Annotated in this window: 188 protein-coding genes and 9 pseudogenes (1 of these 197 only partly in view); 119 read left to right on the forward strand and 78 right to left on the reverse strand. The window is 60.7% G+C overall.

Annotated elements, in window-relative coordinates; genetic code table 11:
• Nucleotides 1–811, forward strand: the 3' portion of a protein-coding gene (gene gabD, locus IB279_RS25815) for an NADP-dependent succinate-semialdehyde dehydrogenase (RefSeq protein ID WP_113188132.1). Its footprint begins 650 nt before the window's first position; 811 of the gene's 1461 nt are visible here — the last part of the coding sequence; the start codon falls outside the window, past its left edge; its stop codon occupies nucleotides 809–811.
• A gap of 93 nt (nucleotides 812–904) precedes the next feature.
• On the opposite strand, the gene IB279_RS25820 is transcribed toward gabD, so the two are convergent.
• Complete coding sequence (locus IB279_RS25820; protein ID WP_113188130.1) at nucleotides 905–1891, reverse strand: transketolase family protein; 987 nt, start codon at nucleotides 1889–1891, stop codon at nucleotides 905–907.
• Between the two features lies 1 nt (nucleotide 1892).
• Entirely contained in the window at nucleotides 1893–2780 is an 888-nt protein-coding gene (locus tag IB279_RS25825) for a transketolase (protein WP_090297713.1), read from the reverse strand.
• Between the two features lie 197 nt (nucleotides 2781–2977).
• Here IB279_RS25825 and IB279_RS25830 point away from each other — a divergent pair, with 197 nt between their 5' ends.
• Both IB279_RS25830 and IB279_RS25835 read left to right on the forward strand, forming a co-directional pair.
• Entirely contained in the window at nucleotides 2978–3985 is a 1008-nt protein-coding gene (locus IB279_RS25830) for an amidohydrolase family protein (RefSeq protein WP_060605037.1), read from the forward strand.
• Nucleotides 3985–4293 carry a NifU family protein gene (locus tag IB279_RS25835; RefSeq protein WP_113188128.1) on the forward strand — a complete coding sequence of 103 codons (309 nt, stop codon included), beginning with the start codon at nucleotides 3985–3987 and terminating at the stop codon, nucleotides 4291–4293. The genes IB279_RS25830 and IB279_RS25835 overlap by 1 nt, the downstream gene beginning before the upstream one ends.
• Before the next feature lie 149 nt (nucleotides 4294–4442).
• On the opposite strand, the gene IB279_RS25840 is transcribed toward IB279_RS25835, so the two are convergent.
• Nucleotides 4443–5510: an SDR family oxidoreductase gene (locus IB279_RS25840; protein ID WP_113188126.1), complete on the reverse strand. Its 1068-nt coding sequence runs from the start codon at nucleotides 5508–5510 to the stop codon at nucleotides 4443–4445.
• 110 nt (nucleotides 5511–5620) lie between these two features.
• On the opposite strand from IB279_RS25840, the gene IB279_RS25845 reads away from it, so the two are divergent.
• From IB279_RS25845 to IB279_RS25890, 10 genes are all read left to right on the forward strand, one after another.
• On the forward strand, nucleotides 5621–6511 hold the full coding sequence (locus tag IB279_RS25845; RefSeq protein WP_113188124.1) for a LysR family transcriptional regulator: 891 nt from the start codon (nucleotides 5621–5623) through the stop codon (nucleotides 6509–6511).
• Nucleotides 6512–6686: 175 nt separating this feature from the next.
• The gene (locus IB279_RS25850) at nucleotides 6687–7352 is read left to right on the forward strand and encodes a TetR/AcrR family transcriptional regulator (protein ID WP_060529984.1); all 666 of its coding nucleotides are present in this window, start codon (nucleotides 6687–6689) and stop codon (nucleotides 7350–7352) included.
• Nucleotides 7349–8293, forward strand: a complete 945-nt coding sequence (locus IB279_RS25855; protein ID WP_113188122.1) for a LysR family transcriptional regulator — start codon at nucleotides 7349–7351, stop codon at nucleotides 8291–8293. The genes IB279_RS25850 and IB279_RS25855 overlap by 4 nt, the downstream gene beginning before the upstream one ends.
• Nucleotides 8294–8367: 74 nt before the next feature.
• Complete coding sequence (locus IB279_RS25860) at nucleotides 8368–9150, forward strand: SDR family NAD(P)-dependent oxidoreductase (RefSeq protein ID WP_113188120.1); 783 nt, start codon at nucleotides 8368–8370, stop codon at nucleotides 9148–9150.
• A gap of 82 nt (nucleotides 9151–9232) precedes the next feature.
• Complete coding sequence (locus IB279_RS25865; RefSeq protein WP_210338710.1) at nucleotides 9233–10015, forward strand: SDR family oxidoreductase; 783 nt, start codon at nucleotides 9233–9235, stop codon at nucleotides 10013–10015.
• 22 nt (nucleotides 10016–10037) lie between these two features.
• Nucleotides 10038–10973: a substrate-binding domain-containing protein gene (locus tag IB279_RS25870; protein WP_162741203.1), complete on the forward strand. Its 936-nt coding sequence runs from the start codon at nucleotides 10038–10040 to the stop codon at nucleotides 10971–10973.
• Nucleotides 10974–11021: 48 nt separating this feature from the next.
• Nucleotides 11022–12557: a sugar ABC transporter ATP-binding protein gene (locus tag IB279_RS25875; protein ID WP_113188116.1), complete on the forward strand. Its 1536-nt coding sequence runs from the start codon at nucleotides 11022–11024 to the stop codon at nucleotides 12555–12557.
• Nucleotides 12554–13543 (forward strand): ABC transporter permease, encoded by a 990-nt coding sequence (locus tag IB279_RS25880; RefSeq protein WP_113188114.1) that lies wholly within the window; start codon nucleotides 12554–12556, stop codon nucleotides 13541–13543. The genes IB279_RS25875 and IB279_RS25880 overlap by 4 nt, the downstream gene beginning before the upstream one ends.
• Nucleotides 13544–13645: 102 nt before the next feature.
• Entirely contained in the window at nucleotides 13646–14434 is a 789-nt protein-coding gene (locus IB279_RS25885) for an SDR family NAD(P)-dependent oxidoreductase (RefSeq protein WP_113188200.1), read from the forward strand.
• A 22-nt stretch (nucleotides 14435–14456) separates the two neighbouring features.
• A complete protein-coding gene (locus IB279_RS25890) occupies nucleotides 14457–14879 on the forward strand; it encodes a hypothetical protein (protein ID WP_177235763.1) in 423 nt (140 codons plus the stop codon).
• Nucleotides 14880–14953: 74 nt separating this feature from the next.
• Here the strand turns inward: IB279_RS25890 and IB279_RS37990 are convergent.
• Together IB279_RS37990 and IB279_RS25895 are read right to left on the reverse strand one after the other, a co-directional pair.
• Nucleotides 14954–15274: pseudogene (locus IB279_RS37990) on the reverse strand (Fic family protein); the annotation flags it as partial.
• Nucleotides 15275–15588: 314 nt separating this feature from the next.
• Nucleotides 15589–15792, reverse strand: a complete 204-nt coding sequence (locus IB279_RS25895) for a hypothetical protein (RefSeq protein ID WP_176960320.1) — start codon at nucleotides 15790–15792, stop codon at nucleotides 15589–15591.
• Between the two features lie 583 nt (nucleotides 15793–16375).
• On the opposite strand from IB279_RS25895, the gene IB279_RS25900 reads away from it, so the two are divergent.
• Entirely contained in the window at nucleotides 16376–16840 is a 465-nt protein-coding gene (locus IB279_RS25900; RefSeq protein ID WP_034798540.1) for a mobile mystery protein A, read from the forward strand.
• A 5-nt stretch (nucleotides 16841–16845) separates the two neighbouring features.
• Nucleotides 16846–17439, forward strand: coding sequence for a mobile mystery protein B (locus IB279_RS25905; protein WP_192339963.1), 594 nt, complete (start codon nucleotides 16846–16848; stop codon nucleotides 17437–17439).
• A gap of 1089 nt (nucleotides 17440–18528) precedes the next feature.
• Here IB279_RS25905 and IB279_RS25910 read toward each other — a convergent pair.
• Nucleotides 18529–19458, reverse strand: coding sequence for a LysR family transcriptional regulator (locus tag IB279_RS25910; RefSeq protein ID WP_192339965.1), 930 nt, complete (start codon nucleotides 19456–19458; stop codon nucleotides 18529–18531).
• 92 nt (nucleotides 19459–19550) lie between these two features.
• Here IB279_RS25910 and speB point away from each other — a divergent pair, with 92 nt between their 5' ends.
• The 7 genes from speB to betA all read left to right on the forward strand — a co-directional run bounded on the left by speB (nucleotide 19551) and on the right by betA (nucleotide 26372).
• On the forward strand, nucleotides 19551–20522 hold the full coding sequence (gene speB, locus IB279_RS25915; protein ID WP_113188112.1) for an agmatinase: 972 nt from the start codon (nucleotides 19551–19553) through the stop codon (nucleotides 20520–20522).
• Nucleotides 20523–20526: 4 nt separating this feature from the next.
• On the forward strand, nucleotides 20527–21309 hold the full coding sequence (locus IB279_RS25920) for an SDR family NAD(P)-dependent oxidoreductase (protein ID WP_112772677.1): 783 nt from the start codon (nucleotides 20527–20529) through the stop codon (nucleotides 21307–21309).
• The gene (locus IB279_RS25925) at nucleotides 21306–22043 is read left to right on the forward strand and encodes an SDR family NAD(P)-dependent oxidoreductase (protein ID WP_112772678.1); all 738 of its coding nucleotides are present in this window, start codon (nucleotides 21306–21308) and stop codon (nucleotides 22041–22043) included. The genes IB279_RS25920 and IB279_RS25925 overlap by 4 nt, the downstream gene beginning before the upstream one ends.
• Nucleotides 22040–22930 carry a polysaccharide deacetylase gene (locus tag IB279_RS25930; RefSeq protein WP_113188110.1) on the forward strand — a complete coding sequence of 297 codons (891 nt, stop codon included), beginning with the start codon at nucleotides 22040–22042 and terminating at the stop codon, nucleotides 22928–22930. Before IB279_RS25925 ends, IB279_RS25930 begins: the two co-directional genes overlap by 4 nt.
• Before the next feature lie 102 nt (nucleotides 22931–23032).
• Nucleotides 23033–23203, forward strand: coding sequence for a hypothetical protein (locus IB279_RS25935; protein WP_089046047.1), 171 nt, complete (start codon nucleotides 23033–23035; stop codon nucleotides 23201–23203).
• A 1-nt stretch (nucleotide 23204) separates the two neighbouring features.
• Nucleotides 23205–24668 carry a cytosine permease gene (locus tag IB279_RS25940; RefSeq protein WP_060605019.1) on the forward strand — a complete coding sequence of 488 codons (1464 nt, stop codon included), beginning with the start codon at nucleotides 23205–23207 and terminating at the stop codon, nucleotides 24666–24668.
• An 18-nt stretch (nucleotides 24669–24686) separates the two neighbouring features.
• Entirely contained in the window at nucleotides 24687–26372 is a 1686-nt protein-coding gene (gene betA, locus IB279_RS25945; RefSeq protein WP_112772681.1) for a choline dehydrogenase, read from the forward strand.
• A gap of 115 nt (nucleotides 26373–26487) precedes the next feature.
• Here betA and IB279_RS25950 read toward each other — a convergent pair whose 3' ends face one another.
• Nucleotides 26488–27999: a PLP-dependent aminotransferase family protein gene (locus IB279_RS25950; RefSeq protein ID WP_162741202.1), complete on the reverse strand. Its 1512-nt coding sequence runs from the start codon at nucleotides 27997–27999 to the stop codon at nucleotides 26488–26490.
• A 227-nt stretch (nucleotides 28000–28226) separates the two neighbouring features.
• Between IB279_RS25950 and IB279_RS25955 the strand changes: the two genes are divergently transcribed.
• The 6 genes from IB279_RS25955 to IB279_RS25980 all read left to right on the forward strand — a co-directional run bounded on the left by IB279_RS25955 (nucleotide 28227) and on the right by IB279_RS25980 (nucleotide 34017).
• Entirely contained in the window at nucleotides 28227–29345 is a 1119-nt protein-coding gene (locus IB279_RS25955) for an ABC transporter substrate-binding protein (RefSeq protein ID WP_060529978.1), read from the forward strand.
• 79 nt (nucleotides 29346–29424) lie between these two features.
• Nucleotides 29425–30309, forward strand: a complete 885-nt coding sequence (locus tag IB279_RS25960; protein WP_060520830.1) for an ABC transporter permease subunit — start codon at nucleotides 29425–29427, stop codon at nucleotides 30307–30309.
• Nucleotides 30306–31094, forward strand: a complete 789-nt coding sequence (locus tag IB279_RS25965; RefSeq protein WP_113188105.1) for an ABC transporter permease — start codon at nucleotides 30306–30308, stop codon at nucleotides 31092–31094. Before IB279_RS25960 ends, IB279_RS25965 begins: the two co-directional genes overlap by 4 nt.
• Before the next feature lie 2 nt (nucleotides 31095–31096).
• Complete coding sequence (locus IB279_RS25970; RefSeq protein ID WP_112975457.1) at nucleotides 31097–32155, forward strand: ABC transporter ATP-binding protein; 1059 nt, start codon at nucleotides 31097–31099, stop codon at nucleotides 32153–32155.
• Nucleotides 32156–32197: 42 nt separating this feature from the next.
• The gene (locus IB279_RS25975; protein ID WP_113188103.1) at nucleotides 32198–33229 is read left to right on the forward strand and encodes a sugar phosphate isomerase/epimerase; all 1032 of its coding nucleotides are present in this window, start codon (nucleotides 32198–32200) and stop codon (nucleotides 33227–33229) included.
• Nucleotides 33226–34017: an inositol monophosphatase family protein gene (locus IB279_RS25980; protein ID WP_113188102.1), complete on the forward strand. Its 792-nt coding sequence runs from the start codon at nucleotides 33226–33228 to the stop codon at nucleotides 34015–34017. The genes IB279_RS25975 and IB279_RS25980 overlap by 4 nt, the downstream gene beginning before the upstream one ends.
• A gap of 327 nt (nucleotides 34018–34344) precedes the next feature.
• Here IB279_RS25980 and IB279_RS25985 read toward each other — a convergent pair whose 3' ends face one another.
• Genes IB279_RS25985 through IB279_RS25995 form a run of 3 tightly spaced genes read right to left on the reverse strand, consistent with a single transcriptional unit; the run spans nucleotide 34345 to nucleotide 36548 of the window.
• Nucleotides 34345–35400 (reverse strand): LacI family DNA-binding transcriptional regulator, encoded by a 1056-nt coding sequence (locus tag IB279_RS25985; RefSeq protein ID WP_234824553.1) that lies wholly within the window; start codon nucleotides 35398–35400, stop codon nucleotides 34345–34347.
• A complete protein-coding gene (locus IB279_RS25990) occupies nucleotides 35397–35621 on the reverse strand; it encodes a tautomerase family protein (protein WP_060581996.1) in 225 nt (74 codons plus the stop codon). The genes IB279_RS25985 and IB279_RS25990 overlap by 4 nt, the downstream gene beginning before the upstream one ends.
• Before the next feature lie 15 nt (nucleotides 35622–35636).
• Complete coding sequence (locus IB279_RS25995) at nucleotides 35637–36548, reverse strand: SMP-30/gluconolactonase/LRE family protein (RefSeq protein ID WP_060644216.1); 912 nt, start codon at nucleotides 36546–36548, stop codon at nucleotides 35637–35639.
• Nucleotides 36549–36887: 339 nt separating this feature from the next.
• On the opposite strand from IB279_RS25995, the gene IB279_RS26000 reads away from it, so the two are divergent.
• The 7 genes from IB279_RS26000 (at nucleotide 36888) to IB279_RS26030 (ending at nucleotide 44679) form a co-directional block, all read left to right on the forward strand.
• On the forward strand, nucleotides 36888–38012 hold the full coding sequence (locus IB279_RS26000; RefSeq protein WP_034798635.1) for a sugar ABC transporter substrate-binding protein: 1125 nt from the start codon (nucleotides 36888–36890) through the stop codon (nucleotides 38010–38012).
• Between the two features lie 70 nt (nucleotides 38013–38082).
• Entirely contained in the window at nucleotides 38083–39624 is a 1542-nt protein-coding gene (locus IB279_RS26005) for a sugar ABC transporter ATP-binding protein (protein ID WP_113188100.1), read from the forward strand.
• A complete protein-coding gene (locus IB279_RS26010) occupies nucleotides 39621–40601 on the forward strand; it encodes an ABC transporter permease (RefSeq protein ID WP_113188098.1) in 981 nt (326 codons plus the stop codon). Before IB279_RS26005 ends, IB279_RS26010 begins: the two co-directional genes overlap by 4 nt.
• A gap of 11 nt (nucleotides 40602–40612) precedes the next feature.
• Nucleotides 40613–41584, forward strand: a complete 972-nt coding sequence (locus IB279_RS26015) for an ABC transporter permease (RefSeq protein ID WP_112975463.1) — start codon at nucleotides 40613–40615, stop codon at nucleotides 41582–41584.
• A 189-nt stretch (nucleotides 41585–41773) separates the two neighbouring features.
• Nucleotides 41774–42775 (forward strand): alpha/beta fold hydrolase, encoded by a 1002-nt coding sequence (locus IB279_RS26020; protein WP_113188097.1) that lies wholly within the window; start codon nucleotides 41774–41776, stop codon nucleotides 42773–42775.
• Nucleotides 42762–43193 carry a hypothetical protein gene (locus IB279_RS26025; protein ID WP_246802115.1) on the forward strand — a complete coding sequence of 144 codons (432 nt, stop codon included), beginning with the start codon at nucleotides 42762–42764 and terminating at the stop codon, nucleotides 43191–43193. The genes IB279_RS26020 and IB279_RS26025 overlap by 14 nt, the downstream gene beginning before the upstream one ends.
• A 175-nt stretch (nucleotides 43194–43368) precedes the next feature.
• Entirely contained in the window at nucleotides 43369–44679 is a 1311-nt protein-coding gene (locus IB279_RS26030) for an MFS transporter (protein ID WP_246802116.1), read from the forward strand.
• On the opposite strand, the gene IB279_RS26035 is transcribed toward IB279_RS26030, so the two are convergent.
• The 11 genes and pseudogenes from IB279_RS26035 to IB279_RS26085 all read right to left on the reverse strand — a co-directional run bounded on the left by IB279_RS26035 (nucleotide 44651) and on the right by IB279_RS26085 (nucleotide 56649).
• On the reverse strand, nucleotides 44651–45934 hold the full coding sequence (locus tag IB279_RS26035) for an SGNH/GDSL hydrolase family protein (protein ID WP_162765852.1): 1284 nt from the start codon (nucleotides 45932–45934) through the stop codon (nucleotides 44651–44653). The two genes, IB279_RS26030 and IB279_RS26035, sit on opposite strands and share 29 nt — an antisense overlap.
• A gap of 7 nt (nucleotides 45935–45941) precedes the next feature.
• On the reverse strand, nucleotides 45942–46691 hold the full coding sequence (locus IB279_RS26040; protein WP_113188091.1) for an SDR family NAD(P)-dependent oxidoreductase: 750 nt from the start codon (nucleotides 46689–46691) through the stop codon (nucleotides 45942–45944).
• Nucleotides 46692–46707: 16 nt separating this feature from the next.
• Complete coding sequence (locus tag IB279_RS26045; RefSeq protein WP_113188199.1) at nucleotides 46708–49032, reverse strand: DUF4962 domain-containing protein; 2325 nt, start codon at nucleotides 49030–49032, stop codon at nucleotides 46708–46710.
• 64 nt (nucleotides 49033–49096) lie between these two features.
• Nucleotides 49097–50665: an extracellular solute-binding protein gene (locus IB279_RS26050; RefSeq protein WP_113188090.1), complete on the reverse strand. Its 1569-nt coding sequence runs from the start codon at nucleotides 50663–50665 to the stop codon at nucleotides 49097–49099.
• 39 nt (nucleotides 50666–50704) lie between these two features.
• A complete protein-coding gene (locus tag IB279_RS26055; RefSeq protein WP_060520845.1) occupies nucleotides 50705–51586 on the reverse strand; it encodes a carbohydrate ABC transporter permease in 882 nt (293 codons plus the stop codon).
• A 5-nt stretch (nucleotides 51587–51591) separates the two neighbouring features.
• Nucleotides 51592–52521, reverse strand: a complete 930-nt coding sequence (locus IB279_RS26060; protein ID WP_246802119.1) for an ABC transporter permease subunit — start codon at nucleotides 52519–52521, stop codon at nucleotides 51592–51594.
• A 7-nt stretch (nucleotides 52522–52528) separates the two neighbouring features.
• Nucleotides 52529–53644: an ABC transporter ATP-binding protein gene (locus IB279_RS26065; RefSeq protein ID WP_113188088.1), complete on the reverse strand. Its 1116-nt coding sequence runs from the start codon at nucleotides 53642–53644 to the stop codon at nucleotides 52529–52531.
• 28 nt (nucleotides 53645–53672) lie between these two features.
• Nucleotides 53673–54455, reverse strand: a complete 783-nt coding sequence (locus tag IB279_RS26070; RefSeq protein WP_060529962.1) for a GntR family transcriptional regulator — start codon at nucleotides 54453–54455, stop codon at nucleotides 53673–53675.
• A gap of 1202 nt (nucleotides 54456–55657) precedes the next feature.
• Nucleotides 55658–55807, reverse strand: a pseudogene (locus IB279_RS26075) (integrase); the annotation flags it as partial.
• A 201-nt stretch (nucleotides 55808–56008) separates the two neighbouring features.
• A complete protein-coding gene (locus IB279_RS26080; protein WP_113188084.1) occupies nucleotides 56009–56395 on the reverse strand; it encodes a type II toxin-antitoxin system VapC family toxin in 387 nt (128 codons plus the stop codon).
• A complete protein-coding gene (locus IB279_RS26085) occupies nucleotides 56395–56649 on the reverse strand; it encodes a type II toxin-antitoxin system VapB family antitoxin (RefSeq protein ID WP_113188083.1) in 255 nt (84 codons plus the stop codon). Before IB279_RS26085 ends, IB279_RS26080 begins: the two co-directional genes overlap by 1 nt.
• A gap of 1443 nt (nucleotides 56650–58092) precedes the next feature.
• Here IB279_RS26085 and IB279_RS26090 point away from each other — a divergent pair.
• Together IB279_RS26090 and IB279_RS26095 are read left to right on the forward strand one after the other, a co-directional pair.
• Nucleotides 58093–58344 (forward strand): hypothetical protein, encoded by a 252-nt coding sequence (locus tag IB279_RS26090; RefSeq protein WP_113188198.1) that lies wholly within the window; start codon nucleotides 58093–58095, stop codon nucleotides 58342–58344.
• A gap of 616 nt (nucleotides 58345–58960) precedes the next feature.
• A complete protein-coding gene (locus IB279_RS26095; RefSeq protein WP_113188079.1) occupies nucleotides 58961–59305 on the forward strand; it encodes a hypothetical protein in 345 nt (114 codons plus the stop codon).
• Between the two features lie 168 nt (nucleotides 59306–59473).
• Here the strand turns inward: IB279_RS26095 and IB279_RS26100 are convergent.
• From IB279_RS26100 to gcvA, 6 genes and pseudogenes are all read right to left on the reverse strand, one after another.
• A pseudogene (locus IB279_RS26100) lies at nucleotides 59474–61086 on the reverse strand (bifunctional aspartate transaminase/aspartate 4-decarboxylase).
• Between the two features lie 579 nt (nucleotides 61087–61665).
• Nucleotides 61666–62049, reverse strand: a complete 384-nt coding sequence (locus tag IB279_RS26105) for a type II toxin-antitoxin system VapC family toxin (protein WP_113188395.1) — start codon at nucleotides 62047–62049, stop codon at nucleotides 61666–61668.
• A complete protein-coding gene (locus tag IB279_RS26110) occupies nucleotides 62046–62246 on the reverse strand; it encodes a type II toxin-antitoxin system VapB family antitoxin (protein ID WP_112977447.1) in 201 nt (66 codons plus the stop codon). The genes IB279_RS26105 and IB279_RS26110 overlap by 4 nt, the downstream gene beginning before the upstream one ends.
• A gap of 241 nt (nucleotides 62247–62487) precedes the next feature.
• Nucleotides 62488–62631, reverse strand: a pseudogene (locus IB279_RS38195) (helix-turn-helix domain-containing protein); the annotation flags it as partial.
• A 79-nt stretch (nucleotides 62632–62710) separates the two neighbouring features.
• Nucleotides 62711–63055, reverse strand: a pseudogene (locus tag IB279_RS26115) (transposase); the annotation flags it as partial.
• Nucleotides 63056–63314: 259 nt separating this feature from the next.
• Nucleotides 63315–64205, reverse strand: a complete 891-nt coding sequence (gcvA, locus tag IB279_RS26120; protein ID WP_162253364.1) for a transcriptional regulator GcvA — start codon at nucleotides 64203–64205, stop codon at nucleotides 63315–63317.
• Nucleotides 64206–64344: 139 nt separating this feature from the next.
• Here gcvA and IB279_RS26125 point away from each other — a divergent pair, with 139 nt between their 5' ends.
• The 14 genes and pseudogenes from IB279_RS26125 to IB279_RS26190 all read left to right on the forward strand — a co-directional run bounded on the left by IB279_RS26125 (nucleotide 64345) and on the right by IB279_RS26190 (nucleotide 77596).
• Nucleotides 64345–64755 (forward strand): VOC family protein, encoded by a 411-nt coding sequence (locus IB279_RS26125; RefSeq protein WP_060529958.1) that lies wholly within the window; start codon nucleotides 64345–64347, stop codon nucleotides 64753–64755.
• A gap of 20 nt (nucleotides 64756–64775) precedes the next feature.
• Entirely contained in the window at nucleotides 64776–65990 is a 1215-nt protein-coding gene (locus IB279_RS26130; protein WP_210338711.1) for a hypothetical protein, read from the forward strand.
• 3 nt (nucleotides 65991–65993) lie between these two features.
• Nucleotides 65994–67076, forward strand: a complete 1083-nt coding sequence (locus tag IB279_RS26135; protein WP_060529956.1) for a ketopantoate reductase family protein — start codon at nucleotides 65994–65996, stop codon at nucleotides 67074–67076.
• Complete coding sequence (locus IB279_RS26140) at nucleotides 67073–68188, forward strand: Gfo/Idh/MocA family protein (RefSeq protein ID WP_113188396.1); 1116 nt, start codon at nucleotides 67073–67075, stop codon at nucleotides 68186–68188. The genes IB279_RS26135 and IB279_RS26140 overlap by 4 nt, the downstream gene beginning before the upstream one ends.
• A gap of 23 nt (nucleotides 68189–68211) precedes the next feature.
• A complete protein-coding gene (locus tag IB279_RS26145) occupies nucleotides 68212–69807 on the forward strand; it encodes a DUF885 family protein (protein ID WP_210338712.1) in 1596 nt (531 codons plus the stop codon).
• Nucleotides 69804–70820, forward strand: coding sequence for an ABC transporter ATP-binding protein (locus IB279_RS26150; RefSeq protein WP_210338719.1), 1017 nt, complete (start codon nucleotides 69804–69806; stop codon nucleotides 70818–70820). The genes IB279_RS26145 and IB279_RS26150 overlap by 4 nt, the downstream gene beginning before the upstream one ends.
• The gene (locus IB279_RS26155; protein WP_090297796.1) at nucleotides 70813–71796 is read left to right on the forward strand and encodes an ABC transporter ATP-binding protein; all 984 of its coding nucleotides are present in this window, start codon (nucleotides 70813–70815) and stop codon (nucleotides 71794–71796) included. Before IB279_RS26150 ends, IB279_RS26155 begins: the two co-directional genes overlap by 8 nt.
• Before the next feature lie 179 nt (nucleotides 71797–71975).
• A complete protein-coding gene (locus tag IB279_RS26160) occupies nucleotides 71976–72917 on the forward strand; it encodes a glyoxylate/hydroxypyruvate reductase A (RefSeq protein WP_113188400.1) in 942 nt (313 codons plus the stop codon).
• Between the two features lie 75 nt (nucleotides 72918–72992).
• Nucleotides 72993–74603: a peptide ABC transporter substrate-binding protein gene (locus tag IB279_RS26165; RefSeq protein WP_113188401.1), complete on the forward strand. Its 1611-nt coding sequence runs from the start codon at nucleotides 72993–72995 to the stop codon at nucleotides 74601–74603.
• 62 nt (nucleotides 74604–74665) lie between these two features.
• Entirely contained in the window at nucleotides 74666–75619 is a 954-nt protein-coding gene (locus IB279_RS26170; protein ID WP_060529949.1) for an ABC transporter permease, read from the forward strand.
• A complete protein-coding gene (locus IB279_RS26175) occupies nucleotides 75612–76493 on the forward strand; it encodes an ABC transporter permease (protein WP_060529948.1) in 882 nt (293 codons plus the stop codon). The genes IB279_RS26170 and IB279_RS26175 overlap by 8 nt, the downstream gene beginning before the upstream one ends.
• 131 nt (nucleotides 76494–76624) lie before the next feature.
• Nucleotides 76625–76874: pseudogene (locus IB279_RS26180) on the forward strand (type II toxin-antitoxin system RelE/ParE family toxin).
• A gap of 51 nt (nucleotides 76875–76925) precedes the next feature.
• Complete coding sequence (locus IB279_RS26185) at nucleotides 76926–77180, forward strand: hypothetical protein (RefSeq protein WP_060529947.1); 255 nt, start codon at nucleotides 76926–76928, stop codon at nucleotides 77178–77180.
• Nucleotides 77177–77596, forward strand: a complete 420-nt coding sequence (locus IB279_RS26190) for a type II toxin-antitoxin system VapC family toxin (RefSeq protein ID WP_192339967.1) — start codon at nucleotides 77177–77179, stop codon at nucleotides 77594–77596. The genes IB279_RS26185 and IB279_RS26190 overlap by 4 nt, the downstream gene beginning before the upstream one ends.
• A gap of 267 nt (nucleotides 77597–77863) precedes the next feature.
• Here the strand turns inward: IB279_RS26190 and IB279_RS26195 are convergent, their stop codons facing one another.
• Both IB279_RS26195 and IB279_RS26200 read right to left on the reverse strand, forming a co-directional pair.
• Complete coding sequence (locus tag IB279_RS26195) at nucleotides 77864–78733, reverse strand: amino acid ABC transporter substrate-binding protein (protein WP_192339969.1); 870 nt, start codon at nucleotides 78731–78733, stop codon at nucleotides 77864–77866.
• A 307-nt stretch (nucleotides 78734–79040) separates the two neighbouring features.
• Complete coding sequence (locus tag IB279_RS26200; protein ID WP_234852815.1) at nucleotides 79041–79727, reverse strand: prolyl oligopeptidase family serine peptidase; 687 nt, start codon at nucleotides 79725–79727, stop codon at nucleotides 79041–79043.
• Between the two features lie 378 nt (nucleotides 79728–80105).
• Here IB279_RS26200 and IB279_RS26205 point away from each other — a divergent pair, with 378 nt between their 5' ends.
• From IB279_RS26205 to IB279_RS37345, 8 genes and pseudogenes are all read left to right on the forward strand, one after another.
• Nucleotides 80106–81077 carry a tripartite tricarboxylate transporter substrate binding protein gene (locus tag IB279_RS26205; RefSeq protein WP_192339971.1) on the forward strand — a complete coding sequence of 324 codons (972 nt, stop codon included), beginning with the start codon at nucleotides 80106–80108 and terminating at the stop codon, nucleotides 81075–81077.
• Nucleotides 81078–81133: 56 nt separating this feature from the next.
• Nucleotides 81134–81607: a tripartite tricarboxylate transporter TctB family protein gene (locus IB279_RS26210; protein ID WP_192339973.1), complete on the forward strand. Its 474-nt coding sequence runs from the start codon at nucleotides 81134–81136 to the stop codon at nucleotides 81605–81607.
• Between the two features lie 10 nt (nucleotides 81608–81617).
• Nucleotides 81618–83117, forward strand: a complete 1500-nt coding sequence (locus IB279_RS26215) for a tripartite tricarboxylate transporter permease (protein ID WP_113188422.1) — start codon at nucleotides 81618–81620, stop codon at nucleotides 83115–83117.
• Between the two features lie 83 nt (nucleotides 83118–83200).
• A complete protein-coding gene (locus tag IB279_RS26220) occupies nucleotides 83201–84085 on the forward strand; it encodes a GntR family transcriptional regulator (protein ID WP_192339975.1) in 885 nt (294 codons plus the stop codon).
• Between the two features lie 144 nt (nucleotides 84086–84229).
• Nucleotides 84230–86848 carry an aconitate hydratase AcnA gene (gene acnA, locus IB279_RS26225; RefSeq protein WP_113506525.1) on the forward strand — a complete coding sequence of 873 codons (2619 nt, stop codon included), beginning with the start codon at nucleotides 84230–84232 and terminating at the stop codon, nucleotides 86846–86848.
• 271 nt (nucleotides 86849–87119) lie between these two features.
• On the forward strand, nucleotides 87120–87392 hold the full coding sequence (locus IB279_RS26230; protein WP_113188425.1) for a helix-turn-helix domain-containing protein: 273 nt from the start codon (nucleotides 87120–87122) through the stop codon (nucleotides 87390–87392).
• A 68-nt stretch (nucleotides 87393–87460) separates the two neighbouring features.
• Nucleotides 87461–87622 (forward strand): annotated as a pseudogene (locus tag IB279_RS37340) (HipA N-terminal domain-containing protein); the annotation flags it as partial.
• 39 nt (nucleotides 87623–87661) lie between these two features.
• A complete protein-coding gene (locus IB279_RS37345) occupies nucleotides 87662–88102 on the forward strand; it encodes a HipA domain-containing protein (protein WP_246802120.1) in 441 nt (146 codons plus the stop codon).
• Nucleotides 88103–88289: 187 nt separating this feature from the next.
• Here the strand turns inward: IB279_RS37345 and IB279_RS26240 are convergent, their stop codons facing one another.
• The 6 genes from IB279_RS26240 to IB279_RS26265 form a co-directional block, all read right to left on the reverse strand.
• Entirely contained in the window at nucleotides 88290–89114 is an 825-nt protein-coding gene (locus IB279_RS26240; RefSeq protein WP_113188428.1) for a hypothetical protein, read from the reverse strand.
• A gap of 630 nt (nucleotides 89115–89744) precedes the next feature.
• Nucleotides 89745–90095 carry a hypothetical protein gene (locus IB279_RS26245; protein WP_113188467.1) on the reverse strand — a complete coding sequence of 117 codons (351 nt, stop codon included), beginning with the start codon at nucleotides 90093–90095 and terminating at the stop codon, nucleotides 89745–89747.
• 349 nt (nucleotides 90096–90444) lie between these two features.
• On the reverse strand, nucleotides 90445–91950 hold the full coding sequence (locus IB279_RS26250; protein WP_246802121.1) for an arylsulfatase: 1506 nt from the start codon (nucleotides 91948–91950) through the stop codon (nucleotides 90445–90447).
• Complete coding sequence (locus IB279_RS26255) at nucleotides 91947–92381, reverse strand: response regulator transcription factor (protein ID WP_113188429.1); 435 nt, start codon at nucleotides 92379–92381, stop codon at nucleotides 91947–91949. The genes IB279_RS26250 and IB279_RS26255 overlap by 4 nt, the downstream gene beginning before the upstream one ends.
• 80 nt (nucleotides 92382–92461) lie before the next feature.
• The gene (locus IB279_RS26260; protein WP_113188430.1) at nucleotides 92462–93103 is read right to left on the reverse strand and encodes a response regulator transcription factor; all 642 of its coding nucleotides are present in this window, start codon (nucleotides 93101–93103) and stop codon (nucleotides 92462–92464) included.
• On the reverse strand, nucleotides 93100–94905 hold the full coding sequence (locus IB279_RS26265; RefSeq protein ID WP_246802141.1) for a sensor histidine kinase: 1806 nt from the start codon (nucleotides 94903–94905) through the stop codon (nucleotides 93100–93102). Before IB279_RS26265 ends, IB279_RS26260 begins: the two co-directional genes overlap by 4 nt.
• 504 nt (nucleotides 94906–95409) lie before the next feature.
• Here IB279_RS26265 and IB279_RS26270 point away from each other — a divergent pair.
• The 3 genes from IB279_RS26270 (at nucleotide 95410) to IB279_RS26280 (ending at nucleotide 98651) form a co-directional block, all read left to right on the forward strand.
• Nucleotides 95410–97095, forward strand: a complete 1686-nt coding sequence (locus IB279_RS26270; protein ID WP_113188431.1) for an arylsulfatase — start codon at nucleotides 95410–95412, stop codon at nucleotides 97093–97095.
• Nucleotides 97096–97181: 86 nt separating this feature from the next.
• Nucleotides 97182–98192, forward strand: a complete 1011-nt coding sequence (locus IB279_RS26275) for an HAD family phosphatase (RefSeq protein WP_113188432.1) — start codon at nucleotides 97182–97184, stop codon at nucleotides 98190–98192.
• Nucleotides 98193–98408: 216 nt separating this feature from the next.
• On the forward strand, nucleotides 98409–98651 hold the full coding sequence (locus IB279_RS26280; RefSeq protein WP_192339977.1) for a glucokinase: 243 nt from the start codon (nucleotides 98409–98411) through the stop codon (nucleotides 98649–98651).
• A 142-nt stretch (nucleotides 98652–98793) separates the two neighbouring features.
• Here IB279_RS26280 and IB279_RS26285 read toward each other — a convergent pair whose 3' ends face one another.
• From IB279_RS26285 to IB279_RS26315, 7 genes are read right to left on the reverse strand one after another with little or no spacing between them, the layout of a single operon-like run.
• A complete protein-coding gene (locus IB279_RS26285; protein WP_113188434.1) occupies nucleotides 98794–100092 on the reverse strand; it encodes an NtaA/DmoA family FMN-dependent monooxygenase in 1299 nt (432 codons plus the stop codon).
• 15 nt (nucleotides 100093–100107) lie between these two features.
• Entirely contained in the window at nucleotides 100108–100758 is a 651-nt protein-coding gene (locus IB279_RS26290; protein WP_034791565.1) for an NAD(P)-dependent oxidoreductase, read from the reverse strand.
• A gap of 17 nt (nucleotides 100759–100775) precedes the next feature.
• The gene (locus tag IB279_RS26295; protein ID WP_192339979.1) at nucleotides 100776–102026 is read right to left on the reverse strand and encodes an NAD(P)/FAD-dependent oxidoreductase; all 1251 of its coding nucleotides are present in this window, start codon (nucleotides 102024–102026) and stop codon (nucleotides 100776–100778) included.
• Nucleotides 102023–102901 carry an NAD(P)H-binding protein gene (locus IB279_RS26300; protein ID WP_034791569.1) on the reverse strand — a complete coding sequence of 293 codons (879 nt, stop codon included), beginning with the start codon at nucleotides 102899–102901 and terminating at the stop codon, nucleotides 102023–102025. The genes IB279_RS26295 and IB279_RS26300 overlap by 4 nt, the downstream gene beginning before the upstream one ends.
• Nucleotides 102898–103932, reverse strand: a complete 1035-nt coding sequence (locus IB279_RS26305) for an ABC transporter substrate-binding protein (RefSeq protein WP_192339981.1) — start codon at nucleotides 103930–103932, stop codon at nucleotides 102898–102900. The genes IB279_RS26300 and IB279_RS26305 overlap by 4 nt, the downstream gene beginning before the upstream one ends.
• 10 nt (nucleotides 103933–103942) lie before the next feature.
• Nucleotides 103943–105175, reverse strand: coding sequence for an acyl-CoA dehydrogenase family protein (locus IB279_RS26310; RefSeq protein WP_113188435.1), 1233 nt, complete (start codon nucleotides 105173–105175; stop codon nucleotides 103943–103945).
• Between the two features lie 13 nt (nucleotides 105176–105188).
• Nucleotides 105189–106226 carry an ABC transporter substrate-binding protein gene (locus tag IB279_RS26315; protein ID WP_089045361.1) on the reverse strand — a complete coding sequence of 346 codons (1038 nt, stop codon included), beginning with the start codon at nucleotides 106224–106226 and terminating at the stop codon, nucleotides 105189–105191.
• Between the two features lie 300 nt (nucleotides 106227–106526).
• On the opposite strand from IB279_RS26315, the gene IB279_RS26320 reads away from it, so the two are divergent.
• From IB279_RS26320 to IB279_RS26340, 5 genes are read left to right on the forward strand one after another with little or no spacing between them, the layout of a single operon-like run.
• Nucleotides 106527–107513, forward strand: a complete 987-nt coding sequence (locus IB279_RS26320) for an ABC transporter permease (RefSeq protein ID WP_192339983.1) — start codon at nucleotides 106527–106529, stop codon at nucleotides 107511–107513.
• The gene (locus tag IB279_RS26325) at nucleotides 107513–108511 is read left to right on the forward strand and encodes an ABC transporter permease (RefSeq protein WP_089045360.1); all 999 of its coding nucleotides are present in this window, start codon (nucleotides 107513–107515) and stop codon (nucleotides 108509–108511) included. Before IB279_RS26320 ends, IB279_RS26325 begins: the two co-directional genes overlap by 1 nt.
• 2 nt (nucleotides 108512–108513) lie before the next feature.
• The gene (locus IB279_RS26330) at nucleotides 108514–109512 is read left to right on the forward strand and encodes an ABC transporter ATP-binding protein (protein WP_060521254.1); all 999 of its coding nucleotides are present in this window, start codon (nucleotides 108514–108516) and stop codon (nucleotides 109510–109512) included.
• Nucleotides 109490–110434 carry an ABC transporter ATP-binding protein gene (locus IB279_RS26335; RefSeq protein ID WP_034791583.1) on the forward strand — a complete coding sequence of 315 codons (945 nt, stop codon included), beginning with the start codon at nucleotides 109490–109492 and terminating at the stop codon, nucleotides 110432–110434. The genes IB279_RS26330 and IB279_RS26335 overlap by 23 nt, the downstream gene beginning before the upstream one ends.
• Nucleotides 110435–110448: 14 nt before the next feature.
• Complete coding sequence (locus tag IB279_RS26340; RefSeq protein ID WP_034791585.1) at nucleotides 110449–111510, forward strand: aldo/keto reductase; 1062 nt, start codon at nucleotides 110449–110451, stop codon at nucleotides 111508–111510.
• Nucleotides 111511–111598: 88 nt separating this feature from the next.
• Here the strand turns inward: IB279_RS26340 and IB279_RS26345 are convergent, their stop codons facing one another.
• Nucleotides 111599–112552 (reverse strand): amidohydrolase family protein, encoded by a 954-nt coding sequence (locus IB279_RS26345; RefSeq protein ID WP_246802123.1) that lies wholly within the window; start codon nucleotides 112550–112552, stop codon nucleotides 111599–111601.
• Nucleotides 112549–113649: an LLM class flavin-dependent oxidoreductase gene (locus IB279_RS26350; RefSeq protein WP_034791588.1), complete on the reverse strand. Its 1101-nt coding sequence runs from the start codon at nucleotides 113647–113649 to the stop codon at nucleotides 112549–112551. The genes IB279_RS26345 and IB279_RS26350 overlap by 4 nt, the downstream gene beginning before the upstream one ends.
• Nucleotides 113650–113998: 349 nt before the next feature.
• On the opposite strand from IB279_RS26350, the gene IB279_RS26355 reads away from it, so the two are divergent.
• The 9 genes from IB279_RS26355 to IB279_RS26395 all read left to right on the forward strand — a co-directional run bounded on the left by IB279_RS26355 (nucleotide 113999) and on the right by IB279_RS26395 (nucleotide 123150).
• On the forward strand, nucleotides 113999–115630 hold the full coding sequence (locus tag IB279_RS26355) for an ABC transporter substrate-binding protein (RefSeq protein ID WP_034791602.1): 1632 nt from the start codon (nucleotides 113999–114001) through the stop codon (nucleotides 115628–115630).
• Nucleotides 115631–115721: 91 nt separating this feature from the next.
• Entirely contained in the window at nucleotides 115722–116945 is a 1224-nt protein-coding gene (locus IB279_RS26360; protein WP_113135867.1) for an acyl-CoA dehydrogenase family protein, read from the forward strand.
• Between the two features lie 220 nt (nucleotides 116946–117165).
• A complete protein-coding gene (locus IB279_RS26365) occupies nucleotides 117166–118119 on the forward strand; it encodes a sulfonate ABC transporter substrate-binding protein (RefSeq protein ID WP_060521249.1) in 954 nt (317 codons plus the stop codon).
• Nucleotides 118119–118955, forward strand: coding sequence for an ABC transporter permease subunit (locus IB279_RS26370; protein ID WP_192339985.1), 837 nt, complete (start codon nucleotides 118119–118121; stop codon nucleotides 118953–118955). Before IB279_RS26365 ends, IB279_RS26370 begins: the two co-directional genes overlap by 1 nt.
• Nucleotides 118952–119695, forward strand: coding sequence for an ABC transporter ATP-binding protein (locus IB279_RS26375; protein WP_060521248.1), 744 nt, complete (start codon nucleotides 118952–118954; stop codon nucleotides 119693–119695). The genes IB279_RS26370 and IB279_RS26375 overlap by 4 nt, the downstream gene beginning before the upstream one ends.
• A gap of 217 nt (nucleotides 119696–119912) precedes the next feature.
• Nucleotides 119913–120200, forward strand: coding sequence for a DUF971 domain-containing protein (locus IB279_RS26380; RefSeq protein WP_034791608.1), 288 nt, complete (start codon nucleotides 119913–119915; stop codon nucleotides 120198–120200).
• A 9-nt stretch (nucleotides 120201–120209) separates the two neighbouring features.
• On the forward strand, nucleotides 120210–121946 hold the full coding sequence (locus IB279_RS26385; RefSeq protein ID WP_192339987.1) for a fumarate reductase/succinate dehydrogenase flavoprotein subunit: 1737 nt from the start codon (nucleotides 120210–120212) through the stop codon (nucleotides 121944–121946).
• Between the two features lie 12 nt (nucleotides 121947–121958).
• Complete coding sequence (locus IB279_RS26390) at nucleotides 121959–122192, forward strand: ferredoxin family protein (RefSeq protein WP_090299370.1); 234 nt, start codon at nucleotides 121959–121961, stop codon at nucleotides 122190–122192.
• Nucleotide 122193: 1 nt separating this feature from the next.
• Nucleotides 122194–123150, forward strand: coding sequence for a HEAT repeat domain-containing protein (locus IB279_RS26395; RefSeq protein WP_192339989.1), 957 nt, complete (start codon nucleotides 122194–122196; stop codon nucleotides 123148–123150).
• Nucleotides 123151–123169: 19 nt separating this feature from the next.
• On the opposite strand, the gene IB279_RS26400 is transcribed toward IB279_RS26395, so the two are convergent.
• Nucleotides 123170–123910 carry a Crp/Fnr family transcriptional regulator gene (locus tag IB279_RS26400; RefSeq protein WP_192340019.1) on the reverse strand — a complete coding sequence of 247 codons (741 nt, stop codon included), beginning with the start codon at nucleotides 123908–123910 and terminating at the stop codon, nucleotides 123170–123172.
• A gap of 511 nt (nucleotides 123911–124421) precedes the next feature.
• Between IB279_RS26400 and IB279_RS26405 the strand changes: the two genes are divergently transcribed.
• The 8 genes from IB279_RS26405 (at nucleotide 124422) to IB279_RS26440 (ending at nucleotide 133037) form a co-directional block, all read left to right on the forward strand.
• Nucleotides 124422–125009 (forward strand): thioredoxin family protein, encoded by a 588-nt coding sequence (locus IB279_RS26405; RefSeq protein WP_060604876.1) that lies wholly within the window; start codon nucleotides 124422–124424, stop codon nucleotides 125007–125009.
• A 64-nt stretch (nucleotides 125010–125073) separates the two neighbouring features.
• Nucleotides 125074–126702 (forward strand): FAD-binding protein, encoded by a 1629-nt coding sequence (locus IB279_RS26410; protein WP_113188442.1) that lies wholly within the window; start codon nucleotides 125074–125076, stop codon nucleotides 126700–126702.
• Nucleotides 126703–126705: 3 nt separating this feature from the next.
• Entirely contained in the window at nucleotides 126706–127035 is a 330-nt protein-coding gene (locus IB279_RS26415; protein WP_060582850.1) for a ferredoxin family protein, read from the forward strand.
• Nucleotides 127036–127049: 14 nt separating this feature from the next.
• Nucleotides 127050–127886: an ABC transporter ATP-binding protein gene (locus tag IB279_RS26420; RefSeq protein WP_060604870.1), complete on the forward strand. Its 837-nt coding sequence runs from the start codon at nucleotides 127050–127052 to the stop codon at nucleotides 127884–127886.
• A gap of 11 nt (nucleotides 127887–127897) precedes the next feature.
• Nucleotides 127898–128761, forward strand: coding sequence for an ABC transporter permease (locus IB279_RS26425; protein ID WP_089045352.1), 864 nt, complete (start codon nucleotides 127898–127900; stop codon nucleotides 128759–128761).
• A gap of 48 nt (nucleotides 128762–128809) precedes the next feature.
• Nucleotides 128810–129835 (forward strand): aliphatic sulfonate ABC transporter substrate-binding protein, encoded by a 1026-nt coding sequence (locus IB279_RS26430; RefSeq protein ID WP_089045351.1) that lies wholly within the window; start codon nucleotides 128810–128812, stop codon nucleotides 129833–129835.
• 54 nt (nucleotides 129836–129889) lie between these two features.
• Nucleotides 129890–131329, forward strand: a complete 1440-nt coding sequence (locus IB279_RS26435; RefSeq protein ID WP_090299351.1) for an MFS transporter — start codon at nucleotides 129890–129892, stop codon at nucleotides 131327–131329.
• A gap of 655 nt (nucleotides 131330–131984) precedes the next feature.
• Nucleotides 131985–133037 carry a septal ring lytic transglycosylase RlpA family protein gene (locus IB279_RS26440; RefSeq protein ID WP_060644060.1) on the forward strand — a complete coding sequence of 351 codons (1053 nt, stop codon included), beginning with the start codon at nucleotides 131985–131987 and terminating at the stop codon, nucleotides 133035–133037.
• Nucleotides 133038–133230: 193 nt separating this feature from the next.
• Here the strand turns inward: IB279_RS26440 and IB279_RS26445 are convergent, their stop codons facing one another.
• On the reverse strand, nucleotides 133231–133434 hold the full coding sequence (locus tag IB279_RS26445; protein WP_034791723.1) for a cold-shock protein: 204 nt from the start codon (nucleotides 133432–133434) through the stop codon (nucleotides 133231–133233).
• Nucleotides 133435–133669: 235 nt separating this feature from the next.
• Nucleotides 133670–134680 (reverse strand): substrate-binding domain-containing protein, encoded by a 1011-nt coding sequence (locus tag IB279_RS26450; protein ID WP_034791724.1) that lies wholly within the window; start codon nucleotides 134678–134680, stop codon nucleotides 133670–133672.
• 136 nt (nucleotides 134681–134816) lie between these two features.
• Between IB279_RS26450 and IB279_RS26455 the strand changes: the two genes are divergently transcribed.
• From IB279_RS26455 to IB279_RS26465, 3 genes are read left to right on the forward strand one after another with little or no spacing between them, the layout of a single operon-like run.
• Complete coding sequence (locus IB279_RS26455; protein ID WP_034791726.1) at nucleotides 134817–136184, forward strand: uracil-xanthine permease family protein; 1368 nt, start codon at nucleotides 134817–134819, stop codon at nucleotides 136182–136184.
• Nucleotides 136185–136222: 38 nt separating this feature from the next.
• Nucleotides 136223–137581 carry an amidohydrolase family protein gene (locus tag IB279_RS26460; protein WP_210338721.1) on the forward strand — a complete coding sequence of 453 codons (1359 nt, stop codon included), beginning with the start codon at nucleotides 136223–136225 and terminating at the stop codon, nucleotides 137579–137581.
• Nucleotides 137578–138285: a sulfite exporter TauE/SafE family protein gene (locus IB279_RS26465; RefSeq protein ID WP_192339993.1), complete on the forward strand. Its 708-nt coding sequence runs from the start codon at nucleotides 137578–137580 to the stop codon at nucleotides 138283–138285. Before IB279_RS26460 ends, IB279_RS26465 begins: the two co-directional genes overlap by 4 nt.
• Before the next feature lie 42 nt (nucleotides 138286–138327).
• Here the strand turns inward: IB279_RS26465 and IB279_RS26470 are convergent, their stop codons facing one another.
• The 9 genes from IB279_RS26470 to IB279_RS26510 form a co-directional block, all read right to left on the reverse strand.
• Nucleotides 138328–139572 carry a DUF2325 domain-containing protein gene (locus IB279_RS26470; protein ID WP_167550729.1) on the reverse strand — a complete coding sequence of 415 codons (1245 nt, stop codon included), beginning with the start codon at nucleotides 139570–139572 and terminating at the stop codon, nucleotides 138328–138330.
• A 332-nt stretch (nucleotides 139573–139904) separates the two neighbouring features.
• A complete protein-coding gene (locus IB279_RS26475) occupies nucleotides 139905–140801 on the reverse strand; it encodes a LysR family transcriptional regulator (protein ID WP_034791732.1) in 897 nt (298 codons plus the stop codon).
• 57 nt (nucleotides 140802–140858) lie between these two features.
• On the reverse strand, nucleotides 140859–142391 hold the full coding sequence (locus tag IB279_RS26480) for an ABC transporter ATP-binding protein (protein ID WP_034791879.1): 1533 nt from the start codon (nucleotides 142389–142391) through the stop codon (nucleotides 140859–140861).
• Nucleotides 142392–142396: 5 nt separating this feature from the next.
• On the reverse strand, nucleotides 142397–143329 hold the full coding sequence (locus IB279_RS26485; protein WP_034791733.1) for an ABC transporter permease: 933 nt from the start codon (nucleotides 143327–143329) through the stop codon (nucleotides 142397–142399).
• A 79-nt stretch (nucleotides 143330–143408) separates the two neighbouring features.
• Nucleotides 143409–144503: an ABC transporter permease gene (locus IB279_RS26490; RefSeq protein ID WP_051659225.1), complete on the reverse strand. Its 1095-nt coding sequence runs from the start codon at nucleotides 144501–144503 to the stop codon at nucleotides 143409–143411.
• Nucleotides 144504–144570: 67 nt separating this feature from the next.
• A complete protein-coding gene (locus IB279_RS26495; protein WP_162250988.1) occupies nucleotides 144571–145560 on the reverse strand; it encodes a BMP family protein in 990 nt (329 codons plus the stop codon).
• Nucleotides 145561–145614: 54 nt separating this feature from the next.
• Nucleotides 145615–146910, reverse strand: a complete 1296-nt coding sequence (locus IB279_RS26500) for an amidohydrolase family protein (RefSeq protein WP_034791735.1) — start codon at nucleotides 146908–146910, stop codon at nucleotides 145615–145617.
• A 222-nt stretch (nucleotides 146911–147132) separates the two neighbouring features.
• On the reverse strand, nucleotides 147133–147921 hold the full coding sequence (locus tag IB279_RS26505) for an aldolase (protein WP_034791888.1): 789 nt from the start codon (nucleotides 147919–147921) through the stop codon (nucleotides 147133–147135).
• Between the two features lie 185 nt (nucleotides 147922–148106).
• A complete protein-coding gene (locus IB279_RS26510) occupies nucleotides 148107–149003 on the reverse strand; it encodes a LysR family transcriptional regulator (protein ID WP_034791737.1) in 897 nt (298 codons plus the stop codon).
• Between the two features lie 164 nt (nucleotides 149004–149167).
• Between IB279_RS26510 and IB279_RS26515 the strand changes: the two genes are divergently transcribed.
• The 11 genes from IB279_RS26515 (at nucleotide 149168) to IB279_RS26565 (ending at nucleotide 162500) form a co-directional block, all read left to right on the forward strand.
• The gene (locus tag IB279_RS26515) at nucleotides 149168–150559 is read left to right on the forward strand and encodes a nucleobase:cation symporter-2 family protein (RefSeq protein WP_034791739.1); all 1392 of its coding nucleotides are present in this window, start codon (nucleotides 149168–149170) and stop codon (nucleotides 150557–150559) included.
• A 61-nt stretch (nucleotides 150560–150620) separates the two neighbouring features.
• Nucleotides 150621–151484 carry a xanthine dehydrogenase family protein subunit M gene (locus IB279_RS26520; protein WP_034791741.1) on the forward strand — a complete coding sequence of 288 codons (864 nt, stop codon included), beginning with the start codon at nucleotides 150621–150623 and terminating at the stop codon, nucleotides 151482–151484.
• Entirely contained in the window at nucleotides 151481–151963 is a 483-nt protein-coding gene (locus tag IB279_RS26525; RefSeq protein ID WP_034791743.1) for a (2Fe-2S)-binding protein, read from the forward strand. Before IB279_RS26520 ends, IB279_RS26525 begins: the two co-directional genes overlap by 4 nt.
• Complete coding sequence (locus IB279_RS26530) at nucleotides 151960–154266, forward strand: xanthine dehydrogenase family protein molybdopterin-binding subunit (RefSeq protein WP_060529470.1); 2307 nt, start codon at nucleotides 151960–151962, stop codon at nucleotides 154264–154266. Before IB279_RS26525 ends, IB279_RS26530 begins: the two co-directional genes overlap by 4 nt.
• A 2-nt stretch (nucleotides 154267–154268) precedes the next feature.
• The gene (locus tag IB279_RS26535; protein ID WP_060604847.1) at nucleotides 154269–155399 is read left to right on the forward strand and encodes a GTP-binding protein; all 1131 of its coding nucleotides are present in this window, start codon (nucleotides 154269–154271) and stop codon (nucleotides 155397–155399) included.
• A gap of 400 nt (nucleotides 155400–155799) precedes the next feature.
• Nucleotides 155800–156723 (forward strand): amidohydrolase family protein, encoded by a 924-nt coding sequence (locus IB279_RS26540; protein WP_034791747.1) that lies wholly within the window; start codon nucleotides 155800–155802, stop codon nucleotides 156721–156723.
• 18 nt (nucleotides 156724–156741) lie between these two features.
• Complete coding sequence (locus IB279_RS26545; RefSeq protein ID WP_112975038.1) at nucleotides 156742–157686, forward strand: amidohydrolase family protein; 945 nt, start codon at nucleotides 156742–156744, stop codon at nucleotides 157684–157686.
• Nucleotides 157687–157746: 60 nt separating this feature from the next.
• Nucleotides 157747–159120 (forward strand): UbiD family decarboxylase, encoded by a 1374-nt coding sequence (locus tag IB279_RS26550; RefSeq protein ID WP_192339995.1) that lies wholly within the window; start codon nucleotides 157747–157749, stop codon nucleotides 159118–159120.
• A gap of 4 nt (nucleotides 159121–159124) precedes the next feature.
• Nucleotides 159125–159706: a UbiX family flavin prenyltransferase gene (locus IB279_RS26555; RefSeq protein ID WP_113188446.1), complete on the forward strand. Its 582-nt coding sequence runs from the start codon at nucleotides 159125–159127 to the stop codon at nucleotides 159704–159706.
• 1 nt (nucleotide 159707) lies between these two features.
• A complete protein-coding gene (locus IB279_RS26560; protein WP_113188447.1) occupies nucleotides 159708–160646 on the forward strand; it encodes an XdhC family protein in 939 nt (312 codons plus the stop codon).
• Between the two features lie 147 nt (nucleotides 160647–160793).
• Entirely contained in the window at nucleotides 160794–162500 is a 1707-nt protein-coding gene (locus IB279_RS26565; protein ID WP_113188469.1) for an adenylate/guanylate cyclase domain-containing protein, read from the forward strand.
• A gap of 246 nt (nucleotides 162501–162746) precedes the next feature.
• On the opposite strand, the gene IB279_RS26570 is transcribed toward IB279_RS26565, so the two are convergent.
• Nucleotides 162747–166898 (reverse strand): PAS domain-containing protein, encoded by a 4152-nt coding sequence (locus tag IB279_RS26570; protein ID WP_113188448.1) that lies wholly within the window; start codon nucleotides 166896–166898, stop codon nucleotides 162747–162749.
• A 355-nt stretch (nucleotides 166899–167253) separates the two neighbouring features.
• Between IB279_RS26570 and IB279_RS26575 the strand changes: the two genes are divergently transcribed.
• The 4 genes and pseudogenes from IB279_RS26575 (at nucleotide 167254) to IB279_RS26585 (ending at nucleotide 172034) form a co-directional block, all read left to right on the forward strand.
• Nucleotides 167254–170259 carry a PAS domain-containing protein gene (locus IB279_RS26575; RefSeq protein WP_192339997.1) on the forward strand — a complete coding sequence of 1002 codons (3006 nt, stop codon included), beginning with the start codon at nucleotides 167254–167256 and terminating at the stop codon, nucleotides 170257–170259.
• Nucleotides 170256–170888 (forward strand): annotated as a pseudogene (locus tag IB279_RS37350) (response regulator transcription factor); the annotation flags it as partial. The gene IB279_RS26575 and the pseudogene IB279_RS37350, both read left to right, overlap by 4 nt.
• 45 nt (nucleotides 170889–170933) lie before the next feature.
• Nucleotides 170934–171290, forward strand: a pseudogene (locus tag IB279_RS37355) (response regulator); the annotation flags it as partial.
• Between the two features lie 105 nt (nucleotides 171291–171395).
• Entirely contained in the window at nucleotides 171396–172034 is a 639-nt protein-coding gene (locus IB279_RS26585; RefSeq protein ID WP_113188471.1) for a response regulator transcription factor, read from the forward strand.
• A gap of 188 nt (nucleotides 172035–172222) precedes the next feature.
• On the opposite strand, the gene IB279_RS26590 is transcribed toward IB279_RS26585, so the two are convergent.
• From IB279_RS26590 to IB279_RS26630, 9 genes are all read right to left on the reverse strand, one after another.
• Nucleotides 172223–172954 carry an SDR family NAD(P)-dependent oxidoreductase gene (locus IB279_RS26590; protein ID WP_113188449.1) on the reverse strand — a complete coding sequence of 244 codons (732 nt, stop codon included), beginning with the start codon at nucleotides 172952–172954 and terminating at the stop codon, nucleotides 172223–172225.
• A gap of 71 nt (nucleotides 172955–173025) precedes the next feature.
• Nucleotides 173026–173607, reverse strand: coding sequence for a TetR/AcrR family transcriptional regulator (locus IB279_RS26595; protein WP_113188450.1), 582 nt, complete (start codon nucleotides 173605–173607; stop codon nucleotides 173026–173028).
• A 440-nt stretch (nucleotides 173608–174047) separates the two neighbouring features.
• Complete coding sequence (locus IB279_RS26600; RefSeq protein ID WP_113188451.1) at nucleotides 174048–174683, reverse strand: response regulator transcription factor; 636 nt, start codon at nucleotides 174681–174683, stop codon at nucleotides 174048–174050.
• Nucleotides 174684–174823: 140 nt separating this feature from the next.
• Complete coding sequence (locus IB279_RS26605) at nucleotides 174824–175297, reverse strand: RidA family protein (RefSeq protein WP_244546814.1); 474 nt, start codon at nucleotides 175295–175297, stop codon at nucleotides 174824–174826.
• 275 nt (nucleotides 175298–175572) lie between these two features.
• The gene (locus tag IB279_RS26610; protein ID WP_192339999.1) at nucleotides 175573–176424 is read right to left on the reverse strand and encodes an alpha/beta fold hydrolase; all 852 of its coding nucleotides are present in this window, start codon (nucleotides 176422–176424) and stop codon (nucleotides 175573–175575) included.
• Nucleotides 176425–176692: 268 nt separating this feature from the next.
• A complete protein-coding gene (locus tag IB279_RS26615; protein WP_246802125.1) occupies nucleotides 176693–177832 on the reverse strand; it encodes an adenylate/guanylate cyclase domain-containing protein in 1140 nt (379 codons plus the stop codon).
• Between the two features lie 162 nt (nucleotides 177833–177994).
• The gene (locus tag IB279_RS26620; protein WP_234852802.1) at nucleotides 177995–178273 is read right to left on the reverse strand and encodes a GNAT family N-acetyltransferase; all 279 of its coding nucleotides are present in this window, start codon (nucleotides 178271–178273) and stop codon (nucleotides 177995–177997) included.
• A 192-nt stretch (nucleotides 178274–178465) separates the two neighbouring features.
• The gene (locus IB279_RS26625; protein WP_113188453.1) at nucleotides 178466–179395 is read right to left on the reverse strand and encodes an MBL fold metallo-hydrolase; all 930 of its coding nucleotides are present in this window, start codon (nucleotides 179393–179395) and stop codon (nucleotides 178466–178468) included.
• Nucleotides 179396–180025: 630 nt separating this feature from the next.
• Nucleotides 180026–181621, reverse strand: a complete 1596-nt coding sequence (locus IB279_RS26630) for a winged helix-turn-helix domain-containing tetratricopeptide repeat protein (RefSeq protein ID WP_192340001.1) — start codon at nucleotides 181619–181621, stop codon at nucleotides 180026–180028.
• Nucleotides 181622–181849: 228 nt separating this feature from the next.
• Between IB279_RS26630 and IB279_RS26635 the strand changes: the two genes are divergently transcribed.
• The 8 genes from IB279_RS26635 (at nucleotide 181850) to IB279_RS26670 (ending at nucleotide 191000) form a co-directional block, all read left to right on the forward strand.
• Nucleotides 181850–182602 (forward strand): SDR family oxidoreductase, encoded by a 753-nt coding sequence (locus IB279_RS26635; RefSeq protein ID WP_113188454.1) that lies wholly within the window; start codon nucleotides 181850–181852, stop codon nucleotides 182600–182602.
• 114 nt (nucleotides 182603–182716) lie between these two features.
• Nucleotides 182717–183811, forward strand: a complete 1095-nt coding sequence (locus tag IB279_RS26640) for an HlyD family secretion protein (RefSeq protein WP_113188455.1) — start codon at nucleotides 182717–182719, stop codon at nucleotides 183809–183811.
• Nucleotides 183808–185403: an MFS transporter gene (locus IB279_RS26645; protein WP_192340003.1), complete on the forward strand. Its 1596-nt coding sequence runs from the start codon at nucleotides 183808–183810 to the stop codon at nucleotides 185401–185403. Before IB279_RS26640 ends, IB279_RS26645 begins: the two co-directional genes overlap by 4 nt.
• 115 nt (nucleotides 185404–185518) lie before the next feature.
• Nucleotides 185519–186466 (forward strand): MBL fold metallo-hydrolase, encoded by a 948-nt coding sequence (locus IB279_RS26650; protein WP_060521211.1) that lies wholly within the window; start codon nucleotides 185519–185521, stop codon nucleotides 186464–186466.
• A 142-nt stretch (nucleotides 186467–186608) separates the two neighbouring features.
• Nucleotides 186609–188096 (forward strand): cyclic nucleotide-binding domain-containing protein, encoded by a 1488-nt coding sequence (locus IB279_RS26655; RefSeq protein WP_090299299.1) that lies wholly within the window; start codon nucleotides 186609–186611, stop codon nucleotides 188094–188096.
• Between the two features lie 145 nt (nucleotides 188097–188241).
• Nucleotides 188242–188652, forward strand: a complete 411-nt coding sequence (locus tag IB279_RS26660; protein ID WP_089045334.1) for a cupin domain-containing protein — start codon at nucleotides 188242–188244, stop codon at nucleotides 188650–188652.
• 58 nt (nucleotides 188653–188710) lie between these two features.
• Nucleotides 188711–189469 carry an SDR family oxidoreductase gene (locus IB279_RS26665; protein WP_112975047.1) on the forward strand — a complete coding sequence of 253 codons (759 nt, stop codon included), beginning with the start codon at nucleotides 188711–188713 and terminating at the stop codon, nucleotides 189467–189469.
• Nucleotides 189470–189806: 337 nt separating this feature from the next.
• A complete protein-coding gene (locus tag IB279_RS26670; RefSeq protein WP_192340005.1) occupies nucleotides 189807–191000 on the forward strand; it encodes an MFS transporter in 1194 nt (397 codons plus the stop codon).
• A 10-nt stretch (nucleotides 191001–191010) separates the two neighbouring features.
• Here IB279_RS26670 and IB279_RS26675 read toward each other — a convergent pair whose 3' ends face one another.
• Nucleotides 191011–192531, reverse strand: coding sequence for a PAS domain-containing sensor histidine kinase (locus tag IB279_RS26675; protein WP_192340007.1), 1521 nt, complete (start codon nucleotides 192529–192531; stop codon nucleotides 191011–191013).
• A gap of 251 nt (nucleotides 192532–192782) precedes the next feature.
• Between IB279_RS26675 and IB279_RS26680 the strand changes: the two genes are divergently transcribed.
• The 4 genes from IB279_RS26680 to IB279_RS26695 all read left to right on the forward strand — a co-directional run bounded on the left by IB279_RS26680 (nucleotide 192783) and on the right by IB279_RS26695 (nucleotide 195787).
• Nucleotides 192783–193259, forward strand: a complete 477-nt coding sequence (locus IB279_RS26680; RefSeq protein WP_113188458.1) for a carboxymuconolactone decarboxylase family protein — start codon at nucleotides 192783–192785, stop codon at nucleotides 193257–193259.
• On the forward strand, nucleotides 193260–194561 hold the full coding sequence (locus tag IB279_RS26685; protein WP_192340009.1) for an alpha/beta hydrolase: 1302 nt from the start codon (nucleotides 193260–193262) through the stop codon (nucleotides 194559–194561).
• A 186-nt stretch (nucleotides 194562–194747) separates the two neighbouring features.
• Entirely contained in the window at nucleotides 194748–194885 is a 138-nt protein-coding gene (locus tag IB279_RS26690) for a hypothetical protein (protein ID WP_162727226.1), read from the forward strand.
• Between the two features lie 368 nt (nucleotides 194886–195253).
• The gene (locus IB279_RS26695) at nucleotides 195254–195787 is read left to right on the forward strand and encodes an NUDIX hydrolase (RefSeq protein ID WP_113188460.1); all 534 of its coding nucleotides are present in this window, start codon (nucleotides 195254–195256) and stop codon (nucleotides 195785–195787) included.
• 794 nt (nucleotides 195788–196581) lie between these two features.
• Here IB279_RS26695 and IB279_RS26700 read toward each other — a convergent pair.
• The 8 genes from IB279_RS26700 to IB279_RS26735 all read right to left on the reverse strand — a co-directional run bounded on the left by IB279_RS26700 (nucleotide 196582) and on the right by IB279_RS26735 (nucleotide 203392).
• Nucleotides 196582–197496: a sugar phosphate isomerase/epimerase gene (locus IB279_RS26700; RefSeq protein WP_060521202.1), complete on the reverse strand. Its 915-nt coding sequence runs from the start codon at nucleotides 197494–197496 to the stop codon at nucleotides 196582–196584.
• A 27-nt stretch (nucleotides 197497–197523) separates the two neighbouring features.
• On the reverse strand, nucleotides 197524–198645 hold the full coding sequence (ugpC, locus tag IB279_RS26705) for a sn-glycerol-3-phosphate ABC transporter ATP-binding protein UgpC (protein WP_192340011.1): 1122 nt from the start codon (nucleotides 198643–198645) through the stop codon (nucleotides 197524–197526).
• Between the two features lie 42 nt (nucleotides 198646–198687).
• The gene (locus tag IB279_RS26710) at nucleotides 198688–199575 is read right to left on the reverse strand and encodes an ABC transporter permease subunit (RefSeq protein WP_034791826.1); all 888 of its coding nucleotides are present in this window, start codon (nucleotides 199573–199575) and stop codon (nucleotides 198688–198690) included.
• Between the two features lie 7 nt (nucleotides 199576–199582).
• The gene (locus IB279_RS26715; protein ID WP_060604814.1) at nucleotides 199583–200473 is read right to left on the reverse strand and encodes a carbohydrate ABC transporter permease; all 891 of its coding nucleotides are present in this window, start codon (nucleotides 200471–200473) and stop codon (nucleotides 199583–199585) included.
• 75 nt (nucleotides 200474–200548) lie between these two features.
• Nucleotides 200549–201892, reverse strand: a complete 1344-nt coding sequence (locus tag IB279_RS26720) for an extracellular solute-binding protein (protein ID WP_113188462.1) — start codon at nucleotides 201890–201892, stop codon at nucleotides 200549–200551.
• A 447-nt stretch (nucleotides 201893–202339) separates the two neighbouring features.
• Nucleotides 202340–202588, reverse strand: coding sequence for a hypothetical protein (locus tag IB279_RS26725; protein ID WP_060521197.1), 249 nt, complete (start codon nucleotides 202586–202588; stop codon nucleotides 202340–202342).
• The gene (locus IB279_RS26730) at nucleotides 202581–202892 is read right to left on the reverse strand and encodes a hypothetical protein (protein WP_246802129.1); all 312 of its coding nucleotides are present in this window, start codon (nucleotides 202890–202892) and stop codon (nucleotides 202581–202583) included. The genes IB279_RS26725 and IB279_RS26730 overlap by 8 nt, the downstream gene beginning before the upstream one ends.
• A 236-nt stretch (nucleotides 202893–203128) precedes the next feature.
• The gene (locus IB279_RS26735; protein WP_156623648.1) at nucleotides 203129–203392 is read right to left on the reverse strand and encodes a hypothetical protein; all 264 of its coding nucleotides are present in this window, start codon (nucleotides 203390–203392) and stop codon (nucleotides 203129–203131) included.
• 795 nt (nucleotides 203393–204187) lie between these two features.
• Here IB279_RS26735 and IB279_RS26740 point away from each other — a divergent pair.
• The 4 genes from IB279_RS26740 to IB279_RS26755 all read left to right on the forward strand — a co-directional run bounded on the left by IB279_RS26740 (nucleotide 204188) and on the right by IB279_RS26755 (nucleotide 210700).
• The gene (locus IB279_RS26740; RefSeq protein ID WP_060604803.1) at nucleotides 204188–206170 is read left to right on the forward strand and encodes an AI-2E family transporter; all 1983 of its coding nucleotides are present in this window, start codon (nucleotides 204188–204190) and stop codon (nucleotides 206168–206170) included.
• A gap of 687 nt (nucleotides 206171–206857) precedes the next feature.
• Complete coding sequence (locus IB279_RS26745; protein WP_060604800.1) at nucleotides 206858–208507, forward strand: caspase domain-containing protein; 1650 nt, start codon at nucleotides 206858–206860, stop codon at nucleotides 208505–208507.
• A gap of 320 nt (nucleotides 208508–208827) precedes the next feature.
• The gene (locus IB279_RS26750) at nucleotides 208828–209439 is read left to right on the forward strand and encodes a TetR/AcrR family transcriptional regulator (RefSeq protein ID WP_034791852.1); all 612 of its coding nucleotides are present in this window, start codon (nucleotides 208828–208830) and stop codon (nucleotides 209437–209439) included.
• Nucleotides 209440–209476: 37 nt separating this feature from the next.
• Nucleotides 209477–210700 (forward strand): MFS transporter, encoded by a 1224-nt coding sequence (locus tag IB279_RS26755; RefSeq protein WP_060604799.1) that lies wholly within the window; start codon nucleotides 209477–209479, stop codon nucleotides 210698–210700.
• A gap of 160 nt (nucleotides 210701–210860) precedes the next feature.
• Here IB279_RS26755 and IB279_RS26760 read toward each other — a convergent pair whose 3' ends face one another.
• The gene (locus IB279_RS26760; RefSeq protein WP_064817064.1) at nucleotides 210861–211430 is read right to left on the reverse strand and encodes a 2'-5' RNA ligase family protein; all 570 of its coding nucleotides are present in this window, start codon (nucleotides 211428–211430) and stop codon (nucleotides 210861–210863) included.
• A gap of 113 nt (nucleotides 211431–211543) precedes the next feature.
• Complete coding sequence (locus IB279_RS26765) at nucleotides 211544–212293, reverse strand: exonuclease domain-containing protein (RefSeq protein ID WP_113188464.1); 750 nt, start codon at nucleotides 212291–212293, stop codon at nucleotides 211544–211546.
• Here IB279_RS26765 and IB279_RS26770 point away from each other — a divergent pair.
• Entirely contained in the window at nucleotides 212293–212430 is a 138-nt protein-coding gene (locus tag IB279_RS26770) for a hypothetical protein (protein WP_156623649.1), read from the forward strand. The genes IB279_RS26765 and IB279_RS26770 overlap by 1 nt on opposite strands.
• Before the next feature lie 150 nt (nucleotides 212431–212580).
• Here the strand turns inward: IB279_RS26770 and IB279_RS26775 are convergent.
• On the reverse strand, nucleotides 212581–213287 hold a 707-nt coding region (locus tag IB279_RS26775; RefSeq protein WP_192340013.1), incomplete at its 5' end, for an aldehyde dehydrogenase family protein.

Consider the following 213287-nt stretch of genomic DNA (forward strand, 5'->3'; position numbering starts at 1 on the left):
AATCGGCGCCGAGATGACTTCCAACCCGGTCGTGCGCAAGCTGACCTTTACGGGCTCGACCGAAGTGGGTGCCGAGCTCTACCGCCAGAGTGCCGCTACCATCAAGAAGCTCGGTCTCGAGCTTGGCGGCAATGCGCCGTTCATCGTCTTTGACGATGCCGATCTCGATGCGGCAGTCGAAGGTGCGCTGATCGCCAAGTTCCGCAACAATGGCCAGACCTGTGTGTGCGCCAACCGCATCTATGTGCAGGACAAGGTCTATGACGCCTTTGCCGACAAGCTCGCCAAGGCCGTTGCCAAGCTGAAGATCGGCAACGGCGTTGAAGAGGGCGTCATCCTCGGCCCGCTGATCGACAAGGCGGCGCTGGAGAAGGTGGAAGAGCACGTTGCCGATGCGACGTCGAAGGGCGCGCGCGTCATCCAGGGCGGCAAGCGTCATGCGCTCGGCGGCACCTTCTACGAGGCGACGGTTCTGGCCGATGTCACCCAGGCGATGGCTGTCGCGCGCGAAGAAACGTTTGGCCCGGTGGCTCCGCTCTTCCGCTTCAAGGATGAAGCAGACGTGATCGAGCAGGCAAACGACACCGAATTCGGTCTCGCGTCCTACTTCTACGCCAAGGAGCTTGCTCGGGTGTTCCGGGTGGCCGAAGCGCTGGAATACGGCATGGTCGGCGTCAACACCGGGCTGATCTCGACGGCGGAAGCGCCGTTCGGCGGCGTCAAGCTCTCCGGCCTTGGCCGAGAGGGCTCGCGCTACGGCATCGAGGAGTTCACCGAGATCAAATACGTCTGCCTCGGCGGCGTTGCCTGATAGGGAGACAAAGAATTACCGCGGAGCGCAGGCCCCGCGGTCATCCGAGTAGAGTGGTCTTCACCGTCTAGCGGTAGACGTGCCGCAACCTTTTCATGCGCGTCCTTCGATCAGTCTTGCGGCGCGAGCCTCAATGCCTTTCGCATCGAGTTCATAGTGCGCGTAGAGGTGGGTCGGCGGCGCAATCAGGCTGTATTCGTCATAAATGCCATGCCGGGTCAACTTGACTGGCAGCCCCTCGCTCGACAGGACCTCGGCGACAGCGCCGCCCAATCCCCCCAGTACGTTGTGCTCCTCGACCGTCAAGATCCGCGGGCTTTGAGCAGCCGCTTCAAAAATGGCGTCGCGGTCGATCGGTTTTACCGTCGCCATATCGAGGAAGCCGACGCTGGCGCCCGCAGCCCGCAGCGCGCGGGTCGCTTCGAGAGCGGGGTGGACGGTGGAACCCGTGGCAATGATCGTGAGGTCGGTTCCCGAATAGTGGGAAATCGCCTTGCCGATCGTGAAGGGCTGGCGGTCGGCATAGACTTCGGGATCGCGCCCGCGCTGGATGCGGATATAGATCGGATGCGGGTAGTCGTTTGCGGCCTTGATGACCTCCTTGAGCTGATTGCCATCGGCCGGCGCGATCACCGTCAGATTGGCGATCGAGCGCATGATGGCGAGGTCCTCAGTCGCGTGGTGCGAGGTGCCGTAAAAGCCGAGCGAAATGCCGGCGTGGTGGCCGATGAGCCGAACCGGCAGCTTGGAATAGGCAACGTCCATCCGGATCTGCTCACAGCAGAGCAGTGCAAGGAACGATGCGAAGGTCGCGACATAGGGCTTCATGCCGACGGCAGCCATGCCGGCTGCGGCCGACACCATGTTCTGTTCGGAGATGCCGAACTGAACGAAGCGATCGGGATGGTGCGCGTGGAATTTCGCAAGCCCGTTTGAATATTGCAGGTCTGCGGTGCCCGCCACGATCGGCTCGCCTGCGGCGACGAGTTCAATGAGGGCGTCGGAGAGCGCATCGAGGCCGGGTGTCACGGCATTGAGCTGGCGGTATTGCCAGGACTTGTCGGAAAGCGGCTTGTTCATCTCAGATCTCCATCGCTTCGATTTCGGCAATTGCGCGCGCAGCATCCGAAGGGTCGAGATAGCCGAGGTGCCAGCCTGGTTCGGTTTCCATGTAGGAGACGCCCTTGCCCTTGACCGTCTCCGCAATAATCATCACGGGGCGTGTCCGCTCGCGATCGGCCTTGAGCGTGCGAAGCAAGGTTGCGACTGCCGCCACATCGTGGCCGTCAACGACATGGGTCTCCCAGCCGAAGGCCTGCCATTTCTCGACAATCGGCTCGACGCCGATGATGTCGTCGACCGATCCGTCAAGCTGGTAACCGTTGCGATCGATGATGCCGATCAGTTTTCCAAGCCCGTTGTGCGCGCCGAAGAGGGCAGCCTCCCAGACCTGACCTTCCTGTAACTCCCCATCGCCGATCATCACGTAGGTGTAGAAGTCCTTGCCCAGCATCCGGCCGGCAAGCGCCATGCCGCAACCAGCCGAAAGGGCGTGGCCGATCGAGCCCGAGCTGAAATCAATGCCGGGCACCTTCGTCATATCAGGATGATCGCCCAGCGGATTGCCGAGGCGGGTATAGCCGTCGAGCACGTCACGATCGATGAAGTCGAGGTCGGCGAGAAGGGGAAAGAGCCCGACGGCCGCGTGCCCCTTGCCCATCATGAAACGGTCGCGATCCTCCCATTTCGGTTCGCCACGTCTGAGGTCCATCGCGTCGTAATAGAGCGCCGAGAACAGCTCGGCTGCGGAAAAGACCGAGGTGTAATGGCCGACTTTCGCGATCTCGATCAGCCTGATTGTCTCGAGGCGACAGAATTTGGCGCGGTCCTTGAGGAACGCGATTTCCTCGTCAGTCGGTCTGAGGCTGTTTCGGCCCCCGGTTATTTCGATCCTGCCTGGTTGGGTCACGTGCTGTCCTCGTCCTCAAGGTGGGTCGCCCCACGGAATGCTTGATCACGAGGTCTGTTTTAGCTTTAGAAACGCGCGGCCGCCCGCACGAATAGCTGAAAACAATCTTCAACTATTCCAAAGAAATGAACGGGTTGGCTCATGTTACCTAGTGAGGGACGCAAGTGAAGGCGGCGGTTTTCTCAAGGAGGTAAACAATGAAAGACGGGATGTTTGTTTTCGACGCGGCGGTCCATACCCAGGACTTCGGCGACAACCAGATCAAGCCGGGAAGCGACGGCAGACGTGTGAAACTGCTGCGCTCGCAGATCGCCGGCTTCATCAATTTGACGGGTCGCCGAGGGCCGCCGCCGGAAACGGAAACCTTCTCCAACCCCGATCTTGAATGGGGCAACAAGATGCTCTTCGAGAACTCCGACACCGATATGGCAAGCGCCTGCTCCGTGCCGCTGTTCTCGCACTGGCGGGCCGGGCTTGGTCCGGTCGAACTCAGCGATGCCTTCGCCAAGTCGAACCCGAAACGCGTGGTACTCACCGGTGGTGTTGACCCGGCCTATCACGGGCTTGATTTTGCGCTCGAAGAGATGGAGCGCCAGGTCAGGGAACTCGGCGCCGTTAGCATGAAGTTCTATCAGTACCAGCGCCGTGGCTGTTCATGGCGCGCCGACGATCGCGACATCGCCTATCCGCTCTGGGAGAAGGCGATCGAGCTTGGCATCAAGATGGTGCAGTTCCACAAGGGTTTTCCGCTGGAACTCGGCCCGGTCGAGGCCTTCAAACCCAACGACATCCAGTATGCCGCCGCGGACTTCCCCGAGCTGAACTTCGGGATACATCACCTCGGTGATCCCTATGTCGACGAGACGATCTCGATCGCCAGCCGTTTTGACAACATCTACCTGATCCTGCCGCTCTGGTTTAACCAGTACTACCTCCAGCCCTGGAAGATGCTGGCACGCCTCGGCGAAGCCTTGCTCTATGTCGGCTCCGACCGCATCTGCTACGGCTCCGAGGCCTTCATCTGGCCGCATGTCCAGACCTACATCGATACGCTCGCCAATCTCGAAATGCCGGAGGAGCTGCAGGAGCGCTACGGCTATCCGGAGATCACCCGGGAGATGAAGGAAAATATCCTCGGCAAGGCCTTTGCCCGCGGCATGGGCATCGACATCGAGGCCAAGAAGATCGAACTGGGGCTGGTCTGATGACGGCCCGCTCTGCCATATCGACGGATGCGCTCGAAGCTGCTTTTGCGCGCATCCGCCCCCTGATCCTTGGCCATGGCGGCGATATCGAGATCGCCGACATCAGCCCGGAGGGTGTCGTCAGCATCAAGCTCGTCGGCGCTTGCAAGGCCTGCCCCAATATGGCGATGACCTATGTCGGGCCGATCCGTACCTATCTGATGGAAGTGGACGGCGTCGCGGAAGTCCGCTGCGAGCAGGTCAATGCGAGCATCAAGACGCTTGATCGATTGGCGCGTCGACTGGGGTCTAGACCACTCATAGCCTGACAAGGCGAGGATCATGAAACGACGAAGCCGCGTCCTGCAAGGGGCGCGGCTTTTTCTTTGTGTCAGGCGTCTTTGGCGTTTCGGCAGCCAGGACAAGCAAAACGGCGCGCCAGTGGCGCGCCGTGGTCTTATTCGATCTGGCTAGTCTATCAAGGGATGATGCGTTCGGCGCGCAGGCGGTCGAACACGTCGATGAAGGAGCTTTCCGTATCCTGTGTCGCGGTGAAGCCGAGCGCTCTCGCCTTGGCCATCGAGTGCACGCATTCCATCGGGCGCCCGAGGTCGAGATCGGTGTGCCAGGCAGAGGCGAGGCGATCGAGTTTGTTGGGTTGAAGGCCATGTTGGCCAACAAGCCGGTCCCAGTCACTGCCAAGATCCTTCATCTGCTCCGCAAGCGAATTGTACTGACCAGGATACTCCGCCACTGGGACATCGAAATAGTCGGCGATCGTCTTCCAAAGCTGCTCCCAACGGAAGACATCTCCGTTGACAGCGTTGAACGCTTCGTTGCGCGCATTCGGCTCCGTGCCAGCCCAGACGATTTGCTTGGCGAGGATGCGCGCATCGGTGATGTCGTTGAGGCCCCGATAGGCGGTCGGGCTTCCGGGGAAGCGGAACGGGCGGCCGGTCGCTTTGCAGATGGAGGCGTGTGTTGCCAGCGTTGCGCCGATGTTCATCAGGTTGCCGACGGCATAGCCGATGATCGTATGGGAGCGGTGAACCGACCAGCCGAAGTCGTATTCGGCGGCATAGGCCATGGCGATGTCTTCGAGCTCGTAATAGAAGTTCTTCTTCGGCAGGCGCGGTGCTGTTTCACGGAAGGGCGTGATCGGCTGGACCTTGCCATAGTCCTCGAAGGGCCCGAGATAATGCTTGGTGCCGGTGACGACCCCGACATGCTGCACGCAGCCCTTGTCCTTGAAGGCGTCGAGCACGTTCTTCAGCATGTTGCCGTTGAGGCGAATGTTCTCGTCCTCGTTCGATCCGAGCGTCCAGGAGCAGTAGAAAATGTGGGTCGGTGCCAGGTGGGAGAGGGCGGCAATCGCCTCGTCCCGCTTCAACAGGTCAACCGCGTGCGGTTTGATATAAGACGATCCAAGCGGCGGCCGGCGCGAGGCGCCGTGGATTTCCCAGCCGCCCAGGTCTCTGAGGTGCTCGGCGACATTCAGCCCGACGATACCCGTCGCACCGACGATCAATGCGCGTTTTTGATACATGGATTCCTCCCTTTGTGATGTGTGGGCGAGAGGATGACGGTTTGCCCTCTGGTCAGGTAGAGCGACTTGAGGAATAACTGAAGTGAACAAAACTCACGAAAGACGCATCGATGCAGAACCGCGCCCTCGAGATGGAAGTCTTCGTGACGATTGTCGATGCCGGCAGCTTCTCGGCGGCGGCCCGCATCTTTTCGATGTCGCCATCGGCCATCAGCAAGCTGGTCACGCGGCTTGAAAAACGCCTCGGTGTACAGCTGGTCGTGCGCTCGACCCGCAGCTTCCGGTTGACGACGGAAGGGAGCGACTTCTACAAGACCTCACGGGCGATCGTGCAGCAAATTGCCGAGGCGGAAGCAAAGATCGCCCGCAAGGCCGAGGCCATCGGCGGACTTTTGAAAGTCAGCACCAACCTGCCGTTCGGCACGCATGTGCTCTCGCCTCTCGTCGTTCGGTTTCTCGAAGAAAACCAAGGCATGCGCATTGATCTCGAATTCAGCGATGAGCCTGTCGATTTGATCGCGGAGAAGACGGATATCGCGATCCGAACGGGCCTGTTGCGTGATTCCTCGCTGCGTTCTCGTCGGCTGCTCGATTCTCCGAGGCACATCGTCGCCTCTCCGCATTATCTGGCACGGCACGGTGAGCCAGTGCGGCCCGACGAATTGCGCCAACACGCGTGCCTGACCCTCGGTGGGCGTCCACACCTCAACACCTGGCAGTTCAAAGACCCCGCAGATGGCGCGTCGGTTCACGTCGACGTCGGCGGCCGGCTGGTCGTTAACAATGGCGAATCCATGCGGCACTTTGCGCTGCAGGGCGCCGGGATCGCCCGGCTTTCCACCTTTCACATCGGCGGCGATCTTGCCGAAGGACGTCTCGTGCGACTGCTTGTGCCCTGGGATGCCGGGGAGAGCGAACCGATTTCGGCGATCTACTCGGCCCAGACGCATGTACCTCAGAGAATCCGAAGGTTCCTGGACTTCTTGGTGCGCGCGATGTGACAGAGAAATTATCAATTGATAAATTATCACTTGATCAGTTTTGGCGGTGGTGTTACCTCTTATGTCAGCTCAGGGAGAGAGCATGGGAGGTTCCCGGCCACTATTCGGGTCGGAGCCAAGTCTGATTTTCAAAAGCGTGAGGACTGACACCACTTGTGTGTCAGAACGATAGGCTATGGCAAAAGCAGCACGAAAATACCTTGATGCGGCCGATCGCGAGCAGCAGATCCTCGAATTTGCGATCGATTTCGTCGCCCAGCGAGGACTGCGGTTCACAACGCGCGAACTGGCCGATGCGCTCGGCGTTTCTCAGCCGCTGCTCTACAGGTACTTCAAGAACCGCGACGACCTGCTCCAGAAGATCTATGACGAAGTCTACCTGAAGCGTTGGGATGCGGGCTGGAACGATCTGCTCGCCGATCGTTCGCTGTCGATCCGCGAACGCCTCGTCCGTTACCTTAGGGCCTACACGGCTGCGATCCTCGATGAGCGCTGGATCCGGATCTTCATCGCGTCGGCGCTGGAAGACCCGCAGATCACCCAGAAATATCTCGGTTTGCTGCATGAGACGACCTTTCCGCTGATCTTCGCCGAAATCGCGGCTGAAGCGGGTGTCGAGGTTCCGACAGGTCCGAAGGCGGACGAACTGGTGCTTGAAATCGTCTGGGGTTTTCACTCCAGTTTCTTCTACATGGGCGTGCGGAAATACGTTTACCGCAACAATATCCCGGATGATCTCGATCCGATTATCCGCGCGCGCGTCGAAGTGTTTGTCACCGGCCTTGCCGCGAGCATGAGCGATCTCGGACAGTTCCTGCCCGAGTTGGAGGTCAGCCGATGAACAGCATCCAAGACCTCCGCGTTTTCTCGGAAATCGTCAAGTCGAACAGTTTTTCGCTTGCCGCGAACAAACTCGGTCTGTCGCCGGCAACAATGAGCGGGCGGCTCAAGGCGCTTGAATGCCATTTCGGGGTCGCCCTCCTGAAGCGAACCACGCGTTCACTTTGCCTGACAGAGGAGGGACGGTATCTGTTCGAAACGTCGCAGGCGATCCTTGAGGATTTCGAGCGGCTCGACAAGACGATGCGCGCGCGCAAGAAGAACCCGAACGGTACCGTGACGATTGCTGCGCCCTCGGAGTTCGGTCGCAAATATTTGATCCCCTTGACCAGCGAGTTCGGCACTGCGCATCCGGAAATTGGCTTCCGCCTCATCCTCGGCGACGACGATGTCAATCTGGTCGATGACGATTGCGATATCGTCATTCGTTTCGGTGCCGTGCCCGATAGCGCACTGACCACCCGCAAGCTTGGCGAGAACCCGATGGTCGTCTGCGCAGCGCCCGACTACCTGGCGCGCGTGGGGGCACCTGACGTTCCTTCCGCTCTCGTGGCTCATAACTGTCTCGTCTATCTCGACGGTAAGACTGCTGCCGACAAGTGGGGCTTCGCCGTCGACGGCGAACCGACGTTCGTTCGTGTGAGCGGCAACCGCATTGTCTCCGACAGGCAGGCCCTGATCGACCTGGCCAAGGCAGGCCAAGGGCTTATTCGCGTGTCATCCTGGGATGTCGCGCGGGAGTTGGACGAAGGGACGCTGATCGCTGTCCTCAGAGACTTCGACTGCGACCCCGAGATCATCCATCTGCTGTCCGAACCCAGACACCGTCTGCCTCTGCGGACGGCCGAGTTTATCGACTTCCTCCTGCAGCGCGTGAAGCGCCTGAGCCGTAGTGCGGAGCTCTGCAGGGCCGAATTACCAAGGCTGCGCGGCGCAGCCTGATCGCGTTCTACATCACCCTTGCTCCGACGGTGCGTCGTCCCGACCACCGAACGACGGCCCATGGAGATATTTCAATGGACTATGGTCTTGATGGCAAGCACGTGTTGGTCACCGGTGGTGCCACGGGCATCGGGCGCGCCATCGCTTCGGTCTTTCTCGGCGAAGGAGCCGATGTCACCGTGAGCGGCATCAGCGCTGCCGAGGTCGAGGATGCCACCGCCGCGCTTGGCAAGCGCAGTCGTGGAATTGCCGGCGATTTGACGGCCCAGGGCGAAGCCGAGCGGCTCTTTGCCTTTGCTACATCGCACCGGCCCGTCGACATCCTCATTAACAACATCGGCATCTTCGAAGTTCGCGATTTCTTTGAAACGACCGACGAGCACTGGTTCCGCTACTTCGATGTGAACGTCATGACCGGTGTGCGTATGTCGCGGCTGGTGTTGAAGGACATGCTGGCACGAGGCGAAGGCAGTGTCGTGTTCATCAGCAGCGAAAGTGCCGTCAAGCCGCAGCCCTGGATGGCACATTACGGTGCCATGAAGACCTGCCTGCTCGGTCTCTCGCGCTCGCTTGCCGAGTTGACGAAGGGCACTCGGGTCCGGGTCAACACGATCCTGCCGGGCCCGACCAATACCGAGGCGGTGCGCCGATACCACCAGGAAATCGCCGATGAAAAGGGCACGACCCGCGACGCCGTCGTCTCCGACTATTTCGACGAAACCGAGCCGACCTCGCTCATCCGCCGAATGATCGAACCCGAAGAGGTAGCGCGCAGCGTCGTGCATCTCGCAGCAAGCCCACACCTCAATGGCATGGCCATGCGTGCAGAGGGCGGCACGATCCGCGCCATTCTGTGAGCCTTATTCAAGGGGGCTGAAGAGTGAATTCAATGCAACGTCCTCAATCGCAAGAGCCAACCAGTTTATCAATGAAATCAGCATGTTTCGGGAGGCGAATGTGAACAGATTTAATCTTGGCGGCAAGCGGGCATTCGTCACCGGTGCCGGCAGTGGCCTCGGGCAGGCAATTGCCATCGCGCTTGCCGAGGCGGGTGCCGATGTCGCCTGCTTCGACCTCCCGGGTGCTACCGGCCAGGGCGAGACATTGGCAGCCATCTCCGCCGCCGGCCGGAATGGACTCGCCCTCGACGGCGACGTCACCGATCGCAACTCGATCGAATCCGCATTCGACCGTGTCGAACGGGATTTCGGTGAGATCGACATCGCGGTCAACAGCGCCGGGATCGCCAATGTCGGTGCGGCCGAAACGATGCCGCAATCCCAGTTCCTGAGGATGATGGACATCAATCTCAACGGGCTCTTCTGGTCCTGTCAGGTCGAGGGCCGCCGCATGCTGGAACGTGGCCGCGGCTCCATTCTCAACATGGCGTCGATCTGCGGCTCGACCGCCATACCCGGCCTTGAGCAGGCGCACTACGACGCAACGAAAGCAGCCGTGATCCGCCTGACCAAGAGCCTTGCGGGCGAATGGGCCGGGCGGGGCGTACGCGTCAACTGCCTGAGCCCGGGCTTCATGGCGACACCCATGAACAGCCGGCCCGAAGTGGCCGAGAACGTCCGCAAATTCGCTGAGATGACGCCGATGAAACGCATGGGGCAGCCGGACGAAGTGGGTGGCCCAGCGGTGTTTCTCGCGAGCGAGGCTGCGAGTTACTGCACCGGCGTCGATCTGAATGTCGACGGCGGCTTTCTATCAATCTGACGACAGAGTGGGAGGAGAAATCATGTCGAAAGTTCTGAAATTCACCAGCGTTGCGATCGTCGCCCTGTGGGCCGCGTCACCGGCCTTCGCCAAGCCCGTCAAGATCGGCTGGGTCCAGGGCAACGCCGCCTTCCAGGCCGAACAGCGCACGCAGGACGGCTTCAAGAAGTACCTGACCGACAACAACATTGACGATTGGGAAGTGACCTATCTCGACTCCGCGGGGTCTGCCGAGAAGGTCGCCAACAACATCGAGGATGCCGTCAACCGCGGTGTCGACGTCATCTATGTGACCTACGCGGACCTGCGTGCGTCGAGCAACGCGCTCAAAGGCGCGGAATCGGCGCATATTCCTGTTTATACGGTCGACTCCGGCTGGATCCCCGGCTCGACTGCGGACATTACCACGAACAACTGGCAGATGTCTGCTGAAGTGTCGTTGAGCCTGATCAGCCAAATGAAGGGCAAGGGCAATCTCATCATCATCACCACCGACAAGATCAAGCCGGTGCGTGAGCGCACCGATACCCTTCGGGCGATCCTGAAAGAGTATCCCGACATCAAGGTCATCGGCGAATACAATTTCGATGTCGCCAATTTCTACCAGGAAACGCTGAACGCCGTGCAGGACTTCGCCACGCGTTACGGCGAAGAGATTACCGCTGTCTGGACCCCCTGGGACGAGCCGGCACAGGCAGCGATCACCGCGCTTCAGGGCGCCGGGTTGAACGTGCCGGTCTCGGGCATGGACGGGCACCCGGAGGCGATCAAGGCGATCTGCGAGCCGAACTCGATGTTCGTTGCGACCGGGCGGCAGCAGTTCGAGGAGTGGGGCGTCAATCTTGCGACCTATGCCAAGCGCGTCATGGTGGATGGTGACCATCCAAAGGAAGTCACGAACGGCAAGGACATCGTCTACTACGGTGCGACGCTCTTCACCAAGGACAACTGCAAGTGAACCGGCCGGGCGGGCGGTGCGACCGCCCGCCCATTTCGGAGGTGCGACATGTCGATTGTTCTTGAGAATATCACCAAGCAATGGCCAGGCACGCTCGCGCTCGACGGCGTGTCCATCGAGATCGTCGAGGGCCGCGTGCACGGCATCGTCGGCGAAAACGGCGCCGGCAAGACGACGCTTGTCAGCATTCTGAGCGGTGCCGTCCAGCCGACGGCCGGAACGCTGAGCATGGCTGGGCAGCCGGTCGCTTTCGAAAACCCGGCGGCGGCCGTTACAAACGGCGTTTCGCTCGTTTCGCAGGAAGGCAGCCTTGTGCCACACCTGACCGGCGCCGAGAATATCTGTCTCGGCTTCGAGCCGGTCAAAAGCCGCTTTTTCATCAACCGGCGCGAAGTTCAGCGGCAGGCGGAAGAGCTGGCGAAACAGTGGTTCCCGGAAACGGCGATAGCACTCAATCGCAAGGTTGATGAACTTCCCTATGCCGACCAGAAGGTCATCGAAATCCTGCGCGCGCTGCACTCGCGCCCAAAGGTCCTGATCCTCGACGAGCCAACGGCAACGTTGCCGGCCAAGGAAAAACAGAGCCTCTGGACGCTGATCCGCCAGCTGTCCGATGCCGGCATGGCGGTGGTTCTCATCAGTCATTTCTTGCAGGAGGTGGTCGATCTTTGCGACGAGATCACCGTACTGCAGGACGGCCGCAAGGTGAGCCACCTCACCAATGCGGGGCAAGAGGTGACCGAACGCCAGCTGATCGACCTCATGCTCAATCGCGGGCAGACCGGCAATCAACATCGTCTGTTCGACAGCGCTCTTACGGAGCGTACCCTTGCTGACGACGCGGAGATCGTCGTCGAAATCAAGGGCTGGCAGGGTGCGCGCTTCCTTATGGATGGCCTGGAGGTTCGCAGCGGCGAGATCGTCGGGCTGATCGGACTGACCGGTTCTGGGCACTTCGAATTCGCCCAGTCGCTGTTTGAACCACGCCTTGCAACGGCGGGGGAGTACCGCTTCAAGAGCAAGGATGTCGGGCGCGCCAGCGTGCGCGACATGAAACGGCGCGGTGCTGCGCTCATCCCCGATCACCGGATGATCAACGCCATGATCGGCGACTGGACCGTCCGGGAGAACATGTCGATGGCTGGCATCCAGGAGACCAGCCTCAAGCCGCTAGGGGTGGTTCAGAACGGGCGTGAGCGGGCCGAGACGCACCGCTTGATCAAGCGGCTGAACATCAAGACGTCGAGTACGGAAACGAAGATCGTCGAGCTTAGCGGTGGCAACAAGCAGAAAGTTTCGGTTGCCAAATGGCAGTTCGCTTCCGAGGGCAGGTACAAGCTCTTCGTCTTTCTCGAACCCACGGAGGGCGTGGATGTCGGCGCAAAACGCGAGATCCATGACCTCATCATCTCGCTCGCCGAACGCGGAGCGGCGGTCATCGTCGCCTCGAGCGATCTCCTCGAAATCGCTCATGTGGCCGACCGGGTCGTGGCGTTCAGGAATGGTCGGGATGCCGACCAGATCGCTCGCCGCGACTTCAGCGAGGCTGTCTTCATCAATGCAATTGCGGGGGTAACCCAATGACCATGACAACAACTATTGCCCAGGAAAAAGCGTCCCGCCCGATGCGCATTGGCACACTGGTCCAGAAATACAGCACGCTCGCCGTTCTGATAGTCCTTTTCCTGGCTTTCGCGATCGGCACGGACCGGTTCTTCACCGGCACCAATCTCGTCAACATTCTCCAGCAGATCTCGATGCTGACGATCGTCGCCGTGGGCCTGACCTTCGGGTTCGCAGCCAAAGAAATGGATCTTTCCGTCGGTTATGTCGTCGGCCTTGCCGGCTTGCTGGCGCCGCTGCTGATGGTGGCCGGTGTGCCGATCCCCCTGTCGATCGTCGGAGCACTCGGTGCCGGTCTTGCCGTCGGCCTTATCAATTCGGCGCTCGTCGTCGGTGTCGGTGTTCCGTCGCTGATTGCAACACTGGCGGCTGGCTCCATTCTGTGGGGCATCAACTTCATGATCTCCGGCGGCCGCGCCATCTATGGTGGTATTCCCGCCGAATACTTGGCTATGGGCCAAGGCAAGGTCGCCGGTGTCCTGCCCTATCCGGCGCTGATCATGTTGGTCGTCGTTGCCAGTTCGTGGTTCTTGATGGAGCGAACGACCTTCGGTCGTTACCTCTATGCCGTCGGCGGCAATGCACGCGCCGCCGAGCTTTCGGGCATCAAGGTACGTTCCTACCGGGTCTATGGGTTGGCACTAAGCTCGCTCTTTGCCGCAATCTCCGGGATTATCCTTTCGGCCCGGCTTGGTTCCGGCCAGCCGAACGGTGGCGAAACCTATCTACTGGACGGTCTTGCCGCTGTATTCATCGGCATGACGATGCTTCGCCCCGGCACGGCGACTGTCATGGGAACGTTCTTCGGGGCGCTGCTGATCGGCATCATGAACAATGGCCTGAACCTGGTGGGCATGGACACCTACGTGCAGAGTATCGTCAAGGGCATCATCATCGTCATCGCCGTGTCGGTGGTCTCGCGTACGACGAAGCTGAAGCTTCTTTGACAGAACAGCGGTGGTGAATGCCGAAGAAACCTTGACGCGCTCCTCGGTCGCCGTGGCATCCTTGCTGCGGCCAACAAGGAGCGTGTGGAGGAGACTGCAGCCATGAATCTGAATCTTAAAGACAAGGTCGTCATCGTCACCGGCGCAAGTTCCGGCATCGGGCTGGAGACGGCAAAGCTGTTCCTGGCCGAGGGTGCCTGCGTCCTGGGCGTCAGCCGGGACATGACACCGGCGAAAGACCTCGCCACGTCTGACCGCTGGCAGACGTGCGAGGTCGATCTTGGGGACAAGGGGGCAGGGGAAGCGGCCGCGGACACCGCGCACAAAGCCTTCGGTCGTATCGACGTGCTTTTCAACAATGCAGGCATCTGTCCGACGCGCGGCGGTTTTCTCGACGTTTCGGACGAGGATTGGGCGCAGACGCTCAATGTCAATCTCATGGGCTATGTCCGTATGGCGCGAGCTGTAATTCCCACCATGCTCGCGCAGAAGAGGGGCGTGCTTATCCATTGTGGTTCGGAGGCCGGGCGCATGCCGCATCCGCTGTTGCCAGACTACAGCACCTCCAAAGCGGCAATCGCGCTTCTGTCCAAAGCGCTTGCACGTGAGTTCACGTCCAAGGGCATTCGCTCGAATGTGGTTGCGCCCGCCCACATACGAACTGAGCTGTGGGACCGTCCGGGCGGGTTCCTTCACGCGCTTGCGGAGCGCTACGGTACCACGATCGACGGCGCGGTGGACGCGTTCCTTGCTGAATCAAGACTGCCCGCGGGGCGGCTTGGCACCGCCCGGGACGTGGCCATGGCGGTTCTTTACCTGGCCTCGGACCTCTCCGAGTTCATTAGTGGCGACGTGATCAATATCGATGGTGGGGTCATACCCACCACGTGACGGAGAAACCGGGATGATACCGATGATTGAGAGCAGCGTTGGAATGTCGAAGGCTTTTCGCGATGAGATTGCGAATGCGGACGAGCGGGTCGGACAGGTTCTCGTGTCCGAAACTGACTTCGTGCGTGTCTGGCACATCTGCCTCGCCCCCGGTGAACGTCTCGGTTTCCACCGACATCAGCTGGATTACTGCTGGATTGCGCTGACGTCAGGACGGTCCCGCTCCACATATTCAGATGGGAAGGCTGTCGTTACCGACTACAACGCCGGCGACTGCAAGGTCTTCGCCTTTGCTGCCGACGAGACGATGGTTCACGATCTGACCAACATCGGCGGGACGCATCTCGCTTTCACAACTATAGAATTCAAGGGCGCGCTCGCGCGAGAGCGCGACAGGGTTGAACCACCAAAAAACGCTGTCCGCGATCTCAATGACTCCATGTGACGCAAGGCGGACGCTTTGCTATGGAATGTTCCTTCTGTGCGTCCAAGGTCGCATAATGTATCGACAGGAACGCTTTAGCCGCTTGCTCCCTCGCTCAGTATTTCCATGTACGCGCGATAGACGAAGACTCGGCCACGCCGTCGACCTGTTGCTTCTTCGACGATCCCAAGTTTCTGGAGTTGGTCTAGAGCTGCGTTGACGGTGGGCATGGTTAGTCCGCTCCGTTTCATCGCCGTGGGGGCGGTCAGATAAGGGCTGGTGCGCATGGCTTCGTGGATCTGGAGGACTGACCCCGTACGCTCAGACTCCCTTACGATGCGTTCGCGGTCGCCGTCGAACAGTCGTGCAATTTGATTGGCAGTCTCAAAAGCTTGTTCCGCTGTTTCGGCGATTCCATGTCGGCGGTAATTCGCTTGTTGGAAAGCGGATGGTCAAGAAGCAGCAGACGCGATGGTCGCTCCACGGCGCTCACATGCTCACGCAGGTCCGGACGACCGCGTTGAACGGCGGACTTCGCGATCGCTTCAGGGCACCATTCCGACAGCCAGACCCGAACGTGCCTTCGATATTCAAACCCAAGCCACCCCCTTTGCGCCGCCGGACCCTCGAGAAGTTACCGGTCTCCAAAGGGGCAATCTCAATTAACTGCCAACTCTTAAATTTAGTGCCAGGCTATCTTGTTGAAACTATTGCTGTCGGAGTCTTGCGGTTAAATGCAAAACGACATGGGCGCTTTGTAGCCGCTATAGGCATTGATCCCTTCGGTCGCACCAAGGTCGCCGGAGCGGATCTGCGGCATCTTCGGCAGTAGATCGGTGATTATCTTGGCCACGCTGCTCTTACCCATCCTTGCAAGCGGTCTGGCGATCCGTTCCTCGGCGACGTAGTGAGCGGGCAGGGCTTTTGCTGTCATTTGGACGGCGCAACATCGGCCCCGTGCGCAGTCATGACCCGGAGGTAGTCTTTTCCAAGAGCCCCGTCGTTGTAGTCGCACCAGTCTTGATATTGGACCATACTGACCATCCCTGCGCGAAGAGTTCGCGACGCGTTCTAAGAAGGTGGCGGTTCCAGCGGCTCGAAACTGGTGGTCGAGCATCTGAACCAAACGGTTCCGCACAATCAAGCAGCTCTCAAAAGTTTGCTGCCGTCAGCAGGCGGAAATGTCGCTTCATCGGAAACGCAACAGGCCCGTTATCAGAAAAACGCGCATGACGTGTAGACCCTCCAATCCCATTGCAAGGTCGAGATGCGGTCCGCGAGCCGGCGGTGGAGCTCGTAGCGTAGAAATAATCAGCGGTAAAAGGCGCCATGCAGCTGTTGATGTCGGGTTGGAAAGCCGGCAAGCGTTCACTGCGACCAGAGAGTCACGTTGAAATTGCGGCCACTGCTCATGGATATATGATCAAGAATGGGAATATTGATTATCTTTATATGTTCTATTAAGCTGACCATGATCATTTATTTGTGATAATTTTCTTCTTTATGGACATAAATATATGAACAGAAAGCAAGCCGCGCTCGCGCGAAAACAGTTGGAAAGACGTCTCGCGCCCGTGCGAGAACTCAAAATCATCTCGCCGCCTCGCGGTTGGATGAAGGCCATCCGGGAAGCTCTTGGTATGACCACCCGACAACTTGCCCACCGCATGGGAGCGGCTCCGTCTCGCATACCGGCCATCGAGAAGGCCGAGGTTTCCGGAGCGACAACAATCAAGACCCTTCGTGAGGCCGCTGCGGCAATGAACTGCACGTTCGTCTACGCTTTCGTGCCGATAAAACCGCTCGACGATATCCTTTACGAGCGTGCCGCCGAAAAGGTGGGCGAGGATATGACGAGGCTCGACCACACCATGCGGCTGGAGAATCAGGCGCTGCTTAAGTCGGACCTGGAGGCAGAACGTCGGCGGCTCGTGGAATCCCTGCTTACCGACGCTGCACGGCGCCTTTGGGATGAGGATTGAGATCCATGGCTGAAGATCCTCTATTCGAGCACGACGACGAGGCAAACACCCCTCTACCCCCTGAGGAGCGGGAGCGGCTCATCCCTTCCTACATCACCTTGCGGCACGAGTTGAATGAGGCCGAGCAAGTCAATATCGGCGAGGGCCTGCGGTGGGCAACGTCGCGAAAAAGGGACGTGCTCGACCAGGCTTTTCTTTGTGAGCTGCATCGCCGCATGTTTGGGGACGTTTGGGACTGGGCTGGGGACTACAGAACCGCGCCTCGCAATATCGGTATCGATGCCTATCGCATCTCAGTGGCAGTCAGGCAGGTGGTCGACGACGTACGCTACTGGGTCGAACACGAAACTTTTCCGCCCGACGAGATCGCCGTGCGGTTCAGTCATATGCTCGTGGCCATTCATCCCTTTCCGAACGGGAACGGCAGATTTTCCCGGCTGGCTGGTGATCTGCTGGCACGTCGGCTTGGCCGGCCGCCCTTTACCTGGGGCAGAGCTGATCTGGTGGATGCGGGCGAGACCCGCGCTCGTTATGTTGCGGCCCTTCGGGCGGCTGATAACCACGACATAGGACCGTTGCTGGCGTTCGCCCGCTCTTGAGGTTCGAACGGGGAGTTAGCCAACCGAACTGAACCGAGGAAGACGATATGAAGACATTCACGCAGTCGCAGTGTCGGGCGAAATGAAAAACTGATCCCCTGGAGGTGCGGACGAATTCTTGGACTAACAGGAGATAGTTCATGTATTCGTACGAAGACCGCATGAGAGCCGTGCAGCTCTACATCAAGCTTGGCAGACGCGTGAAGTCCATCGCGGACGCGCTGGGGATACACAAGACGGGCTGACAGATCAGAGATCGCGCACCTTGCCCGGCACGGAAGCGCCTGCCGTGGACAACATCGTGTCCAATACCAAACAACGAGGAAAGCCCTCTTCGGCTTTCGAGCCATCGATCAGAAATTTGCCTGAGGCGGGCGGGAGAACGCATCCCGTCCTACCCGCTTATGGGGCGTGAGCCGTCTGTGATTGCCCTGCCAGATGGAATCGAAACCCCGGAGCGTCAGCTTCGAGTGCTGCTCAAGCAGGTTGTGCCGCATGGCTCGGGCAATAGCGCGCGAAAGCGTTCTGTCATACGTTCGCTCGCCCGGTCCGGCCGGCACGCCGAGCCTCGAACTGTAGAGCGCGTCGTCAGCTTATGGGCAATGCGCTCGCCTTCATCGAATGCAGCAAGCTGGCATGCCGTCGAGTTTGCGTGCGGGGTTATACCGATGGATGCCGCCATTGCTCTTGGCACCGCCATGGCGACCGTTGCGCTGTCCGACAGAATGGCGACACCTTCGCCGATTACCTGCATGACTGCATTATGTCCGACATTCCGACCACGAGGCGCTGATCATCGAGGACGATCTGGGCAGCGAGTTTCGCTATCGGGGCGGTCCGATTCCACCGCTGAAAGCGCTCGATCAGGCCAGCCAGGTCATCTATATCGGCGCCTTCAGCATGACGCTGCTGCAATCCCTGCGCGTCGGGTACATGATCATGCCGAGGGCGCTAGCGGAAAGGTGCCGCCGGCTGATTCAGGTTCGCTATGGGCGTTGCCGCAGTTCACCGAACAGATCGTTACCACGATTGAGTCGTCCGACACATCCAATCCGCGTGTCGAGGATCACCCCGAAATCGCCATCGAGTCTAGCCGGGGCGCGCGCTTGCGAGGATCGCCTGGGCAAGCGTCTCGGCGGCACGCGAGGGCTTGCTGCGGGGATGGGCGATGTGGAACATGTCCTCGAACGTCATGCGCTCGGGGGCGAGCAGCCGCAGGCGACCGTTACGTACCCATTCGTCGGCGTAGTGGTCGGGCAAGAAGCCGATATAGGCGCCGGAGAGGAGCAATAGCAGCGTGCCCTCCATGTGCGGCGTGGCCGCCGCCCAGTGGAAGTTTACCCCACAGATCGTCTCGGTAAGCATGTAGGTGCGACCAGCAAAAGACTGCGCTTCCAGAACTGCGTCGGTGAGCGCATCGTCGGGCAGGTCGAATAGCGGGTGACCCTGCGCGCAATAGAGTTTCTGCACCTCGGAAAAAACGGGCTGCGTGCGCAAATGCGGCGTCGCGCTGCCGACTGTCGGCATCAGTACGATCTGATAACCACCATTTAGAAGGCCCTGATGCAGCACCTGCGGCGCGGCGACGTCGATCTCCAGATGCACACGCGGCGCCTGTCGGTGGAAGGCAGCGAGCGCCCCCTGGAGATCGAGATCCCGGTTGGTAATCATCGCGTCGACAGTGCCGAAGGTCAGGCTGCCGATCAGTTCCCCTTGCGCTTCGCCGACACGGCTCTGGAACTTTTCCAGCGAGCCGAAAAGATCCAGCGTCGCCTCATAAACGAGGCGTCCCTCGTCGGTCAGAAGGAAACCGCTGCGCCCGCGGCTGCAGAGGCGTAAGCCCAGCCGCTCCTCAAGGTGGCGCATATGGGTGGAGATGGTCGCCTGCGTCATCCCGAGTGATGATTGCGCGGCGGAAAACCCCCCATGCTGCACGACGGAGGCAAAGACACGCAACAATCTCAACTCTGCATCGCCGAGCGACAGATTGAGGATGCGATGGCGAACCTTGTTGATCATTCATTGATTAAGTCACAACTAAACATCCAATCATAGATATTTTTAAGCGTATCGACCTTCCACACACTCCCTTCATCCTGAGGAGGAGAGACATGGCGGGTAATTCCTATGAAACCGGGCGGCTGAACCTGCCGTTCGTCGGCATCTGCACCTTCGGCAAATATCCCTACCAGCCGGACTGGGATGCGATCGATGCGGATGTGGCGATCCTCGGCGCGCCGTTTGACTGCGGTACGCAATGGCGCGCCGGCACCCGCTTCGGGCCGCGAGCCATCCGCGAGGCATCGACGCTGTTTTCCTTCGGCCATGGGGGCGCCTACGATCACGAGGACGACGTCACCTACCTGCCGAGCGACAAGGTTTCGATCGTCGATATCGGTGACGCCGACATCGTCCACACCGACACGATGAAGAGCCATGCCAACATCGAATTCGGCGTGCGCAAGATCCTGGCCGCCGGCGCGCTTCCGGTGGTGCTCGGCGGTGACCATTCGGTCAACATCCCCTGCATCAACGCGTTTGAAGACGACTGTGCTGAACACGGCCCGATCCATATCGTCCAGATCGACGCGCATCTCGACTTCGTCGACGAGCGGCACGGGGTTCGCTACGGCCACGGCAATCCCATGCGCCGGGCCGCCGAGAAGCCCTATGTCTCCGGGCTCTCGCAGTTCGGCATCCGCAACGTTTCCTCGACGGCCAAGGAAGGCTACGAGAATGCGCGGTCAATGGGCTCGGATATCCTGTCCGTGCGCCAGATCCGCGCGCTCGGCACGGAGAAGGTTGCTTCGCGCGTGCCGGCCGGAGCCCGCTACTACGTCACGATCGATATCGACGGCTTCGATCCCTCGATTGCGCCGGGCACCGGCACGCCGTCCCATGGCGGCTTCATCTATTACGAGGTGCTGGAGATCCTCTCGATACTCGCCAGGCGCGGCACCATCGTCGGCATCGACCTGGTCGAGGTTGCGCCGGATTACGACCACTCAGGCTCGACCTCGATCCTCGCCGCCCAGGTGCTGATGAACCTCATCGGCCGCGTCATGCACGCCAAAAGAGGCTGAGACCATGGGTCGTATCGCTTACGATTTTTCCGGCGAACACGTGCTGGTGACGGGCGCCAGCCGCGGCATCGGCCGCGCGGTCGCGGAAGGTTTTGCCGCCGCCGGGGCACAGGTCACCATTCTTTCCTCCGGCCGTGGAATTTACGAGGCCGCCCGCGAGATGTCTGAACGCTTCGGCCGCAGGATCGCGGCCCTCGAATGCGATATCACCGACAGTGCTGCCGTTAAGGCAACGCTTTCGCCGCTTGGTCGCATCGATGTCCTCGTCAACAATGCCGGGCTCGAGCGCATTACGCCGGTGACCGACGAAGACGATAGCGTAGAAGACACGTTCCGACGCATCACCGATATCAACACCAACGGCACCTTTTATGTGACCCGCCATGCGCTGCCGCACATGCGCGAGGGGGGCCGCATCGTCGTCACCGCGTCGATCTGGAGCCGTGTCGCGGTGCCGGAGTTCTCCGCCTATATCGCCTCCAAGCACGCCAATCTTGGTTTCACCCGGGTGATGGCCAAGGAACTTGGGGGACGAGGCATTCGCGTCAATGCCGTCTGCCCCGGCTGGGTGCGCACCGAGGCGGCGATGCTGTCGCTGAAGAACATGTCGCTGCGCACCGGGCGCAGCGAGCAGGACCTGCTGGACGAGATCGTGGGAGCCCAGGTCCTGCCGGGCCTCCTGGAACCGGAAGACCTCGCTGCACCCTATCTCTTCCTCGCTTCCGATGGCGCAAGGGACATGACGGGCCAGGCGCTGATGCTCGACCGCGGCGAGGTGATGGCATGAGTGCGCGCGTTCTTGTCACCGGCGCCTATCGCGGTATTGGGGCTGCTTGCGCCCTGGCGTTCGCAGCGACAGGAGCTCGGGTTGCGCTTGCCGATATTCGCAAACCGGACGAGACGGCGATTTCGGCTGTACAGGCAGGGGCTACGGAAACCCTGACGCTTGCCTGCGATGTCTCAGACGAAGGTTCGGTCGCCGCCATCGGCGAGGTGGTGCAACGGACGTTCGGCGGACTGGATATCGTCGTCCACTGCGCCGGCGTCATTCATGAAGCGCCCTTGCTTGAAACGCCCGTTGCGGATTTCGACCGGGTCATCGCCATCAACCTGCGTGGCAGCTTCCTCGTCGGCAAGATGGCATTGGGGCTGATGGGGGGAACGGCTGAGGAGCCCGCGCGGCTCATCATGATTGCCTCCGACATGGCCTATTACGGCCGCGAGACCTTTTCGCCCTATGTCGCGTCCAAGCACGGCGTGCTCGGTCTGGTGCGTTCCTGGGCAAAGGAATTTGCGCCGCGCGTGCTGGTCAATGCGATCTGCCCCGGTCCGATCGATACCGAGATGCTTGGGGCGGCGAACATGAGCGCCGAATGGCGTGCCAGGGAACTGGCGATACCGCTTGCGCGCTTCGGCAAGCCCGAGGAGATCGCCGAACTCGCACGGTTTCTCGCCGGCTCCGGCGGACGCTACTTCACCGGCCAGGGGATCGGCAGCAACGGCGGGAGCATCATGCCATGATCGCCAATCCCATTCCCTGGCCGAACGGCGCCAAATGCGCCGCCTCCATCACCTTCGACATGGATGCCGACAGCCTCGTCCATATCGCCCATCCAAAGGATGGCCACAGCCGCGTATCGGCGATCTCGATGCTGCAATACGGGCCGAAGCTCGCGATCCCGCGCATTGTCGAGAGCTATCGGCAACTGGGCATCAAGCAGACCTTCTTCGTGCCGGCCTGGTGCATCGAGCAATATCCGCAGGCGATCGAGGCCATTCTGGAAGGCGGCCACGAGCTGGCGCATCACGGCTTCCTGCACGAGCACCCCCGCGAACTTTCGGACGAGCAAGAGGCGCACTGGCTCGACCGCGGCATCGAGGTGATCGTGAAGGCCAGCGGCAAGCGACCGCGTGGCTGGCGGGCGCCGCTTTACAACTTTTCCCACCGGTCCGCTGACCTCCTGGTGTCGCGGGGCTTTGCCTACGACGCCTCGTTGATGGGTGACGACATTCCCTATCTGCTTGAATGCGACGCCGGCACCCTCGTCGAGCTGCCGTCGCACTGGGGCCTCGACGATTGGCCGCAATATGTCCAGTCGATGGACCTCGACTACATGATGCCAATCCGCGCGCCGGAGCAGGGCTTTGCCGCCTTTTCGCAGGAGTTCGAGGCGGCCTATCGCCACGGCGCGCTCTGGGTACCGGTCGTGCATCCCTTTGCCACCGGCCGGCTTGCCCGCTGGGAGGTGGTGCATCGCTTCCTCGAACAGGTTCTCACGCGTGGTGACGTCTGGTTCGCGCCGATGGAGGAGATTGCCGCCCATGTGCGGCGTGTTGTCGAAACCGGCAGCTGGTCGCCGAGGATTGACCGACTGCCCTTCTATTCCGAGCCCGTCACGGTTCGGTAGCCGGCAGCGGGTTTATCCGCTTCCGAAGATCGGCGGCTGATGGAGCCGCAATGGACTTCGCGGAAAGACGCCAGAAGGCGCGACGCGAAAAGGGGAACGACGATGGAAAACAACGATATCGCCTGGCAGAGCGAACTGGCGCGGCGCGCCCGCATCTATGAAGATATCGAGGCGGGCGACCGCTTCGAGGGCACGATGACTGCGCTCGACTACACCGGCATGACGGTATTGACGCTCGTGCTGGTCGTCGGCTTCTGGCTCTGGGGGGCTTGAGATGACCGATCATGTCGCACTCGAACATCTCTCCACTTTGAAGACGGAACAGGAAGAGGCCGCCCGCAATCGTGCTGCCGCCGAGCGCGGCGATGCGCCCCTCTTGCCGTCTGAACGGCTCTGGGGCTTCTGGGAGTTCACCTATGCCAATTCGGCACTGGCGATTGCCACCTGGGCCTTTCTGATCGGCGGCTCTGTCGGCCTCTTCGTCGGTCCGAAGGAGGGCATCGCCGCCATTATCATCGGCAACATCGTCGGCGTCGTGCTGACGGCGCTTGCCACCACCACCATGACCGGCCGCTACGGCGTCGAGCAGTTCGTGGCGCTGCGCAGCCAATTTGGTTACAACGGCAGTCGCGTCGTCTATGTGCTCGCCGTCGTCATTCTCACCATGGGGTGGCTTGCGGTTCTCGCGATGATGTTCGGTCGCTCGATCGACGGGCTGATGGCGCTGAGCGCCGGTGAGGCCGCCAATCCGACGGGCGCGAAGATGATCATCGCCGCGATCGGCGCAATCCTGCTCACCTGGTTCATCGTCGCCAAGGGGCCGACCTCGATCAAGTTCTTCAACATGGTCGTGTCGCCGGCACTGGTCCTCTTGATGGTGGCGATGCTCTACCTCATCCTCAGCCATCATTCGATCGGCGAGCTTCTGGCCTTGCCGGCCCTTGCGCCGCCTTTCGAGGACAAGACGCTGAACTTCATCGTCGCGGTCGAGGTCAATCTGGCAGCCGGCTTCTCCTGGTGGCCTTATATCGGCAATCTGGCGCGGCTGACGAAGAACGAGCGCACCGCCTTCTGGCCCAATGTTCTCGGTATCTTCGGGGCGGCAGCACTCGGCGAAATTGTCGGCCTGCTTGCAGCAGTCGCACTCGGCGAAAGCGATCCGACGATCTGGATGACGAAGATCGCCGGTCCGATGATCGGCATCGTCGCGCTGCTTTTCGTCGCCTTCGCCAACATGACCTCGATGGCAAACATCCTCTACACGTCGATCGTCGGCCTCAGGCAGGTCGGAACCGCATCGGTTCGCGCCATTTCCTGGGGCGCAATCCTGTTCCTCTTCTGCCTCATCCCGTTCGGGCTCGTGGTCTTCTACCCGCAGATGTATGACGGCTTCTTCATCTTCCTCGTCTGGACTTCGGCGCTGAATTCCGCGCTCGCCGGTATCGGGATCGCCGACTACTTCTTCCTGCGTGGCCAGAAGCTCGACATGCGCAGCCTGCACGGACCGCAGGAAAACGGACCCTATCGGTTCTGGGCGGGCTTCAACCCCATCGGGCTCTTTGCCCTTGCGGTCGGCTTCATCGTCTATGTCGCCGTCTTCAATCCGCAGACGCTGGCAAGCCTGCCGGCCTTCAAATACCTGACCGCCTCCGTGCCGTCCTGCCTTGCCGCAGGCGCCACCCACTACGTGCTCACGCGGCTTTTTGCCCGTGGCCGTGGTTGGGGCCAATACCCGTAACGCCTGGAGAAGACCGCCATGAGCGACACCTACGACTACATCATCATCGGCGCAGGATCGGCCGGCTGCGTGCTCGCCAACCGCCTTTCGGAGGACCCGTCGACCAGGGTGCTGGTTCTTGAATTCGGCGGCAGCGACAAGTCGATCTTCATCCAGATGCCGACGGCGCTTTCGATCCCGATGAACGGAACGAAGTACAATTGGAAATACATGACCCTGCCGGAGCCCGGTCTCGACGGCCGGCGCGTGCATTGCCCGCGCGGCAAGGTCATCGGCGGCTCGTCCTCGATCAACGGGCTCGTCTACATGCGCGGCCACGCCAGCGACTTCGACGAGTGGGAGGAACTGGGTGCGCGCGGCTGGCGCTACGCCAACTGCCTGCCTTATTTCCAGCGCGCCGAAAGCTGGCAGGACGGAGGCGACAGCTATCGCGGCGCCTCAGGTCCGCTTGCGACCAATGCCGGCAACGGGATGAAGAACCCGCTCTACGGCGCCTTCGTCGATGCCGGCCGCGAGGCGGGTTACATCACCACAGACGACCCGAACGGGCACATGCAGGAGGGCTTCGGGCCGATGCACATGACCGTCAAGGACGGCGTGCGCTGGTCGACGGCCAACGCCTATCTGAAGCCGGCGATGGGGAGGCCGAACCTCACGGTCATCACCCATGCGATGACGCGGCGCGTGCTTGTCGAAGGCAAGCGCGCCGTTGGCGTCGAGTACGAGCTCGGCGGCGAGCGTCATGTCGCGCGCGCCAACCGCGAGGTGCTGATTTCCTCCGGACCGATCGGATCGCCGCACCTGTTGCAGCGCTCCGGTATCGGGCCAGCCGCCGTGCTGCAGAAGGCCGGTGTTCCCGTGCTGCACGATCTGCCAGGGGTCGGCGAGAACCTGCAGGATCATTCCGAGGTCTACATCCAGTATGCCTGCAAGGAGCCGATCACGCTCAACGGCAAGATGGGGCTCTTCAGCAAGGCTTTGATCGGGGCCGAATGGCTCTTGTTCAAGAAGGGGCTTTCGGTCTCCAACCACTTCGAAAGCGGCGGCTTCATTCGCTCCGACGCGTCGCTGCAATGGCCGGATATCCAGTTCCACTTTCTGCCGGCCGCCATGCGCTACGACGGCAAGAAGCCGCTCGACGGCCACGGTTTCATGGTGCTGACCGGTCCGAACAAGCCGAAGAGCCGCGGCTATGTCCGGCTACGCTCTCCGGAAGCCCATGAGCAACCGGACATCCTTTTCAATTATCTCGACCGCGAGGAGGACCGCGAGGGCTTCCGCCGCTGCCTGCGGCTGACGCGCGAAATCATCGCCCAGCCGGCCTTCGACCGCTTTCGCGGCGAGGAAATGGCGCCGGGCAAGGATGTTCGAAGCAATGACGAGATCGACGCCTGGGTGCGCGAGACAATGGAAAGCACTTACCATCCTTGCGGCTCCTGCCGCATGGGTGAGGACGGCATGGCAGTCGTCGACAGCGAGCTCAAGGTCCGCGGCATCAACGGGCTGAGGGTGATCGACAGTTCCGTCTTTCCGTCAGAGCCCAACGCCAACCTCAATGCGCCGACCATCATGCTGGCGGAACGCGCCTCCGACATGGTGCGCGGCAAGCCACTGCTTGCGGCTTCCAACGCCGCAGTCGGCGTCGCCCCCGGCGTTGGCGTCACCCAGCGCAGCGGAAAGCCGCTTCGCGCCGTCCGGCAATAATGATCCTTGGAAAGGGCGGTGCGTCTGTTGCGCGGTATCGGTTACGTGGTCGCCCGGCGGCTTCGCGGCGATGACGAGGACCCGGAGGATTGGGCCATGGCGGTCGAAAGGCTCCTCAATCGCCTGATCGCCCGATGCGGCCTTGCGATCGGGCGATCGCATCGGCCAGCCGGAAAAGAAGAGGCCTCATTCGATCCGCCGGAACGCCGGCATAGCCCAGAATGAGCGCAGCCGGCTGAGGTGTCGCGATCGTGTAGTCGGACAGGGGATAGCATTGCAGTCCCGCATCGAGCACGGCGCGGTGGGAGGCCCGGTCTTCCCGGCCGCCCTCCAGCCAGGCGAGTGCATTGAGCCCGCTTTCGGAGCAGTCGATGCGGGCAAGTCCGGCAAGCGCATCCCGTCCGGCTAACATGAAAGCCTCGCGGCGCTCGGTGTAAAGGCCGCGCATCCGGCGCAGATGGCTGGCAAAGTGACCGCCGCCGATAAACTCGGCGAGTGCGAGCTGGGTTTCCACCGGGACGCTACGGTTGATCAGCCCCGAGAGCGTGCGAAATGTTCCGACGAGTTGGGGTGGCAGGACGAGAAAGCCGACGCGGATGCCCGGATAGAGCGCCTTGCTGAAACTGCCCGCGTAGATCACCCGGTCGTCGCTGTCGATGGAGCGCATCGAAGGCAAAGGCGCGCCGTCGTAGCGGAATTCGCTGTCGTAGTCATCCTCGATGATCCAGGCGTCGCTCGCCCGCGCCCATTCGAGCAGGGCAAGCCGGCGTGGCAGCGATAAGGTGATGCCGAGCGGGTGGTGGCGCGACGGCATCACGAAGGCGAGGCGCGCGTCGGGATAGCGGGCCATCGCAGCCTCGACATCCATGCCGTCTGCATCGACATCGGCCGGACACAGCTGCAGCCCAAGCGTGCGAAACAGGTTGCTGGTGGTCACCGGCCCCGGATCTTCGAACCAGATCCCGTCGCCAGGATCGGCAAGCGCCAAAGCCGAAAGCGTGAAGGCGGCGTGCCCCCCGGGCGTGATGACGATCTGATCGGGATCGCAAGGGTCGCGCCGGTGCAGGGCCAGATATTCGGCGATCCTCTGGCGAAGCACCAGTTCGCCCGCGACGTCGCCATAGCCCATGGCCACGGCCTTGCCGCCGCGCGTCACGGCGTTCCAGCATTTCCTCCACACAGCGAAGGGAAACCGGTCGAGCGCCGGACGGTTGGGGAGGAAAGGCCTGTCTTCCATTTGGCCGATATCGGCCGACATCCGGCATGACAAGTCGCCAATTCGCGATAGCCGCGGCGGGGCGCGGTCGGCGACGTCGTGGCGGGTCGGCCTCGACAGCGGCTTTGCCGGTTGGCGCGGCAAGGCGGCCGAGACGAAAGTACCGGCACCCTGTCGTGCCTCCAGATAGCCCTCCGCCTTCAAGTTATCGAGCACACGCAGCAGCGTCTGGCGCGACAGGCCCAACTCCTCGGCAAGGATTCGGCTTGCAGGGAGCCGTGTTCCGGCGCGCAGGTGCCCTTTCAGGATCGCCATGCGCAATTGGTCCTGCACCTGGCGGAATTTCGGCAGGGCGACTGTCGCGTCGAGGCGAAGGAAAGGCAGGATTGGCCCTTCAAGCTGTTTGACCACCGGTGCGCCTCCAAAAATTGGTACAGTAGAATGCATCATAATGGACGTTTCTTCGTCGTCCAATTGTTACATCCTGTCCCTACACGAAAACGCACCGATGCATCCCTTCGCAGGACGCAGACAAGGTGCGGGGGAACCGGGAAAGGCGGCGGTGCCGACGACCGGATGCAAGGACAAAAAGCAGCCATCGCCCACGATCCGTCGTCGACGGTCAACAGGAGGAATTCATGAACAAGCTTCTATCGCGTGCAACCAGTCGCGCCTTCGTCTCCACACTCGCCCTGGCGGCGGCCCTGCCGGGTCTTGCCCAGGCTGAGGCATCGCAAGAGCTGGTCGCTGCCGCAACGAAGGAAGGCATGTTGACCGTCATTGCGCTTCCGCACGACTGGTGCAACTACGGAGACGTCATTGCCGGCTTCAAGGCGAAGTATCCGGGCATCGAAGTCAACGAACTGAACCCCGACGCCGGTACCGCCGACGAGCTCGAAGCCATCCGCGCGAACAAGGGCAACACAGGTTCGCAGGCGCCTGACGTCGTCGATCTTGGCCTGGCTTTTGCGCCGGCTGCCGCCAAGGAGGGCCTCCTTCAACCCTACAAGGTGGCGACCTGGGACGAAATTCCTCAAAACATCAAGGACGAGCAAGGCTATTGGTACGGCGACTACTACGGCGTCATGGCCTTCGGTGTGAACAAGGACCTGCTTGATACTGTACCGGCCGACTGGTCGGATCTGTCGAAGTCGGAGTACTCCGGGGCTGTCGCACTCACCGGCGATCCACGGTCTTCGGCACAGGCCATCCTGGCGCTGATGTCGGCAGGCATCTCGCGGGGCGCCAAGCCTGGAACGGAATCGGGCGGCAAGGGCCTGGAGCTCTTTGCGGAACTGAACAAATCCGGCAATTTCGTGCCTGTGCTCGGCAAGGCCGGCACGATCGCGCAGGGGCAGACCCCGATCGTCGCCGCCTGGGACTACAATCTGTTGGCCTGGCGTGACGCGTTGAAGGGCAACCCGCCGATGGACGTCGTCGTACCGGCAAGCGGTGTGGTCGCCGGGGTCTATGTTCAGGCAATCTCGGCCTACGCGCCACACCCGAACGCCGCCAAGCTCTGGATGGAATATCTCTATTCCGACGAAGGCCAGACCGGTTGGCTGAAGGGCTACTGCCACCCGGCGCGCTTCAATGCCATGTTGAAGGCTGGCAAGTTCCCGCAGGAGCTGCTCGACAAGCTGCCGCCTGCCGAAGCCTATGAAAAGGCGATCTTCCCGACGGTCGACGAGCTTTCCGCCAACAAGACGGCGATCGTCGAGGGTTGGGACAAGGTGGTCGGCGCCAACGTGAAGTAATCCTCCGCTTGAGAGAGAAGTTTCACCGGTCGTGAAGCCTCTCGCCCCCTTTGGCGCAATTTTCCCAGGGACAAATCCGATGACGACAAGCGTCGCATCCCTGCCGGCCGTCTTCCGGCCACGACAGGTTCTCAGCTGGTTCGGGGTCGCCCCCTTCTTCGTCTTCGCCACGCTGTTCCTCATCCTGCCCACGCTCAACATCGTGCTCGGCGCGTTCCGCAACGCTGAGGGACAGATGACGCTGGAGAACCTCGGCAAGCTTCTTGCGCCATCCATACGATCGGCCTTCTGGATCTCGATCGAGCTCAGCCTGCTGACAGCGGCGCTCGGGTGTCTGTTCGGCTTCCTCATTGCCGCTGCCATCACGCTCGGCGGCCTTCCGCGACCCCTTCGCAATGCGATCCTGACCTTCTCAGGCGTCGCTTCGAATTTCGCCGGCGTGCCGCTCGCCTTCGCCTTCATCGCAACCCTCGGCCGCCTTGGTTTCGTGACGATGCTGCTGCGCCACTGGTTCGGCATCAATCTTTATGGCGCCGGCTTCAACATCGTCTCCTTCCTCGGACTGGCGCTTACCTACCTCTATTTTCAGATCCCGCTGATGGTGCTGATCATCACGCCGGCACTGGAGGGGCTGCGCCGCGAATGGCGAGAGGCGGCCGAAAGTCTCGGCGCCAACGGTTTTCAGTACTGGCGCCTGGTGGCGTTGCCAGTGCTCTGGCCCTCGCTTCTCGGCACGCTGGCTTTGCTTTTCGCCAATGCCTTTGGAGCGGTTGCGACCGCCATTGCGCTGACCGGCTCATCGCTCTCGATCGCGCCGATCGTCCTGTTCGCCCAGATCCGCGGTGACGTGCTCAATGATCCGCATCTGGGTTATGCGATCGCCTTTGCCATGATCCTTCTCACCGCCATTGCCAACGCAATCTATATCCTCCTGCGCATGCGCGCGGAAAGGTGGGTCAAATGAGGGAAAGGCGTCTCTGGTCCTGGCTCGCCGTCGCTTTGGGTGGGCTCTATTTCCTCCTTCCGCTCGTCGGCATGGTTGACTTCTCCATGCGCATGCAGCGCGATGGCTACAGCTTCGAAGCTTACCGCGTCGTGCTGGCCGATCCGCAGTTCCAGCAAACCTTCGGCTACTCCGTCGTTCTGGCCTTGCTCACGATCGTTCTTGGAATCCTGCTCATCGTGCCGACGGCCTATTTTGTCCGGTTGCGGTTTCCCGGGTTGCGCCCGGTCGTCGAGTTCCTGACGCTGCTGCCACTGGTCATTCCGCCGATCGTCATCGTCTTCGGCTACATCCGCATCTACAATACATCCTCGGTCCTGCCGCTCACAGGAAGCTGGTGGGGTACCAATCTCCTCATTCTGTTCGGCTATGCGACACTGTCGCTGCCCTACATGTATCGCTCCGTCGACACGGGCCTGCGCACCATCGATGTCGGCAGCATGACGGAGGCGGCCCAGAGCCTGGGGTCCGGCTGGACGCGGATCCTTGCCGTCGTCATCCTGCCAAACGTCTTTGTCTCGGTGCTATCCGGCGCCTTCCTGACCTTCGCGATCGTCATCGGCGAATATGTCTTTGCCGCCTTGCTCAACGTCGGCTCGTTCGGCCCTTACATGGTCTGGATGGGTGGCAACCGCGCCTACGAACCCTCGGCGCTCGCCGTTGTCGCTTTCGCCATCACCTGGGCCTGTATGGCCCTGATCCAGCTTGTCACCCGTTTCTCCAAATTCTCCACCGTGAGGCGTTGACCATGGCTTTTCTAGATATCCATCACCTGGAAAAATCCTTTGGCCCGACCCGTGTCGTCAAGGATTTCAACCTCGACATCGAAAAAGGGGAGTTCGTCTCCTTCCTCGGCCCGTCTGGCTGCGGCAAGACCACGGTTTTGCGCATGGTCGCCGGCTTCGAGACGCCGACATCAGGCGCGATCCGCATCGACGGACGGGAGGTGACGGGGCTTGCCGCCAACCGGCGCAACATCGGCATGGTGTTCCAGTCCTATGCACTTTTCCCAAATTTGACGGTGGCGGAAAACATAGGCTTCGGCCTCAAGGTCGCGGGTGAGGGCAAGGCGGCCATTGCACGGCGCGTCGGTGAAATGCTGGATCTGATTGGCCTGCCTCAACTCGAGGGGCGCTATCCCTTCCAGCTCTCCGGCGGCCAGCAGCAGCGTGTGGCGCTTGCGCGCGCCCTGGCGCCGCGCCCGCAAGTGCTGCTGCTCGATGAGCCGCTATCGGCTCTGGATGCGAAGGTCCGCATTAGCCTGCGTGACGAGATCCGCCGGATCCAGCGCGATCTCGGCATCACCGCCATTTTCGTGACGCATGACCAGGAGGAGGCGCTGTCCATTTCGGATCGCGTCGTGGTCATGCACCAGGGCGTCGCCGACCAGGTCGGCACGCCGTTCGAGATCTACAACCGGCCGGCGACGCGCTTCGTTGCGCAATTCGTCGGTACGCTCAATCTTCTCGACGCCGACGTGTTGGATGCGACCACCGGCAAGGTGCGGCTTGGTGGTGTACCGGTGGCGCTGGACCAGCCGCTTGAAGGTCGGCCCGGCGAGCGCATCAGCCTGGCGATGCGTCCAGAATCGGTCGAACTGGGGCGCAGCGACTGCGATCGCGTCGTCCTTTCCGGCGAAATTGCAGCAGTGCATTTTCTCGGTTCAGTGATCCGCATCAAAGTGGCGGTCGCGGGCCAGTTCGTTTCGCTCGATACGTTCAACCAGCCCGACAGGCCGCCGCCCTCGGTTGGCACCACCGTAGAGGTCAGCCTGCCGCATCGCGATCTTCTGGTGCTTGCCGCCTGATGTTCCCTCAGCTTTGAAGTCGCCTGTGAAGGAGCCGGCTCTTTGACCGAAACGACGTTTGACGATCTGGCGTCGCCGGACTGGCGCGCAAAAATTGCCACCCTTTCCGGCCCGGCCCGCGCCCGGCTGGCGGAGCGGGCGCGCAACGCGCCGCTGTTTGCGCACGCCTATGCCTTTCATCTCAACATGCGTTTTGGCGCAGTGACACCGCTGCAGCTTGCCGAATTCGCCTATGAGCAGCGGCTCGTCGGCCTCAAGGTCCATGTCGAGGACGGCGAGGCAGCCAGTCTCGCCGGTATGTCAGACGCAGCGCTTTCTGATTATGGTGCCGCAGTCGAGCAGTTCGGACTGGAGCTCCATATCGAGACCAGCACGACGCAGGAGACAGGTCTCTCCGATGCGGTACGTATCGCGCTTGCCACTGGCGCGACGTCGCTGCGTTGCTATCCGCGCTACGAGGGACGCGTCTCGGAAATTGTCTCACAAACGATTGCTGATCTGCGACGACTGGAGACCTTCGATCCCGAGGGGCGGCTTCGCTACACGCTCGAACAGCACGAGGACCTGAAGTCGGAGGAGCTGATCGGCATCGTAAAGGCGGTCGCCAATCCGCGCCTCGGCCTGCTGTTCGACTTCGGCAACATGATCAATGCCTATGAGCTACCGTTGCCGGCGCTTGCCGCACAGGCACCCTATGTGACCGAAGTGCATGTCAAAGACTGCCTCGTCCAGCAAGATCGCGACGGCTGGGCGCACCTCGCCTGCCAAACAGGCACCGGCCATCTGCCGCTACATGCGATGTTCGTGGACCTGCTTCTGCTTGGCCAGGACCGTGCGCAGGTCTTAAGCTTCGGGCTCGAGGAAGAGGAGGGCTATTTCGCGCCCGCCCTGCGCTTCCCCTCGGAGGAAAGCGACCCGTTCATCGCGGCTCGCTCCGCGAGTTTCACGGACATCGGGACCACCGACCTTGGCGCGCGGCTGCGCCAAGAGGCCATCGCCGCTCATCGGCAGCTCGAAACCGTAAGAACCATGCTCAATCAGATTGCTGCCGAAGCTTTGAGGATAGAACAATGACCCATGAGCCTGACTGCCCACCGCCGTATCTGGCACTTGCGCACGCCATGGCCGATGCCGCAGCCAGCGTCATCCGTCCGCACTTCCGCAAGCGTGTTGTCGTCGACGCCAAGGCAGACTCCAGCCCCGTCACCATTGCCGACCGCGACGCCGAGGCCACAATGCGGCAGATGATCGAAGCGCAGTATCCCAACCACGGGATCAGGGGCGAAGAATTCGGCGCATGCCGAACGGATGCCGAATGGGTGTGGGTGCTCGACCCGATCGACGGCACGAAGTCCTTCATCTCCGGCTCGCTCGCCTTCGGCACGCAGATCGCATTGCTCCATCGCGGCAAACCTGTCCTCGGCATGATCAATCAGCCGATCACCGGCGAACGATGGTTCGGCATAGGCTCCTCCGCGACCCTTAATGAGGAGCCGATCCGCACCAGCGAAAAGACCGCACTCGGCGAGGCGATCCTCTACACCTCGGCCCTTGAGCAGTTCGACCGCGCGCGCCACGAGCGCTTCGACGCCTTGACTGCCAAGGTACGCTTCACCCGCATATCTCATGATTGCTACGCGGCCGGGCTGCTGGCGCTGGGCGGCATCGACCTACTCGTCGAAAGCAATGTTTTCGACTACGACATCCTGCCACAGATGCCCATTATTCTGGCTGCAGGCGGCATCGTGACCGACTGGGATGGGCAGCCTCTTGCGGATGCGACACGGTACGACACCGTGTTGATGGCTGCAAACGCCGACCTCCATCGAGCCGCCGTGAAGATCCTTAGCCGGCTAGGATGAAATCCAGACGAACGGGCCGCTTAATCAATTGCCTGATCGTCGCGCTCGGCTTCAGCACCACCCATCCTCGACGATCATTGTCGCGAACGAAGCGCAGTTAGGGCCGAACTCGACGTTGCCGTAGCCGTGCTCGGTGAACATTCCGCACATCGGCACTAAAAGTCAGTTCATGGTGGCAATTTGCGGACGCTTCAGTGGGCGGTAGCTAGGCGCTCGACGATACCACCAAGACCTCAGCCTTCGAAGCAGAGGTATTGACGAGGCGATGAGGTGTCTGCGGCAAGTTTCCGGATGTTCCGATCCGCTCGGTTCCAGCGCGGTGCGTTGTCATTGCATCGTACTTTCACGTATCTTGAGCTCGAAGCCCAGGTCAACGATTGGCGATGCGATTGGCAGGCCGGCCAGTCGATCAAGCACCATCTGTACAGCCTGTCGGCCGATTTCATAGCGCGGCGTGCGGATGCTGGTGAGCGACGGATAGGCGACGTGCATCATGTCGAGGTCGTTGAAGCCGCAAATTGCCATGCGGTGCGGCACGGCGATGCCTGCCCTTTGGCATTCAAACAGCACGCCCATGGCCAAGTCATCATTGTTGCAGAAGACGGCGTCGAGATCGGCGACCTTTGCCAATGCGTCGGCCAGGAGCTGCCCGCCGAGCGAGACGCGAGACGGCGTCAACGTGGTGGTCACCAGCTTGGGATCAAAGGACTGTGCGGCCTCGAGCGCCGAGCGGTAGCCGGCGAGGCGGCGCTGCGAGCGTGGATCCATTCGGGCGCCGATGAAGCCGATGCGGCGATATCCCGCCTCGATCAGATGATTGGTGGCCACCTTGCCGCCATCGAAGTGGGAGAAGCCGACCAGCATATCGACCGGATCCTCGCCATATTCCATGATCTGCACGATGGGGCAATCCGCGCTCTCGAGCAGTTTGCGGGTCGTTTCGGTCTGGTCGATACCGGACACGATCAACGCCGATGGCCGCTGGCCCAAAAACATCCGGATCAGCCGTTCCTCTTCCCGTGGAGAGTAGTGGGTGTTGCCCATCTGGATCTGCAGCGGGCCGTCGCCGAGCCCGTCATAGATGCCTCGAAGGGTGTCGGCGAAGACGATGTTCGTCAGCGACGGCACGAGAACGCCGATCACATCGGCTCGCGCGGACGCGAGCGCGCGAGCATTGGGATCGGGCGCATAGCCAAGCTGGATCACCGCCGTATCGATCTCGGCGCGCAGTTCGGCCGAAACGAGCGATGGGTCGCGCAGCGCGCGCGAGACGGTGATCGCCGCGACGCCGGCCAGTTTGGCGACGTCGGCGATCGTCGGCCTGCCACTGCCGCGCCGGCTTGCCTTGCGGCCCTGGTCTCTGGAGACGATGTCGTCCGTCACGTCGATCCCTGCCGGTTGCGCGCGCGCAAGGTCTCCACATCGGTGTTGCCGACATACCAGTTCCTTGCGTCGACCTCATCGAAGACGACGGAAATTTCACGCTCTGCAAGCCCGGTCGCTTCGGCAATCGCGGTTACGACCTTGCTTCCGATCGCAGCTTTCTTGATCGAAGGATCGTCGCCGAGGACCTCTCGCACGATGGTGATCCGCACGAACGGCATGATTGACCTCCTGCCTCAGTAGAGACGTGCGCCGTTGACCATCAGCCGAACGGCATAAAGCGAACTGGTCGCGCAGATGTAGAGGATGTTTCGCTTGGGCCCGCCGAACACGCAGTTGGCGGTGTTTTCAGGCACTCTGACCTTGCCGAGCAGGGTGCCGTCCGGGTGATAGCAGTGGATGCCGTCGCGGGCACTTGTCCAGATCCGGCCTTCGTCATCCAGACGGAAGCCGTCAAACAGCCCGGCGGTGCAATCGGCAAAGACCTCGCTACCCGACGCGGTACCAGTTTCATCAACATCGAATACACGCATATGCGCTGGAAGATCAGGGCCGTGCGTCCGTCCGGTGTCGACGACGTAGAGCCGTCTTTCGTCAAGGGAGAAGGCAAGGCCGTTCGGCCGCACCATGTCTTTAATGACGGCAGTGACCGCGCCCGTCGCCGGGTCGACGCGATAGACATGGCAGGCGCCGATTTCGCTTTCGGCCTTGTGGCCTTCGTAATCGCTCTCGATGCCGTAGGCAGGATCGGTAAACCAGATCGACCCGTCGGAGCGCACGACGACATCGTTCGGTGAGTTGAGCCGCTTGCCGTTCCAGCGATCGGCGATGGTTGTGATGCTGCCGTCATGGTTCGTGCGGGTCACGCGGCGGCCGCCGTGCTCGCAGGTCACCAGGCGGCCCTGCCGGTCGGTGGTGTTGCCGTTTGAAAAGTTCGACGGCTGCCGGAAGACGCTCACATGCCCATCGGTCTCGTCATAGCGCAGCATCCGGTCGTTGGGGATGTCCGACCAGACGAGATAGCGCCCGGCGGCGAAATAGGCCGGCCCCTCGGCCCAGCGACACCCCGTATAAAGCTGCTCCACGCGGGCGCTGTGGTTGACCAGCCGGGCAAAGCGCGGGTCTACGATCTCGAAATCCTCGGCCATGGGGTCCCTCATGCGTATTCTTAAGCGTCGCGATATGATAGCGCTATCATCGCGGAAGGAAATAGGCTTCCTTTCGAGACGTCGAAATCAGGCTGATTTCGATCTTAAACCAGTGATATTCGGTCCTCCGTAATCCGCAAATGTTACTTTACAATCGCATGTGGTAGCGCTACCTAATTAAGAGACAGCGGTGTTTTCGGGAGGAGACCAGAGCGCCTCGTCAATGGTGAACGCAGGCATCCAGCGTGCCGGTGCCGCAGGAGTTCGTGCCGCTCGAGGGTGAGTTTCATCCCCGGGCTGGAGAACAAACAAGTGGCGCGCCAATGGGAGGAAATGTCGATGGTGAAGTCACTCGCTGGCGGCATCGTTGCCGCCACTGCCTTTTTCATGCTGGGATCTGCTGCCTATGCAGATCCGGAAATCGTTTCAGGGCCTGCAGCCGAGCCGGAATGTTTCGCGCCGTGGTCGGCGGACACGAAATTCTTCAAGTTCCCGAAAAAGGACGGCCCGTATCGCATAGCACTTGCCAACGGCTACATCGCCAACACCTGGCGTATCCAGATGGTGCAGACCGCCAAGGCCTATGCCGCTCAACCCGACGTCGCAGCCAAACTGAAGGAGTTCAAGGTCGTTTCGACGGGCGAGGATGTGCCGGCCCAGATCTCGGCGATCAACAACTTCATCGACTCCGGCTATGACGCGATCGTCGTCAATGCCCAGAATCCCACGGCGTTTGCGCCGGTCATCAAGCGGGCGAAGGAAGCTGGCGTGGTGCTGGTCGCCTTCGACAACATCCTCGACACCGAGGACGCCATCAACGTCAATGTCGACCAGAAGGGGCTCGGGCAATTGTGGGGCGACTGGCTCGTCAAACATCTGCCTGATGGCGGCAAGGTGCTTGAGGTGCGCGGTGTCGCCGGCACGTCTGTCGATACCGACAGGCACGACGGCATCCATGAGAAGCTCCAGGCGTCGGGCAAGAAGTTCGAGGTCGTCGAGGTCATGGGCAAATGGGACGACGGCGTCGCCCAGAAGGTGACTGCGGACGCAATCGCAACCAGCGGCCCCTTCGACGGCATTACCGGGCAGGGCGGCGACACCGGCATCGTTCAGGCGATGATCGACGCAAAGCACCCCTTCGTGCCTTTCGGCGGCGAAACCGAAAACGGATTTCGCAAGTTCTGTGCGGCACATGCCGCCGACGGCCTGAAATGCTCGTCGGCTGGAACCGGACCCGCGCAAGTGGCCGTCGCCATCAAGACGGCGATTGCCGCGCTCGAGGGTCAGGTGGTGCCGCAGTCGGTCAAATTGCCCTTGGCCATCGTCGAAGATCCGAACTTCAAGGAAGGCCAGGATTATTTCCAGGCGGAGTCCGACAATTTCTTCGTCGGCAATTCGTTCCCCACCTGCGGGATCAATTTCTCCGCCCAGGAGATCATGAAGCAGAGCAAGGATAACCAGTAGTTCGATCAGGATCAGGGCACCGCACAGCTGTGCAGTGCCCTGTCGTCAACAACGGTTTCCGGAGAGCGCAATGGAAAGCGGCGCACCGCTCTTTCGCATGGAAGGCATATCGAAACGCTACGGCGGGGTGCGGGCGCTTGAAAATGCCGAACTGTCCGTCAGGACCGGCGCCATTCACGCCGTTCTCGGCGAGAACGGTGCCGGAAAGTCGACGCTCATCAAGATCATGGCGGGCGTTGTAGCCGCCGACGAGGGGCAGATGACGCTCGATGGACAGCCGGTGACGTTTGCGTCACCGGCCGCCGCCAACGCCGCCGGCATCGCCTGCGTCTTCCAGGAGCTGTCGCTGATCCCGGAACTCAGCGTTGCCGACAACATCGTTATCTTCAATCCGCCGACCCGGTTCGGCATGATCGACCGCAAGGCCCAGCGGCGTCTGGCAGAAGAGGCGCTGGCGCGCGCCGGTGCGGCAGACATCCACCCTCTGGCGCTGGTCAAGGACCTGCCGCTGTCGCGCCAGCAGATCGTCGAGATCGCCAAGGCGCTCGCGCGCAAGCCACGCATCCTCATTCTCGACGAGGCGACGTCGGCGCTCACGGCGGCCGATGTTTCCAAGGTCTTTGCCGTGTTGAAGCGGCTGCGCTCTGAGGGGCTGGCGCTTGTCTACATCTCGCACCGGATGAACGAGATTGCGGAACTGGCAGACGATTGCACCGTGTTTCGAAACGGCAGCAAGGTTGCAAGCTACCCGGCAGGGACAAGGAGCGACAGCGAGGTCATCGAGATGATGATCGGTCGTGAATATCATAGCGTCTATCCACCCAAGCCGGGCCCGCTTGCACCAGCGGCACCCGTCCTTGAGACGCGAAATCTGTCCTGGGCGAACCGCCTTCACGACATCTCGTTTTCATTGCGTGCAGGCGAAATCGTCGGTCTCGGCGGGCTGGACGGGCAGGGACAGCGCGACCTCCTCCTGGCGCTGTTCGGGGTCTTGCGCGGGCTGCGCGGCACGGTTCTCGTCGACGGCAGAGCGATCAGCATCGGCAGCCCTGCGCAGGCGCGCCGGCATGGCATCGGCATGGCGCTCATTCCCGAGGACCGCAAGACCGAGGGGCTGATGCTGCCGATGACGGTGCGTGACAATCTCTCGCTCGCCTCTCTCGACCGGCTGACGCGTGGCGGGATCATCGATCGCGCCAAAGAAGAGAGCGCTATCGACCGGATGATGACGTTGCTGTCCATCAAGGCGGGCAACATTGACGCGCCGGTCGGGGCGCTTTCGGGCGGCAACCAGCAGAAGGTCGTCATTGCGAAATGGCTGATGCGGCAGCCGCGCATCGTCCTTCTTAACGACCCCACGCGCGGCATTGACGTCGGCACCAAGCAGGAGATCTACCAGCTCTTGCGGCGTCTGGCGGACGAAGGCGCGGCTATCCTCTTTTATTCGACGGACTATGCCGAACTCATCGGCTGCTGCGACCGGGTCCTCGTGCTCTATGACGGGGCGGTAAAACGGGAGTTGGCGGGCCGTGAGATAACGGAGCGCGCGCTGATTGCGAGCGCACTCAACATTCCGTCCGCAGACCCAAGCCACCGGGAGCCCATCCAATGAACGACTGGCGGTACCGACTGACGGAACACCGGGGCACGCTGGCGGCGGTTGCGATCTTCGTGGTGATGTTCATCATCTACACATCGAACCATCCGGCCGGCTTCACCGCCAACGTTATCCAGACGGCCGCCAACAAAGGCGTGCTGCTTGCCTTTGTCGCGATGGCTCAAACCATGGTGGTGATCACCGCCGGCATCGACCTCTCGGTCGGCATGATCTTCCTTCTCACCAACTGCCTGGCCTCGTGGCTGGTCGTTGGCTCGCCGCTTGAGACGGCCTTCGGCGTCGTGGTCGTCCTTGGCGTCGGGGCTGCATGCGGCGCCATCAATGGCGCCATTGTCATCTATGGGCGGCTGCAACCGATCGTGGCGACGATCGCAACGGGGGCGGTCTATTTCGGCTTTGCCCTGTTGCTGCGGCCTTTTCCCGGCGGATCCGTCAACGAGGGGCTCGCGGATGCCCTGACCGGCCGGATTTTCGCAGTTGTGCCAGCGAGCCTCGTCGCGCTTGCAGCGGTTGTCGTCGTGATATGGGTGCCCTTCAGCCGGTCGGTCTATGGGCGTGCAGCCTATGCCGTGGGCTCCTCCGAGACGGCCGCCTACATGTCCGGCATGCCGATCCGCCGCGGCAAGTTGCTCGCCTACACGCTTGCGGGCCTGGTCGCCGCACTCGGGGGGCTGTTTCTCACCTTTTTTACCTATACCGGCGACGCAGCACTCGCCAGCGGCAACGCCTACACGCTGTTTTCGATCGCAGCCGTGGTGCTGGGAGGCGTTTCGCTGTTCGGCGGCAAGGGCAGCGCCATCGGCGCGGTCTTCGGTGCGCTGGCATTCCGCACGATCGGCGACCTATTGTTCGTTTTCGATCTCGATCCACTCTGGCAACCGCTGTTCCAGGGACTGATCCTGATGGCGGCCATCAGTCTCGGGGCCCTTGCGCTCTTCAGGGTGCGCAATAGATTGGAGTGGTTCCTGTGAGCGAGACTGCAATGACTGGCGCAACCGGACGCAAATCGACCTTCATACGCAATCTCGACCCGGCGGTGGTCACTGCGTTCGGCTGCATCCTGCTGCTGCTTGTGCTCGGCAGCCTCTATTCGCGCAGCTTCCTGTCGCCGGAGTATCTGCTGCAGCAATTGAAGGTGGCGTCCTTCCTCGGCATCATCGCCACCGGCATGATGCTCGTCATCCTGCTCGGCCAGATCGATCTTTCGGTGCCGTGGACCGTTGCCACTGGCGCGATGATGGCCTGTGCGGCCGCGGCCTACGGTCCGGTCGGGACAGCGCTTGCCATTCCCTTCGGCGTCCTGTGCGGCATCGGCATCGGGCTCGTCAACGGCGTCGGGGTTGCCTATCTGCGCATCCCCTCGATGATCGTGACGCTGGCGACCAATGCCGTCGCCCAAGGGGTGATGGTGGTCTATACGGGCGGTTTCTCGCCACAGGATTCCGCCACCGCAGCCATGCGCTATCTCGCCACCGGTGCTCTGGTTCCCGGTATTCCGAATGTGGTTTTCATCTGGGCGTTGATCGGCGCGGCGATGGTCTTTCTTCTGCGCCGGACGGGCTTCGGGCGCGCGGTCTACGGCATCGGCAATCGCGAGCGTGCGGCCTATCTCTCCGGCATCAACACCCGCCGCATCGTCATGATTGCCTTTGCCGCCTCGGGCGGGCTTTCGGCGCTTGGCGGGGTGCTGCTCGCGGGCTATGCCTCGAAGGCAGCGCAATCCATGGGTGATGCCTATCTTCTTCCGGCCATTGCGGCGGTCGTCCTTGGAGGAACGTCAATCCTCGGCGGGAAGGGATCCTATCTCGGTACGGTCGCGGGCGTCATTCTGATCACGCTCCTGCAATCGATCCTTTCCGTTACGCAGATGCCCGAAGCCGGGCGCCAGATCATCTACGGTGTGGTGATTATCCTGATGCTTCTGCTCTATGGTCGCGCGCCGGCGAGCCGGTAGGAATGCGGGCTCGCGACACGTCACTCGGCATCGCACCTTGACGCTGCTCTCGGCGATGCGACGGAGTTCCGCCGCATCGACGGTTGGACAGTGTTCGATGCTGTCGCGAACCACACCGGATTAGAGACCAAAACCGATTGCGCTTCTCGCACGTATATCCCCTAGAGGTCGCTATTCTTCAGGAACGTCATGAAAGCGCGCGCAAGATTTCAGGTAGTCCTAAGCCTGCTGATTTTGATCGGGACCATTTTCGAGCCGCTCAGGGCGATCGCGGACGAGGCGCGCCCGGTTCGCATCGATGTCGGCGGCTTCAGTCTGAACAGCGTACTTCTTAAACCCGGCAAGCAGACGAGCCTGCCGCCGATCGTTTTCATCCACGGTGCCAGCGCCAGTCTTTACGACCCGATGTATGCCTTTCGCGGGAAGCTCGAAGGAAGAGCGACGCTTTTGTTCGTCGATCGGCCGGGACATGGCGGCTCGGATGTCGGCGGATCTGAAAACATACTGCCTGACGGACAGGCGGACGCCATTGCAACTCTTATGGCAAGGCGCGGGATCCCGAAGGCGATCATTGTCAGCCACTCCTTTGGCGGCGCGATCGCAGCGGCCCTTGCCGTGCGCCATCCCGAAAGGGTTGTCGGTCTCGTCTTCCTGTCGCCAGCCGTCTACCCCTGGAACGGCGGCGTCGCCTGGTATTATGACGCAGCAGCCGTTTCTGTGTCGGGTGCGCTCTTCAGCACTCTGATCGCCCCGCCAATCGGCCTTCTTGCGATCGGCAGCGCGACCCGCGCGACATTTGCGCCGAACACAATGCCGAAAAACTATCTGCGTGAAGCCCGGACACTGCAGGCCCTCAGGCCCGCAGCCTTCCGGCACAATGCCCAGGAAGTGGCGGCACTCAACGACTGGACCCGGACGGCAAGTCGGAAATACCGCAAGATCAAGGCGCCGACGGTCATCATCACCGGTGACGTCGACAGGATTGTCTCACCCAATGTGCATGCACGGCACCTGGCCCGGGATATCCGCGGCGCGAGGCTTATGGTCGTGCACAATCTCGGGCACAAGTCGGACTATGTCGCAAGCGATCTGGCCGTCGCGGCGATCGAAAAGATCAGTGGCCGGAAAGTCGATCTGAGCGCCGTAGCAAGGACGATCGAAGAGCGGATCGCGGCAGATGGCGAGCGTTGATCTCTGGCGGTTGAGGTGCAGGGCCGGCATGGTCGCGCTCTATGGAACGGCGGGCGTTCTGCACGTGGCCTTTCCAGCGCCCTTTGTCGCCATCACCCCTTCGTGGGTGCCTGACGCGCCAGAGGTGATCTTGCTGACAGGACTTTGCGAGATCGCAGGAGCGATCGGTCTGCTGATCCCGGCTCTTCGCAAATATGCCGGCATTGCGCTCGCCCTTTATGCGGTGCTCGTCTTTCCGGCCAATATCAAGCATGCACTGGACAGCCTGAGTGCGCCGGAAGTCGCTCCTTGGCAGTGGCTGTATCACGCCGTCAGGCTGCCGCTGCAACCGGTCGTCGTCTGGCTCGCTGTCTTTGCAGGAGGTGTCGTGACCTGGCCTCTGCGGTGCAATCGGCCGCCACGGCAAGCGGGTGGCTGACGGCGCAGTGCTCGCATAGGTGGCCGAGAGGGGCTTCCGGCTCGGGCGCCGACGTGCTAGTCAAGCTGCCATAGGGATAACCGAAGCTCTGCCTCGAAACCCGACATGTCCATTCCATGTCGGGGCGATCGCTGGTTCGTGCCCGCATGGGTCATCATGCAGGGAGAACGTGCGCATGAACCCTATCGTTGTCTTGCTCGCATTTGCGACATTTGCCACAGGAACCGCTGAAAACATCATAGTCGGCATCGTCTCCGATGTCGCCGGCGAGCTTGGCGTTTCGATCGCGTTTGCCGGGCAGTTGACGGCCGTTTTTTCGATCGTGTTTGCCTTGACGGCGCCCTTGGCGCTCGTCCTTACGATGAAGATCGAGCGCAGGCGCCTTCTTCTTTGTGCTCTGGGCCTGTTCGTCGTTAGCAATCTCTGTGCGGCAGCGAGCCCCAATTTCGCAACGCTTGTCGTCGCCCGCATCGGCATGGCCATGGCGAGCGCGACCGTCTGCCTTCTGGCAACGATGTTGGCGACCGAGCTGGTCGCGAAAGACATGAAAGGTCGAGCCATCGGCATCATTTTCATGGGGATCAGTGGCTCGCTGGTGCTCGGCGTTCCCGCGGGAATTTTCATCTGCGGACTTATCGGCTGGCGGGGCGTCTTCATCGCACTGTCCCTGCTTGCCGGCTTGGTGTGGTTGGCAAGCTGGCGGCATGTTCCGGTCTCCGCTCGCCGTAAAGCCGCCCTTCCAACGTATCTGGACCACCTGCGAAAGCCGCCTCTCGTTGCGGGCCAGTTTGTCTCCATTCTGATGATTGGCGGGCACTTCGTGCTGTTCGCCTTTCTTGGCCCCTACCTCGTTGAGATTGCCAGCGTTGCCGCGGAAAACATCGCGATAGCCTTTGCGGTGCTTGGTATTGCCGGCGTGAGCGGTGGCTATCTCGGTGGTTGGCTTGCCGACCGGTCTTCGCCGCGCAACGTCCTTTTGCTCACGCCGACGGCCTACCTGCTCGCCCTTGTCACAACCGTTGGTCGAGGGCAGCTCGTGGGTGATGTTCAGCGTGCTGATGATCTGGGCCTGCATCAGCTGGATGATCTCGCCGGTGGTACAGAGCTTCTTGATCTCAGCCGGGCCGGAGACGGCCGATACCGGCATAAGCCTGAACCTGTCGACAATGCACATCGGTGTAGGGCTCGGGACGGCAGTTGGGGGGATCGCGCTTGCAAACCTCTCAGTCCACGCCCTGCCGTGGGTTGGAGCGATCATTGCAGCGCTTGCCGTGGTCGCGAGTTTCTGCGCGTTCTGGTCGTCGAGGTTGGCAGAAAGACCACGAGAACGCATTCCAGGCCAAGCCAAAAGCCCTGCCGCATAATCGGAACTCATGGGATTTTGGAGTATCGCCTACGGATTTGGTCCTCTGTGGGCCGCGTTCAGCGCGTGTTGAGACGAGCCATGGCCATTCACGTCAAAACAGCTGGCTCTGTGGAGGCATGACCTGACGCAACTCGGGGCTTGAAAACTGCATGCTTGATGGTTGTCTTGACGGACCAACCTGCAGGTTGAGCCCAAGCCGGAGATCTTGCATCGGCGTCTTCAATTTGATCGGAGGTGTCCTCAACACGCCCGACCACGCCTCCCTTGGAAAGGGTGCGAGGTTTCCATCGCCGAGATCGAACGGAGCGAGCGCCTGCGACACCAGGCCCTCCGCCGCACCATCTTCCAGGATCAGCGAAATGTCCCGCCAGTCACCGTGCGCGGGCACTTCCACCTGGACGCTTGCCTGCACCCAGGTGCCCGCCGGCAGCGGACTAACGAAAGCGTCCGGCAGGAGATCCACGCGGCACCTCTCGGTCGCCACACCGATCTCCTGCCAGTTCGCCATGCGGTCGGGCTGGCAGATGATCCGGCTTGCAGTCATTCGACCGTGAGAAATGGCCAATCCCTCGGCCAACGGTCCGTTCCCGGCAAGAAGGGGATTCGGCAGGATGTTGCCGATCGGGTTGTTGACTGCATCGAAACGGTCGTCCTGCGCCCATGTTCGAGGAGCAGGTGGAGCGAGGAAGCCACTAAGATAGGCTGCCAACGCCTTGCCGACCGCGTAACCGCCCGGAACCGAAAAGTGCGTGCCGTCGTCGGAGAAACCATCGTGTGGCGCCCCATCGGCAGAATAAGGGTCCACCCAGACGGAATTCCAGTCGAAGACGTGGCAGTGCGGTCTCATGGCTGCAAAGGCGAGGCTCTTCTGGTTGATCCAGTGTGCTTTTGCCCGTTCCGATCCGCCGGCGACCCATTTCTGCGTGCCACGCGCCAGGATCGGCAGCAGGATCACCGTCTTTCCAGCCGCTATCAGTCGATCAACGACCGCTTCGCGGATAGACTGGATGACTTCCTTTGTCTCAACCATCATGTCGTTCGTGCCGGCATCGACGACGATCAGGTCAAAATCGAGCTTCAAGACCTCCTCGAGACGCTGTGCGATGTCCCGGGCCTTCTGGCCCGAAACGCCGGCGTTCAGTCCGCCGAAGCCACGGGTGACGCCGATCCTGCCGCTTGGCTCCCAGCCGGGAAATACGCGCGGATCGTGAAACACCGTAATGTCGAGCTGGCCGGCGGAGAGAACCTCCGCCCATGTCGCCCACCCGCGGGCGCAGGAGTGGATGTGCCTGTCGCCTGCGTGGTGGTTCTGCTGGACAAGCGACGTGCCGATGAGGGCGACGCGCTTGCCATGGATCGGAAATCGCACTGTCATGACCATATCAGGAAAACAGCATGCCGCCGTTTACATCGTAGCAGGCGCCGGTGATGAACGACGCCTCATCGGAGACAAGGAAGGCGACCAGATTGGCGACCTCGTCCGATCGGCCCTCGCGCCTGACCGGGGTTGCGGCAGCGACACGCTCGCGCACTTCCGGCTTGGTGAACGTGTCGTGGAAGGTCGTAGAGATCATGCCCGGGCAAACCGAATTGACGCGGATCCTTGGTCCGAGTTCTTTTGCAAGACCACGCGTGAAGGTCATGACCGCCCCCTTCGAGGTGGCATAGGCCAACGCACCAGGGCCGCCGCCATCGCGGCCGGCCTGTGAGGCAAAGGTGACGATCGCGCCACCGTCGGCCATCGCCGGAACGGCCGCCTTGGATGCATTGAAGAGTGAAGTGAGATTGACGTCGATCACCTGCCGGAAGAACGCCTCGTCCATGTCCTGCAAGGTCTTGCGCGCCAAAAGTCCGCCGGCGACATGCACGAGCCCATCGAGCCGACCGAACGCGGCAACTGCCCCGTCGACAGCCGCTTGTGCATCGGCGGCCACGGTCATGTCCGCCTTGATGGCGATCGCCTTGCCACCGGAAGCCGTTATCGCCCTCACGCACTCCTCGGCGCCAGCCGCCGAGCCAAGGTAGGTGATTGCGACCTTCGCGCCGTCGCGGGCAAGCCTCTCGGCGCAGGCCTTGCCGATGTCGCGGCCGCCGCCAGTTACTAAAATGACCTTGTCCTTCAGTCCGTTCATGACATTTCCTTTCCGATCAGAAGTTCTTGGGGATGATGATGCGCAACTGGTTGTCGTCGACATCGGTGAAATAGAGGTCGGCGCTGAAGCCCTGGTCATCGACGAAGTGAAAGACCCGCCGGGGTTCGCTAAGGGCATAGGGAACGAGAAGCGTCACCAGGGTCTGCTTGGTGGACGCTGGAAGCGTTGCCTCGACGTGATATTGGGTGGCCAGGCCCTCGATTTCGGTTGGATCGACGCCTTCGAAACCTTCGATCATGCGTATCTGCGGCGGCCCTGCGGTTGAAAACACGAACTGCCCGTAGAGCCCCGCCCGTTCGCCGGTCAGACGAAAACTGTTGCTGCCCACGTCCATTTGATGGGCGGAGTGAAATAGCCATTTGAGGGGCTGTGGTTCGACGCATTCGACGCGATCGACGATGACGAGGAAGTCGCTGCTGGCGAAATGGATGTCTCGCTCGACCCTGAGGACCAGCGGATTGTTCGCCCGATAGGCCGCCGTGGCATCGCCGCTGATGAAGACATGCGTCGGCTCCTCGCGCACCGCCGTGATCCGACCTCCCGCCTTCTTGCCGATCGCCTTGTCGCCTTCGGCGTATTGCCCGCTGTCGCCTATGAGGACGGCGTTCTTGGATATGGTCTGCCGGCGCCAGCTGCGATGCATGGTCGAGTTGAAGGCGACATAGTAACCGCTCTGGATCGCCAGATCCTCGCCGAAGGCATAGAGCAGGAATGCGTTCTGGTCGCCGTGACTGTGGCTCAAGGAACCAAAGGGGCTGCTCTTGAACAGGAACTGGATGTGGCGATCGGGATCGTCCATGTGTTTCTGGATCGCAACCCAGCCGATGTCCCTGAACCACTTGACCGGCGGCAGGTCGGCAGGTGCCTTTGCCTCGACTTGCGGGTAATCGTGCCGATAGACAAGCTCGTCGAAATTGAGGTCCCACCAGCCGTAGTTATAGAATTCCATGGCGGTACCGGCGGCATCCGCCTTCAGCCGCTCGAAATACCACTGGTAATGGGCGTTGCCGGTGACGCCGGCAAACTGGCGGACATTGTAGCCAACCTTGAGACCAGGCGGATCGCCGAGGGTGGAGTCGTCTCCGAAGCAGGCCCGCCTCGTACCCGGCGCCTTCGTGTAGAGCGGAAAATCACCTGTTTTCTGGAAGAACGGCCGCCGATAGAGATCGACCTTGAGGAAGTTTCGGATGAGATTGGCGGCTTCCGTCAGATAGGCGATGCCGGTCATCCAGTAGTGTGGACCCTCCGCCCACCCGCCGTCGCTGTCGCCCCATGGCGAATAGAGGGTGAAAAGAAATTCGACCGTATAGTCCAGCCAGCCCTCGGCTTCCTTTTCCTCACCGGCCAGCGCGATACATGCCGCTGTGAGGGCCGCCGAAAGCGAGCGCACCGCGTGACTGTCATAGGGGAAAACATGGATGCGCGCACGCCAGATCACGTGGTCTGCGACTTCGCGTGTCCGCGCAAGGAGCACACGACGCACGCGATCTCGCTCACCGTCATCGAGATGGTCGTATAGCCAATCGTAGCCCCAGGCGAGCGCGGTCACTACGCGGAATGCCGCCTCGTCATTGTAGGAGCGGGCCGTTGCTCCCTGCGGATCCCAGGCCGCGACCGACAGCAGCCAGTCCTTGGCCCGCGCAATCATGTCTGCGTCATCCAGGATGACACCTGCAATCGCCAGGTGCCGGATGGCGTAGATCGCCTCCTGGCAGTCGATGTACATCTGCCGCCAGAGCTTGGCGGTGCGCACATTATCCGGGTAACGTTGCGGTTCGGCGATCAGGCTCCGCGAGAGCCACGGCTCCACCGAGTTCACGTAGAAGGTCTTCCAGCCGCAGCAATCAGGATCCTCCTGCAACCGGCTGCGGAAGTTGGTGATGCCATCCGGATTGAGCCACAGGCGGGGATGGCGAAGATCCATGATGTCGCGCCGCTTTGCCGCGCGCGGCAAGGCCGTCTCGGGAAGGCCCGGCTTGAGCGTAAATTCACGCACGCTGCTCCAATCGGAGGCCGCGCGCTTTTCGGCGTCGTTCCAAAGGGCAAATGACCAGCAGTAGGAACCGGGTTCGAGCACTGTATCCGGGGTGAAGAAGTTCCAGGCGATGTTGTCGAAGACCAGCGTCCGCTCGGGCGCAAAGCCCGCATCGCTCGAGATCCGCACCACATAGCGCGCATCGTCGTTCAGGGCCGGCAGCCAGCTGAAACGGGGCGGATTTTCGACAGAGCTTTCGCCGGCCGGCTGATAGCCGATCGTCAGGGTCCCCGGTTTTGGCTCATCGAGATATTGCAGGCGGGGTGCTTCAGCGGTTTTGGGCATCGAAATGACGTCCTTTGAATACGTGATAGAGGCGAGCGCGAGCCGGTCGCGCCCGATAATCGGGTCAGTTCTTTCCGTATTGGCGGTCATAGGCCGCCTGCATCACCTCGGAGACCTTGGCGTAGCCGAGTTGGTCGAGGCGGGCGAGGTAGCCGTCCCAGGAGGCATCGACATCCTGGGCTCCGAGGACCCAGGTCTGCTGCATTTCCATCATGTAGGTGAGAAGGCTCGGCCAGTACTTGTCGTAAACGGCGCGCTCGTCGCTGTTCATCGAGACGCCGGTAAACTCAGGCTGCAGAAGCCCTGGTTCCTTCTCGTACATGGCGATCCCGTCGAGAGCCATCTTGTTCGTCCATTGCTCCTCGGAGGCATAGGCGGCCCAATAGCCACGCGGCACGCCGGCGCCGATTTCCCACATCTGGGCGTTCACCGGCTTGGGGTTGTGAAGGACGGTCTGCTTGTAGACGGGCTTGCCGTCGACCATGTCATAGGTCTCGCCCTCGATGCCCCAGTTCGACAGGATCCGGCCCTTTTCGGAGAACCAGAAGTCGAAGTACTTGATCGTCTCGACCGGGTGCTGGTTCGAATAGGAGATCGCCCAGCCTGCCGGCTGAACGGTCGCACGCCGGCTGTCCTCGAAGCGCCTCCCGGACACGGTCTTCGGCGGCAGCATCGGCGCGAAGTCGATGCCTGGAACGCTGTCCTTCAGAGCGTCGGTGTAGTTGGACGTGCTTGCGAACCAGTCGTGCGTCATGCCCCCGATATTGTTGCCGAGCATGTATTCACGCACCCGAGCTCCACGCGTGAACACCTCCGTATCGATCAAGCCCTCCTTGAACCACTGCGCAACTTTGGAAATGCCGGTCCTATAGTTCGGTGTTGTCCAGGGATGCACGACCTTGCCGTCTTCGATCATGAAGTCGCCGTAGCGTTCCGAGCCGGACACGCGGGCATCCCACATGTTGATCAGTCGGACTGCTTCGATCGGCTCGCGTGCGAAGTAGGGAACTTCATCCTTCTTGCCGTTGCCGTTCGGGTCTTTCTCGCGGAAAGCCTTGAGAACGGCATAGAGTTCGTCGACGTTTTCCGGAACCTTCAGGCCCAGTTTGTCGAGCCAGTCCCGGCGGATGAACCAGGCACGCGAGAACTCGCCCTCGGGCACATAGGGGATGAAGTAGATGTGACCGTCAGGTGCGCTGATGGCCTGGCGCACGATCGGATGCTCGTCGAAGAACTTCTTGAGGTTGGGGGCGTTCTCCTCGATCAGGTCATCCAGGGGCATGAAGGCGCCCTCCATGCCATAGCGAATGAAGTCGTCCTTCAGCCCGCCGGTGACGTCGCCGCCAACGATGTCCGGCAGGTTGCCCGAGGCCATCAGCAAGTTGAACGCATCCCGGCTGCTGCTGGTCGCAAGCGAGGCGACATTCTTCACGTGGATCCCGGTCCATTCGGCCGCCTTCCTCTCGACGGGCCAGTCTTCCGTGTAGACGTATTTGTCACGGAAATGGAAATGGATCGTCAGCTCGAGCGGGTCGTCCGTAATCTTCGTCGAAGCGTCTTGCGCATAGACAGGACCCGATTGCAGCAACGCACAGGTGGCAAGCAGCGCCAACGTGTCTCGAATATATCTCATTCCATTCTCCTCCTTAAACAGAACTGACTGAGACGGCCGTTATTCCTTCACGCCGCCAAGGGTGATGCCCTTGTTGAAGTATTTCTGGATGCTTGGATAAATGAGCAGCACTGGAATGATCGAAGCGATCATGATCGCCGCGGTGACGGTCTCGAACGAATAACGAGACGTCAAAAGGCTGCTTGCGAACTCGTCGTTGGCGGTAAGATCGACGATGATCCGCTTGAGGTAGAGCTGAAGCGGGATCTTCTCCTCGCCGCGCAACAGCACCATGGCCCAGAAGTAGCTGTTCCACCTGGAAACGATGCAGAACAGCGCGACCGTGATGATCGCCGGTTTGGACAAGGGGATGAAAACCTTCCAAAGCAGCTGGAACTCGCTGGCGCCATCCATCTTGGCGGCCTCCTCGAAGGATTTCGGCACGGCCTCGAAGAAGTTGCGCAGCAAGATGACGTTGAAGGCGTTGCAGGCGAAACCGATGATGATGCCCAACCGCGAGTCGAGCAGCCCGAGATCCCGCATGTTGAGGAAGAATGGGATCATGCCGGCGTTGAACCACAGGGTGAACGCGACCATCATGTTGAGGATCTTGCGCCCCCTTAGGCGGGCACGCGAAAGCGCATAGGCGCCGGGGATCATGATCGCGAGGCTGACCGCCGTGCCGCCGAAGGTGTAGATGAAGGTATTGCCGTAGGCGATCCAGAAGAGCCGATCCGAAAGAACGAATTCGTAGGCCGCAAGTGTCAGGTCCTTCGGCAACAGCACGACCTGACCCGAGGTGACTGCGGCACCCGACGAGATCGATACCGACAGGATGTAGATGAACGGGTAGAGCGTGGAAAGGACGAAGAGCCCGATCAGGGTCGCGTTCGCATATCCGAAGATCCGGTCGCCGCGAGAATAGAGATTGAAGCTAGCCATGACGATCACCAGAGCGAGGTTGTCGAAACCTTCCGGCTGATCCGGTTGGCTGCGAAGACGAGAGCGAAGGCGATGACCGCATTGAAGAGGCCGGCGGCGGTGGCAAGGTCGTACTGCGTACCCTGCAGACCCGTCCGGTAGACGTAGGTCGAGACGACGTCGGCGGTGCGGTAGGTTGCCGGCTGGTAGAGCAGGATGATGTATTCGAACCCGACCTCGACGAGGTTGCCGATGCGGATGATCAGCATGATGATGATCGTCGGAAGGATGCACGGAAGCGTGATGCGCCACATCATCTGCCAGCGCGATGCGCCATCGACCCGGGCCGATTCATAGAGCGTCGGGCTGATGCCGGCGATCGCCGCGAGATAGACGATCGATTCGAAGCCTGCTTCCTTCCAGATGTTCGATCCGATGAAAACGGTACGGAACCATTCCGGCTGGGTGAGGAAGTAGACCCGGTCAAGGCCGAGGCTCGACAGGATGAGGTTGACCACGCCTGTCGTGGGAGACAGCAGGTTGATCACAATGCCCGCGACGATCACCACCGAGATGAAGTGGGGCAGATAGACGATGGTCTGGGAAAACCTGCGGCCCAACTCGCTCTGAAGCTCGTTGAACATGATGGCGAGCACGATCGGTACGGGGAAGGCGAAAATCAGCCCGAGGCCGCTGATGGTGATCGTATTGACGAATGCGCGGATGAAGATCTGGTCGCCAACAAGGGTGCGAAAGTTCTCAAGACCCACCCAGGGACTTCCGGCGATACCGCGGAACGGGCTGAAATCCTTGAACGCAATCTGCAGTCCTTCCATGGGCTTGTAGAGGAAGAGCAAAAACCAAAGGAGCATCGGAAGGATAAGCAGGTAAAGCTGCCAGTCTTTCCGGAGGTCCTCGCCAAGGCGCTTGAAATATCCGGCGATCATCGATGTCATCCTCGCCTCACGCATGACCGTTGACGGCTTTGCCGCTCTCGGCGTCGAAGACATGGAGACGGCTCACCGGTATCTGCAGCTTGCCGATATGCGAGAGTGCCTCGACATCGGCGGGCGTTTCGATCTTGGCGACGATCGGCTGGCCGGAAATCCTGGTGTGCAGAAGAGCCTCGGACCCAAGCGGCTCCACGAGTTCGACTGTCGCGGCGATTTCCTGGACGTCCCCGCTCGCTTGCTTGCCGACCGCGACGTGCTCGGGCCGGAGGCCGACGAGGATACGTTGATCGGCGCGCAGGGATGTAACCATTGCCATCGGTAATCTGAGGAGGGCGGCTTCCGCGTCGGCAGCGTCTATGCGCGCCTGCAGTTCACCGTCCACGGAGACGACTGTTGCGCGCAGGAGGTTCATGGGTGGTGAACCGAGAAAGCTTGCAACGAAGGCATTGGCCGGCTTGAGGAAAAGCTCCATCGGTGTGCCGACCTGTTCGACGCGGCCGCCGTTCATGACGACGATGCGGTCTGCCAGCGTCATCGCCTCGATCTGGTCGTGGGTGACGTAGATGCTGGTGACGCCCATGCGTTTGTGAAGCCGCTTGATCTCCGCGCGCATCTGGGTGCGAAGCTTGGCATCGAGGTTCGACAAAGGTTCGTCGAACAGGAAGACTTGCGGCTTGCGGACGATCGCCCGCCCCATGGCAACGCGCTGCCGCTGGCCACCCGACAGGTCCGCGGGCTTGCGTGCAAGGTAGGGCGTGAGGTCGAGGATAGCCGCCGCTTCCTTGACGGCCGCTTCGATTGCGTCCTTCTTTTCACGCCTTACGCGCAGGCCGAAGGCGATGTTTTCAGCGACATTGAGGTGGGGATAAAGCGCGTAGTTCTGGAACACCATCGCTACGTCGCGGTCCTTTGGCGCGACCCGATTGACGAGCCGCCCGCCGATCGAGACCGTTCCGCCGGAAATCTCCTCCAGGCCCGCCACCATCCGCAAGGTCGTTGACTTGCCGCATCCCGACGGCCCGACGAGAACGACGAACTCCCCGCGTTCGACATTCAGGTTTACAGAGTGCACGACTTCGAGTGCGCCGTAGCGTTTCACTACGTCGTTCAATTCCACTGCAGACATTTCAGTTTTCCTCCCGACGGCGCCTACCTCAGGTCAGGCTGCGCCGTGGTTTCCGTTTTTCTGTTGTGGTTGCATTGATCGATTCGATGTAGCTCCACAGTTTCGGATCGCGTGAAAGCTCTGTGATCTTGGCTTCGAGAGAGCCAAGATGCCGGGTCATAGCGGCCACCGCTTCATCCGGAGATGCGGCCCTTATCGCATCGATGATGTCGCGGTGTTCGTGGATGACCTCGCCGGTCCTGCGCACGCCGAACACCATCTTCAGATGGCGCATCCGGTCAATCTCGCCTTTGGCCTGATTGACAAAGGCCCAGACGCCGCTCAGCCGCGCCGTCGAAAAGATCACCCGGTGAAAGTCCTCGTCCAGCTCGAAGAAACGCGTGTAGTCCTCGTTTGCGACAGCCTCGATCTGCTGGTTGAGAGAGAGCTCCAATCGGCCAAGATCTTCCAGCGTATGCCGCTTGGCGGCCTCTGCCGCTGCGCCCGACTCGAGGCGAAAACGAATGAAGCAGGCCTCGATGTAGCGCTGCACCTCGATCGTCGCGACAAAGGTGCCGCCCTGTGGCACGACCTTGACCAGGCCCTCCTCGGATAGCCGGATAATCGCCTCGCGAACCGGGGTCTTGGAGACGTTGAGGATCGCGGCCACTTCCTTTTCCGGCAACGCCCGTCCGGGCAGAAGCCTGACTTCGACGATCAATTGTCGAAGCAGCCGATAGACCTTGGCCGTGGTGTTGCCCGGTCCCTCCTTCGGAAAGGAGCGAAGCAATTCTTCAAGGGGTAAGGCAGGAATTTCGACAATTTGAGACATATCATTCCGCAAACTGATATCTTAGTTGCGAGAGTGATGTCTCATGGCGCGGTTGTCAAGGTGAAATCCACGTTGACAGTCGAGCGCGTTAAACTTGCAGGCACTGGAACTATATTGCGGTCAATGAAGGCGCCTCCGAGGGCCTGACTATGGCTGTCCTTTTCGTTCGACAAAGTGGAAGAGGCGGCGTCGATCGGCCAGATTCAGCTGTGAATAGCGTCGAGACATGCCAAAATATCCAAGGGGAAACCATTGAAATCATTGGCATGTCGCACTTTAAATTAGAATTTACCTACATTTGTCTGAGCGTCATAAGCGTTGGAAGTGAACACCTGCCACGCGTCCGTTCGCAGCGTCGCTCGAATACTCCGGGAATAGCGGACGTTCAAATGTCCCCAACTTGTCTGGACCCGGCATTGCCGAACCGGCTTACTGATTTCGATGGCCGCTCGACCTGATGACCAGCGGCAACGGATCAGGCGGTTTCAGTGCAATCAGGCCGACGGACTTGATCATTCATCGCGGTGGGGGCTCCGACCGTTGGGTAGGCCATCCATAGTTAAGCTCGGTCCTGCAATTCCTCTACGACTGGCGCCTCAGCGCGTCAGTCGCAGTGCACGCCATCCTGAAGTGGTTTGGCGACAAGGTCCCCAGCTCAAAACCCGGCGAACAAAAGAGTTTTGCTAGTCGGGCAGAGTCTGGGTGGACTAAATGTCCCCGGCCTGTCAAAAGTCCTCCGGGACGCGATCGCCGTTATTTTTGGAACGGGGTCGGGCGACCGATTGACGTCACGTTGCTGCCGCGAGATCACGCTGGCCGTCCTACTATTTATCAGCACCCGAGACTGGTTGAAATCAGCGGCCAATAGCGCGGCGATGGCTACTTTCGGCCGAAAGCGGCTACACTGCAGCTTCGGATTGACGCCCAAGAGAGATCAATCGGGCGAGACCCAAAAAAGTATGGACGGCGGACTTCGATCCTAAGGGCATGGTGAGCCCGGCAGGACTCTAACCTGCGACCCATTGAGCGGGCTCTAACCATCGAGCTACAGGTCCCGCCAGATTACTTCCAAGGGCGGCGGACGAATTAATCAAGCTTGAGGGGCGACGAAGCGCTTCGCAAATCTCCGGCGCTCGGTGGGAGGCCGAGCCGTCCCCGCTCTCCAAAAGTGCAAGAAGCAGGGCTCGAAACGAAATGACTTCGCCCTCGCTGGCCAGATGCTTGAGCGTGGCGACATCGTCGTTGGTTAGGAGGGTCGCAGGCTGGCCGCGGCGATCGAAGGGCAGGATGGCGTCGAGCGCGTCGAGTTCTTCAGCGCGTTTGAGGGCGGATTCTGAGGAGGGTTCGCTCATTTCGGCAGGCCGTTGATATAGAGATCGCTGTGTGCCGACATCACGCGGCGCTCCGAACCCGGAATGCCTTCCACGGCGCACAGCCATACCTCGTCGATCAAGGAGGATTTTCCGCGCTGGCTCCGCTTGCCGCTTTGTGTGGTCGCCGACACGTCTGCGGGCGCTTTTGCTGGGCCGCTTCGAGCCACCATGAATTCGGCCTCACGCGGCCTCGATGTCGGTTTGCGAAAAATCGTTGCCCTTGTAGAGGAGCGGTTCTCCCGAAAGGGCCGCAAGAGCATAGGAAAAGCAGTCGCCGTAGTTGAGGCTGGCCGGATGACGTCCCTTGCCATAGCGCCGCCAGGCGCGCCGCGCACGATCGGCATGTTCGGCTGTAACTGGGACGATTTCGACTTCTGCCTTGTAGAGCCAGAGGTCGAGATCGGCGCCTGCGGCCTCCCCAAGTCGAGTTTCGATCACCATAGCAGTCTCTAGGACGGTCGCGGCGGAGATGAGCCTGACGGGGTCGTCTGCAATGCGCTCGCGAAAAGCCGCCGCTTCCGGCTCATTGAAGGCGATGGCGACAAGGACGGAGGTATCGATGACCATCAGGATGGAAGTCCGTTGTCGTCGTAGCCGAGAATTTCGTCGGCAGTGCGGCCGTCGAGAACGGGCCGAGCGTTCCAGCGTCGCTGGATCGCTTCGAGGTCCTCGAGGAGAGCGGCTTTGCGCAAGTCAGAGCCAAGCCGTCGCAGGCGCTCTTCGAGCGCGCGCTTGGTTGCCAGTGTGATGCTTTCGCCGGTCCGTTCGGAAAGGGTGCGGGCCAGCTGTTCAGTGTCGTGGTCTTTGATGCTCAGCGCCATATTTCGACCAGGGTTCCTAAATTTCTATATTCTACCTATAGCACAGTCGCTCTGCACGGGCAATGCGAGGGGTTGGGCTTTAACGGACGTCGGCGAAAATGTTCTTTTCCGACGGCCCTCCAAGTGGCTGGGGATACAGAATTTAGCGATTTGCGCCATCAAATCCATCGCTATCGATACCTGAAACCTCTGCAATGTAGTGCAAAAATCAGCATCCTGAAGACGGAAGCAGGTAGCCAGTTCGCTTCTGTTGAAGAAGTTTAAAACGCATTCAGATGGTGAATGAACCGCGTACCTGAAAACACCGTGGCTTTCGCTTCTCGATTTCAATTGAGGCGCTAATCTTTAATTTCGACGCCGAACCATGATCTAACGACTTCACGTCAAGCAGGGGGAGGGATCTTTCAAAGCCCGGGTGGCCTGGGAAGATTGCGCCGGAACCGGCGGCCGACGCTGTGGTTTGTGCGGCGCCGGCACGCCCGGGTTTTTGCACGAAGGTCGCGAACTGCTGTAGCTGTCCGATGATGTTCGATCTTGCAATGGCCTGGCAAAAAGTGGCTCACTGAAATCGTTAGCAGAAAATCGTACGGCGTTTATCGTTTAAACCCAACGGCGATAAGACAATCTTCGGTTTGAAGCGTTAAAGCAAAACCCACACCGGGGCAGATTTGGGGGCGGTACTTGTGGCCGACCCTGTGAAACAACGCGTCCCATCGCGATCTCGAAACGCGGGCTCTGACATCCGGGAACTGCGAGCGCCATCAATGAAAACGGAAACGGCGAATTCACTGGTTCGGGCTCCGAGGATTATGTGGTCGTGCGCCGTCGCTACTCATCAAGGCGAGGGAATCGCGGTCGGCCTGCCACCATGTCGCTTGGGCAGCCGCCGATCGTTTGGAGTGGAAACTGGATGTCCCCAATCACCCAGCTAAAGGGAAGTCGCGCCAAGTAAGCGGTTATACGGATCTTCGCCAACCTCATCTCATCGACATCAGGTTCATTATCAGGCCGGCCTTGATGACGAGCTTAGGTCGAAGGGGGTCAGAATGAAGGTGACGTTATTACCGCCGACGGCGCGTTGGCCGATATAAGTGGAGTACGAACCGTTGAGCGGGGTCGTTTGCCCAACCATGCAAGCAATGCGATGTCGTGTTTCGAAGATTGCTCTTGAAAAAGTGGGCTCGGCTTAGCACCGTCGGCCTTATACCTCTGAGGTCAGGAAAGATCTCGCATACAATGGAAGCAGTAGCGCCCGAGTCCAGATTTAACTGTTACGTACTTCCCCTTTTCTCGTGACGAGCAATGATGTTTGCCGACGTCGCAGAAGATTTCGGGTTCGAGGCGGTGTGTTTGGCGCCATCTGCCTCATGCGGGGCGAGGACTTCCGTCGTTAGCAACGCAATGAGTAATCCTGCGTGGGGCCGCGTGGCCATTGGAGGGCGCATGAGCTTGTTGGAACTGGGGCGGGCTCGGCTGGCTATGGTGTTGCCACATCATCGCGAGCAATTGCGGAATGCTATGGATGATTACAGCCGTGAACTTTTCGAGGCCTACGCCTTGGCGTCGACGACACTCGACAATCTCGAGCGAGAGATGTCGAGGCGTGAGGATTTGATACATGAGTATCATCAAATCTGCCTGGATTTGCAGGCGGAAGTGCTAACGATGCTCACCAAAAAAAAGGATGAGACGTAACCGAAGAAGCGGGGGACCGCTTCCCGCCGTCGTGGCGCGAACGGGCGCGAAGCCCGGCAAGGCAACTGCGAAGATCGAAAGTGAGCGACTTGAAATCTACGTGCATGTCCACTCGCGCTTTCGCTATGCGCCTAGCGACCGCACTCGCTCCAACAATCGTCGTGGCCTCCACCTCAGAAGCGGAACTGGTCGCCAGGCTTCGATCTTGCGCTTCCCGATTGGAAGCAGGCAGTGACTACGGAAGCTATGTCGAAGGGTGTAACGATGCTCAGTTGTGAGGCGCGCGCTCGAGTTCATGCGCGGCCGAGTTGGTCCCAACGCAAATGCCGAAAGCGCCCAGGTTGCGAAGCAGGAGTTCGCTGCAGATCTCAGACAACCCAATGGAGGCTCGGTCGCGGGTCCAGGCGCTTGTAGAGGAGTGCTTGGTGCACGCGGAGGCGACTGAAGCCATCACAATGGCGCGGAGGCAAGTCGCGCCAGCGAGCTTGATGCTGCGGCGAGCGCACAGCGTGACCCGGTTGCCCGTGCCGAAAGCGATTCCGAACGGGCGGACCTGGCGGAGCGACGGGCAATCGCAGCAGAAGCGGCGGCAGAACGAGCAAAGGCCGAGATAGCCATGCTCAACGAGGAGCGCCGCAGAGGGGCAGAAGCGAAGTCGTCTTCAAACGAAAACAATGGGCCGACCAACGGCAATGAGAACTCCGTTACACTGAACGTGCGGGAAAACGTGCAGCGTGCGCTTCGAGCAAATGGCTACAATATCTTCGAGAGCGCCGAAGAGATGAAATGCGGCTGGACAGGTTCTGCGCAGCTATGCAAGCGGCCGAGCGGCGGGACGACAGTCAGCATTGCGTCCGATCCATATCGGATCCGCATTCTCAACGCGGACGTTACCATCGATTGTTTGAGGCTCCGCAAAGGCGAAATGGTCGCGCAACGCAGTGCTGACGACTGCCAGTGACTAGCCCACTGCCTTAAGCTGAGGGCAACTGGCCAAAGTAAATCCTTGCCAACAACGCATGCTATGAAGCCTGCAAGATCGACGCGAGAAGCCTTCCGCCACGGCTTTCATACGTTCCGCTCCGGGCTGTAAGCGAGCGGCCGGCATGGCTGCCGGCCGCCCGATCGGCTAGCTGATCTTCAGGCCTTTGGCGGCCTGGTAGGTCTGGACGTAACCGCGCGCCACCGAGCGCACGGCGCGGCCGATCTGCGAATAGGCTTCGTCATTGAGGTTGGCGAAGGAGACGCGTGCCGACCAGCTCGGCGCATCGAAACCCGAGCCGTTGAGCAGTACGATGCCGTGGTCCTCGGCAAGCCGGAAGGGAATGTCGAGCGGGTGGATGTTGTCCTTCACCCAGGTGACGACATCCTCGCCGACATATTTGCGCAGCCAGAACTCGAAGTCGATGATGCCGTAATAGTGGTCGAAATAGATGCCCGGATTGGACTCGACCCCCATGCCCTCGATCAGGTTCCAGAAGCGCTTGGTGCAGATGGCGATGCAGGCCTTCTGGTAAGCCTTCTCGACGTCCATCAGCTCGACCAGGCCGAAGAGCGTCATCATCACCTGCTGGGGCAACGACAGGCCGGCGGTGTGGTTCAGCGCCACGTCGCGGCTGTCGGCGACGATGCGGTCGATGAACTTCACCTCGCGCGGCTTCGGCGTCATCGCCTTGTAGCGTTTTTCGAGGAGCTTCTGGATCGGTTCGCCATGGGCCTTGATCTTCTCGTCGAAGATATTGTCCTCGGCGACGGCAATGACGCCGAGGCGCCAGCCGGTGCAGCCGAAGTACTTCGAATAGGAGTAGACGCCGATCGTGTTGCGCGGCAGATGCCCAAGCAGCGACTGGAAGCCCGGAACGAAGGTGCCGTAGACGTCGTCCGTCAGCACGATCAGGTCGGGGCGCTTCTTGTTGACGAGATCGACAAGGCGCTTGATCGAATCCGGATCCATCGCCACGGCGGACGGGTTGCCGGGGTTGACCAGGAACAACGCCTTCACCTTGGGGTTCTCCAGCGCCTTGATGTCTTCGTCGGTGAACTGGAACCGGTCCTCCTGCTCGGCGCTGACGTTGATGGTCTTGAGATCGTAGTCCTCCAGCTCCGGCATTTCGAGATAGGGCGTGAAGATCGGCGTTCCGAGCGCGATCGTGTCGCCGGCGTTAAGTAGGCGGGCGTTCTTCAGTCTGGGTAAAGGTCGAACTTTGCCTTCGGTCGGTGGCCGGCGCACATCGCCCACATCAGGTATTCGTGGGTGATGATCTCGTTGTGGTGCAGCGCCCGATCGGGAACCGGATAGTTGTCGCCGATGATCGAGTCCGTGAGCTCGTGCACGAAGGCGTCCGCATCGAAGCGGAAGGTGGTGATGGCGTAGTTGACGGCGTCGGAAAGCGTCTTTGCCGGCGGGATGCCTTCATCCTCTTCGTCCCAGTCGGCCGTGTTTTGCAGCAGCTTCTTCGTCCACTTTTCGAACCGCGCGTGGGCGCCGTCCTTCGGCGGCATGCCGGCCACACCGGCCTTCGGGTCGTAATAGGCGCGCTTGGCTTCCGTCAGCGCAAACTGGCCGAGCAGGAAGAAGGCCTCGCGAGCGCGTGTCGCCGTCCAGTTCGGGTTGCCGCGGCCGGCATTGAGGAAAGCCTTGGCGGATTTCTGTGAGCTCGACTTGGCGAGCTTGATCAGTTCGTCCTTGATTTCGAACGGGCTGAGATCGGAAAGGCTGTCGTAGAAATTTCTGTCCAACATGGTCCACACTCCCTGTGATCTATGCATTTTGAACGATGGTCGGCTTCGCCCGTTCGCCTCAGGCGAGCATGATGACGATGACGAGGCCGAAGATGGTCAGCAGCGTGTTTCCGATGGCGTAGGGCATGCCATCGTAGCCGAGGGCGGATTGCGGTGGTGACGTTTCGAAGTACTGACGTCAAATCTTCAGTCCGCGACAACGTCCCATTTGTCATCGGGATCGAAACGATCGATGAAGGGCACGATCTCTCCGGTGCTCTGCAGCTTCATCTGATTGGTTTGCCTGTTGCTCGTAGGAGCAGCGCGATGTTACCACGACTTCAAATCAGTTGAAGCGGGGAATTTCAATCCTAGGCCGAAATTCGGTTCCTTCGCGAACGCCACCTGAACGAACGGCGGTTATCAAGAACAAGCAGTGTAGGTGTGACGGGTCTGATGAGACGCGATGTTGCCGTTAACAGCGCTAAGCGTCGACGTCACTTTTGGGCTGACAGAACAGTGATCAACGAGCTCGCTCCTGTTTTGTTCACGTTCTGGGCTGCCAAGACCGCATAACGTATCGAGCGGAACTCTCAGCATTTAGTTCCGCGCATCGGCAGGGGTATGCAGAAAAGCCCCCGCCTTTTCTGCCGCTGCCCTCAGACGCTTGTCTCTGGTCCACAAGGCCGCTCGCGGATCAAGGAGAATTGAGGCCAACAAGTGGGCATCCGTGTAGCCAATGCTCATACTGAAAATGGCGTGGCGACCAATCATCGTCATGACTTCGTCGTGCGTTGCGACGAGCGCTTCGCGTTGAGCCGCCAGGAAAGCTATCACGCCACCCCGGTCGCGAAGGCTACCCAGTGCCAATTCACCAATCACGGCCGGATGGCAGAGGAGACGATCGTCCTCAATAATCCCACGCAACTCCGCATCGCCATGTCGAAAATGATCAATCCAGATGGAGGTGTCAGCAAGTATCACTTGGCCGCTGCTCTCCGGCGGCGAGGGGCTGCCTCCGCATCCGGCATAGTTCCTCCGAGCGCGATGAGGCGTTTTCCCGACTCAACACGAACAAGCGTCTCCAACGCTTGGCGGACCAGAGCGGCGGTTTCTTTCGTGCCGGTTAGGGATCTAGCCCTTTCCATGAGCGTGTCGTCTAGGTTGATAGTCGATCGCATCGTCTGGTTTTCTGATTCTGGTACTTACAAATAGCACCAATTGGTGATGAAATCTACGCCCAGCCCCCACTCTGATACCGCGTAGGACGTGCAAAGCCGGCAACGTGGGACATGTTTGTCGCGTGATGAGTGAGTGCCATCGTGCGTATAGCGATTGCGCACCCTAGCCCCCAAAACTGCAAGGGCCGCGGGTTCGCCCATCAAGGCGACATATTCCGGTCCAAAATTGTACTGTCATCAAACGGTAAATCGTCGATCGATCACGACCAAGTTCGCGCGCCATTTCTTTGATCGGCAGTTTTCGTTCGACAAAGTGGAAGAAGCGGGGTCGATCGGCCGGATTGAATAGGGTCGGTACATGCCAAAACCTCCAAGGGGAAACCATTGAAACCATTGGCATGTTGCATTTCAAATTAGAATGTACCTTCTGGGCTCGTAGGATCGCATAATGTATCGGGCCCTTATCAACCAAAGACAGCAACGGCTGATTTGACGATGATCCCACCATCCAGACTTCTGCGCAGCTGACGGCCGGTGGCGACGCGAAAGATTTGCAGCAATTGCAGCGCCGGCGGCACTCGCGACCACATGGTTTTCATCCGTACCCTGCCATTTCGGGTTTTCCGAACAGCCTGGCCCGTCACAATGCGCTGTGACCAGCGGAAACCGATGTCGTGGAAATACAGGTCGGCGTGCTGCGGGCTGATATGATGAAAGACACCGGCAATGGTGCGGCGGACGCGGGCATTGAAACCTTCGACCGAATTGACATGATCGGCGTCACGAACATATTCGCGGACAGATGAACGCGACGCGCCTCCACCGTAAAATTCACTCGTGTTCTGCCCATCAGGTCAATGGTTTTCATGGTTATACCCTTTCAGTGAAAAGGTATAACGCCATTGGGGGCTTTCGGAACATTGGTTCTCCAGCCTATGGCGTTAACGCCAGGGCGATAAGCCAAGCTGTCAAGGCGATCAGAAGCCAAATCCGAGCGTGCCTAAACCGTTGCCGTCTGGTCTCCTAAGTCGTCTATTTCGCACGAGAATGTCAGGTTGGCGGCGGAATCTATGCCAGTTGGCTCAGCAACCAGCTTCGGAACGTTTTAACGCGCGGGAGTTCGCTCTTGGCTGCGGACGTGACGAGATAGTAGGCTCCTGGTCCAGAAATTCGGTCACTGAATGGCGCAATCAGGTTGCCGGCGCGAATATCCTCTTCGATCAAAAAGGTTGGCAAGAGAGCGACGCCGAGACCCGCGATAGCTGCCTGGATGATCATGAAGAAATGCTCGATGCTTGGCCCCCACTGCAGGTCGTCGCGATGTGCGCCGACCGAGCGAAACCAGTGCTCCCAGCTGTTGGGTCGCGTCGAGTGACGGATCAGGCGATGAAAGCGCAGTGCCTCATAGCTGGTGATAGGATGTTTGCCCGCCATGAGCTTGGGACTGCAGACGACCTGTATCTCCTCGCTCATCAAAGGATCGATAATTGCATCCGTCCAATTGCCGTGGCCGAAGCGGATAGCGACATCGATCCGCTCCTTTGTGAAATCCAGTTCGCCATCACTGGAGACGATGTTCAGGTCTATCTCTGGATGCTGTTCCTGGAAGGTAGGTAGGCGTGGCAACAGCCAACGGGTGCCGAAGGTCGGCAACATGCCGATCGACAGGGTCCCCTTGCCCTCCTTCGACGAGATCAGCTCGACAGTGCCCGCCTCGATCAGATCGAGCGCGTCGCGCAGCAGTGTATTGTAGAAGCGCCCCTGATCAGTCAGTTCGATCCGGCGGCTTTGGCGCGTGAACAGCGCCACCTGCAGATATTCTTCAAGACTGCGAACGAGCCGGCTGGCGGCGCTCTGGGTGACGTTCAACTCCTCCGCGGCGCGGGTGAAGCTATTGTGTCGGGCGACGGCTTCAAACGTTCTTATAGCGTTGAGTGAAGGCAAAAGGCGGCCACGCACGATTTTACATTCCTTCAAGTCATGGAATTGCGATCTTTATGCGCCTTGCGGACTCCGGTCAAGAAGATAGCTTTTCTGCCAGAGCCGCCCGCAAGAGCATCGGCTACCCCATAGGCCAATCACCCAAAAGGCGTTCAGCATGATCCCTTTCCATATGGCATTCGCCATCGACGACAAGGAAGCCGCCCGTCACTTTTACGGCGAAATCATTGGCTGCAAGGTCGGCCGCGAAGCTGAAAACTGGATCGATTTCGATTTTTTCGGGCACCAGATTTCAGCGCATCTCAACAGAGATCCCAAGTCGACGGCAACGTCCAAGGTCGGCAATGACATGGTGCCGTTGCATCATTTTGGCGCGGTGCTTCCCTGGAACACCTGGAATGGTCTGATCGCGCGTTTACGCAAGGACGGCTACCCCTTTGTCATGGAGCCCAAAGTGCGCTTCCAGGACGAACCGAGCGAGCAGGGAACATTCTTTCTGAAGGACCCGGCTGGCAACGCCCTGGAGTTCAAGTCCTTCAAGAACCCCGACGCCATCTTTGAACACTGATATTTCCGGCCGCGGCGGCTGTGACTGAGATCGAGATACAAATGAATTCTTTTGAAATCGGCAGAGAGCTGACCGCGATCACGATGGGTATCGATGCGCTTGAACGCAGCATGCCCGCTCAGGGCAGCCTGCTCGGCGGCGACGGCCTTGTTCCTATCTATCTGGGCGATGGCCTAGTTGACGCCCGACACTACGATGACCGCGAAGCCATTCGCGCCGACCTCGCCCGGCTCGACCCGGAGGTCGCCGCCTTGCCCGCTGGACCACGCAGGGTCTTTCTGCAGGGCATGCTCAAGTCGGTGCGGGTTGCCGTAAAGATGCTGTCAGGCGCGAGCCCATCCTTCGAGGAAAAGGTTACCGATCTGGTCGGCGCGCCCGCCGGACGCGAGGACGCGGCGTTGATCGAGGATGCCCGTGCCAGGGCCGATGCGCTGCTGCGCAAGGCGGGATTCGTCCGGGGTTCGCTGGCTGAACGGGTCCAGAGTTGGGAGGAGGCGCGCGCCGTACCGATAGATCAGATCGAAACGGTGTTTCGGGATCTGATGGCCGAAGCGAAAGCGCGAACCGATAGCCTGGTCTTCGACACTGGGGACTACGACATGGTGCTCAATCCCGTGCGCGGCATGTTCTACACGGCGCGTTGTTCTTTCAACGAAGGGAAGATGGATCTCAATTTCGATTTGAGCTTCACGCGGGCCGCCCTCAAGCATCTTGTCTGCCATGAGGTCTATCCGGGCCATTCGACCCAATTGCTGTCCACCAAGGCAGCGTTCGATGCCGGCAAAGCGCCGGCCGATGCGCTGCTGATCACAACCGATGCGATCACCGGCTGCGTGCAGGAAGGCATCGGCGATCAGGGTATCCACCTCATCGATTTCATCGAGGACGAGGATGACGAAATTCATATGGAGCTTCGTCGCGTCCGCTCCGCCGCCCAGACGAGTGCAGCCTGGATGCTGATGGTCGAGGGGCTGCCGCGTGAGTACGTGGCGGGGTATCTGCGTAGTACCGCCATGGGGCAGGAAGCCTGGGTTCAAGGAAGGCTGCGCATGGCGGCCCACCCGTTCCGTGGACCGTTCATCGCATCCTATTGGGCCGGCAACGAAAGTGTTCGCCGCGTGCGCGAACGGGTCAGCAAGGACCAGTGGCCGTTGTTCCTGGAGGCGCTTTATAGCCATGCCAACAGCCCACAGAGCCTCGAAATGTTTCCGCAAACCGTAATTGAAAAGGGTTGATCCATGAAGATCACCATTCTCGGATCCGGCGCCATCGGCGGTCTTGCCGGAGCGTATATGACAAAGGCCGGGCACGAGGTGCTTCTGGTCGATCGTTGGGTCGAACATGTTGCTGCACTCGATGAGAAGGGCCTGTTCATCGACGGCGTACGCGGCGAGATGACCGTTCCCGTCAAGGCTGCGACGCCGGACCAACTGACGGGCGAACTCGGAACAGTGTTGATTGCGACCAAGTCGCAGCACGCTGTGGAGGCGCTGAAGCAGATCATTCCTCTACTCAACGCCGACAGCTGCGTTGTCTCCTTCCAGAACGGCTTCAACGAGCCGGACATGATCGCCGCGCTCAACGAGGCGGGATTGCCCGGGGAGAGGATCGTCATGGGATCGATCCCGAACTATGGCGGCGCGCTGGTCGATCCCGGTTATGTGGAATTCGTGCATGAGGGCCCTATCCAGCTCGGTGAGCTGAATGGCGAGATGACACCGCGCCTCAAGGCTCTTGGCAAAGCGTTGAGTGCTTTGACCGAGGTGCAATATTCAACCCACATCTGGGGTCAGATCTGGGCCAAGGAAGTCTATGCCTCGCAGGTGGTGTTCTCCGCCCTTGCTGACGCGAAAATCCGGGACACACTCGGCGTCGAGCGCTATGCGCGCATTGCCGGCGCAGTCGTCAAGGAAGCGCTGGAGATTGCCGATGCCAACGGCATCGATGTACAGGCCTTCGATTTCTTCGATCCGTCAAACTATCGGGTGAAGACGGCTGCGGATACCCAGAGGCTTCTGGCCAACATCAATCATGCCATCTGGCTGTTGAAGAAGGATCAGGACACCAAGCCCGCACACAACTTCAAGAAGAAGGGTTCGGGCATCTGGTGGGACATTGTCTATCGCAAACGCCCTTCGGAAACCCGCTCGTCCAGCGGCAAGCTCATCGACTTCGGCAAGAAGACGGGCGCCGACACAAGGCTGAATGAGAAACTGTTTTCGATGATCTACGAGATCGAGGACGGCAAGCGAGACCTTGGTTTCCACAATTTCGATGAACTCGAAGCTTATATTGCCTCAATCGGAAAGACCCTCCCATGACCACCAAGCTCGGCGTCGGACTGATCGGCGCACATACCTGGGCCGACAAGGCCCATCTCCCCGGTTACAATGCGCATGAGCGCGTCGACCTGATCGCGGTGTGCGACGTGGATGGCGACCGCGCCAAGGCGATGGCCGAAAAATACGGGGCGCGGAAAATCTATACCGACCCTGAAAAGCTCATCGCCGATCCGGACGTGCAGATGGTGGACGTCTGCACACCGACGCATACGCATCTGCCGCTGAGCCTCGCTGCCATCGCAGGCGGCAAGCATGTGCTCTCGGAAAAGCCGCTCCATACGCTTGCTGCTCCAGCGTTCGAGGCTGCTGCCAAGGCCGATGCGGCTGGTGTGCGCACCAAGCTCGGCTTTACCTTCCGCTATTCGCCGGCGATCCGCCAGATCAAGGCATGGATCGACGACGGCACGCTGGGCGAGATTTTTCATATCCACGGTTTCGAGCAGAACAGCCAATGGCTGGATCCCCACGAGCCACTGCGTCAGATCACGCCGGGTATCGATCGCAACTCGCTCATTCCGGCCTCTATCGTCGGATACGGTTCCCATCTTATCGATCTGATGCGTTGGTTGGGAGGCGAGTTCGCCTCAGTGGCCTCCACCATGAAGAATTTCATTCCCGAACGTATCGTACGGGGAGAAGAGGGGCTGCAGAAGATCAAGGTTGAAGACGGTGCTGTCGCACTTGTCGAATATGCGAGCGGTGCGCAGGGTCTGTTGCAGACGAGCTATGTCGCGGTCGGCAATTATCCCGGCGTGGAACTGCGCGTCTATGGTTCGAAAGGGGCGGCCATCGCCCGGTTGATCTCCGAGTTCGGCACGGCGGAGACGCTGAAGTTGGCTAAGGCAGAAGCCGTCGAGTTCATTCCCTACGATGTCGGCGCCTCGGCCCTACCGCCCGGCACCACGCTCAGTATGCCGTGGCCCGAGCTTTACTATCGCAACCTCGTGCGCTTCTTCGTCGATGAAATCCTCGAAGATCGGCCTCAGGAATGCACATTCTATGATGGCGCCAAGAGCCAGGAAATCGTGGACGCGATCATTCAGGCCCATTTTGAACGCCGCTGGGTTGATCTGCCGGGCAACGGCGCATGACGCAGTGTCGTTACGATCCGTCGGTGGTCGACGCCTTCCTTAGGCACCACTGGACCTATCACCCTGTGGATGCGACGTTCATGGGCAATAGGGACCATGACGACCGTATGCCGCCCTGTGGGCCGGAAACGCTGACTGAGGAATTGGCGGGTATCGCCTCTCTTGAGCGCCGGCTTGCCGACACGGCCGAACCTGAGGCCTTGGGCGATCGTCTGGACCGCAAAATGATCCTGGCGGAGCTCGCCTTGCAGAAGGCAGCCGCGACATCTCGTCCACGTTTTTCCAATCCGGCCTGGTTTTCCGGCGAGGCAGCTTTCGCGATTGTTTCCCTGCTACTTCCCCAGTCGGCGCCGGTCCGGCAGGATGGACTGATTGCCCGCCTCAATTCTCTGCCGGCATTCCTGACGTCAGCCCTGGAACGGCTGAAGGGAAAAACTGCTCCATTTGGGTGGACGGCGCGCGCCCGGCGCGAGGCGCGCGCGATGGCGGAATTCCTGCGTATTGAGATTCGACTGCACGACGAATTTTCCGCACAATGGGCCGCGCCCGCTGATACCGCAGCAGCCGCGTTCGACACCTTCGCATCTGGCCTCACGGATATTGTCGATGACGATCCGGCTTGCGGCGGAGACTATCTGTCGCTTTTGATGAATACGGTCCATGGCCTCGATTTCGGTCCGCGCGAAGCGGTGAAAAGGGCCGAAGAGGCCTTCGATCGAATCGGCGACGAACTGGTTGAAATGGCAAAGTCCATCGATCCGGAAAAAAGCTGGCAGGAATTGATTGCCGGCCTGTCCGACGATCATCCAGCCGACGCTGAAGCCGTAATCGAAAGCTATCGGCACCACGACGCCGCCGCGCGAAAAGATGGCGCAGCGCTGGTGACGCCGGCCCAGGAGTATGGGCTCGAGTACCGTTGGATGGCGCCGTGCTTCCGCAAGATCAATCAGTCCCTCTATTTCCTATTCTACAGATCTCCGCCCGGCCTCAACCCCGGTCAGGGCAGCGTCTATTGGGTGACGCCCCCAGGTGACGATTTCGACACCTTTCTGCGCGGAAGCAACACGGCCATGGTCAAGACGATCCACTCCGTGCATCATGGCAGCGTCGGCCACCACACGCAGAACACCCGCGCCCGCTCCGCCCAGTCGCACCTCGCACGCATTGCCGGTACCGATTGCGCTCTGGGGCTTGCGTTTCTCGGTTCCGGTACGCTGATTGAAGGATGGGCATGCTACGTTGAAGACCTTTTGATGGAAGCGCCGGACTTTTATGAACCGGCCGAAATCTTGCTCCTCAAGCAGTACGAGCGCAGAAACGCGGCGAGCGTCCTTGTCGATGTCAAATTGCATCTCGGGGACTGGAGCATGGCGGAGGCCATGGCCTTCTACCGCGACAAGGCGGGCTTCGCACCGGCTCGTGTCGAGGGCGAGGTGGTTCGTAATTCCATGCTGCCTGGCTCGCGGCTGATGTACTGGATCGGCGTCGAAGGCATCAAAACGCTGCGCGGCCGATGGAAAGGGGATACGATTGGCTTTCATGATGCGCTGCTGAGCTACGGCCATGTGCCGCTTGCGTGGATCGCTGAAGAGATGCAACGCGCGGGGCAATTGAACTGATGGCTGAACCCCTGCTGGAGATACGCAACCTCGTTACCGAATTTCGCACGGAGAGCGGCATCGTGCAGGCGGTCAAGGGCGTCGACCTGAAGATTGAGCAGGGGCAGACCGTTGCCGTCGTGGGCGAAAGCGGGTCGGGAAAATCCGTGACCAGCCTCTCTGTCATGCGGCTGATCCCGCCTGCGATCGGCGGCATCGCGTCTGGCGAAATTCTGTTCCGCGGGCGCGACGGCGTGGTGCGCGATCTGGCCCAACTGCCGGAAAAAACCATGCGCGGCGTTCGCGGCAACGAAATTTCGATGATCTTTCAGGAGCCGATGACCAGCCTCAACCCGACCCAAAAAGTCGGAACGCAGGTCGCTGAGGCGGCGCTACTGCATCAAGGACTGACCCGTTCGCAGGCATGGAAGCGGGCGATAGAGATGCTGATGCTGGTGGAAATTCCCGAACCGGCGCGACGGGCCGACATCTATCCGCACCAGATGTCCGGTGGCATGCGCCAGCGTGTGATGATCGCGATGGCGCTAGCTTGCAATCCGGCGCTGCTGATTGCGGACGAGCCCACCACGGCGCTGGATGTCACCGTTCAACTGCAGATTCTGGAGCTGATGCGCCGCCTGCAGCGAGAGATTGGCATGGGTATCCTGTTCATCACCCACAATCTGGGCGTCGTCGCCGAAATCGCCGATCGCGTCGCTGTCATGTATGGCGGACGCATTGTCGAAAGCGCCGACGTCAACGAATTGTTCGACCGGCCGAGCCACCCTTACACCAAAGGCCTGCTGGCCAGCATACCGCAGGTCGATCACGCGGCACGCGCGGCAGGGCAGGTTGCCCGCTTGAAAGCCATTCCCGGCAGTGTCGTCGACCCGCGCAATCCACCAACCGGCTGCGATTTCAATCCGCGCTGTCACTGGGCGCTCGATGCGTGCCGAGCCGCGGTCCCTCCGGTTTTCATGGTGAGCCCGGATCACGGCGCGCGCTGTCTGAGATGGAGCGAAATGAATGGCTGAAGCCCTGCTCCAGGTTTCCGATCTGAAAGTGCATTTCGAGATCGGCAAGTCGATGTTCAAACCGGGCGTCGTCATCCGCGCCGTCGATGGCGTCAGCTTCGAGGTCGCCAAAGGAGAGGTTGTCGGGCTGGTCGGAGAGTCTGGCTCCGGAAAGTCAACGCTCGGCCGTTCGATCCTGCGACTGGTCGAGCCGACCGGCGGTTCTGTCAGCTTCGATGGTGGCAACGTGACGGGTCTTGCGCCCGCACAGCTCAAAGCGCTGCGCAGTCAGATGCAGATCATTTTCCAGGACCCCTATGCCAGTCTCAATCCGCGCATGAGCGTGGGCCAGATCATTGGCGAGGCGCTTCTGCTCCACAACATCGGCACCCGGAAGGAGCGTCCGGACCGGGTCGGCGACCTGCTGGAAAAAGTCGGCTTGCCTCGTTCGGCGGCAGCACGGTTTCCGCATGAGTTTTCCGGAGGGCAACGTCAGCGTATCGGCATTGCGCGCGCGCTTGCCGTCAATCCGCAATTCATCGTCGCCGATGAACCGGTTTCCGCGCTTGACGTTTCGATCCAGGCGCAGATCATCAACCTGCTGCAGGATCTGAGGCAAGAGCTTGGGCTGTCGATCCTGTTTATCGGCCACGATCTGTCCGTCATCGAGTTTCTCTGCGATCGCGTCATCGTCATGTACCTCGGCAAGATCATGGAAACTGCGACGGCCGCAGATCTCTATGCTAAACCCCTCCACCCCTATACGCGTGCGTTGCTGGATGCGGCGCCGGTGCCGGATCCGCGCGTGCGCCGAAGCCGCATCACGCTGAAAGGTGACTTGCCCAGTCCGATCAACCCACCCTCCGGCTGCGTGTTTCGCACCCGATGTCCTTTCGCCATCGAAAAATGCGCTGGGGCCGTGCCGGCTCTGGAGGCGCGCGGTGATCGCCACTCGGTGGCCTGCCTTCGAGCGGACGAACTTAACTTGAGAGAATAGATCAGCCTTATTTTTCGCGCCGATCCTCCGGCTATTTTTAGCCAGCCTACCCCGTAATTGCTCAGGAAATTGGCAATTCGGGGTATTTTTTTGCCCATTGTCGCCCAAATTCATGCATGAGTTAAAATGCGGTCAAAGTGGATTTTTTCGGGCATTGCACGATGCCTTCATGACGCACCATGCTGTGGCCCATGAAACGGATATTTATCGCCTCTCGCGGCAACCCTGAGCACATGGCAACCCTGTTTCGGAAAGAGCTTCCGAGCCACGTCGTCACGACCGAACAACCCAAGACGGACGACGGTCCCGTGCCCTATATCGTCGTCGGACGACCCCTGCCGGGCGTCATTGCTGCGGTGCCGGGGCTTGAGCTGGTGTTAAGCCTCAATGCCGGGATCGAACACCTGCTGGCCAGCGGCGAAGTGCCCGGGCATCTGCCAATCGTTCGCCTGGTCGATGATGGCCTTGCCGAGGGCATGTGCGAATGGGTTTTGGCGCAGGCGCTGGCATGGCATCGCAATTTGTTGGTCTACAAGGATCTTCAGGCAAAGGGCGAATGGGCACCCTGCGCGGAGAAACTGGCCCGCGAGCGCACGGTGACGATCCTGGGCGCGGGCGCACTTGGTTCCGAGGTTGCCCGGCATTTCGTTCGTTTCGGCTTCAAGACCCGTAGCTGGAGCCGGTCCGGCCGGGCGATCGAGGGAGCGCAGAGCTTCGCCGGCCGCGAAAAACTCATGGATGCGGTCAGCGGCGCCGATATTCTCGTCAATCTCCTGCCGATGACCGCTGAAACCGCCGATGTTGTGGATGCAAAGGTGCTGGCGGCGTTGGCCAAGGGCGCGTTCTTCATCAACGGTGCCCGTGGTGGCCACGTCGTGGATGCGGACCTGATCGGAGCCCTTGACGGGGGACATATCAGCGGCGCGGCTCTCGATGTTTTCCGCATCGAGCCGCTGCCAGCTGAAGACACGCTGTGGCGGCATCCGAAAGTCCTGCTCTCGCCGCACGTCGCCGCTCCCACGCATGCAGATGCTGCCGTGAAGGAGATGGCCGAAAACATCCGACGCTTCGAACGCGGTGAAAAATTGCCACACATTGTCGATCGCACGCTGGGCTACTGAAAACTTAACGACCGGCCGATCTAACACGGCCGGCGAATAGGGAACGCCCGCAAGGGCAAAAGAGAGGACGATGCCATGACATTTGAACTGACCCGACGCGCAGCACTTCAGGCGATACTTGCTGGTACTGCGACCCTTGCCACGATGCATGCGTTTCCGGCCTTCGCGCAGCAGAAGGGCGGTACGTTGACGGTGGGCCTGGCCTACGAGATCGACACGATGAACGTGTACTCGACCGGCTTTCTGGGGGATGCACAGGCGGCCGTCGTCGAGGGACTTCTCGCGCCGGATCAGCATGCGAAATATGTGCCGGTGCTCGCAACCGAAGTGCCGACCATCGAGAATGGCGGCATTGTCGTGGCGGCCGACGGCAAGACGATGACGGTGACCTACAAGCTCCGTCCCGGTGTGAAGTGGCACGACGGCAAACCCTTTACGTCAGCCGACGTGAAATACACCTGGGAAGCGGTCAAGGACCCGGCGTTCAAAGCTGAATCCAAGGACGGTTCCGCCGAGGTGGCCAGCATCGAAACCCCGGACGACCTGACCGTCGTGGTTCACTACAACTCCATACTGCCGACCTTTGCCTCCACTCTCTTCACCTTCGGCATCTTCCCCAAGCACCTGCTGGAAGGCACCGATCTCAACACGTCCTCCTACAACGAAACTCCTGTGGGCACCGGCCCGTTCAAGGTGACGGAGTTCGTGCGCGGCCAGTACGTGGTGACCGAGCGTTTCGATGACTATTGGGCAAAGAGCGAGAAGGGTGATGCGCTGCCTTATCTCGACAAGATCATTTTCAAGATGATCCCGGACACCAACACGCTGATTACCCAGCTGAAATCCGGCGAAGTCAACCTGGTCGTATCGACACCCTACAGCCAGGCCAAGCAGGTCGAGGGCATTTCCGGCATCGAAATGGTCAAGGGGCCGCTCTTGTCCTGGCAGCATCTCGATTTCAATTTCAAGCGCCCGTCGCTGGCCGACATCAATGTTCGCAAGGCCATCGCGGCTGCTATCGACCGCACCGTGCTAAGCAAGGCGCAGGGCGGCTTCCCGGAACCGATCAAATCGCCGGTGGTGCCGGTGTTCGAATTCTATGATCCGAACACGCCGGAAATTGCCTACAATGTCGCAGCCGCCAACAAGATCCTCGATGAGGCGGGCTATGCTCCGGGCTCCGACGGCGTGCGCGAAAAGAACGGCGAGCGATTGTCCTATGCCTTCATGGTCCAGGCGGGCCGGGCGGACGACGAGCTGGCCCAACAGGTGATCATCGCCCAGCTCAAGGCGATTGGCATTGAAGCCGTTGCCAACAACCAGACCGGCGTCGCCTATCGCGAAGCGCGCTACAAAGGTGGCTACGACCTGATCTACGGTCGCTGGATCACCTCTGCCGATCCGGTCTACTCGGTGTTCTGGGGCACCGGCGGTGCCAACAACGGCCAGTCCTATTCCAACCCCGCTCTCGATGCGGCCCTGTCGAAATTCGAAACGACGCTGGACCCCGCCGCCCGCAAGCAGGCTGCGGCGGAATTCCAGAAAATTCTGGCCGAGGACCTGCCTTCGATCCCCTTGACCACCAACGTCGCCTTGATTGCCAAGACCGCGGCGCTCAAGAACTTCGTGCCGAACCCGACGAACATGACCAATTTCGTGCATACGGCCGAATGGTACATGGGCTAACGTGAACGGAGGCGCCCGGTCTCAATGGCCGGACGCCTCGTTCCTTTTGACCAGGAGACGGCATGAATTTCGGTTACATTTTACGCCGTCTGCTCGGCGCCATCCCGCTGCTCCTCGGCATTTCGCTGATTTTGTTTGCTATCGTGCATCTGGCCCCCGGCGGCCCGCTCGACATGTACGCCGAGAATCCCGCTGTCAGCAAAGAGGCGCTGCAACAGATCGCGGTCGCCTACGGCCTCGACAAGCCCGCGCCTGTGCAATACGTCATGTGGCTGAAATCGATGCTGGTTGGCGACTGGGGCTACTCCATCCGCACCGGACGTCCCGTCCTGACCGAAATTGTCCTGCGGCTGGGGCCAACCCTCGAACTTGGCGGTCTCGCCCTTCTGATTTCGCTGTTGCTCGCCGTCCCTCTTGGAATCATCAGTGCTGCCCGGCGCGGCTCGAAGCTCGACAGCGGGCTGACGATGCTGTCGTTTGCCGGCATTTCCACCCCGGTCTTCTGGTTGGCGCTGCTGCTTCAGCTTCTCTTCTCCGTGCAACTCGGCTGGCTCCCGTCTGCCGGCTACAAGTCAATCGGTGATGGCTCGTTCCTCGATCGGCTCGCCCATATCATTATGCCGGCCACCGTGCTGTCGCTTGCGACCATCGCCAGTTGGAGCCGGTTCATCCGCTCCGGCATGATCGACGTGCTCAACCAGGATTACATCCGCACCGCCTATGCGAAGGGGCGTTCCGAGCGGGGCGTCATCATCCTGCACGCATTGCGCAACGCGATGATCCCGGCCGTCACCGTCATCGCGGTGGACTTCGCCACCGTCATTTCAGGCGCCGTCATCACCGAAACGGTGTTTGCATGGCCGGGCATCGGACGTCTGTTCATGGAAAGCATGGATGGTCGCGACTATCCCATGCTGATGGGCCTAATGATGATGGGGTCTGTCGGCATTGTCGTGGCCAATATCATCGCCGATGTGACCTATGCCGCTCTCGACCCAAGGATTCGCTATGGTTGACGCAACGATGCAACTGGCTCACTTGGCGCCGCCGCAGAGCTACAGCCGCCGCGTTGTCAGGCGCTTTCTTAAACATCGGCTGGCGGTCGCCAGTCTCGCCTTTCTGTTGTTGATGACGATTGTTATTGTCATTGGGCCATTCCTGTCGCCCTACAGTTTTGATGGTCAGGATTTCACCTTGATCGGTTCACCCGGCCCGATGACTGCAGAGCACTGGCTTGGAACCGATGAACTCGGTCGCGATGTCATGACCCGCTTAATATACGGAGGGCGGGTTTCCCTTGCTGTCGGCCTTGCTGGCGCGATTATCGCAACCATCGCAGGCACGCTGGTTGGTGCACTATCGGGCTTCTATCGCGGTTTGTCCGATATGCTGCTAATGCGGTTTACGGATGTGATGCTGTCGATCCCGACGCTGCCGCTTGTCCTGCTGCTCTCAGGGCTTTTCCGCCCGAACCCGCCTCTGCTTGTGGCTATCGTCGGCATGCTGATCTGGATGGGAACTGCACGACTGGTGCGCAGCCAGTTCCTCGCGTTGCGCGAACGCGAATTCGTAGAGGCCGCCCGCGCACTTGGGGCAGGGGGTGCACGGCTGATGTTCCGGCATATCTTACCCAATGCCATCGGCCCGATCACCGTGGCGGCAACGCTTGCCGTTGGAAGCGCCATCATGCTTGAATCGGCGCTCTCGTTTCTGGGCTTTGGCATTCAGCCACCAGTTCCCACATGGGGAAACTTGCTGAACAGTGCATCACCCTGGCTCAGTGTTGCGCCATGGCTTGCTATACCGCCCGGCCTGCTAATTCTCTGCACCGTGCTGGCCGTCAATTTCCTTGGCGACGGTTTGCGCGACGCAATGGAACCGAAAGAGTGATTTCCCAGCTGATTTCTGTTTGACGTTTTCTCCAACAAGCATTTGCTGGCGGGTATTGGGCAGCCCCGGCCAGAAGGGCCGGTATACGCCCTTCCCGACCGAGAAGGCTTCAAGGCCGCGGCTGGCGACCGATGAGTCTTGTCTGGGCGCACTATGCGCTTGACGATCGAGACGCGATCTTCAGCTACATTGAAAGTGAAAACCCGAAAGCGTCAGTGTACGTCTACGAGGAGATTGCGCGTGCAGTTCGGCGTCTCCTCGACTTTCCCGGAAAGCGGCCGCCCGGATCGAATTGAGGGAACGCGGGAGTTGGTAATTCCGCGCACACCCTGCATCGCCGTATACACGTTGACAGTCGACCGCGGTAAACTTGCGGAATGACTGCATCGGAACTATATTGCAGTCATTGAAGGCGACTGCGAGGGTCTGACTATGGCTATCCTGACAGTACGAAATGTACCTGATGAAGTGCACCGCGCTTTGCGCGTCCGGGCGGCAAATCACGGCCGTAGCACAGAGGCGGAAGTCCGCGAGATTCTGGAACGTGCGGTAAAGCCCGAACAGCGTATTCGCATCGGGGATGCCTTGGCTGAGTTGAGCGGGCGGATTGGCTTGACCAATGATGATTTTGAAGTGTTCGACCAGATGCGAGACAAAGCGCCGGCAGAGCCAATGAGGTTTGAATGATCGTCCTGGACACGAATGTCGTCTCGGAGGCGATGAAGCCCGCCCCGGATTTGGCTGTGCGCAATTGGTTGAATGACCAGGTAGCCGAAACCTTGTATCTGTCCAGTGTAACGCTGGCGGAACTGCTGTTTGGCATCGCTGCGCTCCCGGAGGGCCGGCGCAAAAAAGCGTTGGCCGGCACGCTTGATGGCCTGCTCGAACTGTTCGACGATCGCGTGTTGTCATTCGACACTGCGGCGGCTCGGCACTATGCCGGCCTTGCGGCCACCGCGCGAGCAGGGGGGAAGGGATTCCCGACACCTGATGGATATATTGCGGCTATTGCAGCCTCCAAGGGATTTACAATCGCGACACGCGATACAAGCCCCTTTGAGGCGGCAGGAGTCCCTGTCGTCAATCCTTGGAACCACCTATAGACTCGCCATGGGGGGCTCTCGGGTTCAAATGGGTTCAAGGCGAGGGATAGCCCGTGTGCTGCCGACTTACGGTCGTCGAGTGGAGAGTTTGCGTCGCTTCCAATGATCTGAACGTCCGAGGAGCCAAGGAGCGCACCTCGGCCAGAGTGACCCGAGCGTCTCAATTGCGGCCGGAAGCTGACTGTCAGCTGCCGAGACGCGGAGGCCTGGGATCAGCCCATGCCCAACGCTCTCGGAATGCTGTGATGACCGCCCGCCGCACACGACCTATGGCACGTGTTGCATTATGATTTGCGTGTGCAGCATCGGCGCCTCGCTGCCGAAATAGGTCTCCAGCAGCGGCAGGAAATCCTCCGAAAGGTAGAAGTCTGTCAGCGCGCGGTCTGCCAGCAGGCGGAAGTCGGCGTCGTTGCGACGCAACGCGATCGCATAGGGTTCATGCGTGATCAGGCGATCGCCGACCTCGAGCGAGGATGGATCGCGCGCCCGCTTGGCCAGGTTGATGAGCAGCACCTGATCGGCGATGTAGGCATCGATCCTGTGGTCCTCCAGCGCCTTGAGCCCGTCCTCATGCGTGTTGAAATCGGCAAGCTTTGTCTTCGATTCTTGGATTGCGAGTGCCTCGCGAAGCGTCCCTGCCGTCGTCGTGTTTGCGCGCATACCGATGACGTTTGTGGCAACGCGCTCGCTGACGGCGTGAACGGCCGGCCCGTTGAGAAAGAGCGCCTGCAGGTAGCTGGGCGAATCCTTGCGCAGCAGCGCGCTCGCCCCGGTGAGGAAGATCGGTTGTGAGGAATCGACGATTTCCCGCCTCTTCAAATTCACAGTGATGGAACCGCAAAGCAAGTCGATATCTTCATTCTCTACTGCATCGAAGCCGCCGGCGAGCGTCACCTCAACAAATTCTCGTTTTAGTTGCGGAATTTGATCTTCGATCTCGTCAGCAATCTTGCGGCACAGGTCGATGGCATATCCCACCGGTTCGGCCCCTGGCTGGCGGGTGGAAAATGGTGCTTGATCGGAGATGCGCACGGTTCCGCTCTCCATAATGGAGTTTAGCGTTGCGGCGGCGGACGCCAAAGCCGAAAAGCAAAGGGCGAGGCTCACGAACAGAAACCGCCTCATGCGCTTGGCCATACTTGTCTGAGGGGCACCTGCATGATCCCTATCTCCGGAAAACGGTGTCGATCTCAAAGGCGTTGACCCAGCTTATGGGCTGCCCCTCATATGTCAACCAACGACGCACGGCGTCGCTCGGCCGCATTGTCACAATGGCAAGGTCGACCGGCCTCACGTCGGTCTTTTTTGCGCATCATGCCGCCGCGCCCGATCCACCATATATCTGCTATCGGAGATCGGCTAGCGGATGCCCAACGGCCGGGATTAAGGCGCCAAGCAGACCCTTATCGTTTCCATTTCGCGGTAGGCGGAAGGGTAGGCATGCCTATTTAGGCGCGACCTCGAGGCGCTGTTTTAGGAGCCAATTCCAAAGCTCCGGATCATTTAAGGCCGCCCACTCAACGCCCGAATGGTCAACGCCTTCCAAGACACTTAAACGGGCATTTCGCTTTAGACCGACAAGTCGTTCGTAAAGCACGACCGAATCCGACAAAGGAATGGTGTCGTCGCTGGTGCCGTGGAACACCCAAAAGGCTGCCTTTTCATTTGTCCTACTCAGGTAGTGACGATTCCCACCGCCAGCGATTGGAACGAAAGCCGCAAATTTATCGGGAAACTGTTCTGCCATGGCCCAAGTACCGAAACCGCCGCGGCTGAAGCCCACGACATAGACCCGCGTGCGATCGACACGATACTTCAACATGACCTCCTCAAGAGCTGCCTCCACTTTCTCGATCGGGTAAAGGAGTTCGTCACTTGGATTCTGAGGCGAAAATACCAGGAACGGGAATGTCTTGCCCTCCTCGATCAACTTCGGAATTCCGCTCGATCTAACTTTCTCGATATCAGTCCCACCCTGATCGCCCCCGTGAAGCCACACGACGAGTGGGTACGTTTTGTCGGAAGACGCATAGTCGTCTGGCGTGTACATCAGATAGTTGAGATCATTCTTTATGTTGCTACTCGATGTCACTGCCAACTGTTCGGCGTGGGTCACTCCCGCGCTGCACATTCCCCATACGGCCGCAAATACCAGCGCTATGTTGTATCGCGTCATTCGATCACCTCCTCCATGATGTTGAGCGTGTAGCCAAATCAACATGGAACCGAGGTAGCGAAACTCAAGCTTTGGCTGCCAAAATGTGTTCGATAAGAGGTTTGACCTCAATGCGATGAAGACGCCTTCCAACGCCCTTGCCCAGCGCGACGCATGGCAATCCGTTCGAATGGCACCATTGCTAAATTCCACCCGCACCATCGTCGAGCAGCTTGGCGATGTGGTCTTATCAGTTGAAAAACTTTAGCGCACTCATATTTACTTTTATAATTATATAATGCAAATTCCGCGCACGGCTCAGGAGGTGAGCCTTACCAGCAGGAGGAAATCGCTGTGCGCAATTTTTTTAAACTCGGGCTTCTCGCAGCCGTCGTCGGCAGCACATTGGGATTTGGAACGCTGCAGGCTTCTTCGCAGGATCTGGAGCTAACCATCATGGCGCCCGCCGGTGCTGGCGGCGGATGGGATTCGGCGTCCCGCTCGATGCAGGAAGCCATGATGGCCAGCGGCAACGCGAAGAGCGTGCAGGTCATCAACGTCCCCGGCGCAGGTGGCACAGTCGGTCTTGCCCAGTTCATCGGCTCCGCGAAGGGCAATCCCAGCCAACTTCTCGTCGCAGGCATCACGCTCGTCGGCGCCAGCATCTCCAACCAGTCCCCGGTCGATTTAACCCAGGTCCCTCCGATCGCTCGTCTGACCGGCGATCCGCTGGTGATCGTCGTTCCGAAGGATTCGCCGATTCAATCCATGGACGATCTGCTTGCGACAATTAAGAAGGACGTCGCGACGACGATCTGGGTTGGCGGATCGGCTGGCGGTGCCGATCATATCCTCGCAGCGCTCGTTACCAAGGCAGCGGGTGCCGATTCCAGCAAGATCAACTACGTCGCGTATTCCGGCGGCGGCGAGTCGCTTGCAGCCATGCTCGGTGGTCAGGCGACCGCGGGCGTGTCGGGTTACGGCGAATGGGAAGGCCAGATCAAATCCGGCGACCTCAGAGCACTGGCGATCTCCTATCCGGAGCCGATCGAAGGCATCGAAGCAAAGCCGTTGAAAGCGCAAGGTCTTGATATCGAATTGGTAAACTGGCGCGGTATCTTTGCCGGTCCTGGCGTAGAAGGCGCTGATCTCGATGCGCTTAAGTCTGCAGTCGAGAAGACGGTTAAGTCTGCCGAGTGGCAGGCAATCCTGAAGGCTCGCGGCTGGACCGACTACTATGCTCCTTCCGACGAGTTCAAGGCTTTCATCGGTTCGGAAACTGAACGCGTGAAGACCATCCTTACGTCCATCGGTCTCGCAAACTAACCTGACGAAGCACGCGGAAGTCGGCAAGCGCCGCTTCCGCGTGCGACGAGGACACCATGACCCAGAAAACTCTTCGCATACCCCACCGTCCAACGGCGGTGATCGCTGTCGTCCTATTTGCAATCGCCTTCATTACGTACTGGGATGCCAGTCACATGAAGGTGCGGGCAACCTATGGGATGAGCGCGAGCGCGGCATCGTATTTCGTGGCGATCCTATTCGTAGCCCTTGCCATCGGTCACCTTGTCAGCGCTTTCAAGCCATCGGACATCGAAGTCGAGAGCGCCGACTGGTTGGCCGTCGGCTGGATCGGTTTTGCTCTTGCCGGGTTGATCGGATCGATCTGGATGGGTGGTGGCTTTATCCTTGGGTCCACGCTTCTTTTCGCGCTGACCGCACGGGCGTTCGGTCGCAAGGCCATACTTGTCGATCTCTGTCTCGGGGCCGTTATCGGGGTTCTGGTTTTCCTTCTCTTCAATAAACTCCTGACGCTCGCGCTGCCGCAAGGCCCGCTTGAGCGCCTCTTCTGAGGTCGCCTTGATGGATACTTTTTCCTTTTTGATCGATGGGTTCGCGCTGGCCATTCAGCCTGCGAACCTGATCTACGCCGCCATCGGCGTCCTGATTGGAACGGCGGTCGGTGTTCTGCCAGGTATCGGTCCGGCACTGACGGTGGCACTTCTGCTTCCCGTGACCTTTAAGCTGGATCCTGGCGGTTCGATCATCATGTTCGCCGGGATTTACTACGGCGGAATGTACGGTGGCTCAACAACCGCGATCCTGCTTAATACGCCTGGAGAAAGCGCATCGGTCGTCACCGCGCTCGAGGGCAACAAGATGGCACGGGCAGGACGCGGGGGACCGGCGCTCGCGACCGCGGCTATCGGTTCGTTCGTTGCCGCGCTGATCGCAACAGCCGGGTTGGCCGTCCTCGCACCCTATCTCGTGAAGATCGCCGTCAAGTTCGGTCCGTGGGATTACTTCGGCCTGATGCTGATTGCGTTCGTCACGGTATCGGCAACATTCGGGTCATCGCCGCTGAGGGGCCTGACAAGTCTGGCCTTTGGGCTCTGGCTCGGACTGATGGGCATCGACCAGTTGACGGGACAGGCCCGCCTGACGTTCGGTGTTCCCGAACTGCTGGATGGCGTCGAGGTGACAACGCTTGCCGTTGGTCTGTTTGCGATCGGTGAAGCCTTCTTTGTCGCGTCTCGTCATCTCTACAAGCCCGAAAAGCCTATCCCGGTTAAGGGGTCGATCTGGATGACCAGAGAAGACTGGAAGCGCTCCTGGAAGCCATGGCTTCGCGGAACGGTGATGGGCTTCCCGATCGGCGCACTTCCCGCCGGCGGCGCTGAAATTCCCACTTTCCTGAGCTATACAATCGAGCGCAAGCTGAGCAGGAAGCCGGAAGAATTCGGTCACGGAGCGATCGAAGGCGTTGCTGGTCCCGAGGCTGCAAACAATGCCTCGGCCGCGGGCACGCTGGTTCCGTTGCTGACGCTTGGACTACCGACTTCGGCCACCGCAGCCGTCATGCTTGCGGGCTTCCAGCAATACAACATCCAGCCGGGTCCCTTGCTGTTCACACAGCACGCCGACCTCGTCTGGGGACTGGTCGCCAGCCTGTTTATCGCCAACGTCATGCTGCTCGTTCTCAACCTGCCTTTGGTCGGGATGTGGGTGAAGCTTCTCAAAATTCCCCTACCGTGGCTCTACGCAGGCATTCTCGTGTTTGCATCGATGGGCACGATTGCGGCGAACCCCTCGGTGACGGAACTTCTGCTGCTGACGGGTTTCGGTGTCGTCGGATTTGTGATGCGCCGCTACGACTATCCCATCGCTCCGGCGGTTGTCGGTCTTATCCTTGGCCCGCTTGCAGACAGTGCCTTGCGTCGCTCTCTGCAGATGAGCCTTGGCGATCCGATGATCCTGCTCCAGCACCCGAGCTCAGCCATCATGATCGGCATTGCCCTTGTTGCCTTGGTCGCTCCATTTATGTTCAGAGGTCTCTCGAAGTTCCGTCAGGACGAGGATTGATGGCGCAAATCTGTTTGACTGCGCCGGGCGGCGCACATCACTGTGGCAATTCGAACTGAAAGAACAGGACGCACGGAAAAGGTATGGCCAGGAACAGTCTCTCACCCCGGATCAGCACGGACATTATCGAGTTCGTGAAGTCCAACGCGATGCGAAAGGGAGATCATCTGCCTCTACAGATGCTGGCCGACAATTTTCGTGTGTCCCGTGCTCCGATCATGAGCGCTCTTCAAAAGCTGGAAGAGAGGGGCATCGTACGAGCCGAGCCGAACCGCGGCTATTTTCTCGCGGTGAACTGCGAGGCAATCGACGATCTTGAGCCCGAAAATGGTAAAGCTACCAAAGGTGACGATGCGATCTATCTCAGGATCGCGGACGATCGTCTGTCCGGGAGTTTTGCCGAGCGCTTCAGTGAGAATGAATTGATGCGGATCTACGGGGTGCCAAGAACCAGACTTTTGAAAATCCTTCACCGGATCGCCGACGAAGGATGGATCGAGCGCCTTCCCGGCAACGGTTGGTCGTTCAAGCAGACCCTTATGTCGAGGAAGAGCTACGAGGAAGGATATGTGTTCCGTGCCGTGATCGAGCAGCAGGCGATGCTGCTGCCGACGTTCCAATCGGATGCGGACGGTTTTCGCAGGGCGCGAGAGACACAGACGGAACTTGGAAATGGCGGATACGAACATTGGTCGCGGGCCGAGATCTTCAAAGCCAACAATGACTTTCACGAAATGCTAGTCGCGTGCTCCGGAAACGAATTCTTCCTCGACGCGATAAAGCGCATCAACAGATTGCGACGCCTTCTGGAGTACCAGATCACCATTGATCGCAGCCGCCTGCCGAAACAGACGGCAGAGCATCTGCACATCCTTGATCTTCTCGAGAGTGACCGACGATCAGAAGCGGCCGCCTTCCTTTACACCCACATCATGGGCGCCAGCAGGATCAAGACACCGCAAGTGTAAAAACAGGGAATTCCAGGCGCGAAACGATGCGGTCACAATTGAATTACATTTTATTATCATAAGATGGAATGTTCTGGATCGACCTCGCTCCCGTGAGCCTGAAGTTTTTCGCTCCGAACACAGAAATGCGATGAGAGACTTAGGATGAGCACGATATCAAAACTCACGGTCAACGACGTCGTATACGACATCATCGACCTGCCAGCAGAGGCTGGGCATCAGCTTCGGTCGCTTCCATACATCCATCGTATCCTGTTGGAGAATGTTCTGCGTACAGCAGGCAAAGATGATGCGCGGGCCAAGGCTGCGATCATCAACTGGCTCGCAAAGGGTTCGAGCGAGCTGGAGATCCCGTTTCTTCCCAATCGTGTCATGATGCACGATACCACTTGCGGTCCTGCACTCGTGGATATCGCGGGAATGCGTTCGGCTCTTGCGGAGGCGGGACATGATCCGGCGCTTCTCAATCCGGTTGTCCCGGTGGACGTCTCCACGGACCACTCCTTGGCTGTAGATGCCTTTGGTGGCTCTGCGTCGCTTGAACTCAACATGAAACGCGAGTTCGAGCGCAATGCCGAACGGTATCGCTTCATGAAGTGGGCGACGAATACGCTGACCGGGTTCCGCGTTCATCCGCCCGGTACCGGCATTATGCACACGCTCAATCTCGAGCGCCTCGCGACGGTCGTCTCGACGATCGAGAAAGACGGTTGTCGCTGGGCCGCGCCCGACACGTTGATCGGTACGGACAGTCATACGCCGATGATCAACGGCATTGGCGTCCTTGCATGGGGTGTCGGCGGCCTGGAAGCAGAAAGCGTCTTCTTTGGGATGCCTGTCTCGCTCCGGGTACCGGATGTGGTTGGGGTCCGGCTGACCGGTCATCTTGGCGATGGGGTGCTTGCGACGGATTTGGCGTTGACGGTGACGCATATCCTTCGAAAGATCGATCTTCAGGACAAATACGTAGAATTCTTCGGCCCCGGCGTGGCGGCACTGACGGCCGGCGATCGGTCTGTGGTCGCTAACATGACACCGGAGTTTGGCGGTAATTCCGGATACTTTCCAATCGACGACCGTACGCTTGATTATCTTCGGACGACTGGTCGAACTTCTGAGCAAGTGGAGCTGGTAGAAGCATATACCAAGCGCGTCGGGCTTTGGTTCAATCCGGACGACAATCCCCGCTACACATACGAAGTCGAGATCGACCTTTCGGCGATCGAACCCAGCCTTGCCGGACCCACGCGTCCTCAGGACAGGATATCCGTTGGAGAAACGGTTGCCGCGATTTCTTCGATGAAGCGCGGAGCGGTCGCAAGTGCCGACCCCTCAGAACCAAACGATGGGGCGGTTGCCATCGCGGCCATTACAAGCTGTACCAACACGTCCGATCCGCGACTCGTGATCGCGGCAGGCTTGCTGGCACGAAAGGCGCGGTCGTTTGGTCTTCATCCGGCGCCTTGGGTGAAGACATCGCTCGCGCCGGGATCGCCTACGGCGGAACGATACCTCCGGCGGTCCGGGTTGTTAGAGGATCTCGAAGCGGTCGGTTTCGGAATCGTCGGTTACGGTTGCACGACCTGTATCGGCAATTCCGGACCATTGACCGAACCGATCGCCGTCGCGATGAAGGATCGAGGAATCCTTCCGGTCGCCATTCTCTCGGGCAATCGGAATTTCCCTGGTCGCGTACACCCACAGCTTGAGGCAGGCTTCCTCGCGTCTCCTCCACTTGTCGTCGCATTTGCGCTGGCTGGAACCGTCGAGCTGAATATTTTGAGGGATCCGATCGGATACACGGCCGATGGGCGGGCCGTGACACTGTCGATGTTGTGGCCGACGAGCAAGGAGATTGACGAAGCAGTTGCGCTTGCCTCCGATGCGGTTGATTTCAAGCCAGCTTATGACGAAGCGGAGGCCAGCAAGGCTTGGCGCGAACTCGAGGCGCCGGCGACGACATTGTTTCCATGGGACGAGACGTCGACCTACATCCGCAGGCCGCCGTTCGCAGGCTTCGGAAAAGGCAGCTTACTCGGCACGTATGATGCGCATCCGCTGATCGTTGTCGGTGACGACATCACGACGGACCATATCTCGCCAGCCGGGGCGATCCGGGCTCAGAGTGAAACCGGCCGATATCTCATCGAGCGAGGGGAAGTCCCGACCGACCTTAATGTTCATGCTTCGCGGCGGGGCAACTGGGAAGCGATGGTTCGGGGCTTGTATACAAACCGGACTGTTCAAAATCTTTTGGGCAGCGAGATCCCACCAGGATCGACGATCCATGCGCCCTCAGGTGAAGTCCTCCCGCTCTGGTGCGCCGCAAATCGCTATGCCGAGAGCAGGCAGTCCGTCGTGATTGTCGCTGGCGAGCGTTATGGAATGGGTTCCTCGCGAGATTGGGCAGCCAAGGGAGCATCCCTCCTCGGCGCCCGCGCGGTCTTGGCTGTAAGCTTCGAAAGGATTCACCGTTCCAATCTTATCGGGATGGGCATTCTGCCAATGAGACTGCCGGAGGGTTTGGGACCAGATGATCTCGCTCTAAAGTCAGGTGACCTCATCGAAATAAATGCCAACGCAGGCCTGATCTCGCCGCGTTGTCCGATCGACATTGCCATTAAACGGTACAGGGGCGAGGCTACCACGTTCAAAGCGGTCGCGGCGATCGAGACGGCCGCTGAGGTCGATACGTTGAAGGCGGGTGGAATTCTGCCGCTGATGCTGAAGAACTTGGTCGAATCCCAACGCAGTACGATCTAGGGCGCTAGAATCGACATTTGCGTTGTGCGGGCAGGTGTGCGTTGTCGGTTCCGGATTTGATGAGCAGACCGACCGCTTTCATAGGCTCGCGGAGCAATCAGCTTTTTTGGCGGCGAGGTCGACGATATCCTTTCATGCGGCGATTTCACCGACATCTTAAGTGGCGGACTCTCAGAGAAAGCCGCGACTTCCTGAAACTTCCCGATCGGTAAGGATGACGTCGAAATTCCGAAAATCTTCCTGTACGGTAAGCCGGAACAGGAGACACTGGATGTTCAGGTCCGCACGCGATTTCGGCGTTGCCGTCAGGGAAAAACGCAAAGGCCTCGGCTGGACCCAGATCGAACTTGCCAGCCGCTCCGGCACGGGCGAACGTTTCATCGTTGAACTCGAATCGGGCAAACCGAGCTGCCAGCTCGAGAAGGCGCTGATCGTCGCGCGCACGGTCGGCATCGAGATCGGCGACCTGAAGACAGTCCAATCGTCATCAGTCGCGTCCGAAGATGATCTCGGCTTCCTGCCGACATTCGGTGAAGGTCGATGACAACCATCTTCTATGAAGCTTTCCCCGTCGCATGGATGACTTTCGAAAGCTAATGTCGGCTCGACTACGACTCATCCTGGGAAGCGCGCCGCTCGGCCTTCCCAATCTCGCTGACGATGCCGTTGCGTTCAGGAGTGGTCGATGCGGACAGACTGCTGCCGTGGCTCGCCAACCTGACACGGCCGGAGCCCTGTCGATCGGCGAACCGCGGAGGGCCGGTGTCAACTTAGAGCCCATCCCGGACGAGGACGCACTGGAGCGCATTCTCAATGAGCATAGCCGGCAAACGACGCTATCTGCTGGCGAAGCGCTATGACCGTTTTACGGATCCAGCGGGTGAGATCCGCAGGCTTCACCAGGAAGACCGTTGCCAGCTAACCTGTCATTTTCCGTCACAGAAATACGAGCGATCCTCGTCGGGCCGCGGCGCGACACTGAAGATGATGTTTGACGCCGTCAGCGATCTCGTTTCATCCGGCGAACGCCTGAAGCTTCTGGATGCGGTGATTTTCAACGTGCTGATCTGTAATGTCGACTCGCACGCCAATAACTACTCCATCCTGATCGCCAGTACGTACATGTCTTCTCGGCCACGAACCCGCCATGAATCGCGATCAGCGGGTCGGCGGTGGCAGGTGGAGCCGTCTCCGCGGCAGCGGTCTGTGCGGCGAACCCAGGCAGGGCGCCAGACAATAAGCTTGCCCGAATAAATACCGTTGGGTGGACACAACCCGTCAATCGAACGCTCCGTATCGTTCTGGAATAAAGGTCACGCTGCATCCGGCAGCGTGACAAAAGTATCGGGCAGAAAAGAAGCTGAGAAAAACCCAATCAGCCCAGCTTTCCATTTTTGCGAGCGACGGATGTATTCATGCTGACCAGAATGACCCGTTCAGTTCAGTAGCAAGGCGGGTATGGATAGTAGCCGCATTGCGGCGGATAGTAATATGGATTGGCTGCCGCAGCACCGACAGCGGCGCCAGTCACTACTCCCGCGGCAACCGCACCACCGCGATACCAGGCCCCGTTGTAGACGGGGGCGTGCCAATAGTTGCCTCCGACATGGGTGACGTTGACCTCGTTGACACGCGCGGAACTTGAGCGGAATCCACCTGCGCCCAGATCCCCACCGCGGAAGCCGCCGCCGGCAAAGTCCCCGCCGCGGAAACCGCCTCCTCCAAAACCACCTCCTCCAAAACCACCTCCGCCAAAACCACCGCTGAAATGGTCAATGAAAACCGCAGCCGGTCCGGTAGCGCCAGTCAAGCTTCCTTCCAGCACGTCAATGTCGAAGGTCAACGTATTGCCTTCCAGCTTTGGCGATTTCAGAGTAACCACGACGTCACTGACGTCCGATCCGTCGCCTCCAAGAACCGACACCGTCGCATTCGGAGGGTCGATGGCGAAGTTGTCCTTGCCTTCGTCCCACTGCATGATGAACTGTTCGGTGGTTACATGTCCGGCGGCCCGCACCGGTCGGTCGGCAAAGACGATCGAATTTGCCGAAACACCAGTCAGAACCAACTTTTCACCGTCGATCTTGGCGCCTTCCGAGTTGATGACTGCGAGAGACGGGACCGGACCAGTGGGCGCGACCGTTCCAATCGCCTTGCCCAGCGGCACATGCTGCCTCTTCGTGGAATCCTGGGCGAGTGCAGCATTTGCTGCCAGTGCCAGGCCTCCAATAACGGCTATCAAGCCGGCGACGTGATTGATCTTCATCGCGGAATTCCTTCGAGTTTGAGATAAGCGGTACGACCGCCTATCTGTATTGCCTCACCAACGTAGATGGAGTTTCGGCTGCACCGGAGTGTGCACGCGAGACGCGAGACGCAATCCTACTTCTCCGGTGGCAACGGCCGTGTTCGAAATGATGGAACACTCTCATGTCGCGTCTCCTTTTGCTGGCTGAGCAATGCCGCGGTTGCGGCAAGTGCCTTGGGGGTCGTTCCCGCTGCTTTCCTGTGAAAATGCGGGGAGCGATCCGCAACGCGTCCGGCTGGCATGCGGCCCCTTTTTGGCCGCATGCCATCGTACGCCCATTGAGGTGTCAGTCGTGTCCGGTCTTCATTTCCCGTACCTGCTGCAGGGCCCTCCCATTGACCAAAACGACTAGCCGGCCTGAGCAGTTCCTCTTGCTCAACTTCGCGTAAGCAGTGCGCTGCAGCGACAGTGTGAACGATAGGGGAGTGGCTAACACCGCAAAAGATGGCGGGGCAAGTGTTTGATTTGGTTCAAGGTGAGGGGCACGCCGCCATCCCGCGGGAATGCGCCGCCACTGTATTCTCACGTATCGAGCGGGATGCGGCGCATTTACGCTCATTGTTCCGCACCCCGCGTTGTTGATCCCGATTAGCGAACGTAGATCGTCAGCCCGCCGTCGGCTGCCTGTTCAGCGCCGCCAATATTGTCCATCTCGACGTTCTGCGCTTTCAGCTTTTCAGCCAAGGACTTGTTCTCTTTGACCGCTTCGAGCAACGCCGCGCGTTGTTCCGGCGTGGCATGCTCGACCCACATGCGCGTTTGGTTTTGCTCCGCGAGTGTGCTGATATCGACGACGTTGATCTTGTCGCCGCTGTAGCCGCGCACAGTTTGCTCGATCTCTTTGGGCCACTCCATTGCGGCACCTTGACCGTGCACGGTCCCAGTGAAGCTCAGAGCGGAGAGGCAGGCAATCACAGAAAAAGTCGCAATGCGGTTCATTGTCATGCTCCTTCCTAGGTTTTGCGCTTGTGACCTGCCGGCAAGCAAGCGCGGCTGCTCGAACAACTCGTCGGAAGCGAGATTACGCGAATTTGCACGGTGCGATATTGTCCTTAGGGGAAGCGATTTAGCCGGATGACCGCTACTCAGATGTTCTTCGAGGTTCCCTGACTGTGTAAACGGGCTGGAGCGGCAGCGTGAACTGGTCGCGGGCCGCTTTGAAGGTCGCAATCGACTATCGATGGGCCGGAGCCCCGTTGCCAGTCCGGATCTGGGATCGACATTGGGGGGAGGCCGCGTGGCAGCGCCCTCGGTCGCGACGACACCGCCTCTCTAAGTATGCGGGCACTCAAAACTTTGTCATGTTCGCGGCTGGCGGGTTAGGCGACTGTACGAGCGTCGCCTTGTATTCCTCAACAGCCTTTAGCAAAGGCCCGAGAACCCAATTGTACATCTCGCCGATATTGTGCTCCTCCTGAGGATCTGACTCGATGTTGAACACCTTCGGATAGCCGTTCATCGGCGCCGCGCTGGATCCTACCCCGCCCATCAATGTTGCCCCGCCAGGGCCACTGCGGCCGGACACCACGTCGACGAAATAGGCTCGGAATTGCTTCCAGCGTACGGCGACCAATTCGGAACCGACGAAGGTCAACAAATGCTCGCGACGGCCGCTTTCGTTTTGGCCCAACAGCAGGTCACTCTGGTCGATCCCGTCGATTGGTCGATCGCCCGGGACGTTTCCGCCCGCAAGGTGCGCCAAGGTGGGAAAGAAATCCATGATCGAGAACATGGCGTACGAAGATCGCGGTGTGATCCTTCGCGGCCAACGGATGACTGCAGCGGTGCGGATCGCACCCTCACTGACGTCGCCGAGCGCGCCGCGGTAAGGGCCGGTCGTGCCCATGTCCGGCATGTCGGTTCCAAACCGACTCGCTCCAGGGCCATCCGGTCCATTGTCGGAAGCGAAGATGACAATGGTGTCATCCTCCAATCCAAGCTCCTTCAACGCATCAAGCATTGCTCCAACGATGGCATCGCCCTCCATCAGAGAATCGCCGAACTGACCGATGCGGGACGCGCCTTCGAAACGTTTCGAGGGCAGATTCGGAAAATGTGTGCGGGAGATCGGCAAATACAGGAAGAACGGCTTTCCGGCAGCTTTTTGACGCCGGATGAAGTCGACGCCGTGATCCACCAGCTCCCAGTCGATCCCGCGACGCACCTCCTCGGTGTAGGGTTTCACCAGCCTTAACGGCTCTCCTAGTTTGGCCTCGACAATATGCGGTCCCTCGTCGAGCGCAATGTCAGCGGACTTGGTCTGACGGCCCTGCCGGATCATGCCGAAGGCATCCCACGTGTCACCGGGTGGTATTCCATAGAACTCTTCGAAACCCTGGTTCTGTGGCTGGCTGTATACCTGGGCACCCAGGTGCCACTTGCCGAAAATCGCGGTGGCGTAGCCAGCCTCGCTCAGCATCTCCGCCATGGTGATTTCTTGTTCTGGCAGCGAAAACGGCGTACCTGGGACCGCAACCAGTGAGAGCCCGGAGCGGATGGAGTAGCGTCCTGTCATCAACGCGGCGCGAGATGGCGTGCACGATGGCTCCACCAGAAACTGCGTCAGCCGCAGTCCCTCGGTGGCGAGACGATCGATGCGCGGCGTTGGCGATCCACGCAGCTCCCCACCGCCGTAAACGCCGATGTCGCCGTAGCCGACGTTATCCGCAAGAATAAACAGGATGTTTGGCTTTGTTTGTTGAGCTACTGCCGTTTCGGCCGGCAACCACTGAGCAATGAGGCTCGATGCGATCATCAGGACATCGTGCGTCCGCCGCCACAACTGCCACTTCATCTCGGACCTCCACTTGCCTGACTGTGGGAAGCCGTCAACGCCCTGTTGACGGCGCTGATCAAGAACTCGGCTGGGAAGGGTTTGTGCAGATACGCCACGCAGCCCGCCTTAATCACCTCCCGTTCGAGCGCCTCGTCCTCTACGGCAGTTATGAAGATTACCGACAGATCGACACCGGAGGCCTTCAGGCGGTGCGACAGCTCGACGCCGGACATCCCGCCCAGATGGATATCGAGCACCAGACAGCCGATCCGACTTGCATCGACGCGGCTGAGAAAGGTGTCGGCCGACGCATATCCTTCGGTCGCAAAACCATTTGCGTTCAACAGACGTTCAACGCTCCTGCGCATGCTCGGATCGTCTTCGACGACAGCCACTGTGCGCGGTGGGCTTTCCAATTGACACCTTTCTGGAGCCAATACGAAAAGCATGACTAGCCCCGATCATGCTCGATGGTAGGGCGACATACGATGACTGACTATTGTCCTTTGGTGAAGCGGGGCGTTCTTGGCTAGCCTGAGAGCGTATCGGCCGCTTGATCGACAAGTCCCAGCCTCTCTGCAATCGACACGGTTTCGGCTAACGAACGCGCTCCAAGCTTTTCCATGACGTTGTGGCGATGGGCCTTGATCGTCCGTTCCGAGGTGCCGAGGGCATAGGCGATCTGCTTGTTAAGCTTGCCGCGGACGATCAAGCTAAAGACCTCAAACTCCCGCGGGGTCAGCGTCGCTAAACGTGCCCGGAGCCCATGGATGCGATCCTTCTCGAGACGCCGTGTATCGCAGCGGTGTAACGCCCGCTCGACGGCTTCCAGCAGTGCCTCTTTAGAGGTCGGTTTTTCCAGGAAATCTTCAGCGCCGGCCTTCATGGCTTGCACACTGGTCTTGATGTCGCCTTGCCCTGTCAGAAACACGATCGGGAGCAGCGGCGCACTTTCGATCAGCCTTTCCTGCAGATCCAAGCCACTCAGCCCAGGCAGTCCAAGGTCGAGGAGAATGCAGCCGGGCTCGTTACCATCCAGCTGAGCGAGAAACTCATTGCCAGTTTCATAAAGGGCAACGCGGAAGCCCGACGCCGAAAGCAGTCGACCGACGGCAGTGCGGAAGGATTGGTCGTCATCGACGATATGGACGACGGGTTCCAATGGCTTCACCCATTTCGTGCCAGAGGCCACACAACACGGAAAACTGCTCCGCCTTCAGGGCGGTTGGCCGCCCAGATGGTGCCGCCATAGGTTTCGACTATCGCCCTCGCGATAGAAAGGCCAAGCCCTGTGCCGGAGGGTTTCGTGGTATAGAATGGCTCGAAAATACTGGCCAGTTGCTCGTCGGGGATACCGCTACCCGTATCCGATATCGAGAGTTCAACCCTGGATTCCTCTGTCAGCGTCGTTTCAAGCATGAGCCTCCTTTCAGACGCGACTACGTCTCGCATGGCGTCCATCGCATTCGTGGCGAGGTTGAGAATGACTTGCTGGACATGAACCCTGTCGGCGCGCATTGGCAGTTGGCGTGGGGCATGGTTCGAACTGACAACCACGCCCCTGCGCGCGGCTTCGCCGTGCAGAATCCGGATCGCGCTCGTCGTCACGTCGTTAAGATCGAACTCCTGCCAGTCGATCTCGCCGCGTTTCTTAAGCAAGCCCCTCATTCCGGAAATGACGTCATGCGCGCGCTGGTCGTCGTCCTGGATGTCGGCAAGGATTTGGTCGATCAGCTCCAGATTGGGCCGTTCAGACCGAAGGATCGTCGCTGCCGCTTCGGCGTTGCTGCGAATGGCACCGAGCGGCTGGTTGAGTTCGTGTGCAATTGACGCCGAAAGGGCGCCGGCAGTTGCGGATTGATTGAGATGAACCACTTCGAGAAGTCGATGGCGCGCTTCGGTCTCCGCTGCGCGTCGCCGGCGACGTTCGATAAGAAGTCCCGCAATGACGCTGCCTTGGGCTGCTATGACCGCAAGTGCCGCGATCGTGGCGAGCCAGTACTGCTCCCAGAAGCTCAGTTCCTTGAACATCTGGTTTGCGCCCGAAGGAAGGTTCTTCTCCGACAACCCCCAGCGTTGGAGTTGTCTCGCATCGGCGACATAGCTTTGGGGGGATTCGAGATCAGTGATCGGCTTGCCAGCAATGGCATCGAGCGTGAGATCGGCCACTGTCTTACCGAGGGACTCGAAGGTGACTACGCTCCCTCCGACTATGCCGTAGTCAATGTATGTGAGATAGGGACCATAGATCGGCGCACTGGCAGTCGTCGCGATTTGTCTGACCGCTTCACGCGGAATGAAATTGCGGCCGTCGCGATCCTTGAAGATCGTCAGCGCCAGAACGATGCTGTCGCGGGGAAGCTCGGCGGCCCGCCTGGTGAACTCGTCAATCGTCAAGTCCTCCAGATAGGTCGTTTCGTAATTCCGGGAAAAAGCCGCAAGGTCGGCCCGCGCGGTCGCGAGCCACGAACGGTCGAATTCTGAAGACCCGCCGATAATAAAGAGATGGCGCGCCTCCGGCTGCAGGCGACGGGCCATCTCCGCGGTCTTGGCGATATGAAACTCGCTGAAGGCTCCGACCACATCGCTCGGCAGGTCCATTTCGTCGGCAGAGGATCTGCTGATGCCGGCGACGATAATCTTTGCACCGTCGGCAAGGTCTTCACGGTTCGCCGCGATAAATCGCGCTGATTCTTCGCCGAGCGCAACCACCACGTCGGGGCGGTGATCCGCATACTTCGCCGCTAGATACCTTGCCATTCGCCCGACATGCTCCGTCTCTGGAAATCTGGAGAGATCGAGAAATTCGGAAAAGAGATCGATCTTTCCCTTGGTGGCGCCGATGAGACGCGTCCTCACGGCCTCTCCAGCTGCGGTCGTCGCGGCTATACGCTCGTCGTAAGGGTAGAGAATTAGAACCCGTGGAACCCGACCCGCAATCTCATTGGACGCGGATGATCCTGCGACAATCATTCCCAGAAAAACGCAGCAGAAAGCCCCGCGCCAAGCTAGCCGGCGCGATCGCGTCGTCCAATTGCGCACCAGGCCCATTGCCTTGCCCCGAAAAGCTCGTCGACAAATAGCAAAGCCGTGCCGCCCTCACAACCGACCCAAAAGGATGAAGCAGTTCATCAGGGATTACGGTTGCCCCAAGGTACAATATCGCTTCGGTTCGCTGTTCGGTAGGGTGCTCGCGATGAGTAGCGTTCGTCACCCGCGACGTCCGAATTTCGATACTGCTTCAGTTCTTTCGATTGATTTCAGAGTGAATTCGCGACCGGCGGCGCTCGCTGATTTTGCCGCAAGGGCCGGCAAGCACCCCCTTGAGCAGAGCGGTTCGGACAGGATCGACGGGGAACCTTCTTGAGGGATCCGCCCTTGCGTCGCCTTTCAGCAGCAAGGGATGCGCTTGAGGCGCGTTTTCAATGGGGCGCAGACTGCCGGCCCGTTTCGGGCAGCCAGGGAGGAATCCAGACCATGAGCAGGACAAAAACCACATGGTATAGTCTGCTGGCTTCCGCTGTCGTTGCCACAACAGCAACTTTACCGGCAGCCGCGCAAGATCAACGAAAGCCGAACATCGTCGTCATCATGGGCGATGATGTTGGCTGGTTCAACATTGGCGCCTATCACCGGGGAATCATGTCCGGCAAGACGCCAAACCTCGACAAGCTTGCGTCCGAGGGCATGTTATTTACCGACTACTACGCGGAGGCGAGCTGCACGGCGGGCCGAGCAAGCTTCATTACCGGCGAAATCCCGTTGCGCACTGGCTTGACGACGGTCGGGCAAGCGGGCGCAGACGTCGGTATGCCAGACAAGGCTGCAACCATTGCCAGTGCCCTTAAAGCCGAGGGCTACGCCACCGGGCAATTCGGTAAGAATCATCTCGGCGATTTGAACAAGTTCCTGCCCACGCTGCACGGCTTCGATGAATTTTTCGGGTACCTCTATCATCTCGACGCGATGTCGGATCCATATTGGTATTCCTTCCCGAATGAACAGTCGTACCGCGACAAAGTCGGCCCGCGCAGTTTGGTGCGCAGCTTTGCGACCGACACCGACGACACAACTGAGCAACCGCGTTGGGGTAAGATCGGCAAGCAGCGGATCGTCGACGAGGGACCTCTGGCACCATACGCCGATATGACCAACGTCCCCAACATGCATGACATCACACCCAAGGCTAAGTACGACATGGGGACGTTCGACGAAGTCCTGGTCAAAGCCTCGTGTGACTTCATGGACAAGGCCAAGACGGATGGCAAACCGTTCTTTGTCTGGCACAACACGACACGCATGCACGTCTGGACGTTTCTGTCGCCAAAGTATCAGGGGCTGATGAATAGCGACAGCAATTATGGCCTCGAAGAGGCCGGCATGGCGCAACTGGATGACAGCGTCGGGGCCATCATGAAGTGCGTAGAGGATGCGGGCGAAACCGACAACACCATTCTTGTCTTCACAACTGACAATGGTGCCGAAGTGTTCACCTGGCCAGATGGTGGCATGACCCCGTTCAAGGGCACCAAGGGCACGGTGATGGAAGGTGGTTTTCGAGCACCGGCAATCATCCGCTGGCCGGGCAAGGTCAAGCCAGGAACCGTGGAAAACGGCATCTTCTCCGCTCTCGATTGGTTCCCCACACTCCTGGCGGCAGCCGGCAACGCGAACATCACCGACGAACTTTTGAAAGGGAAGGAACTGAGTGGCCGGACCTACAAGAACCACCTCGACGGCTACAACCAGTTGGACCTGCTGCAGGGCAACGGACCGTCGGCGCGGCACGAGTTTTTCTACTTCGGCGGCCCCTCTCTGGGGGCGGTTCGCATCGACAACTTCAAGTTCCAGTTCTTCCAGCAGCCGCGCGGCTGGCCGGGCGAAAAGGTAACAACTGACATGCCCACCATGGTGAATATCCGCCAAGACCCGTTTGAGCGGACGCCATCGATTGGACAGCAAAGCCTCAATGACCAAGGCGGGGGGTATATGAACGACTTCTTCGCTCGTGAGTTCTGGCGCTTTGTCAGCGTTCAGCAGGAGGTCGCGAAACTGGCGCTGACGGCAATCGACTATCCGCCGATGCAAGACCCGGCGTCATTCAACCTTGATGCCGTCAAGAAGCAGATCGAGACCGCAATTAGGAACAAGCCAGGGAACTAGATGTCAGTGCTCGACGCCGCGCGGGCGGTTTGCCACGTTGCAGCCTCCCAAGGAGAATCTGGACTTATAATAATGGAGGAGTCGCTATGATTGTCGCACGCAACATCCTCAGACTAGCCAGTGGTGTCTTGTTGGGGCTGGCAACGTTGTTTGGTGTTGCCTCCGCGCGTGCCCAGACCGACCCCCTGCCGTCGTGGAACGACACTGCCCCAAAGGCGGCCATTGTCTCATTCGTTAAGAAGGCAACGACGGAAAACTCGCCCGACTTCGTTCCGGAACCGGAGCGCATCGCCGTATTCGACAATGACGGTACTTTGTGGGTCGAGCACCCGATGTACGTTCAGCTCGCCTTCGCCCTTGACCGGGTGAAGGCGCAGGCTCCGTCCCATCCGGAATGGAAGGACACGCAGCCTTTCAAGGCGGTTCTTGAAAACGACATCAAGACACTCGCTGCATCCGGCGAAAAAGGCCTCATCGAACTGATATTGGCGACCCATGGCGGAATGACCAGCGATGAGTTCGAGAAAGTCGCTTCCGACTGGATAGCCAGCGCGCGCGACCCGAAGTACAAGAAGCCCTACACTGAGCTGGTCTACCAGCCGATGCTCGAATTGCTCGGCTATCTGCGGGCCAACGGCTTCAAGACTTTCGTCGTCTCTGGCGGTGGGATTGAGTTTGTGCGGCCTTGGGCCGAAAAGGTCTACGGCGTTCCACCTGAACAGATCGTCGGCTCGTCGATCAAGACGCAGTTCGAAATGCGTGATGGAATGCCGACGCTCTTCCGCCTGCCACAGGTCAATTTCATCGATGACAAGGCAGGCAAACCTGCTGGGATAAATGCGCATATCGGCCGCCGGCCGATCGCCGCCTTTGGCAACTCCGATGGCGACCTGGAAATGCTGCAATGGACGACGATGACCGGTGGCTCCGTGCGGCTCGGGATGATCATTCACCACACCGACGCAGAGCGCGAATACGCATACGATCGACAATCCGAATTCGGCCACCTCGACGAGGCACTTGAAGCGGCTGCGATAAACAAATGGACCGTGGTCGACATGAAGGCGGATTGGAAGGAGATCTTTCCGCAGAAGTAGGAGCGCTGGCTCAGCGACTTATACCGGGGGCTTTGGTGAAGCTAGGCTCGAACGAACCGAAACAGTTTCGGCCAAGACTCTGGCCGAAACCTCTCGTCGTGCGTTCTGACCCGCGTGCGCGGTCTCCCAGGATGGCGGGTGCGCCTTAAACCCTGTGCAGCAGGACGAGGATTGCGTGGCCGCGGCCCTGCTGTTCTTACGCTTCCTCGGACGCGTATGCGGAGATTCGCACTGGTCTACCTGCCGATCGCCGGCCTTTATCTCTCGGGCGGCGTTTCGCGCGCCCTTCAACCGCTTTTGATGGACGATCCGACGTTCCTGTCCGCGTTTCGCGCCAAGGGTCGCATGGCCGACTTCATAGAAACCTTTCCAATTCATCTGCATTCCGATGACGGGACGACGCTTTACGGCTGTGCAGATTGGCTGAGGCTGACGTCGGGCCCGAACGTCAACGATTGACACCAGCGGCGACGGCAAACACAAACCCATAGGTTCGATCTCCGCCGGCCTTGGCATCGGCTTTGCGCGGGAATGGTGATCCGGTTGATGAGGGTGGCCGGCCCAATGAATTGGGCCTGAGGCGCATCGGGGCCTGTCTGTACTAGTACGGAAATGGCAATGCATAGCGCTCGCGAATGGTTTGTTCCTCGTAACGGTTACGATAAACACCGCGGTCCTGGAGGATCGGGACGACCTTTTTCACGAATTCTTCGATGTCATCAGGTGCCCGGGGCGGCTGAAGCGTGTAGCCGTCGACGGTGCCGTCTGCCCAGAGGTCGATGAGCGCATCGGCGACCTGTTCCGGCGTCCCGAGCAGGAGGCGGTGGTGCCCTTCCGAGCGGCGCACAGCCTGCCTGGCCGTCAACTTCTCATGTGTCAGCAGATCGGAGAGACCAAGGCCCATTCCGACCGCCTGAAGACGGTTGGGATCCGGAACGAAACGCTCGGCATCCAGAATGGCATCCGGATCGAAACCGTTGGGATCAATACCGTTCTCCCTGACGAAGCGTGCGAGCAGGCCGTCCTCCGAGCCCGCGCCGCTGAAGAGTTCGTGTTTTCGCAACGCCTCCTCTTTCGTCTCGCCAAGGATCACCACCACCCCGGGCACGATCTTAATGCCCTTCGGGTCGCGACCGATGGCTGCAGCGCGATCCCTTACCTTCTTGCCGAAGGCCTGGCCAGCAGGGCGGGAGAGGATGTTGCAATAAATGATCTCGCCATGGCGGGCGGCGAGCTCGATACCACCTTCGGACGCGCCTGCCTGCGCGATTACCGGATGGCCTTGCGGGCCACGCGGCACGTTCAGCGGTCCCTTCACTGCGAAATGATCGCCTTCGTGGTCGATCGCATGCGCACTCGCCGCATCCCAAAACCGTTCGTCGGGCACATGGCCGTCGCGGGCGGGATCCCAGCTTGCCCAGAGTTTCTTGGCAACATCGAGAAATTCGGAAGCTTTGGCGTAGCGCTCGGCTCGTGGGGGCAGCGGCGCCGAGCCGAAGTTGGCAGCCACATTCGGATTGAATGACGAGACGATGTTGATGATCAGCCGGCCACCGGCCACGATATCCGTCGACTGGGTGCGGCGGGCGAGATTATAGGGCGAATTGTATGTGGACGACATGGTTGCGACGAAGCCGATGTCGGGCACCTGTGCCGCAAGCGCCGTACAGAGGATGAGCGGGTCGATGGTATGGAATGGTCGGCTGTTCGGGTCGGTCATCAAGGCCGGATGATCGGAAAAGAACACGGCGTCGAACAGACCTTTGTGGGCGAGTTCCGTCAGGCGTCTGTAGTATTGAGGGTCATAGATGTCGTGGCGGCTCCCGCTGCGATATTTCCAGGCGGCCGGCAGATAGCCTGTCGTGTTGATGCCGACATTGAGATTGAGCGTGCGGGGCATGCGAATTGAGGTCCTTCAATAGGCCGCGGTGAAGCGGCGGCGGATGAACTGTCCCTTGTCGAGTTCATCGAGAATGGCGACGGCGAAATCGGCTTCGGAAATCCGGCTTTCGCCCGTATCGTCTCGCAGAAGCGCATCCTCGCCGAGCCTGAAACGGCCGGTTCTTTCGCCGGCCTTGATCGAAAGAGGCGGGGATACATAGGTCCAGTCGAGATCGTGCTCGCCGCGTTTCAGACTGCGCAGGATCTCTCGGTTGCGCAGCGTGTGAGCCTTGTGGTCCGCCGGGTAGAAATCACTGTCGACCACGTCGACGCCGGGGCTTGCCTGGAGGCTTCCGACGCCGCCGACGATGATGATGCGGCGGACGCCGGCGCGCTTGACGCCTTCAAACAGGGAAGCATGTGCATTCTCGATGAGAACCGCGGCATCTTCCGCCGAATGGCGGCGCAGACCGGGACTATAGGCACTGATGACCGCATCGTGGCCGGCGGAGATCTTTGCCACTTCCTCCGGATCGGCAATGTCCGCCTTCAGTGCCGTGAGACGCTCGGCAGGTTCCAGGTTTGAAGAGCGCGTCACGGCTGTCACGCGGTGATTTCGCGAAAGAGCTTCCTTGCGGATGTTGCTGCCGATGTTTCCTGAGGCGCCGAAGACGACAATGGACATGATCGATTTTCCTGAGGCTAGAGGGCAGGTATCGCCTTGAGCGGTTGATTGGCGCCGACATTGCGCTGCATGGCGGAAAGCGACGACCGTACGGCCTCGTAGCCGTGTTCGCGCATGGCGTTTTCGTAGTCGTTTAAGGCCGCAAGCAGTGGCTTGCCTTGGCGCCTTGCGGCGACGAGTTCGCGTACGAGCAATCCGGAATCGTAGAGGGCGGTGTTGCCGCCAAGCGCGCGGAAATAGGTCATCGCGTGGATCGCGTCGCCGAGTAGCGTCACCGGACCGCTTTGCCATACCGCGCCGGGTGTGGAGCTCTTGACCTTGAGGAAGGCGACCGTCGACGGGTCGCTGTGGCGAATGAGGTCCAGGATGCGCTCATCCCAGTGACGGATACGGTGAAGCAGCGTTTCGATGAGGGCCGCGCCGTTGAGCCGTTCGAGCAGTTCGTCCGGCCCGAGTTCATCCGTATCATAGGCCGTGTTCCACCAGGTGTAGCTGGTGGAGTTGTTGAAGTGGAAGCCAGGGATATCGGCATGGCCGGGATCTTCCCTGCCTATGAAATCGTGACGCGCATAGGCAGACGGATCCACCCGATGGCTGGTGATCATCAGACCACGACCGTCGCGCGGGCGGATGTTGGTATTGAACTCGGTCAGCAGCGGTGAAATGCCCTGTCGTTCCGCTTCATCGATCGTGATCTTGCCGGCCAACCGGCGTACCCCAGTGTCGATGCTCTTGAGGTCAGGCAGGAGTTGGCGACGCACCGCCGATCCCGCCCCGTCGGCCCCGACCAGAAGATTGGCGTGTACGGCCGAGCCGTCGGAAAAATGCGCAAGCACGGTTCCGTCGGCAAGCTGCTCATAGCGCTCGAACCGTTTGCCTGTGTGAAAAAGGCCGTCGAGCCCGGACAGGAGGATCTGGCGTAGCGTGATGCGGCTGACCGATTTCTCGATATGCGTATCTTCGGGTTCGCCTGATCCCTGGCTCGTGTTCTCGAGCCTTTGGAATGTCTCATCGAGAACAAGGTTTTCCGTCGGCGCAAGCCCGAGCGTATCAAGGAAGGCTTGAAAGAGGTGCGCCGGAAGGTTCGCCTGAAGCGCGTCGATGCCCCGTTGCCGGATCCGCATGCGGAAACCCTGCACATAGTCCGACCGGACCTGGTCGCGCTCGAAGACGGCGGTGTCGATGCCATTCTTCTTGAGGCCTTGCGCCAGGGCGAGCCCACCCGGTCCCCCACCGATGATGGCGACGTCGATGAAGGGTATGGTCATGGCTGGTACTCGGGGACCGCGGTTTCGGCGGTCACTTGTTCGAGGATGAAGTCGGCGACGGTACGGGGCGAACGGCCAAGCAGCGTTGGAACGACGTCGGTCGTCGTCGCGGCGCGACCGGCAGCGATCAATCTTACGAATTGCGCAACGGCGCGGTGTTCGAAGTCACCCTCTTTTGGAACCGTCCGGGGCGGCTTCTCGAGGGCAGCAACCGGCCGTTTCAATGCAGCCGTCAGCAGAGCGGCGACCTGCCGGAACGACACCACGTCCGGGCCGGTGAGGTTGAGCGTGCGCCCCCGAATGCGATCGGCCAGAAGTTGGTGCACGGCGACATCGGCGATGTCGCGCGCGTCGATGTAGCCGATGCCGGCGTCGAGGTTGGCTGCGACGACCTGACTGTTCGTGATCGCGTTCCGGATGGTGTTGGCGAGCGAGACCTGCATCCAGGCATTGGGACGAAGCGAAACAGCCTCGGTCGGAAGGCCATTCAAGTGCCGTTCCACGGCAGCGTGCGCTTCACCGGAGATAGAATTCCCTGGCGGCTCGATCGTCCAGTCGGAGCCCGAGATCTTGACGATGCGGGCAACATTTGCGGCGACGGCAGCATCGGCGACGGCGACCTGGTCCGTGACGAGCCTCGTGCTGATGGGGGATAACAGAAGAAGGCGTCCGACGCCTCGAACGGCCGTGTCGAGCGCGGCGCGGTCGCCAAAATCACCTGCGGCAATCTGCAGAGTTTCACCGAACAGGGCACGTGCCGTCTCCGGGCGTCGGGTAAAGACGCGAACCGGTTGTCCGCGTGCGAGAAGTCGTTCGACAACGAGGCGCCCAAGCTTGCCGGTGGCGCCAGTAACGAGGATCGGCCTCTCACTCATGCGGCGGCCCGCTGCAAGGCGGCCTCTAGCGGTCGGCGATCAATCCAACTGAAGACGTCGAAATCGGCCGGAATGAACTGCCAATCGAGAAGGAAGCGCTTGAAGTGGTCGAACGCGGCGATCTGGTTTTCGTCCAACGCCAGACCGAGATGACGGTGGACGTCCGCGCCGTTCGCCGCCCAGACGGCGTCCTCGCCGACGCCCATCTCGTTGGCGATGAACCGAACTGCTGTGTCCGGGTTCGAGGCCGCCCAATCACCAACACTGGCGACGGTCGACACAAGATCGACGACGAGGTCGAAATGCTGGTCAAGAAAGCGGGCGTCGACTGTCAGCGGCCTTGGCGTGCCATTGTTGATGCGGATCTTTGGATCCGGATGGAAACCGAATTCCGCCACCACAACTGCACCGATCTGATTGGCGAGCACGATGCCTTCTGCACCTTTGACGAAGAAAGCGTCGATCTTGCCCGAGGCCAGGGCCAAGAGTTCCTCGCCATAGGGATATCGGCGCTTCAGGCCCAGGAAGGCGGCGTTGCCCCGTTCGATGAGGTTGCCCTCGTTGGTGTCGAGATAGACGAGTTCGACATCACCGTGATCAAGGCCGTCGAGCGAAAGCGCCGAGACGATGCCTTTCAAGGCGGTGGCCCGCTGGAAGTCGACGACGTCGGAACTGGGCTTGCGTGGTACACCGATGCGGCGGCCTTTCAAGTCCTTCGCGACAGCGATCCCGGAACCTGGAAGCGCGATAATCGCCTGGAACTCGTCTGTCGTGGTGATGCCGACAACGCGTGTGGCGCGGCCGCCGGACCGCGCCCAGATCGGCGGAATGTTGCCGCCCTGTCGGAACGAGTAATCGAGCGCATGGGTAAAATGGCTCTGGCGGACCGACGGATCCTTGCTGTCGCGGATCGAGCGGACGGCAACGCCGGCGTTCTCAAACTGTCTGTCGATCCAGCCGAGCTGATGGGCGATCGACAATGGTGTCGGGGCGGGGCAGCGCGTGTACCAGACGGAAGAGAGGGAAGACATCAGGGAACTCCTAGCGGCCGCCGACGACGGCAAGACGAGGTTGCTGGGGAGGTCGAACGGGGACCGGCTCGAGCGCAACCGCAGGTGTTGCGGCATGCCGGCTGAACGCAGCCTTGGCAAGCATCGTCCGGATCAGGTTGTTTTGCGGCGCGTGCGCCTTGCCGGAAAGCGCGTCGCGATGATGGCGTTCCAACGGATTGTCGCGACTGATGCCGGGGTTACCGCCCAGTTCGAGCGCAAGGGTCGTCACGGTGATCGCGTTGGCGATGACCGTGTGTTTGACCGCGGCGGCATCGGCGCCGAAGGGGCGCCCCGCATCGAAATCCTCGGCGATCGAGCGCAGGAGCCGGCGGTTGACCGTCAGCAAGACCTCGATTTCGCCAAGGCCATCCTGGATGCGGGGAACGGTGGAGAGCGGTGCGCCGAGGCTTGCCGGTGCGCGCGAGGTCGTAAATTCGATCAGCCAGTCGCGTGCCCCGCGGGCAGCACCGTCGTAGATCGCGGGGACCAGTGAGAAATACCAGGCGCCCATGCGCTCGTCACGTTTCAGGCCTTCGCTCGCCGGCGCGATGTCGAGAACATCGGCGAGCGGGATCGCGACGTCGTCGAGGATCAGGTCGTCGCTGTTGGTTGCTCGCATGCCCGTTGCGTTCCAGGTTTTTTCGACGCGGATGCCATCGGCCGATGTCGGAACGAGGAATGAGCCCAGCCTCGGCTCCGGCTCGTCAGTAACCGCAAGCACAGACACCCAGCGCAAGAGCGGGATGCCGGTGGCGTAAGTCTTGTGGCCCGTAATGCGCCACTGATCGCCAACGCGGCGGGCAATCGTTTCGGGCAAGGAACCATGCGATGGCGAACCGACGCGCGGCTCCACCTGTGCCGCATTGATGAGCGCGACACCCTCGCGATTGGCCCGGGTTACACGCTCGACAAGGTGGGGCGGCCACTTGCCTGAGGTTCGCACCGAAAAGTGCTGATTGTAGTGCATCGAAAGAACGAGAGCAGTCGATGGCTCTCCACGCGCGATTGCCGAGACGACCGCCAGCGCTTCCGTAAGTCCACCGCCGAGGCCCCCGTGTTCGAGCGCTGTGACCAGGCCAAGCAGCCCCGCCTCGTGCAGCGCGTCGAAATTGGCGAAGGGGAATTCGCCAGTTTCATCATAGTGGCGTGCTGTCAGGGCGAAGCGTTTTCCGAGTTCTTCGGCCGTGGCAATCACCGGTTCGAAACGTGTGGGGTCGGTCATCGGCTTTACTCGTTCAGGCGACAGCGCGGGCGTCGAGTTCCGCCCAGGGGCGCTGGTCGACCCATTGGTCGATGTCGAAGTTGCTCGCGAGGAACCCCCATTCATGCAGGAAGTCCTTGTAGTGTCCGATCGCCGCGACGAGTTCCGGTTCGAGGCCGATGCCGAGATGTTTGTGGAGATCCGGACCGTTAGCCGCAGCCACGACCTCTTCTGAGGCGCCGACTTCGCGGGCAACAAAGCGACGCACCTCGTCGGGGTGCTCTTCGGCCCATGAGCCGGCCTGTTTCAAGGTCGCGATCAGCTTGGCGACGAGATCGGGGCGATCTTCAGCGAGCCTTTCGTCGACGGTCAGCACCCGAGGGGAGCCGGAATTGATGCGGATCTTCGGGTCCGGGTGGAAACCGAATTCCGCGACCGTGTGAGCCGCAAAGAGATTGGCGACGGCAATACCGGGCGTGCCTTTGACATAAATCGCGTCCACCTCACCGCGCAGCAGTGCGGCCGCTTCCGGCCCGTAGGCCTGCCGGTTTCTGAGGCCGTAGAGCTGCGGGCCCTCCCTGCCATCAAGAACGCTTTCGGAAAGCGGGATATCGACGATCTCGACATCGGAGGGCGTGAGCCCTTCGAGAGACAGAGCGGAAACCAGGCCCTTCAGCGCCGTAGCTGCCATGAAGTCGACGATACCGGGTGGTCGGCGCGCAATGCCGAAGCGCCGGCCGACAAGATCGCGCGTCGTTTTGATCCCGGTCTCGGGCAACGTGATGATGGCCTGGAATTCGTCGGTCCAGGTGATGCCGACGAGCCGCGTCGGGTTGCCTTCCGAGCGGGCGCGGATCGGCGGGACGTTGCCGCCATGGCGAAACGAATAATCGAGATGGTGATCGAAGTGGCTGGATCGGACGGAGCGGTCCTTGCTGTCGATGATCGAGTTGAGCGTAATGCCCTCCGTGGCAAACGCCTTGTCGAGCAGGCCGAGCTGGGTGGCGAGCCCCACGGGTGTCGGGACAGGGCAGCGCGTGTACCAGATTTGCGAGATGGCATTTTTTGTCACGAGGTTCTCCGCTGTCTTCGATGGGGTGTGCCGGGAAGCGTTTTTCGTTGGAGTGGCTCTTCCTAGTCGGTCATTGCTATTAGCTGTACTGATTTCGGATTAGATTTCCCAGACTGGCGCCGTTCACGACATATTGTAGGAATGACGTTCCTGCTAATGGTCACTCTCAGGGTGAAATTACTAAAACAGATTTGACAAAGCCTATGTAATTAGTCAACTATAAAAATCATCCGCGGCGACAAGGTCAGGCCGAGGTGAAGGTTCGCTGTTGGCGGACAGCCAAACGGAGAGGCGACATCGATGCCGGTGCTGATCAGAATTGCGCGAACGCTTCGACGAACGCTTCTGCAGGCAGTTCCAACGATCCTTGGAATTGTGATCCTGAACTTTTTCCTTTTGCAGCTGGCTCCCGGCGACGCGGCCGATGTGCTTGCCGGCGAGGCGGGTTCGGCGACCGAAGAAAGCGTTGCGGCACTGAGAGCCCGCTTCGGCCTGGATAGTCCGGTGCTCGAGCAATTGGCCACCTATCTCGGCAACCTCGCGCAATTCAGCCTTGGATTTTCCCCGCGCTACGGCATGCCGGTCGCCGACCTGATTGCGCAGCGCCTGCCCGGAACATTGACGCTGATGGCGGTGGCACTCGTCATCGCGATCGTCCTCGGTGTCATCCTCGGATCGCTGATGGAGACGTTTGCGGGGCGGATCCCCGATCGGCTTTTGTCGATCTTCTCGCTGCTCTTCTATTCGATCCCGAGTTTCTGGATCGGCCTGATGCTGATCGTGCTCTTCTCGGTCAAGCTCGGCTGGTTGCCGACCGGGGGTGCAGGCACGATCGGATCCCAGCTGAAAGGGTTCCCGGCGCTCTTCGACAAGGCCCGCTACATGGTGCTCCCGGCAACGTCGCTCGCGCTTTTCTACGTCGCGATCTATGCGCGGCTGACGCGCGCCGCCATGCTCGAAGTCAAAAACCAGGACTTTGTCCGCACTGCCTATGCCAAGGGGCTGACGCCTTATGGCGTCACCGCGAGGCATATCTTGCGAAACGCGTTGATCCCGATCACGACCATGGCCGGCATGCACATCGGCGGCATGCTCGGCGGCGCCGTGGTGGTGGAAACCGTCTACAGCTGGCCGGGCCTTGGCAGGCTCGCCTTCGAGGCGGTCATGGGCCGGGATTTCACCGTGCTCCTCGGCATCCTGCTTCTGTCCTCACTTCTCGTCATCATTGCCAATGCCACGGTGGACCTTGTCCACGCCTGGCTCGACCCTCGAATTGGAGCGCGCTGATGTCCGCCACCGACTTCGGAGCTTTCCCAGCGGTTACGGGCGGCGCCTATGCCGCTCCTGCCACGAGCGAGCAGGCTACCGCGCCGGAGCGCCCGTCCTGGTCCAACGTAAAGGCGCCCGATGCGCGCTCCCAGCAGAGCACTGCGGTCGCCATTACCAATGGGCGAAGGGCCCTCAAGGTCTTTCTGGCCAACCCCAATGCCCTGTTCGGAACGGCCTTCCTTGCGCTTGTGATCGCCGTCGCGCTGCTGGCTCCAGTGCTTTATCCCGACGACCCGCTGTCGATGGTCGGAAAACCGTTCCTGTGGCCGGGCCAGGATCCGGCTTTCCCGCTCGGCACGGACGCGCTCGGCCGCGACGTGCTCGCTGGCATCCTGCATGGCTCGCGCATTTCCCTGTTCGTGGGGCTGATGGCAACAGCGCTCGGTCTCACCTTCGGCGTGATCGTCGGCGCGATCGCCGGTTACTTCGGCGGCTGGATCGACGATCTCCTGGTGCGGCTGATCGAGATCTTCCAGACCTTGCCGAGCTTCGTGCTGCTCGTCGTTCTGGTCGCGATCGTCCAGCCCTCGGCAACAACGGTGACGCTTGCGATCGCCGTCATTTCCTGGCCGACGGTGGCAAGGCTGACCAGGGCCGAGTTTCGTGCGATCCGAGAGAAGGATTTCGTCATGGCCGCCCGCAGTCTCGGCTTTGGCCATGGACGGATCATCTTCCGCGAGATCCTGCCCAACGCGCTGCCGCCGATTATCGTGACGTCATCGGTCATGGTCGCCACCGCAATCCTGATGGAATCCGCACTTTCCTTCATGGGTCTCGGCGACCCCAATGTCGTGAGCTGGGGCTCGATGATCGGTACCGGTCGCGAACTGGTCCGGACCGCCTGGTACCTGACGGCCCTTCCGGGCCTCGCCATCGTCTTTACGGTGCTTGCGCTCAATCTCATCGGCGACGGGCTGAACGATGCCCTTAACCCCCGTTTCACTGGGGATCGCTGACGATGGCGCCGCTGCTCCAGGTCGAAGACCTCACCATCGGCTTTCCGCGTGCCGAGCCAGTCAGAAATCTCTCGTTCGAGGTGGGGGCGGGGGAGACGCTGGCGATCGTCGGCGAGTCCGGTTCGGGCAAATCGTTGACCGCGCTCGCGCTGATGCAGTTGCTGCCGCGCGCAGCACGGGTGACCAGCGGCCGCATCGTCTTTGACGACCGCGATCTTCTGGGGCTCGATGCGCGTGAGATGCGGCAGCTGCGCGGGCGCGACATCGCCATGATCTTTCAGGAGCCGATGACGAGCCTCAATCCGGTCATGTCGATCGGCCGGCAGATCGGCGAAGTGCTGAAGGTGCACGAGAAGCTTTCAGGTCGAGCGGCGCGGGAACGCGCGATCGAACTTTTGAAGCTCGTGCGTATTCCTGCCGCCGAAAAGCGGGTCGACGATTATCCGCATCAGCTGTCGGGCGGCATGCGCCAGCGGGTGATGATTGCCATGGCGGTTGCGTGCCGGCCAAAGTTGCTGATCGCCGACGAACCGACGACGGCGCTCGACGTGACGATCCAGGCGCAGGTGCTCGACCTGCTCGACACGCTCAGGCGCGAGCTTCAGATGGCTGTGGTGTTGATCACCCACGACCTCGGCGTCGTCGCGCAATGGGCCGACAAGGTCGTCGTCATGTATGCCGGCCGCAAGGTCGAGCAGGCCTTGCCCGGAGATCTCTTCAACGATCCGCTGCATCCCTATACGCGCGGGCTGCTTTCGGCCTCGCCACGGCTAAAGAACGACCTTCACTATCTGAGCGGCCGCTTGACGGAGATCCCCGGGTCGATCGTCTCGGCGGCCGGCGAGGCCGGCTGTCCCTTCAGGCCGCGCTGTCGCCAGGCGCGTGCGAGCTGCGGCCATCAGGTGCCGCCGCTGATTGCTCAGACGCCGGAGAGGCTCGTTGCCTGCCCGTTCACTTCGTCCCTCAAGGCCGTGCCCGATGCCGCTCATCTCAGCCTCTGATCTGAAGACACACTACAAGACGCGCGACGGCCTCTTGCGCTCCGTCGATGGCGTCGATCTCGTGGTCGAGCGCGGTGAAACCGTCGGGCTTGTCGGCGAAAGCGGCTGTGGCAAGTCGACGCTTGGCAAGACGCTTTTGCGCCTGGTCGATCCGACCGAGGGGCGGATCGAATTCAAGGGCGAAGACATCACGAGACTTGACCAGGGTCGGCTCAGGAACGTGCGCAAGTCGATCCAGATGATCTTTCAGGATCCCTTCGCGTCGCTCAATCCGCGCCACACGATCGGTGAAATCCTGGAGGCGCCTCTGATCGTGCACAGGGCCGGCAGCCGAGCGCAGCGGCGTGACACCGTTGCCGGCATCATCTCCAAGGTCGGGCTGCCCGCCGATGCCATCAATCGCTATCCGCACGAATTCTCGGGCGGCCAGCGGCAAAGGATCGGCATTGCCCGCGCGCTGCTGCTCAACCCGGACCTGATCGTTTGCGACGAGCCCGTATCGGCGCTCGACCTGTCGATCCAGGCGCAGATCCTGAACCTTTTGGTGGAGATGAAGAAGGAGTTCGGTCTTTCCTATCTTTTCATCAGCCATGACCTGTCTGTGGTGCGTTATTTCTGCGACCGGGTTTTGGTCATGTATCTCGGCCGGATCGTGGAAAGCGCCGACAATGAGACGCTCTGGTCGGACCCGCGCCATCCCTACACGCGCGCTTTGATGGCTGCGGTTCCCGATCCCTCGCGGCCGCGGCAGGCGGCTCCCCTTGGCGGCGATCTGCCGAGCCCGAGCGACATTCCGTCGGGCTGTCGGTTCCACACCCGCTGCCCGCTGGCGACGGACCTCTGCCGCGTCACCGAACCCGAATTCCGCGCCATCAAACCGGGCCATCAGGTGGCCTGTCATGTCGCGGACCAGATCAACTGAAATGGAGAACTTGAATGGTTGAGTATCGCTATCTTGGGCGCAGCGCCCTCAAAGTGTCGCCGCTGACGCTCGGATCCATGATGTTCGGCAACCAGACGCCTGACGACGTTGCCTTCCGCATCATCGACAAGGCGCGCGAGCAGGGCATCAACTTCATCGACACGGCCGACGTCTACCACGACGGGAAGTCGGAAGAGGTGGTCGGGCGCGGCATCAAGGCCAACCGCGACCATTGGGTGGTGGCAACGAAGTTCGTCAATTCGCGTGCGAAGGGGCCGAACCTCGGGGGCTATTCGCGCAAATGGGTCTATCAGACTGTCGAAAACTCGCTGCGCAATCTCGGCACGGACTACATCGATATCCTCTACTTTCATCGCGCCGTCTTCGATGCGCCGCTCGAAGAGCCGGTGCGGGCGATCGCCGACCTGATCAAGGCCGGCAAGCTGCGCTATTTCGGGGTCTCAAACTTCCGGGGATGGCGCATTGCGGAAGTCGCCCATCTCGCCGACCAGCTCGGCATCGATCGGCCGATCGCAAGCCAGCCACTCTATAACATCGTCAACCGCACCGCCGAGGCCGAGCAGCTGCCGGCGGCTGCAGCCTATGGACTGGGTGCTGTGTCCTACAGCCCGCTCGCCCGCGGCGTTCTGACGGGCAAGTACAATCCCGGCGAAGCGCCAGCTGCCGATACCCGCGCCGGACGCGGCGACAAGCGCATGCATGACGTGGAGTTTCGCGAAGAATCGGTGGCGATCGCCAAGGAGATTGCCGCACACGCGAAGGCCAAGGGAATTGCTGCCGCCGATTTCGCGCTCGCCTGGGTGCTGAACAACCGGCTGATCACCTCGACCATCGCAGGGCCCCGCACGGAAGAGCATTGGGATGGCTATATCCGCGCGCTGGACGTCAAGCTCGATGCGGAAGACGAGGCGCTGGTTGATCGCCTGGTCGCGCCCGGTCATCCGTCGACACCGGGCTTCACGGATCCGGGCCACCCGCTCGAAGGCCGTGAGCCGCGGTCCGGCGCGGGCGAAGCCGAGATCATCCCGCTCGCCCGCTCGCAGCGCGTCGCTTGAGAGGGGCCTGGCTGGGTACCTCCCGACCAGTGCCATCCTGTTGCAAAGAGCCCCGGATCATCGATCCGGGGCTTCGTTTTGCGCGTGACTATTCCGCAGCTACGGCCTGCTGGTGCCTGAGGCCGAGAAGGCGCCGGGCGTTGCCGCCAGCAACGAGACGTGCCTCCTGATCGCTTAGTCCCGCTTGCTCCAAGCTCTGCCGCAACGCGTCCGCATCGAGCGCAGGAAGAATTGGCCAGTCCGTGCCGGCAAGCACGAGGTCTGCGCCGAAAAAGCCTGTCAGCGTGCGTACGATGTCCGGATCATGCCCCATCGTGTCGAAGTAGATATTGGGCCGTCGCCCCGCTTCCCTGGCAGAGCGAGCATAGATGCCGCCGCGTGCCGCCTGGACAATCGCGCCCAGACCGAGCGTTGCAAAGACCAGATGCAGGTCTGGCAGTTCGTCAAGAAGCGGAGACTGGATGACCGACAGGAAGGCGACGCCGTTCATCAATCCACGCCCGAGCGAGTTGCCGAGATTGCCGGCGCCGTCGATCAGAACGCCGGCGTCCGGGTGGGCGACGGGATGCACGAAAACCGGAACCCTGTGGCGCGCCGCAACTTCGAGCGTGGGGCGGACGGCGGGATCGGCGATGAACTTGCTGGCGCGTGAACTGTCAATCACCAGTCCTGAAAGACCGAGCTCGACGATTGCCCGCTCGGCTTCGCGGGCCGCTTCGTCGCCGGCAAAGGCATCGACGACGGCAAATCCGGTGAGGGTAGAATGCTCGCGCGAAAGCGTCGCAAGCCAGTCGTTGGCCTCCCGGACGGCTTCAAGCGGTATGCTTGCCTCCAATCCGAAGAGGCTTTCGATCGTCGCCGTGACCACAGCGAGCGATACGCCGCCTTGTTCAAGTTCGTCGACCAGCGCCTGAGGCGTCGTGATTTTTCGATGTATCTCCGGCGAAAATGCGCCAGCGGGCTTTTCGTATTTGCCTCCGGGACGCCAGGCTGGCGGCCAGAGATGGGCATGGATGTCGACGATATCGAGCGGAGCGGTCATTCGGCGGCAACCTTTCTCGCTTGGCGTTCAGCAATGCCAGCTTTGACCAGCGGCACGACATCACGCCCATAGGTGACGGTATCTTCTGTCGGGTAGAAGCCCCGAACGAGGAAGTTGGAAACGCCCGCGTCGTAATAGTCGAGGATGGCGTCGGCGACCTGTTCGGGTGTCCCGACAAGAGCTGTCGAATTTCCGCCGGCGCCACTCGCTTCTGCGACTTCGGTCCAGAGCCGCTTGTCCAGCACCTTGCCGCGGCTGGCGGCCTGCCGCAGGCGAACAGAACCGACGTTAGATGGCAGCTTCTCGCCGTTGCCGCCGGCCGAGCGCGCGACCTGTGACTTGACCTTCTCGAGGATATCGGCCGCCTTTGCCCAGGCGGCGTCTTCGGTCTCAGCCACGACGGTGCGAAAGGCGAGGGTGAAGCGGATATCGTCTGCCGCGCGACCATTGGCAATCGCCGCTGTGCGTACCTTGCCGATGGTTTCCCGTGCGCCGTCGAGCGGTTCGCCCCAGAGCGCATAAATATCGGCGTGCTTACCGGCAACGGCGATCGCCGCATCGGACGAACCGCCGAAGGAAATCGGGATACGGGGCTTCTGGAACGGCTTTACCTGGCTATAGGCGCCCTTGAACCTGTAGAAGCGCCCCTCGTGATCGAAGGGCTGATCGCTCTCCCAGACTTTCCTCAGCACCTGCAGATACTCGTCGGTGCGGGCATAGCGGGTGTCGTGATCCTCGAAGTCGCCGTCGCGAGCCTGGTCCGTGTCGGATCCGCCGGTGATGATATGCACCCACAAGCGGCCCTCGGAGAACTGATCGAGGGTGGCAAGCTGGCGCGCGCCGAGTGTCGGGGCCATCAGGCCGGGCCGGTGGGCAAGCAGCGCCCCGATCCGGTCGGTCTGGCTGAAGACATAGGCGGCGATCTGGTTGTTGTCGGGCCATTGCGCGAACTGGCCGATCAGCAGACGATCGATGCCGGCGGCCTCCGCGGCCTGCACGTGATTGCGAATATAGGTCTTGTCGATGACCGGACCGGAGGCCGGCACGATGTCGGACCCTTCCCTGTTGGACGTATGGCCGATGAATTCGGGACGCATGGAGAACTCCTTCAGAATGCTGGGCGCGCAGATCGCAATAATCTATTTATCATATGTATTTTGTCGATTGCTTTTTGCCCACCGATCTTGGGATGGATTGTCGTGCGATGGGCCCTTCGGGAACTTTTCCTCCACCAAGGCGGCTTTTACAGACACTCATCCTGTGTGCGTGCACATCGCCGGTCCGGCAAAGGCTTCGGCCTGAGTAGCTTTTTTCAGAAAAGCCCTGGACTTTAGAATTACACTATCTCGATAAATATAGTAGATTTTATAAAGTCTGGCTAACACCCTGACAGGGGTGCTGGAGAAATCGGCGTTGCCTGTGCTTCGCCTGCTAGGGGATACTCAGATGACAGCAAGACACAACGGGACTTTCAAGCCGACGCGGCGCGCGTTCCTCCTTTCCTCCGTTGCGCTGGCGAGCGCGATTGCCGTTCCAATGCTGCCGGTGCCCTCGCTCGCGGCAGACGAGCCGCCGCGCGGCGGCAGCGTATCGATCAACATCGGCACCGAACCGCCAGTTCTCGTCCTTATCGCCCATAGCGCCGGCGCTGCCTACTACATCAGCGGCAAGGCGACCGAGAGCCTGCTCACCTATGACAAGGACTTCAATCCTCAGCCGCTGCTCGCCACCGAGTGGACGGTCAGCGAAGACGGCCTGCGCTACTGGTTCAAGCTGCGCCAGGGTGTCCGTTGGCACGACGGCAAGGATTTCACGGCCGAAGACGTCGCCTTTTCGATCCTGGCGCTTAAGGAAAACCACCCACGTGGTCGGGCGACCTTTGCCCATGTGAAGGAGGCCAATATTCTCAATTCGCATGAGGTCGAATTGATCCTTGCCAAGCCGGCTCCTTACCTTTTGACCGCCTTTGCAAGCTTCGAGGCGCCAATCGTCCCGAAGCACCTCTATGAAGGCACAAAGATTGCGGAAAACCCGCACAACGTCGCGCCTGTCGGCACCGGCCCCTACAAGTTCGTCGAATGGGTGCGCGGAAGCCATGCGCTTTTCGTGCGCAACGAGGACTATTGGGGTTCGCCCAAACCCTACCTTGATCAGATCATCTTCCGCTTCATCATCGATCCGGCGGCAGCCGTCGCTGCGATCGAGACCGGCGAGGTGCAGGTCTCGACGGCCAACCTGCCGCTCACCGACATCGACCGGCTGAAGGCCAACCCGAACCTCGTCGTCGATACCGATCCGGCACCCTATTCGCCGAGCATCGCCCGCGCCGAGTTCAATCTCGAAAACAAGTATCTTGCCGACATCAAGGTGCGCCATGCGATCGCGCACGCGGTCGACAAGGACTTCATCGTCAATACCGTCTACCTCGGCTATGCAACGCGGCTCGACGGGCCTGTCAGCCCGGATCTCGCGAAGTTCTACACTCCGGACCTTCCCAAATACGAGTTCGACCCGGCCAAGGCCGAAAAGCTCCTCGACGAGGCAGGTTATGCGCGGGGCGCCGACGGTTTCCGCTTCAAGCTGTTCATCGATCCGACCCAGCCTTCCGGTCCTCCCAAGCAGACCGCGGAATACATCGCCCAGGCCCTTGCCAAAGTGGGCATCAAGGTAGAGCTGCGAACCCAGGACTTTGCGACTTTCGTCAAGCGCGTCTTCACCGATCGCGACTTCGATATCGCCATTGAAGGCATGAGTAACCTCTACGACCCGACCGTCGGTGTTCAGCGGCTCTACTGGTCGAAGAACTTCAAGCCGGGCGTGCCCTTCACCAACGGCTCCAAGTATTCGAACCCGGACGTCGATCGACTGCTCGAAACGGCCGCCGTCGAGATCGATCCGAAGAAGCGCCTGCAGCTCTTCAACGAGTTCCAGAAACTGGTGGTTCAGGATCTGCCGACGCTCGACATCGTCACCCCGGCTGTCATCACCGTCTACGACAAGCGGGTAAAGAACCTGAAGCTCGGCGTCGAGCATCTCTGGAGCAATGGGGCAGGCATCTATCTCGACGGGCAATCGTAAATGATCTCGACGACGTAGTCGTCGAAGGCGCGAGTGCAGCCGGAGCGGACCCTGGCTGCACTCTCTTTTTCTTCAGTGTCGGAGTTGACGTGTGACGATAACCAAGGTGCTGACTGTTTCCCGCCCAACACGCGCGCAGCTTCTCGCGCGCATTCCCGGCTTCGTGGCCGAAGTCGCCAAGGGCGCGTCCGAACGAGACCTGTCGCGTCAACTTCCCTTCGAAGCCTTCAAGCTTTTCCGCGAGCTGGAACTTGGAACCCTGCGCATCCCGGCGGCGCTCGGCGGGCCGGGCGGTTCTGTTGCCGATTACATCGAGATGATCGCGGCGATCGGTGCTGCCGATTCCAACGTCGCCCACGCGCTCCGGTCCCATTTCAACTATGTCGAAAACGTTATCCTCAGCGAGCCTCGTGAGCGGGATGCCGGTGCAGTCGAGCTTATTCTGGGCGGCAAGCTTTTTGGCGGCGCCCATACCGAGCAAGGCACGGCTCGCCCCGGCCAGGTGACGACGACGATCGCCAGAAAGGGCGACACCTACAGGCTCAACGGCCGCAAATGGTATGCCACGGGAACAGCCTTTGCCGACTTCGCTTCGTTCAGCGCGCTGGACGAGGAGGGGCAGGCCGTTGGTGTTCTCCTGCCGGTCGACCGGCAGGGCATTACCATTCTTGACGATTGGGATGGCATGGGGCAGCGCCTGACCGCCAGCGGCGGCGTCATCCTCGACAATGTCGAGGTGTTTCCGCACGAATTGGCCCGGCGCGCCCTCGACAATCTCGTCGGTCGCCACTGCTCGACGCTGCGCCAGTTGCATCTGGCGGCAAGTGCTGCCGGCGCGGTGCGCAACGTCCTTTCGGACGGCCTTGCCTATGTTCGCAGCCAAGCGCGATCTGCCGCCCACAGCAGCGCCGAAACGGCCAATCAGGATCCGTTCGTGCAGCAGGTGATCGGCGAAATCGCCGCCAATTCCTTCGCGATCGACACGGCGGTTGCCGCCGCCGCGGTTGCGCTCGACCGGACGGTAGCCGCCTTGGGCAGCAGCAACGATGCCGAGATCGAGGACGCCTTGATCGAGAGCGCGCTGACGACAGCGCGAGCGCAGCTTGTTCTTGGCCAGCTCGGATTGCGAAGCGCTGAGCGCATGTTCGAGCTCGGCGGTGGCTCGGCGACTTCGCGCGGCAACAACTTCGATCGGCACTGGCGCAACATCCGCACCGTTCTCAACCACAACCCGCTCCTGCATAAGTCGCGTGTGCTGGGCGACTACCTGCTGAACGGCACGACCACGCATCTGAGAGAAGGAAGGGTGTTTTGACTGCACACACCTGTCTGGCAGCGCCTGCGGTCTGGTCGGCTTGCTGACGGTCGCTTCGGCGCTCAACTGAGCCGATGGTTGGAAGCTCTATCGTCGCAAAGTCCCAGGCGTGAGGAGAAAAAACTACGCGCGGCGGTAAGCTTGGAAAGGGCGCTCTAGAATGAAGGTGAAATCTATCGATTATATGTGCTAATATACACCTTTCGCACAGGAGAACGTCATGATGATTTCCAGACGCCTTTTCTCGATAGCGCTTGCGGCCCTGTTTACGGTGCCGCTTCTTGAGGTCGCTCCCGCAGCAGCCTCCGACAAAGTGATCCGCATTGGCTACCAGAAATACGGCACGCTTGTGCTGCTCAAGGGAAAGGGTCTTCTGGAGAAGAAGCTGGAGAAGATCGGCTACACGGTCACATGGGCAGAATTCCCGGCGGGCCCGCAACTTCTCGAAGCCTTGAATGTCGGCGCAGTCGATTTCGGTACGACGGGAGAAACGCCGCCGATCTTCGCGCAGGCGGCCGGCGCGCCGCTGGTCTATATCGCCCATGAACCGCCGGCGCCGCGCGGCGAGGCGATCCTCGTGCCGAAGGGTAGCCCCATCCAGAAGGTTTCGGATCTCAAGGGTAAGACCGTCGCCCTTAACAAGGGTTCGAACGTGCACTTCCTCCTGGTGAAGGCGCTGGAGGAGGCTGGTCTCAACTATAGCGACATCAAGACCTCCTTCCTTCCGCCCGCCGACGCCCGCGCTGCCTTTGAACAGGGCGCCGTCGATGCCTGGGTGATCTGGGACCCGTTCCAGGCTGCAGCCGAGCTCGCGATCGAGGCACGCGAACTTCGAAACGGCGAAGGGATCGTACCCAACCACCAGTTCTACCTGGGCGCAAAGCCATTCGTGGACGGCCATCCCGAGGCCGTCGATACGGTGATCGAGGCCGTTGCAGAGATCGACGAATGGGCGAAGGCCAATCCGGCCGCCGCGGCCGCCGAACTTTCGCCTTCCGTTGGCATTCCCGCGGACGTGCTGGCCGTCGCGCTGCAGCGACAATCGTACGGCGTGAAGGCTCTTGATGAGGGCATCGTCAAACAGCAACAGACGATCGCCGATACCTTCTTCGAACTCGGCCTGATCCCGAACAAGATCTCGATCGCGGACGTCGTGCGCAAAGGCGGTGCCTGATGGTGGACGTGTCGGTAGCCGGTATTGCTACCGGCGAAGCCCGCAGGCCCAATCTGAAGAACCTGTGGAGCGGGCTGGCTCCATGGGCTCTTCCGCTTGCGCTTCTCGTCGTTTGGGAAATTGCGGCGCGCACGGGTCTCGTCACCGCCCGCCTCATGCCGGCGCCGACGACGATTGCTGCGGCCTTCTGGCGGTCGTTGCTTGATGGCTCGCTTCTTTTCCATACGCTCGCCTCCACCCGTCGGGCCTTCATAGGCCTTGCGATCGGCGGCGGGCTCGGCTTCGTCGCCGGCGTCGTTACCGGTCTGTGGAAACCGGCCGAAATCCTCCTCGACAGCACCGTCCAGATGGTGCGCAACATCCCGCATCTTGCCTTGATCCCGCTCGTGATCCTCTGGTTCGGTATCGATGAAACCGCCAAGATCTTTCTGGTTTCGATCGGCGTCTTTTTCCCGATCTACATCAACACCTTCTATGGCGTGCGAACCATCGACCCTCAGATCGTTGAAATGGCGTCCGTCTACGGGCTCGACCGCAGGGCGCTGATCCGCCGCATCATTCTTCCCGGCGCGCTGCCCTCCATCCTGGTCGGCCTGCGCTATGCTCTCGGTTTCATGTGGCTGACGCTGATCGTCGCTGAAACGATTTCATCGACGAACGGCATTGGATACATGACGATGAACGCGCGGGAGTTCCTGCAGACCGACGTCGTCCTGCTCGGCATTATCGTCTATGCGCTTCTCGGAAAATTCGCTGATGTTGTGACCCGTTCGATTGAGAAGCGCGTTCTCGTATGGCATCCGGCCTATCAGTTGAAGCAGGGGGGCCGACAATGAGTGCCCTGCAGGCCCATGTGAGGGATAGTGACGGCGGTCTCCCGATTTCGCTGTCGCGGGTCGAAAAGTCTTTCGGCCAGCTCAACGTCCTCGACAGTTTCAACCTGGAAGTTCCCGCGGGCCAGTTTCTTGCCGTCGTCGGAAGGTCGGGTGGCGGCAAATCAACCTTGTTGCGGCTGATCGCCGGTCTTGATGCGGCAACAGCGGGCCGCGTCAGTATCGCCGGGCAAAAGGTTGACCGCACCCTTGCGTCCGTGCGCCTGCTTTTCCAGGAGGCGCGCCTTGTTCCCTGGCAGCGGGTTATCGAGAACGTCGGCATCGCCCGCGGCCAGAACTGGCAGGAAACTGCCCGTCGAGCGCTCGCGGACGTGGGGTTGGGGGGACGTGAAAACGATTGGCCGAGTGTACTTTCCGGCGGCCAGCGTCAGCGCGTGGCTCTCGCCCGCGCCCTCGTCAGTGCGCCGCAGATCCTGTTGCTCGATGAACCTTTCGGCGCGCTCGATGCGCTCACGCGCATTGAAATGCATCGCCTGCTCGAGGGGATCTGGACGGGTCGAGGTTTTACCACCGTGCTGATCACCCACGACGTCGCAGAGGCGGTGGCGCTGGCCGACCGTGTGGTGGTGCTGCGGGAAGGGGCAATCGCGCTCGATATCGACATCGATCTCGAGCGTCCGCGGCGGGAGCTGGCTGACCCCCGTGCGGTCGATTTGCAGCGTCAGATACTTGAGGCCGTGTAGCGTTCGATTTGACTGCCGGCGAGCGTTGGGGTTTGCGGCCACGATCGTGGGCGCCGGGTGCGGACGTGCGCTTCGTCGCCCGGCCTTACGGGCGTTGGCGCGCGTTCGTGGTTATCTCGTTCGGCTGCGACAGGATCCCTATCGAAATGCCAAGGCAATTTATTGCGTGTGCGGGGCCCCCACCTTCCTAAAATGGTCGAACCATCAAGGAGCGCCCATGATCGCTATCAGTCTCAAGGTCAATGCTGCACGCAGCAGTCTCGCTGTCACGTGGGACGATGGGGCGGTTTCTCATATCCCGGCGACCGTGTTGCGGGCGCGCAGCCGCGCTGCCAGCCAGGTGCGCGCGGATATCGAAGGGCGCGCTGGTTCCTATGATGCCGTCACCCTCAGCGGTGCAGAGCCAATCGGCACCTACGCGATCCGGCTGGTTTTTTCCGACGGCCATGATCGCGGCATCTACCCCTGGCCCTACCTGCGCGCGATCGCCGACTCTACGTTTTGAGGAAGAAGCATGGACGATTTTATTGACGGCCTGTCGGAAGTTGCCTGCGATGTCCTGGTGATCGGCGGCGGAACCGCCGGTCCGATGGCGGCCTTGAAGGCGAAGCAGAAGAACCCTGCGCTGAACGTCGTGTTGCTGGAAAAAGCCAACGTGAAACGATCCGGCGCAATCTCGATGGGCATGGACGGGCTGAACAACGCCGTCGTGCCGGGCTATGCGACACCGGAGCAGTACACGAAGGAAATCACGATCGCCAACGATGGCATCGTCGATCAGGCGCCGGTCTTCAACTACGCATCACGCTGCTACGACATCATCCAGGAACTGGATCGCTTCGGCATCCGCTTCCAGAGGAATGCCAACGGCGACTACGACCTGAAGAAGGTCCATCACCTCGGCACTTATGTGTTGCCGATGCCGAATGGCGAAACGGTCAAGAAGGCGCTCTATCGCCAGCTGAAACGCGAGCGCATCCTGATTTCCAACCGCTTCATGGCCACGCGGTTGCTGACGGCGAAGGATGGTCGCATCGCCGGTGCCGTTGCCGTCAACACCCGCACGGCGGAATTTCTCGTGCTTCGGGCCAAGGCGGTGATCCTGTGCATGGGAGCGGCCGGCAGGCTCGGCCTGCCGCATTCGGGCTATCTGTTCGGCACCTACGAGAATCCCACGAACTCCGGGGATGGCTATGCCATGGCCTATCATGCCGGGGCGGCGCTCGCGAACCTCGAATGCTACCAGATCAATCCGCTGATCAAGGACTATAACGGTCCCGCCTGCGCTTACGTCGCCGGTCCGTTCGGCGCCTACACCGCCAACAACGAGGGCAAGAGGTTCATCGAAAGTGACTATTGGTCCGGGCAGATGATGCAGGAGTTTTACAATGAGCTGCAATCGGGAAAAGGCCCTGTCTTCCTGAAGCTCAACCATCTCCATCCCGACACGGTCGGCGAGATCGAAGACATCCTGCATCGGGTCGAGCGCCCCTCCCGTGGGCGGTTTCATGCGGCGCGTGGCACCGACTATCGCGACAAGATGATCGAGATGCACATTTCCGAGATCGGTTTCTGCTCCGGCCACAGCGCATCAGGCGTCTTCGTCGACGAATATGCGCGCACGACCGTGCCTGGCCTTTATGCTGCCGGTGACATGGCAAGCGTGCCGCACAACTACATGCTCGGAGCCTTCACAAACGGGGCGGTGGCTGGAGAGCATGCGGCAGAGGTGGCATTGGAAACCGACCTTCCGGACTACGATCCCGACTTCGTGCGGCTCGAGCGCGAGCGCGTTCTGGCGCCGACGCGTCGTGACGACGGAATTCCCCCCAACCAGCTCGAATACAAGGTGCGGCGCCTCGTCAACGACTACCTGCAGCCGCCCAAGGTGACGGTTCGGATGCAGATCGGCCAGCAACGATTGGCCGAGGCCAGGGACGACCTTGAGACAGCCCTCGTCGCGCGCAACGCGCATGAGCTGATGCGGTCATTGGAGGTGTCGTCCATCCTCGATTGCGCGGACATGGCCGCCCATGCATCGCTCTATCGGACCGAAAGCCGCTGGGGCCTTTATCACAACCGGATCGATTATCCCGAAAAGGACGACGAGAACTGGTTCTGCCACACGCTGCTTCGCAAGGTGAATGGCCGCATGAGCTCCGAGAAGCGCGCCATTGAGCCCTACATCGTTCCTATCGAGACCGAAGAGCGGACGGCCTACGAGCGTCTGCGCGTTTCGAACCAAGCCTGATCGAGGAGAGCCATGCCGTTTGCACTTTCCCCCACCACAGTTCCCGTCGTCGTCGACGAAGCGAAATGCATCGCCGACAAGGGCTGCACCGTCTGCGTCGAGGTTTGCCCGCTCGATGTCTTGCGTATCAGCGACCTCACCGGCAAGGCCTACATGAAGTTCGACGAATGCTGGTATTGCATGCCGTGTGAGACGGATTGCCCGACGGGCGCCGTTACCGTCAACATCCCCTACCTGTTGCGCTGACATGGCGACGTTCGATCCATTCGAGGATTTCGGCAATGCCGATGAAATTGTCGGCCGTCTCGCTGATGCGGATCCCGCCGTTCGCCGCCTCGCCGTCATCGATCTTGCCGAGACGGCGATGCCGGACAGTCTCCTGCATCTGCTGGCGATGGTTGGAGACAACGATGCGAACGTGCGCCTTCAGGTGGCGATGGCACTCGGCGATTTCGACACGATCGATGCCGCCAGCGGGCTGGCGAAACTCCTGATTGATCTGGATAGATCGGTAGCTTCTGCTGCGGCGGACAGCCTTGCCGAGTTGAAGGATCCGTCTGCGGTTCCCGCGCTCCTTTCGTTGCCTACACATCCGGACCCTTTTGTGCGCGCATCCGGTTTTCGCGGAATGAAGGGACTGCGCTCACGCGCAGCGCTTGGTCCCGCACTTAAAGCAATGTCGGACGAAAGCGCTCAGGTGCGGGCCGAGGCGCTGGGAGTGATCGCCTATCTCAAGCTCGAAGAAACGCTGCCATCATTGATCGCAGCCACGCGCGACGCCGACGCTTCTGTCCGTGCGGAGGCGGTCAACGCCCTGTCGTTCACAAAACAGGTCGCAGCGGCCACCGCAGTTGCTGTGGCGCTACGGGACGATGTCTGGCAGGTGAGGGCGGCCGCGGCGCAATCGCTCGGGAGGATCGGCCAGGCATTTGCCGTCGGCGGTCTCGTTGCGGGATTGGCGGACGACTACTGGCAGGTCCGCCAGAAGTGTCTTGGCGCGCTCGGGAGCCTGAAGGCGCAATCGGCCGTGGCCGATATAGCGGCGCAGCTTGCGAGCGACCTGCCGTCGCTCCGCAAGGAGGCCGCGGCAGCGCTCGGCGAGATTGCCGATCCATCGGCTCGCGAGCCGCTGATGGCCCATGCCTCCGACACGGATCCGGATGTGCGAAAAACGGTGCGCTGGGCGCTGACCCGGATTGCTTGATTGCGATCGAAGCGCAATCTCACGCGCCGCGCTTCGACACAATCTCCATCAAGGCATGCGGGCGCTCGATGCGAATGTGGCGCGGCGACACGGATAGAAGTCCGTCCTTCTGGAACCGCTTCATCATCATCGTCACCCATTGGCGGGTCGAACCGACCATGGCTGCGATCTGGTCATGGGTGACCTTCGCGTTGATGATGATGGCTCGCCCGTCCCGCACCCCGTGCAGATCGCCGAGATTGATCAGGAACTGGGCAAGGCGTTCGATGACGGAGCGGGTGCCCAGCATCTGCGCCATAGCCGAATAGCACCGTCCCTTGGCGGCCAGCCCCTGCAGGAGACAGAGCGCGAAATTTGGCATCTCGACGACCAGCTTCTTCAGCGCTGGCGCGGGAAGGAAGAGGATACGACAGTCGCTAAGAGCTTCTCCCGACCAGATGTGCACCCCGCCGCCCGTCATTTCCGGGCCGCCGATAAAATGGCCCTTCGTCCAGTAGGCCAATGTGATCTCGCGCCCCGACGGTGCGGTGTAAAAGACCCTGACGTCGCCGGCTTCGATGATGAAGATACCGCCGTGCCCGTCGCCCTGGTTGAAGATTGCTTCACCCGTTCGAAACGAAAGCTGGCGGCCCTGCGCTCTCAGCCTCGTCCATTCGTCGGGGGCGAGGGCATCGAGAAAATGCGCTCCTTCGTCGAGCCCGCCGATACCTTCACTCAAGAAAAGGGCCTGATCGCCGGGAAGAATGGCCGGGGCCGGCAGATCAACCGAGGGGGCGTGTTTCGGGCGTGCATCCTGATTGGCGGTCACGCGGACGTCGAGGCTCACATCGCTCTCCTTCCACAGCGTAGATCGCTTTTAAATTATAGAAAATCTACCAATTAAGAAGAAAAATAATCGCGGTTTCGGAACTGGACTTGGAAGATTTTCGTCGAATCGATGTTTGAAGCGCCAGAGTCAGGAGGCCTTCCTGGGGCGCCGCACGCTCCCCCCTGTGAAAGTCGCCACGCGTCTGCTCGTTTTGCGAGATGAGCCTGGCCGGGGGCGTGGTTCGCGCCTGGACCGATTGTTGTCCGCTCATGCGCCGTAGAATTTCGCGAGATCGACCGAGGCGCGCGCTGCCAAAAGACCGCCACTCCGAAACGAGAATCCGAGCCTTGTGTCCTTGCGCAGCAAGATTATCTCCGCTGCCTGCAATCCGGAGAAAATTGATATCTATAAAATCTATGTGTTTTATGAGGTAATATTTCTATTGGCTTGCCAGGAGGATACCATGCCCAAAACCGAATCCAATCCCATTACGCTTGGAACCCGCGCGGCGGACTTCACGTTGCCCGATGCCGATGGCAACCTGTTCACGTTGGCCGAGTTCAAGGACAGCCCGGCGCTGCTCGTCGCCTTCATCTCCAACCGCTGCCCCTTCGTGGTGTTGATCCGCGAGGAACTGGCGAAATTTGCGCGCGACCATGCCACGCAGGGGCTTGCCGTCGTCGCGATCAACAGCAACGACGCCAAGGCGCATCCGGAAGAAACGCTGGAGCGGATTGGTGTAGAGGCAAAGACTCACGGCTATGGCTTCCCCTATCTGAAGGACGCGTCGCAAAGTGTCGCCAAGGCCTTTGGTGCCGCCTGCACTCCGGACTTTTTTCTCTATGACCGAGATCGCAAGCTTGCCTATCACGGCCAGTTCGACGAAGCCCGGCCCGGCAACGGCAAGGATGTGACGGGTGCGGATCTGCGCGCTGCGGTCGACGCGGTCCTGAAGGGCGAAGCTGTCGGCGCCGGCCAGGTGCCCTCGATCGGCTGCAACATCAAGTGGTCGGCTGGCAACGAACCGTCCTGGTTCTCCACCGCAGCCTGATCCGCAATCGTGAAACGGCCGGCCGTACAGCCGGCCAACGCTTCCTTTTCTACACCGGGACATCATGGCATCGCGTCGCAAGGAACAGCCCACCGAAGACGGGCGCCACATCGAAACGGACGTGCTGGTTGTCGGTGGGGGCCCCGCCGCCGCCTGGGCGGCGCTTTCCGCTGCCGAGACCGGCGCGCGCGTCGTCTTGGCTGACAAGGGTTATCACGGCACGAGCGGTGCCACGGCTCCGTCCAATACGGGAACGTGGTGTGTGCCGCCGGGAGAAGGGCGCGCAGCCTCGGTCGAGCAGCGTTTCAAGCGCACTGCCGGCCTTGCCGATCGTCGCTGGATGTTGCGCGCGGCTGACCGCGCCTACGAAAACCTCCTGAAGCTCGTCGAATGGGGCTATCCCTTTCCGAGCGAAGAGGATGGCAACCTCTATATCGCCAACCTGCGCGGTCCTGACTACATGCGCTTCATGCGCCAGCGTGTGCACAAGGCCGGTGTCACGATCCTTGACCACCATCCTATCCTGGAACTGCTTGGCGACGATCATCATGTCGGGGGGGCTGCGGGGCTTTCTCGCCGCAATGGCGCAAGCTTCTCCGTATCGGCCGGTGCCGTCGTGCTTGCCACCGGCGGCTGCGCCTTCTTCGAACGCATCCTCGGTGGCACGGGGCTCACCGGTGATGGCTATCTCTTCGCCGCAGAGGCCGGCGCGTCCCTTTCCGGCATGGAATTCACCGGCAAATACACGCTCGCCCCGCACGGTTCCTCGCTGAACAAGGGTTTGCCTTTTCGCTGGGCGACCTTCTACCGAGAGAACGGCGAGGTGCTGCGCGACGCCCGCGGTGAGCCGGTGACGAACGGTATCGGCGGCGGCGAGCGGCAAGTGGCCGAGGCCCTGCTGTCCGGCCCGGTCTATGCCCGGCTCGATCTTGCCGAACCCGCGATGCAGGACTGGCTGCGTCGTGGCCAGCCGAACTGTTTTCAGCCTTACGACCGGATGGGGATCAATCCCTTCGAGCACCTGTTCCGGGTCGACCTCAAATACGAGGGCACCGTGCGCGGCACCGGCGGTATCCGCATCGTCTCGTCCGACTGTGGCACCGGCATTACCGGGCTTTACGCCGCCGGCGACGCGGCGAGCCGCGAAAACGTGACGGGTGGGGTTTCCGGTGGCGGCGCCATCAATGCCTCCTGGGCGATTGCCAGCGGCTGGTGGGCCGGTCACGGCGCCGCCCGGCATGCGAGCAGCAGAAAGTCCCGTGATGCCGCGCGCTTGCGGCCGCTCGGGTCGACGGGTTTGCGCGGCGCCGGCGAACGTGAAGACGTCAATCTCGCGGCCGCCGCCCGCGCGGTGCACGAGGAGATCGTGCCGCTCGACAGGAGTTACTGGCGCAAGGCCAGCGCCCTGGAGACAAGTCACCGCATTCTGGAAGGCGTGTGGGCCGGCCTCAACCAGGCAAAGCCCGCGGTCGGCATCGACCGACTTCGCGCACGAGAGGTGGCGTCGGTTACGGCGAGCGCCCGCTGGACGGTCGCGGCTGCGCTCTTGCGCACGGAAAGCCGGGGCGTGCACCGCCGGAGTGACTTTCCCACCGAAGACGACGGGCAGGCGAGCCGCATCGTCGTCTCCGGGCTCGATCAGGTGAGCGCCGTGCGTGAAGACCTCGCTTTCGAGACGGTTCGGGAGGGCTGAGCGATGATCGAGGTTATCTCCGCCGACCGCTGCATCCGCTGCGATATCTGCGAACGGATCTGTCCCGCCTTCGTCTTCGATCGCGACGAAACGGGTCTGCCGATCATTGCCCGGCAAGACGACTGCCAAACCTGTTTTCTCTGCGAAATCTATTGTCCGACGGATGCGCTCTATGTCGCCGAGGCGGCGCACGGACCGACAGGCATCGCGGAGGCCGAGGTGCTGGAACGCGACCTTTTTGGCGCCTACGCCCGCTCGCTCGGGTGGAACCGCGGCCGCGCCGGCGGCGCGCAAGATGATCCGACCCGTCACATCCGCGTGGCGCAGGTTTGAAAGGGAGTTCGACCTTGGAACGCATAGCCGTCAGCGCGCTGCGCAAGACCTTTACGCTCAAACAGGGCCAGACCGTAACGGTGGACGGCGTCGCCTCGAGCCGCATTGCGGTGCTGGATGGCGTCGACCTGACCATCAAACGCGGCGAATTCATCACGCTGGTCGGGCCGTCCGGCAGCGGCAAGTCGGTGCTGCTCGATGTCATTGCCGGATTGACCGAAGCGACCTCGGGCGTCGCCCGCATCGACGGCATCGAGGTCTCCAAACCGCATGCCCGCACCGCCTATGTCTTCCAGCAATATGCGCTTTTTCCCTGGCGAACGGCGCTGCAGAACATCGAATATGCCCTGGAGGTGCGTGGTGTGCCGGCGGCGGAGCGTCGCGAGAAGGCACGTCATTTCCTGCATCTCTTCGGCCTCAAGGGCTTCGAAGACCGCTTCCCCTCGCAGCTTTCCGGCGGCATGCAGCAGCGCGTGGCAATCGCCCGGGCGCTCTCCACCGATCCGCAGGTGCTGCTGATGGACGAGCCCTTCGCGGCTCTTGACGCCCAGACGCGCGACATCCTGCAAAGCGAACTGTTGCGCATTTGGGAACAGATCAAGACGACCGTCGTCTTTGTCACCCATTCGATCGACGAGGCGATCTACCTCGCCGACCGCGTGGTCGTGATGACCGCGCGCCCGGCGAGCGTCAAGGAAATCGTCGAGATTGACCTGCCGCGCCCGCGCGACCTCGATATCCGCAACAGCGCGGCCTTCAATGCCTATCGGGGCCGCGTCTGGGAAAGCTTGCGTGACGAGGTCGTCAAGGCCCAGCGCGATTGGGCGCTCGCATCCAACTATACCAACTAAGGGAGGATCCGATGAGTCTGATCGCCGACCGTAACCTGCCGCTCCGCCGGACATTTTCATCGCGCCGAAAGCGCGCCGCGGAGAAACCGCCGACGGTTCTCGGTGAAGCCTTCTCAACCATTACGCTGGGCCTGCCGGCGCTCGTCGCCTTCGCGCTTCTCTGGGAGATTGCGCCACGCGCCGGCTGGATCAACGCGCTGTTCTTCCCGCCACTCAGCCAGGTGCTCTCGGTCCTGTGGGAGATGATCGCCTCGGGTCAGCTTGCCGACCACATCGGCATCAGCCTGCAGCGCGCCGCGATCGGCTTTTCGCTTGCCGTTGTTGTCGCCGTACCGCTTGGTCTTTTGATGGGGCGCTATCCGCTCTTCGAAAAGGCCTCGGACTTTCTCGTCCAGACCCTGCGCAATACCTCGCAGTTCGCGCTGCTGCCGGTCTTCATCCTTTTGCTCGGCATCGGCGAGGCGTCAAAGATCGCCATCACATTCTACGCGGCCGTCTTCTTCCTGCTGATCAACACCATCGTCGGTGTGAAGTCGGTCGATCCACTGCTGGTGAAGGCAGCGCGTTCCATGGGAACGTCCGACTGGGATCTCTTCAAGAAGGTCATTCTGCCCTCGGCCGTTCCCTCGATTGTCGCGGGCGCTCGGCTTGGTGTGAAGACCTCGCTCTTTTCGGTCATCGCCGCGGAGATGCTCGCGGCCCAATCCGGCATCGGCTACCTCATCCAGAATTCGTCGCTGATGCTGGAAACAGACCGGATGTATGCCGGCATCCTGACGCTGACGATCATCGGCCTCCTGCTGAACTACTTGCTCGTCGCTGGGGAACGACGCGCCACCCGCTGGCGCGGCGACGGCGAAAGCGGCCCGAACTGAGCCCCAGCCTCTCTTCCAACGAACACGCGATTTCGAAAGGATCCATCCATGACATCGAATTCACTCCGCCGCACATTGTTGAAGCTCGCCTTGGCGCTATCGTTCCTGCCGGTGGCGGGTGGCGCGCCGGCCTTTGCCGACGACGCGAAGCCCGAGGTCATCCGCATCGGCTCGACCGCGCCGGGCCACCTGAAATTCATCCTTTATCGCAACAAGAAACTGCTGGAAGACGAGTTCGCCAAGGACGGCATCAAGATCGAGCTGACGACATTCGATGGCGGTTCCGCTGCCACGGTTGCGCTCGGTTCGGGAGCGATCGACTTCACCTATATCGGCAACAACCCGTCGCTTCGTCTGGCGGCGACCGGGGCCGACGTGAAGCTCATCGGCCTTTCGAGCTGGAACCGTTCGAACGAGACGCAGATCGTCGTCAAGCCGGAGTCTGCGATCCAGAAGATTGAGGACCTGAAGGGCAAGAAGGTCGCCTATCTCTCAGGCACGGTGCGTCATTCGACCTTCGCCAAGGCCCTGCAGGCCGCAGGTCTTTCCCTCGCGGACGTGGAAAGCCTGAACCTCGGTATCGACAGTTCCGGCCCGGCGCTGGCCCGTGGTGACGTCGATGCCATCGTGGAAAGCACCGGCCCGGTGCAGACGCTTGTTGAAAAGGGCGGAGCGCGGGTGATCTTCGACGCCGGCGTGTCGGGCAGCCCCGATTGGGCGGTTCCACATCTTCTCAGCGTCAACGGTGAATTCGCCCGCAAGTATCCTGAAATCGTGACACGTCTGCTGGCTGTCGATATTGCGACTGCCCGCTGGGCCGACGCCAACCCGGAAGAGACGACTACGATCTTTGTCAAGGAGACAGGCAGCAGTGACAAGGCAGTCCGCGCCACCTACCCGGATGGAAAGTTCTTCCAGGACCCGGAAATCACGGATGCGGCAGTGAAAGCGCTTCAGGGGGAGGAGGCCTTCATGGCCGAGGCCGGGCTGCTGAAGGGCAAAGTCAATTATGAGAGCTGGATTGACCGCTCCTTCTACGACGCAGCTCTAAAAAGAGTTGCTGCCAGCAATTGATCCTGTAGGTTCGGGCGGCGGCGCACCTGCGTCTCCGCCCTCTCTTCTTCTTGAATGATGTCCTCCATTTCCTCTTCTCCACTTCCGTTTCACCGCACCCGCATCGTCCCGGCCGTCGTGGCCGTGGCCTTTTTCATGCAGATGCTCGACAGCACGATCATCGCAACCTCGCTGCCGGCCATGTCCAAGGCCTTCGCGACGGATGTGGTGGCGCTCAACATTGGCTTCACCGCCTATCTTCTTGCGATGGCCGTGTTTATTCCGCCGGCCGGATGGCTCGTCGAGCGTTTTGGCGCGCGAGAGGTCTTTCTTGCCGCTATCGCGCTGTTCACGCTCGCCTCCGTTGCTTGCGGCTTCTCGGCGTCGCTTGGTCAATTCACCGTGGCTCGGCTCTTCCAAGGTGCGTCCGCAGCGCTGATGACGCCGGTTGGGCGTCAGCTCGTACTGCGCGATGCACCGAAGGCGGAATTGGTGCGGGCAATCGCCACCATCACCTGGCCGGCTCTGATTGCCCCCGTCATCGGGCCTCTGATCGGTGCCTGGATTACAACCCACGCCGGCTGGGAGTGGAACTTCTTCATCAATCTGCCTCTCGGCATATTCGGTGTCGTGCTCGTTGCCTTTTTCGTGCCGCGCGTGCCTGCGGAGGGAGCGCGGCCCTTTGATGTGACCGGCGTCTTGCTGACTGGAGGCGCGCTCGCACTCACCCTTGGCGGTCTGGAGCTTTCCAGTTCATCCTCGGGTGGGACCGCTTCACTTGGCCTTCTGGTGGCCGGTCTTTTCGCCGGCTTTTTTGCAGTCCGCCATCTGCGGCGCGCTGCGCATCCCCTGCTCGACATGACAGTGCTGAAGATCCCGACTTTCGCCTTCGCAACGCTTTCGGCGGGCACCGCCGGGCGGCTTGCCGTCAATGCGACGCCATTTCTGCTGCCGCTGCTCTTCCAGGTTGGTTTGGGTTTCAATGCGGTGGAGACGGGCTCGCTGGTCTTCGTCTACTTTCTCGGCAACCTTTTGATGAAGAGCGTCACCACACCGGCTCTGCGTCTTTTCGGCTTCCGCAGCCTTCTTGTCGTAAATGGCATGATCGCCGCCACGACGATCGGTGCCTTCGCATTCGTCGACGGAGAAACGCCGCGCATTGTCATGTGGGTGCTGCTGATTGCCTGCGGCCTTTCCCGCTCGATGCAGTTTACGGCGCTGACGACGATCGCCTTCGCGGATGTACCGCCTGCTCAGCGAAGCGCGGCGACGACGATTTCGGCGATGCTGCAGCAACTCTCCCAACTGCTTGGCATCGCCGTTGCCGCAGCCGTCATTCGCTTCGCATCCTATCTGGGCGGGGGAGGAGGCGATTATAATATGCTTCCGGATATTCGCGCCGCCTTCCTCTTTATCGCCGCCATAGGCTTCGTGTCGGCGCTTCGCTTTCTCGCACTGTCGTCCGACGCGGGTGCTGAGGTTTCCGGCCACCGTGGTCGCCCTGTCGTCGGATAAGGCGGCGTAACAGAAACCGCGGTTCGCGCAGCCTTTGGAAACGGCCAGCGATCAGACATATGGCGTATTCCTCAAGAGAGCAGACAGGTTTCGGTGCGACCTGCCGGCGGTAACGACCTTGGGCTTCGAAGACAGAGAAGAAGAGCCACTGGCGACTTTTGAGCGGAGATCGCCAAAGAGCCGGGGAAAGACCGGCGGAGGCGCCGGGCGAAAACTTCCTTCCCATTTTCAAGGCTAGAAGTTTCGCCTGACCTCCCGGTCTGCGGTTCGTAAGCAGGGTACGGCACAAATCGGCGGCCGGGGCGAAGCGCCGGCTTTGTTCGTCTGCGAGGGTAAGTTCGCCTTCGATGCGTTTCAGCCATCGTTTCGCTTCCGCCGGCTGACACCCAAATAGACGGTGCTCTTTCATCGGTGCGACACAGTCGACGAACTCGACTTTTTATTTCCGCCTCTGATCGCAACGGTCGGGCAGATATGCCCTGGGTCGGGAGGGCGGAACCATTCGCTCGTAGCCTCATTTTACCGAGGTATCATAGATGGAGCGGACCAACGGCACGCCCCAGATTGCGCCTGGTGTCGACCAGCCCCTCACTGCTGCGTCGCCTGTCTCGCGTCTCCACTGCGCATTGCGATCGCGTGTGTCGAGTTGCAGTCGATGGTGAACGGGATGGGAGATGGAATAGCAGCGACCGTTAAAGTCATGCGCTGGTTGGCAATTACGATGTTCTGTGCGTTCGGTGGAGCCTGCACCACGACATTTACGCCCGACATGACCAGCCTGAAGGCGCATTCTCCCGCCACGCTGCACCGTGTCTATGTCAAAATGCCAGATGCTTCCGGCAAAAGAACCTCGCAGCGTGCCGGCCATTATACTGTCGGCAAGCCTTACGTGGTCAAAGGCAAGCGTTACTATCCGAAGGAGGAACCGGGCTACGATCGAAGCGGCATTGCCTCCTGGTACGCTCGGGGGTTTCAAGGGCGGCGGACCGCAAATGGCGAGACTTACGATCCGGGCCGCCTCTCCGCCGCGCATCCGACACTTCCCTTGCCCAGCTACGTGCGGGTGACAAATCTCACAAACGGCTCGTCGGTCGTTGTGCGCGTCAATGATCGTGGCCCTTTCCACAAAGGACGTTTGATCGATATTTCCAGCAAGGCAGCAGAGATGCTGGATATGACGCGCCGCGGGACAGCGTACGTCCGGGTACAATATGTGGGGCGCGCCGCTCTAAACGGAGATGACATGGCGTTTCTCATGGCGTCACAAAGGAAGCGCCAGGGTCCCCTTGGCGTCAATCGGCCAATCGGCGCGCAGGTCGCCGGCAAACCGCTTACCAGCTACGGTGAGCGCAGCACCCTGTTCGTCGGCTCGAAATCTGCCGGTAACTTTCTGGCTGCCTCTCGTTTGGGGGGACGGGAGGCTGCGTATGCGCTCTGGGCTTCCCAGGCACACCACTTGGCACCCCTCGGCAAGGCAAGTATTGCAAGGGAAACCGCGATTTTTGCCGAATGCTGTTTGAACAATGAGCGGGTGGGCGAGAAATCTGTGTTGCAGGCGTTTCTCCCGGCAGCTTTCGATCGCAAAAGCCACCGGACTGGAATGACTGGCCGACGATCGCCAGCAAGGCGACGACGGGGAGACCCGGAAACCGGCCATATCCGGTGGTGTGAACGTTGCCAGAGCGCGTGGCGTGCGTGTCGAGGGTGAGCCGGAAGCTTCAGAGAAGTTAGCCGGACCAGAATTATGCGCTCAGTTTCCGTTTTGTGCGTTGGGATCGCCTGCAAAAAAGGAGGACCCGACGGCCTCGCGAGACGACATCATAATATTTCCCGGCCGCTGGCGCGGCCGGGAAAGTGAGGGAATGCAATCAAGCGAATTCCCGAAGCTTGGTATCCGAAGTTCAGGCTGACCTGACGTTTTCGGCCTTCGATTTTCCGGTCTTGCGGTCCTGGCCAAGTTCATAGCTGACCTTTTGACCGTCGCGCAGTGACGTTGCGCCCTCAAGCGCCGACACATGGACAAAAACGTCCGGTCCGCCATTGTCAGGCGTGATGAAGCCAAAACCCTTGTCCTGGTTGAAAAACTTTACGGTACCGGTTGCCATAGTCATCCTCGTCAGCTGAGTGCTCTGCGTTTTGCCGGAGCACCATATCCAGCGCCTGCCTTAGCGGCAATCGCGCATGTTGGCAAAACTTAATTTGCTGAGCCGGACCTTCTTCCTTCATACCAGGGGCCGTTTAGACCCTGGATAAAGGCGGCAATGGCGACGGCGCGACAGTCACGACGTTAAACGCGGCCGCGCGGCTGTCCGGCCATCGCGCTCTCGGCTTGAGCGTTCCTCAGATGGTATCACACGAAATCATCGAAGAGGGTCGCAGGATCAGACCTGGTGGCGAGAGATCACTTGGTTCGACGTTCACCTGCTCCAATCGCGCCAAGAGCAGGTTGACTGCGGCTCCTGCCACCTCACCAAGGTGCAGATCAACTGCGGTCAGCGGAGGGGTGGCGAGTTTGGCGCGCATGCCGTCATAGCGGGTCGCGATCCGAAGGTCGTGGGGGATCTGGCGACCGGTGGCGCGGGCCGCGTTGAGAACGCCTGTCGCAAAGGCGTCGACCGGCACGCAAAGGGCCGAGATCGAGGGATTGGCGCGCAGCAAGCTTTCAGCAGCGATTGCTGCCGCTTCTTCGCCCCCCTGTTCGTCGATGCGGATGGCGCGTGGCGTAAAGCCGCTTCCGGCCATGCGCTGCGCATACACAGCCTCCATCTCGATATAGGAATTGCGCCTTTGTTCACCCGTTATCAAGCCGACCTGACCGTCGCCCGCAAGCAGGTGATCGAGCAGCAGATGCGCCGTTGCGGCGCTCTGCAAATCCACGAACGGAAGATCGTCTCGGCCGGGCGCACGCCCGATGCACACGACCTCGGTCCCGCGGGACGAAAAGAAATCCAGCACCGGGTCGTCTCGTTCCGGCTCCACGACGATGGCGCCGTCCACCTCAAGCGCGTCGAGGCGGTCGCGGGGCCCGAGTGGAGGAACGAGGCAAAGGGAAATACCCCTGGCAAAAGCCGTCACGGCGGCGGCAGCAGCAATTTCCATGAGGAAGCCCAGCCTCGACGGTCCGGCGGCCACCGCAAAGGGCATCGATGAAACCAGTGCGATAGATCCGGCTCTGCCGGTGCGCAAACGCTGCGCACGGTGATTGGGACGATAGCCCATTTCCTGCGCCAGCGTTTCGATGCGCTTGCGCGTTTCCGGCTCGACGTAACGTCGGCCGCTGAACGCGTGCGAAACAGTTGTGACCGAGACTCCAGCCGCCTTGGCAAGGTCGGCGATAGTAGGTTTTCCCATCAGCCCTCCGATGAACGTCTTCTATCACGCCGATCGCACCGAAGCAAAACGATTTGCAAAGGCGCGATTGTGTGTTAGTGGATGCGCATGCAAAACGATTTGCATAACGGCTTGAGGAGGCCGGGAGGAGGAAAACATGCAGAGTGAATTGAATGGAGTGGTCGAGCCGGTCGATGAGGGGCAGCCGCTTCGCAGCCTGTTCCTGTTTGGCCTTCAACACGTGCTGGTGATGGCCGCGTCTCCCATCACCGCCGTCTTTCTTGTCAGCAAGGCCCTTGGGTTTTCGGACGCGGTGACAGTCTCGCTCATCAGCGCAACCTTTTTCGTCTGTGGCCTTGGCTCGATGCTCCAGAGTTTCGGGCCAAAGGGGTTTGGTGCACGCCTGCCCTTCGTGATGGTGCCGGGAGGCGCGCCAATTGCCATCTTTCTGGCGATCGCCCAGCAGACGGACATCCAGACAGCCGTCGGTGCCGTCATCGTAACGGCTCTCTTTTACTTTCTGGCGCTGCCGGTCTTCCGCAGGCTGCTGCGTTACTTTCCGCCGATCGTCGTTGGAACGATGCTGTTGCTGGTCTCCGTCAATCTTGTGCGCATCTATGGCGTGACCATCACCGGAAAGCCTGGCAGCGAGGGCTTCGCAGCGCCCGTCGAGGTCGGACTGGCACTGATCACCATGATCCTTACAGTCGCTGCCGCGCGGGTCTTTTCTGGAACGCTCCAGCGGCTCGCCGTCATGCTCGGACTGGTCGGTGGTGCGCTCGTCGCGCTCGCCATCGGCCACATGGATCTGTCGGGTGTGTTCACCGGGCCGGTCATCGCCGTTCCGCAATTATTTCCCTTCGGCATGCCGAAGTTCGACCTCGTCGCAGCCATCCCGCTGATCGTGTTCTCGATCATTTCCATGGCGGAGGCGACCGGTCAGACGATCGCGACGGCTGAAATCGTCGGCCGCCGGGGAGATGCCCATGCGATCGTGCCTTCGACCATCCGCGGCGATGCACTGATGTCGCTCGTCGGTGGCCTGTTCGGCACATCGCTGATCATCACCAGCGGCGAGAACGTCGGTATCGTGCGCGCGACCGGCGTCAAGTCTCGCTATGTGACCGCGATGGCGGGCGCCATCCTCGTTCTCATCGCGCTCTTCGCCCCGATTGGCCGGATGGCCACGGCTTTGCCTGAGGCCGTCGTCGGCGGCACGGCAGTCATCGTCTTTTCGATTATTGGCGTCATCGGGATCGACCTCCTGCGTCGCGTCGATCTGCGCGAACATGGCCCCATGTTCACCCTCGCGGCCGCCCTCTCGATGGGTCTGCTGCCGATCCTGGTGCCCGGTGTCTACAGCCAGTTTCCGCAATGGACGCAGATGATCCTCGGCAACGGACTTGCCGCAGGCACGATCACCGCCGTCGTCGTCAACGCCATCTTTTCACATTGGGGCCAAGCCGGACGATCCGAAATTGCGGCGGCGCCCCTGCAATCCACCACTCAAGGAGCAAGCGAGTGAGCGCAATCCGCCAACAACTATCGACCGCCGGCGACCTCATGCTGCGCCCAGGACAAGTTCTTCTGCCGGATGGCCCGCGCACCGGAAAAGCCATCGTCGTGCGCGATGGCGTCTTTCAGCGGATCGATACCGTGGAAGCGATCGCCCGGGACTTCCCCGAGATTGTTCCGATCGACCTGCCCAACCATCTCCTGATGCCCGGTTTCGTCGATACCCATACGCACCTGACCCAGTCGCTTGGCAAGGCCCTCGTCTTTGGAGAACCGTCGGAAATCTTCCGGCGGATCTGGGTGCCGCTGGAAGGCAGTCTCAACGAGCGCATGGTCTATCTCTCGGCAAAGCTTGCCGCATTGGAAGCGCTGCGTGGGGGGTTCACGACCGCCGTCGATGCCGGCACCCGCTCAAAGGGTCATGTCGGCGCTCTGGTGCGGGCTGCAGGGGAGGTGGGGCTTCGCAGCGTCGTCGGCTTTATCTGCAACGATCTTTCGGGAAGTGCGCAGATCGCCGAACCCGGCGTCATCCGGCGCCAGGCGGAAGAGCACGTCTCCACCTACAGGCAGGACCCGCTGATCCATCCCTCGCTGGCGATTTCGATCCCGGAGGCCGCAACTGACGGAATGCTCAAAGCGGTTTCCGAATTGGCAGCCGCGTCCGGGGTGGTGTTCCAGACCCATGTCAACGAACACCTTGTTGCCGTCGAACGCTCGTTGGCAGCGAAAGGATTGCGACCGATCGAGCACCTGGCGCATCTGGGCGTTCTTGGGCCTCAGGTCCTCCTCGCGCACTCGACGCTCGTCACGCCGCATGAACTCAATCTTTTGCGCGAGACAGGCACGGCTGTCGCTTACAATCCCGTCGCCACCCTGTGGAAGGGGAATGCCGTCGCACCAGCCCTGCAAATGGCAGCGCTCGGCATGCGGTTCGGGCTCGGAACGGACGGAACCCGCGCCGACGCGTTCCGTCTGATGGACGCAGCCGAGGGCCTCCAGCGCGCGGGGTTTGGTCTTGCAACGGGGGATTCTTCCTGCGGCGGCGGCTGGCTGTGGCTCGACCGGGCAACATCCGGCGCCGCAGACGCTGCAGGCCTGTCTCATGTGACCGGCTCGATCACCGAAGGTCTTGCCGCCGATTTCCTGCTCGTCGACCTCGATCGACCCGAGTTCACGCCCTCGCACGATCTGACGTGGGAGCTTGTCCGCTACGGCAATCGCGATCAGATCGACGCGGTCTTTACCAGCGGCCAGCTTCGGCTTTGGCAAGGCTGGCCGATTGATTGGGACGCCCGGGCACTGCTCGAAGAGGTGAGAGGCGAAACGGCGACCGCCATTGCCGAAGCGCCGATCCAGCGCATTCATCCGCTCTCCGAAGCACATCGCCGCCTTGGACAATACCGATGAGTCTTGGTCTTCTTGCCGTTCTGGCTGCCGTGACATTCGTTTCGGCCTTCATTCAAGGGGCGCTCGGCATTGGCTTCGCCCTGATCGTCGCGCCGATCGTCGGTATGCTGAAGCCCGATCTTCTGCCGGTGACCCTGCTTTTGCTGATGCTGCCGCTCAATCTGCATGTGGCGGCGCGAGAGCGTGCCCATGTCGACTGGTCAGGCGCGACCTGGATCACGATCGGACGCTTCGCGGGAACGTTTGCTGGCCTTTGGCTGCTGGCAGCGCTTTCCATCGAACAACTGGATCTTGCCGTCGGTGTGTTCACGGTGGTCGCAGCCGTCACCGCGCTCATAGCCCCGCCGTTCACGCCGAACAGGCCGAGTGCGCTCGGGGTCGGATTGTTTACGGGCGTCACCGAAACTGCCACGGGTATCGGCGGCCCGCCGCTTGCGCTGCTCTACCAGCATGCCAAGGCGCCGGTGCTAAGGGCAACGGTGGCCCTTTGCTTCTTCGTCGGCGAGGTCATGTCCCTCGTCGTGCTGGCCATATCCGGGCGCGTTGGGTCAGAGCAACTGCTCGTCGCCCTCTACCTGACGCCGGCGGTTCTGCTCGGAAGCGCGGTCTCAAAGCACGTGCATGGCCGCATCGGCGGCCGCGGTCTTCGGATCGCCGTTCTGGGCTTTGCCATCGTCAGCGGATTGTTCCTTATCGTCCGGTAAACGAGGCTCTCTCGTTAACCGGCCGTCGGCAGACCACCGGAGCTAGAAACGTCCATAGGCGCCGCCGGCGCCGCTGATGGCCGTGAGGAAACTGGCAAGTCCGGCAGAGCGAAGCGGCAGGTATTGTTTTTGCTGCTCGCGGCAAAGGCGTTTGACCAGGCCCACCGCCGAGTGACTGATGTGATCGACCGGAAAGAGGATCGTCGCTGCCTGCCCGACGAGGGCGGGCAAGAGCGTCGTGCTGTCTTCCATGCCTCCGTCGTGGAGGAGGAGGTCGATGTTGCGCACTCTTGCGTAGGCTCGAAGATGATCAAACAGATTGCGTCGGCCGCCGACATAGAGCACGGGGCCGCTGAGCTGTGCGGGCGGCGCGCTGCCGTCGTCTCTGAGCTGAGCTGTGATTGCCGTCTCGAGGGCTTCGTTTTCGCGTAGGACCGCATAACGCAGATCCTGCATCTGCTCCAGTTCCCGCTGAAGAGCATCGGATTTCTCCTCAGACGCGGCAAGGCGCTGGGCGAAGGCCTCGTTGCGCGTCACGTCCGCTTCGTTGCTTGCGGATAGACCCCTCGTGCTTTTTGCAATGCGCGCCAAGGGTGCGACCGACGCGGCGATTGCTTCGGCGTGGATCGCTCGCTCCTCCAATCGCCGGAGGCGCTGTTGCAGGGCGATCCGCTCATCGGCGGCCGCCTTCAGACGCGTCTCCTGCCGGGCGGTTCGTTCGCGTTCCTGTTCGAGTTCCCTTTCCAGCTCTGTCAGTCGTGCGATGTCGAGCCGACTTGCGCTGCCGACAAGGTGCGACAGCATATGCACTTCTCCGAAGATCTCGCGCATTAGTGCTGGCGATGTTCCCGGATGGCTCATCAGTGCCCAATACGGACCGGCGATGTCGCCGCGCTCGAAGGAATTGCGCCAGATGTTTCGGAGTTCGTCTTGATCGGCCTGCCGGGGAATGCGCTTGATGTTGCTCTCGTGGCGCTTGTCGAGCGCCTTGTTGAGCAACTTTGCCGCCTGATCCCGTTGACCAGCAAGCCACACGCCTCGACCGTGCAGGGTATGGTCCGTCGCAGTGCGCACATCGTCTTGTCCGGTCCTGATCAGGACCTGGCGCAATTCTCCCGCCGTCAGGCAGGTGCCGATGATCGAGCAATGAAATGTCGAGGCAATGTCCCAGGTCCGCAAGCGATGGGCACTGATCTTGGGTGTGTGGCCATCCGGGGATGCAGCGAAGGACAAGGCTGCGGCAGGCAGGGGGACACCGTGGGATTTGAGACGGGGCAACGTGGGCATGGGCGTTCCGGAGCTAGGGCAGTTGCTGGCACTTCGCGACGCGGCCGTCCGCATTGCACATCCGCGAACGGGCCTTTCATCACAGGTAAACCCAATTAGCATTATGTTTCAAGAAATATAACGCTGAGGAAAACGCGCGCCCGAACGGGAACCACAGAATTCCCGCGCAGTTTTCGTCATTGCGTCGTTCAGCGAACAAACGTGCATGTCTGAAACGGAGCGCTGCCTAGGGGTTTCCCGCACAGCAATTGGTGTGAGTTCAAGCCTTTGCGCGTAGGAGAAAAGTGCCCGGACGGCGCTGGGCAGCGAGACGACCGGCCGTTTCCCAGGCCTCAGACCTGTTTCGCAACGCTGGCGATGAAGGCCGCTTTCAGATGCTCGGCGGCGGGCGAGAGGCTGTGGTGGCGCCGTTGAAGCAAAGAGACGTCACGCATGACGATGGGGTCAATGAGATCGACTGTCGTTACACCGACGGCCGAGGCGAGCTGTCCGGAGTTTTCCGGTAGCACCGAAACGCCCATTCCGGCGGCAATCATGCTGATCGCCGTTGTCGAAAAGCGTACCTCGTACTTTGGCCGGTAGTTCGGCACGACGCGAATGAGGTTGTGCTCGACGATGTTGCGCAAAGGGTTGGAGGCGGCAAGCGTGATTAGCGTTTCGTCCTTGAGCTCGGCCCAGCGCACGGATTTGCGCTTGGCAAACCGGTGATCCTCGCGGCAGACGAGCATCAGTTTGTCGCGCAGCAGCGGGGTGGCGGCGATTTCGGGGTCTTCCTCCGAAAGGGTCCCGACGGCGATATCGACCTCGTGGCGCTTGAGCGCCGGGGTTATCTGCTCTTCCGGCATGTCGCGAATGTTGACGGAGATCTCCGGATACTTGTTCAGGAATCTGGCGATGATCGGCGGTACGACCGTTGCGGCAAGCACGATCGCCGCGGCGATCGTCACTTGCCCACGCTTCAGCGAAGCGTTGTCGCGCACGTCGCCAACGGCAAGCTCGAGGTCCTTCATGATCTTGCGCGCCTGGGGCAGGAATTCCTGGCCGACCAGGGTGAGGGAGACCATGCGCGTGTGCCGGTCGAACAGGCGCACGCCGATCTCCCGTTCCAGATCCCGGATGAGGATGCTGACCGCGGACTGGGTGAGATGGAGGTTGCGTGCGGCGATGTTGAACTGGCCGAGCTCGGCCACAGCAATGAAGGCCCTGAGTTGCCGCAGGGTTATGTTCATATACGCGCGGCCTCCCGTTACATCGCTCCCATCAAAGCCTGCCAGACCTCGGCTTGTCTACCCCGCAAGTGCGGCTTGCTCTTTGTTGCCGGCCATGAGCAGGCCGAGTTCGTCGAGACGGGCGCGGTCGGGCGGCAGTTCGCCAAGGATTTCGCCGTGGAACATGACGACGATGCGGTCGCAGATTGCAAACAGCTCCTCGAGTTCCGTGGAGATCAGCAGAATGGCGCGGCCGCTGTCGCGCTGGCGCAGCATCTCCTCCATCACGAACTCCATCGCGCCGATATCGATGCCGCGCGCGAGCTGATTGACGAGGATGAAATCGGGATCGCGCGCCAGCTCCCGCGCGACGACGAGCTTTTGCTGGTTGCCGCCTGAAAGTGCTGCGATCGGCTGGTTCTCGTCCCGGCTCTTCACGCGAAACCGCTTGATCAGGTCGCGGGTGTGCTCGCCGATGACCTTGCGGTTGAGCATGCCCCCCGTCGCGAACGGTTTTTGGTCGTAACGCTGCAGAATGGTGTTTTCGCTGAGCGACAGCGGCAAGACGATGCCGTGCTTGTGGCGGTCTTCCGGAATGTGGGAAAAACGCCTGGCATTGATTTCTGCCGGGTCGAGCCCGGTTATATCGTTTCCGTTGAGAACGACGCGCCCGGAATCGACCGGCAGCAGGCCGGAGAGCGCGAGCGATAGTTCCGTCTGGCCGTTGCCGGAAACGCCTGCTATGCCGACGATTTCGCCGGCGCGTACATCGAGGCTCACGCCGCGCACGGCCGGAAGGCCGGTCTCGGCGCGGCAGGTGAGGTTTTCCACCGAAAGCACGATACGACCTGGCGGTTTGGGGCTACGCGGGAGCTCCATGCGCACCTCCCGACCGACCATCATGCGCGCGAGCTCACGCGCATTTGTCTCCCCGACCCTGACCGTATTGACGACGCGGCCGTCACGCATGACGCTGATGCGATTGCTGACCCGCATCACCTCGTCCAGCTTGTGCGAAATGAAGACGACGGTCTTCCCATCCTTCACCAGATCACCCATCAGCGAAAGGAGGCGGTCGGTCTCTTGCGGGGTGAGAACGGCGGTCGGTTCGTCAAGGATGAGCAGGTCGATACCGTGGAATAGCACCTTCAGGATTTCCACCCGCTGCTGCTCGCCGACCGAGAGGTCTTCGACGATTGCGTCGGGACGCACGTCGAGGGCGTAGCGCTCGGAAAGCGCGCGGATCTTTCGGTGGACCTTGTCGATATCGGATATGACGCTGAGCGCCGAACCCTGGCCGAGGATGTAGTTTTCTGCCACGGTCAGGTTCGGTACCAGCATGAAGTGCTGGTGCACCATGCCGATCCGCTGGCGGATCGCGTCGCGTGGGCTTGCAAAGCGCACCGATTGTCCCTTGTAGACGATCTCGCCTTCATCCGGCCGTACCATGCCACAGATCATGCTCATCAGCACGCTCTTGCCGGCGCCGTTTTCGCCGAGCAGCGAATGGATCTCGCCTTCCTCGATTTCGAGCGAAACGCCGTCGCTGGCGATGATAGGGCCGAAACGTTTGCGGATATTGTCGATGCGCAGGAACGGTTTTGCCGACATGTCGATCACCTCATCTCGTAGGGCTGGCCAAGCTTGCTGGGTGCGGCACCCTTGCCGCGGAAGGCGACGAGCGTGACGATCGTCATGATGTAGGGAAGCGCCTGCAGCACTTGGTAGGGCACGACGATCGATGCCTGCGCCTGGAGCATGAGCTGCAGGGCGTAAAAGAGGCCGAAGAGCAGCGAGACGAAGAAGGCGCCGATCGGCGACCAGCGGGCAAAGACCACGACGGCAAGGGCGATGAAGCCGCGGCCGGAGGTGATGCCTTCGACGAACTGGTTGGAATGGCCAAGCGTGAGGAACGCGCCACCGAGCCCTGCAAGCCCTGTACCGACGAGAACGGCGGCATAGCGGTAGCCGACGACACTGCGACCGGCGACGTCGACGGCCTTCGGGTGCTCGCCGACGGCGCGAAGCGTCAGGCCGAAGGAGGTGCGGTAAAGCATCAGGGTGGCGAGTATGGCGACCAGCACGGTCGAATAGACGATCAGGTTCTGACGGAAGAACGCCTCCCCGAGAAAGGGCAGATCGCTCAGCCAGGGTATGTGGACCGGCTGGGCGATCTCGATGCCCTTGCCGGTCGAAACGTAATAGGTGCGAAAGAGGAAGGCCGTCAGGCCCATGCCGAGCAGGTTGAGGGCCGCCCCCACCACGATCTGGTCCGCCTTGATGGTGATCGTGAAGACGGCGAAGACGAGCCCGAACAGCATGCCGCCGGCAACGCCGGCCAATAGCCCGAGCGGAATGTTGCCGGTGGCTGCGGCCGCAGCGAAGCCGCAGAAGGCGCCGACGAGCATCGTGCCTTCGAGCCCGATGTTGAGCACGCCTGCGCGCTCGGAAAAGACCTCGCCGATCGAGGCGAAGATCAGGGGGGTGGCAAGCCTCCAGGCGGCGCCGACGAGCGCTGCGAGAAAGGTGAGAGAAATCATGTCGTCCATGGGTTCGACCCTCCAGGAATATCGCCAAAGTTTTGTTTTCCCGCGGGCGGTCTACGGCGACGCGGGAGTTTCCATGCTTTCAAGCCACAGTCCTGAGGATGTCGCGCAGCTTTGCGAAGGCGACGACCGAGAGGATGACGATGCCCTGAATGACCAACACCAGGACCTGCGGGACCTGTGAGGTGATCTGGAGGACTTCCGAGCCGGAGCGAAGTGTCGCAAAAAGCCCGCCCGACAGGATTGCCGCCAACGGATTGTTGCCGGCCAAGAGCGCCACCGCGATGCCCTCGAAACCATAACCCGGCGAAATGTTCTGGTAGAGCCGACGTGTGACGCCCGCCACCTCGAAGGCGCCGGCAAGGCCTGCCATCGCGCCGCTGATGCACATCGCGATCATGACGTTCCTGGCGACGTTCATGCCGGCATAGCGGGCGGCATGCGGGTTGAGACCGACGACGCGCAGCGCAAAGCCGCGGCTGCTTCTTCGCAGGAAGATGTACAGCGCAACCGCCAGAACCACCGCAACGAGGATGCCGATGTGAAGCCTAAGGTCGGTTACCAGGCGTGGCGTCCAGGCTTCGCGCACCAGCCTTGCCGATTGCGGATAGGCGGCACTCGCATCGCGCATCGGACCGGTGACGAGATAGCTCGTGAGGATGAGGGCGATGTAGTTGAGCATGATGGTGGTGACGATCTCGCTTGCCTGAAAGCGCACCTTCAGATAGCCGGCTATGCCAGCCCAGGCGGCGCCCGCAAGCGCCCCCGCCAACATCACAAGCGGCGCATGCACCCAGACGGATAGGCCGTCGATGCTGGTGCCGACAAGGGTTGCGGCGATCGCTCCGACATAGAGCTGGCCTTCGGCGCCGATGTTCCAGATCGAGCAGCGAAACGCGACGCACAGCCCTGCACCGATCAGGATCAGCGGCGTCGCCTTCAGGAGAATTTCTCCGACCGAGCGTATGTCCTGGAACGAGCCGAAGACCATGACGGTGACGACGTCGCTGCCGTTGAAGCCGTTGAGCCAGAGCAGCAGGGCGCCGAAGGCGAGTGCGACGAGAACTGCCGCGATGGGTGTCAGGGCGCTGATCGCAGCCTGCGAGAGTGTCCTGTAGAAAGCTTGGGCTGCTTGAGAATTCACGGTCTCACGCACTCCCTGGTTTATCTCAGCCATGGGTGTGTCCATTGGTGTGATGCGGGAAGTGGCTGCGGCTGGATATCCCGCCGCAGCATGGAGGCAGCTATTCTGCGCCGGTCTTGATCTCGCCGGCGGCGATCTTGGCGCTGATTGCCTTGACCTCGGCGCGGATATCCTCCGGCACGGAGACCGGGCCGTCGTCGCGGAAGGTAAACGAGATGACCTTCGGGTCCTTCAGGCCGAAAACCACGTTCTCCGTGGGCGGGTGGCCTTCCTTGATCGCGCGAACCACTTCGACCACGCCTTGAGCATAGTCGGCGACGTAGAGCCCGAGAATGTTGTTAGGCGCAACCTCGGTAAAGTCGCTGAAGATCGAGAAGGAGCGCACGTCCGGGCCGGATTCGGCAATCGCCTGGTAGCCGCCGACGGTGGCGCCGGAAGCGTTCGGTACGACGAAGTCAGCGCCTTGCGAGATCATGCTGAGCGCCGCTTCCTTGGCGGCGGTCGTATCGGTGAAGTTGCCGATATAGGCTTCGCTGATCGGGAAGTCCGGATTGATGCTTTTTGCGCCGTTCTTGAAGCCGGCGAATGCCTGCTGGATCGGCGGGATTTCCATGCCGCCGACAAGGCCGGCCTTACCGCCCATTTTCGCAGCGATCACACCCATCAGGTAAAAGGGCTGGCTGGTATCGGTATTGAGCCCGATAACGTTGCCTTCGTGGATCGCGCTCGACGAGATCAGGAAATAGGTGTCCGGATAATCGAGCGCGACATCGCGCGCGGCGTCCTGGAACTCAAAACCGTGGCCAAGGATGACCTTGTAGCCCTGGCTCGCATAATCTCGAAACGCCTTTTCGAAGGAGGCCGGGTTCTGCTGCAGCTCGACATAGCTGATCTTGGCGCCAAGCTGTTGCTCAACGCCCTTGAGCGCGTTGTAGCCGATCCGGTTCCATCCTTCTTCGGAAACACTGCCGGGCACGAGAAGGCCCATCTTGAAGTCTTCGGCGTGCGCGAGGTCCTGCCAGAGTATTCCGGTCAGGGCCATTCCGAGAGTGGACGCAAGCAGCAAACGACGTGAAATTTCAGTTATCATTTCATTCCTCCCATTAGATTGCAGTCCCAATCCCCCCGGAGCAGCCGTTCCCTTTTATGCGTTCTCCTTCAGGCGGATGTTTTCAGTAGTGCTCTGCGAGACCAGGCGCCCGTTCGAAAAGACGAAAGCCCGATCCGGCCCGCCGGCAATCAGCGTGTCGGTATCGATGCAGTCGGTAATGACGAAGTCGGCGCGCGCGCCGGGTCTGAAACCGTAGTCCTTGCCAAGCCCCATCAGTCGGGCAGGGGCCGTCGTGATCATGCTGTGCGCGGCTGAGAGCTCGTCCCCGCGCAGATGGCCTGCAAGCAGTGTCCAGCGGGCGATTTCCAGCATGTCGCCCGAGCCGGTCGGAACGAACGGATCCTGGATATTGTCCGAGGCGGTGGCGATGGTGATGCCGGCGCGATGGAGTTCGGCGACACGCGTCAACCCGCGCGGCGGCAGCATCTCGTAATCGCGGCCCTGTAGATAGAGATTTGCGGCCGGCAGTGTCACCACGCCGACATTCAGTTTGTCCAGGCGCTCTGCTATCCGCTGGAACTCCCGGCGCGGCAAGGCGCTCAACACCGAGACGTGGCTGAAGACGGTGCGCCCCTGCATGCCGAAGCGCTCGACGCGTTCGAGTGCGGCGTCGATGAGATGCACGCCGGCATTGAGGTGTTCGTCGAGGTGCAGGTCGATAGGCTTGCCGGATTTCACAGCGGCCGAAAACAGGATGTCGAGGTAGCGCGGCGGGTCCTCGGAAACGGCGGGCGTTCCGCCGACGGCATCGGCGAGCGCAACGGCGCCGTCGATGTTGTTGCCGAGCCACTCGAAGTCTTGGCCTGGATGCGGCGTCATGAAGGCGACGAGCTGAAGCGTGATGCGGTGCTTTTCGGCATCGCGAATGGCGGCCAGCGTCTCGATGCCATGGAAACCGGCATCCTTGTCGACGTTGATGTGGCTGCGGATCGCGGTCGTGCCGCGCGAAAGACATCGCCCGATTGTGCGCGTCGCGCGCTTGTGAATGTCGTCGGGGCCGGCGGTGCGGGCGTATTTCGCAAAGGCTTCGCGGGCGCCCTGGAGCGTGCCGGAGGGATTTGGCGTAAACCGCAGCACCCCCGTCTTGTCGAGATGCTGGTGCGCGTCGACGAAGCCCGGCGAAACGAGCATGCCGGAAATGTCTATGCAGGCGCCGCACGAACCGGTGTCGAGAAAGGGCTCGACGACCGTGATGCGCCCGTCGGCGCCGACGATAATGTCACTTGCCGACTGCGAGCCGTCATCGTTTATGACGGTACCGCCCGTGAGGGCAAAGGACTGACCGGGGATCAGTCTTGCGAGCAACGCAGCTGGATTTTCACGTACCATGTCGTCCCCACCTTGTTGTTATGGCGGGAAACTAAGCACGCGCTTTTAATTCAAACAAATTCATTATTTCAATTATTTGATAAATGGATCGTATTAATTGCCGATCGCCAGGCACCGTTCGAGCATGGCCAACGTCATGGAAAGAGACGCCTGATCAACTGGTTGACCGGCAATCTGGAACGGGCCGATGCGATCGCTTTTGGCATCGGCCCTGGTTCGCATTCAGTGCCTGTATTGCGGTTCCTCGGCGTCGAGTTGCCGGCGGATGGCGGCAAGATGGGCCCGTGCCGACTCCGGGTCACCCTCGCGCATCTGCCGGTAAGCGGCCTCAGCGATCTGTGGGGCGACGGGCAGGACTTCCCGTCCGGTGGACATCGCAAGCACCTGCACTTCGGCCGCCCGTTCCAGATAGTAGAGATCGTCCCAGGCATCGGCGATTGTCGGCGCCAGGACCAGCACGCCGTGGTGTTTCAGGAAGACGATATCGGCGTCGCCCGCTGCAGCAGCAATGCGAGCGCCTTCCCGATGGTCGAGGGCAAGGCCGTTGTAGTTTTCGTCGACAGCGGTGCGTCCGTAGAATTTCAGCGCAGTCTGGCCGGCCCAAATCAAGGGGGCGCCCTCGGTCATGGATAAGGCGGTCGCATAGGGCATGTGCGTGTGGAAGGCGACTTTTGCGCGCGGCAGCCGGCGGTGGATTTCGGCATGGATGTAAAAAGCGGTTGCCTCCGGCTCACCGTCACCGTCGATGACGGTGCCCTTGAAATCGCACACCAGCAGCTTTGATGCCGTCAGCTCGCGAAAGGCATAGCCGTAGGGATTGACGATGAAGAGATCGTCATGGCCGGGTACGACAGCCGAAAAATGGTTGCAGATGCCCTCTTCGAAGCCGTTGCGCGCCGCCATGCGGAAGCAGGCCGCCAGATCTTCCTTGGTGCTGCGGATGGCATCTGTGGAAAGGTTGGGCCGGTTCGACCGTGCCGCTTCGGTGCTGCTTTTCAGGGAATGCGCCATGAGTTGCTCCTGGTTTGGCTTGAGCTGGGAGCGGCGGCCGGCCGAAAGCCCGCCGCGCGCAGCGAAGGCTGCGCCCTGCCTGCCCGCCGTTCCGCGGTCCAGCAGCGCGCCCAGATAACGCCGGAAAATGCGCGTGGTCAAACGCAAGGTCGCGTCTGAATACAAGACGTCTTTCCATGGAAACGTCAGTGCACGGATTTCAGCAGGAAGTCGCGAAACCGCCGGGCGGCCGGAGAGAGGGAGCGCGTGCGTTTCTGGATCAGGCTGACTTCGCGCTTGATGTGCGGCTCGGTCGGCGTGCGCACGACGAGGCCCATGGAGGTCGCAAGCCGTGTGACCGCCGATGTCATGATCGCGACGCCGAGCCCGCCTTCGACCATGCCGATAATCGTCAGCGGCAAGGCCACCTCCTGCATCGCCTTGTCGAAGGGCAGCACGATACCGTTGCGTGCCAGCTCGTTTTCGAGGCGGTCCCTGATCGGATTGCCGCGGTGCGGACCGATCAGCTTGCGGTCAACCAGGTCGGTCCAACGAATTTCACGCAGCCTGACCAGCGGGTCGTCCGGGTGAAGGACGATGAGGAATTCGTCGGTCGTCAGCCGGGTACCCATCAATTCGGTATCGTCCTCCGGCACGGTTCCGATCCCGAGGTCGACCGAGCTGTTGGTCACCTGTTCCAGGACGGCGATCTCCGCCACGTCATGGAGAGCGACGGTAATATCGGGGTAGAGCCGGGTGAAGGCGTTGACGAGCTGCGGCAGCATCAAAGCCGCCTGCACGGTGCCCGCTGCAATCGAGACCTTGCCACGTCTCAGCGCATTCAACTCGCGCGAGCTCTCCACCATGCCATCGATGTCGGCGACGGCACGTGCGGCAACCGGCAAGATGTCCATGCCGGCCTGCGTAAGCCGTAGAAGACGCGTATGCCTGTCGAAGAGACGCAGCTTCAAATTCTGCTCCAGCTGCCGAACCAGCGTGCTCACCGCCGACTGCGAGGAGCCGAGCCTGTCGGCGGCGAGGGTGAACTGCCCCAGATTGGCTACGGTGACGAAGGCTCGAAGCTGTTTCAGCGTGATGTCCATGCCGGTCCATTCATTCAATTACTATATGAATAAATATGATTGTGCCGATTGTTTGCTGATTTGGCCAGCCGCATGATCCGCTTTGTACGGCGTGCGGTGACCACATCATGAGGCCGAAGTTGCCCTCCCACCGCGCCGGAAGCTGTTCGCTGGGAGGAAAGCGAATGCATAAATCCGATACGACTGATCCTGTCGAAAAAACCTACCCGATCCCAAGTTTGATGGCCCTTGGCCTACAGCATGTTCTCGTCATGTATGCCGGAGCGGTCGCCGTGCCGCTCATTGTCGGCAGCGCACTTCAATTGCCCAAGGAACAGATTGCGATGCTCGTCAGCGCGGATCTCTTCTGTTGTGGCATCGTCACCCTCATCCAGGCGCTCGGCATCTGGAACATCGGCATTCGCCTGCCGATCATGATGGGGATTTCGTTCACCGCCGTACCCTCGATTATCGCGACGGGCACCAATCCCGATCTCGGCATGCCGGGCGTCATCGGCGCGGTCATCGGCTCCGGGGTGTTCACGATCCTGGTCGCGCCGTTCTTCGGCCGCTGGGTACGGTTCTTCCCGCCTGTTGTCACCGGCACGGTGATGCTGGTGATCGGCCTTTCGCTGATGCGCGTCGGGGTAAACTGGGCGGCAGGCGGCCAGCCGATGATCAAGGGTCCGGACGGCATGATCCCGAACCCGGCCTACGGCGCGCCGTTCGCGCTCGCCGTGGCTGCCATCGTGCTCATGTCGATCCTGCTTCTCACCCGCGTTCTCAAGGGCTTCATGGCCAATCTTGCGGTCCTGATCGGGATCGGGATCGGCTTCGTGGTCGCGATCGCTGCCGGCAAGGTGGATTTCCACGGCGTTGCCGAGGCCGACTGGGTGCGCATCATTCACCCGCTCGCCTTCGGATGGCCGATCTTCGAGTTCTGGTCGATCCTGTCGCTCTGTGCGGTCATGACCGTCATGATGATCGAATCGACCGGCCAGTTCCTGGCTGTCGGCGACATGGCCGGACGCAAGATCACCGAGGCAGAACTGACCCGGGGTTTGAGAACCGACGGTGTCGGTAACATTATCGGCGGCCTGCTCAACACCTTCACCTATACGACCTATGCGCAGAACGTCGGACTGCTGCAGATCACCGGCGTGCTCAGCCGCTTCGTGGTGGCAGCGGGCGGCGCCATCCTGATCCTGCTCGGCTCGCTGCCGAAGGTTGCCTTCGTCAGCGCATCGATCCCGAGCTATGTCGTCGGCGGTGCGGCAATCGTGATGTTTGGCATGGTGTCGGCGACGGGGGTGAAGATCCTGTCGAAGGTGGATTTCGTGGCCAATCGCCGCAATCTCTACATCGTCGCCGTCAGCGTCGGCCTCGCCATGGTGCCGGTCGTTGCCGAAAACATCTTCGATCAGCTGCCGGCGGCGATCGAGAAGTTCCTGCACAGCGGCGTGCTCGTCGGCACCTTTGCGGCGGCACTGCTCAACATTCTCTTCAACGGCGTTCCGGCGAAAGAGCCGGAGGAGGCCGAACTCGTGGACGGAGCGCCGGCTGCCGACCCTGCCTAGAGAACAACACCATTAGTCCGGCGGCCGCGCGCCGCCGGAGCCCCAACCCCAAGAGGATTCCATGAGACGCTTCGACTATCATCGGGCGGAAACGCTGGAGCATGCCTCCCGTCTTCTCACCGAGCTCGGCGACGACACATTCCTGTTCAACGGAGGCACGGACCTTTTGGTCGAGATCCGCGAACGGCTGCGCCGCGTGCGCAACGTCGTCGACATCAAGCAGATCCCTGGTTTGTCCGACATCACCTATGACGAGACGCGCGGACTGACCTTCGGTGCGCTGGTGACCGTCGGACGGCTGGAGAACCTGTCGCTGGTGCGCCAGCGATATCCGAACCTGCGTTCAGCACTCGCCTCGCTCGGCTCCATCCAGGTGCGCAACCGCGCGACCGTCGTTGGCAATATCTGTCGCGCCTCACCGTCGGCCGATACCATTCCGCCCTTGGTGGCGGACGGCGCCTTCGTGCACATCTACAGCCGCACCAACATGCGTGTGGTGCCGATCTGCGAGTTCTTCACCGGTCCCGGCAGGACCGTTCTCGCCAAGGGCGAAATCGTTACCGGCATCACCGTGCCGCCGGCGGGTGACAATACCGGCAAGGCCTATCTCAAGCACGGCCGTCGAAAGGCGATGGAGCTGTCCACCGTCGGCGTCGCCGTCAGCCTGGCGATGGACGATGGCGTCTGCAGCGACATCCGCATCGCGCTCGGTGCGGTCGGCGCCACTGTGCTGCGCGCGCCGCAAGCCGAAGCCATGCTGCGTGGCACGAGGCTCGATGCTGAGACGGTCAGGAGTGCTGCCGACAGGGCGATGGAGGAATGCACGCCGATCAGCAACGTGCGCGCCAGCGCAGACTACCGCCGCGACATGGTCGGCGTCCTGACCGGTCGCGCCATCAAACAGGCATTGGAGACTTTCGCATGAAACGGATGGTCGAATTCACCGTGAATGGCGAGGCGCGCGAGATGGCCGTCGATGGCTGCTGCTCCCTGCTCGATGCGCTGCGCGACGAGGTCGGCCTCACTGGCACCAAGAAGGGCTGCGATGTCGGCGACTGCGGCGCCTGCACCGTGCTCGTCGATGGCGAGCCGGTCAACGCCTGCCTGATGCTTGCCGTGGAAGCCGAAGGCCGTGCGGTCGAGACGGTCGAAGGGCTCCAGCCGGGTGTCGATCGACTGCATCCGCTGCAGGATGCCTTCATGCGGCACGGCGCCTCGCAATGCGGCTTCTGCACGCCCGGCATCCTGATGATGGCGAAGAAGCTCATCGACGACAATCCGCACCCGACTGACGAAGACATCCGCTTCGGGCTCTCCGGCAACATCTGCCGCTGCACGGGATACACCAAGATATTCGACGCGATCAAATCGGCCGCGCGCGAGATGGAGGCTGCAAGACCATGAACATGACCACCCCCATTGAACAGCGCGAGTTCAAGATCGTCGGCAAGAGCGTCAAGCGCGACGACGTGCTCGAAAAGGTCACGGGCGAGGCGCAGTATACCGGCGATATCAAGCTGCCCGGAATGCTGCACGGCAAGATCAAGCGCGCGGCGATCGCCCATGCGCGCATCAAGTCGATCGACGTCAGCAAGGCGCTCGCCTATCCGGGCGTCAAGGCTGTGCTGACCCACGAGACCGTGCCACGCGTGCTGCACTATGGGTCGCCGCATCCACGCTCGGCCTCCTGCACCAAGGACCAGTACATTCTCGACGACAAGGTGCGGTTCTGGGGCGAGGGCGTAGCCGCCGTCGCCGCCATCAGCGAAGAGATCGCCGACGAGGCGCTCGACCTGATCGAGGTGGAATACGAACCTTTGCCGGCCGTCTTCGAGCCGGAGGACGCCGCGCAGCCAGGCGCACCACTGATCCACGACGTTGGGCCGGGCGGCAATCTTGTGCTCGACCCGGTGCGCGTCAACCGCGGTGACATCGATAAGGGTTTTGCCGAGGCGGACTTCGTTCTCGAGGGCACATTTGCCGGCGGGCGGCCGCACCCGGCCTACATGGAGCCGAACGTCTGCATCGCCGACTGGGACGGTTCCAACAAGCTGACCTTCTGGACCTCGACCCAGACCTCTTTCATGGTGCGCGGCATCCTTGCAGAAGTGCTCGGCCTGCCGCTCACCAAGGTGCGCGTGCTCGTCGACCATATGGGCGGCGGCTTTGGGGCCAAGCAGGACCTGTTCCAGCACGAGTTTCTCTGTGCGCTTTTGGCGAAGGAAACCCGCCGGCCGGTGAAGATGGAGTTCACCCGCCATGAGACATTCGTGGCCGGTCGTTCCCGTCACCCTTGCCGGATCTGGCTGAAGCAGGGCTTCAAGAACGACGGCACGCTCGTCGCCCGCGACATGAAGCTGGTCTACGATTCCGGCGCCTACGGGTCCCATGGCCCGGGCGTGACCATCGTTGGAACCACCGCCGCTACCTCGCTCTATCGCTGCGAGAACGTGCGGCTGGAGGGGCGGTGCGTCTACACCAACACCCCGATCAACGGCGCCTTCCGCGGCTACGGCGTGGTGCAGAGCTACTATGCGCTCGACATCCAGATGGACGAAGCGGCCGAACGGCTCGGCATGGATCCGGCCGAACTGAAGCTGAAGAACGTGGTGCGCGCCGGCGACATCGCGCCATCAGGCCATCCGATCCTCGGCCACGGGCTTGAAATCTGCCTCAAGCACGGCATCGACGTGCTCGACTGGAAGGCGCTTTGGAACCGCGACCGGGCTCCAGATCCGAAGCGCCCGCACATCCGCAAAGGGTGGGGCATCGGCTGCGAGATGCACGGCTCGTCTGCCTATCCCGGCATCAAGGAACAGGGCAACGCCACGGTGAAGGTCAACGAGGACGGCACGGTGACGCTGCTGACTGGCGCTGCCGGACTTGGCACCGGAGCCCATACGGCGCTGGCGCAGATCGTTGCCGAAGAGCTCGGGGTCCGCTTCGAGGACGTCGGCGTCATCCATGGCGACACGGACGTGGTTCCATGGGACATTGGGGCCTTTGCCAGCCACACGACCTATCTGGTCGGCACGGCCGCCAAGATGGCGGCCGGAAAGGTCCGCGCCGCCGTGCTCGCCAGGGCAGCGATGAAACTTCAGGTCTCGCCCGACGAGATCGACCTTTCCGAAGGCAAGGTCTTCCTCATCGCCGAGCCAGATCGCTCTATGACGGTGTCGGAGGCCATGGGGCCCTCACGTGGCATTCCTGCCGCCAATATCGTTGCCAACGGCACTTACGAGCCGACGAAATCCTACTCTTTCGCCGCACATTTCACCGAGGTGGACGTCGACACGGAAACGGGCATCGTCGAGGTCAAGCGCGTCGTGCCTGTGCACGACGTTGGACGCGTCATTCACCCGATCGCGGCGCAAGGCCAGATCGAGGGTGGCATCCAGCAGGGCATCGGCCACACGCTGACCGAGGACTACGTCATCGACAAGAAGACCGGGCGCTCACTCAATGCGGGCCTGGTCGACTACAAGATGCCGCTGTCGATGGACATGCCCGACATCGAGACGATCATCCTCGAGGCAGCGCCCGACCCGGGTGGTCCCTGGGGCGCCAAGGGTGTGGGCGAAGATCCGATCATCGCCATCGGTCCTTCCATCGCCAATGCCATCCACGACGCCATCGGCGTTCGCTTCCACCACTATCCGATCACACCGGAAGACATCCTGAAAGCCTTGAGGGAGAAGGGCGCATGAACATGCATATCGAACCAGCGAGCCAGCAGAAACTCCCGATCACGATCCTCACCGGTTTCCTCGGATCAGGAAAGACGACACTGCTCAACTACATTCTCACCGAGCGTCACGGTCACCGTATCGCGGTGATCGAGAACGAATACGGCGAAGTGGACGTCGACAGCGACCTGGTGCTCGCCTCGGACGAGGAAATCTTTCAGATGCAGAACGGCTGCATCTGCTGCTTCGTTGACGTGCGCAACGACCTGATCGACGTGATGAAGAAGCTCCTGAGCCACAAGGACAAGTTCGATCACATCATCGTCGAGACCTCGGGTCTTGCCGACCCGACGCCGGTCGCCACCGCCTTCTTCGTCGACCGTAGCGTGGCCGACGAGGTGGAGCTCGACGCCGTCGTCACGCTGGTGGACGCAATGCACATCGACCAGCATCTCTACGATCCGGTGCTCGACGGCAGCGACAACCAGGCGGTCAACCAGATCGTCGCGGCCGACCGCATCCTCGTCAACAAGATAGACCTTGCCGGGGAGGATGCCCTTGGTTCGCTGGAAACATCTCTGCGCAGGCTGAACCAGACAGCACCCATCCTGAGGTCCAGCTACGGCAAGGTGGATCTCTCCAACATTCTCGGTGTCAAGGGTTTCCGGCCGTCCTATGTGCGAGAGCGGGCGGAAATTCTCGACATCGACATGGATGACGATCGCGATGCCGAGCACCATCATCACCATGATTGCAAGGAGCCGTGTTGCGACCATGCGCATCACGACCATGGGCACCACCATCATCATGACCATGGACGCGCGCACGCGACCCCCCTTCGGCCCCACCAGCATGACGCGACGGTGAAATCCCACTCCTTCGTCTATCCCGAAGCCTTCGACGGCGAGAAGCTTGCAGGTTTCCTCAAGGGCTACCTCGGCGAGCACGGCGACGATATTTTCCGCACAAAGGGCATCGTTTCCGTTGCCGGCGACGACCGCTTCTTCGTGCTTCAGGCCGTGCACAAGCTCGTCGATTTCCGCCCGGACCACGCCTGGGGCGAAGACAAACGGAAATCGAAGTTCGTGTTCATCGGCCGCAATCTCGACCGCGAAAGTATCGACAGAAACTTGCGTGCATGCCTGGTGCCTTAGCAGCGAATCTCCACGCCGGACGGCGCTTGCGTAAGCCTTTCTGTCTGAGCCGCCCGCGCCCCTCCAGCGCGGGCGGTTGCTGCTGCTTTCAATGACAAAAATCGTTTTAAAACAATTGTTTAGCTCATTTTTTGAGTTGACAAGAATCGCGCGAAGTGGTTCCTTTGAAGGCGAGTAGAAGCACCGACAATTGCTCACCGTCTGTTGGAAGATGAGGCTGCGATGTCGATGCTGATCACCAAAGGAACACCCGGTTGCCCCGCCCTGGGAGCTTATGCGCCGGCCTGTTCCCTCCGTCTTCGGCATTTCCTGAGATCGCGGATCCAGGCCTGGCTTTGGCCGGCATGGCGTTCATCGCGCGGCCCCGCATCGACCGGACCCTCTACGACAGGAGAAACCTATGATTATTGACCTGAGCTGCTATCCCACCGATCTGGTGGACCTGGCTTGGCGACACGACGGACCGCCGTTCACCGGCGACAAGCTGCTGAAGATGATGGATGGCCCCTACTATGTGAACGGCAAGCCGCGCCGGATCGACAAGGCCTTCATTCAGCCGCCGCAAGGCAACACCATCTACACCCACGAGGTGATGGATCTCGAGGGCAAGGCCGCCATCCGCCAGTACATGGCCTACACGGAAAAGATGGTGACCGAGCACCCCGACCGCTTCCTCGGCTGCTTCGTCTACAACCCGCGCTACGGCACCCAGAACGGCGCCGAAGAGATCGAACGCTACGCCAAGGAGTTCGATTTCAAGATGGTGCAGCTGCAGGCGAACATGCACGCCTACCGCCCGGACCGCGCGCTCGACTGGCTGCGACCGGCACTGAAGAAGTGCGCGGATCTCGGCCTGATGGTGAAGGTGCATACCGGTGACGGACCGTACTCGATCCCGACGGAGTTCTACCCGATCATCCGCGAGTTTCCGGAGGTCAACTTCATCCTGGCGCATTTCGGCGTTCAGACCGGCGGCGTCTACGTGTTTGAGCCGATGCAGATGGCACTCGACACACCGAGTGTCTACGTGGAATCCGGCTGGTGCCTGCAGTCGCGCATCGTCGAATTCGCCAAGGTTCTGCCCAAGCACAAGATCCTCTTCGGCTCGGATACGCCGCCGAACGAACCGGGCATGTGGATCAACCTCCTGGAGGTTCTCTGCCACGAGCCGCCGCAGGGCCTGAACCTCGATGAGGATACGCTCGAAGATTACCTCGGCAACAACGTCGCCCGGATGATCGGGCTGGAAGCGACGAAGCCACCGGCCACCGTCGAGGAAGCCGAGGCGTATCTGCGCCAGCACGGCGTCGCCCTTGCCGCGTAAATTTGAACGGAGTGAACAATGATCATTGATACCCATCTTCACCCGACCAACCTCGTCGACGAGGCGTGGCGTCACACGGGCGAGCCCTTCACCGGCGAGCGCATGCTCAAGCTGATGGACGGTCCCTACATGATCAACGGCAAGCCGCGCCGGATCGACATGGGCTTCATCCAGCCGCCGCCGGGCAACACCGGCTACCGCGACGGCAACCGCAAGGGTCGCGACGGCATTCGCGACTACATGGCCTATTGCGCCGAGCTTTGCCAGAAGTACCCGGACCGCTTTATCGGCAACTTCAACTACAACCCGCGCTGGGGACCTGAAAACGGCGCTGCGGAACTGGAATTCCACGTCAAGGAATACGGTTTCAAGATGTTGAAGCTGCACGCCAACATGCACGGTTATCGCCCCGACCGCGCGCTCGATTGGCTGCGTCCGGCGATGAAGAAGTGTGCCGAACTCGGCGTCGTCGTGCTCATCCACACGGGCGACGGCCCGTACACCATCCCGACGATGTTTTATCCGATCATTCGCGAGTTCCCGATGGTGAACTTCATCATCGGTCACTTCGGCATCCAGACCGGCGGCAACTATTCGTTCGAGTCCTTCTGGATGGCGATGGATACCCCGAACGTCTATTGCGAGTCGGGCTGGTGCTTCCAGTCGCGCATCGTGGAGTTCGCCCAGCAGTTGCCGAAGAACAAGATCGTCTTCGGCACGGACAGCCCGCCGAACGATCCGGGCATGTGGCTGCGCGAACTGGAAGTGCTCTGCAAGGATCCGCCGCACGGCATCAACCTCTCCGAGGACGATCTCGAAGGCTATCTCGGCAACAACATCGCCAAGCTCGTCGGCATCGATCCGTCGCCGCCGCCGCGCGACCTGAGGGACGCTCAGGCGCGTCTGAAGGATAGCTATGCCGGTGTCGACCGGGCCACGGGCAAGCACAAGGAATATGCCTGAGTAAAGACGACGGCGCCCATTCCGGGCGCCGTCACCCCCCAGTCGCGTCGAGGCTAAGATATGACCCAGTACCACAAGCAAGATGTCCGCAGCTTCCTCGCCGACTACAGGGCGGAGCACCCCGAAGATGTCATCACCATCGACCAGCCGGTCTTAGACGATCAGGATGCGACAGCGCTGATCTGGAACCTGGCTGAGCGGGGGCGACATCCCATGCTGCACCTGAGGGATGTCAGCGGCGTCGGCAGCGAGGTCCTCTGCAACATCTTTGCCTCACGCGATCGTATCGCCCGTCTGCTCGGTTCGACCGCCGACAGGTTGCACGAGGCCTACCAGGCGCGCGCCAACCGGCCGTTCACGCCGGAAGTCCTGAAGGAAGGTCCGATCACCGAGGAGATCGTCTCGGGTGATGCCGTCGATCTCAACGCGTTGCCGATGCTCAAGCACTTCGACACGGACCGGGCGAAATACATCACCAGCGGCATCATCATCGGCGAGCATCCCGAAACCGGCGCCGGCAATCTCAGCTACCACCGCGCGATGATCCATTCGAAGAATTCGCTCGCCACCTCGCTGCATTCGCGTGGCCATCTCTGGCGGCTGATGAACATGGCCAAGGAGAAGGGCAGGCCGATGCCGGTCGCGATGGTCATCGGCGGCCATCCGCTCTTCATGATCGCAGCCTCTGCCCGACTTGCCTTCGGTGAAGACGAACGTGATGTTGCCGGCGGCCTGATGGGCGAGCCGCTTCAGGTGGTGCGGACACCAAAGTACGGCATTCGTGTTCCCGCCCATGCCGAGATCGTGCTCGAAGGTGTGCTTGATCCCGAGGCGCATGTGGAGGAGGGGCCGTTCGGCGAGTTCACAGGCTATTCCTCCGACCGCTCGACCAACAACCTTTTCACCGTCGAAACCGTCATGCGCCGGCGCAATGCCATCCTCGTCAGCGTCGCCGGCGGCAATTCGGCCGAACACCTCAATCTCGGCCGCGTGCCGCGCGAGGCCGAGGTGGTGGAGAAGCTGAAGGCGCGCTTTCCCTCCATCACCGCGGTACACTACCCCTCGTCGGGCACGCATTTTCACGCCTACATCGCCATGAACCAGACGCGTGAGGGGGAGGCGCGGCAGGTCATGCTCGGCCTTCTCGGCTGGGACCAGTACCTGAAAACCGTGGTCGTGGTGGACGCGGATGTCGATATTACCCGCGACAGTGAGGTGCTCTGGGCGCTTGCCACTCATTTCCAGCCGCACAAGGACGTCGTCATCATCGAAGGCCTGCCAGGCAATGCGCTCGACCCCTCCGCCAGCGGCATCGGCACGACCTCGCGGATGGGGCTCGATGCGACGCGCGGCCCGAATTTCCATGGCGTGCGCGCCCGCATCAGCGACGAGGCCTGCGCGCGCGCCGCAGCACTCCTGAAAAGCGCGGGATAGGGCGATGACGCATCCAAGACGCATGATCGTTGGCATTTCGGGCGCGTCGGGCGTGGTCTACGGCAAGCGCATCCTCGAACTGCTGCGTGACCTCGAGATCGAGATACATCTGATCATGTCGCGTGCGGCCTGCATCACCCTTGCGGCCGAGGCGACGTTTTCCAGACAGGACCTCGAAGCGTTGGCGACGACCACCCATTCCAACAAGGATATCGGCGCCGTCTGTTCCTCTGGCTCCTACAAGACGCTCGGCATGATCGTCGCCCCCTGTTCGGTCAAGACGCTGGCCGAGATCGCCACGGGCACGACGGACAACCTCATTTCCCGTGCGGCCGACGTGGTGCTGAAAGAACGTCGTCGTCTCGTCCTGATGCTCAGAGAAACGCCGCTTCATCTCGGCCATATCCGTAACATGGCGCATGTGACCGAGATGGGCGGCATCATCTATCCGCCTGTCCCAGCCTTTTACGCGAAACCTCAGAGCATCGAAGACATGGTCGACCACACCGTCGGCCGCGTGCTCGATCTCTTTGATCTCGATCCGGGTATCGTGCGCCGCTGGCGGGGAACGCAGGGAGTGGAGTGAGATGACGATCCGCATCGCCGCCGATCCGGAAACGAACGCGCCAGAACCGCGCGCTACCTTCCTGTCGGACGATGCAATCGAAATACTGTCTTTCGCCGCTCGATCGCTCGAAGAGGGGCAGTCAACGGCCCTCATCACGCTCGTCGAAATTCGTGGCGGCGCTGCGCGCGCCCTCGGCGCGCAAATGGTCGTGCGCAGTGACGGTCTCTATTGCGGTTTCGTCTCCGGTGGTTGCACCGAAGCGGCCGTGGCTACCGAAACCATCACCGCTCTTGGAAAGGGCCTTGATCGCACGCTTCGACTTGGCGAAGGGTCCCCGTTCTTTGATATTGTCCTGCCCTGTGGCGGCGGCATTACCCTTGCGATCCATGTATTGGCGGACGCGGCAGTCTTGCGCCAGGCGCTTTCCACCCTCCAACGTCGCTCGCCGGTGGGTCTACGCTATCATCCTGGCAAGCGCGCCCTTTCGCTGCAGCACGGCAGCGAGGCAAGCGGCTGGTACGGCGAGAGTTTTGTGCGCGCCTACCGGCCGAGGCCGCGGGTCATCCTCGCCGGCACTCCGCTCGAGATCGATGCGGTTGCCCGCGTTGCTGTTGCGGCCGGCTACGAGACAGTCGTGCTCGAGCGTGGGCAAGTGCCTTCGCCTGACGAACTAGACGGCGACACCGCCGTCGCGCTCCTCTTCCACGATGTTGATCGCGAGTTGCCGCTGCTCGATGTGGCGCTGACGTCGAATGCGTTCTACATCGGCGCCCTTGGCAGCCGCCGGACCCATGCGAAACGCTGCCAGCTCCTGCGTGATTGCGGGGGAGATGAGCGTCTGCTTTCTCGCATCAAGGCGCCGATCGGCCTGTTCGACAAGGCGAGGGATGCACGTTCACTCGCAGTCTCGGTCGTGGCCGATATCGCACACGCGCGCCTGCGGCTCGACTGGATGTAGGTCTCCCATCCGAAGACAAAGGGCGCCGATAAAGTCGCTCAATCCTCGATGGAGGCGGAGGTCGCCTGGCATTACCTCTTGCGACTTGTTGACTCACTCGCGGTTGAACAATACCTTGCGAGCTCGGTCGTTAGGCTTGTCCTCAACATGACGGATCAATCTCTTCAGCGTCGCCTTGCCGCCATCGTCGTTGCCGATGTGGTGGGATATTCGCGCCTGATGGAGGCTGATGAAGTCGCAACGCTGGCGGACCTCAGGAAACTCCGTTCTGGCGTTATCGAGCCGGCTGTGATGCGTTACACGGGTCGCATCTTCAAGGTCATGGGCGACGGATTTTTAATCGAATTCGGTAGCGCGGTGGACGCGGTCGCAGCAGCGTTGGAAATGCAACGGGCCACCACTGCTGTCGAAGCTGCCGCAGACCGGCGCCTGCTTTTGCGTGTAGGGGTCAATCTGGGAGATGTCATTGACGACGGTTCAGACGTTCTCGGCGACGGTGTCAATGTCGCGGCGCGCCTAGAGACGCTGGCCGCACCGGGAGGTATCTGCATTTCAGCCAAAGTTCACGGCGAGATCGTCGGCAAGATCGGCGACCGTTTCTTTGATGCAGGCGAACGCTACCTAAAGAACCTGGCTCGCCCGGTCCACGTGTGGCATTGGCCGGATGCGCTGCAGAGCATATTGCCGCTGCCCGAATGTCCCTCGATCGCTGTATTGCCGTTCACAAATACGAGTGGGGATGAAGCGGACGCGCCTTTCGTCGACGGCTTGACCGAAGACCTGATCACCGACCTTTCCCGAACAGCTGGCCTGTTCGTCATCGCGCGCAATTCCGTGTACGGCTACAAGGGCAAGCCGGTTGACGTACGGCTTGTCGCCCAGGATCTCGGCGTGCGCTACGTCCTCGAGGGGAGCGCCAGACGCGCAATGGGTCGTGTCCGCATCAATGCACAATTGATCGACGCGCTTGGCGGCCAGCACTTGTGGGCCGACCGGTTTGACAGGACGGTGGAAGACGTTTTCGAATTACAGGATGAAGTTAACGCCAAGATTGTTGAAGCCCTCATCGGCCGACTGACCATCCCGACGCAGCGCAATCGGCCGAAGAATTTTGAGGCGTACGATCTGTGTGTGCGCGCCCGCCTGCTGACGGAAGAGTCGCCGCAAACTGCGCGTGAGGCTTATGTGTTGCTTCAGCGCGCGGTTGAGCTTGAGCCATCATATGCCGAAGCGCTCGGTCTGCTCGCCTATAATCGTTGGCTGGCCTGGACTCACTTCGGCGAGCCCGAAGATCCTAACCGTCAGATGGCGGTGACGTTCGCGCAGAAGGCCGTCGACCTGGACCCCAACGATGCCGGCTGCCGTTACGTTCTGGGAACTATTTTGGCTTATGAGCGGCGATGGGAGGAATCAGAAGCCGCCTTCGCCAAGGCCCTGGAGCTAGACCCCAACCACGCCGACACCTGGGCCGCCATGTCGGACATGTCCGTGCTGGACGGCAGGGTTGCCGACGGACTGGCACAGATTGAAAAAGCTCTGCGGCTCAATCCCTATCCAGCCTGCTGGTATCTTTGTCATCTTGGGCAGGCGCAATATGCCGCGCGTGACTATGAGGCGGCAACGGCTACACTGCGCAGGAAAGACACGTATCGTACCAACTCACGCAAATTCCTGGCTGCTACGCTTGCGCAATTGGGCCACCTTGAGGAGGCGCGGCGAGAAGCAGAATTGTTCCTGATCGCCCACCCTCATTTTACGATCGGCCATTGGCTCAGCTCCCAGCCGCTGCGCGACGCATCTGTACGAGACCACTTTGCAGACGGCTTCCGAAAGGCTGGCCTGCCGGAGATGTGACAGCGGGGAGTAGCGCAATCGGCCTGCGAGCAACCTCATCTTTTTGACTAGCGACGTTATCGAAGCGCCTATCGCGCACGGCGGCGTGTGCGACCAGGACATGACGGCCGCCTTGGCAGTTACTGGCCCTGTGCGGACAGCGGACTCCTTGCCGCTACTGGAATTGCATGCGAACGCTATCGGCTGGCGGTGGTGAGCCGCCATATGCGACCGAGATCGTTTGCAGGCCGTCCTATGCAGCAATCGTCATGCCGTTAGGTTGGTTTCAATCGGCAGTGTGAAAACAAACGTCGATCCTTGTAGCTCGTTCTTTTGTGCCCACAGGCGTCCGCCGTGGGCCTCGACGATCGAACGGCAGATCGCCAATCCCATGCCCATGCCGTCGTTTTTCGTGGTGAAGAAAGGTTCGAATATCCTGTCGGGGTGTTGGATCCCCGTGCCGCAATCGCTCACGGCGATGCGGATTGCGTCTTCGATACGCGTCGCATGCAGGCTGACGATGCGCCGATCCGCCGTGGATGCCATCGCTTCTATGCCGTTTCGGATCAGGTTGACCAGTATCTGCTGAAGTTGCACGCGATCCATAGCGACCGGAGGAAGGTCGCTTTCGACGTCAAGCTGGATGCGAACGCGCCGCCGCAAGGCTTCTTCGACCAAAAGGTTGCGCACTTCGGCAATGACGCTGTCTACCGTTGTGCTCATCCCGGGCTCCACGGATTTCGTGAACAACGCGCGGATGCGGCTTACCACGTCTGCGGCAGCGTTTGCGTCGCGCGTGATGCGTTCCACCGTTCTTTGCGCTCGCGCAAGGTTTGGCGGCTCAGCAGAAAGCCAGCGTTGGCATGCATGCGAATTTGTCACGATCGCTGCCAACGGCTGGTTCACCTCATGGGCGATCGAGGCGGAAAGCTCGGCGAGGCTGGCGGCCTGAGACGCACGCGCAAGACCATCGCGCGCAGCCCGCAAATCCTCCTGGGCCCGAACTTCGCTGTCGATGTCGATGCAAATGACGTTCCACTGGACGATCAGCCCATCGGCGTCCCTCATGGGCGCTGCCCGGGTCTCCACCCAGCGATACTCTCCGTCCGACCGGCGAAGTCGATGCTTCTGCGCATAGGGCGTACCGGTGGACAAGGCATGGCCGCCGTTCTCATGGACTTGAGGCATATCGTCGGGATGGACGGCAGCACCAAGCGGGCCTGACGGTCGTGCTTCTCCCGACGCATCGGGCGCTTCCAACTTGTACCCCAGATACTCGCGAAGCTGTTCGCTGCGGTAGACAGGATCACCGTTCGGGTCGGTGCATTCGACCATCGCAGGCAGGGTTTCAATGAGTTGTCGAAGCGAGCGCTCACGCTCGCGCAAGACCTGTTCGACGCGGAGCTGATCGTCGATATCGTGACAAATGCCGAACCATTGCAGGATCTGACCGTTGGCGTCCCGCAAGGGAGCACCGCGGCCCGACATCCAGCGATAGACGCCGTCGGCACGGCGCAGCCGGTAGGTCAAAGAGAAGTTTTCGCCGGTGGCGAAGGCCTCTCTCAGCGTGGCATCCATCTTCGCTGCATCGTCCGGGTGAAGCGCGGCTGTAATTGCAGCGGCGAGAGCGCTGCCCGATCCCTGATAGTCCTTCACGTCATGTCCGAGGAACTCGATCAGGCTTTTGCTGAAGAAGACCGGTTCCCCATCCGTGTTTAACCGCCAGAGTGGGCTGGGCATCATGTCGACCAGTTGCGAGAGTTCGCGCTCCCGATCGAAGAGCTGTTGTTGGACACGCACTTCATCGTCGACATCAATGGCCACGGCATACCACTGCACGATCGTCCCGTTTTGATCGCGCAATGGTTCGCAGCGCCCGTCGACCCACCGGTACGCCCCGTCGGAGCGAAGCATGCGATATCTGTTGGAGAAGGGTTTACCGGTGGAGAAGCCGTGCGTGGCGTTCGCCCGTACGGATGCGATATCGTCCGGATGGACGATAGAACGCATCATCGCGCCGGCGCGGGTCACGCCCGGCTTGTCCGCGTCGATGGCATCTGAACCGAGGAAGTCTACCAACCGCTTGTTCAGAAAACTGAGTTCACCGCCGGCGGTCTGCCGGGCTATGAAGGCCGGTACCATATCGACGAGCAGCGACAACTCGCGCTCGCGATCGTGCAATGCGTTTTGAGCGTGCATCTGATCGTCGATATCGAGCGAAACGCCATACCACTCCTCGATCTCTCCTTCCTGATTGCGGCGAGGTTCGACCCGGCATTCCACCCAGCGATATCCGCTTTCAATTTCAAGCCAACGAAAGCGCAACGTTGCGCTTCTACCGGTTTTAAAACATTTTTGCAGCGTGTCTCCGACAGCTGCGGCGTCGTCCGGATGGATCAGCTTCTGAAGCAGACTTTCGATACTCTGCTCCCCGTCTGCTTCGAAGCTTGCGACAACCGAGCGGAAGCGGTCCCTGAACTGTTTGTTGAAGTAGACCGAGCCGGTCGATGGCGTCGCGCTCCAAATGCGGACCGGCACTGCGTCGATCATCCGTTGAAGCTGCCTCTGACTGCGGCGCAATGCGTCCTCGGCGTGCGTCAGATCATCGATGTCATGGCACATGCCGTACCATTGGACGATTTTCCCGGAGTGATCCCGCATTGGCTCTGCGCGGCTCGACATCCAGCGAAAGACGCCGTCGGCCCGGCGCAGGCGATATCGCATGGCAAAGGCTTCACCGGTTTCGAGGCAATGGCGAAGCAGATCGACGAACGCGCCTGCCTCGGCGGGATGCACGGAGACTTCGACCATGGCTGCAAGCCGTGTTTTTCCCGGCTTGTCCGTGTCACAGATGTCCAGGCCGAGAAAGTCGACCATGCGCTTGTTGAAGAAGGTGGGCTCGCCATCCGGCGTCAAGCGCCAGACGTGGCTTGGCACCATGTTGACAAGCTGCAGCAGCTCCTGCTCCCGCTCGCGCAGTGCAGCCTGAGCGCTCACTGCGTCTTCGATGTCGACTGAAACGCCGTACCACTGCAGAATCGTTCCGGCTTCGTCACGCAAGGGCGCTGCCCGGCTCTCGACCCATCGATGGGGACCGTTTGCCCGCCGCTGACGGTACCTTCCTGCAAAGGTCGTGCCCGCTTCGAACGCGCGTTTCAGCGCTTCGTCGGTGGCAATGCGGTCATCCGGATGAATGTCCGTCAAGGATCGCTTGCCATTGGCTGCAATCAGATCAGTCAACGCCAACCCGGTCGTGTCGGTGGCCCACTTGTTGAGGTAGCTCGGCGTTCCGTCAGGCGTGGCGCTCCAGATGAGAGCCGGAACGGCGTCGGTCAAGCGTTGCAGCCGCAGTTCACTTTGACGGGCGGTGAGTAACGCCAGTTGGTGCTGTCTGGAAATGGCTGCGACGACAAGCGCCGAGAATGCGGAAATCACGAGGAAGAGCTGCAGCATGACCTGCTGTTGCCGTTGCGATCCGGCATCACCGATAAACTGGCTGTCACCGGTTATCGTGAGCGCCATCGTCACCAGCGTCAAGATCGTCAAGGCGACAGCAGCCCCTCGGAATTCGAAACGCGCGGCGCTCCAGAGCAGAAACGGCAAAATGATATAGGGCGAGGGGAAGAAGCGAGCGCTCAAGGAAAGGGCGGCAACGCCCAGGAAGATGAAACAGAGAACGGCAGCCTCCGTCCAGTGTGCCACGGACAGCCTGGTTTCTCCGCGCCAGGAGCGGACGAGGACGAGCATCAATGGCGCGACCAGCAGGATGCCTGTTGCATCTCCGATCCAGAATAGTGGCCATACCGACGCGAATGTCTGGGACTTCACACCAAACCAGGCAAGGGTTGCGCTCCCGACGGTCGCGCTGGCAAGGGGGGCTACTCCGGCACCCAAGACGACGAAAGCCAAGACCTGCTGCAGTGTTTCCAGCCGCACGGGACGGCCAGTGGCGCTGCTGAGGAGCATTGCACCTGCCGAAGCGCAGAGCGCGTTGCCGACGAAGATCAAAAATCCTGCTGGAAGCGGGCTGTGAAACCACACAAGCTGGGCAAACATCTCGGCAAGGCAACCGCTGACGATCCACCATGGCCAACTGCGGGGAGACGTGAGGATGAGCGTCGCCATGAAAACACCGCCGGGGGGCCAGATCGAGACGGTGATGCCCGGGACTATCGCAAGCACATTCGCAAATCCGCAGCCCAGCACGTAGGCCGCGAAGAACGCGACGAGATGCAACAACTGCGGTCGGCTTGATCGGAACCGCCGCCAGTGGGAAGCCCGCTCGACGGATGGTCGTTCGGTGGGCGCGCGCCGCAACGCGCTTCCGGCGGGCCCTGGCGACGTTCGCTCGAGCTCTTGCACCGGATGATTGACTGTCTCTGAATGGCTGTCGCCAATCGCTCTAGAAGCTGATTCCATCGGCTGCTCCGATCGGACAGAGAAAGCCTGGGCACCGTGTGGCCCCCCTACCAAGGCACTGTAAACGAAGTCTGGCGGGGTGAACCGGCCATTCCTCTAACCCTATCGCAATCACGGCCATGCCGCAGCCTATGGAAGTCTATGAGAAGGCGTGCTGCCCGGCGATGCCGGATGCCTCTTCGCCTATGCTCAAGTACAGCTTAGAATAGACCGCTCAGTTGTCATAGATTTCCATAGGATGCAGGCGAGACGCAGCGAGAATAGGATGGGCGGATAGTTTGCGCAGTCCGAATCTCGAGAACAACTGCTATGCAGAGCGCTGATAGTGGCTTTCCTCGTCCTGCAGGAGAAGGCAATGACGAAGGCGTTCGACTCACCTGACGAAATCGGGCTGGAAGCTATGCACGCGGTGCGGATCATCGAAAGCGTGGTCGGCAACGCCTGGGCGGCGAATTCGGCCGGCGAGATCGTTTTCGTCAGCCCTGCGGTGCTGTCGCGGCTGGCCTTGACGCTTGAGGAGTTCGGCTCCCAGTCGGATGGTGGTCCGCTGGGCTGGAGGCGAATGATCCATCCCGACGATTACGAGCGGTCAATGGCGCTCTGGCACCGGTGCCTTGAAACAGGCCAGCACTTCAACATCGAACACCGAACTCTGCGCGCAAGCGGCGCTTACGGTTGGAGCCGAACGTCTGCTCAGCCCTTGCGTGATGGTGAGGATGATATCGTTGGCTGGTACGGCGCGATCATCGACATCGAAACGTCCGCCGCCGCCGCTCGTTTTGTGGATACGGCGGAGGCGGCCGTACAGGAATTGCCAAGCTCGTTGAGCGCAATTCACCCCGATGACCGAACTGCAGCGGCGCATGCAGCCGCGCGTGCATTCTGGACGGGCGTTCCGCAGGTCACGAGGCACAGACGGCGCCAGCCCGACGGCAAGTATCGGTGGACGGAAACCCGCGCCGAGCCCGGATACAGCGTCAGCGTCGATATCGATGAGTTGGTGACGGATCGCGAGCCTCGCGTGGTTACGGCATCCGATAGCGCTGGCGAACCCGAACCACTACGGTCTGCGAGAGCTGTCGAGAGCATATTCGGCAATGGCTGGGCGTTCGATGCGCGCGGGCGCTGGATTTACCTGCATCCATTTGCGCAGAACTCGCTCGGCGTCACTCCGGAGCAACTGAACATTTCCGTTGACGAAGGTCACACGGCCTGGAAGCAATTGCTGCATCCGGACGATTACGAGCGGACAGCAGCGGTATGGAATCGTTGCCTGGAAACGGGGGATGACTTCAACGTCGAGTTTCGCTTCCGCCGCGTATCTGGAAGTTATGTCTGGGCCCGAACCGCCGCCCGGGCCGCCCGCGACGCTCGAGGCCGTATCCTGGGCTGGTTCGGCATCGCGCTCGACATCGATGTTTACAAGAAGACCGTCGAGGCGTTGCGTGGCCGAGAGCTGGAACTCTCGCAGCTTGTTGACATGGTCCCGGTTCACATCCGCCGACTGGGCCCCAACGGCGAACCGACCTTTTTCAACAAGCGCCTGCTTGATTTCTATGGGTGGCAAGATCTCGCACAGTTGGAAACACCGGCTGGCAGCCGGCTGGCGACGGCGATGGAAATGCTCGTGCATCCGGACGATTCCGCGCGCCTCCTGCAAGCGGTCCGCCATTCCGTTGCGACTGGCGAATCCTACGGAATGAAGTACCGTTTGCGCCGCTCGGACGGCGTCTATCGTTGGGTCGACGGACGCGCGGTGCCGCTGATCGACCAGGAGGGGGCAATCGTAAACTGGTATGCGATCTCGATCGACATCGATGACGAGATGCGTGCGCAGAACGCGTTGCGCAACCGCGAAAGGGAACTCCTGCAGCTCGTCGACATCGTTCCCAGCCTGCTTTGGCGCCTGAACCCTCAGGGCGAGCCAACGTTTTTCAACAAGCGGCTGATGTGCTTTCTCGGTCTCGACGCAGCGAATTCCGAACAACCAGACCCGGGCCGCCTGGCGTCCGCCTTCAGATCCTCCGTGCACCCGGACGATGCGTCAGGCCTCGAGGAGGCACTGAGCCAGTCTGTCGCCACCGGCGAGAACTTCTCAAAACGGTTTCGCCTGCGCCGGTCGGATGGCGTCTATCGGTGGGTTGAAAGCAATGCAGAACCCTTGCGCGACGATAGCGGACAGATCGTGCAATGGTATGGGCTGTCACACGATATCGACGACCAATTGCGCGTCGAAGATGCGCTGCGTGAACGGGAGCGGTCACTGTGGCAGCTGGTTGAGACGTTGCCGGCGATGATCGACTGCGCCGCACCAAACGGCGAGCCGGTCTATCGCAGCCAACAGTTGCGGGAATTTCTCGGTTATAATCTTGAAGACTTGGACGGAACGGGGAAGTCCCGGCTGGACGCAACGCTTGATTCCGGGGTGCATCCCGACGATGTCGCAGGCGTCAAGGAGAGGTATGCGCATTCCCTGGCCACCGGCGAACCCTATGCACGCAAGCATCGCCTACGCAGGTTTGACGGCGCTTATCGGTGGGTCGAGACCAGAGCGGCTGCCATGCGCAATCTGGAGGGTGCGATCGTCCAATGGAACGTAATTTGCCTTGATATCGATGGCGAGGTTCAGGCTGAGAACGAATTGCGCCTTGCGCAAGAGAGACTTTCCAGAGCCAGTCAGTCGGCGAGCCTGGCCGAGCTTTCGGCGTCAATCGCCCACGAGGTGAACCAACCATTGGCAGCGATCGTGGCCAACTCCAATGCCTGTCACCGTTGGTTGTTGGCCACCCCGCCCAATCTCGAGCGGGCAAAGATCACTGCCGAACGCATTATCCGTGACGCCAACGCCGCCGCGGAAGTCGTCAGCCGCATCCGCGCCCTGTTCAAGCAGCGTGTCGAGCCTCAAAGCGATAGCGATCTCGTGAGCGCAATCGCCGAAGCCGTTCATCTCATTGCGGAGGAAGCCATGCGCCGTCGCGTTCGGGTCGACGTCGATATCGAGAAAACCCTTCCCTATGTTGCGGTGGACCAGGTGCATATTCAACAGGTTCTGGTGAACCTCATTCGCAACGGCATGGATGCGATGGACGCTGTGCTCAGCGACCGCGTCGTTCGTGTCCAGGTCCGTCGCGTGGGGGATTTCGTCGCGACGGAGGTCAGCGACATTGGTACGGGGGTCGAGTTTCCGGAACGAATATTCGAATCCTTCTTTACGACGAAAGTGAACGGAATGGGGATGGGTCTGGCAATTTGTCGTTCGATCATCGAGTCGCACGGGGGGCGGCTGTGGGCGCAAAACAATGAAACAAATGGCGCAACCTTCACGTTTACCTTGCCGATCGAAGTGGAAGCAGCGGCATGACGAACGAAGAATACACAGTTTTCATCGTCGATGACGACAATCGGATCCGCGAGGCCCTATGCGAGCTCTTGGCCTCACACGGCATCCAGGCGATCGCCTTCGGTTCGGCCGGAGACTATGTCAATTCGCAAAAACCGGATGCGCCCGCCTGCCTGCTTCTGGATATCGAATTGCCGGACATCAACGGGCTGGATCTTCAAAGCGCAATAGCCAAAGGGGAGCATCCGCCGATCGTATTCATAACCGGTCACGGAGACATCCGTTCGTCTGTGCGGGCCATAAAGGATGGCGCCGTCGATTTCCTGACCAAACCGTTTACCGACGCGGATTTGATGGCCGCCATTCATGCGGCCATTGCCGAGGACGAGAAAAGACGGGCCGAGCGCGCAGAGTTCGGAAAGCTGAGGCGGCGCTACCTTGACCTGACACCGCGCGAACGGGAGGTGCTGCCGCTGGTCATAAGCGGGCTGCTCAACAAGCAGGCGGCGGCAGAACTGGGCATCAGCGAGGTGACCCTGCAGATCCACCGGCGAAATGTGATGCAGAAGATGAAGGCAGGCTCCTTTGCAGACCTTGTGCGCATCGCCGAACGTTTGAAGATACCCGTTACCCATGCCCGCAAGACAGGCGTGAAATCGATGGCTTTGCCGCATCGGCAGGTCGTCGCGATCGTTGACGACGATCCGAGATTGCTGGAGTCGCTGGAGGATCTGTTGGAGTCGGCCGGCTACTCGGCTCGCAGCTTCTCGTCTGGCCGATCGCTGCTTTCCGCTGGGCTCCCGGGTCTCGATGCGCTCATTACGGATATAGGGATGCCGGGAATGGACGGGTTCGAACTGAGGGACCTGGTCAAGACGAAAGAGCCGGGCCTTCCTGTTTTCCTGATGACCGGCCGGCACGAGATCGCCGATCAGCTGAGTGCGCGCGACCGGACTAGCTGTTTCAGAAAACCCTTCGACGCGCAGGTTCTGCTGGCCACGCTTGCCGCCGCATTGGGCGACCGGCCCATGGAGGGAAACGATGAAACTTGAGATGCCGCTCGAACCGACGGTCGTTCCGCACGCGCACCGTCAAAGCGAACGCCCGCTCGTCGTGATCGTCCACGATGCATGCGGGACGAAACAGAGGCCAATCTGATGCAACACGCTCAAACCAACACGCAAGAGCCTGCGGAACCGATCGTTTACGTCGTCGACGACGACGAGGCCATGAGGGAAGCGCTGCTCGATTTGTTCATGGTGACCCAAAAACGGGTGACCGCGTTCTCGAATGGGCCTGAGTTTTTGGAGACGGCAGACATCCGGGCGCCCGGCTGCCTTGTTCTTGATTTCAACATGCCAGGGGGCACGGGTTTGGACCTCCAGGAGCATCTTTCTCTTGCTGGTAGCCGCCTGCCGGTGATCTTTCTGACGGGGCATGCAGATGTTCCGACCAGCGTAAAGGCGATGAAGGCTGGCGCCATGGATTTCATCACCAAGCCGTTTGCCGATCAGGATCTGCTGGAGGCGGTGGATCGTGCCATTAAGCTCGACGCCGAGCGCCGCAAAGTCGAGGCGGAACGCGACCGGATCCAGGCGCTGGCAGATACTCTTTCTCCTCGCGAGCAGGAAGTGATGTTTGCAGTTGTGAGTGGTCTGATGAACAAGCAGGTCGCCTACCAGCTCGGCATCAGCGAAATGACCGTGAAGCTCCATCGGATGAGCGTCATGCGCAAGATGCAGAGCCGTTCGCTGGCAGATCTCGTGCGAAAGACGGAACAGCTACGATGGAATTGAGCAACTCACAGGCCTGCAGGAAACCGGAGTTATGTAGCAACTGTACCAATGGTCGCGGTTAGGTCCGAAGCGGACATCCGGCGATAATCGCTCGAGATTGGAGCTTGCTTTCCACGAACACAGGAGTTCAACGTGCGGAACCGCGGCAACAGTGTCGGGGTCCCGCACATGGATGCGGTCGCGCTGACCTAGAGCGTCAGTCCACCGTCGATCGTCAGGCTTGATCCGGTCATGTAGGATGAAGCTGGGCTGGCGAGATATGACACCACGCCTGCTATCTCTCCTGGAGCGGCGACGCGTTTTAACGGGCTCCGGGCCGACAGCATTTCGATAGCGCCGGCATTCATGTCGGTTTCTGTTGGGCCTGGCTGGATGTTGTTAACCGTGATTCGCCGAGGCGCAAGATCGAGCGCAAGGCCTTTGACCATGGCCGCGACGGCGGCCTTGGTGAGCTGGTAGACACTCGCTCCAGGCGAGCCAGTGCTGATGGCCACATTGGAGCCGATCGTGATGACGCGGCCGCCATCCTTGAGATATGGCACGGCGGCCTGTATCGACAGATAGACACCCCGAACGTTGATGTTGAGCATCATGTCCAGTTCTTCCAGGCTTACAGATTCAACCGTGTTGATACGCAATATGCCTGCATTGACCACCACAGCATCAATTGGTCCAAGGAGGTCCACAGTCTTTGCCACGGCCGCGCGAATAGCCTCGGGGTCACCGCTGTCGGCTTGAATGGCGATAGCTCGGCCGCCGATGGACCCAATGTTCGCGACCAGTGCATTGGCACTGTCCGGACGCGACACGTAGGTGAAGGCCGTGTCGAAGCCGTCCTTCACCAGTTGTTCGACGGCTGCCCCGCCGATACCACGTGAACCACCGAAGACGAGTGCGGTTTTACGCTGATTGATCGTCATGTCATTCTCCTTTATTGACTGATCAGTCCATTATTGGGCAAAAGAATGCCTCTTCGTTTGAAGAGGCAAACTCAGGGCTTCAGTCGGTGGGTCGCGAAGCGTCCTATCGACCTGAGGTCTGACGCCGCAGCCCCGCTGCGTGCTGCCACTTGAAGTCCCGTCATCATCATCTGAACGAATGCCGACGCCTCTACCGGGTCAAGCCCGGGATCGACCTCTCCCAATCGTTGGCCTTCCTCGATCCGTTCGACGATACGTCGACCAAGCAGGGCGCTCGCCTTCTCTCGGCGCAAATTCAGTTCTTCATCCGTGATGCCGAACTCGCCAACAGAACCGACGCCCATACAACCAAGGGCGCGCTCGCAATCGTCATCAGACACCAGGCCAGTGAGCAGGTCCTCGATGCCCTTCAGTGGCGAGCTCGGTTCGCCGAGCCTCTTGAGGTGGCCCGAGTTGGTTCGCCGCTGATATGTGTCGAGCGCCTCGATATATAGGGTACGCTTGTCGCCGAATGCGCCGTATAGACTTTGCCTGCCGATGCCCATCGCCTCGCGCAGATCGTCGGTTGACGTCGCTGCAAATCCCTTCGCCCAGAACAGTCGTAAGGCTTTGTCTAAAGCCGTGTCGCGGTCAAACTCTCTTGGTCTTGCCATGGCAAAGGGTAGTAGCAGTTATTGACTGAACGGTCAATAACATTGTCTAAAAGCAGGATGACCGCTCCTGGCGCAAAGCTGACAACGCCTCATCGTTGTCGGTTGGTGGCACTTGCTACACAGGTGACGACCCTTGCCAACGAAAGGGAGGCCGCCTGCCCATGGGCAAACGGCCCCCTAGGTGTGCCGGCCTTTGGCGGTCGTGCCGCGGGGAGGGGGCTGCGACACTTAGATCATCACCTCCTCACGAAGGTGCCGGCGAAGGATGATGATGGAAGTCTACGAACTTTCACGCATCCGCATCACTATACATTCGTTGGCCTTCGCGGCGCGGAGCCTGTTGTCGTTCAGGGCAGGCGACGCTGCGGGCATGCATCCTGACCGGGCGGCCGGAAAAGAGGCGTGGTCGATCATTGCCGTGTTAAGCTCCGGCCGCGACCTCACTGCAGCAGTTCCGACTTCCTTACGAGGTCGCTGAAGGTCCGGGCCTGCATCTTCTTCATTGCGCTTGCGCGATGAAGCTTGACCATGATTTCGCTGATTCCCAGTTCGTATGCCGCCTGTTTGTTCATGAGACCTTCGGTGACGAGCTTCATGACCTGCCTCTCACGTGGGGTGAGACTGGCCGCGCACTGCCGGGCATGCTTTCTCTTTGCAGCCATATCCCGCTGCTTTTTTCCTTCCTTAATGGCTGCGGCGACCGCACAAAGCAGGTCGTCCACCTCGAAGGGTTTCAAGAGGAAATCGACGGCTCCCGCCTTCATGGCGGTGACGCTCGTCGGTACGTCTCCATCGCCGGTCATGAAAACGATCGGAAGGTCGAAGCCTGCATCCGACAGTTTCCTTTGATACTCGATACCGCTCATGCCTGGCAGTTTCACATCGAGCAACAGGCACCCTACGGCCTCTGGATCGCCCCTTTCGTCGAAATCCGCAGTGTCGACGAACGCTTCGGCCGGTATTCCGGAAGAACCAAAGAGTTCAAGCAGCGCCGAGCGAATTCTCTCATCGTCGTCGATGATGTGGACCACGTTGACGTCGGTGGCGGTTTCGATGGGGTTTGAACGTTCGGGCATCGCTTAGCTCCCTTGATCGTCAAGAACCAACATCCGCCCATTTTATCCGCCGTGGTTTTGCTGGCTATAAAACGAAGGTTTGCCCTCCCGCGGGTTCGAAGACCGTTCCGTATGTTCCGTCAGCACTCGATGGTTTGCAGTCAGACGCTACAAAGCGAAACACACGGTGCGATCGCCCGAAAGGTGACCTCGATCAGCTGTTCGGGAAATGCCAGGCGGGAAACACCAATCAGGTTGCTCGCACACTCCGGAATCTCCGCTCCATACATTTCCTTGCGGACCCTGCCAGCGGCCGCAAACGCGGCGTCCACATCGAGTACGTAGAGTGTCTCTTCGACCACGTCGTCGAGTGAAGCGCCGAATTCGGCAAGGACAGTGACGGCATTGGCGTAGGTCTGCCGCATCTGCTCTTCCATGCTCGAAAAATCGACTGGTCTTCCGGCTGGGTCCAGCTTTGCCGGGGCCACGAGGTTGCCGGCCCTGTCGTGGCTTAGCTGTCCGGAGACATAGATGATGCCTTTAACCTGAACGGCCTGGGAATAGCCGTAGGCTTTTTCCCATGGCACACCGAAGTTTGCGGTCCGTTTGATCGGGGAACACATGAAATCCTCCATTCCTTCCGGGCGGGCGGTGGCCTCAACCGCTCGAAGCTCATTTCCGTTTCAAAGTCCGGTCGGTTAGACCTCTCATGACGTCGCTCTACCAATACGGCTGGGCCGGCCTTGCCGAAAGTAAACTGAAGTTTGGCTATCCAAATGCACTTGGCATCGAGGAGCAGTTCGCCGGAAAAATGCTCCCGGCGGCCGGCGGCGGATTTGCGGGCACTTCTGAGTGTGACGAACCCCCACCGTCTAGTGGAAAAAGGGCGCCTGAGGCGCCCTTTGACACGCTACTTGGTGATGAAGCTGAGGATGTCCTGGTTGATGACGTCCGCGTGTGTGGTCGCCATGCCGTGAGGGAAGCCCTTGTAAATCTTGAGGGTGGAGTTCTTCAGGAGCTGAGCTGAACGGGGGGCGGAAATCGCGAGCGGAACAACCTGGTCGTCATCGCCATGCAGCACCAGCGCCGGCACATCGATCATCTTCAGGTCTTCGGTAAAGTCGGTCTCCGAGAAGGCCTTGACGCCAACGTAATGGGCGTTGGCGGCTCCCATCATCCCCTGTCGCCACCAATTGTGGCTGACCGCTGCGGACGGCGTGGCGCCTGGCCGGTTGAAGCCGTAAAAAGGGCCGTTTGCGATGTCGTGATAGAGCTGCGCCCTGTTGGCCGCAAGGGCCTCGCGATAGCCGTCGAGCGCCTCGATCGGAAGCCCCTCGGGATTGTTCGGCGTCTTCAGCATAAGCGGTGGCACGGCGCCGATCAGGACGAGCTTGGCCACACGCCCCTTGCCGTGACGGGCGACGTACCGGGTCGCTTCGCCTCCGCCCGTCGAATGCCCGATATGGATCGCGTTGCGCAGATCCAATTGCCGCACGAGAAAGGCCACGTCGGAGGCGTAGTGATCCATGTCATGGCCACCGCTCACCTGCTCCGATCGCCCGTGGCCACGACGGTCATGGGCAATGACGCGATAGCCTTTTGCGAGGAAGAAGAGCATCTGGTTGTCCCAGTCATCTCCGCTCAATGGCCAGCCGTGATGAAACACGATCGGCTGCGCGTCGCGCGGACCCCAATCCTTGTAAAAAATCCTGGTCGAGTCTTCTGTCGTTACGTATCCGTGACCGGGTTGCTCGGCTGTCATGGCCATTCCTTTCTGTGCTGGTCGTGCCGCATCAAATGGTGGTTTCGGGCCGCGATGCTCAGCTCTCGAAGCGCGGTCCTGCGGTGGGCGCCGTCGTTAACGGAGGACCGTTTCGACGCCCTGCGGGACCCTGTTTCTCCGGGAGTAACGGCCGGCATGCGACGTGAAGACGCTAGCAGCTGGCGTATGGCGGGAAAGGTATACCTTGGTTTCGGCGACCATTCGCGGCCGTTCAAGGGCCTGAACGTCAACGCGATGTCTCGGGACTTTAAAGTCGCAGGGCATGGACCTCAACGGCAGTTGCTATGCCCTCGAGCACGTGTCGCCCGAGGTGTTCGGTCTGCTCGTGGCAGGCTGCCGCGTCCACGAATTCTCCCGAAAGAAGGACGGGACGGCGCAGGCGTTTGGTCAGCGCCTCGAGCTTGAAGGCCCTGTTGACGGCTGACCCGATCACGGTGAAGTCGAGACGGTGTCTTGAACCGATGTTGCCATAATTGACCTTGCCGAGGTGGACGCCCATGCCGAAGCGCATTCGGTCGTCCTGCGGCCAAAGCCGGGATGCCGCCTGATACCCCTCCTGGACCGCCGCGATGAGGTGCATGCAGGCCTGCGGCCGGTCCATGGGAAAAACGGCGAGCAGACCGTCTCCGATGAACTTCAGGATTTCTCCGCCATGCTGTTCGATCGGCTCTCCGACAGCGTCGAAGAAGCCGTTCAAGATTTCGATCAGCTCGTCACGCGGCAATCGGTCGGACAGACGGGTGAAGTCCCTCAGATCACAGACGAGAATTGCTGCATTGATCGTGGCGCCCGTCCCTCGTCTGGTTGCGCCACGCAACACTTCTGCAGAGGCATGCGAGCCGACATAGGTGTCCAGTAACGTGCGAGCCAGCTGGCTCTTGACGCGGATTTCGGTGACGAGGGACAGCCAGGGCAAAAGCGCGTCGAACAGTTCCAGTTCCTCTGCGCAAAAGCCACCATGCCGGTCCGTCGCAAAGGTGAGGAGGTGGCGGCGGCCCTGCGTATGATCGAGAGGCCACGCGGCGTAGTCCGTGTGGCCGGCGTGCTTCAGTTCTTCGTAGACCGCAAAACGATGTGGACCGACGATCTGCAAATTCTGCCGAACCCGCAGCCCGCTGACGATCGCCAGTTGAAAGGGGCTGCGAAGGAAGGCGTCGGTTGCCTCGACGTCATAAGCGATGGTCTGGATGTTGGCGGTCGATTGTCCGCGCACCCAGGTCATGCGCGTACCCAGCCATTGCGGATGGTGCACGCGCAGATGAAGCGTTGCTCTGCTCAGCGCGACGCGGCAGCGCACGAGCCGACCGCAGAGCTCGGCAAAAACCTTCTCTGCCAAGGGCTCGTCGCGGATCCCGGTCGCGAGCCAGTGCAAAATCTGCTCGCGCATTTCAGTTTTTAGCTCCAATCCCATGGCCTCAACATACGCGCTGATGTGACCGCGAGAGACCTATACGAGCGTTTGAGGAGGGCAGGCGCGGTGCAGAGAGCGAACCCCGAGATGTTTGCCCAATACGCCTCTGTTTGCGGTCCGGCCTGATCTGCTTGGCGATCAGCAGATCAGGTCGCTGTATTCCGGATGCTGAACGGCATAGTTGGCCATGAACACGCATCGGGGCGCGACCTTCTGTTGCCGCTCGCGCAAGATGGCAAAGAGGCCGTTCGCGAGCTTCGTGGCAAATCCTGCTCCAGAGTACTCGAACGGCACCTCCGTGTGGATCAGCACCAGCACGCCTGCCTCCATGCGATAGTAGGCGGCTGCAATCGCATCCGCGTCGATGGAGAGTTCGAAGCGGCAATTTTGGGGATTATCGAGTACACGATGCGGCAAGTTTAATCTCCTCGCTGCTGTTGCAGCCATCGACCCGCAGGCCCCTTCAGGCTGGACCGTGGTCTTGTGCCAACGTTGCAATCCAACCAGGTCAACGGCCGATTGATGCCTCACGGCGCGCCGTGGGCAGCAATCGACCGGTTGTTATGAATTAGAGCAGTCGTCTGGTTCGCTCCCGACGGAAGCCTTCCGTCAGTAGTCCCACCAGGCCGGAACGAAGCGGTAAAGGTCGCCGGCGGTCGCTACACGACCGACCGATGGGAACGGCATGTGCGTGGAAACCAGCCAGGAGCCGGTCTCTGCAAGTTCTTTCATGAGCCGCAGTCGAACGCGGGTCGCTTCTTCGGGGTCGTGTTCGAAGCCGTTGTGCCACTCGGGGTGGTCGAAGGAGACGGGGAACAGGGCGTCGCCGCCGAACATCAGCCGCTCGCCGCCGGACGAAATGCGCACCACGCTGTGCCCGGGGGTGTGACCACCGGTACGGGTGACCACCACTCCCGGCGCCACTTGCGCCTGCTGGTCAAAAGTCCGCAGATGGCTGCGATAGGCATTCAGAAACTCAAGCGACGCTTTGCGCGCGAGATCCGCGAGCGCCGGTGGCATGGCGGTAAGCGAGAAGTCGGGCGCCTGCCAGAACTTGGTCTCGGCGGCGCACACATGGACGCGAAGATCCGGGCGCATCCGTTCCTTGACGCCTTCGACGAGGAGCCCGCCGACATGGTCGAAGTGCATGTGCGTCAGCACCACGTCGGTCACGGCGGCGAGATCAACGCCGGCGGCCTCCAATCGACGGACAAACTGTCCTGCCCGCGGGAAATCGGGATACTCCTCGCCCAGACCGCTGTCGATGAGGATCGTCTGGTCGCCGCTGCGCACGACAACGGCGTTCAGCGCCCAATCGAAGGCAACCTTTGAAAGAAACCTGTCGTCGAGCCAGGCGCCCCGCACCTTGGGGTCGGCGTTGGTGGCCATCGACTCGGCCGGCGGGGTCAAGATGCCATCGCTAATGACCAAGACGTCGATGTCACCAACCCGTACCGCATAGCGTGAAGGAACCAGCTCATCCGGTGCGGCTCTTTCCTGCGGAATAATCTTTAGGGAACTCGTTTGAACATTCGACATGATGTGCTCCTGTCGTCGCGGTTGAAATATGTCGGTCAGGATTACATCGCGGAGTCTAGATTCCGGTCTTTTGGCGGTCGAGCTACACCTGAGTATGGGACCACTGCCCGTCCCCGGGCGCCGTGAAGCGAGTCCAGCTCTTTCAGCAGCGCGTCATGCGCGCGTGTTGCCCCGGTCAGCGGTGGGTGGAGTGGGTCTCCCCAAACCTGCGTATAGTTTCAGCGGTCCAATCAATTGCCTAGGCTCGGTCCGGTATGCGCAGGCGGCCGTTGCTCGGCCCGAGACATCGCGAACGCGATGATTGGCGCACCCGCAGGCGGATTGCACTCCATGACAGCCAAAGAGGTTAAATTGATCGCCCTGTCCGGTGCGCAGCCACTGTTGGACGTATCGGAATACTGCCGGCGCGCGGGCATCTGCGAAGCCGAAGAGCGGAGACTGCTTTTGCTCCTTGGGCGACAGGCGTCCTGCCACGAACTCCAGATGAATATCGTAGAGCGGCGAATGCGTGCACGCTAGCGACCCGTCACAGTTGCCGTGCCGAACACACGCCCCAGAACCTGTGGTGGTCCAGGCGCTGGACAATTGCACGGCGCGCGCTCGTCCATTGCGCGCCGCGAGCGGCCCTGGTCACTCCGGCAAGCCTGCAAACCGCAAGCCGTCGGCAAACCGCTTGAAATCGTCTGGTCGATGGATCGGCAGCCAATCGCGCAGATTGGAAACACACAAGGCCGGATCAAGTTGCCGCAGGCGCTCCATGTACCGCCTTGCCTCGTCGGGACGACCGGCAAGCGCATGGCTGGCTGCGGCAAGTGCGACCGCGGCCAGCAGGCTCGGCAGGTTCGCAAGTGCCTTCTCGGCCCAGACCACCGCATCGTCGTAATTTCCGGAAAAGAAATGCGCGATCGCCGTTCCCGTCTGCATTCGGAACATCTCCGGATCGAGTGGGCTCAGGCGAACGGCATGGGTCAGATCCTTGATCGCGCTCTCCGTCTCTCCCCGAAAGACGCGCAGCACGCCACCCAAAAACCACGCGAGCGCGAAATTCGGATTGAGCAGTCGGGCCCTGTCGATCAAAGCGATGCCGGCGTCGAGATCGTCGGCGAGATGGCCGAGCGCATGCCCGCCTCTCGTGAGCGCCACGGCGTCGTCCCGGCCAAGCTCGACCGCGAGCCGCGCCAGTCGTGTGCCTTCCGCGATCTCTGCCGTGCGGTCGACCATCCAGCCGTTGAGCTTGCGCCAGAAGAAGCACCAGGCGGCGCCGCCATAGGCTGCGGCGAATTCATCGTCGAGCGCAATCGACTTGTAAAAGAGAGGCAGTGCCGCCTCGAGCGCCTCTCGGGTGCCGCTGTGCAGTTTTGCCATGCCGCGAAGATAGTAGTCGTAGGCGTCGAGGCTTTCGGTCGGCTTGCGCTTGGCGCGTTCGATCTCGATCCGTTCGAGTTGCGGCGCGATCGCGCCGACAACGCTTTCGGCTATCCCATCCTGCAGCTCGAAGATGTCGTCGAACGTGCCTTCGAAGCGCTCGGCCCAGAGATGCGCTCCGGTCGTGGCGTCGACGAGCTGGCCGGTGATGCGGACCTTGTTTCCCGATTTGCGCACGCTCCCTTCCAGTACGTAACGCACGCCAAGTTCGCGACCGACCTCGGCCGCCTCCACGGTCCGGTCCTTGTAGGTGAAGCTCGAATTGCGTGCGATGACGAACAGCCACCGAATGCGCGAGAGTGCGGTGATGATGTCCTCCACCACCCCGTCCGTAAAATACTCCTGCTCCGGATCGCCGCTGAGGTTCTGAAAAGGCAAGACGGTTATCGAGGGTTTTTCGGGCAAGGGGAGCGCCGGCGCCGGCACGCGTGCCTCTCCATCATTGTGATCGGCGACGCTCAAACCTCGCGCAGGGGCCTCGTTTCCAACGTCGACAAGGTTGACATCGCCGACGAAGCGGAAGCCCTTGCGGGGGATGGTGCGCAGCAGATGCTGGTCTTCGCCGTTGTCGCCGATCGCCTTGCGAACCGCGTTTATGTGGCTGGTGATCGTCGATTCCGACACGATCCGACCGCCCCAGACGGCGAGCAGCAGATCATCCTTGCCGACGACTCTTTCTCGATTTTCGATGAGATGCACCAACAGGTCGAAGACCTGCGGACCGACGGCGACAATCTGCCCGCTGAGCGTCAATTCCCGGCGTTCCGGATCGAGCAGATAATCTGCGAACTTGAATTGCACCTTGAGGTCTCCTGGACGACTTCCCCGGCTGGCGATTGCCATCCGCGGATAACCAACACGCCATTGCGTCGTTAGAACATCCCGCCACGATCACACAATCGCTTGGACGGACAATCAAGCTATCCACAAGGGTAATTCAAGACAGGCCCAAGGACTTCCCTGGAGCATAGGGGCACTCTCAGCGCAGATCGACAGCAATGGTGCGGTCGAGAAAAGCAGAGTGAACCCATGAAGATCGTCGTCATCGGAGGCACCGGCCTTATCGGATCGAAACTTGTGAAGAGCCTGCGCGAGCGCGGACACGACGTGCTCGCGGCCGCACCAAATACTGGCGTCAACACGATTACGCGTGAAGGTCTGGCTGCGGCGATGGATCGGGCAGATGTCGTCGTCGATGTCGCCAACGCGCCGGTTTGGGACGACGAGGCTGTTCTCGAATTCTTCGAGACGTCGGGGCGCAACCTTTTGGCAGCGGAAGCTGCAGCCGGCGTTCGTCACCACGTCGCGCTGTCGATCGTCGGCAGCGAACGGTTGCCTGACAACGGCTATTTTCGAGCGAAGATCGCCCAGGAAAGCCTCATCAAGGCATCCGGTATTCCCTATACCATCCTGCGGGCCACGCAGTTTTTTGAGTTCGTCGGCGGCATTGCGCAATCGGCGACGGTCGACGGCGAGGTTCGCCTTTCGCCGGCGCTGTTCCAGCCTATTGCTTCCGACGACGTTGCCGCAGCACTTGCCGATGTTGCGCTCGCAGCACCGGTCAATGGAACGATCGAAGTTGCCGGACCGGAAGCCATGCCGCTCGATGAGGTCGTCAGGCAATTTTTGCGGGCAACAAAGGATGACCGAAAGGTCGTTCCTGACGTTCACGCTCGCTATTTCGGCGCGCTGCTGGATGACCAGTCGCTGACCCCCGGCAAGAACCCGCGGCTCGGTGCAATCCGCTTCGACGATTGGATCGGCCAACAGGTCGGGCTTTGAAGTCGCAAGGACCGATATCCGCAAGGTGGTGGCGTCCGAGCGACGCGCGGCCCTGACATCCTCCTGGCAGCGCGGCCGCTTCGCAGCCAACCTATTTCAACGGGAACCGAGACAATGGATACGCTCGAGCACACGATTGCCACCGCCACGGGACGCGCCTCGACCGGCGTTGCCGAAAAGCGATCCAGCAAACGAAAGAAGATTGGCATGCTCCTATGCCTTAGCGCCGCGGTGGCCATTGCCGGCGGCTGGGCCTGGGCCCGTCCAGGCGACGAAGTATCGACGGACAACGCCTATGTCCGTGGGGACGTGACGTCGTTGGCGCCGAAGATCGCCGGCTATGTCGTGGCCGTCGAGGTTCAGGACAATCAGAGTGTTCGGGCGGGACATGTGCTTTTCCGGATCGATGACAGGGACTATCGGGCTCGCCTTGCTCAGGCGGCGGCCAATGTCGAAGCTGCCAGGGCCCGGCTCGTCAATGTCGATGCCGAGACAGAGCTTCAGCACGCCCTTATTCGCCAGGCCGAAGCCCAGAAGCTGTCGGCCGTCGCAGAGATGAATCTCGCCGCCAAGGCATATGAGCGCCGGCGCGAACTGATCCGCAGCAATACTATCAGCCAGGCGCATGTCGACGAAAGTGATGCGGCGCGGTCGAAAACGCAGGCAGGCGTATCTGCGGCCTTGGCAACGATCGAGGCGCAGAAGCAACGCATTGCCGTCCTTGCGGCGCAGCGTGAGGCCGCCGTCGCAGCCGTGGCCCAGGCCGAGGCTGCGCGCGATCTTTCCCAGATCGACCTCGAGAGCACGGTCGTGCGTGCCCCGGTTGGTGGCGTCATCGGCAACCGCCAGGTTCGTGTCGGCCGTTTCGTCGCCCCCGGCACTTCCCTGCTCGACATCGTTCCGGTCGACGACGTGTGGGTTGTCGCCAATTTCAAGGAAACGCAACTCGAGCACATCCAGCCGGGTCAGCGTGTGCGGATCCGGATCGACGGGTATCCGGGGCAAGTCCTTGAAGGCACGGTTGACAGCTTTGCGCCCGGGAGCGGTTCAGCCTTCAGCCTGCTGCCGTCGGACAATGCAACCGGCAACTTCGTTCGCGTCGTCCAGCGGGTGCCGGTCAAGATCCGATTTGGCCGCAGCCCCTTGACTGGACGTCTCGTGCCCGGACTGTCCGCAAGGGTCGACGTGGATCTCGGGAGAGGGTCATGACCACGCACCTGCCCGCCACGATAAATCGCGAGGCGTCTGCACCAGGCACGTTGCTTGTCGCCGGCATCGTGCTCGCGGCGTTGACGGAGGCGATCGCCAGCACTGTTCTTTCGCTCGGCCGCGGCGACATCATCGGCGACATCTATGCGACAACCGACGAATTCGCCTGGCTCGACGTCGGCTACACCGCCTTCAAGCTCATCGGCTTCATGGTCGCCGCTTCGATGCTCAACCGCATCCGGCCGCTCAGTCTCATCATCGGTTCGACGCTCATCATGGGGCTCGCGTCCGGGATGGCGTCCGCGACGACGTCGCTCAATTTCTTGATTGCCCTGCGGGTCATTCAGGGGCTTGCCGGCGGTGTCCTTCTCGTTGCGGGGCAGACCACCATCTTCTTTGCCTTTCGGAGCGCCCATCAGCCAATCCTTCAGGCGCTGTTTGCCATGGGCGCGGTGGTCGCACCCGCCACGCTCGCCCCCGCGCTTCAGGGGTGGCTGCTCGACAGCCAGTCCTGGACCTGGATCTTCTACTGCAACGTCATTCTGTCTCTCGGCGCCGCCGGACTTCTCTTGATGGTCGAAGATCCGGCACCCGCCACGACGAGGCAACGTCCCGTTGACTGGGTCGGTCTCTCACTGATTTCGGTCGCGCTTTTCTGCTTCAGCTATGTCTTCAGCCAGGGAAGCCGCTGGGACTGGTTCGAAGAGCCGCGCATTCTTTGGCTCTCGGTGGCTGGCGTAGCCTCGATGTTCCTGTTTCTCGGGCAGCAGGTGCTGCGCAAGGGCACCGGCCTCCTCGACTTCACCCTGTTCAGATCGGACGATTTCGCCTTCGCCTTTATCGTCAGTTTCGTCGCCGGCGCGGCACTTTTTGGCAGCGGGTTCCTGATCCCCTCCTTCGCCGTATCCGTTCTGGCCTTCACGCCGACCGATGCGGGCCTGCTTCTTCTGCCGAGCGGCGCTCTCTTCGTCGGGGCCCTCATCCTGGCTGCCTTCCTCATGCAGGTCCGTCGGCTTCCTCCATTCGCAACCGTTCCCTTCGGTATCCTGCTGATCATGCTGGCCATGTGGATGCTGTCCGGTTCGACGAGTGAAAGCGGTGCCGCCGACATGATGGCCGCAATCCTTTTGCGCGGCCTTGGCCTCGGTTTCCTGTTCCTGTCGATCACGCTGATTGCCTTTACCAATCTCGACAAACGAAACCTCGCCTCCGGGATCGGGCTGTTCAACACCGGTCGCCAGCTCGGCGGCCTTGTTGGCGTTGCCGGGCTTCAGACGCTTATCGACCACAACGTCGCTGCAAATGTCGCGGTCCTGGGCGCGAGCGTCAATGCGGGAGGTCAAGCCGTCATCGAGCGTCTGGCCGCAACGACCGCCATGCTCGCGGCACGGGGCATGGATGCCGTTCCCGCCAGCCGGGCCGCGATGGCGCTTCTCGGCCGGACCGTTGCCGGGCAGTCCATCGTGATCGCCTTCGACACGGCGTTCAATGCCGTGGCACTGCTCTTCGTCGTCGCCGCGCCCATGCTCGTGGCCATCAAGGTCGGGTTGGCCCGGCGCGCCAAAGCTCGCCAGACACCCGCCGACCGTTGACCGAACGGGCCACCTAAACCGAGGTATAGCTCGACCCTCGATATCGCTCGAACCTAGAGTCCAGGCCGTGAACTGTGAAAAAAGCATTCTTCGATCAGGCAAACAGGAGGGCGTCATGTCGCCGCTAGAAGCAAGATCTCTTACGAACACGACCTTGGAGCCTGCCCCGCCCGGTCGATCGGCTCCGGAAGAGCTGGTTCCATCGCGCTATGCCGTGCGGGTCGGTGACATTGAGGTGCTGGTGGTCAGCGATGGCGTGCTGCCATTGCCAACCACGATGTTGGGACACAATGCCGACGCCGCCGATCGGGCAGCCTGGCTCGACGGCATGTTCCTGCCGACAGACGCCTTCGACTGGTCGCTGAACGTGGTCGTGGTGCGAAGCGGCGCACAGACCATTCTCATCGACGCCGGGCTTGGCCTGGATCCGGACCTGAACCTGCCGCGAGCAGGCCAATTGATCAGGCGGCTGACGGCTGCAGGCATCGATCTTGGGTCTGTGACCGATGTGGTTCTCACGCACATGCACATGGACCATATCGGCGGATTGCTCGTTGATGGCGTGAAGGAGCAATTGCGTCCGGACTTGCGGATCCACGTCGCCGCCGCCGAGATCAAGTTCTGGGAGGCGCCTGATTTCTCCCATGCGGTCATGCCGCAGGGTTTCCCGGATGCGCTGAGGGCAACTGCCAAGCGCTTTGCGAACGAGTACCGCGACCATCTTCGACCGTTTAAGGACGAGTGCGAGGTCGCGCCGGGCGTAGTCGCTGAGCGCACCGGCGGCCATACGCCCGGGCACTGCGTGGTCCGCGTGGCCTCGGGAGGCGACCGGCTGATGTTTGCCGGCGACGCCCTGTTCGCGGTCGCCTTCGACCACCCCGACTGGTACAACGGCTTTGAACACGACCCCGAGGAGGCGGCTCGCGTTCGGGTGCGTCTCATGAAGGAACTGGCCGAGACAGGATCGTCGCTGGTGGCCACGCACCTGCCTTTCCCGTCCGTTGGGCATGTGGCGATCGATGGCGATCGCTTCCGGTGGGTTCCGGTGTTCTGGGACTACTGACGTCTACAATTGCGCGCGTGGCGTGCAAGAACCATCGGTTCGGGGTGCAACAAGGGCGGGTTCGCCCTTGTCCTTATCAGAACAAGGCGCCACCAGCCGGCTGTAGCGGAGGGAGAAACGCCGCCTCGCCAGGGGAGTGGGAATGGACCAGAAAACGCAATTGTTCCCCGTCCTCGTTTGTGTTCTGGGCATTGCCGGAATTGTCGTCTGGCATCTGCAGGGCAGGGCGCGCCCCACGGCGCGGCTGATCGTGCAGATCGCCTTCTTCGCGTCGATGACGGCGGCGCTCGCCTACAGCGACCTCAACCCGTTTCGCTACGACCGGACCGATCTCGACGGTGCACAGACACTGCTCGTGGCGGCAAAGACCCTCTGGTGGGTTCATCTCTCCTGGGCGGTGATCGGGTTCGTCCGGCTTTATCTTGTCCTCGATGGCCGGCCGCGAGAAGCACGATTGATCCAGGATCTGGTCGTTGCCGTCGTCTACCTCGGCGTGCTGCTCTCGATCCTTTCATTCGTCTTCGGCGTGCCGATCGGGGGCTTGCTGGCGACTTCGGGCGTCATTGCGATCATTCTCGGTCTCGCATTGCAGAGCACGTTGGGTGATGTGTTCTCGGGCATAGCCCTGACCCTCGGCCGACCTTATGTCCTTGGTGACTGGATCTGCCTCAGTGACGGAACGGAAGGGCGGGTGGTCTCAAGCAACTGGCGTTCGACGCATCTACTGACCGCAGCGCACAATCTCGTGGTCCTGCCGAACAGTGTTCTGGCAAAGGTGGGGCTGACCAACATCAGCCAGCCGGACGAGAACCATCAGATCATTGTCTCGGTTCGCGTGGCTCCGACGCGTATGCCGCACATGATCGTCGACGTGATGCATGCTGTTCTCGACAGTTGCAATGCGATCGTGAAGCAGCCCGCTCCCATTGTCGGACTGGTGGGGATTGATGCCAGCGCGATCACCGTCGAACTCCAGTTTAGGGTCACCAGCCCGGCACAGCGCGGCCCGGCGCGCAACGAAGTCATCGACCTCGTCTATCGGCATTGCAGGGCGAACGGCGTGCAACTGGCTTTGCCTGCCGGGAGCCTGCTCATAAAGAACCCTGACAGGTCCGACCCGCAGCACGCCGTCGCACCGGCGCAGGACCTGATCGACGCGATCCCGATTTTCTCCAATCTCAGCCAGGAAGAGCGCGATACGCTTGCAGCCGCGGCGACGCCGCGCAGCTTTGCCGCCGGCGCCGAAATTGTCAGAGAAGGCAGGTCGTTCGAAAGCCTGATGATGATCAAGAACGGCGTGGTGGCGATGAAGAGCGGCGATGTGGAAATCGCGCGCCTGGCCCCCGGCGATTTTTTCGGCGAGGACGGCCTGCTGGCCGGAATAAAGGCGAAACACGACCTCCATGCCGTCACCCGCCTTACCGTCTATGAAGTCGATCAGGCAGCGTTCGCGCCGCTTTTGTCGAAGCGTCCGGAAATTGCGGAGGATCTGGCAATTCATCTGGCGCAACGCGAGGCGATCGGAGCAAGTTCGGAATTGCCTGCAAACCAGCGCGAGCGACGCAAGCTGGACCTGCTTCATGCCATCCGATCCATCTTTCGAAGCCAGCGTGAAAGCGCGAAGAGCTGAAGCGGTTGCGCGGTGGTTCGGACGCGGGCACGACATCTGCCGAGACAAAATCGCCGCTGCGGCAAACCTACGTATATCTGTTTCTCCCCGGAGGCCGGCCATAGGATCCCACCCGTTGCCAACAACGTGAATGGAGGAGAAATACATGCGAAGATTAGCGATTGGCTTGCTGTTTGCGACGCTGATCACCGGACCGGTAGCGGCCTCCGACGAGCCCTACAATGCCAAGGTGACAGTGGTGTTCGACCACGCGCTTCCGAATGTGCCGGGCAAGAGCATGCGCGGCGTTCTGGTCGAATACGGCCCCGGCGGGCACAACCCGTCACACACCCACCCCAAGAGCGCCTTTATCTATGCGACGGTGATCGAAGGCAGCATCAAGAGCCAGATCAACGACGGTGCCGTGAAAGTCTACAAGACCGGCGAGAACTGGATCGAAGTCCCGGGTGATCACCACCGCGTGAGCGCGAACGCAAGCGACAGCGAGCCGGCAAAGATCTTGGCCGTTTTCGTACTCGATACCACCGAAACGGAGATGGTGTTGCCCGCAAAGTGAAGCCCTTCTTCATGATCGGATGCGGTGATCCATCGACGAGCCCGCAAGGAGCAGAACCATGAAAATCGTTATTATCGGCGGCACGGGCCGCATCGGCTCTAAGGTCGCAGAGCACCTCAGAAATAAGGGCCACGACGTTGTGCAATCGGCGCCGTCCACCGGCGTTGATACGCTGACGGGCGAAGGGTTGGCCGATGTGCTGGCCGGTGCCGAGGTGGTGCTCGACGTCAGCAACTCGCCATCCTTCGAACCGAGTGCCGTACTTTCGTTCTTCGAACGATCGACCGCGAACCTGCTCGCGGCGGAGCGTGCAGCCGGCGTCAGCCACCACGTCGCCCTCTCCATCGTTGGCATCGAACGGTCGCCCGATAACGGTTATTTCCGAGCCAAAGTCGCGCAGGAGAGCCTGATCAAAAAGGGCGGCGTCCCGTACACCATCGTAAGGTCGACGCAGTTCCTGGAGTTCCTAGGCGGCATAGCCGACGAGGCAACAGTCGACAGGACTGTCCGTGTCTCATCCGGCGCGTTCCAGCCAATCGCTGCAGACGACGTAGCAGCCTTCGTTGCAGAAGCGACGATCGGCAAACCCGAGAACCAGACGATCGAAATCGCTGGCCCTGAAAAGAAGCCCATGAGCGATTTCATTTCCGAGTATCTGGCAGCCGTCGGCGATAGCCGCAAGGTTGTTGCCGACCCGGACGCCAAGTACTTCGGCACGCGCGTTGATGATCAGGCACTGGTTCCTCTTGGATCCGCCAAGCTGGGTAAGCTCGACTTCAGGACTTGGAATGCCAAACAACCTCAGGCCGCCGCTTGAGGTCTTTGCGGAGGGGCGATGCGGCGACAAAACGCCCACCGTCCCCGACGCGCTTGTCTCTGGTGCGACCACGCACGTTCGGATGACCGCCCATCGCAGGGCTGACGTCCTGTCGAGGATTTGCGCTTGAAAGGACGAGGTAAGCCAAGTTTACGGTCCACACCTTCATCGATCATGATAGAAATGGCAGTCGGCGACCGTTCCGAAGCTCGTAAAGGACGGCTCGTGCAAACTTGATGTGCGACATACGGGACCGGCGTCGGCAAATCGCCGGCGCCCATGTTGTGAAATGCAAAGGTGATTTTCAACAAACAGGAATTGGTCGGGAAACCGGGCCATGGCCAATCCTTCAACAGCCTCTGTCGCGTCTGGCGATCCGCTTTCACTTGTGATCGGCGCAACGGCCTGTCAGGTGATTGGTGGCCTCGTTCCGCAGATGTCGCCCTTCGTGGTCGCGGGATTGATTGATGGTCTTGCACTGTCGGAACGTGACGCCGGTATCGTAGCGTCGGTCGAATTGCTTGCCTTGGCCGTATCGGCGATCCTGATTGCGCCGGTGCTACCGCGGCTATCCTACCGACGTGCCGGGATGTCTGCGCTGGTATTGACCGTGGCGGCTCAAGCCGCCTCTATCGTATCAGATGGATGGACGTCGCTGGTCTTGTTGCGCGGCGCTGCAGGCATCGGCGAGGGAGCGCTCTATGCCATGTCGCTCAGCCTTGTCGCGTCTCATTGCTGCAATCCGGTAAAAACTTTTGGTTTGTTCCAGCTCGTCTGGGCAATCGGCAGCGTGGTGCTGTTCGGCATAGGCGGCGAGGTGACCGCAGCCTATGGCCACAGAGGGATTTTTGCGCTGTTGGCGGGTTTGACGCTGGGCCTATCTCCGTTTCTTCTTCTCATACCGGATCTTCGAGCTCTGAAGCAGACCGCCACCCGGACGCCACCTTCTGTGCCTCTGCTTGGAAGCCTGCTGTTTGCTGCCATTGTTCTTTACGTCGCGGTCTCCGCCGGTCTATTTGCCTTCAGCGGACCGATGGGCGAGCGCATCGGTCTGGACACGGCCGCGGTAGGGTACATTCTCACCTTGTCGACGGTCGTCGGGCTTGCCGGCGCCGGCGCGGCCACGGCACTGAATGTTCGCTGGGGCAGGGCGGTCCCGGTCTCCGCATTCTGCCTTGGCTACGTCGTGGTGGCACTCGTCCTTTGCCTCTGGACGAACCCGGTGGCCTACAGTGTCGCCGTCATCCTATCCGCCGTCCTTTACTACTTTTCACTTCCGTATCTTGTTGGCCTGGCCGCAGCACTGGACCAGAGCGGGCGCTGGGCGGCAGCAGCGGGGTCGGCTTACCTGCTCGGATTTGCTGCCGGGCCAATCTTTACCGGCGCAGTGATCGCAGCTTCGGGATACGCAAGCCTCGCAACCGTATGCGTCACCATGACCATCGTCGCCTGGGCCCTTGCCGTTTCCATCATCGCACGCGCTTTTCACCGAGACCGCTTGGCCGACCGGTTCCGAAATTCGGCGCCTTAGGCTTACACCGCTAGTCGGCCGAGGCGGCGGGCAAAGTGAATGCCACCGTTGCGCCTAATGCCTGGTTGTTTGCGACCCACAGGCGGCCGCCGTGGGCTTCAACGATCGATCGGCAGATGGGCAAACCCATTCCCATGCCGTTGCCTTTCGTCGTAAAAAACGGTTCGAACACGCGCTCCGGATCCTTGAAGCCACTTCCGGTGTCCTCAACCGAGATCCTGACGGTGTCGGGGTGATCGTAGCTGGACATGATCTTCAGCGAACGCAGTGGGTTCGTCGTGTCCATGGCCTGGATGCCGTTGCGGATCAAGTTTACCAGGACCTGCTGGACCTGAACCCTATCGAGCGAAACTCTGGGAAGATCCTGGTCCAGGGCCAAGTCGATGCGCGTCGTCGTTGCCGCGATTTCATCTGACATCAGATCAAGAACGTCATGGACAAGCCGGTTTACATCCTCGACCGCCCGTTCCTGCGGCTGATGTTTGAAAAGGGCGCGCATGCGGCTGATGACCTCGATGGTCGCCGCGACGTCCAGGGTAATTCGCTCTGCAGCACGCTTGCCTCGTTCAACGTTCGGAGGATCGGCCGAAAGCCAGCGCAGGCACGCGTCAGCGTCCGCGGCGATCGCCGCGAGCGGCTGGTTGACTTCGTGAGCAATCGAGGCGGAAAGCTGCGAAAGATTGGCCGCCTGGGTCGCGCGCGCAAGCTTTTCGGCCGAACGGCGCAAGGCAGCTGTTGTTTGCACTTGATCCTCAATGTCGTGGCAAAGGCCAAACCACTGGACGATGTTGCCGTCCTGGTCGCGCAAGGGCTCCGCGCGGCCAGACATCCAGCGATAGGCACCGTCCGCTCGAAGCAATCGATATCGCATCGAAAATCGTTCCCCGGTCTCAAGGCAGCGGGTTAGCTCGGCATAAACGGCATCAGCGTCGTCCGGATGGAAAATCGTATCCATGACGGATGCAATGTCACTGACGTTTGACAGGTCAAGTCCCAGATAGTCGGCCATGCGCCTGTTGACGAGCGTCGTGGTGCCGTCGGGTGTCAGGCGCCATAGATTGCTTGGAACCATATCGACCAGCAGGGATAGTTCGATGGAACGAGCACGCAGGCTCTCCTCAGCCTTTTTCTCGTGTTCGATGTCGATGGTCTGCCCATGCCAGACGGTGACGCGGCCCTGGGCGTCCGTTGAAGGTCTCGCCGATGCGCGAAACCAGCGAAACTGACCGTCCGCACCACGCAGACGGTGAGCGCTGTCAATCGGCTCGCCCGTTTTTACACTCCGCCGCCAGGTCGTCGCCACAAAACGTTGATCGTCTTTGTGAATGCGTTCAAGCCAGGCGCCCTGGTCTTTCAGGCTGCTGCCGAAGTAGGCGTCCATGCTCCGGTTGCGATAGATGAATCGGCCGGCAGTATCCATCGACCACATGTGGCCGGGTGAGTTGTCGAGAAGATCAAGCGCGAGCTCGGCGATATTGCGAGTATGCTCGCGAAAGTGGGCATCTTTCCTCAGTCCATCGTCGTTCGACATCTGTCGCTCCGCAGAAGACGACGGTCAACAAAATGACTGACGCCGAAGCTCGGCGGTGGACCGGCAGCCTTGGTGAAAGAATGGCCGCATTATATCCCGAAGGCCTTCGTTTTCAAATGACCCACCGTTGGCCGGCGGCCCGTGGTCGAGCGGCGCATAAACGGATGTATAGCTGCCGCACTCGATGCGTTTCCGGCACGATAACAGGCGACCATGTCGGTCAAGAGTGCCAGGCGGAGGATGGAACATCGATGACCCAGCGGTTCAACTACTCCAAGCTTTCCCCCGGCATGGTCAAAGCCATGATGGCGCTCGGCAACGAGATCAAGAATGGCGCGATTGAAGAGAGCATACTGATCCTCGTCGACATGCGGGCGTCCCAGATGAACGGGTGCGCGTTCTGCATCGACATGCACGCCAAGGAAGCGATTATCCACGGCGAGCGGCCGTTGCGCCTCTTCCATATCTCAGCCTGGCGTGAGTCCACGTTGTTCTCGCCACGTGAGCGGGCCGCACTTACCTGGACGGAAGCGTTGACGAAGCTCGCAGACGGCGGTGTTCCCGATGCAATCTACGACAGCGTGCGGGGTGAACTATCCGAGCAGGAGATTTCCGATCTCACGTTCCGGATCATGGCGATCAATGCCTGGAACCGCGTCAGTGTCGCTGCCCGCACCGTTCCTGGTTCCGCCGACAAGGTCTACGGGTTGGACAAGGCCGATCTCTAGATGGATTTTTGTCGGGCAATGGCAGGGCTCCTCATGCTTGTCTGCCTTGTCGGCTGTTCCACGCAGCGTGCCGAGCTCTCACCGCAGCCCATCACCACGTCACCGGCGCCACAAAGCTCGCAGGCTGCTCGAACGCCACAAGCTTTAGGGGCTCCCGATCTCCTCTACATCACGAACCGGGAGCCGACAGTCGCGTCCGGCAACAGGCTGTCGTATGGTGCCAAGCGTGCCATTTTCCTGAGCTTCGGTTCGGTATCGATCCTCCCAAAAGGCAACTCTTCCGCCGGCAAGAGCGAATTTCGTGTCGACGCCGTTTCCGAGACTGGCCGGTTTCCGGCAACGCCTTACGGCGTCGTAACGACGGCGAGCGGGCTACGCCGCACGCCTGAGGCCGTCGCGGCACATGAACAGGCTGTCGCATCGCTGCAGGTTGAAATTGCCCGGCGTCTCGCGACAGCCGGACGCAAGGAAGTCGTCGTCTTCGTTCACGGGTACAACAACAGCTTCGACGATGCCGCACTCGCCACGGACGAGATTTGCCGATCGCTGCAAAACCAGTTTGTCTGCATTATCCTGACTTGGCCCGCCGGAGGCACTGGCGGCTCGTTCTTTGGCTACAACATTGACCGCGAGTCGAGCGAGTTTGCGGTCGCGGACTTCAAGAAAGCCGTTCGCGCCATTGCCGAAACGAAGGGTGTAGAGAGGCTGCACCTGCTGGCGCATAGCCGTGGAACCGATGTGCTCGCAAGCGTCATGCAGCAGCTTGCCATCGAAGCCTATGTCAGTCGATCCTCGCTTTGGCAGCGTTACAAGATCGCGAACGCTGTGTTTTTCGCTCCCGATATCGATCTCGATGTAGCGTCGTCCAAATTGTTCGCCTGGGTCTCGGACCCGGACCTTGCCTTCGGGAGCAAATCGATACCAAGCACCTTGCCCTCTCAAGGCTCCCTGCACCTTACGGTCTATTCGTCTCCCAGGGACGAGGCGTTGAAAGCGTCAACGATAATCTCTGGCAGCGTCTTGCGGCTTGGACAGCTTGCCGTCGGCAATCTTCCCAGGGGCAGGAATGAGGCGGCGTCCAAATGGGAAGGGTCGCATATGGGCGGGCTGGTCGATTTCGTCGAATTTTCGGGCGGCGGCGGCTTCATCGGGCACAGCTACTTCTTGTCCGACGCCACCATCAAGACAGACTTGGTTGCGCTCATTCGCGATAGAGCCAAAGCCGGCGATCCCCGACGCCAGCTGGTCGAAATCAAGCGCCCCTTCTGGCGAACGTCGGACGCCCCACAGGCGACGCCATAATTGTCTCAGGAGTTTGGCGGGTCGGTTTCCGTCAAGCAGCGTTGCATCGCTCCTTTGCCAACCCCGAAGGCACTGGGTACCTTGTGCTACCGCTGATGCATTCATTCAGCCGTCGCCGAAGATTAGCCTGTGGTGCGGATTCTGGCCGGGTGAGCGGCGCCCGAGCGATCTTGGGGCAAGGGGCTCATGTCCGACTTCGTCAAAAGATTGAGCCGTGTTCTGAAAACCAGTTATCCGAAACTGAGCCTTTACCGCCGCTTACCTGAACGCGCGATTTCTATGGCGCTCTTGCGTTGGGTATGGCGCGACAAAATTGCCCATTGATGTGCTCGCACGAAAGGGCGATGTGAGGGGTATGCATACGGAAACTTTCATCAGGATATCGCGGCTCATCGAGCAAGCACGCTCCCTTACCCGGAGCCGGCTACCCTGATCCTGTAACGCCGCCATAGCCCCCGCCGCTCCGGGAATCCACTGACCAACAGTGCGGTTCATTATTGACGGAGTGTATCTATGCCCGCGTCTCCAGCCCGCCCCGTTTGCATCGGTTGCAACCGGCATCTTCCCCTTTCTGCTCGCCGTTGCCCGTGGTGCAAGACGCACTGCGCTGCCACCCGCCGCAACTCGTGCGCCGTGCGCGAACGGAGCGCGCATCCGCCAGTTCTCTGCGCGTTTGGCAGGGGGAGCGGAAAATGAAGGACACCAATAAGAACTATTGCGCCGCTGAGGAGGCTGCCCCGGAAGAGATGCAGCAGGTCGGAGCTCTTCCCTGGCGCATCGCCAAGAATGGCGAGGCAAGGATTTTGCTCGTCACGTCGCGCAGCAGCGGGCGGTGGATCGTGCCCAAGGGATGGCCAATGAAGGGTTTTGCGCCCCGCCAGACCGCGTCGCGGGAAGCGTTGGAGGAGGGCGGTGTCATTGGCGTCCTCTCTAAGGCGCCGGTGACGACCTATCGCTACATGAAACGCCTGGATAACGGCGCAAGCGTTGCCTGCCGCGTGGCTGTGTTTGGGCTGAACGTGCGCGGGACACTGGTTGATTGGCGGGAAAAAGCACAAAGGCAGCGGCGTTGGTTTTCGCTCGCCGCGGCGGCGGACAAGCTTGATGACCGCGAACTTTCGGAGTTCGTGCGCACCCTGGATGCCGCGTCGGAATGTTTGGAGCCACCGACCGGCGCAACCGGGAAAAAATCGGCGCTCGACGAGATCCTCATGTTGAGGCGCTAGACCAGTGTCGACGTTCCCGCACCTCGAAAAGTATCGGCGACCAGTTAAGTCCGTCTGCAGCCATAGGGTCAGTCGCGCACGATGAATGCCTGGCGCCACTACCTGCGACGGCAAGAGCGGCGCCAGGAACCTCCCGGGGTTGATCCCTCAAATGCCGACCTATCCGGCCGAATCCGCATACAGAGAGAATAAGCAATGAGCTTCAGATACAGTCATACTTTGCCGATCAGCGGCGCAAACAAGCTGCCCCGATTCAGACAGTGGGCCGCCGAGAACATCCCAGGTATCGCCTTGTCCCTGCCTCCGCAGGTCCCGGTCAAGAGTACCGCCTTGACAGTCCGCCTCAGGTCAGTCGAGGATCGCGCTACACTGATGGCGAGGCTTGAAGGCGTGGATCTCGATGACAGGAAGACCCGCTAGTATCCCCTGTTGTCCACCGCGCGACCGGTGAGACGGTCGAACCGGCGATTGGGACACTGATCGGCGGTTCTGTTCGTTGCATGAAAGTGGTAGCGGTGGTCGACCGCGAAAGGCTGTGCAAACAAAGCCGAAGGAAAAAGCTTCGGTTCCCCCTCACGTCATCGCCAGGAGACGACGTCATCGATATGGCCGGTCTCTGGCGACGCCCCGCAGCTGAGAGGCGCAGACCAGATGCGCTTGCGCGCAGGTTTGCCACGTTGAGGCGCACTTCTCGTCGATTGGCGCGCCTCGGTAACACTTGATCCTGCCGGTGTCCTTGCTTGCGACAAGCCGGAAGCACCATTCAGCTGTCCGCCAGGGCCGTCGGTGGCACGTTAAGCAGCGCGCCTAAGCCCCACGCCTGCCGCCAGTCGCCTGGCTTGCTCCAGGCACGCCAGCTGCTGATCGGCAAAGCGCTCGGCGCTGATTTCCATGATCAGCGTCGTATCGGGAAGGAAGGTCAGCTCAGAGAAGATGTCATCCCAAGCAATGTCGCCCCAGCCGATCGGCAAATGCAGGTCCCCGATGCCGAGCGCGGTTGCTTCCGCCGGATGATAGAAGCGGTTCATGGTACAGGGCAGGCCGAAACTGTCGTGAACATGAAGGTGACCGGTCACCGGAGCCATGGCCCTGAGTTCATCACGGAAATCGAGCCCGCGATGCGTGGCCTCGATATAGGCATGCGAGAAGTCGATGAGTGCGACCACGTTGTCGGAACCGATCGCCCGCACCGTTTCGGCAACCTGGCTCGGGGATTGGCGGTACTGGCCGCTTTCCGTCGTGAAGATGTTCTCAAGTGCGATGCGAACGCCGTAGCCTTTGGCAATCTCGGCCATTTCTGCGAGCGCGTCACGTTCCATCTTGTCGAGGTCAGCGGCGTTCTCGCCGGCGGCAAGCTGTGCTGCACCGGAGTGGTGGACGAGGATCCCCGCGCCAAGCCGGTCGCACAACTCGAGCATCGCTCTTACGACCTTCTTCTGCAGATGATGGTGCTGGCGATCCATGAAGTTGGAGACGATCTGGCCGTGCAGCGATAGCTTGTTGAAAGTGTACCTCTTCGTGATCTCGGCGACGCGCTGGACGCGGTCTTCGATGATGCGGCCGCCGCTGACGATCTCTTCGCCATAGATCCCGATCTCGCAGGCGTCAGCGCCCGTCTCTGCAATCTCACGCAGGGAAGCATCAAGGGTCGAAAGGTCACCCTTGCCCGTCCGGTTGCAGAATCCTACGGCGGAAATGATGTCGTTCATCACGGTTCTCCTGATTTATGAAAACGATCAGACTGCTTGGAGTGTCGGTTGGCTAGCGGAATTGCGGATGGCACGCGGCTCCAGATCGACCTCGATCCTTCGGCCGGTCTCCTTGTCGAAGAGATGCAGGTGCGCGAGCGGCAGTTCCAGGGTGATCCTCTCGCCCGGCCGCACGCGCGTGTGCTCGTCGACTGTGGCCGCGAAGGGATAGCCGTTCAGTTCCGAGTGGATGACGCGGCCGGAGCCGAGCTCCTCGATGAAATCCACCTTGATCGAGACGCCTTCAGGCGCAACGACACATTGTTCGGGGCGGATGCCGACCGTGATCTGTCTTGCGCCCAGTCGGGTGGCCAGGCCTCTTTCGATCGGCATCTTCGTACCGCCGAATGTGAGGCAGGCGTTGTCGACGTCGACCACGGCATCAAAAAGGTTCATTGCCGGAGAGCCGATGAAGGATCCGACGAAGATGCTTGCCGGACGGTGATAGATGTGGAGCGGCTGGCCCACCTGTTCGACCACACCCCTGTTCATCACGACCAGCTTGTCGGCCAGCGTCATTGCTTCGACCTGGTCATGCGTGACGAAGATGGACGTTGCCTGGAGGCGCTGATGCAGTTTGCGGATCTCGGCCCGCATGGTGACGCGGAGTTTGGCGTCCAGGTTCGAAAGCGGTTCGTCGAACAGGAACACGTTCGGCTCGCGAATGATCGCGCGTGCCATCGCGACGCGCTGCCGCTGACCGCCGGAAAGCGCCGCCGGTTTGCGATCGAGATAATCGGAAAGCCCCACGATCTTTGCGGTCTCCTCAATCCGGCGCAGGCGCTCCGCCTTTGCGACGCCCGCCACCTTCAAGGCGTAGCCAATGTTTCCCGCAACGGTCATGTGCGGATAGAGAGCGTAGTTCTGGAAGACCATGGCGCAGCCGCGTTCGCGCGGTTCGAGCCGGTTCACGACCTTCCCGTTGATCGCGATCTCGCCTGAGGTGATCTCCTCCAGCCCGGCGATCATCCGCAGAAGCGTCGATTTCCCGCAGCCGGACGGGCCGAGGATCACGACGAATTCTCCCGACGCAAAGGCGAGGTCGATGCCATGCAGGGTGGGGTTCTTGCCGTAGGATTTACGCACGGCGCGGATTGCGATGTCAGCCATGAGCGCGGACCTCTCTGTTTCTTCTGTTTGGGGAAAGCGGGGTCATTTTTCCGTGGCCACGAGGCCGCGCACGAACCACCGCTGCAGCACGGCGACGACGATGAGCGGTGGCAGCATGATGATCAGCGATCCGGCAAGCGTCACGTTCCAGTCCGGCGTGCCGTTGTCAGCTGGCAGGAGTGCAACCAGCGACATCATCGTGGTCTTGTATTGCGGGTCCGTCACCATCAGGAGGGGCCAGAGATACTGGTTCCAACCGTAGACGAACATGATCGTGGTCAGTGCGAGCATGTTGGTACGCGACAGCGGCAGCAGCATATCGATGAAGAAGCGGATTGCGCCTGACCCGTCCATGCGCGCAGCCTCCGCCAGTTCGTCCGGCAGGGTCAGATAGAACTGGCGGTAGAGGAAGGTCCCAGTCGCCGTGGCGATCAGCGGCAATGTGAGGCCGGCATAGGAATTGAGAAGGTTCCAGTCGACTGAGACCTCGAAGCCGGTGACGGCGGAAATCAGCAAGCGGATCGGCTGGAACAGGTCGGCGGCGACGGCATAGGTGGGCACCACGCGCACTTCGAGCGGCAGCATCAGGGTGATGAACACCATCCAGAAGAAAAAGCCTTTCAGAGGTGTTCGGAAGAACACGATGGCAAAGGCCGTCAGCGCCGACAGCGCTACCTTGCCGACCGTGACCAGGCTCGCCATGACGAAGCTGTTCAGCATCGCCGTGCCGAGGCTGGCGCGCGACCAGGCAGCACCCATATTCTCGAAGAGGCGATCCTGCGGCACGAAACTGAAGGGTATGGCGTTGACCTGCTGGAAGGTCTGGCTGGCGCCCGACAAAATGACGATGAAGGGGCCGATCAAAAGCAGGAAGCCGAAGATCATCACACCATAGGTCAGCGCGTTGGCAAAGGGTGTCCGCTGGATCATGGAAGCCTCACTTGTAATGGACCTGGCGCTCGATGAAGCGAAACTGGATGAAGGTGAAAATCATGATGAGGCCGATGAGCACGAGGCTCTGGGCCGAGGCACCCGAGTAGTTCAGGCCTCGGAACGCCTCCTCGACGATGCGGTAGACCATCACGTCGGTGCCGTGGTTCGGGCCCCCATCGGTCGTGCGTGCGACGATGCCATAGGTATCGGCGCCGACGAAACCCTCGGTCATCATGATCACCAGCAGGAAGAAGAGCGTTGGCGCCAGCAACGGGATCTGGATATCGACCGCGCGGCGGATAGGGCCGCAGCCGTCCATCGCGGCTGCCTCGATCAGGGAGCGCGGGACCGACTGCAGGCCGGCGAGCAGGAAGATGAAGGTGTAGCCCGCCCACTTCCAGGCAAAGACGACGATGACGAGGATGAGCGCGTGGCTGCCGTATTTGGCCGGGTTCCAGAAGTCCGGAAAGGTCGCGTTGACCGAGGCCATCAGCCCGCGCTCTGGCGACAGGATGAAACGGAAGGCCATACCGGCCGCCGGTCCCGCAATCGCATAGGGCAAAATGTAGAGGAACCGGAACGGCGCGGAGCCCGGCAATTGCCGGTCGACAGCAAGGGCAAGAACAAGACCGATGAAAATGGTGGCAAGCGTTCCACAAAGCGCAAATGCCAGGCTGACGCCAACGGAGTTCCAATAGAGCGGATCGGCAAAGACTTCCTGGAAGTTGGCAAGGCCGACGAACTCGGCAGCACCGCCGAATGGGGGCTCCAACGTGAAGGCCCATCGCAAAACGGCGACAGCGGGCCAATAAAAAAAGAGCAGGATCAAAATGATCTGCGGCAGGGCGAATAGGCTGGGCAGCCACCAGCTGCGAAAGGCCGCGCGCTTGTCCATATGTCGAAATTCCAATGCGCAAGAAGAGCGATCGGAGCCCACCGATATTGTGGCAGGCTCCGGGCGGATCAGATTTTAGTTCAGCGTCTGTCCGGCGTAGGTCTTTTCGAAGCGGCGCAGAACTGCGTTGCCGCGTTCCACCGTCTTGTCGAGTTCGCCCTGTACGTCTGCGTTCTGCATGAAGATTGCTTCAAGGGCGGTTGCGAACTCCTTGCGGATCTGCGTGAAGCCGCCTAGCCGAATACCGCGGGTGTTTTCCGAGGTCGGGGTGAAGGACAGGCTCTGGATGGCGAATTCGCGGCCCTTATAGGGAGCCTTGTCGTAGAAGCCATTGGCCTTCATGGCGTCGAAGCCGGTCTTGGTCACCGGGATGTAGCCCGTCACCGTCGACCACCACTCGGCCATTTCCGGCGTCGCAAGATAGTTGAGGAAGGCGGCTGCACCCTTGTATTCGGCTTCCGGACGACCGGCGAGCACCCAGAGCGATGCGCCGCCGACCAGCGAGTTCTGCCGTTCGGTGCCCTTCCAGACCGGCAACATGGCAACTTCCCATTTCACATTCTCAGGAAGGGTCTTGCCGATCGTGCCGTGGTCGGCGACCGAGGTCTGGATCATCTGGCAGGTCTGGGACGTGAAGGCTGGGACGATGTCCATGCCGAGCTGCTTGGTTTTGACCACGAAGAGCTTCTCGTCAGCCATCTTCTTGAAGAACTTCACGTGGTCGACGAACTTGGTCTTGTTGACGACAAGCTCGGCGTCCAGTCCGTTATAGCCATTCGCCTTGGTTGCGATCGGCTGGTTGTGGATCGCCGAGAACTGCTCCATCAGCGGCCAAGTGTCGAAGTTGAATGCGAGCGGGCATTCGAAGCCGGCCATCTTCAGCTTGCGGGCTGCTTCCTCGACCTGCTCCCAGGTGTCCGGCTTGAAGTCGATGCCGGCCTTCTGGAAGGCGTCGACGTTGTAGTAGAACATCGCGGTCGAGGAGTTGAACGGGAAGGAGTTCAGCTCGCCCTTCGCCGTTGCGTAGTAGTTGGCGATGCCGCCGAAATAATTGTTCCAGTCGATGGTGTAGCCATTGTCGGCCATCAGCTTCTTTGCAGGCACGAAGGCGCCGGACAGCATCATGTCGAGCGTGCCGGCATCATAGATCTGGGTGATCGCCGGCTGCTTCTTGGCGCGGTAGGCGGCAATCGTGTTTTGCAGGGTGGTGTCGTAACCGTTTTGCGAGGTGCAGACGATCTCGAAGTCTGACTGGCTCTCGTTGAACTTCTTGCAGGCATCCTGGACGCGTTCGCCAAGATCGCCCGAAAGGCCGTACCAGAACTCGAATTTCGTCTTTTCGGCGGCTGCGGTTGGCGCGCCAAACGCGACGCTAGCCATCAGGCCGAGGAATACGGAGGTAGTGACGGAGACTCTCATTTGCAAAACGCTCCTTGCAGGATGGCGGACACCAGGATCGGTGGCACGATGAAGCCGGGGCGCTTGCTAACAGTTGCGTGTGACAGTCCGTGACAATCTGCATGATGATAAAATGAAAGTTTCGTAACGCAGGCGCGAGACAGGCAGGCTAACCAATCTCCCCGTTTTGCCCTTGATGGTGCAAAGTTGGGCAACCTCAGGAAGTGCGTGCGCCTCCGACGAGCCCCATTGTGGTCCCCAGGAGCGAAAATGCACCCCCGAATTAAGGGCCATGAAAAGGAATGGCCCCGTCGGGCGGCGACGAGGCCATTGGCTTATCGGGGCTTCACTTCCGGAGGGATGGTGAAGGCGTCACCCTGATCGGGGGCTCAGGGTTCCACGAAACGAAAACGCAGATGCCTCGAACAGGTTCCATCTTCTCTTCCGAAAAGTTGGACCAGACCATTGCTATCCCGGAGGAGGAAAGTCGTCGTCGGGGTCGTATCTGTCCGGATCAAAGATGCTTTCGAGCTCTATTTCCTCGATCTCGTCGAGATCGTCTTCGTCATCGGGTTCGTCAAATTCCGGCACTGGCTCGCGCGGTTCGCGCAAATCGCCCTTGCCGAGCGGGCTATCGTCGGGGAAATCGGTCGGTTCGCGTCCGTGTGCTGTCAGCCTATTCGCGAGGCTCTCGCTATTACCGCCTGTGTTAGGCATCACCGTTCTCCTTGCGTATGCTTTCGCCGATCGTCGAAAGTCCGTTGCTTCGAGGACAACCGACGCGCACGAGGACCCGGTCAGCCCCGGCAATATCCTCGGCGATACGGCGGACAAAATCGTCACCACTGCTATGGCTGACCTGACCCTCGATGACGACGGATGTTCCGAGCACTCTGAAGCAGAGATTTTGCGTATCGAAGGGCGCTTCGGAAGCCAGAGCGTATTTGATCGAGGCGATCAGCCCTGAGACTTCAGCCCCTCCGCCGCCCCGGCAATCGAATTCAGGTCGTATAAAAATCATAAGCAAACTCCTTCTCGGAGTCTCAACTCACCGATGCAGACCTTGTTCCTTGTCTGGTTGCTAATTTATTGATGCCAAAAGAAATCGCCCGAAAGGCGCCTGAGGGCGATGAGAGCGTTGTCTGGGTGGGCCGGCAGGATGGAATACAGCGGCCCCGCCCTGGAAACCGCCCGCGATGAAATCGGTCCCGTTCCCGCTTAATTTTCTCCTCGTCGCCAAGATGGAGGCCGAGTAGCTCAGTGGAGTGGGGAGGTCCTATCCTTGCGAATGATCATGCCGGCCCCTTCCTCGAACATCTTCTCCTTGGCATCCAGCATGAACCACCGGTTATGCGCCAGTTCAATCAACGCGTCGGCGACCTCGCGCTCGCTCCAGCCGGCCGCCTCGCCATATTCGGCGACCGATTGGAAAACATCTTCCATTGCCATCTGACAGTCCAGATCTCGATCCGGGTACAAGCCCGTCTGTTTCGGCGATACGTATCTTGGATGCTTTGCCATAACGGACCTCCTTGGATCCGCAGTAGAGCGCATCAAGCTATCCTCAAGCTTTCGCTAAAACGCGTGCGACTTTCCTGTTGTTCCCGGCTCCGCGCCATCATCGTTGAAGGGTGCGCGCGAGACGGCTGGGCCATCCGACGCGTTTGAAATCCCGGGGGCCTTCAAAGCGCGAAGGGACGCAGTCCCATCTACGACTTTCCTCGGGGCCGCCGGCGGGCAGCGGGAGAGCTTTGCCTGAACTTGGTGAGCGAGCGCCTGAGTTTCGCGATGTTCTTAGTGACGTGCTCGATGATGAGCAAATGCTTCCGTCGGCCCAGCGCGATGGCGCTTCCGCACCTTTCACAGGGGACGTGCTCGTCGTCCCTCACTCGGTCGACCGGTGTCCCGTTTTCGTGGCCGCACTCGGGGCACTCGATTTCGATCTCATCGTCAAACATAACGCTCCCTCGATTGAGAGCGGATACCAACACGTCTGAAATTGGGGATCAATGCTTAGGCGCTTACTCAAATGGGGCTACAATTCCGCCGCGAGCCGCGCATCATCACCCCGACCATTGCCACTCGGGTGAGCCGGTGTCGACAGGTCCTGCAACGTTCCAGGCCAGGTTGGCCGTTGGCATCGGGACCTCGCCGTCTGGCTTATTTGTGCGTCCGTTCTAATATTATCAGTTTGGTTGGTGCTGATCGGCAGTGCCTATGGATGGATGACGCCTGCCCGTAGCTTGAGAACCACCGGGCCGGAGGGTTCGCAATTGGAGACCAGAAGGGGTACGCCTGGAAGGCCCGGGAGGTTCGATGCTGAGATTTTCGCGCAAGAGTGGGAAAGAACCGGTCAATATGGCCGTCGAATTGCATCCGCTGACCTTGTCGCGGGCAGCTGCTGAGACTTCGAAACTGCCAACGCTTGCAGCAATTGCTGCAACGGTGGCGGTGCTCTACATTGCCAAGGATGTCTTCCTTCCCCTGGCGATTGCCATCCTTTTGACGTTTGCTCTTGCACCCGTTGTCTCAAGGCTGCGCCGCGCCGGCTGCCCTCGCTCGGTCGCGGTTATCGGAACCGTGACGATGGCTTTCCTGTTCCTCAGCGCATTTGGCGCCATGGTGGCGCTGCAAATCAGCGAGGTCGCGCGGGATGTGCCGAGATACCAGTCAAATATCGTCGAGAAGGTCCGCTCCCTAAAAGAAGCTGGGTCGGACAGCCAGATACTCGATCGATTGAGCCGGGTGATGGAGCGGATCAGCATCGAGCTCAGCCGACCTGAAAAAGATGTGGCTGTGTCGCCCGCGACCGCGCCTGAACCGAAGCCGCTTCTGGTAGAGATATTTTCGCCGCAGCGCCCGATCGAAATCCTGATGAGCGTCATCAATCCGCTCCTAGGTCCCTTGGCAACCGCTGGCCTCGTCATTGTTGTCGTCATCTTCATGCTGTTCGAGCGAGAGGATCTGCGCGACCGATTCATTCGGCTTGTCGGGTATGGCGATCTTCATCGAACGACCGAGGCACTCCAAGATGCGGGCGCTCGTGTGGGCCAGTATTTGCTCATGCAACTTGTCGTCAACATCACCTATGGGGTGCCGCTCGCGATTGGCCTTTGGTTTTTAGGGATTCCAAACGCACTTTTGTGGGGGATGCTCGCGATCATGCTGCGCTTCGTGCCCTATATCGGCCCGGTGATTGCTGCTGCGTTGCCCCTGTTTCTCGCGTTCGCAGCAGCTCCGGGCTGGAGCTTGGTGGTTCTGACGCTTGGGCTCTTCATTGCTCTTGAACTGTTAAGCAACAACGTTGTCGAGCCCTTGCTATATGGGTCTCGCACAGGACTGTCTCCCCTTGCGATCATTGTTGCTGCCATCTTCTGGGCCTGGCTCTGGGGCCCGGTTGGACTGGTACTGTCGACCCCGCTCACCGTCTGCCTGGTTGTGCTTGGCCGTCACGTCCGGCAGTTCGAATTCCTCGAAATTCTGTTGGGCAATGAGCCCGTCCTCAATCCGAAAGAGCGCCTTTACCAACGGTTGCTGGCGGGAGACCCGGACGAAGCAACGGATAATGCAGAGGAGATGCTTGAGGAAATGTACCTCGTCGAATTTTACGACACGGTTGCCATTCCCGCGCTGCTTCTGGCCGAAAGTGACCGTATGCGTGGTGCCTTGACGGAAGAGCAAGGAGCACGGGTTGCCGAAAGTGCAGGTACACTGGTTGCCAACCTCGAGGAGATCGCGGTTGAAGAGGAAGACGAAGACAAAGACAAAGACAAAGACAAAAGCGAAGATCCCGACCGCGACACCGATGAAAAAGAGAACGATTATGAACTCCCTCCTGGTGAAGGGCGATCCGTGCTTTGCCTAGGAGGGCGAAGTGCGCTCGATGATGTCACGGCGATGATGCTCCTGCAGGTTCTGCGGGTACAAGGCGCGGACGTCAATTATTTCAGCCATGAAGCTCTCAGGCCGCAAAAAATCAAGGAGCTGCCGACAGAAGGTCGGCATGCCATCGTTCTCACTGTTCTCGATCGAGAATCCATGCGCCACGCCAAATTCCTTGTCCGTCGCCTGAAGCGACTGGCTCCTGGAGCGCGGGTCGGCATCGTCCTATGGCAGGACGTGGACGAACACGAAGCCGGGAAGTTCCTCGTTGAGGAAACGCAGGCGGACTTTGTCGTTTCTGCGATCACGGACGCCATCCGGGAGGCGCTGTCGACGGAACCACCGCAACCCTTCAAGTCGGCACATCCGGGGAGCGCCGGTCGTGCGGCGGTGCGAGGGCCGGCCCATGGCGGATAGGGCAGCCCTGGTGAGCCAATTCGTCGGACGGATCAAAGTCGAGTGCTATTTGTCTGGAAATGCTTCCCCCGAAAGGCGACGAAGCACGTGGAAGTGCTAAACAGATTGTTCAGCCGGCACCTTGAGAGACACTAGGCAGCCAAAGTCGTTCAGCCCCTGGCCACCCGACTGCTGGAATGTCGCATTTTCTATCGAACTCGCCCGCGGGCGCCTTTCGTACGCACTTCTTCAGCGCGCGGAATTGTAATCCACCGGCCTGTGCACGGTCAGTTTCATCATCAGCGATTGCGACCAACGGGACGGCCAGCGCTGTAAGCAGGAGAAAGATCCTCACCATGTTCGCTCCTTCGAAATTAAGTAGATTCTAAATCGACAGTAGTGGGAGCCACTCGTTCTTTAGTCATTCTGAACTAGTACCGATGGATATTTATGAGCAGTCAGGATTATCCATTTTTCCATGCGGGCAGTTTGGAGTAACCACACGATCAGGAGGCCCCTTTTTAGACCAGCAACCGTCGATTGTTGATCTCATCTGCTTTCCGACGTCGATTGACTACATCTTCCGGCAGGATCATTCTTGATGTTCCCGTCGCGGCCTTTTGGGGCCGCTCCGATGAAGTGACGGCAACGGTTGCGCGCTGTGGCTGTCAAACGCTCGGCTCGGGATCGGAGTGGTGGAGCTGCTTCATGAATTCCCTTCGTGCCGCTGTCTTGCTCTTGCTCTTTTTTGTGGGCTCCCCCGTCTGGGCCGAAAAGCGCGTCGCGCTGGTCATTGGGAACTCCGCCTATAGACACGCACCTCAGCTCGCGAACCCGCAAAACGATGCCGGCGACATGGCGTCGAAATTGACAGCACTGGGCTTCGTGGTGGTAACGGGTCGGGACCTCGATCTGACGGGAATGCGGGGAGTGATCCGAGAGTTCGTCGGCAAGGTCGAAGGCGCAGACGTGGCGCTTTTTTTCTATGCCGGGCACGGGCTGCAGGTGAACGGTGGCAATTATATCATCCCGATCGACGCGCAGCTGAAATCGAACAATGATCTAGACTTCGAGGCGCTGCCGATCGAACTCGTGCTTGCTGCCATGGAGCGCAACGCCAAGGTCAATCTGGTTTTCCTCGACGCTTGCCGTGACAATCCGCTCGCTACGAATTTGGCCCGGTCGCTCGGAACACGGTCTGTAGTCGTCGGTCGAGGCCTGGCCAAACTCGATACAGGTGTGGGGTCGCTGATTGCGTTCGCCACGCAGCCGGGAAACGTTGCGCTCGACGGGGCCGGTCGAAACTCCCCGTTTACGTCGGCCTTGCTTCAACACCTCGGCACACCCGGGCAGAGCATAACGGATGACCTGATTGCTGTGCGTCGCGCCGTTTTGCAGGTCACCGGCGGTAAGCAGATTCCCTGGGATAGTTCCTCACTGACGGGCCCGGTTGTGCTGAACCCGGCGAAAATCTCCGAGACGCCAACGAACTCCGCGGTGGTCCTATCGGACACCGACAGAAGTGTGGAGCTGTCCTTTTGGAATTCCATCAAGGACGCGACCGAGAGGAACTTTTTTGAGGCCTACCTTCAGCAATACCCAAGCGGCGCCTTCGTCACGCTTGCGAAACTGAAAATCGCAGCGATTGAAGCGCGGGATAAGGAACGGGAGACGGCTGAACTGGGGCAGGGCGACCTCAAGCGTGCCGCCCTGCCGCAGGTCACCGGCGTGCCACCCGAAATTGCTAAACTTGAGCAAACCACATCAGGCTTAAAGGGATCAAGCGCTCCGACCGGCCAAATGAGTGCCGGCGAGCTCACACTGATCGCCCAAAGGGAACTGGTGCGTGTCGGATGCCTTGAGCAGGTGGACGGCAAATGGGGTAGCGGCAGTCAGAAGGCGCTGCAAGCCTATGCCGAACGCAAGGGGATCAAGCTTGCCTCGCTCACGCCCACCGAGGAGCTCGTGAATAGTCTGAAGGCGGCGGGTGGCCGTGTCTGCCCGCTCGTCTGTGGCAACGGAATGGAAGTCCGCCGAAATCGTTGCGTGGCGGCTGGTTTGAGCGTGTTCAATGGCGTGTGGAAGCTAACGAGGCATGCGACGACGGACTGCGGTGATTGGCGTGAGCTTTCAACGTCCGTCCTCGTAAATGACGGTGTTGTATCCTCCAACTCGGGGCTTTCGGGGAAAGTCGCGAGGAACGGGACTATTAGTATGACCCTCACATTCGTCCATAAAGGCCGCAAGGGCGGCAACATCCTCACCGGCATGATAAAGGACGACAAAGGGAAAGGCAGGTTCAAGGGGACCGGGGCGGGCAGCGGTTGCTCAGGAACTGTCTCGATGAGCAGGATGTAGTCTGAAACTCCCCGGCATGGGCTCTTGCGAATCGATCGCCCTCAGGTGCTTCCGTCGACGCCGTGGACATGAATGCCTGGAGATCGACGGCATTCACGGTGGAACGCCCACGGACAACTTGTCTGCGCTCTGAGCCAACGCTGCAGCTCCTGTCAGCCAATGTGCTCGATACCAAGCGTAATGTGGGACATCGTCAACTGCAACGGGTTCGATTTAAGCTCGCGCCACTCGTCTTTCCAATAGATGCCGATCGATAAGCGGCTTGACCAAATCTCTTTGACGGCCTATTAGGGAACGAGCGTTTCCTAATAGGCCGTCAAATGAATTCCGAAAGAAACTCCCATCGCTCCGTCGGGCGCCCCCGCGAGTTCGACATGACCCAAGCTCTGGATGCGGCGATCCGCATATTTTCGGAGAGGGGCTATCACGGAACCTCCATCGCAGAACTGAAAGCCGAAATGGGACTGACTGCCGGCAGCCTGTACAAGGCGTTTCAGGACAAGCGTGACATCTTCGTCGCTGCCTACGACCGCTATAAACAGGTCCGAGCTGACCTTCTGGAACAGGCATTGTCTTCAGCCTCCACCGGTCGCGAAAAGGTTGCCCGCGTCGTCAGTTTCTATGCCATGTCCGCCTGTGGTGAGACCGGCAGGCGTGGATGCCTGGCCATCGGTGCCGCCGTGGAACTGGTTCTGTCCGATGCCGAGATCGCCGCCAAGGTCGCAGGACACAATCGCAAGCTCGTCACGCGGCTCGAAGGTTTCATTCGCGATGGCCAGTTAGATGGTTCAATTCGCCATGACGCCGATCCCGCGAGTACCGCGCTTGCGCTATTTTCCTATCTGCAGGGCGTGCGTATCGCCGGCAAGACCGGAGAGCTGGAGAACCAGCTGCTCCCTTCCGGTGAAGCAATCTTGCGCATTCTCGACTGATCAACCCGCCCGTCTCCTTTCTCCCAAGGCACATTCCATGACAACTCCAGCTTCCCTCGCCCAGTCGCAGCGCCCGGCCGGTCTCTCCGTCGGCATGACTTTTCTGATGGCCGCCGCCTGCGGCCTGATTGCCGCCAACCTCTATTATACGCAGCCACTCGCCGGGCCGATCGCACTCGACATCGGCCTACCGGCTGAGGCAACAGGCTTGATCGTGACCGTGACCCAGATCGGCTACGGCCTTGGGTTGCTGCTCCTCGTGCCACTGGGTGATCTCCTCGAAAATCGTCGGTTGATTGTGACCATGATCAGCCTGGTTACTCTTGCCCTGATCGCGGCCGGGCTCTCCACCACACCTGGACCCTTTCTCACCGCTTCGCTCGCCATCGGGCTTGGCTCGGTTGCTGTCCAGATGATCGTGCCGTTCGCTGCCAACCTTGCACCGGATGCCGTTCGGGGTCGCGTCGTTGGCAATATCATGAGCGGTTTGATGGTTGGGATCATGATGGCGCGGCCGATTGCCGGATTAATTGCCGGCGTCAGCTCCTGGCATACCGTGTTTTATGTTTCCGCGATCGTCATGGTCGGGCTTGGAGCCCTTCTATGGACGCAATTGCCGACCCGCATGCCTGCGGCGGGTCGATTGAGCTACGGCCAGCTGCTCAAGTCGATGGCCCAGCTTCTCGCGACGCAGCCGGTCCTGCAGCGGCGCGCCGCCTATCAGGCCTGTCAGTTCGCCGCATTTAGCCTCTTCTGGACCGTGACGCCGCTTTATCTTGCCGGGCCCAGCTTTGGGTTGGGTCATAATGGCATTGCGCTTTTCGCCCTGGCCGGTGTTGCGGGCGCAATTGCTTCGCCCATCGCTGGGCGCCTTTCTGACAAGGGATTGGTGCGGCCGGCAACGGCATTCGGCCTTGTCAGTGTCGCGGCCGCTTTTCTGATGACGCAAATCTCTGAAGGTTCGACCTTTGCGCTCACATTTTTAACGCTTGCTGCAATCCTGCTCGACTTCGGCGTCACCATGACGTTGGTGACGGGGCAGCGCTCGATTTACGAACTCGGCGCGGACTTGCGCAGCCGGCTCAACGGCTTGTTCATGGCAATCTTCTTCACCGGCGGCGCCATTGGCTCTGCCCTGGGTGCCTGGGCATTTGCCTCTGGTGGATGGTGGCTCGCCTCCATGATCGGCCTCGCACTGCCCGCCACAGCGTTCGCCATCTTCCTGACCGAGACCCGGTCAGAACGATGCTCGGAGAGTTGAGCGAGTTCGGCATCGCATCCGTCATCGATGTACGCCTCCGCGCGATGTGACGGGTAGGCGGTCTCTTCCTGGTGCGGCCCACAGTCTTCTTTCGAGGTCTCTGTGCCCCGACCCTGTTGGTCATAAGCGCGCGGATAAAGCATCTGTCCGCCCATGTGGCTCAGCGATGATCGTCAACGATCGCCGCTGAGCCGGCCAATGGCGCTGTACGGAGAGCGGAGATCTCGAAACAGACCGCTCGTTCGAGCTGCCAAGGTCCGCCTAGATATCTCCAGAGATCCAGGCCCTCCAGCGTCAACGATCGTGGTTTGAAATCGTGTGTCAGTTGCCGGTGCAAGGTGTCTGCGGCTGACCGCGAAACCCTGTTCTGGACGGTGATATGCGGCTGCCACCTCTGCATGTCCTGACCGCCCAGCCATGGCATGAAAGCGCGCTTTAGTTCTGCATAAAGGTCTTCAAGCTCAAGACTTCTGATCGTGAACGCCACACCCGCGCCGAGATGGCGAACACTGGCTGCCTGCGCGCGGATCTGGTCACGCTTGGTGGCCGCGGCCTGCAATTCTCCAACGATCCGCTCGAGGTGTTCGCCCGGTAAACGATTAAACATCGTGAGGTGAGCGCGGAGGAAGTTTCGCTCCGACGGGAAATGCGCGTTTCGAAGGCGATCGAAGATTTCAAGATCGATCTCCGCGATCCGGGCTGTGAGGATAAGCGGTTTGCGTGTCTTCAAGGCAATTCCTGTCGATGCTGAGTAGAGTACTTCACCAAGGCAGATCACCGCGTTCGCCGAGCGCCACCCTGGTGCCGCCCTTCATTCGGCGCATGCGCGACGCACAGTTCCAGTCATAGCAAGGTTTGCTGCACTGGCTCGTCGGCAGCGGTAGGTTCGAATTCACCGCGCCTTTGCAACTCGGTCTGGGCGCTGAAGCGGATGTCGCTATCTCTATCGCGAAGAAATTCGGTGAGCGTCTCCGTACTAAGGCGATCCCAGCCCTTCCCACGATCAGGCCCGGAGGGCACGCGCGGCAACAAGCCCGGCTCGGCACTCCACGCCAGCAACTGATCGAGCGATGCAGCGTTCAACAGATCGCGCAGATGATGGGCCGTCACGTAGGCATCCGGCATGCCTCGATGGGCCGGAAGACCTATCTCGTGAACGAGCCCTTTCGGCATACGCTGGTAGCGGAGCATCTGGTTGGAAAATCGTGGCAGATCGGGCCAAATCCGTAGGGCGCACTTCCAGGTACAGATCCAGGGCAAGCCGCCGGTGAGACGAGGCGTGCAATACCGTTGTTCGAAGGCTGCACGATGTGCGGCCAACGCGTCGATCCCGCCGTGCGGATGCAACACTTCTGGCGCCACATTTTTCCAGTAGGGCGCGCCGGCGACTTGCTCGTCGAGAATATGATGGATGGCCATCGTGTCGGGCGAAATCGGCCGCCCCGGATTGACCATCAATGCGCCGCGTTCGTCGTTGACGACCCACCGTCCATTGTCTTCAAGGACCACGTCCTGCCACCCGATTTCGCAGACGTCGTTCGGTCCGTTGCCGGCCGTTTCCAGATCGATGACGCGAACGCGGGATGTCGACAATGCCTGCTGTCCTTCGCCCTACTGCGGCCACCATGCTTTCGATGCGAGCCGGCCACTACGGCTTTCTCTCCTCCACCATCAAGGCAGCGGTGCTCAATTATCTAGTGCCGCAAGGTCATGCCTGCCACTTCGAATGACGTTGTGCAAAGTCGAACTTCTATCCCTCACGAGCCATACCTCGTTGTCCAAGGACTGAAACCGTCAGGGTTGTGGAAAATTCGCCACTGTATCCACGGAAGACCGCAAGAGGACGTCGCTCCTCAGACCACGTTTCACCTGCTGCGGCGTCAGACGCTCTTTCGCGTGACGAAGCGTGTTTCCAGATAGGCCTCGATCGCTTCGGATCCGCCCTCGGTGCCGTAGCCGGAATCCTTGATGCCGCCGAAGGGGACTTCGGGGAGCGCCAGGCCCAGATGGTTGATCGAAATCATTCCGCTTTCGACCTCGCTTGCCAGGCGGTGGGCGCTGCGCTCCGATCCGGTAAAGGCATAGGCCGCAAGACCGAAGGGCAGGCGATTGACCTCGTTGATCGCCTCGTCGAGATCATGGAAGCGATTGATGATCGAGACCGGACCGAACGGCTCGTCGTTCATGATCCGGGCGGAAAGCGGCACGTCCGCCAGAACCGTCGGCTCGAAGAAGTAGCCGCGGTTGCCGATGCGATGGCCGCCGGTCGCCAATCGGGCACCATGCTCGAGCGCGTCGGCAACCAGGCTTTCGATCGCCGGGATGCGCCGCTCGTTGGCAAGCGGCCCCATGTCGACGCCGGCTTCGAGACCGTTGCCGACCTTGATCGTCTTCGAGGCGGCGACGAAGCCGTCGAGGAACTGATCGGCGACGCGCTCCTGCACGAGGAAGCGGGTCGGCGACACGCAGACCTGGCCGGCATTGCGGTACTTGCTGGCGGACATGATGGCGACGGCGCGTTCGACATCGGCATCATCGGTGACGATGACAGGCGCATGCCCGCCCAGTTCCATCGTCGCGCGCTTCA

This window comes from Ensifer sp. ENS06, assembly GCF_014852205.1.
Classification (GTDB): Bacteria; Pseudomonadota; Alphaproteobacteria; order Rhizobiales; family Rhizobiaceae; genus Ensifer; species Ensifer adhaerens.

Bases quoted from the DNA above. Each gene is read 5' to 3' on its own strand.
- IB279_RS26220 (WP_192339975.1), top strand. From the start codon at position 83,201: ATGGCCAGGAACAGTCTCTCACCCCGGATCAGCACGGACATTATCGAG.
- IB279_RS26635 (WP_113188454.1), top strand. From the start codon at position 181,850: ATGAAGATCGTCGTCATCGGAGGCACCGGCCTTATCGGATCGAAACTT.
- IB279_RS26030 (WP_246802116.1), top strand. From the start codon at position 43,369: ATGAACCCTATCGTTGTCTTGCTCGCATTTGCGACATTTGCCACAGGA.
- IB279_RS26450 (WP_034791724.1), bottom strand. From the start codon at position 134,680: ATGGGAAAACCTACTATCGCCGACCTTGCCAAGGCGGCTGGAGTCTCG.
- IB279_RS26285 (WP_113188434.1), bottom strand. From the start codon at position 100,092: ATGCCCCGCACGCTCAATCTCAATGTCGGCATCAACACGACAGGCTAT.
- IB279_RS25885 (WP_113188200.1), top strand. From the start codon at position 13,646: ATGAATCTGAATCTTAAAGACAAGGTCGTCATCGTCACCGGCGCAAGT.
- acnA (WP_113506525.1), top strand. From the start codon at position 84,230: ATGAGCACGATATCAAAACTCACGGTCAACGACGTCGTATACGACATC.
- IB279_RS26740 (WP_060604803.1), top strand. From the start codon at position 204,188: ATGCTGAGATTTTCGCGCAAGAGTGGGAAAGAACCGGTCAATATGGCC.
- IB279_RS26175 (WP_060529948.1), top strand. From the start codon at position 75,612: ATGGTTGACGCAACGATGCAACTGGCTCACTTGGCGCCGCCGCAGAGC.
- IB279_RS26625 (WP_113188453.1), bottom strand. From the start codon at position 179,395: ATGTCGAATGTTCAAACGAGTTCCCTAAAGATTATTCCGCAGGAAAGA.
- IB279_RS37345 (WP_246802120.1), top strand. From the start codon at position 87,662: ATGAGCATAGCCGGCAAACGACGCTATCTGCTGGCGAAGCGCTATGAC.
- IB279_RS26525 (WP_034791743.1), top strand. From the start codon at position 151,481: ATGAAACGGATGGTCGAATTCACCGTGAATGGCGAGGCGCGCGAGATG.
- IB279_RS26080 (WP_113188084.1), bottom strand. From the start codon at position 56,395: ATGGTCATCGATACCTCCGTCCTTGTCGCCATCGCCTTCAATGAGCCG.
- IB279_RS26445 (WP_034791723.1), bottom strand. From the start codon at position 133,434: ATGGCAACCGGTACCGTAAAGTTTTTCAACCAGGACAAGGGTTTTGGC.
- IB279_RS26035 (WP_162765852.1), bottom strand. From the start codon at position 45,934: ATGACAGTGCGATTTCCGATCCATGGCAAGCGCGTCGCCCTCATCGGC.
- IB279_RS26560 (WP_113188447.1), top strand. From the start codon at position 159,708: ATGACGATCCGCATCGCCGCCGATCCGGAAACGAACGCGCCAGAACCG.
- IB279_RS26330 (WP_060521254.1), top strand. From the start codon at position 108,514: ATGGCGCCGCTGCTCCAGGTCGAAGACCTCACCATCGGCTTTCCGCGT.
- IB279_RS25990 (WP_060581996.1), bottom strand. From the start codon at position 35,621: ATGCCGTTCGTGCGGATCACCATCGTGCGAGAGGTCCTCGGCGACGAT.
- IB279_RS26155 (WP_090297796.1), top strand. From the start codon at position 70,813: ATGGCTGAAGCCCTGCTCCAGGTTTCCGATCTGAAAGTGCATTTCGAG.
- IB279_RS25980 (WP_113188102.1), top strand. From the start codon at position 33,226: ATGACCCATGAGCCTGACTGCCCACCGCCGTATCTGGCACTTGCGCAC.
- IB279_RS26365 (WP_060521249.1), top strand. From the start codon at position 117,166: ATGATGATTTCCAGACGCCTTTTCTCGATAGCGCTTGCGGCCCTGTTT.
- IB279_RS26640 (WP_113188455.1), top strand. From the start codon at position 182,717: ATGGATACGCTCGAGCACACGATTGCCACCGCCACGGGACGCGCCTCG.
- IB279_RS26010 (WP_113188098.1), top strand. From the start codon at position 39,621: ATGAACGACTGGCGGTACCGACTGACGGAACACCGGGGCACGCTGGCG.
- IB279_RS26435 (WP_090299351.1), top strand. From the start codon at position 129,890: ATGATGTCCTCCATTTCCTCTTCTCCACTTCCGTTTCACCGCACCCGC.
- speB (WP_113188112.1), top strand. From the start codon at position 19,551: ATGGCGGGTAATTCCTATGAAACCGGGCGGCTGAACCTGCCGTTCGTC.
- IB279_RS26520 (WP_034791741.1), top strand. From the start codon at position 150,621: ATGAGACGCTTCGACTATCATCGGGCGGAAACGCTGGAGCATGCCTCC.
- IB279_RS26715 (WP_060604814.1), bottom strand. From the start codon at position 200,473: ATGGACAAGCGCGCGGCCTTTCGCAGCTGGTGGCTGCCCAGCCTATTC.
- IB279_RS26555 (WP_113188446.1), top strand. From the start codon at position 159,125: ATGACGCATCCAAGACGCATGATCGTTGGCATTTCGGGCGCGTCGGGC.
- IB279_RS25865 (WP_210338710.1), top strand. From the start codon at position 9,233: ATGTTTCGGGAGGCGAATGTGAACAGATTTAATCTTGGCGGCAAGCGG.
- IB279_RS26570 (WP_113188448.1), bottom strand. From the start codon at position 166,898: ATGGAATCAGCTTCTAGAGCGATTGGCGACAGCCATTCAGAGACAGTC.
- IB279_RS26000 (WP_034798635.1), top strand. From the start codon at position 36,888: ATGGTGAAGTCACTCGCTGGCGGCATCGTTGCCGCCACTGCCTTTTTC.
- IB279_RS26305 (WP_192339981.1), bottom strand. From the start codon at position 103,932: ATGTCTTCCCTCTCTTCCGTCTGGTACACGCGCTGCCCCGCCCCGACA.
- IB279_RS26430 (WP_089045351.1), top strand. From the start codon at position 128,810: ATGACATCGAATTCACTCCGCCGCACATTGTTGAAGCTCGCCTTGGCG.
- IB279_RS26490 (WP_051659225.1), bottom strand. From the start codon at position 144,503: ATGGCTGAGATAAACCAGGGAGTGCGTGAGACCGTGAATTCTCAAGCA.
- IB279_RS26460 (WP_210338721.1), top strand. From the start codon at position 136,223: ATGCTGCGCCCAGGACAAGTTCTTCTGCCGGATGGCCCGCGCACCGGA.
- IB279_RS26540 (WP_034791747.1), top strand. From the start codon at position 155,800: ATGATTATTGACCTGAGCTGCTATCCCACCGATCTGGTGGACCTGGCT.
- IB279_RS26210 (WP_192339973.1), top strand. From the start codon at position 81,134: ATGACCCAGAAAACTCTTCGCATACCCCACCGTCCAACGGCGGTGATC.
- IB279_RS25880 (WP_113188114.1), top strand. From the start codon at position 12,554: ATGACCATGACAACAACTATTGCCCAGGAAAAAGCGTCCCGCCCGATG.
- ugpC (WP_192340011.1), bottom strand. From the start codon at position 198,645: ATGGCTGACATCGCAATCCGCGCCGTGCGTAAATCCTACGGCAAGAAC.
- IB279_RS25845 (WP_113188124.1), top strand. From the start codon at position 5,621: ATGCAGAACCGCGCCCTCGAGATGGAAGTCTTCGTGACGATTGTCGAT.
- IB279_RS26670 (WP_192340005.1), top strand. From the start codon at position 189,807: ATGGCCAATCCTTCAACAGCCTCTGTCGCGTCTGGCGATCCGCTTTCA.
- IB279_RS26395 (WP_192339989.1), top strand. From the start codon at position 122,194: ATGGCGACGTTCGATCCATTCGAGGATTTCGGCAATGCCGATGAAATT.
- IB279_RS26505 (WP_034791888.1), bottom strand. From the start codon at position 147,921: ATGGCGCATTCCCTGAAAAGCAGCACCGAAGCGGCACGGTCGAACCGG.
- IB279_RS25955 (WP_060529978.1), top strand. From the start codon at position 28,227: ATGAACAAGCTTCTATCGCGTGCAACCAGTCGCGCCTTCGTCTCCACA.
- IB279_RS25850 (WP_060529984.1), top strand. From the start codon at position 6,687: ATGGCAAAAGCAGCACGAAAATACCTTGATGCGGCCGATCGCGAGCAG.
- IB279_RS26385 (WP_192339987.1), top strand. From the start codon at position 120,210: ATGGACGATTTTATTGACGGCCTGTCGGAAGTTGCCTGCGATGTCCTG.
- IB279_RS26325 (WP_089045360.1), top strand. From the start codon at position 107,513: ATGTCCGCCACCGACTTCGGAGCTTTCCCAGCGGTTACGGGCGGCGCC.
- IB279_RS26160 (WP_113188400.1), top strand. From the start codon at position 71,976: ATGCTGTGGCCCATGAAACGGATATTTATCGCCTCTCGCGGCAACCCT.
- IB279_RS26645 (WP_192340003.1), top strand. From the start codon at position 183,808: ATGACCACGCACCTGCCCGCCACGATAAATCGCGAGGCGTCTGCACCA.
- IB279_RS26710 (WP_034791826.1), bottom strand. From the start codon at position 199,575: ATGATCCAGCGGACACCCTTTGCCAACGCGCTGACCTATGGTGTGATG.
- IB279_RS26125 (WP_060529958.1), top strand. From the start codon at position 64,345: ATGATCCCTTTCCATATGGCATTCGCCATCGACGACAAGGAAGCCGCC.
- IB279_RS26040 (WP_113188091.1), bottom strand. From the start codon at position 46,691: ATGAACGGACTGAAGGACAAGGTCATTTTAGTAACTGGCGGCGGCCGC.
- IB279_RS26300 (WP_034791569.1), bottom strand. From the start codon at position 102,901: ATGAGTGAGAGGCCGATCCTCGTTACTGGCGCCACCGGCAAGCTTGGG.
- IB279_RS26470 (WP_167550729.1), bottom strand. From the start codon at position 139,572: ATGCCCACGTTGCCCCGTCTCAAATCCCACGGTGTCCCCCTGCCTGCC.
- IB279_RS26510 (WP_034791737.1), bottom strand. From the start codon at position 149,003: ATGGACATCACGCTGAAACAGCTTCGAGCCTTCGTCACCGTAGCCAAT.
- IB279_RS25940 (WP_060605019.1), top strand. From the start codon at position 23,205: ATGACCGATCATGTCGCACTCGAACATCTCTCCACTTTGAAGACGGAA.
- IB279_RS26745 (WP_060604800.1), top strand. From the start codon at position 206,858: ATGAATTCCCTTCGTGCCGCTGTCTTGCTCTTGCTCTTTTTTGTGGGC.
- IB279_RS25855 (WP_113188122.1), top strand. From the start codon at position 7,349: ATGAACAGCATCCAAGACCTCCGCGTTTTCTCGGAAATCGTCAAGTCG.
- IB279_RS26275 (WP_113188432.1), top strand. From the start codon at position 97,182: ATGATTGTCGCACGCAACATCCTCAGACTAGCCAGTGGTGTCTTGTTG.
- IB279_RS26045 (WP_113188199.1), bottom strand. From the start codon at position 49,032: ATGCCCAAAACCGCTGAAGCACCCCGCCTGCAATATCTCGATGAGCCA.
- IB279_RS26690 (WP_162727226.1), top strand. From the start codon at position 194,748: ATGTCCGACTTCGTCAAAAGATTGAGCCGTGTTCTGAAAACCAGTTAT.
- IB279_RS26695 (WP_113188460.1), top strand. From the start codon at position 195,254: ATGAAGGACACCAATAAGAACTATTGCGCCGCTGAGGAGGCTGCCCCG.
- IB279_RS25900 (WP_034798540.1), top strand. From the start codon at position 16,376: ATGAACAGAAAGCAAGCCGCGCTCGCGCGAAAACAGTTGGAAAGACGT.
- IB279_RS26600 (WP_113188451.1), bottom strand. From the start codon at position 174,683: ATGCCCGAACGTTCAAACCCCATCGAAACCGCCACCGACGTCAACGTG.
- IB279_RS26230 (WP_113188425.1), top strand. From the start codon at position 87,120: ATGTTCAGGTCCGCACGCGATTTCGGCGTTGCCGTCAGGGAAAAACGC.
- IB279_RS25930 (WP_113188110.1), top strand. From the start codon at position 22,040: ATGATCGCCAATCCCATTCCCTGGCCGAACGGCGCCAAATGCGCCGCC.
- IB279_RS25970 (WP_112975457.1), top strand. From the start codon at position 31,097: ATGGCTTTTCTAGATATCCATCACCTGGAAAAATCCTTTGGCCCGACC.
- IB279_RS25960 (WP_060520830.1), top strand. From the start codon at position 29,425: ATGACGACAAGCGTCGCATCCCTGCCGGCCGTCTTCCGGCCACGACAG.
- IB279_RS26165 (WP_113188401.1), top strand. From the start codon at position 72,993: ATGACATTTGAACTGACCCGACGCGCAGCACTTCAGGCGATACTTGCT.
- IB279_RS26480 (WP_034791879.1), bottom strand. From the start codon at position 142,391: ATGTCGGCAAAACCGTTCCTGCGCATCGACAATATCCGCAAACGTTTC.
- IB279_RS26240 (WP_113188428.1), bottom strand. From the start codon at position 89,114: ATGAAGATCAATCACGTCGCCGGCTTGATAGCCGTTATTGGAGGCCTG.
- IB279_RS26060 (WP_246802119.1), bottom strand. From the start codon at position 52,521: ATGACATCGATGATCGCCGGATATTTCAAGCGCCTTGGCGAGGACCTC.
- IB279_RS26200 (WP_234852815.1), bottom strand. From the start codon at position 79,727: ATGTGCAGCGCGGGAGTGACCCACGCCGAACAGTTGGCAGTGACATCG.
- IB279_RS26025 (WP_246802115.1), top strand. From the start codon at position 42,762: ATGGCGAGCGTTGATCTCTGGCGGTTGAGGTGCAGGGCCGGCATGGTC.
- IB279_RS26550 (WP_192339995.1), top strand. From the start codon at position 157,747: ATGACCCAGTACCACAAGCAAGATGTCCGCAGCTTCCTCGCCGACTAC.
- IB279_RS25895 (WP_176960320.1), bottom strand. From the start codon at position 15,792: ATGACAGCAAAAGCCCTGCCCGCTCACTACGTCGCCGAGGAACGGATC.
- IB279_RS26610 (WP_192339999.1), bottom strand. From the start codon at position 176,424: ATGACAGCCGAGCAACCCGGTCACGGATACGTAACGACAGAAGACTCG.
- IB279_RS26585 (WP_113188471.1), top strand. From the start codon at position 171,396: ATGCAACACGCTCAAACCAACACGCAAGAGCCTGCGGAACCGATCGTT.
- IB279_RS26730 (WP_246802129.1), bottom strand. From the start codon at position 202,892: ATGATTTTTATACGACCTGAATTCGATTGCCGGGGCGGCGGAGGGGCT.
- IB279_RS26755 (WP_060604799.1), top strand. From the start codon at position 209,477: ATGACAACTCCAGCTTCCCTCGCCCAGTCGCAGCGCCCGGCCGGTCTC.
- IB279_RS26455 (WP_034791726.1), top strand. From the start codon at position 134,817: ATGCAGAGTGAATTGAATGGAGTGGTCGAGCCGGTCGATGAGGGGCAG.
- IB279_RS26390 (WP_090299370.1), top strand. From the start codon at position 121,959: ATGCCGTTTGCACTTTCCCCCACCACAGTTCCCGTCGTCGTCGACGAA.
- IB279_RS26055 (WP_060520845.1), bottom strand. From the start codon at position 51,586: ATGGCTAGCTTCAATCTCTATTCTCGCGGCGACCGGATCTTCGGATAT.
- IB279_RS26140 (WP_113188396.1), top strand. From the start codon at position 67,073: ATGACCACCAAGCTCGGCGTCGGACTGATCGGCGCACATACCTGGGCC.
- IB279_RS25995 (WP_060644216.1), bottom strand. From the start codon at position 36,548: ATGGCCGAGGATTTCGAGATCGTAGACCCGCGCTTTGCCCGGCTGGTC.
- IB279_RS26590 (WP_113188449.1), bottom strand. From the start codon at position 172,954: ATGACGATCAATCAGCGTAAAACCGCACTCGTCTTCGGTGGTTCACGT.
- IB279_RS26655 (WP_090299299.1), top strand. From the start codon at position 186,609: ATGGACCAGAAAACGCAATTGTTCCCCGTCCTCGTTTGTGTTCTGGGC.
- IB279_RS25835 (WP_113188128.1), top strand. From the start codon at position 3,985: ATGACGGCCCGCTCTGCCATATCGACGGATGCGCTCGAAGCTGCTTTT.
- IB279_RS26530 (WP_060529470.1), top strand. From the start codon at position 151,960: ATGAACATGACCACCCCCATTGAACAGCGCGAGTTCAAGATCGTCGGC.
- IB279_RS26545 (WP_112975038.1), top strand. From the start codon at position 156,742: ATGATCATTGATACCCATCTTCACCCGACCAACCTCGTCGACGAGGCG.
- IB279_RS26700 (WP_060521202.1), bottom strand. From the start codon at position 197,496: ATGAACGACATCATTTCCGCCGTAGGATTCTGCAACCGGACGGGCAAG.
- IB279_RS26215 (WP_113188422.1), top strand. From the start codon at position 81,618: ATGGATACTTTTTCCTTTTTGATCGATGGGTTCGCGCTGGCCATTCAG.
- IB279_RS26415 (WP_060582850.1), top strand. From the start codon at position 126,706: ATGATCGAGGTTATCTCCGCCGACCGCTGCATCCGCTGCGATATCTGC.
- IB279_RS26475 (WP_034791732.1), bottom strand. From the start codon at position 140,801: ATGAACATAACCCTGCGGCAACTCAGGGCCTTCATTGCTGTGGCCGAG.
- IB279_RS26085 (WP_113188083.1), bottom strand. From the start codon at position 56,649: ATGGCGCTGAGCATCAAAGACCACGACACTGAACAGCTGGCCCGCACC.
- IB279_RS26535 (WP_060604847.1), top strand. From the start codon at position 154,269: ATGCATATCGAACCAGCGAGCCAGCAGAAACTCCCGATCACGATCCTC.
- IB279_RS26735 (WP_156623648.1), bottom strand. From the start codon at position 203,392: ATGGCAAAGCATCCAAGATACGTATCGCCGAAACAGACGGGCTTGTAC.
- IB279_RS26660 (WP_089045334.1), top strand. From the start codon at position 188,242: ATGCGAAGATTAGCGATTGGCTTGCTGTTTGCGACGCTGATCACCGGA.
- betA (WP_112772681.1), top strand. From the start codon at position 24,687: ATGAGCGACACCTACGACTACATCATCATCGGCGCAGGATCGGCCGGC.
- IB279_RS26680 (WP_113188458.1), top strand. From the start codon at position 192,783: ATGACCCAGCGGTTCAACTACTCCAAGCTTTCCCCCGGCATGGTCAAA.
- IB279_RS26190 (WP_192339967.1), top strand. From the start codon at position 77,177: ATGATCGTCCTGGACACGAATGTCGTCTCGGAGGCGATGAAGCCCGCC.
- IB279_RS26095 (WP_113188079.1), top strand. From the start codon at position 58,961: ATGCTCAACGAGGAGCGCCGCAGAGGGGCAGAAGCGAAGTCGTCTTCA.
- IB279_RS26280 (WP_192339977.1), top strand. From the start codon at position 98,409: ATGCGGAGATTCGCACTGGTCTACCTGCCGATCGCCGGCCTTTATCTC.
- IB279_RS25905 (WP_192339963.1), top strand. From the start codon at position 16,846: ATGGCTGAAGATCCTCTATTCGAGCACGACGACGAGGCAAACACCCCT.
- IB279_RS26255 (WP_113188429.1), bottom strand. From the start codon at position 92,381: ATGCTTTTCGTATTGGCTCCAGAAAGGTGTCAATTGGAAAGCCCACCG.
- IB279_RS26650 (WP_060521211.1), top strand. From the start codon at position 185,519: ATGTCGCCGCTAGAAGCAAGATCTCTTACGAACACGACCTTGGAGCCT.
- IB279_RS26405 (WP_060604876.1), top strand. From the start codon at position 124,422: ATGCCCAAAACCGAATCCAATCCCATTACGCTTGGAACCCGCGCGGCG.
- IB279_RS25935 (WP_089046047.1), top strand. From the start codon at position 23,033: ATGGAAAACAACGATATCGCCTGGCAGAGCGAACTGGCGCGGCGCGCC.
- IB279_RS26295 (WP_192339979.1), bottom strand. From the start codon at position 102,026: ATGACCATACCCTTCATCGACGTCGCCATCATCGGTGGGGGACCGGGT.
- IB279_RS26250 (WP_246802121.1), bottom strand. From the start codon at position 91,950: ATGAAGTGGCAGTTGTGGCGGCGGACGCACGATGTCCTGATGATCGCA.
- IB279_RS26345 (WP_246802123.1), bottom strand. From the start codon at position 112,552: ATGACCGCTCCGCTCGATATCGTCGACATCCATGCCCATCTCTGGCCG.
- IB279_RS26110 (WP_112977447.1), bottom strand. From the start codon at position 62,246: ATGCGATCGACTATCAACCTAGACGACACGCTCATGGAAAGGGCTAGA.
- IB279_RS26195 (WP_192339969.1), bottom strand. From the start codon at position 78,733: ATGGCCAAGCGCATGAGGCGGTTTCTGTTCGTGAGCCTCGCCCTTTGC.
- IB279_RS25875 (WP_113188116.1), top strand. From the start codon at position 11,022: ATGTCGATTGTTCTTGAGAATATCACCAAGCAATGGCCAGGCACGCTC.
- IB279_RS25890 (WP_177235763.1), top strand. From the start codon at position 14,457: ATGATTGAGAGCAGCGTTGGAATGTCGAAGGCTTTTCGCGATGAGATT.
- IB279_RS26375 (WP_060521248.1), top strand. From the start codon at position 118,952: ATGAGTGCCCTGCAGGCCCATGTGAGGGATAGTGACGGCGGTCTCCCG.
- IB279_RS26770 (WP_156623649.1), top strand. From the start codon at position 212,293: ATGCCTGCTGTCCTTCGCCCTACTGCGGCCACCATGCTTTCGATGCGA.
- IB279_RS26675 (WP_192340007.1), bottom strand. From the start codon at position 192,531: ATGTCGAACGACGATGGACTGAGGAAAGATGCCCACTTTCGCGAGCAT.
- IB279_RS25870 (WP_162741203.1), top strand. From the start codon at position 10,038: ATGTCGAAAGTTCTGAAATTCACCAGCGTTGCGATCGTCGCCCTGTGG.
- IB279_RS26335 (WP_034791583.1), top strand. From the start codon at position 109,490: ATGCCGCTCATCTCAGCCTCTGATCTGAAGACACACTACAAGACGCGC.
- IB279_RS26185 (WP_060529947.1), top strand. From the start codon at position 76,926: ATGGCTATCCTGACAGTACGAAATGTACCTGATGAAGTGCACCGCGCT.
- IB279_RS26070 (WP_060529962.1), bottom strand. From the start codon at position 54,455: ATGTCTCAAATTGTCGAAATTCCTGCCTTACCCCTTGAAGAATTGCTT.
- IB279_RS26005 (WP_113188100.1), top strand. From the start codon at position 38,083: ATGGAAAGCGGCGCACCGCTCTTTCGCATGGAAGGCATATCGAAACGC.
- IB279_RS26605 (WP_244546814.1), bottom strand. From the start codon at position 175,297: ATGGAGGATTTCATGTGTTCCCCGATCAAACGGACCGCAAACTTCGGT.
- IB279_RS26685 (WP_192340009.1), top strand. From the start codon at position 193,260: ATGGATTTTTGTCGGGCAATGGCAGGGCTCCTCATGCTTGTCTGCCTT.
- IB279_RS25860 (WP_113188120.1), top strand. From the start codon at position 8,368: ATGGACTATGGTCTTGATGGCAAGCACGTGTTGGTCACCGGTGGTGCC.
- IB279_RS26615 (WP_246802125.1), bottom strand. From the start codon at position 177,832: ATGCGCGAGCAGATTTTGCACTGGCTCGCGACCGGGATCCGCGACGAG.
- IB279_RS26065 (WP_113188088.1), bottom strand. From the start codon at position 53,644: ATGTCTGCAGTGGAATTGAACGACGTAGTGAAACGCTACGGCGCACTC.
- IB279_RS26340 (WP_034791585.1), top strand. From the start codon at position 110,449: ATGGTTGAGTATCGCTATCTTGGGCGCAGCGCCCTCAAAGTGTCGCCG.
- IB279_RS26135 (WP_060529956.1), top strand. From the start codon at position 65,994: ATGAAGATCACCATTCTCGGATCCGGCGCCATCGGCGGTCTTGCCGGA.
- IB279_RS26440 (WP_060644060.1), top strand. From the start codon at position 131,985: ATGGTGAACGGGATGGGAGATGGAATAGCAGCGACCGTTAAAGTCATG.
- IB279_RS26425 (WP_089045352.1), top strand. From the start codon at position 127,898: ATGAGTCTGATCGCCGACCGTAACCTGCCGCTCCGCCGGACATTTTCA.
- IB279_RS26515 (WP_034791739.1), top strand. From the start codon at position 149,168: ATGCATAAATCCGATACGACTGATCCTGTCGAAAAAACCTACCCGATC.
- IB279_RS25910 (WP_192339965.1), bottom strand. From the start codon at position 19,458: ATGATCAACAAGGTTCGCCATCGCATCCTCAATCTGTCGCTCGGCGAT.
- IB279_RS26595 (WP_113188450.1), bottom strand. From the start codon at position 173,607: ATGGCAAGACCAAGAGAGTTTGACCGCGACACGGCTTTAGACAAAGCC.
- IB279_RS25965 (WP_113188105.1), top strand. From the start codon at position 30,306: ATGAGGGAAAGGCGTCTCTGGTCCTGGCTCGCCGTCGCTTTGGGTGGG.
- IB279_RS26380 (WP_034791608.1), top strand. From the start codon at position 119,913: ATGATCGCTATCAGTCTCAAGGTCAATGCTGCACGCAGCAGTCTCGCT.
- IB279_RS26020 (WP_113188097.1), top strand. From the start codon at position 41,774: ATGAAAGCGCGCGCAAGATTTCAGGTAGTCCTAAGCCTGCTGATTTTG.
- IB279_RS25920 (WP_112772677.1), top strand. From the start codon at position 20,527: ATGGGTCGTATCGCTTACGATTTTTCCGGCGAACACGTGCTGGTGACG.
- IB279_RS26355 (WP_034791602.1), top strand. From the start codon at position 113,999: ATGACAGCAAGACACAACGGGACTTTCAAGCCGACGCGGCGCGCGTTC.
- IB279_RS26465 (WP_192339993.1), top strand. From the start codon at position 137,578: ATGAGTCTTGGTCTTCTTGCCGTTCTGGCTGCCGTGACATTCGTTTCG.
- IB279_RS26370 (WP_192339985.1), top strand. From the start codon at position 118,119: ATGGTGGACGTGTCGGTAGCCGGTATTGCTACCGGCGAAGCCCGCAGG.
- IB279_RS25840 (WP_113188126.1), bottom strand. From the start codon at position 5,510: ATGTATCAAAAACGCGCATTGATCGTCGGTGCGACGGGTATCGTCGGG.
- IB279_RS26320 (WP_192339983.1), top strand. From the start codon at position 106,527: ATGCCGGTGCTGATCAGAATTGCGCGAACGCTTCGACGAACGCTTCTG.
- IB279_RS26495 (WP_162250988.1), bottom strand. From the start codon at position 145,560: ATGATAACTGAAATTTCACGTCGTTTGCTGCTTGCGTCCACTCTCGGA.
- IB279_RS26720 (WP_113188462.1), bottom strand. From the start codon at position 201,892: ATGAGAGTCTCCGTCACTACCTCCGTATTCCTCGGCCTGATGGCTAGC.
- IB279_RS26410 (WP_113188442.1), top strand. From the start codon at position 125,074: ATGGCATCGCGTCGCAAGGAACAGCCCACCGAAGACGGGCGCCACATC.
- IB279_RS25830 (WP_060605037.1), top strand. From the start codon at position 2,978: ATGAAAGACGGGATGTTTGTTTTCGACGCGGCGGTCCATACCCAGGAC.
- IB279_RS26170 (WP_060529949.1), top strand. From the start codon at position 74,666: ATGAATTTCGGTTACATTTTACGCCGTCTGCTCGGCGCCATCCCGCTG.
- IB279_RS26350 (WP_034791588.1), bottom strand. From the start codon at position 113,649: ATGCGTCCCGAATTCATCGGCCATACGTCCAACAGGGAAGGGTCCGAC.
- IB279_RS26565 (WP_113188469.1), top strand. From the start codon at position 160,794: ATGACGGATCAATCTCTTCAGCGTCGCCTTGCCGCCATCGTCGTTGCC.
- IB279_RS26050 (WP_113188090.1), bottom strand. From the start codon at position 50,665: ATGAGATATATTCGAGACACGTTGGCGCTGCTTGCCACCTGTGCGTTG.
- IB279_RS26290 (WP_034791565.1), bottom strand. From the start codon at position 100,758: ATGTCCATTGTCGTCTTCGGCGCCTCAGGAAACATCGGCAGCAACATC.
- IB279_RS26575 (WP_192339997.1), top strand. From the start codon at position 167,254: ATGACGAAGGCGTTCGACTCACCTGACGAAATCGGGCTGGAAGCTATG.
- IB279_RS25820 (WP_113188130.1), bottom strand. From the start codon at position 1,891: ATGAACAAGCCGCTTTCCGACAAGTCCTGGCAATACCGCCAGCTCAAT.
- IB279_RS26485 (WP_034791733.1), bottom strand. From the start codon at position 143,329: ATGGACGACATGATTTCTCTCACCTTTCTCGCAGCGCTCGTCGGCGCC.
- IB279_RS26270 (WP_113188431.1), top strand. From the start codon at position 95,410: ATGAGCAGGACAAAAACCACATGGTATAGTCTGCTGGCTTCCGCTGTC.
- IB279_RS26090 (WP_113188198.1), top strand. From the start codon at position 58,093: ATGAGCTTGTTGGAACTGGGGCGGGCTCGGCTGGCTATGGTGTTGCCA.
- IB279_RS26015 (WP_112975463.1), top strand. From the start codon at position 40,613: ATGACTGGCGCAACCGGACGCAAATCGACCTTCATACGCAATCTCGAC.
- IB279_RS26265 (WP_246802141.1), bottom strand. From the start codon at position 94,905: ATGATTGTCGCAGGATCATCCGCGTCCAATGAGATTGCGGGTCGGGTT.
- IB279_RS25925 (WP_112772678.1), top strand. From the start codon at position 21,306: ATGAGTGCGCGCGTTCTTGTCACCGGCGCCTATCGCGGTATTGGGGCT.
- IB279_RS26665 (WP_112975047.1), top strand. From the start codon at position 188,711: ATGAAAATCGTTATTATCGGCGGCACGGGCCGCATCGGCTCTAAGGTC.
- IB279_RS26725 (WP_060521197.1), bottom strand. From the start codon at position 202,588: ATGCCTAACACAGGCGGTAATAGCGAGAGCCTCGCGAATAGGCTGACA.
- IB279_RS26245 (WP_113188467.1), bottom strand. From the start codon at position 90,095: ATGAACCGCATTGCGACTTTTTCTGTGATTGCCTGCCTCTCCGCTCTG.
- IB279_RS26310 (WP_113188435.1), bottom strand. From the start codon at position 105,175: ATGACCGACCCCACACGTTTCGAACCGGTGATTGCCACGGCCGAAGAA.
- IB279_RS26500 (WP_034791735.1), bottom strand. From the start codon at position 146,910: ATGGTACGTGAAAATCCAGCTGCGTTGCTCGCAAGACTGATCCCCGGT.
- IB279_RS26750 (WP_034791852.1), top strand. From the start codon at position 208,828: ATGAATTCCGAAAGAAACTCCCATCGCTCCGTCGGGCGCCCCCGCGAG.